We start from the raw sequence: 230,686 nt of genomic DNA, 5'->3' as shown, positions 1-230,686 counted from the left end.
CTGCCTGGGTGATGATGATGGTGTTGTCCTTAATTTCTGGAAATTGTTCCATGTCCATACGGCCTTGATCATCAGTAGGCACTTTGATTACGCGGTTTCGTCCCAAACCCAACATGGCCAAGGATTTATAAACCGTCGGGTGAGACTCTTCACTGATGATGATGTGTAATTCAGGCGCGCCAATTAAGCCGTCTGCTTCAACATCCCATCCTGCAGTAGTGAAAACTTGATTCCGTGCAGCTGCCAGTGCAGTGAAGTTTGCCACCGTGGCGCCAGTAACAAATGCTGTGGCAGATTGTTGAGGCAAGCCCAATAAATCTAGCATCCATCTTGCGGATACTTTTTCAAGCATGGCCACAGCAGGCGTGGTTTTTTCTAACCCCGTATTTTGATCCCAGGCCGTACCTAACCAGTTGGCAGCCACACTGACAGGATAGGCACCACCAATCACAAAACCAAAAAACCTCGGAGACCCCATTTTCATGGTTGCAGGTGTGACCCATTGATTCATTGTTTCAATCACTTTGACAGAATCCATGCCATGTTTTGGCAAGTCTACATCTAAATATTTTAAGTTTCTGCGGGCATCCTCACTGACTTGAATTGGCAGTTCATTAGCGCTTTGTAAAAATTCAGTGGCATATTGAAATGCCTGTTTATAAAGTTCAGTCATCCAATTTATCTCTATTATCTTTTGCTAGATTTGGTGTAAATATTAAAGTGATTAACATTGTAATGAATACACTAAAAGTTATGAGTATTTTTTTAAGTCTTGCTGACGTCGCAGGTCAGCAAACAATGTTAACTCCCAAGGCCTCATCCCAATAACCAGGGTGGTTCCATGTCTTTGTTCTAATTTCAAAGTTTTATCTTGTTCCGATAATTGACTGAATTGTTGTTTTAACCTATTGATGTGTTTTTGCATCAATTCATTCGATTTTTTACTTAACATACCATTGACCAACAACCTGATTTCACCAGGATTAATGAATTGACTTTGCCAAAAATCTTGTTGAATGTTTTGTTCAAAAAACTTTTGAATCGGACCATTTTCTATCCAATGAAAATGCGGGGATATCTTCAATTTAATTTGATTGTTAGGCTTAAGTTCAATCAAATCAGTTCGATCTAAACGCAACAACACATTCACCAGTTCTGCCTCTTCAATTTGGTAGGTCTGGTGAATTTGTTTGAAAGTCCAATGGTTACAAACACAAACCGTAACCAATAAAAGCTTTACATCTGACACCATCAACTTTTCTTGCTTCTCAGTCAGTTGAATGATATCGGATGATTGGTTCTGAATCACCTGTAATAAATCCACCAATTCCAAGTCCATCATTTCACAAATTTTAATCAGACGGCTCAAACTGATTTGGCCTTGTGAAAAAGAACGCTTGACACTGGATTCAGATAAATCCAGGTGGGCTGCGACATGTGAGTAATTCAGCTTATGTTGCTTCAACAAACCTTTTATGGCTTGCAATATCAGTTCGGTTTGTTTCATAAAGTTTAAACATATAACACTTTAACCTCGATTATAGACTCAAATCAGTTGTGTTTCGTTATAAAGTACAATTATTCCATTGCAGACACTATCTGAGAACTTAACTCACTTTATGCAACAAGCAGGATTAAACCCTTCATGCTGAAATGACTACCCCTGATCTAGAATCAGCCATTGGTTTTTCATTGGGTTTAATGGCACAATTAATCACCAATATTAAATTAAAGGTGGAACACATTAAAATGACCTTGGTAAAGACCATCAAGAAAATCGCATCACGCAATTCATGCATTCTAATGGTATTTACCTTGGTTGCACTTTCAATCACAGCCAATGCCAAAGGAATAACTGCCTGTGGGAATAACACTGCTGCAGCCAAACTGGTTCAATTGATAAAGACACATAAAAATCAACAAAGGGTTGTATTAAACTGCAATGAAAAGCTCAATAAGATTGCTAAAATAAAAGCTCAAATCATCATTGATAATCAAGATTTGTGGCATGATGCTGGCCACATGACTCCCAATCAACTTCTCAGAAAACATGGTTTCAAACTGCCTAAGACTTACCCTACTTTTGGCAACCAAGTTGAAGCGCTGGCTGGTGGGGAACACACAGCAGAAGCAGTCTTTGAAGATTTTATAAACAGCGAACCTCACCGCAACCTTTTGCTGGGTGAAGATGATTTTTTTAAATCACAAGACCAAATAGGTGCCGCATTCATCAAAGAACCATCGACTGATCACCAGTATTACTGGGTCGTTATCATTGCTGATGAAAAAGAAAACAAAGCAAAACAAGATATAGTGATTGACGTTAAACCGCCTGTCTTTTCAAATAAGAAAAGAAAACGCGGCAAAGAAATTAAAGACAAACTTTATCGTGCAAAAGTCAGAAGGACGAGAATCAATTGACACATCAAACCAAGTCGACATAACCCAAATCATTCAAAGCCTGATACAGCACAATGGCTACCGTGTTTGACAAGTTGAGGCTTCGGCTTTCTGCCTTCATTGGAATTCTGATGTTGTTGATTACATCTTGTTGTAAAACTTCCGCTGGCAAACCGCGGGTTTCTGGACCAAACAACAAACATTCATTGTCATAAAATTTTACTTGGTGATGGTATTTTTGAGCTTTGGTAGTTAAAGCATGGATTTGCTTGAATTGAGTATTGGCAATGAATGAAGCAAAATCATCATGTTGGATGACATGAGCCCATTCATGGTAATCAAGACCCGCTCGCCTGAGTGCTTTCACTTCCATATCAAAACCCAATGGATGAATCAAATGTAACTGAGCACCTGTGTTGGCACAAAGTCTTATGATATTGCCAGTGTTGGGCGGAATTTCAGGTTGATACAAAGCAATGTGCAACATGATTATTGGGTAAAAAAACTGCCATTCTATATGATTCAATAGGAAAACCACAAATTTCCAGCGATAAGTTAAACAATACATCTGGGCATAAAGACAGAGCTTTGTTAAAATCTCATGATTCAGAGAGATAAGACAAGTCATCAATGCCATCAATATCAAACATCAATAAAATTTTAACGGGATTAATTCTCACACTTTGTTTCAATACCTTTTGCCATGCTGCTGTGGCCAGAGACTGGAATGACGTGCTGTTGGATGCAATCAGAGCAGATCAGGCTCGACCCACCATTCATGCCAGAAACTTATATCACATTTCTGCAGCCATGTATGATGCGTGGTGTGCTTATGAAGAAAATTGTCAAGGGGTGTTCTTCCAAGAAAAAATCACATCCGATGACATCAGCAGTGACCAACAGCAAGCCATCAGTTTTGCCACTTATCGCCTATTGATATGGCGATTCAACACCTCAGTTGGTGCCCCAACCTCAATACCCAACATCAATAATCATATGCAAGGTTTGGGTTATGACGCCAATGACACTGGCACTTCAGGGAATACGGCTGCGGCAGTGGGAAATCGCATTGCCCAAACCATCATTGATATGGGACTGAATGACGGTTCTAATGAAATCAATGATTACATCAATCAATATTACGAACCGATCAATGAACCCCTGTTACCGGATTTTGATGGCAATCCAGACATAACGGACCCAAATCGATGGCAACCATTGGCCCTTGAATATTTCAAAGATCAATCAGGCATTGTATTGGGAGAATACCCCGACTTCCTCAGCCCAGAATGGGGACATGTAACACCCTTTTCGTTGACACCCAACGACCTCACTGAACACCAAAGAGATGGTGATATTTATCCCGTTTATATGGACCCTGGCGCACCGCCAATGATTGCAGGAGTCGGTGATGATGACTATAAGTCAGGATTTGAACAAGTGGTCGAATTCAGTGGTTACTTAGATCCGGCTGATGGTGTTTTGATAGACATCAGTCCTGCCTCAAGAGGCAACAATGACTTGGGAACCAATAATGGTACAGGCCGTGATTTAAATCCCATCACTGGCTTACCCTATACACCACAGATGGTACCTGCTGGAGACTATTTCCGTGTTTTGGCAGAGTTTTGGGCAGATGGTCCTGATTCAGAAACACCACCAGGTCATTGGTTCACTATCCTGAATACCGTGTCTGATCACCCATTGTTGGAGAAAAGACTGAATGGTGTTGGACCCATTTTGGACGATTTAGAATGGGAGGTTAAAACTTACCTGGCACTTGGAGGCACCATGCATGACTCCGCCATTACCGCTTGGGGCATCAAAGGTTGGTATGATTACATCAGACCAATCTCTGCCATTCGATACATGTGTGATCAAGGCCAGAGTTCTGATCCCAATGCCGCAAGCTTTGCCCCCAATGGCATCAACCTTCACCCTGGTTACATAGAGCTCATCACACCAGCAACCATTCAACCAGGCGGAATTCATGAATTTTTGGCTGGAATTGGCAATGAAAACCTTGGGAAAATTGCAGTCAAAGCTTGGCGTGGACCCGATTATATTATTGACCCAGATACAACGACTGCTGGTGTCGGATGGATTTTGTGTGAAAACTGGTGGCCTTATCAACGACCCTCATTTGTTTCACCCCCCTTTGCAGGTTATGTTTCTGGTCACAGTGTATTTTCTAGGGCTGCCGCCGAAGTCATGACGCTTTTAACTGGGTCAGCCTATTTTCCAGGTGGCATGAGTGACTTTTTAGCACCGCAAAATGAATTTTTAGTTTTTGAAGACGGTCCCAGTGTTGACGTCATTTTACAATGGGCCACCTACCAAGATGCCGCCGATGAAACCAGCATCTCCAGAATATACGGAGGCATTCACCCAACCGCTGATGATATTCCTGGCCGTTTTATGGGCTACGAAATTGGCCACCAAGCATTCAATCGGGCAATGGCATATTTTAACGGCTCACAACCAGCAGTAGCGGTACCTATCAATCAAATTCCTGTACTCTTTTTAATGCTTTCAGGGATGTTATATTTATCTAGAAAAAAAATTATGAAAAACAGATAAACCAATGATATCCAAGTCATTTTTATCTATAATTAAACCGTATTTACTGCTGATGCGGATGGACCGCCCCATAGGAACTTTGTTGCTGTTGTGGCCGACTTGGTGGGCCTTGTGGTCTGCCAGCAATGGTCACCCGGATTTCAACACTTGGCTGATTTTCACTTTAGGCGTTTTCATCATGAGGGCTGCCGGCTGTGTGGTTAACGACATCTCAGACAGAAAATATGACGGACATGTCGGTCGAACCCAAAACCGGCCATTGGCTAAAAATACACTGCCCGTCAGGCATGCGTGGTATTTGTTCTTTGGCTTGTTATTAAGTGCAGCTGTGTTGTTGTTATTTTTGAAGCAGTTAACCATTATATATGCCTTAATAGCTGCGTTTTTCGCGGTCACTTATCCTTTGATGAAACGAGTCACTTATTTGCCACAAGTGTACTTAGGTATCGCCTTTTCTTTTTCAATTCCAATGGCTTATGCCGAAATCACAGGCTCTGTGCCAAAAGTGGCTTGGCTGTTGTTTGTCACCAATATCCTATGGACCACCAGCTATGACACCATTTATGCCATGATTGATCGCAAAGATGATTTAAAAATTGGGGTGAAATCCACTGCAATCCTGTTTGGTGATTTAGATCGAATCATTATTGGAATCATTCAATTGCTGACCGTTTTGGCCTTGTACTTGTTTGGCAATCAATTGGAATATTCCGCGACTTATTATTTGGCCGTGATTGCTGTTATTTGGTTATTTGTCTACCAGCAATTACTGATACTAAACCGGGATGAAAACAAATGCTTCAAAGCCTTTATTCATAACAACTGGGTTGGTATGGTGGTGTTTTTAGGTATTTTCAGCCATTTTGTTATGAAATCATCATTTTCTACTTGAAATATTCACAAGCAAACATACATTGGTTTTAACTTAATCGCCGCATACGGGATTAAGTCAGTAACCCGACTTGGCCACTTCAACACAATGGCAAGTCATTTTAAATTTTATATTGCTTAAATAGGAGAATATGATGAATTTTGATTTAACCCCTTTATTTCGTACCTCAGTAGGTTTCGATCGCATGGCTCAATTGTTAGACCAAGCCAATCGCATAGACCAAACACCCAGTTATCCTCCATACAACATTGAAAGTATTGATGATAACAACTACTTAATTACATTGGCATTGGCTGGCTTCAGTGATGAAGATTTAACCATTACCTCTGAACAAAATACATTGACTGTTAAAGGTAAAAAAGACAGTGAAGTCCAAGGTAAATTCATCCATCGTGGTATTGCCAACCGGTCATTCGAAAGGCGATTCCAATTGGCTGACCATGTAAAAGTTCGTGCAGCAAACATGAACAATGGCTTACTGCATATTGAATTAGAACGTGAAATTCCCGAAGCAATGAAACCAAAAAACATTGCCATTGGAACCCAGCAAAAAACCTTAGATCAGAAACCAGAAATAGTGAAAGAGAACAAAGACGTTGCGTAATTGTTCAAATTCAAAGTAACACTTTTGGTTTAATTTAAGCCACAAAAAAAGCCTAAGTATTTAACTGCTTGGGCTTTTTTATTCACTGCTCGTTATTATTGTCGGCGGAATCAATGTCATCCGCTTCAATCACTTCCACATCGTCAAGGGTAACTTCACCCAACCCCAGATTGAACTCATAATTATAGATAAAATCCTCAACTTGACGTTTGACATCTTGACCTGTAACGACCAAACCAGAATTTAACTGAATTTGCAAAAATGAAGGGATGTGCCCATTCAAATGAGTGCCGGTAAATTGTAAATTGTTTTTCCATTGTTCTCTGCGCAGTAGCGTTGGATGCTTTCCATAAGTTTCTGCCAATTCAGACTTGATTTGATTGGCTTTAGTTAATTCTTGTGGGCTTAAGTAAAGCTCCAAATCTTGTATTAACTTTTCGATATAAGCCCTGTTTGGCATGGCACTCAAATCAACCAATTTATACCAGGCCAGCGAGTTTACATAGTCCTTATCTTGCATCAGATAAAACCCAACCAAAGACATCGCCAGGTGATTACCATATTCAGCAGATTGTTTGAAATTCTTTAAAGCCGAATTTCTGAAGCCATCTTTTTCGTCATCAAGCCCTTGTGCCAAAAGTGCTTGATCCGGCTTGATAATTTGACCATTGTCATCAAAATGTAAGCCATAATCACGTGCACAAAGCTGCCACGTTGAAAGCATTAAAACCAATATCAATGATGTTTTCATAGTTGTCCTTAAAAATTACTGTAACAATCATTAAAACAAAAAACATTTAAATCATGTAGTGCAATAAGTCACTGAAAAGATGCATTCATAAGGATTAAATAGGAGACTCATCATCTTTAATCACCTCAAAATCTTTCAGTTTTACTTCACCATTAATGAATTTTAAATCATATTCATAGACAAATTCATTCAACTGTTTCTTTAAGTTATAGCTATTGACTGTCATGCCTGAACCCATCAATTTAAAATTGTTGCCTGATCCCGGTTCAACACCACCGCTGACATGAATCTTTAATCCATTGGGCACATGCCCTTTGATGTGTGAACCGCCGAAAGAAAGTTTTTTCTGCCAATTGATTCGATGTGCCAACACGGCTTCTTTACCATATGATTGCTGTAGTTCCGCGAGGATTTGATTGGCAGAATCAATTTCAGCTGGTGAGAGTTTCGTTTCAATTTTCTGCATCATACCAAGCAACATTTCATGGTTAGCTATCATCTTAAGATCAATCAATTTAAACCAGGCCAAAGCATGGGTGTATTCGTTTTTCTTTAAATACATCAACCCCATCACTGCCTGCGAATAGCTGTTACCATATCGAGCTGACTTTTTAAGGTAATGCATGGCGTCATTTTCATAGCCCAGTGCTTGTGCATCTATCCCCTTGGCTAAATATTTTTGATCAGGCGCTATTATTTTGCCATGCTGATCAAAATGTATACCCTCTGCTGCAACAGCAACCCCAAATCCCAATAGCAATCCAATCATCACAGTCATTCTATTTTTCATATCCAATTCCAATGTAAAATTAATAAGTCGTTATTCACACCATTATTAAAAATTAAACTGAATAAAAACTGAACAAGATAAATCCATTCAATGAGCATAAAAAAAACCCGGTTTAACCGGGTTTTTCATTGCTGTTGATGTAATCAGTTATCTGGCAGCATTTGTACTCATTGAACCATTTCTTCCACTGTCACGTGTTTGAGCCATGTCTCTCATGCCTTCGGTATGGCATTGGCCTGTTCTGTGACCACGGTTCACCGCACCAGACAATTGTCCTCTGGATTTTTCAGTGGTGCCATCTTCGGGATCTGACAAAACCAGGTCTGACGCAATGTTACAATAATCATAACGCCACCATTTATCGGTAAATGAAGTGGTGTAATAGTTCACTTTATTTCGAGCCCAAGTGGGAATACCCGACAACCATGAACTGGCTCCTGATGTGGTCAAATTACTGTTATAACCACAACCTACTCCAAAAATATCACCAATCAATGCCAGGTTACCTGCCAAAGGCGTACCCTGATAAGGTGTACCTACAGACTGAATCAACCGACCACTGCCAGCATTGTCCAAACCACTCCAGTAGTAAGTATATAGATGTAATGACGCAGCCCCACCTTGTGAATGTGCGACAACACCAAAAGATGGGAAGTTATCACCATAAGAATCAATCAAACGAGCAAATGCATCATGAGATCGATTTTGATTGAAATCGGTGAATTTAACACTGTTGCTGAACTGGTATTGAACCGGTCCCCAAGCATCGCCTGAACAGTAGCCGTGAACCAACATTAATTTGCCACCGGCTGCTTTATCTACCGCAGTCAATGACTCAGGTTTTACTCCTTTTAACATTGACTCAGTTAACCCACCGTCATGACTTGCTTTTGATTGTTCGGAAATACCAGGTAAAGCAAGAGGTAATCTATCGATTTCAAGCATTGAAATGTAATGATTGGTGTCTTCAATCCTTACATTTTTTAATTCATACGGTGCTTGAACACCTTTATTTAACAACCAACGATCATCGAGTTCCAAATGAACCTGCCCATCTTTCAAATCAACAATTGTTGATAACCATGACACAGAGGTTAATTCTTTGGCATGACTGTTACTGCCCCAAACTTCTGCGAAAACTCGAAGCTTCAGGTCTTTTTCTGCTGTAGCCAGCGCGAAACTCAAATCAATCTTATGTGGATTTGTGTATGCACCTATCGCTTGTTTACTGCTCAATGCTAAATCTGAATGAATCACTGGAATGATGTGTTCCGCTGTTCGGAAAAATGGTTTGCCGAAGGGTGTGATGCCTTTTGTCACCACTTGAACTTGGTACAATCCTGCTTGCTCAGCTTTGAAGTTACCGTTAAATTCACCATCAAATGCCGCCTTGTCAAATTCTAAACCATCATCAAACATTGAAACTTCTTTGACGGTCCCATCAGGAGCTGTTATGCGCATAAAAGAGGTCTGAATTAATTGCAAATCATTTTTAACCACAGTAAATTCTGAATCATCAAATGCCAATGCATTGAGGTTTATGACATCACCAACCAATTGTCCAGCTGAGCTGACATATGATTTTAAACGATAAGGACTGTCACTGCTGACTAGCAAATACCCATTGGCAGCTTCTTTTTTATCAGCACTGACGGCAAATTCATATCGTCCAGATTTTAAATTTTGCAAATCAAATTGAGTGGCTGGAAATTGCTCAGAACCCATGCCTAATGAAGTTTCTCTGGTAATAAAGTCTAACCCAATTGACTGATTGCTTTTTTGCGATCCCACGCCCCTAACAGATAACTGCCAGTTTTCCCTGTTTGGAGAAAACAACAACACCTTGGGGTTGTCACCATCAATCAATAAATTATTTTTCCACTCCATTTGACCCTCAGCGTTTTCGCTTAAATCAATGGAAATCATCGCATGTTTAGATACGATTGCAGATGATTCTGGACTGGCTTTTTGCATCAATTCAATTTCCTCAGCAGGCCCGGCTAATTGCTTGGCAATTGGTCCAGCCACTGAGATGGTTGATGTGAGAATGATAGACGCAGTAACGCCCATGAATTTTAGTTTGTTCATTAGTAAACCCTCTATTGTTGTAATTAAATGACTTGAATAAATAAATGGTCATTAAAGACTTATTTATCGGTTCGATTTCCCCATTAAATTATTTTTTATTGGTTATAAACAGGGATCGACATATTCAAACCGGTAATAAAAATAACATAAATTTAATTATTTTTCAAACGTTTGTTTGAATACAGAAGAGATAAATCATTGATATTGAAAAAAAAGACAATCAGGATAATTTATGCCATTGGCTCAACATTAAATTCAGGCAATGGTATGGCTATATTTTTAGCCATAAAAATGCGATAATATGCGCTTTAAATTTAACCAATCGACCAGGCAACATCAACTGGTCCTTCAACAGGGGTTTATCAATGAGTGATACGCTAAAAACAGCCATGCAACTGGCTTGCAATAACAAATCTTATAAATATTTCAGTTTGGCCAAAATAGCTGAAACCCATGACATCAGTCGTTTACCATTCAGTTTAAAAATTCTTCTAGAAAATTTATTACGCAATGAAAACGGCATTGATGTCACTGTATCTGACATCGAAGCTTTGTGTAATTGGGACCCCAATGCCGCTCCTGCCACCGAAATCGCATTCACACCATCACGTGTGGTATTACAAGACTTTACAGGTGTACCAGCCGTGGTTGATTTGGCAGCAATGCGTGATGCCATGAAAGCATTGGGTGGCGATGTTCAAAAAATCAACCCATTGTCTCCTGCTGAATTGGTAATTGATCATTCAATTCAAGTAGATAAATATGGCACCATGGATTCTGCAGAAATCAACACTCAGATTGAATTCCAACGAAACATGGAACGTTATGGATTTTTAAAGTGGGGGCAAACCGCCTTTGATACCTTTAAAGTCGTACCACCAGGAAACGGCATTGTTCACCAAGTTAACCTTGAGTATTTGGCTCGAGTTATTTTTGGTGCTGAAAAAAATGGAGAATTGATGGCCTATCCTGATACCGTGGTAGGAACAGATTCACACACCACGATGATCAACGGAATTGGCGTACTGGGTTGGGGTGTTGGCGGAATCGAAGCAGAAGCTGCCATGTTAGGCCAAGCCATTTCAATGCTGATTCCACAAGTTGTCGGCTTTAAGTTAACAGGAAAAATGCAAGAAGGTGTAACGGCCACTGACCTGGTTTTGACTGTTGTTGACATGTTGCGAGAACATGGTGTGGTTGGCAAATTTGTTGAGTTCTTCGGTTCTGGCTTACAACATTTACCATTGGCAGACAGAGCAACCATTGCCAACATGGCTCCAGAATATGGTGCCACATGTGGTATCTTCCCTATAGACAATGAATCACTGAGGTACTTGACACTATCAGGTCGCTCAGAAGAACAAGTAAATTTGGTTGAAGCTTATGCCAAGGCACAAGGTATGTTCCATGATGAAAACAGCATAGATGCTGAATACACGGCAGTTCTAGAACTCGATATGAGCACCGTAGTCCCAAGCATTTCAGGACCTAAGCGTCCGCAAGACCGCATTGAATTGACTGTTGCCAAAGAAACTTACAACAGGCATTTCAAAGAATTTGAAAACGGCAGAGCCGTTAAATCAGTTGCAGTATCTTCAGATCGTGGAAATTATGATTTTACTGATGGCAACATCGCCGTGGCTGCCATCACCTCCTGCACCAACACATCAAATCCGGCTGTAATGTTAGGCGCTGGTTTGCTGGCCAGAAATGCCGCGGCCAAGGGTTTAAAAGTAAAACCATGGGTTAAAACTTCACTGGCACCTGGCTCTAAAGTGGTTTCTCATTACCTCAATGCAGCAGGAGTAATGGATGACCTGGAAACTTTGGGTTTCAACGTAGTTGGCTTTGGCTGTACCACTTGTATCGGCAATTCCGGTCCCTTGGACCCTGCCCTTTCAAAAGCAATTAATGACAATGATTTAATTGCCACTTCAGTGTTATCTGGAAACAGAAACTTTGAAGGTCGAATTCATGCTGACATTCAAATGAATTTCTTGGCGTCACCACCACTGGTTGTGGCCTATGCCATAGCGGGCACCATGGATTTTGATTTACAAAATGACTCATTGGGCGAAGACCAAGAAGGTAATCCAGTTTATTTGAGGGACATTTGGCCTAGCAACCATGAGATTGCTGACACCATTCAAAACAATGTCTCAAAAACCAGTTTCTCTGAAGGGTACGAAGGAATATTTGAAGGTGATGCAAACTGGCAAGCCGTCAAAACCACAGAGTCAGAATTGTTTGATTGGCAAGGAGATTCAACCTACATTAAAAACCCACCCTATTTTGATGGCATGACTTTAGAAGTGGGTACCATCGATAACATTTCAGGGGCACGTGTATTGGCTAAACTGGGTGATTCAGTGACAACTGACCACATTTCACCTGCCGGGGCCATTGCTGAGGATTCTCCAGCTGGAAGTTACTTGAAAGAAAAAGGCGTTCCAAAAGTCAATTTCAATTCATACGGCTCTCGTCGTGGTAATCATGAAGTCATGATGCGCGGCACATTTGCCAACATCAGATTACGCAATCAATTGGCACCAGGTACTGAAGGTGGGTGGACGCGTCATCAACCGTCTAATGAAGAAATGAGTATTTTTGATGCATCGATGAAATACCAAGCAGAAGGCACGCCATTGCTGGTCATTGGTGGCACTGAATATGGTACAGGCTCTTCAAGAGATTGGGCAGCCAAAGGTACTAATTTACTTGGTGTTAAAGCGGTATTGGTACAAAGCTATGAACGAATTCACCGCTCTAACTTGGTAGGCATGGGAGTCATTCCATTGCAATTTAAAGCCGGTGAAAGCGCTGATACCTATGATTTGACTGGTAAGGAAGTATATGATGTCAGCGGCTTGAAAAATGGTGAAAGTAAAACAGCTCAAATCACCGTTCACCGTGAAGATGGTAGCACTGTTTCATTCGAAGTAGATGTCAGAATTGACACTCCTAAGGAAGTTGAATATTGTCGCCACGGTGGTATTTTGCATTATGTTTTAAGAAACTTAGCTTCTTAATTGATTTAAACAATACCAAAGACTTAAGCTCGACAATTTAAGGGCAAGTGATTTATCATTCGCTTGCCTTTTTTTATTTATTGACTACAGATAGAATTTCATGAAAAACATCGCACCTCTATTAATTACCCTAATGGTCTTAGTTTCTGCGAAATCAGGTGCATCAAGTGACCACATCTACCAACAATTACAACTTTGTAAGAAAATAACAAATAACACAGAAAGGCTGACTTGTTTTGATCAGATAAACCACCGCTCAAATGACAGCACTGACGCTGCAAAAGCAACAACATCCCACGATGAACACACCAAGCAACCAAGTTCATTCCCGTCACTGATGGCAGACTTAGGGGAAGCCAACTTTTTTATCAGCTATGGCAACCTTGATTTTCTAGGCGGCACCAAAAAAGCAGTCTTGTTCAATGCAGGCATGCGCCATCCAATTAACACTTTTGATTGGTCAGAGGGTAGACCATTAAGCTTCAATGTATTTGGTCAAATTCGCTCCCAATTTGATGTCAATGAACTTGATATACGTAATAATCGAGGAGGTGCTTTAATCAACACTGATTTTTCTGTCGGCGGTGAACTGGTCCAATCTCTCGATCATTGGAACTGGCGTTTTAGCTACACCCATAAAAGCACCCATTTAGGCGATGAATTCATCATAGACAACCAGAACTATCTACAGGAACGTATCAACTTGTCCTTTGAAGCGGTTAAGTGGACTGCACAAACCAACATCAATCATTGGGACTTATACGCTGGAGTCGGATTCATTACCCGATCTGAACCTGGCAATTTAGATCAAGCCATGTGGCAATTGGGCTGGCAATTTCAAGGAGATTACTGGCACGGTGTTAAACCAATATGGGCAATCGATTTAAAGTCATGGGGTGCCTTTGACTGGAATATCAATGTCAATATGCGTGCTGGTATCGAAATATCACAATGGACTCAAACACCTTTTCAAATTCTTTTTGAATACCAAGACGGACGTTCACCCTATGGTCAGTTCTTTACAGAGGATTTAACCTTTACCGGATTAACATTCTTGCAAAACTGGTGATGACAGAAAGCCTGATCAGTCAAGTTCCAGGTGTTTCACAGCGTTTCGCCCAGAATGCTTGGCCTCATATAAAGCATTATCAGCCAACTGGTATAGTTTTGAAGAAGTGAATTTTGTTGCATCAATACTGGCAACACCAATTGATACCGTAACATTAATGAATTTATCTGTGCCAATTGAGATAGAAAGTCCCGCAATATGACTTCTTATTTTTTCTGCCAGTTCAATAGATTCTTTATGCTCTATTCCTTTGATCAGCATAGAGAACTCCTCACCACCTAATCTGGCAATACATTTAACACCATCCGTTTTAAATTGGCTCAACTCTTTACCCAGGTAAATGAGTACTTGATCACCAATTGGGTGTCCATAAGTGTCATTTACTTTTTTAAAATAATCCAAATCTATGATTAACATAGACAGTGGAATTAACTCCCTTTGGCATTCAATCCAAAGCTCATTTAAGCTGTCATTAAACACCCTTCTGTTATCGAGTTTTGTCAATGCATCTTGTCGTGCCATGACATTCAACTTGGTATTCAGTAGCTGTAGTTTTTCGGTTCTTTCTGCTACAGTATTTTGTAACACTTGATTCATGTTGGTGATTTTTAAACGACTTCTTTTAATCTCCTGATACAATTTGCTGATTTCTTCAGGCAACTCATCATTTTCTTCAAACTCAATCAATTCTTTTTCAAAATCTTCTCCGCGGTCAATCAATTGAATCAACTTTTGCATGTAATATGACCATGAGTGACTGATCAGCCAAGCAAATAGATATGACAACAAGACCACCAATACAATTGAAAAAGCAAATAGGATCAAAGATTTTTCGATCACCGATGCGTGTACCTGTTCATTTCTAAGCGTTATTAATTTCCAACCCCAATGAAACACTGATTCTTCAATATAATAAACTTCATCACTTTTGATTCCATTGCCATCAACCAAGTTGACCAAGTCATGGTCATAGAACTTACTGACTCCAGGAACCAGTTTAAAAGGACTGAGGGACAATAGCTTTAATTTTTCTGAGGACATCAACACTTGATCATTTTGATCAAGTAACACGGCTTCTACAGAGTCAGACATATTGTTAATGGCTTGTTTCAGCGACTTTTCAGAGGTCAGCACAAATGACCCTTCAACCACACCTAAGTTTTTTGTTGAATCATTGGCCGCAGGAACTGCTGTACTCACGGCCACGATTAAATCTCTGCCAAAGCCTCGACCAACAAATCCTGGTGAAACGTAAACATGGCTGTTTTCTATAACCTGATTAAAATAATCCCTGTCGGCTATATTGATGGATTCATTCTGACTCAAGACATTTTGTACCAACTCAGGCGGCGATGAGTTAATTAAATCCCCTGATTTATTGGCCACAACCATGGTCTTAAATGAGGGATTCCTTGAATTAAAATCGAGCAACACTTCACCCCTTTGTTGTTTATCCTCCCAAACGCGAGCCAAGGTGTATTTCAATTCAGCAATGGCCTTTTGATTGTCTTCCATAATCAAAGAAAGTTGATATTCAAGTGAATTGTGCTTGGCTATATGAGACTGCGCAAATTTTTCACTGAAGTTATTAAAATTTTGATTTAAAGTGTAGAAGAAAAACAGGATACCTAAGGTAATCAGTAGGGATGATATTAAATGAGAAGATTGTTCTTTGATTGAACGTGCACGGATTTTTCCGGCAAGGGAAAAAAAACGGCTCACTGGCGATAATGGCAATAACAATGCCGCTAAATGGGCATACAAAATGCCATTGGCTAATTGTTTAATCAGTATGGTGGTCCGATGAGAATCCAGAAAGTCCTCATATTGAGAAATAGAATACCAAGAAATGGGCATCCCAATAAACAACCAATAAGCGATAACTGTTAAAACAATGTTAGAACGTTTGTTTTTACAAAGCAAGCCTATAAAAACGGCTTCTAAACCAAAAGTCAAAGTAGACCAAAAGCTGCCCCATGCCAAAACCAATGGGAGTGAAGCCAATGAGCTGGCCACCAAACCCATTATGGGGCCACGATACACCGCAAGCAATAAAACAACAAATTGACCAAAAACAAACTCTGCCTCAAAAAACAAAGGCAATCTAAACAAGTTAACAAAGGCAGCAACAGAGCCAATAAAGACTGCAAAAATAATTTGGCTGCTTAACTTGTTATCTAAAATAATGCTTTCCCCTTAATTTCACTTAACTGATTCTGCCAACCCGATTGTGATTTAATTATTTTAACGATTTATTCAGTAAATTTCACTTGTTTATTTTAATATGAATGGATCTGAAACATATCAAACAAATTGATTACCCATTGTCCCAACTTATCCAATAGATTGTTCAGCAAAATCTTTAAAATCAATTAGGTATTGGCATGATTCTTTTTGAAACATCGATTTAGGCATAAACCATGACATCAGCTTCATGATGCCAGAAAATTTAAATTCACAATTAGATTCCCATACGGTATTTCCTTGGAGATTTTCAGTGAAATGATTTTCAACCAAATTCCACACACCCTTGGTTTCATAAGTCGCTGAAAAATGATTGGGCATTGAATAATCAACAATGGTTTCAATCATCTCAATCTCGCGCTTGCCCATCTTGTAATTCAGCTTCATTTGAGCGCCCACCTTCCTTGGATCATCACTGAGTATTTCGTAAGACAACAATCCTTTTTGCCAATGTGGCATATTTTCAGGATCATCTAACAGCTGAATGCAATGAAACAATGGAACATTAATTGTAATTTTGTTTTGGAACTTCATTGTCCCTCCCATAGTTTGAACTGATTTTCTTCTGTATCATAGCACCAAATGCACCTTTTAATTAACTGAACCCCACCAATCCAACAATCTTGCCATCCATTGCTTAGCAGGTGTTTTTGATGATTCAACACCTCAGATCCCAAAGATGTTCTACTGAAAATCTTTTTATCCATTGCAATGTCTTCTTCATCATTCAATATATAGACCAAAGGATTTTTGGAGTTACACATTGTCTCCACAAATTGCCAAAAAATCATGTCACCCAAAAACGGGGCTTCTTCAGTTGTTTGATAACAAGCAAACAATGATGCACCATTCATGGGCTTTGAGAGCAATTGTAAGACGGCAGTTTGAACAAAATTCAAGCCATTGCAAACAGATGGGTATTCAAGACATAACCTGTTAAAAGCATCAGACATAAATGGAAACAGTTCACTTGGCTCAACAGAGGTCAACCAATGAGGTTGACTGCTGGTAAAGGCCAACCAATATTGCTGTGCAGTCTGCATATGTGGGTCAGTCAGTGGTTCACTGAATCGGAATAAATCATGAAGTTCATCGTCAGATGCCGAACCCAAATACAAATCGGTGACAATTAAATTGACTCGATCTATGGCATTTGGAACCAATTCAATCCAATGTAATACTTGCAGCAGTTGTAATTGATCATACAGATCATGCTCAAACCACAAATATATTTTTTGGTAATCAACCAATTGATCCATCACAACCTTTCTGTCGGAAAACTTTTTGGTGATTGATATCCTACTTCCCCAGCCCGATTCGACCATGAAGTTGATTCTGATTTGATCTAAAACTGGTGGTGTTTGATCAGAAGGCACTGGCCCAATATGCAGTGCATCCCTCCAAGGTAAAAAATCACCGGTAATTCCAGCCTCTTTCATGGCATTGACTGCAGCATCTCCATTGGTGATATGAAGTGTGCTTTTCACATGAATTATTCAAGCTCTGCCAATACACAACGCAAAGTACCATAATCATACATGCCATCAAGTGCATCAAATACTGGCTTCATTTTCTTATCTTCCAAGTAGCCAGTCATTTCCGCCATTTGTATGATGTAATCAATGTCTCCGTCTTCTAGGCCAGTAACATCTTTCTTATCAACCAAACCTATAGCAATGGCTTTTGATAAATGCATATAAACTGTATTCACATTGATACCCAATACTTCTGCCACCTTTTCAACCGATTGATGTTCAAGAAAATGATCCAGCGATACATTCACCTCTTCATCCAAGCGGTTATCTAATTTAGATGGCAATGGATTGTCTTTAATAACCTGAATGAAAACTTCACCATATTTAGCCAGCTTATATTCACCAACTCCTGAAATGTACATGAATTTTTCACCCTCAACAGGTCTTTTCCTGACCATTTCTAATAAAGAGGCATCACTAAAAATCACGTAAGGCGGAACCCCTTGGTCAGAAGCTAAATCAGTCCTGAGTTTTTTAAGGGCTTCCCATAAAATGATATCATGACGCCCTAAATCGACTTCTTCGGCTTTCTTGCTTTTATTTTTGGCTTTAACCACATCTCGCAAATAGAATGACTCTTCGCCTTGTAGAATCGGCTTGGCTTTTTCTGTCAATTTCAAAGAACCAAATTCACTGTCAACATCAAGATAGGCCTGACTGATTAATTGGCGGTAAAGTCTTCGCCACCAAGTTTTCACATGTTCTTTACCCAAACCAAATACATTGAGTTTGTTATGCTTTAATTCAACCACACGTTCATCGGCATCATTACCCAATAACACATCAATCAAATACATGATGCCAAACTGTTGCTCTGTTCTGTATGCCGCTGACAATGCCATTTGTGCTTCTTTGGTGGCATCAATTTTTTCAGGCGGGTTAAGGCAGTTATCACAGTTACCGCAAGGTTCTGGTAAAGTCTCTTCAAAATAGCGTAACAAGGTTTGTCTGCGGCACTCCAATTGCTCACATAAATCCACCAGTGAATCTAATTTGTTGTGCAGAATCGTTTTGTGTTCATCACCGGCATCTGAGTCTTTGATAAATTGTCGTTGCATCACCACGTCTTGGTAGTTATAGGCCATCCACGCATTCGATGGATGACCATCCCTGCCCGCCCTGCCTGTTTCCTGATAATATGATTCAATATTTTTAGGCATACTGAAATGAGCCACAAACCTGACATCCGGTTTGTCAATTCCCATCCCAAATGCAATGGTGGCAACAATAATGACACCGTCTTCCATCAAAAATTTTTGTTGGTTTGATTCCCTGACTCTATTAGATAACCCAGCATGATAAGGCAAGGCTTTGCGGCCTTTGCTTTTTAAAAATTCTGCTACATTTTCTACCTTTCTGCGAGACAGGCAGTAAACAATTCCTGCATCATTGGCATGATTGTCTTTAATGAATCGCCACAACTGCTGCTTACCGTTTTCTTGTTCCTCAATTGAATAGGTGATATTGGGACGATCAAAACTTGATATATAAATCTCAGCGTCTTCAAGCTGTAACTCTTTGATGATTTCAGACCTGACTTTTTGATCAGCCGTAGCAGTCAATGCAATTCGCGGAATGCCTGGAAACTTTTGGTGTAACATAGAAAGTTTCTGGTATTCTTTTCGGAAATCATGTCCCCATTGGGACACACAATGAGCTTCATCAATGGCAAACAAAGAAACTTCAATCGACTGTAAAAATTCTTGAGTCTCCTCACCTACCAATCTTTCTGGTGAAAGGTATAGCATATCCAGCTCGCCTGATCGAGCTTGTTGTTTGACCATGGCCTCTTCGCTGGCAGAGAGCGTTGAATTAATGTATGCCGCTTTAACCCCCAATTGTTTGAGTGCGCTGACTTGGTCTTGCATCAATGCAATCAGTGGTGAAACCACAACGCCAACGCCTGTTCGTACCATGGCCGGTATTTGGTAACAAAGTGATTTACCGCCACCAGTTGGCATCAAGACCAAGGCATCCTTACCTGACACAATGGTGTTTACAATGTCTTCCTGCTGATTGCGAAATTCACCGTACCCAAAGACTTCTTTTAATATGTTTTTAGCTGCACCCATTCTAATGATTTTAAACCATCAGACTCCCATAGTTCAAGTTGATTGCATTCTATATTTTTATCCATTCTCATGAATTGCGAAAAGTATCTAATTTAATGGAGTCATCAGTTAACCAGGATACATTTATGAGCTATTTAAATAACCACTTGTTGTCATTTTTCGGATTGGTCTCTGGCATCATGTTGATGATGATCTGCCCTCAATGGCTGACTTATATGATTTTACCTTTGTTGGGAATGATTTCATTGGTTTATGCTTGGCATACATTTCCAGACAAAATGAAACTGGTGTTTCAATTTTGCACTGAATTCATGGGATTTTGTTTAATGCTTGGCTTGTTTGTGACATTTATTATTGGTTTGGGCAGCATTTTTTCTTAATAAATTGATACCAAACACCCAAAATTCAGTTTATATTCAAGTTAATCAGAGATAATAATTTCAACTTGAATCAAAAAAATTAAATACGGCAATGAAAACAATCAGTTTACTTATTATGGCTTTACTTACAGCATGCAGTTCACAGCCACCAAAACCATTGCGCGGTGAATTCAGTGCCATCAGTCCTGAAGCCTATCAAAAAAACCCAATAAAAAACCTTAAAGTCAGGTGGACTGGCTTCGTGGTCGATGTAGAAAACAAAGAATCACACAGTTGCTTAACCATCATGGCCAAAGTGCCGGATCAGTTCGCTCGACCTTCAAAACGAATTCGTGTAGACCAAGGTAGGTTCATTGCCTGTAAACCTAAATTTTTAGAGCCAGCGTTTTTCTTAAAAAAAGCAGTGACTGTGACTGGACCGGTTAAAAAAATAGTCAACAGCAAAATTGATGAAATGACTTACCCATACCCACTGGTAGACGCTCAAGTCATCTATGTTTGGTGATTCAAAACCAATTGATTTTATTTGCCTTTTACCAACACCCTATTGACTGCATTCAAAACATCCTCAATTGTAATCAGATCCATGGCTCCTGGGAATTCTGTTTTGGTTCCCCACTTAACTTCGTTGACGGACTTATTTAAGAACAGATGACATGCTTGCGGGTATTTATCAACGGTCAGCTCTGGAAATTGATAAGAACCAGAGCGTTTATAATTACTGGCAGCCAACAAACCTATCACTGGTGTTTTAACGCTGCCTGCCATATGTAATGGCCCTGAATCAGGAGAAACCACCAAATCAGCCCCTTTTAAAAGGCACCACAATTGCTTCAAGGTGTCTTGACCAGCCATGTTCTTTACAGCACAACCACTGGCACGTTCTATACTTGCTATAAACGCCTTCTCCTTGGGCGATGGACTGCCAGTTAAAATCACATTGACTTGATACTCCTTGACCAGACACTGAATCAATTCACCATACTTTGCCACCGACCAATTTCTCAACTCATGACTTGAACATGGACTAATCACCACATTTTTTTTGCTTTTACTGAGCACCTTATCGGCCAATTTTTGATCTTCAACATTGACAGGTAAGTCCCAGTTCATGATTTTTTCATCACAACCCAAGTACTCAGCAAACTGCATAAATCCGTCTAACACATGACAATTTTGCAAATATGGAATTTGTTCATTGATCACCAAACGATGACCTTCCTTGGCCCTGCGATTGTCAAAACCAATTCTTCTTTTGGCCTTAATGAACCATGACACAAAATTGGCTCTGAACGAAAGCTGCATCAGTAGCATCACATCAAATTGACGCCCCTTTAATTGCTTTCGCATTTGTTGGATGCCAGACCAACCTGCACTTTTATCATAAATAATAAATTCAACACCTGGCAGCCCCTTAAGTAGTTTGTATTCAAGTTTTCCGATCAACCATGTGATTGGACAGTCTGGATATTTGTTTTGCAGGGTTTTTATAACAGGAATGACATGAGTGGCATCACCGATTGCAGACAGACGAAACAGACAAATTGAAGTTGGAGCCAGATGATGGTTTGTTGTCATCGATTAAATCATTTAAAATGAAACATTCTATCATTGAAGGCCTAACTAGCTTGCAAATTAAGCAGAATAAAAATCAGTGGATTATGAGCACACCTGAGATCAGTGAACATGTGAATGTGAATTGGTTTAAGCAAGATTATTGGCTGAATCTTGGACGTTTATTAGGTGCCAATTCAGGACGAGGTACAGCTTGGACCATTAAATCAGAATGGGGTAAGTGGGTGTTAAGGCACTATTTGCGAGGCGGATTGTATGCAAAAATCAATCGTGACAGTTATTTGTGGACAGGACTCAACAACACGCGAGCAGTTAAAGAGTTTACGCTTTTGAATCAACTTCAGGAAATGGGGTTACCCAGCCCAAAACCAATTGCTGCAATGGTTATTAAAAAAGGTTTGTTTTATCAAAACGACTTGATCATGGAAAATATTTTACATGACCAAACTTTTGCCCAAGCCTTATTAAAAACAAATGACAATGAAATGTGGCGTAATATTGGTCATACCATTGCTAAATTTCATGCCAATGGCATATATCATTCTGACCTGAATGCGCATAACATCTTACTGATGAAGAACAAAGTATACTTGATTGATTTCGACAAGGGCGACATACGTCGTACCCATGCTGGTTGGCAAAAAAACAATTTACTGCGGTTAAAACGGTCTATTGAGAAAGTCACCCAGCAAAGCTGCGACCATGCTTTGAAAAACCAATGGCAAATCTTGATGGATGGATACCATGCATGAAACAGTAACAGATCAACTCAACCGTCCGATAAAAGACTTAAGGATTTCGCTGACTGATCGCTGTCAATTTCGATGTACCTATTGTTTACCTGCTGAACATGTTGATGTTATGAGGCAGCAAAGCAAAGCAGAAAGTCACTTAAGTTTTGCAGAAATCATTGCCACCATCAAAGCATTTGCAGCTTGTGGCGTTAACAAAATTCGATTGACTGGTGGTGAACCGCTGTTAAGAAAAAACCTACCAACATTGATTCAAGACATCAAGAATATAAGTGGCATTGAAGAAGTGGCCTTAACCACCAATGGCGCGTTGTTACCGCCCATTTTACCGGATTTGCTTGCTGCTGGATTAGACCGCATAACCGTCAGTATGGACGCCATTGAACAAAGCCTTTTCGAGTCCATAACAGGCACACAATTTTCAGTCAGCGAAATCATTGACACCATTCATCAATGCAGCTTTTCTGGTTTAAAAAAAGTCAAAGTCAATTGTGTGATTCAAAAAGGCATCAATGAAAATCAAATCATCCCTCTGCTGAAATTATTCAGGGGCACGGGGGTTGAAGTTCGATTTATTGAGTTTATGGATGTTGGAAACATCAATGGTTGGCAAGCAGACCAAGTTGTAGAATCTGAAATTGCCAAACAACGCATCAGCAAACAATGGCCCTTCACTGCACTGCCAGCCAAACACCTTGGTGAAGTGGCCAATCGATTCCGTTTCGATGACGGGCAAGGTGAGTTTGGCATGATATCATCCATCAGCCAACCATTTTGCATGGACTGTAACCGTGCCAGGCTCAGTGCCAAAGGCGCCGTGTACACTTGTTTATTCAGCGACAAAGGCCATGACATCAAACCTTTCATGGGTCAGCCAGATGTGCTGTTAAAAAAAGTGTCTCAAATATGGCAACAAAGGACAGACCAATATTCCATGCAAAGAAAACAGAACAAATCTAAGCACAAAAACAAGATTGAAATGTTTGTAATAGGAGGATAAACATGGAGAAGCAATTGACACACATTGATAAAAACAACAACCCACGAATGGTTGATGTCAGCCACAAAAACAGCAGCCAAAGGATGGCCATTGCTCAAACCACTGTAAGATTACCAGCTGAAGTAAAAGCCGCCTTGATAGACGGAGAAATCAAGTCTAAAAAAGGGCCTGTTTTTCAGACTGCTGTGATAGCAGGTGTAATGGCAGCCAAGAAAACCCATGAACTCATACCATTTTGCCACCCAATTAACATCGAAAACTGCAAGATAAACATCGAAGTCAGTGACTCAGGCGACTTGAGTATCACTTGTGAATGTAAAATCACGGCCAAAACGGGGGTTGAAATGGAAGCTTTGACCGGTGCCAGTGTGGCCGCATTAACTGTTTACGATATGTGTAAAGCCATGAGCCATGAAATCGTTATTGAAGAAACCAAACTCATCCATAAATCAGGTGGAAAGTCTGACTTTTCAAACAAACCCACATGAAAATAACCATCGAATTCTATGGCAAGCTGAAAGCAGAATTCAGTGAACACCCCATTGAATGGCAAAGTGACGCTGTAACAGTTAATGACATATATCACCAGTTGTGCAAACAACATCAAAAACAACCCAACACTCAGGTGATTAAGCCAATCATCAATGACTCATTTTGTGACTGGCAACAAGTCGTCAATGATGGGGATGTGATTGGGTTTTTTCCACCAGCTTCGGGAGGTTGAATACAGATGTTTACATTAAGCCTTGAACCTCTTGAAGCTGAGGCATTGAAAGCCAAAGTCATTAACCCCCAAAGCGGTGGTTTTGTTGCTTTTGAAGGTTGGGTCCGAAACCACAACCAAAAGAAAGAAGTGACTGAGCTACACTATGAGGCTCATGAAAAATTAGCTGTTCAAGTGGGCAATGCAATCATGCAAGATGCCATGAATAAATTCGACATCAACTTGGCCTATTGTTGTCATCGTGTGGGTCGATTAGCCATTGGAGACATGGCCATTTGGGTAGGTGTTTCCTCAGATCATCGCAAAGCCGCTTTTGCAGCTTGTGAATATATTTTGAATCAAACCAAAGCAAAAGTACCCATTTGGAAAAACGAGTTTTATCAAAACGGTGAATCTGGTTGGGTTGAAGCCAATCTATGAAATCTATTAAGAGATCTTGACTGTGTTTGACCATCAAAAATTTGTCAAAGACTTACCAAAATTGCCAGGTGTGTATCAAATGTTTGATGCCAACAAAGAAGTCATATATGTAGGCAAAGCGCGGGTTTTAAAAAATCGAGTGGGCAGTTACTTCACTGGCCAAGCCAAGGACAATAAAACCATGGCATTGGTGGCTTCCATCGATCACATGGCATTTCACATCACCCGTTCTGAAGCAGAGGCTTTGCTGTTAGAAAATCAACTGATTAAAAAACACAGTCCTAAATACAATGTATTACTTAAAGACGGAAAAAGTTACCCATACATTTATTGTTCTACTGGTGATGACGAATACCCTTTGATCGAATTCAGGCGAGGTAAAAAACATGGCAATGGTAGGTATTTTGGCCCCTATCCCAGCGCAGCCTATGTCAGAAATTCACTGCATTTTTTACAAAAAGTATTTAAAGTGCGCCAGTGTAACAACAGTACTTTTCAAAACCGTTCAAGGCCATGTTTACAACATCAAATCAATCGATGCACAGCGCCTTGTGTCGGCTTGGTGAGTCAACAAGATTACCAACAACAATTACAGTACACATTTGATTTTATTGAAGGCAAATCCAATCAAGTGGTCGAATCACTCATGAATGGTATGCAAAAAGCCGCTGATAACCAACAATACGAAGAAGCTGCCAACATCAGAGATCAAATCAAAGCCATTCGCATGATTCAATCCAAACAAACTGTCGAGCTTCAAGCAGAAGATAATTTTGATTTAATCGCAGTGGCCGTGCAAAATAATTTATACATTGCCACCGTCGGTACCGTCCGTAACGGCCAGTTTATGGGCTACCGCAACCACTACCCTTCAACACCGAAAGAAACCCCGCTGGATGAATTTCTGTATGCATTTCTGGGCTTGTATTACGATGACCAAATCACAGCAGACGTCCTTTTATGCAACATTGATCCCAGCAATAAAAGTGAAATCACTGATATTTTATCCGAAATAAAAAACAAGAAGATCTTTATCACTTCAAAACCCAAAGGCAACCGCTTAAAACTGTTAAAACAAGCTGAAGAGAACATGCAAAATGCATTAACGGTCAAAAGCAATAAATACCAAACCTGGCAAAACAAATGGGCCTTGTGGCAAAAAGACTTAGGCTTTGAGCAAGAGCCCAAACGTGTTGAGTGTTTCGACATCAGCCATCAAATGGGAGAACACACACGAGCATCCTGTGTAGTATTTGATAACAAAGGTGCTGTTAAAAAACAGTACCGACAATACATCATGGTAAACATCACTGCCGCTGATGATTATGCAGCCATGCGCCAAGTGATTGAAAAGCGCCTAGCCAGTATTGCAAAAAGCAAACTGGATTACCCTGATGCCTTTGTGATTGATGGCGGAAAAGGACAAGTCAATCAAGCATTGGCTATTTTAGAAGCACATGAAATCACCCAAATACGAGTGATAGGAGTGACTAAAGACGATCATCGCACCGCTGGCGAGGAACGCATTTATATCCCTGAAACCAAACAATTCATCAAACCAGAAAGTCATGGCTTATTGTCACTGATGATTCAATTTATCCGCGACGAAGCCCACAGATTCGCCATCAAAAGCCACCGCAAAGCCTTCAAAAAATCCAGAAACACCTCAACCCTAGAAAACATCCCAGGTATTGGTGCCAAGCGCCGCAACCAATTACTCAAACACTTCGGCGGCATCCAAGGCTTGAATAAAGCCAGTATGGATGAAATCAAGATGGTTTCAGGTATCAGCGATAAGATGGCACTGGTGATATATGAGTTTTTGCACCCTAAGTCAAAATGACCATCCGTACACTGAGCGGAGTCGAAGTGACCTATCCCCCAACAACCATGTCATTCTGAGTGAGCGAAGCGAGCCGATGAATCTCCCGCAGTTCTCGTAATGAGAAAGGTCGAATTCAACAAAGTCGCTGAGCCTGTCGAAGTGTGTTCCTAGAATCATGGATTTTCCGATTTGAAAGATTCCTGCGCAGTACAAACATTAATAAATAAAAAAATTGAATTCAGTTCTTGGAAATTCTTACTTCCTTATTCTCACAGAATGTTTCTTAATTTGGTAACCAGATAATCCTTACTTTTTGATGGTTACATTCAATCGTCACATTGAATGACTGACTTTCCTTTCTTGCCAGTCCCATGGTAAATAACTTTCTCACTTATGAAACCATCAGTTACATACAAATTTAATTTCCCACCTTCGCTACAAGCCAATGTTTCTCAGATTCCAATTTGCGAAGTACCCCATAGTCAGTAAAATCTTTTTATTGATCATTTGTTAACTGTGGGAGATTCCTCCACTCGCTACGCTCGGTCGGAATGACAACCTTCTATCAACCCAATGCCACATCCAATTCAGCAATCAAGTCTTCTACATCTTCAATGCCGACGGACAATCGCACCAAGTTATCAGTGATGCCAATCTTCGCGCGTTGTTCAGTGGGCACTGATGCATGGGTCATGATAGCCGGGTGGTTGATTAAGGATTCAATGCCGCCCAGTGATTCTGCCAAAGCAAATAAATGACATTTTTCCATCATGCTTGTGGTTTCTTCAAGCCCGCCTTTGATCAGTACCGTTATGATGCCACCAAAACCACGCATTTGTTTTTTGGCCAGTTCATGCTGTGGATGTGATGGTAACCCTGGGTATATCACCTGCTCTACCCTCGGATCATTCTCTAACCATTCTGCGATGGCTTGGGCATTTTGACAGTGCTTTTCCATGCGCAATGGCAAAGTTTTAAACCCACGCAATGCCAAATACGCGTCAAAGGGTCCAGCCACTCCACCAATTGAATTTTGTAAGAAGCCCATTTGTTCAGCAAGCTCATTGTCATTCACTGCCACAAATCCACCAACCATATCTGAATGGCCATTGATGAATTTCGTTGCAGAATGCATCACTAAATCAACGCCCATAGACAATGGATTTTGTAAATACGGCGAAGCGAAAGTGTTATCAACCACGGTCAATAGACCATACTGTTTGGCAAAGGTCACTATTTTTTCAATGTCGACGACTTTCAACATCGGATTGGTCGGTGTTTCAACCCATATCATCTTGGTATTGGGTTTTACAAACTGTATCAAGTTGTTTATTTCTTGCGTTAAATCCACATAATCAAAATCTAAATTGGCCGTTCTTTGACGCACCATTCTAAACAATCGATTGGTTCCTCCATACAAATCATCCATCGCGATGACATGGTCACCTGAATCTAATAATTCAATGATGGTTGATGTGGCTGCCATACCTGAGGCAAATGCAAATCCATGAGAGCCGTTTTCCATCGCAGCCACAGCACGCTCATAAGCAAACCGGGTTGGGTTATGTGATCTTGAATATTCAAATCCTTGGTGCTTTCCTGGACTGCTTTGCACATAGGTAGAAGAAGTGTATATAGGAGGCATGACAGCACCTGTTGACTCATCCACAAATTGTCCTGCATGGATGGCTTTGGTTTGCAAACCTTGGTATTTTTTATTTTTTTTATATTCGTTGTTATTCAATTTGATTGCCGTTTGGCGAAAGCATTGGAATTATTGGTTTTGATCGACACGTCGCAAGTAATTCAATAAATCTATGCGGGTAATTAAACCCAAGAACTGATCATTTTGTTTCACAATAGCCACTTTGCCTTCATCAAAAATAGGCATCAACTGATCCAATGGGGTACTGACCGGTAAAAACTCCAAATTACTGGTCATCGCGGTATCAACAGACAGTTCAAACGCTTTGGCATTATCGAATACTTTCATCAAGACATCAGACTCATCAATGATGCCAACGATTTCATCACCATCCATCACGGGCATTTGTGAAACATCATATAATTTCATGCGTTGATAGACCGTTGCCAGTGTTTCACTGGGCCGCATCACTATGGTGTCATTGGATTGATAGGGCCTTGAAATTAAATCACGCAGGTCGCCATATTGTTTGGTTTCGATGTACCCATTGTCCATCATCCAATAGTCATTGTACATTTTAGACAGGTATTTATTACCTGTATCACAAACAAAAACAACCACGTTTTTTGCTTCTGTGGCTTCTTGACAATACCGCAAAGCCGCTTGCATCAAAGTACCGGTTGATGACCCACCCAAAATACCTTCTTTACACAACAGTTCACGACCTGCTGCGAAACTTTCAGCATCACTGACCGCGTAAGCTTTGGTCACATGGGTAAAATCACTGATACTGGGCAAGAAATCCTCCCCAATGCCCTCAACTTTCCAACTGCCACTGTCCTCACTGAGCACACCTTCATTGATGTATTGAGCCAAAATACTGCCAACAGGATCGGCCAAAATTAATTCGGTTCTTGGATGATGTTCTTTGACATATTGGCTTAATCCAGTCACTGTACCACTTGAACCTACTCCAAATACTATGGCATCTACATGATCATTCAATTGTTCAAAAATTTCTGGAGCCGTGGTTTGATAATGCGCTTTTGGATTATTGGGGTTGGCAAATTGATTGATAAAATAACTGCCCGGCGTTTCTTCAGCAATCGATGCAGCTAAATCTTGATAATATTGCGGATGTCCTTTGGCCACATCAGATCGGGTTAAAACAATCTCAGCACCCATGGCTTTGAGGTTAAATATCTTTTCTTTACTCATCTTATCTGGGATAACCAGAATTAATTTATAGCCTTTTTGAGCTGCCACCAAAGCCAAACCAATCCCAGTATTGCCTGCAGTTCCTTCTACCAAAGTATCACCGGGTTTAATATGACCGGCTTTCTCAGCCTCTTCAATCATTGACATTCCAATGCGGTCTTTGATGGACCCCCCTGGATTCATGTTTTCCAGTTTGAGGTATAGGTTACATAGACCGGTGTCTAAATGATTGACTTTAACCATAGGTGTGCGACCAATCAGGTCCAGCACAGAATTCACTACTTGCATATTTTTCCTTAAATTCAGTTGTTTAAGATGATGATGTCTACACGACGGTTTTTGGCTTTACCAGCTTCACTGCTGTTATCAGCAACAGGTATTGATTCACCCATGCCAATGGCTTCAATTCTCAAAGGATCAATGCCATATTCAGCCAACAACGCTTTGACAGCCTCAGCCCGTTTTTGTGATAGGTTTAAATTGAACGACTCACTGCCTGAGGAGTCTGTGTGACCTTCGATGCGAATGGACCTGCCAGGATAACCATCAATGAACTCAAGCACTTTGTGAAAGTTATCCACGGCACCTTGTTTGATATTGGCTGAGGCCGAATCAAAAACAAAGTCACCCAAAGTCATAACTAAACCATCAACCGTTTCTCTTGCGGCCAATGATTCTAGCTGCCTGCGCAAAGAATCAATTTCCTCAAATGCCAAATCGGCTTCTTGCTTGGCAAGTTCTGCTACTTTTTCCTGTGCTTTGGCATAATTTTTAGCGGCTTGCAACTCGATTTGAGTCGATTCAGCTTCATTGGTTTTTTGGGTCACTAACTCTAAGGCTTTTTGTTTTTCTCTGCGCTCGCGCTCAACCTCTTCAGCCTGTAAGCTCAACAACAATTGCGCTTTATCAGCTTCCCAACGTGCCACAGCAGCATCTGCTTTGAGTGTTTCAATATTCAGTTGATCTAGTTTTTCATCTTCTGCCGTAATTTGTTGTTTTAAATACCCAATTTCAGCCATCATCTTGGCGCTGTTTAACTGATGTCTGGCCATATACACAGCATGCTCTTTTACCCTACCGCGTTGTGAATAGAGTTTCTCTATGGCAGCTTTGGCTTTCGCTTTTTGGGATTGAGCGAATGGTTTGTATTTGTTATCAGTGATGAAATTGTCGTATTCAATCCGCAATGCTTCCAATTCTAAATTCTTTTTTGCCGCATCAACTGAAAACGAAAAGCTCAGTAACAGCATCAACCAAACTCTGTTCATTGCATACGCTCCAAAAGCTCAGATAAATAAACTTGGGCTGACGACACTTGATCTCTTTTATTCAACAACACATCATTCAGTTGATTTAATTCAGCCCGTAATTTAGCAATTTCAATGTCAGCATAAATTTGTTCGGTGTATTGAGCTTCTAATTTTTTCTTGCGATCTGCCTTGGCTTTTTTGGCCAATTGCAGTTTTTCTTGAATAAATTTAATCTCTAATGGAGCCGCGTCTGCCACTGGTGATGACATGATTTGTTTAACATCTGCTTCCAATTTAAAATACGTATTTTTGTCAATCTTATACTTGGCAGTTAAACCAACGCATGAGAATGCGGTCAAAAACAACAGGATTGACGGTTTAATTGTATGTTTTATGTTTGTTTTTATGACAATTAGCTTCATAAGTTTGTTTAAACTAGTTGATTTCATTATAATTTGACTGCTATTAACTGAATAATTCACTAAATTTATGGATTTTATTAACATTAAATCACTTTTTACCTTTTTGCTGACCATGTCGCTGGTGTTTACGGTATCTACCAGTCACAGTAAAAACATGATTGTTTATAAACATGTTGATAAAAATGGAATTATACACTATTCATCTAAAAAGCCTGCTGGAAAATCTTACAACATATTGAATGTCAGGTGCCCAGAATGTACAGAATGGCGAAACAGTGTCAATTGGAGCAACACACCATTAATCACCAATAAGTTTAACTTGGAAATAGATTCAGCCGCCAGAAAACATGGCTTAGAGCCCGCTTTAATCAAAGCTGTAATCCATGCTGAGTCGGCGTTCAAACCTGAAGTGGTTTCCTCTGCTGGAGCCCAAGGATTGATGCAGTTGATGCCGCTTACACAAAAAACTTATAACGTAAATAACCCATACGATCCACTACAAAACATCCATGGTGGTTCAGCCTATCTAAAACATTTGAAGGGGGTATATAACAACATTGATGTTTACTTGGCGGCCTACAATTCTGGAGAAACGGCCGTTGAAAAATATGGCAGAGCCATTCCGCCTTTCCCTGAAACCCGAGAATATGTCCGTCGGGTTAAAATCCTATACAACCGGTATCAAAACTCAATTAAGTTGAATGCGAATAACCGCCCAGCCAACAGTCTTTCAATCAACGCTGCCAGCAGATAATTCATTCACTCATTACAGCCATTGAGTGACTATTTGACATCAACACAGTCTGCCAAAATTTTATTTTGTTTGCTTGTTTGGGTGACTGCGTTTTTATTCGTATTCAAAATGGCGTCACCCACATCAGGCATCTACCCAACAATCTGGGTCTTTGCAAGCGCTATCCTCCTGCTGCTATGGCTTACCATGAGGTATTCAAAAAAATGGGCACAATCACTTCATATTATACCCATACCTTTTAATTGGACTTTAATCGCCTTGCTGTTTGGCTTAAGTTACTGGCAAATTGATCAATGGTTGATGAGTTACCTACTTCAAACAGACCGACAGGCCGACATCACAGCGTGGCAACAAAACACAGCAAACTACCACCCAATAAGTCTGTTTATCAGTTCTGTGTTGTTTGCACCTGTGTTTGAAGAGTTGGTATTCAGAGGTTTGATGTTGCGCGCCTTACTGCAAAAAGCCAATGGATTTATTTCTGTCACCATGACCGCCTTGTTATTTGCTGCCATTCATTTGAGCTGGCCAGAGGCCATCAGTGTGTTTGCGGTCGGTCTAATTTATGGCTGGATGACCGTCAAATCTAAGAGTTTAATACCCGCTTTGTTGGCGCACATCACTCACAACGCTTTGACTTATTGGCAATACGCCTCTGCTTGAAAAACTGACTCAGTAATTGTCCACATTCGTCTCCAAGAACACCACCAACCACTTCAATTTGATGATTGTGATACGGTTTTTGCATCATGTTATCCACACTGCCTAGCACGCCTGTTTTAGAATCAAATGCACCGAACACCACTCTTTTAATGCGTGCATGAATCATTGCACCAGCACACATGGTACATGGTTCCAAGGTGACAAATAAGTCACAATCAACCAAACGGTAATTCTGTAATTTTTCCCCAGCTGCCGCCAAAACCAAATTTTCAGCATGAGCAGTTGGGTTGTTTAGATTAATCATTTGATTGTAAGCAGCAGCCACAACCTCACCTGATTGCACAATAACTGCACCAACTGGCACTTCACCTTGCTGTTCAGCTGTATGCGCTTGGGCCATCGCCAAACGCATGAAGTAGGCATCGTCCTTGGTTTGATTTATTCCCATTCAATGGTTGCAGGCGGTTTAGAAGAAACATCATAAACAACTCTAGAAACCTTGTCTATCTCATTGATTATCCTACGAGAAACCAAATCTATAAACTCATAAGGCAAATGTGCCCAACGGGCAGTCATGAAATCTATGGTTTCCACAGCTCGTAATGCAATGACGTATTCATAACGCCTGGCATCACCCACCACACCGACTGACTTGACGGGCAAAAACACTGCAAAAGCTTGACTGGTTTTGTCATACAAATCATGTTTTCTGAGTTCTTCTATGAATATATGATCAGCTTTTGCCAAGGTATCGGCATATTCACGCTTAACTTCTCCCAGAATTCTGACACCCAAGCCTGGGCCTGGAAATGGGTGGCGATAAACCATTTCTGGGGCCAGCCCCAAACTGACACCCAGTTTTCTGACTTCATCTTTAAACAAATCTTTCAGAGGTTCAATCAATTTCAAAGCAAGATCATCTGGCAAACCACCGACATTGTGATGAGATTTAATCACATGAGCTTTACCTGTCGATGAAGCAGCAGATTCAATCACATCAGGATAAATGGTACCTTGAGCCAACCATTGAATGTCATCCAAATCTCTGGCTTGTTGTTCAAAGATACGGATGAACAACTCACCGATGATTTTTCGTTTACGTTCCGGGTCAGACTCCCCTTTTAACCCATTAAAATACATTTCCTGGGCATTCACACGAATGACATTGATGTCCATTTTATCTGCCATGGTTTGCATCACTTGGTCACCCTCTTCAAACCGCAATAAACCAGTGTCAACAAACACACAAACCAATTGTTTACCGATGGCTTTGTGTAATAAAGCCGCCACCACTGATGAATCCACTCCGCCTGACAACCCCAACAACACTTTTTCCTTACCCACTAAATGACGAATATTTTCAACATGAGTATCGATGATGTTGTCAGTTTTCCATAATTTTTCACAACCGCAGATTCCATGAACAAATTGTGACAATATTTCACGCCCATCAGCCGTGTGTTCCACCTCAGGATGAAACTGAACACCAAAAATAGGAAGCTCTTTGTGTTCACAGGCTGCAAATGGTGTAGAACTGGTGTGTGCAATCGAATGAAAGGCTGGAGCAAGGGCTTTGACTTTATCACCATGGCTCATCCAAACATCTAGCGCTTGTTTGTTGATTTGAGCAAACAACTTAGACTGACCTGTCAAGTGTACCTTGGCATAACCAAATTCCTTTTCCTCAGATCCTTCAACCAAACCACCATAGTATTGATTGAGTAATTGCATGCCATAACAAACACCCAAAACCGGAACATTCAACGACAACACCACCTCATTTAAAGTTGGTGCGTTTTCCATGTGTACCGATTCAGGACCACCTGAAAGTATGATGCCTTGGGGCTCAAATGCTTCAATGGCAGCCGAATCTGCATCCCATGCATATATTTCACAATAAACATTAAGCTCTCTGACTCTGCGAGCAATCAGCTGTGTGTATTGTGAGCCGAAATCTAAAATCAGCACTTTACTGTGTTTTATATCCATCTGTTTGCTCTCTGCTTCCTTAACCACTAGGTTCTTGTTCTGTAATTAGGTGCTTCTTTGGTGATGTGAACATCATGCACGTGAGATTCTTTGACACCTGAATTGGTGATCCTGACCATTTGTGGTTTGGTTTTCATTTCAGCAATGTCCTTACAACCAACATAGCCCATTGAAGCCCTTAATCCGCCCATAAGTTGATGAACAACTGGGGCCAAAGCACCTTTGAATGCCACCCTGCCCTCAATGCCTTCAGGCACCAATTTTTCAGCATCTACTTCATCTTGAAAATACCGGTCTTTTGAACCTTTATTCATTGCACCCAATGAACCCATACCTCGGTAAGACTTGAATGTCCTGCCTTGATAAAGCTCCACTTCACCAGGTGACTCTTCAGTTCCTGCAAACATACCACCCATCATGATGGTTGAAGCACCAGCAACAATGGCTTTGGCCAAGTCACCAGAATACCTGACACCGCCGTCAGCAATCAAAGGTACACCTGTACCTGCCAAGGCTTTGGCCACATCATCTATGGCAGATATTTGAGGTACACCAACACCTGCAACAATTCTCGTGGTACAAATTGAACCAGGACCAACACCCACCTTAACTGCATCAACGCCAGCCTCAACCAAAGCCAAAGCAGCAGCACCCGTGGTGATGTTGCCAGCAATCACATCGACAGTTGGGTACTGAATTTTAATTTCTCGTACACGATCAATAACACCTTTTGAATGGCCATGTGCCGTATCAACCACCAGCACATCAACACCCGCTTTAACCAACGCATCAACTCGTTCGACCGAATCACCACCCGGCCCTACAGCTGCAGCGACCCTGAGTTGTTCACTGTCATCTTTAACTGCCAATGGGTAATCTTGTGATTTTTGAATGTCTTTAACTGTGATCAATCCTTTGAGTTGAAAGGCATCATTCACCACCAATACTTTTTCAATCCGATTGGAATGGAATAATTGCAAAACTTCACTGGCCTCTGCATCTTCCCCAACTGTAACCAAGTCTTCTTTGCGTGTCATGATGTTTCTGACCGGATCATCAAGCACTGTTTCAAAGCGCATGTCACGACTGGTTACAATGCCAACCAACTCATCACCATCAACCACCGGCACACCAGAAATTCGATGCTTCCTGGTGATCTCTAAAACTTCACGAATGGTGGTCAAAGGGCTGACGGTAATGGGGTCTTTAATCACCCCGGACTCATATTTTTTAACTTTGGTAACTTCTGCGCATTGTTGCTCTATAGATAAATTCTTATGGATCACACCAATACCACCGAGTTGTGCCATTGCTATGGCCAATCTGGCTTCTGTTACCGTATCCATGGCAGCAGAAACCACCGGAATATTGAGTTTAATGTTACGGGTTAATTGAGTGGACAAATCGACATCCTTTGGTAAGATGTCTGAATAATCAGGAACCAACAAAACATCGTCGAAGGTTAAGGCATCGTATAAAACTCTCATGGTGGCCACCTTTGGGTCTGAAAAATTAGCGGCGTATTCTAACATATAAAGATGTCATCAACACGAGGTAAAACACCCCAAAATCCATTTACTCCGACTGTATTGAATCAAATGTTAAAAAAGCATTTGTCTGAACAGTTTGCGAGCTTTTGGCTGATGGGGGAAATATTTGAACATTATCAATCACCTGCAGGCCATAGTTACTTTACTTTAAAGGACCAAGAGGCTGGTATCAAATGTGTGATGTTCAAACAAAAACAATCCATTGCATTAAAAAAAGGCATGAAGGTCACCCTGCTTGGACAAATGACTGTTTACACCCCCAAAGGTGATATTCAAGTCAACGTGGTCAAAGTCATTGAGTCTGGCCAAGGGGATTTAGCCCAACAGTTTTTAATTTTAAAACAAAAACTGATGAATGCAGGTTTGTTCGAGGCAGCCAGAAAACGGCCAATCCCTACAATGGTGAATTCACTGGGAATCATTACATCAAAAAATGGTGCGGCGCTGCAAGACATTTTAAATGTCTTACTTCACAAGAACCCATTAATTGAAGTCACCATATACCACACGCCCGTTCAAGGCAATGAGGCCCCACCTCAGATCAATCATGCCCTAAGAACTGCCGACAGCAATAAACATGATTTACTGTTATTAACTCGAGGCGGTGGTTCCAAAGAAGACCTTTGGGCCTTCAATGATGAGTTTTTGGCCCACCAAATGGCTCAGTTAGAAACACCAATTATCAGTGCCGTGGGGCATGAAACCGATGAATCTATCAGTGATTTGGTGGCAGACATGCATTGCATAACCCCCACAGCTGCTGCGCAATATATTTGCGGCGATTTTAATCAACTTTCTCAAAAGCTGAGTCATCACAGCCGACTGTTGTCTTTACTGATGCAAGACAAATTAAGAATTCATCAACAAGAAGTTGATTCACTGAGTCATCGTTTAGACAAGTCGCACCCAAAAAACTTGGTGCTTTCACAACAAAATTCATTGGCCTCAATGCAACAAAACTTAACCAAAACATTCAACAACCTATGGCAGATTAAAAACAATCAAATCAAGCATTTAGCTGATCAATTAAGCAGCCACAAACCCAACACCAAATTGGAGTCTCAAAAACTATCACAACTGACAGAACGTCTGAATTGGAAAATTAAACATGCCCTTGAAATGGCTGATCAAAAACTGCGACTGACCGCCAATGATTTAAACAACCAAAGTCCTTTGAAAGTGATGTCCAGAGGTTACAGCATAACCACTGAACTAGACAGTGGAGCCGTGATCAGTGACATTTCACAAGTCAAAATTGGTGATCAAGTATCAACTCAATTGAAATCTGGTAGAATACACGCCAAAATTTTTGAACGTTTAGAAGATTAACCACTCTAAGCGCTGTTTAAACATTTAATAATAACGAGGATTTACTTTATGGCATCATCAAAATCTTTACCATTTCTGGCCATTGCTGGCTTGATTTTAGTCATTGCGGTTGTGTGGAACATCTTTAATGATGACAGCACCGTTGTTGAAAGCACCACAAAAACAGAAACAATGATGGACAAAGGAACTGCCAAAATGGCTAATAATTCCAGCAAAGTTCAAAATACATCTGAGCCAAAAGCTGTTAAACAAAGCAAGCCTGTAGCGGTATTGCCTAATGTCTATGCACATCTTGAAGACATGCCGATAGAAGAAGCACAAGCGGAGGCAGAAAAATTAGGACAAAAACACATGAAATTTGCCATGCGATATAACACGCCTGACAAAGCATTGAAGGCTTTGCAATCATTCAGAGACATGAATCAAACAGATCAAGCAAGCGCATTAATAAGCTACATGCAATTGTCTTTCCCAGAGACTCAAATCCCACCTGAGCTTCTTGACTAAGAAAATTTTAATTTCGACAAATACCAATGAAGAGGCCATTAAAAAGAGCTTATTCATTGGTATTTGTTTCCCCATCACATCTGATCAAAACTTTTTTAACAAGCTCACAACATACCAAGACCTCAATGCCACCCACAACTGCTGGGCATATCGCATAGGTAATGAATACCGGTTCAATGATGATGGTGAGCCTTCAGGCACTGCAGGCAAACCCATTCTTGCTGCCATAGATGGCGCTGACTTCGATGCTGTGGGAGCTTTGGTTATTAGACACTATGGTGGTATCAAATTAGGGACTGGCGGCCTTGCAAGGGCTTATGGTGGCACCATTGCCAAAAATTTAAAACAGGCTGATTTTGAATTTCACGTTCCAAAATCGGAACTCAGAATTGAAATTGGATTTCAATACTCACAAATTTTGCATCAACTACTTAATCAATATGATGGCATCAGTTTAGATCAAAACTTTAATTCAAGCGGAGTAAACAACCTGGTTGAATTACCCAATGATCAAATTGAGGACTTCACATCAAGTTTAAACAATCACACCAAAGGAAGTGCTGAAATCATATTGATCGAATCATAGATCAAACCCTATTAAAATTTAAAGCCATCCAATGGATCAGCAAAATAGGCAACAAATACCAAGCGCCTAAAATCAACGCCAAGACCAGCCATATAGCATAAGAAGCCATCAATAACCCTCGTAAATACCGGTATTTGGTTATTAAAAAAGCAAAAGGAAAAAATAGCAGAACATTGAAGTTCAGACCAACGGTTTGATGACCGCTAAAAACCCACAAACCAAGCAAGACTAAACCAATCAATGATTGAACAATCCACACGGCCTTTTGGGTCGCTCTCTTGGTTTTATTAAATAATAAAAGCAAGAAAAGACTGGTAAACAGTCCCAGTAAGACACCATGCGTTTTTAAAACAGCAACCACCCTGTTTTGAGGGACTTCATGATACAGCACTGTAGAACTTGATACTTTCAATGGTCCCAGTTCAGATATTTTAGATTGTAAATACTGCGGTAAAGCCATCAACTCCCATTCAGACCTAGTACTGTAAGCAGACCAACCATATGCCATGGCCATTCCCAGATTCATCAATGATTGGTTTTTTGCGGGAAAGGTTTGTTTAAAGTAATTACTGTTAGACGCTTGGTTGAATTGGTTTCTTAACAAACCACCCCATGCCTGATCAAGGATGTCTCTGATTTTGGAAGAACAATTGTTAAGAAAATAATCATAATGATAAGACTGGTTTTCTGGCAAATTATGCCAGAACAGGTATTCGGTTATGTAGCTTATTTCAGCATCACTTAACTTAAGGTGTTGAACAATAAATGTCCTGTTTTGCCAGCGAGCCAATTCAATTTCTCTCGAAAAATCACTGACCCCCAAATCATATTGCATTTGGTTGCTCAGGAAGGATTGAATCAAGTCTTCATCCTCAAAACTGAAATAACCAAATCCATAAACGTCATCATCAATGGCCAGTGCAGTGTGACCAAAAGCCGACCAAAACTCACTACCTGCACCAATGGTTATCAGTTTGATTTCTTTGTCAGCTTGGACTTGAACACTTAAGTGAGCTAAAAGCAAAAACACCAGCAATTTGATTTGGCTCATTGAAAATTTCAGGAAAAGTCTACTTGAACAAACTCGATCCGACGTTTATCAGACTTAATGATTTTAAACATTAAATTTTCGACCCATATTTCTTCACCTGTTTCAGGTAAGCGCCCTGCTTCACTGGCCACCAATCCTCCAATGGTATCAAATTCACTGTCATTGAAGTTTGAATCAAATGCCTCATTAAACTCTTCAATGGTGGTTAATGCATTCACCCGATAAAGCTTGTCACTGATTTTCATGATATAAGGATCTTCATGGTTGTCATACTCATCATCAATTTCGCCAACGATAACTTCCAGAATGTCTTCTATCGTCACCAAACCAGCGACACCGCCATATTCATCGATGATGATAGCCATGTGGTTTCTCGAGGTGCGAAATTCATTCAACAAGATATTGACTTGTTTCGACTCGGGAATCACCACGGCAGGACGCAAAATTTCTCTGAGGTCAAAATCTTGCTCTCCTTTGACAAATGACTTCAAGATGTCTTTAGCCAATAAAATGCCCTCCAACTCATCCTTATCCTCACCCACCACTGGAAATCTGGAGTGACCAGATTCAACGATAATTGGCAACACTTCTTCAATGTTAGAAGTTAATGGAATCACCACCATTTGAGCACGGGGAATCATCACTTGTCTGACTTGGAGGTCAGCAACCTTCAACGCCCCTTTCATCATATTCAAGGCATCAATATCCAATAAAGCATTGTGATGGGCTTCCATTAGTATTGCTAGGAGATCGTCCTTATTTTGAGGTTCATCCGTAAATAAATTGGCTAACTTATTAAGCCATGATTTCTGATTTTCCTTATCAGAACCTTTGATACTCTGGTCTTCTGTCATTAAGGTTTTTTAATACACCTTGGATTATTGAACATGTGCTAAGTTTAATGCCTTGAGATTAGGATGTCTATCCTTCTATGACTGATAATAGTCGCTAAAGCTGCAATTATGTTATTACTTTGAAATGATGACCGCCAATCCGATAATAGATGCCAATAACAATACCGCACCCACTATTTTATAATAACTCCAAGGTCGCTCACCATGCGCTTTGCCATTCTGACCATTGATGACGTAACGAAATGTTTTTTCCTTGTAATTAAAGGCAGATACCCACATGGGTGCCAGCAACAATTTAAAACCCACAGCATGGTAGACTGAATTCACTCGATGTATGCGCTGGTGATCCCCACCAATATCACGTCTCACCGTTTGTCTGATTGCTCTGTCCATCACTTTTTTGGCATTTTTAAACCCCTCAGGCAGGCTGACTTGATACAGTTCTGAACGAAAACCACTGAGGTATTTTTCATTGTATTCTTGAGTCCTGAGCATGTCCCAGTGTGAGAGAAAGTTTTGAAACTTTACCGGGAGGGTATAACTTCCTAACACCACCACATCATCAAACTGGTTAAATACTCGGCCAGATCGATGACGCCACCTGATCTTAACCACTGTTCTGGTTTGCATCACCGTTTTGCCGTTGACTTTGGTAGGCACCCTGATCGTGGTCGTGTAGTTATCACCTCTTTCACCAGAGTAGTCACTGTCAACTTGAGCGTCAAACGCCCACAGTGGCATATATGAACCAACGATTGATTGGGCTTGAATCGCTTTCTTTTTCAATGCTGTGGGTGCAAACCACAATCCATTAAGCCACTTTTTAAAAGCGGCTTCGGCTTCATGCTGATGGACTTCAAATGGCAACACACCATCAGGAACCAAATGACGATTTTGATCTACCGGCACCACCACATTTAAATCACAATAAGGGCATTCTTCTGCATGTATATTTTCTGGCAGCATAAAATGAGCACCACAGTTATCACATTTCAATTCATGTCTGACCACTTGCGGGTCAAAATAACTGAAATCATTCACCACTTTTTGGTAATCGTGCGCCAAATACATGTCTAAAGGTGATGCCTCAATGGGGTCGACCTGACCACAACTGACGCATTTGAGAGAATGCATACCGATGGCATAGTCCAAGTCAGAACCACATTGGTTACACTTGAAGTGTTTATAGGGTGTCATCTACTCTTATTATGATGGCATGGCAGGTGGTTCATTGTTTAAATGCATTAATACCTCGGACAACCCATCTGCGGCAATCCAATCTTTTAGACCCGCGGTCCACATCATGCTATCAGCTGAGATTTGCTGGTTTTTTATCATTTCCACCACAGCTGCCAAGTTTATTGGGCCAACCCTTTCGCCATCAACGATGACGAAATAGTGTTTGATTTCTTTTGTCGCTTGCGGCACTGGAGGTGGCGCCAAAGGATCAGTGGCATCACCTTTTGCCATGGCTTGGCCAAATGATTGCGCCATCCCAAAGCCCATTCCCATGGCCATACCACCACCAGCAGCCGATTGATTATTGGCTGCATCTCGCATTGATTGGGCTTGCTGGTAGCGAGTAAACCGATTTAAATCACCAACAGCAATTGAACTGGCTCTTTCATCCAAAGCCTTTTCAACTGACTCAGGAACAGAAACATTCTCAACCAACATGGTTTCTAATTTCAGTCCATATTCGTTAAACATGGGCTGTATTTGGTCAGTTAAAAATTGACCAAGATCATCATAACTGGCGGCTAAATCTAAAACCGGAATGCCTGATTCACTGATGACTTTAGCAAACCCAGTAACAACCAAGTTTTTTAACTGCCCAATGATTTCCTCCAGCACAAAATGGCCATCTGTGCCTACGATTTCTTTCATCATTTTTTCAGGGTCATTGATTCTGAAGGCATAACTGCCAAAAGCCCTGATTCGAATGACCCCAAACTCACGGTCTCTGAGGATCAATGGATTTCGCAATCCCCACTTCATGTCAGTAAACACTTTGGTGTTGAAAAAGTAAACTTCCGCCTTAAATGGGCTTTCAAAACCATGCTTCCAGCCTTGTAAGGAAGACAAAATAGGTACATTGGCAGTGTTCAATTCAAACAAGCCAGGGCCAAATACATCAGCCACTTCTCCTTCATTAACCAGAACCGCCATTTGCCCTTCCCTGACTGTTAACATGGCGCCGTTTTTAATTTCATTACCATACCGTGGAAAGCGATAAACCAATGTATGCCTTGTGTCATCAGTCCACTCAATGATATCGACCAATTCACCAAATAATTTATCCCAAATTCCCATAAGCTTTGCCTTAAGACTAAAATGAATTATTATACACATTTTGGATATGAATAATCAGTGAAAGAAGTCACCACCTTGTTGCACACAAGCACATTAGGCGCACACTTTAAAAGTTTGAATGAAGAGTGGTTAAAAAAGTATTTTGTGATTGAACCCATCGATGTTCATGTTTTATCAAGACCGGATGAAATCATCAGTCAGGGCGGGCAAATCATTTATGCCTCATTAGACCAGAAAATAATTGGCTGTGTAGCGCTAAAACACCATGGGGAACAAGTTTTTGAACTGACAAAAATGGCAGTAACAGCTGAATACCAAGCAAAAGGTATTGGCGCCATTTTGATGCAAAAATGTATCGAAGTATTCGACCAATTGAATGGAGAAAAATTATATCTGGAATCCCACTCTTCTCTGCAACCAGCAATTAAGCTTTATGGTCGCTTTGGGTTTGTTAAATTGCCCCACCCATTTGAATCCGAATACCAAAGAAGTGACTATTATATGGAGTATTTGGGTGATTAATCAGTTCTGGTCACTGGATTAGCCTAAAATCAAAACAACCCCACCAGAAACAATTTTTAGATCAGCTGCTTTCTTCTAACTTACCTTTATACGCCTTCAAATCAGCTTCCAACACGTGGCTGGCAATTTTAATTAAATCATATTCAGTGATAACGCCTGCTAATTTACCGTTATCCACCACAGGCAAGCAACTGATGCGTTTATCACGCATGATTTGAATGGCTTCTACAGTGGTGGTCTTAGGCCCCGCAAAAATGGGTTGTTCATTCATGATTTCGCGTATCGCTGTTCCTTTGTGATCCTCTCCATCTACAATTTTTTTCAAAATTGATCGGTGTGAGACCAAACCCACCAATTCACCTTCATCATTTTCAACGGGCACATGCCTGACTCTTTTCCAGTCCATGATGCTGGCCGCTAAATCCATCGAGTCATCGGGGCGCACAGTCAATAACTTGGTGGTCATAAATTGCCCCACCAATAAATAACCTGCTCGCCAATCGGTGCGTTTTACTGGTTTGGCCAAGGGCCATTCATGGATTGGCCGGTCTACAGCCTGCTGATCATGCATTTCTGCAACCACAGCCCTCACTTTTTCGTCAGGATGTAAATCTTTATTCATTTCAGTGATTGATTTTATGGCCCATTTGGCACCAGTTTGTTTATTCTCAACTCTTTTTTCAATGGTGGTTAAATAACGTTCAATGTCTTGTTTATCTAAGCCAGCAGATTTAAGTCCGCTTTCGGCGATGGGCAACAACTCATCTTTAATTAACCTTGTGGCTGAAATACTTTCTCCATTGATCCATGTGAAATGACATTCCAGTCCGGTGCGACAAGCTTGTAAAAAATTATTACGTGCATGAGAAAAACGCAAATCCTTCGAAATATCATCAGTTTTTTGGCTCATACCTGACATCAAACCAAAGTAAAATGCGGAATTGGCCACCTCATCAATCACCGATGGACCAGAGGGTAACACGCGGTTTTCTATGCGCAAATGCGGTATATTGTCCTTTACGCCATAACAAGGCCGATTCCATCGATAAACCGTCCCATTGTGTAACATCAAGGCCTTTAATTTTGGCATTATGCCAGCATGAACCATACCCACAGGATCTTCTTCATAGTCAGAAGTGAGGACCACTGAGAATCGGGAAATGTCATCACGAAACACATCAACGATACTTTCAATCCACTCATTACCAAAATGAACCCTCGCTTGCGTGCCGCGTTTTTGGTGTTGCGTAGAACGCGTATCAATGGAGTTTTGAAACACCGCAATTCTAGACTCATGCCACAATCGATAATGATGAATCAGGCCAGAGTTGACAGCCACTGCCATCAAAGGTCCAGTGACCGCTTGTGACATGTTGTACATTTCAACAAATTCATTGCCACTGACTTGAAAATGAACTTGAAAACTGGTGTTCATGGCTTCCAAAAGAAAGTTGTCATGTGTTACTGACAATTCATCTACACCACGAATGTCCATCCGAAAATCCGAACCCCTGATTTCTTTCAAACGATCATTCAATTCATAATATCGATCAACCGGTGTGATGCTGTCCAAGGTTAAATCCATTTGACGCAATGTAGGTAAAATACCCGCTAAAATAATTTTCGCATCATGGTTGCCGGCGTGGTGTTTGGCAATTGAAACCACTTCCTTGATTTCCTCTTCCATTTCACTCAAGCACTTACCTTCAAACCTTCTGGGAGTTAAATTCGCCTCAATGTTAAACAAAGCGATTTCATTGGTAAATCGATCATCCGTGATGTCTCCGAGTATATCCAATGCAGTTAAACTTGGACTGTAATCATTGTCAGTCAGAAACATTTCTTGCTCGGCACCAATTCTTCTGGCACCTGATTCGATGAGTCCTTTTTCAATCATCAGTTCCAACGCCTTCAGGTCATTTAAGACCGCTCTGGTAAATAGCCTTTTGGCTTCATTGTCTCCGCCTCTTGAAATATTCTGTTCGCCCATGGGTTTCCTCTTTTTTATATTTTTATCAGATAATAACCGTTATTTTAATACAGTTGATATATCCAAGTGAGCATACCAGTTAGCATGGCCCAAGTAATTAAAGTCAATGGTACACCGACTTTTACAAAGTCAATGAACTTATAACCACCAGCATTCATAACCAATAAATTGGTCTGATAGGCCATTGGGGTGGCATAACTTAAATTGGCACCAAATAAAACCGCCAATACGAAGGGTTCCACGGGCATACCCAATCGCTGAGCAATACTCACCGCTATAGGCGTTCCAATAACAGCCGCAGCATTGTTTGAAATTACATTGGTCATGATGGCCATTGAAAACATCAATATACCCAAAACCACACCTGGCGCAAAGCCATTGGTGGAAACCACAAATAAATTAGCCAAATAATCAGCCCCACCGGTCGCCATCAAAGCGGCTCCCAATGCCAAGGAAGCCACAATGATAAAAATCACTTGGGCACTGAGTGCATGGGTGGCATCGCGCCAACGTAAACACCCTGTGGCAATTAACACAAAACAACCCAATACGGCACTGATTGATATAGGCATAAGGTCAAAGGCCGCTAAACTAACAACACCAGCCATCACAGCCAAAGCCAAGGGGGCCTTTTTGGTATGAGGCAACTCTTCCCCACCATCTAATACCAACAATGAACCTGTACGTTTAACTTCTTGTATGGCCAAATGTGTACCTTGTACCAACAAGACATCACCTGGTCGAAAAATCAAATCATCCATGCCTTTCGAGGTTGCAGTGGTTTCTTTACCTTGTGAGTGCACAGCCAATAGCGTGAGGCCATATTTACTGTTCAACCTTGAATCCCCGACGCGCACCCGATCAAGCAATGAACCAGATGTAATCACCAGTTCTGCGATGGATTGATCACCGGCAGATAAAGGATGTGATTCATCGACTTGATGTTCACCGGTAAACAATGAACCACCCAACTCAACCTCATATTCTCTCAGGTTGTCGGCTGTGTCAGAAACTATCAGACGATCTCCAGATTTGATCACCACATCAGGTAAGGTAGCAATTGATAAGCCCTCGCCTCTAACAATGCGTTGTATATTTATTTTACCATCTACCTTGTCTCGCAACTCAGCCAAGGTCTTGCCATCAGCAAATTCACCTTGGTTTATTTTAATTTCAGCTGAAAAAACCCGTGGTGAAGTGTCTTTCAATGGGGGCGTACGATCTGGCAGGATCAGTGGAGCCACCAACCACAAGTACAAGATTGCCACCACGCCTGTAATAGAAACAGGTAGGATAAAATCAAACATGCCGAATTCTGGCACGCCCAACCCTTCAGCCACTTTAACCACCAATAGATTGGTTGATGTACCGATTGTAGTAGCCATGCCTCCTAATAATGTAGCCAAGCCCATTGGCAACAATGTTCCTGATGAAGACTGACCTGTCCGTAATGACACGCTGACCAAAACAGGCAAAAGTAAAACCACGATGGGTGTGTTATTAACGAATGCACTCAGCACAGCACCCGTAACCAATGTCAACAGCAAAGACAAAGATGGGCTGACTTTCCAAAGCTTAGCCAAATACCGGCCAATGGGTTCCATGGCTCCTGTCCTGACCAATGCTTGGCCAGCCACCATCAAGGCACAAACTGCAATCAATGCTTCGTTGCCAAATCCAAGGAAAAAGGTTTTGATTGGAAAGATGGTGCCATCACTTTGGTGATATGGAAAGAGGTGAAACCCTAATATCAATGCACACAGAACAAACAAGCTTGAAGTTTGCAACGGTATCCTGTCATTGGCAAATAACACCAGTGCAACCAAGGTTAAGATCAAAACACCCATCGAATGGGGTTGCAAGGTATTGGCTAAAAGTTCAGATTCCATATGATGTTAATAAAATGGTAAGTTTAAAGTCTATCAAATTGGTAGAAAAAAGTCATAAAAACATTTAACATGAAAAAGGATTACAATTGTAATGTTTCATTACAAAACCAATCTTATTGGTGTGAACACATTGTTCAAGTTGAAGTGGGGACTGAAGCTTATTTTTTAATACAATCGCGGCTGAATCACTTCGTTAAATTAAATTAAATTAAATTCTAAGTTAAATAGAGGTGATATGACAGTAGAAAGACCTTGGTTAAAACAATACCGTCCCGGTGTCCCACATGAATTAGGCGAGTTACCTTATGAATCTGTGGCTGACATGTTGGTTGAATCTTGTGAAAAGTTCAAATCTTCCGAAGCCTATGTGAATTTCGGCAAATCAATCACCTACAGCGAACTCGATAATTACAGCAAGCAATTGGCCGCCTATTTACAAGCACACTTTAAAACAGGTGACTCGATAGCTATTATGATGCCTAATGTGTTGCAATACCCAATTGCAGTCCAAGCCATTCTCAGGGCCGGCATGGTGGTTAGCAATGTGAATCCCTTGTATACACCCAGAGAGTTAAAACATCAATTAAATGATGCCAATGCCAAAGCCATCATCGTGATTGAAAACACCGCTTGTACCTTGGCTGAAGTGATCAATGAGACAGGGGTCGAAAAAGTAATCACGACAACCATCGGTGAAATGGTCGGTGGATTGAAAGGCAAAATCATGGACTTTTTAATCAAAAGAGTCAAAAAAATGGTACCTCCGTTTGATTTACCTGGCTCAATCAGTTTCAAAGCAGCACTCAATGCTGGTCAATCGCTGCCCTTTACTGCAGTAAAAAGAACCTTGGATGACATTGCATTTTTACAATACACTGGTGGCACCACTGGTGTTTCAAAAGGTGCCATGCTGACCAATAGAAATATGATTTCAAACGTCACTCAGACAAAATTATGGATATCAAGTGAAATTGAAGAAGGCAAAGAAATCATCATTACCGCACTTCCGCTCTATCACATCTTTGCATTAACTGCCAACTGCCTCACCTTCTGTCTTTATGGGGCAAAAAACGTGTTGATCACCAATCCAAGGGACATGCCTGGATTTGTTAAAGAATTATCGCAACATAAGTTCACCGTTTTAACTGGCGTTAACACATTATTTAATGGCCTGTTAATCACACCAGGCTTTTCAGATTTGGACTTTTCTGCCTTTAAATTTTCATTGGGTGGTGGAATGGCCGTACAAAAGAACACCGCAACAGAATGGAAAAAAGTCACAGGAGTTACATTGGCTGAAGCTTATGGCCTGACTGAAACATCGCCGGCGGCTTGTATCAACCAAGTACCCATGGAAGAGTACACCGGCAACATCGGCCTGCCGTTACCGGGAACCGATTGTCAAATTCAAGATGATGACGGCAACCCTATGCCTGTGGGTGAGAGGGGGGAATTGTGTATCAGAGGACCTCAAGTCATGCTGGGCTATTTGAACCGACCTGAAGAAACAGCCAAAACCATTGTAGATGGTTGGCTGAAAACTGGCGATGTGGCCATAATGGATGAACAAGGGTATTTCAAAATTGTTGACCGCAAGAAAAACATGATATTGGTATCAGGTTTTAATGTATTTCCCAATGAAATTGAAGATGCAGCTTGCTTACACAGTGACATCATTGAATGTGCCGCCATCGGCATTGAAGATGAAAGGTCAGGAGAAATTGTTAAATTATTCGTGGTACGAAAAAATGACAGCCTCACTGAAAAAGACGTCATTGCGCATTGTAGAGCGCACCTGACAGGATACAAAGTACCCAAACTTGTTGAGTTCAGAGATGAATTGCCAAAATCGAATGTGGGCAAAATATTACACAAGGATTTACGAGAATAATTCAAAATAAAAATGATGCGCGATTTTTCGCACAATTGCGCATCATTATATTCAAAAGGTCTATAATACGGCCACCCTAAATATAGCATTCAGTTGTAAAGCTGAATTCAATTAAAAACATACTATGAAAGCACTGGTCAAAAAAAAACCTGAACTGGGTATTTGGATGGAAGATGTCCCAATGCCTGAAATGGGTCACAATGATGTTCTTATCAAAATTGAAAAAACCGCCATTTGTGGCACTGATTTACATATATATAAATGGGATGAATGGTCCGCAAAAGCGATCAAACCTCCGCTGGTCATTGGCCATGAATTTGTTGGCCACATCGTCGATATGGGCAGTGAGGTCAAAGGTTATGAAGTGGGTCAACGAGTCAGTGCTGAAGGACACATCGTTTGTGGGGTTTGTCGCAACTGTCGAGCGGGCACCCCTCACTTATGTCCCAATACGCAAGGCATAGGGGTTAACCGAAATGGTGCATTTGCTGAGTTTATCAGTATGCCCGTACAAAACTTATGGCCTGTACCTGACAAAATACCTTCAAACTTAGCGGCTTTTTTTGATCCATTTGGTAACGCTGCACATTGTGCACTTGAATATGACATGGTTGGTGAGGATGTTTTAATTACTGGTGCTGGGCCCATTGGAATCATCGCTACTGGAATTTGCAAACATGTAGGCGCAAGAAATGTGGTTATCACCGATGTGAATGACTATCGATTGTCATTGGCCAAAGACATGGGGGCAACACGCTGTGTCAATGTGACCAAAGAAAAACTTCCAGCTGTGATGAAAGAAATGAACATCACCGGATTTGATTTAGGTATGGAAATGTCAGGCAACCCCATGGCTTTTAATGACATGCTAAACAGTATGTATAATGGTGGTAAAATCACTCTGCTTGGAATGCTTCCTGACCACACCCAAATCAATTGGGACAACATCATATTCAAAGGCCTTTCTATCAGGGGAATTACTGGTAGGAAAATGTATGAAACTTGGTACAAAATGACCCAATTATTGTTATCTGGTTTTCCCTTAGAAAAAGCATTAACCCACGAGATTCATATTGACGATTTTCAAACCGGATTTGATTTGATGAATTCTGGTCAATGTGGCAAAGTCGTTTGTTCTTGGAGTTAAACGTATCATGAAAAATTATTCAAAAGTCATCCAATCCATTAAAGATGAAGGCCTTTACAAATCTGAACGCATTATCACCAGCCCTCAATCCGCTCACATAGAGTTACCTGGTGGAAAGAAAGTCATCAACTTTTGTGCCAACAACTACCTTGGTTTAGCTGACCATCCAGAAATCATTAAAGCGGCAAAAAAAGCCTTAGACACCCATGGTTTTGGTATGGCTTCGGTTAGGTTTATTTGCGGCACCCAAGATTTGCATAAAGAATTAGAACAAAAAATCAGTGATTACTTTGGTACCGAAGACACCATTTTGTATACCTCCTGTTTTGATGCCAATGGTGGCTTGTTTGAGACCATATTAGATAAAGATGACGCCGTTATCAGTGATGAACTTAACCATGCTTCAATCATTGATGGTATACGTTTGTGTAAAGCACAAAGGCATCGATATAAAAACAGCGACATGCAGCAATTGGAAGACATATTAATAAATACCCAAGATTGTAATAGGCGATTGATTGTCACTGATGGTGTGTTCAGTATGGATGGTACGATTGCTAAACTGAAGGCCATTACTGACCTGGCAGCTCAATACAATGCATTGGTTGTGGTTGATGATTCTCATGCCACTGGATTTATTGGCTCCACAGGCAGAGGCTCTGCTGAATTGGAGGGTGTTCTGGATAAAATTGATATTTTTACCTCAACCTTAGGTAAAGCATTGGGTGGTGGATCAGGCGGATTTACCACTGGGAAAAAAGAAATCATTGAACTGTTGCGCCAACGATCAAGACCCTATTTATTTTCTAATACATTGCCACCTCCCTTGGTAGCTGCCAGCATCAAAGTTTTTGATTTGATTTCAAACTCCACCACTTTGCGTGATCAACTTGAAAAAAACACCCAATATTTCAGGTCTAAAATTGTTGAATTGGGTTATACAGTTTCAGGTGAAACCCACCCAATCACCCCCATCATGTTGGGCGATGCTCGATTGGCACAACAAATGGCAGATCGGTTGTTGGAACTCGGCATTTATTGTATTGGCTTCAGTTTTCCTGTGGTTCCAAAAGACAAAGCCAGAATCCGATTACAAATATCAGCCGCTCACTCCCAAAATGATTTAGATATTGCCTTGGATGCATTTGCCCAAGTAAGAAAAGAATTTTTCTGATCGATTGAATTTATAGGTAGCTATTGATTAATTCAACGGCTACCTATTTTATTGTTTAATCAAACCCAGCTTTGAAAATCAAATCTGGTGATACAAAGTCTAGACTGGTGTGGTTGGTATAACCAGGAAAAACTTGATCAAGATTTGGGTTACCTAAAACTTCCTTAACTAGGGTCGCATAAATTTGTCGGGTATCAACCTCTGGTGAGATGTCTTGCCCACCAAACAATTGTTCAGGTGCTAAGCCAAGAAAATTACCATACATTTGCCCTCCATTCACCCGACCACCAATAACAAACATCACATTACCAGAACCATGATCGGTACCACTGCCACTGGTTGTGCCATTTTGCTTGGCTCTGCGACCAAATTCGCTGTGAACAACCACTGTTACTTGTTGCCCCAAACCAGCAGCTTTGAGGTCATACCACATGGCAGTGATGGCATTAGACATCTCTGCAACTTTATTAAAAAACCCACCACCACCGCCATCACCTTGATTGTCATGGGTGTCCCACCCCCCTAGACTGGCTGTTGCCACATTCACACTCAAATCTTCTCTGATTAATTGTGCAATCAGAGAAAGTTGACGACTGAATGAATTATTGCTTGGATAAACCACATCACCGGCAGGAACATAGTTATCCAAATCCAAAGCAGATATCACAGATAAAGTATCCATGGCTCCAGCCACCGACAAATCCAAAGCACTGTTTCCAGCATACATGTTACTTATGGCCTCAGAATGTTTGACCTCAAACTGTCCAGAATTAGGATGATACCCACTGATTTGATCCACCGTCAAAGCATTATAATAAGCCTGCAGACTGATTGGGTTAGCACTGCCAGAGACCAAAACAGGTATCACTTCTGCACCAGTAATCAAAGGGGTGGAGTTGAGGTGTCTGGTCAGCCAGCCATCATCGGTTGACAAATTATGTGGCGTACCCAATTCAATCAATTTGGTGGCATCGAAATGCGATCTAGAAACATATTCTTGAGGCAACCCTGTCCCATGGATTATGGCCAAGTCACCATCCAAATACATGTCTCTTAAACCCGTTGCTGCGGGGTGAAAGCCAAAAACCTCACCAATATCAAGCACTTGATTTGAACCAGTTAATGGAACTTGTAGATTCTCACGCAAAGACTCATAAAAAGCCCGATCTGGCCCTGAAAATGGCGGCACAACATTCAGGCCATCCATTCCGCCATTCATAAACAAATCAATGATGATGGGCTGATGGCTTGGACTTGAACCACCTGCCCTTGCTATTTTTACTCCAGACAATGCACCCAACAAAGCAGTAGACTGCAAAAACGTTCTTCTTTTCATATTTTTCATTTGTCTATTCCTCTATCGTTGCATGAAATAAGGAGATGCCAATACCAAGCTCACCATGCCCCTGAGCCGTTCATGCCATCGGTAAGGCCAGTCATTGTCCACCAAGTCATCAAATGGTATGGTTAAAGACCTTTGCCAAGGTGGATAAGAATCATTTTCAGGTTGCTGTATCAAAAATGGAATGATTGATTCAAACACCGGATCACCTATCCACCCACCAGAAGGCGTGTGATCAAATATTTGAGTCATCCAGAATGCCAGCATATTCTCAGGGGTTAAAGCTGCTTGGGTATTTTGAAACGCGGCAACTGTCCGTTCCTTTACAGGCGTGATATAAACACCTGAATTTTCTCTGTCTATGATCCAATCCACTGTTTTCCATGTTTGGATCAATGCAGTTGAGCTCATCCAGTACGATGATTTCATTGGATATCCATCAGGAGCCTGCCATTCAAATGGAAAGTGCCCTGTATCATCCATGCGTGATTCCAGTGAGTTACTGTTACTGTCATCTGGCATCACAGTAAAATCAGTTGCGCAAGCTCGCATGACCGATACCACTGAATCAAATGGTCTTTTCAGTTTAGCTTGCCAATGCGTCGGATCTGCAAAATCAGTGTGATTAAATAAGGCTTTAAATACCAATTCGAGTTGGTTGCTGGCCGTACGATTGTCATAGAAAACAGCCGCAACATCATCCACAACTGATTGTGGTGGTGTATCTGATATAAAAAATCGAGCCAATTTTCCTGCAATGTGTTTTGCCGTTCCCGGATGGTAGGCCAAAAGTTCAATCAGGTTGTGTCCATCAGCGACACCTTGATCTGCGAAAAAATTAATCATCCCAGCGCCTAATACGGCTTTTTGGTTCCTGTCATTTTGATTGGAATTGAATAAAAACAAGCCCGTGCTGCTATCACCATCATCATCTACATGCCAACCTGTTAAACATCGTCCTGCTTCATAAACATCAGCATCCACATAAAATTGCTGGATGGTACTTTCCCCAGGTCCTTGACCTGCTGGCCAAGCACCACCGGATTCTTGGACTGTGATGGTTGGCACCATATTCTGTTGGACCAATCCATAGTAATTTTCTACTCCCAAGGTATGTAATTCAATCAACTCACGTGCATAATTTTCATTGGGAGCCGATTTGGTGTTTTCGTAATTATCAAGGTAATACAACATCGCCGGATGTTGTGCTGTGGCTGTTAAGAACTCTTTAAAATTCCCTAACATGTGTTGGCGTATCACATCCCTGTCCCAACTGGTCATGGTTGCACGGGCATATGTATCATCACCATTTAGGCTAAAATGGTCGTGCCAAAAATCAGCAATGCGCTCTTTTAATGGAAACAAGCTATAAGCAGCCCGGGTAAACTTCAAACGTTTCATTTCATAAATCGGGCGATTATAGCTGTCCTCACCTGTACCAGGATTTAAGCGATGATCAAACCACATTTCAGGCAAGGTCTTATTCAATGTGGCAAAATTACCAGCGGCTGCAACCCTGGCATCAACATCTACATCTGCCCCGCCTGCCAGTTGCTGATTAACAAAATTAACCAGTCTCTCAGTATCATCTTGGCCCAATGAAGACCAAGAGTTTTCATCGAATTCACCAGGAGTCACCCCATAGGCCAGTCGACCATACACCATATTTGCAAATGTTTGTTCTGGGATGGGTATGGCTTTAAACCCAGAAGATACTGCAGACTTTTTTAAAGCAGTCTTTTGCTTTAACTGTTGTTTATTTTTTGCATGGTTTTGTAGTGGAACTGCTGCCAATACCGCAGTTGCAACCCCACCGGCTAACAGGTTTCTTCTTTGTTTAGATTGATTATTCATAGCCACTCTTTTTATATAAACTGACTAAATAGTTTAGGATTGAATATAAAAAGAATTGTGACTAAACCCTCAAAAAGGCATGAGTCGATTAAGAAAAGCAGCTTAATTAACGAAAACTTAAACCCAAAATAGACAGCGCGTCGCTTAATAATGTCTTTTTAATGGGCTTTACTGAATGCTTTTATGAAACACGATTGTCTGCTGATACCAATGGCTTTTGCTCTGCTGCCAGCGACAAATAGTTTGTAGGTTTAACTTTTTCTTAGTTTTCGAAAACCATGAATTACCAAGTTCAACCAACCCAGAATTATCATCGAGCCACCCAGTGGGGTAATCCACGAAAAGCCAGTTTTACCAACAAATACCAATAAATAAATACCACCACAAAACAATAAAACACCAACAGATATGGCAACTGCTGCCGCTTTGATCCAAAAACCCTCAGACATATTTGTGGCTATCCAAATCAATAACAAGGCATGAATTAATTGATATATATAGGCGTGCTGAAATAACATCGCTGCGTGGGTGCCTGGCTCAACATTAAAAGTATGTTGGCCAAGCGCTCCCAAGGCGACAGCAGTTAATCCATAAACTGCTGCCAGAATCAGCACCACTGAGGATTTATTCAACTGGGTCTTCCGGTACTGAAACCGCTGATTCCGAGTCAGCCTTATGCTCTATTAAATCAGACAGTTTTTTGTTCAGTGCATTGAACTTATACTCAGCAATTTTCAACATCCAAGGTGCATAATGTAAATGCTTATCACCACTGACTGTTAAAAAATATTCTTCACCTTTCTGATAAATTTGTAATTCTACCGTCGACCCATCATTCAACTGGTAACGGTTAACCGAATGCAGCTCCATACCTTCAAGGTTTACTGGCAAGGCTTCATCAATCATTAAACGTGACAACCCGGCAGCCAATGTACTCAGCTGGGTGTCTGATTTATATTGAAAGCCATCTGGGAAATCCACTAAATTTAAGCTTAAATCGTTAACATTACGTTGAACCGCAAAAGCCGCTTCCTCAGCTGGATTAAACTCAACCTTAACCACTTGATCGGCGGGGTAATCTAAAATGGTTTTCAATTGCCAACTATCAAGGTTGAATGGTATCGATTTCAAACCACGCACTGTATAAGTTTGGTTCTCATTTTCATGACGAACAAATACCAAATCTGCACCGGTATTTTTACCGACAAATACTGCATCGACAATTTTATTATCCTCAAAAAAGCTCACTTTCAAACCATTTTCACCCAAATTAAGTTGCTCATGGTTTTTAGGATTTGCCGTCTTTTCTTCAACAATCAAAGCAGACTGTATAGATTGAAACAATTGAGACAAAGTTTCGGTATTGGCAAAGAACCCACCTTCAATAGACCAATTGCCGCCCTCTTTTATAACCGAAATCATTTCACCATCTTTTTCTAATTGAACTTTATTAATGGCTTCAATTTGGTCTGGGCTAATTTGCCAATCTGGCATCAAAAATCTTGTTGTGAGATTTTGTTCAGAATCGGCTTTAGTAACATAATAAGCAACCCCAGCAATGACTATCAACAAACCCAACAATGCTTTCAAATTATTTAACATATTGACGCTCCTTACGTTTAGATTTTCTCCATGAAAGAAAGATGACTACCAAAGTAATAAACAATGGAACCAATGCAATATTAATGAATTTAAGTTTGGTCCCCAATGCCTCAATGTCTTTATTTAAATTGCGTTTCACTTCTCGTAAATTCTTTCTCACCTCGAGCTTACGTTGTTTGAACTTAGCAATTTCTTGTTGTTGCTCGCGACTGATAATCAATTGATTGTCTTGTCCTTTACTGCGTTGCAACTCATTGAGCTTGGTTTCAGTTTCACGTAACTGTTGTAACAATTGATTTTCAGTTTCGCGGTATTTTTGTTCGCTCACCCGTTTGATTTCTAACACTTTATCAAACGGTCGGTTGGAAGTTCCTCTGGCCCTGACTTGAATCAAATCTGCACTGCCAGTCATGTTGTCAATTAAATTATTTATAAAAGCCCCATTGTCAGCAAAATTTGAATAGATTTGTCGTCCAAAGAAATTTTGCGCCCTAACCCACATGCGATCAAATAACATATCAACATCAGCAATGATTACCACATGCCCTAGATCCGTTTGTTGTAATAAGTCATTCCCGGCTTGACCATCAAGACCATTTGGAAAAGCAGTTTTGAGTTCACCCATTACCCTGGCAGCAATCACATGTTGTTGGTCATCCGCCACAAAACTTTGATACAGTCCAGCAGGATTTAACAACAATGACATCGCATCATTGTTTGCTAACATAGATTCGCTGGTAGTGCTTAATAAAGGCAATAATTTACCTTCTGGTGCTGTGAGCGAACCTGCAAAAGCAGTATTAATAGAAGTTAAATCTAAGGTCACCACGTCTTCGCTGTTTAAACTAGGTTTAACCCAAGAACTGATGGCTAAATGCCTGATGGCTTGCCCTTGAGCAGATTGGATTGAAACCGCTTGCTGGTTATCTAATATGACTTTTGTTGGGTCAAAACCAACACCCCAAGCTTGTAACAATTTATTCAAATTTGAACTTCTGTCAGCTTGCAATTGAGCCATTGGATTTTGTGGGTCTGCAACCACTTCTTCTGATTCAGCCAAGGGGTCAACAAACAACAACAGTCTCCCACCGCCCATGACATATTGATCAATGGCAAATAAAGTGTCATCGGATAGCGTTTTTGGATGCGCCACCAACAACAAATCAATGCCATTCAAATCTGTGTCAGTCAATTCGAGTGGCACGATTTCATACATTTCCTTCAGTTGCTCAAATACAATTTGACCTTGGGTTTGGCCTTGTTGTGGATCAAAACCACCCAACAAAGGCAACTCACTCATCACCCCCAAAGTCCTCTTCTCTGGATGGTTTAAGTTGTAAATCAACTGAGCCACATCGTATTCCAAAAATGATTCTTTGTCTGGCTGTAAAAATGGAATCACTTCCACATTGTCCAGTGCATTGGTTCCAGCTATACCAAAGAAAACATTTTCACCACCCTCTCCTACGGGCAATGCCTGTAATCCATATTGAGAAGCTTGATCTTCTTCCTCAGAAAAAGAAACTGGATCAATGATACTGAGTTTTAACTTCCCACCACCATATCGCTCCAACTCTTCTAAAAAGTCGACCACACGTCTTTGGTAAGTTCTTAACATAGGAATGTTGACCGTGGCTTGGTCTGAGTAAAACAGACGCAGGTGAATGTTTTCATCAATCCCCTTGAGGATATTGATGGTACCTTCATTCAAGGTAAATAAATTGTTTTCGGTTAAATCAACCCTAAGCCGAGAGAACAACCCGCTTTGGCTGATAACAATTGACGACAATAAAAAAATCACCGCCAAGATCAATAATTGTGTCTTATGTGCTTGTGTTTTCATGATTAATTTGCCTTCTTAATATCAATAATTAACGATGTTGCATAAAGCCAAACTGCAATGGTAATTGCAAAATAGCTCAAGTCTCCTAAATCCAAAACACCTTTGGTGATTGAATCAAAATGAGTTAAAAAGCTGGTGGATGCAACTGCATCAACCATCACTTGAGGCAAAAACATCTTAAAGAAATTCAACACCATGGGAAAACCAGACAGCAAAAACAAGAAACAAACCACGACGGATAAAATAAAAGCAATCACTTGATTCTTGGTAGCAGCGGAAATACAGCTGCCAATGGCTAAAAAGCCGCCAGCCAGGAGAAAACTACCAAAATAACTGGCCAGTATAAGACCATTATCAGGATCTCCTAGGTAATTAATCGAGATGACCATTGGAAAGGTTAACAACAAAGCCAAACCAATAAATAACCATGCGGCAAAAAACTTACCCAATACCCAATCCATTTTATGAACAGGTAAGGTCATCAGTAATTCAATGTTTCCACTGTTGCGCTCTTCTGACCAAAGTCGCATGGCGACCGCAGGAACCAAAAATAAATACAGCCAAGGGTGGAAATTAAAAAATGGAATCAAATCAGCTTGTCCTCTTTCATACAGGCTACCGAAATAAAATCCAAAAACTCCACTCATTATCAAGAAAATAACGATAAATACATAAGCAATTGGCGTGGCAAAATAACTTTGTAACTCTCTTTTTATGATAGGTTGAATCTGTCTCATTTCACCACCTCCCTTTCACCCATGGGCTGGGTGATGTTTCGAAACACTTCGTCCAAACGCCCAGCTTCCATTTTTAAACTTTTTACTTGAATCGATTGTTTTCTTAAAAACTCACTGATCTCGTCAAAAATAAAAAGCCCTTGTGTTGGAAATACCGTAGTTTCTTTTAATCTTGAGTCATAATTAACATCTAATACACAGTTCATTTGTTTGATTTTATTTAGTAATTCAGTATCTAAATCGGAAACAAAACTAACGGCATGATGATACCGTGACATGCCTTCCATTTCTGTAGGCGTGTTATCTGCAACAATTTTTCCACCAGCAATGATGATGGCACGGTCACAAACAGCATGCACTTCTTCAAGAATATGAGTTGATAAAATGATGGTTTTGTCTTTCGACATGTCGGTGATTAATTCCCTGACTTGATGTTTTTGATTGGGATCTAAACCATCTGTAGGCTCATCCATAATCAATACATCTGGGTCATGAATAATGGCTTGGGCCAGGCCCACACGTCTTTTAAATCCTTTAGAAAGGGTTTCAATTTTCTGAAAATATACATTCTCTAAATTAACCCGTGAAATCACTGATTCAACAGCAGCTTTGATCAAAGATGGTTTAATCCCTCTGAGGGCTCCCACAAAATGTAGGAATTGACCCACTTCCATTTCACCATAACTAGGCGCACCTTCAGGCAAATAACCAATTTTTGATTTAACCGCTATTGGGTCATCAAAAATATTAATTCCACAAACTTTAATTTGACCCGAAGTGGGTTCTAGAAAGCCTGTTATCATTTTCATGGTTGTGGATTTACCTGCGCCATTGGGTCCTAAAAAACCCAAAACCTGACCTTTGTTGGCAGTAAAACTCAAGTCATCTACAGCTGTAAATTGACCAAATTTTTTACTTAAATTCAAACATTCAATCATATTGCTTTATTCTCCGATCATAGAAAAAATTCGAGCCAAAATATCAAAAACCATCATTCTGAGTATAGGGTCGAATCACACATAATATTATTTGGGGTTAACCACTGTATTCGATACAGCATTTTTTAGATTTAATTAACTTTCAAATCATGGCGATTGGCGCATAAATTTTCAAGTCAATAATTAAATTTTCTTGGCATCATAGCATCATACTAAATAGTTCCTTACGTGGATTTAACTTTCTAAGACATTTTAAAGTAATCACAGCCAGACAAATCCATAAAAGATTGACTTAAGTATGGGTCTTTAATATCATCCATTGCGGAATAAATATCGAATCATTCTACTTAATAATAATTGACCAACAGCCTAAAGCAACCCCAAATCTATAGGATGAATTTTATCAATGATCACAATTCTTGACCAATTGCCTGAAAACATTCTTGATGTTGATGCCACCGAGCTTTACAAGTTTGTTGACAATCATACTTTGGTCCATTTAGCCGGCCAAATTAAACGCCCTCTTTTTATCTCAATCTTACAACATGGTGATGAAGCGACCGGTTGGGACGCCATAAAAATTTTAATTAAACAAAACATCAACAAACTACCACGCAGTTTGTATATATTGTTTGGCAATGTACAGGCTGCCAAAGAAAACCTCAGGCAATTAGAGCACCAACCAGATTTCAATCGATGCTGGCCAGGCATTCATAAGCAGCACAATGATGTGGCCATGAAAATGTCACAAATCACAGAATTTATGGCAAATCAAAACCCATTTGCCAGTGTAGACATACACAATAATACAGGCAGAAACCCACACTATGCTGGGATCAATTCATTAAAGAGCGAATTCATTAACCTGGCTTCTTTGTTTTCAGATACCATCATCCACTTCACCAGTCCAGATGGCATTCAATCAGGCGCATTTGCCAAGTTCTGCCCATCAGTAACTATTGAATGTGGCATGTCTGGAACCGCTGATGGCATTGAACAAACCCTGACCTTTTTAGAAAATTTAATTCACCAATCCACCTTGGAATCAGTTCCTGGTTTTGTTGAACACAGGCAAGTTTTAAACATTTTTTCAACCGTTAAAGTCAAACCTGATATTTCAATTGCCATTGCTGGCAAAGAGACCAGTCCAGTTAATTTTGTTATAAACAATGATTTAGATTATCATAATTTTCACCTGCTAGAAGTCGGCACTGTTTTTGGACAGCTTGATGATGAAAGCACTGAAATGCCGTTTATTGTGACTGATCAGATTGGCCATGACATCACGGATCATTATTTTGAAAAACGGGGTAAGAACATTTGTACCAAACAAAAAGTGGTTCCAGCCATGATTACCCAAAGTATCCGAGCGATTAGATTAGACTGCTTGTGCTATTTGATGCATCCAGCAATACAATATTAATTTCCTTAAACCCAAAAATCACGAGAACTTCAAATGAATTTAAAACAAACCAAAGCCATTATCACCGGTGGCGCTTCTGGATTAGGCTTTGCATGCGCCGAATACATTGTTAAAAAAGGTGGTCAAGTTACTTTGTTTGATATCAATCAGCAAGCTGGCGATGAAGCAGTAAATAAGCTGGGTCATCAGCATGCTTGTTTTGTACAAGCAGATGTCAGCAATGAAACTGATATCCAAACGGCTTGTGATCGGGCCAAGGAATTTATGGGATTTATCAATGTTGCCATCAACTGCGCTGGGGTATTGGCGGGAGGTCGAGTGTTAGGACGCGAAGAGCCAATGGCATTGAGCCATTTTAACAAGGCCATTCAAGTTAACTTAGTTGGAAGTTTTAACGTATCAAAAGCCGCTGCTTATTTGATGCAAAACAACGAAGCTGATTCCGATGGACAAAGAGGTGTGATCATCAACACCGCATCTGTTGCTGCGTTTGAAGGCCAGATTGGCCAAGCAGCCTATTCGGCCAGTAAAGGTGGTATTGTAGGTATGACATTACCCATGGCGAGAGAATTCACAAGATTTGGCATTCGAGTCATGACCATTGCTCCAGGTGTATTTTTAACTCCTATGGTGGCGGGATTACCAGATGATATAAAAGCCGCCTTGGGCGCTTCAGTTCCCTTTCCTTCTCGATTAGGACAACCTGAAGAATTTGCCAGAATGGCCGAACACATCATTGAAAATACATATTTAAATGGTTCAACCATCAGGTTAGATGGGGCCGTCCGTTTAGAACCCAAATAAAACTGTTTAAACCGCCTGGTTCAAATACTGTCAACAAGCAAAAGGGGGAATCACCCCTTTTGTTTTTTCTGATAGTTAATCCATGCTTTGGCTTTCAATTCGAACAAGCTTCTGGCCCCTTCACTTTCTGGCTTAAAGGCAGCTGGATTGTATTTAATCAAAACACCAAAATACTCCCAGCTTAAAACTTTTTGAATTGTGCCATCATTGAGAACCTCATTCAAAATTTTTACATTTTTAACCCTTCGATTGGAAATCAATTCAGAGTAACCGGCAGTGAGAAAAGCAGGCTTTAGATTCAAATCTTCCATGGCTTTTCTCATTACCATGGCTTGTTGATCCGCTGTTAAATCCCCCTCCACCTTCAATGAAATTTCAGCCATACTCCCACCGACCACCGTGACATCAAGGTAAACTGAACCGTTATCACCGCTTAAGTGGTCGTATTTACAATGGATCACTTGGTGGTTTAACTGTTGCCCTTGTTTCTCACAGACTTCATTGTGACGCCCTAAGTCGTGGAATGGATCCAACACCCTTTTATTGAAGAAACTGAAACTGTGAACAGGTGTTAAGTTCAAGCTATATCCGTCTGATAATAAACGATTTTTGACTATATCAACAACCTTCTCTTTGGCTGTGAATTGATAAGCCAAGTCATCATGATTAGGATCATTGTACACCTCCACTTGTTTGACTATGGCCTGTAAATATCGCGTGTGCTGCGCTTCAACCACTTCAATGGTATAAACCGCTTTTAGGCTTTCAAAATCGGACTCAAAATCGGACAATTCACTGACAGGAATGTTCGCTAAATCATCAATATTAGCGATCAGTACTTGAATATATTCAGGAAAAAGGCTCCCAGCTCTGATTGGGCGAAAAACCAACTGACCAAACTTAAAGGGGAAACTTAAATTAAGAGTTTGATCATTTTTATTAAAGCGCCTGGCGGAAACATTGGCATGAAATAAAAATTGCTTTGATGACAAGGCCTCTTTTTGTTGAAGGTCATCAACAATCATTTGAATTCTGGCATTTAATTGAGACTGATCACTGCTCAGTTTCTGATACTCTGCATATGGAATTTCTTCTAATTTTTTCTCAGCCATTGCTCGCACTTGTTCTTCTGTCAAAGACCCAAGTGTTAAGTATTTGATTTGTTCATAGTTAATTTCTGGCAATTCAATTTTTTGTTTACATGCCAATAAGCCAATACAACAAAACACCATAAAAACAATTTTCATACGACCCTAAAGAAAAAAATACACATTATACCTATAAAATAAATCATGAGGCAGCCAGGATTTTGATAACAACAGATGAACCGATTTATTTTTAGAAATCGAATCAGTTCCTGCGACATTAATTGACCTCATAAGCAAATGTTCTAAGCATATCAAGATTGCTACGTTCACATCTTTCATTCAGCCATCTAAACTTTGAGCACTTTCTCAACTAAAAACATAACAGTGAACTTGAATACATTGGCCATGATTGACTGGCCACAAAATAACATCAACCCAGATCAATGTGCGCAACTGGCCAAAGTATTAGAACAACTGGATTCCAGTCAAAAAATATGGTTGTCTGGTTATTTGGCTGGCAACTCTCTTGCAACAGCTTCCTTCAGCGAACAGGTCACTGAAACTGCAGCTGTTAAAAACCACAAAGCCAAGAAACTGACTATTTTATACGGCAGTCAAACAGGTAATGGTGAATCAGTAGCAAAAAACTTAAAGTCTTTAGCCACTGAAGCCGGTTTGCTGACTGAGATATTCTCATTGGCTGATATTTCGGTCAAACAATTGGTTAAAAAGTCATTGATTACCTTGGTTATCAGCACCCATGGAGAAGGAGAAGCTCCAGATGATGCAGACATATTTTATGAACAATTATTCAAAAAAAATGCCCCCGATCTTACAGGTCTCCAATACAGTGTGCTTGCATTGGGTGACAGCAGTTATGAATATTACTGTCAAACTGGTAAGGACATCGACCATAGGCTCAATGAACTTGGGGCCAAAAGAATCCATGAGCGTGTCGACTGTGATGTTGATTTTGAACCAGCCTCTGGTCAGTGGATTGACGACATATTAGTTAAAGTTGAAGATGTAATTAAACCTTCACCTCAAGACCTTGGTAACATCACCACTTTACCCATTCAAAATACAGAATCCCTATGTGTTTCGAATAAATCCAACCCTTATGAAGCAGAAATTTTAACCAAGCAAAAATTAACTGGCCGTGGCTCTGATAAAAACACCTACCATATTGAACTGGCGATTGATCCAACTCAAGTTCAATACCAACCAGGTGATTCTGTTGCAGTGATAGCAGACAACAATCCAAACGCCGTCGAACGTCTGCTCAAGCATTGGAAACTTCAGGGTAATGAGGTAGTTACATTCAAACAGCATACTAAAAACATCAAAGCTTTGTTGACTGAGCACATTGAAATCACCCAAATCAGCAAACCCTTTGTCAAATTTCTTTCTGAACAAATTGAAAATATTGAGTTACAGAACTTAGCTAATTCTCATGAAGCATTTAATGCCTATTGCGAACAAAAACAATTGGTTAACCTATTGAATGAATTTGATCCAGGGCAAAAAATTGATGTTAAAAAATCACTGGGTCATTTAAGAGCCATCACACCACGATTGTATTCAATTGCTTCATCCCAATCGATATATGATGATGAAGTACACTTGACCATCAATTTATCCAATGCCACTGCAAATGGTCACTATGGATTAGCCAGTGGCTTGCTATGCGACCGTGCAAAAGTCGGAGATAAGGTAAAAATCTATGTAGAACCCAACAAACACTTTAAGTTGCCTAAAAACCCAACAACACCGATCATTTTAATTGGACCAGGTACAGGCGTGGCCCCTTTCAGGGCGTTCCTACAAGAACGGAAGGAACAACAAGCGAGTGGGGAAAACTGGTTGTTCTTTGGCAATCCTCATTTTGCCACTGACTTTTTATATCAAACAGAATGGCTCAAACTTCAACAACAAGGGGTATTAAATGAAATTGATGTGGCTTTCAGCAGAGATCAAACACATAAAATTTACGTTCAAGACAAGCTCAAAGACAAGTCTCAACTCATTTGGAGCTGGATAGAAAATGATGCCAGTATTTATCTGTGTGGTGATGCCAATCACATGGCAAAAGACGTTGAACAAACCTTAATCGATATCATCAGTCAACATGGCAATTTATCGTTCGGTGATGCCAAGACATATTTAAAAAAACTCAAAAGAACTCACAAATACCAAAAGGATGTTTATTAAATGAACACGAACAAAAACCAACCTGTAGCGGTAGAATTCATCAAAGAAAACAGCAACTTCCTGAGAGGAACCATCGCCTCCGAACTTGGCAATGAAGTGACTGGCTCAATATCCGAAAATGATACCCAAATCAGTAAATTCCACGGCATTTATCAACAAGATGATCGTGACTTAAGAAAAGAGCGATCAAAACAGAAGCTTGAACCGCTGTACAGCTTCATGATTCGCGCCAGGGTTCCTGGTGGCATATGTACACCTGAACAATGGCTCGCAATCGATGATATGGCAGACCGGTATGCCAATGGATCAATACGCATTACAACCAGGCAAGCTTTTCAATTTCATGGGGTTATTAAAAAGAACCTTAAACCCACCATTGCAGCCATAAATCAACAGCTAATGGACACCATTGCAGCTTGTGGAGATGTTAACCGGAACGTCATGTGTACAGCCAACCCTGAACTGTCGTCAATCCATTATCGGGTGTATCAAGATGCCAAGGCCATCAGCGACCATTTAACCCCACAAACCAGCGCTTATCACGAAATTTGGATTGATGGCGAAAAAGTAAAATCTGAATCAAAAACTGACCATGAACCCATTTATGGTAAAACTTATTTACCCAGAAAATTCAAAATTGCAGTGGTGATACCACCTGACAATGACGTAGATGTTTTGGCTCACGACCTTGGTTTTATCGCAATCATTGAAAACCATGAATTAGTGGGATACAACGTGACTGTAGGCGGCGGCATGGGCACCACGCATGGTGACTCAAGCACCTTTCCTTTATTGGCTCACACTTTGGGTTTTTGCACGCCTGACCAGGTGCTGCTTGTGGCTGAAAATACAGTCAAAATTCAAAGGGACCATGGTGATCGCACCAATCGAAAACACGCGCGGTTTAAATACACCGTTGATGACCATGGTATTGACTGGCTCAGGGGACAATTATCAGACCACATGGGGCAACCGCTGTTGGCAGCAAAAAAAATTGAATTCACCCACAATGGCGATCGGTTCGGCTGGAGAAAAAACTTAGATGGTTCTTGGAATCATACACTCTTTATTGCCAATGGCAGGGTTAAAGATGACGGTATGAATTCGCTGAGAACCGCTTTACGTGAGATTGCCCAAATTCATCAAGGCAATTTTCGTTTAACCGCCAATCAAAATTTAATCATTGCTCAAGTTCCAGATTCAGCAAAAAATCAAATTGATCAGTTGTTAGGACTTTATAAAATCAACCAACAAGTTTCTTTAACTCGACAATTATCAATGGCTTGTGTGGCCTTACCAACTTGTTCATTGGCCATGGCTGAAGCAGAAAGGTACTTACCTGAACTCATCAACCAGATTGACGGATTACAACAAAAACACCACATTTCCAACCGTGGCATCATGATCAGAATGACTGGGTGCCCCAATGGATGTGCTCGTCCTTTTATCGCTGAAATTGGTTTTGTCGGCAAAGCGCTTGGACGTTATAACATGTACCTGGGTGGAAAGCCTGATGGCACTCGCTTGAATCAATTGTATTTAGAGAACATCACTGAATCTGATATCTTAAAACAATTAGATGACATATTCAGTCACTATGCCAAAGATGCAATAAGCAATGAATCATTTGGTGACTTTGTTATTAGGGCTCAATATGTCAGCGCAGTAACTCACGGTAAACAAGTTCACTTGAAATGGGTGGAATCATGATGCAGTCATGTGTGCCAATACCCCAAGATGGCAACAGAACTCACCAGGGGTACCTGGATTTGAACGAGTTGAATCAAAAATTGGGTGGCATGAGTGTGATAAATCGAATTGAATTAATGGCTCAACAGGCTCCGCAACAATTGGCGATGACATCCAGTTTTGGCATTCACTCAGCAGTATTTTTACACCTGATAAATCAAATCATTCCAGGAATCCCGGTAATAATGATAGATACAGGTTATTTATTTAAGGAAACCTACCAGTATGCAGCACAATTAGAACAACTTTTGAATCTCAAGCTAAACATACACCAATGCCAAATTTCTGCCGCACGATTTGAAAGTCATTACGGCCAATTGTGGCAACAAGGCGTGGCTGGAATTGAACAGTATAACCAAATACGTAAAGTGCAGCCATTGGAACAAGCTCTGGTTGAATTATCAATCAACACATGGTTTTCTGGTGTCCGCAGGAACCAATCAGAATTAAGAAAGAACTTGGATTGGGTGGTTTTTAAAAACCACCGCTTTAAAGTCCACCCATTATTAGACTGGACTGACCGAGATTTATTTCAATATTTAAACAAACATAAATTACCACAGCACCCTTTATGGGAAAAAGGTTACCTCAGTGTTGGTGATACCCACACCACTCGATCAATACATGAAGTTGATGACCCAGGAAATCTCAGGTTTTTTGGTCTTAAAAGAGAATGTGGAATTCATGAATAACAAAACAAAAATTAGAATTATAAATTACTTATTATTTCATTGGCAAGTATTTGATTTAAAGACCAATTTCTTTGATTAGACTGAATGGTTAAAACAAATAAATCATTGTTGGACTCGTCAATATAAAACTCGGTCAACGCCGATATAGATGGGTTAATTCGATACCCAATGTTGAATATTTTAAAACGTTCGTGAGATTTAAATTGACTGTCAATGAGTTGATTGCTGTGCTGCTCTCTGATTTGATGATACAAAGTCAATGCCAATGAAAATGCGCCCTGTTGTTGGTGTCTCATGGTTTGTGAATACACCGACAATTTAATTCCAGACACAAAATCATTAGACCCATTGAATTTACTTTTACTGAGCAACAGATGATGAATCGAACCGACCTCTTCTTTTAATAACATCCAATTGGCTGGTAGAAACCTATCCCAACCAAACACGAAATATGGGCTTCTATCTTGATTGGAATACGTGTTTTGAGCCTTTGTTTGAAGAGGTTTCACTGAACCCTGATCTTTTACCTTGACTTTTTTCTGGCGCTTGGGTGAGACTTTTAATTTTGGCTGTGCCTGTTGTAGCTGAGTGATGTCACATCGCCTGTCTTGAACCACCACACGACCATCTTCTTGCTGACAATGGAAGAATTTAGGTGTTTTTGCGTACAATGCCACTGGAAACAGCAGCAATAAAACCATGATAAATGGCATCAATCAAATCAAGACCATTAAAATGGCAACCCACCAGGCATTTTACCACCCAGTTTTTGCATCATTTTCATCATTCCCTTGCCTTTGAATTTACGCATCATTTTCTGCATTTGACTGTATTGCTTCAACAATTTTGAAACATCTTGTATGGTTGTACCAGAACCATTAGCAATTCTGCGTTTCCGTGACCCTTTAATTAATTGCGGATAACGTTTTTCTTTTGTTGTCATCGAACTGATAACAGCCAACATACGCCCAGTGCTCTTGTCATTGACTTGGTCTTTTACCATATCAGGCAAGTTGCTCATACCAGGTAATTTATCTAACATCGACGACATACCGCCCATGTTTTGCATTTGTAACAACTGGTCTTGAAAGTCCTCTAAAGTGAATTTATTGCCTGTGGCCACTTTTTTAGCCAATTTCTCGGCTTTTTTCTTATCAATTTTGCGCTCAACTTCTTCAACCAAAGAAAGCACATCACCCATACCCAATATGCTCGAAGCAATTCGATCAGGGTGAAAGGGTTCAAGGGCATCCATTTTTTCACCCACACCTTGAAACTTAATGGGTTTACCGGTGATTGTTTTCACCGACAAGGCAGCACCACCACGTGCATCACCATCCACCTTAGTCAGTATCACACCTGTTAAATCAAGTGCATCTGCAAATGCCTTGGCAGTATTGGCAGCATCTTGCCCAGTCATGGCATCAACCACAAACAAAGTTTCTGTTGGGTTGATTGAATTTTGCAATGATTTAATTTCTTTCATCATTGCATCATCAACGGCCAAACGGCCAGCTGTATCGACAATCAGTACATCATAATAGCCTTTTTTGGCCGCTTGTAAAGCAGTCATACCAATGGTAATAGGATCATCAATGACTGAAGATGGAAACCAAGTGGCTCCCACTTGTTCTGCCACTGTTTGCAGTTGTTCAATGGCCGCTGGACGATAAACATCCGCTGAAACAACCATGACCTTTTTGTTTTCTCGATCCTTAAGGTATTTAGCCAATTTACCTGTGGTGGTGGTCTTACCAGCACCCTGCAAACCAGCCATTAAGATAACAACAGGTGGTTGGGCATTGAAGTTAATACCTTCTGTGGCATCACCCAATACTTTTACCAATTCCTCTTGGACAACTTTCACCATGACTTGAGCGGGTTTCAAGCTGGTCATGACTTCTTTACCCAAAGCACGTTCTTTTACATCATCGATAAAAGACTTGACCACTGGTAAGGCAACATCTGCTTCTAACAACGCCACCCTGACCTCACGCAAGGCTTCTTTGACATTGTCTTCAGACAGATTGGCCTGGCCCCTGATCTTTTGAATGCTCTTGGAAAGTCGGTCTGTTAAGTTATCAAACATTGTGTCGATTATCCTGTTGGTATTAATAAGACATGCTATTATAATGGCTTAATTATCAAAGATAAATGAGGCCGTGAACTTTAATTGCCTCAAATAACATATGACACTGCTTTTTATGGCCACCTTGCTGGCTCATTTGCTGGCAATCATCAGCATTAAACACTTCAAGACTTCACAAATTTTGTTGATCCTTGCGAGCGCTTTGCAAACTATTTTGTGTGGTCAAGTCATCTTGTCTGACACAGGATGGATTTTCAATGCCCAAAATGCTTGTTTGGTAGTCAGTTGGTTATCCAACATCATTGTTTTAATCTCAGGCTTTAGACTATTGGTGCTTAGGTTACTGATACATTTGATTGCCATCACAGTTTTGTGTTGGATTTATTATTTACCCATCACTTCTATAGCTCACCCCTATGAATGGGCCTTGGATATCCACATTTTGTTTTCAATTGTGGCTTATAGCTTGTTATTCGTTTCATCCATTGTTGCTGTCGATTTGGGGTACCAAATTCATAAAATGAAAAAAAATGTTTTCATCTCACAAAGTATGACCATCAATAGTCTATTAAAAAATGAAGAGAAATTATTTAAATTGATCCTTTTTGGCTGGTTGTTTCTGACTGGGGCCCTGCTGACTGGAATCATGTTTGTTAATGGATTCTTGGCTCAAGGTATTGGTCACAAAGTCCTGTTTTCATTTTTAGCTTGGGTGTTATTTGCCATATTAATCGTTGGCAGATTGACCAAAGGCTGGCGTGGCAAAACAGCCATTCGTCTTAATTTAATTGCCATGTCATTGTTGATGCTTGGTTTTATTGGCAGTTACATTGTTTTGGATTACCTGATTTAAATGTTAGAAACCGTCTCAACCACCAACCTCATTGTCATTATTTGTTTTTTATTGGTATTATCCGCTTTTTTCTCAAGTTCAGAAACTGCCTTGATGTCATTGAATCGTTTGAAATTAAAAAACGATTCTAAAAATAAAAAAGGGGCATACCTCGCCAGAAAACTACTTGAAAAACCTGATCGGCTTATCGGCTTGATATTGATTGGAAACAACTTCATCAACATCGCAGCAACGGCTTTAACCACTGTCGTTGCAATCAAGATTGCGGGTGACAAAGGTGTGGCCTATGGAACAGCAATTCTTACTTTTGCCATTTTGATTTTTTCTGAAGTAACGCCCAAAACTTACGCAGCATTACATCCAGAACGCATTGGATATTTCGCCGCTTTTGTGCTGACGCCATTATTGAAGTTATTGTACCCCGTTGTATGGGCAACCAACCTTTTAACCAATGGATTATTAAGGTTGATGGGCGTTCCTAAATCAATTGCCCAGGAAGCATTGTCACGAGAAGAACTGAAAACACTGGTCATTGAGAATGACATGTTAAACCCTGATGTACACCAAAAAATGATGATTAATGTGATGGACTTAGACCACATTCGGATTGAAGATGTGATGGTACCCAGAAATGAAATTCAAGGCATTAATTTAAATGATGATTGGTCGGTCATTGAAAAGCAATTGGTCAATACCTACCTGACTCGACTACCTGTCTACGTAGACAACATTGATCAGGTCATTGGTATATTACACATCAGAACCATATTAACCATGTTGAAGAATCAATCTCTGAACAATGAAAAACTCAGGAAAATATTAAGAAAACCCTATTTCGTTCCAGAATCAGCCAGTTTATCAGCACAATTGCGCGAGTTTCAAAACAAAGAAAGGCGTATGGGGCTGGTTGTAGATGAGTACGGTGATTTGGTCGGTCTAGTAACGTTAGATGACATATTAGAGGAAATTGTTGGTAAATTCACTTCAGAACCAGGCGATCGTGGTTTGAAAATCATTCAAAAAAGTGAAAATGAATATCTGGTAAAAGGTCGGATTGCTGTACGGTCCTTGAATCGACGATTGCAATGGAAGTTACCCACTGAGGAGGCCACCACAATCAACGGTTTGATTACAGAATACCTGCAGGATTTACCGACCAAGGATTTAGCCGTTTCAATCAATAATTATCGAATGACGATATTGGAAATTACTGAAGACAACATCATAAGCAAGGTATTGATTGAACCTCCAAGCAATTAAACCCAGGCCATTCAGTTATTTATTTCTTGAAGTAATGGCGTGACCTGATACAGCCATTAGGAACATCATGAAAAATAATGCATAAAACATCTGGTCCACAGATTGGCTCATAAGCCAACCACCCACAACACCACCTACAAAAGCCCCCATAAACTGGGACGATGAAAATACGCCCATGGCTGCTCCTCGATACTTTTCACTGGCTATTTTAGATAACAAAGCAGGCATAGCAGCTTCAAGAAAGTTAAATAAACCAAAATAAACCACCAATGCGCATGCAATGATTAACAAGTGATTCAGCTCCAAGGTGAAAATCAAAAAATTAAATCCCAGTAATGCAAAACTGACCAACATAAACAACATGTGTTTTTTGAATTTTTCCTGCCAAATAATCATCGGTATCATGATAAACAATGAACAGAACAAGACCGGTAAATACAATTTCCAGTGATCATTCAAAGCCAAGTCATATTGTTTGATCAACATCAAGGGTAAAACCAAAAACAAAGCCGTCATGCTGGCATGCAGCACAAAGACCCCAAAGTCCATAAAAATCAATTCTTTTTGTTTGATGCAATGAAACAATTCCTTGAGTCGATAATCCCTGGTTTTTAATTTTTCAGGCTCTTCAACCAAGAACAACAAAACTAAAAATGCCAATGCTGCCAACAGTGCAGTCACCCAAAACAAGCCGAATAAACCAAATTGACTGGCTATGACTGGACCTGTAATGAACGCCAACATGAATGACAGTCCAATACTGGACCCCACTATTCCCATTACTTTTCCACGTTGTTCTGGACGTGACACATCAGCCACCAAGGCCATTCCGGTGGATGCAATGGCACCCATTCCTTGGATCATTCGACCCAATATGATTTGATAGATATCTTGAGACAAAGCAGCAATCACAGATCCAACAAAAAACAGCATTAACCCAATGGCAATGACTTTTTTTCGTCCCCAAATATCAGAAAGAAATCCCATGGGTATCTGTAACATGGCTTGGGTTAATCCATAGACACCAATCGCAGCGCCAATTAATACAGGCGTCGCACCTTTGATTTCATGGCCATAAATTGAAAACACCGGGAGTATTAAAAACAAGCCATACATACGCAATGCAATCATAAATGCGATGGCCACTGCCGACTTTTTTTCTATTGAATTCATCTGAGACATAATGGCTGCGCATATTAACATTATCGGAACATCAAAACCACACATAATCATTGACCACCTTTTAGAAATGACAACCTTCTATTCAATAAAAAATTGATTTTGCAGGCTGTTTATAAACTCAGGGGTCTTATATAATGACGGCTTAATTCATTCAAAACTAAATTAATGGAAAAGCCAATTGTAAACATCAGTGATGTCATGTCTATGACTGAATCAGACATGCAAAAAGTCAACCAACACTTGAAATTACAACTTAATTCTGAAGTTATTCTGATCAATCAAATTGCAGCATACATCATCAACAATGGTGGCAAAAGATTGCGACCTGTTTTGATGGTTTTGATATCTAAAGCACTGAACTACCAAGGCGTTCAACACATTAATTTAGCAGCAGTCATAGAGTTGATTCATACTGCGACGTTATTGCATGATGATGTTGTGGATGAATCCGAGATGCGCAGAGGCGAAAAGACATCTCATGAAATATGGGGAAATTCAGCCAGTGTTTTGGTGGGTGATTTCTTGTATTCAAAATCTTTTCAAATGATGATACAAGCCAACAGCATGCAGGTTATGTCTATCTTATCTGATGCCACCAATAAAATTTCTGAAGGCGAAGTACAACAGTTATTGAACATTGGGAATTTAGCCATCACAGAACAGGACTATTTCCAAATCATTGCCAATAAAACCGCTAAATTATTTGAGGCCGCTTGTGAATTGGCTGGAGTAATCGCCAACAAAGACAAAGCAGCAATCGAACAATTAGGGCAATTTGGAATGAACCTTGGGACTGCGTTTCAAATTGCAGATGATGTTCTTGACTACACAGCAGATGATCAGTCTTTGGGTAAAAATCTAGGAGACGATTTCAGAGAAGGCAAACTTACCCTGCCTTTAATTTATTTATTAAAAAATGGATCATCATTTGAACAAAAAATGGTTCAGCAAGCCATTGAAAATCCAGAGAAAACAGATTTCAGTTCAATCAGAACAATGGTGGTTCAATCTGATGCCATTAAATACACCCTAAAACAGGCACAGGTATTGAGTGATAAAGCCATAAAAGCATTGAAGGATATGGACAACAGCCCTGCCAAAGAAGCTTTGTGCTTCTTGTGTGATTATGCTTGGAAAAGATCGGTATAAAAGATAAATGGCGTCCCCTAGGGGACTCGAACCCCTGTTACCGCCGTGAAAGGGCGGGGTCCTAGGCCACTAGACGAAGGGGACGTAGGACATTACCTGATCTTATTGTTCGTGCAACTTAATTCCAGATCAACGAATTAAATTGGCGTCCCCTAGGGGACTCGAACCCCTGTTACCGCCGTGAAAGGGCGGGGTCCTAGGCCACTAGACGAAGGGGACACAGGACACTTACTTATTATTTGTTAATACAAAACCTCTCAAGTGGTGGAGCTAAGCGGGATCGAACCGCTGACCTCAACACTGCCAGTGTTGCGCTCTCCCAGCTGAGCTATAGCCCCACAAAGAGGATGCGTATTATCGGCATTTATCGACCCAGAGTCAAATATTTTTAAGAAGAAATTGAGATTAATTTTATCCCCGATAAATGCAACCAGAAGTACAGGTTTCACAAACCTCAATTTGCGACAGTTGATTCAGTTCTGGTTTTAATTTTTGCCATATCCAAATGGCTAAATTTTCACTGGTTGGATTATCCAATCCTTCGATGTGATTCAAACAAGCATGGTCCAGCTGATCATACAATGGTTGAAATACAGATTTGATGTCAGCAAAATCAACTATCCACCCCATCTTACTGTCAGGCTCACCTGAAACAGTTAAAATGACTTTGAATGAATGACCATGTAAGTTTCCACATTTATGTCCATCAGGTACATGTGGCAACCAATGTGCTGACTCTAAATAAAATTCTTTATAAATATCCATTTATTTCTTTTTAACGTATAAAACCATTTTGTGATCAATCAATTCAAATCCATGATTTTCAGCAATTTGCACCTGTAAATTCTCTAATTCAGAATCAAAAAACTCTATGACTTTACCGGTATTGACATCAACCATATGGTCATGGTGTTCTCCCGTATCGAGTTCATATACCGCTTGGGTGTTTTCGAATTGATGTTTACAAACCAAGCCTGCCGTCTCAAATTGGTTCAAAACACGATAGATGGTGGCCAAGCCAATGTCATGATCAGCTGACTTCATTTCATCATACAAGTCTTCAGCTGCAAAGTGTTTGCCTTTGTTATTGGTCAAAAATTCAAGAATTTGTAATCTTGGCAAGGTCACTTTTAGACCGGCATCTTTTATTTCTTTTTTACCCATGAGTAAGAATTAACTGATATTTAATGGTTTTTATTGTATCATTCTCGATTGTTTTTTGAACATATAATTAAAATGAAAATAATTCTGATTGCCATCTTGTTATCTACGTTTAGCTTAACTGCTTGCTACAAAACCCCTGTCCAACAAGGAAACATTTTAAAACAAGAAGACATAGATGAAGTTAAGCCAGGTATGACAAAACAACAAATTGCGATTATTTTAGGCACACCCACCATTGCCGATCCATTTGATCAAGATCGATGGGATTATATCAATACATATAAAAGCAAAGGCAATTTCAAAAAACTTAAAAAATTCAGCTTATTTTTTGAAAACAACAAGTTGGTTAAAACAGAAGGTAATTACTATCCAAACAAAGATGAAGTAACCACTACTGATATTGATTGATTGGCTTTATTGAGAATTAGCTTGCGCAGCAGCTTCTGCTTTTTTTCTGCGAACGACTTTAGGATCTGCAATTAAAGGACGGTAAATTTCTATTCGGTCGCCCGATTTAACCAAATGATTAATGGGTTTTACTTGACTGAAAATACCCACTTTATATTGAGACAAATCAATTTCCGGGAATTTCAATAACACCCCAGACTTTTCAATACAAGTTTCTATGGTTGCCCCTTCTTCAACACTGACCTCTATCAAATCCTGTTGATCCAATGTGGCAAAAATCACTTCAACTTTTGGCATATATCACCCCTGCTCGATTAACAAAATCATTCACCAGTCCCGAAGCCAATTGGTCAAATCCCTTTGAAAATATTTTTCCAATCAATTTAGATTTGACTTCATAACTCAGTTGAAGCTCAACTTTTGAACCAAACTCTGGAAATTGGTGGAATTGCCATTGGCCAGATAATTGTTTAAACGGTCCACTGACCAGAGTCATGTACAAATTAATGTAGTTATTATCATATTGAATTTCATTCCTGGTTACAAATTCCACTTCAATGCCTTTAATATTAATTTGCATGCCTGCAATATAACCGTTGTTAAACTTCTCTTTAACAAACCCAGTTTGACACCACTTTAAAAACTGCGGATAATCTTCTATCGCATTAACCAAACTTAACATTTGACTGCTGGCATGAGGGACTATAGCCGATTTAATTATTTCAGCCATTAAACGCCTTCCTTGATGCAATTTCAGTTAAAATTAAATAAAATCTATCTTCCATTTACTAACACCCAATACATGACCAAAACAAAGAAAAAGGATAATACCATTGTCATCAATAAAAAAGCATCACATGAATATCATTTTATTGAAGATTTCGAAGCCGGACTCGAATTACAAGGTTGGGAAGTCAAGTCAATGCGTGCAGGTAAAGCCAATATCACCGAAAGTTATGTATATATCAAAGATGGCGAAGTGTTTTTAACCAACTGTCACATCACACCATTAAACACAGCATCAACACACGTTACAGCTGAACCCAATAGACCCAAGAAACTATTGTTACACAGGCACCAAATAAATCATTTGATAGGTGCCGTTGAGCGTAAAGGATTGACATTGGTTGCCAGAAGTTTGTATTGGATTAAAGGCAACGTGAAACTTAAAGTCATTTTGGCACAAGGAAAGAAATTACATGATAAACGTGCTGCTGCCAAAGAGAAAGATTGGAACCGCCAAAAGCAGAGGGTACTTAAAGGCGGCTCCAATTAGCGATTAAATTATTCCCAGCACTCTGCTGAAGGTCCCCTCGCCCCAATGTTATTTAGAGTGATAACAGAGCAATCTGTGTCCTGAGTTTGCCCACCAGTTGCGGTTGCCGACAACGTCCACCCACCACCCACAGGATATGCCACTGTAAGCGTGTATTCATCAGATGCCAAGTAATCTGAACTCAAACTTAAATTGGCGGCACCACCCGTTAAACCCGCGGGGTAGCTGTTGGTGTTGGCATAAAATTTTTCAAATAAACCAGCCACTTCCAATAAGCGATTCTGTGCCACCGTGCGCTTACTCTTCAATACATACTGTCGATAATTTGGAATTGCATAAGCCATCAACATGGCAAGAATAGCCAAAACAATCATCAATTCGGTCAATGTGAATCCTTTGTTTTTCATACTTAAATTACTCCGATGGCTTTGATTTTGATATGAAAATAATGTTTGTATAATTTTTATTTTTCACGTCACTGCCTTTGGCCATCAGTTGAAAAAAATACTTTTCACCCATTTTCAACTGGGACAAAGAAACCGATGTTTTGGCATCTTCCTCAAAACGGTAACTCGAGTTTTCTATGTCCAACTTATATTGATACGGCCTTCCAGCCAAAACCACTGTTTTGGATTTGGTATCTACTTGATCCACTTCCATATAAACCAGTTCAGTCATGACTTGTGCATTAACTTGATTGAATAATGCAAAAATCAACAGCAATCCAGTCATTTTAAATTTATTTTTTCTCATAATCATTCCAATCATTCAGTTAATATATTTTTCCACGCTCGGCGACGCCAGGTGAATTTACTTAGTCCAATCACAGTCGTTGTGTCAGCACCTTCAACAATAATACTTGAATTACCACCACCTTGGTTCTCAACAATGGGTGGCGATCCGATGATTAAATCATCAATCCTGATACCCGAACCCAAACTGACTGTAGTCACAGGTGTTCCATTGTCATCAGTCACTTCAATGGCTTCGAACAAGTCACCAAATCCTGGCTTATACCCGGTCATTGGATCGAAAGCCAACAACCAACTGACTCCACCAGCTTCGCATGGATCCTCACCTGCCGTTACTGTTGAAGTAACCAATAAAAACTCACGCCCAAATAATGCCATGGGATTAGCCACTCGCTCACCCTGCTGAGGTAACCTGAATTTCCAACCCAAGGTATCACTGACTGAATAATCAACGGTGTTGTACGAGTTGAATGTTCGCAAATTATTGTTCGTTGTCATGGTTTGTTCTTTCAATCCTGTAGAATCAATTCTGGTTACAGTTGTACCATCAATGCCATCCAACAAACCGACCACATATTGATCAGCAGCCAAGTTAATTGAGCGATCTGGAATCTCAATATACTTACCTGTTGCAAATAACACCATACTGTCTCTTTCTGTTGATTTATCAGGACCAGGGAAATCCAACACCCTGGGTTGAATAGTGATTGGCTGTTCTTTAACACCTTGAGCTTCAACAACCAATTCTATGTTTGAACTGGCTTCCCAATCAGCTGGGTTGGAACTGGATAAATCAAAGCGCCATACATTGCCATACAAATCACCTGCATAAGCCAAATTGGCACCATCTTCATTGTAAGTAGCACTTTTTGCACCAGTACCCTGCTTAAACCTTGAAACCACAGGCATCGCTGGTGCCATTCCATTTGGCGTTTCTGGCGTTCCGACATTGGTATCTAACTTAGCCAACAGTTCACCGTCACTTAATCTCACCACATACAGTACAGCTGACCCATCACCAATGATATTTTTTTCATGATCATCTGGTAAACCAGGATAATCTTTCTGTGAATTATTATATCCATTTGGGATAAAAGCAACCCAATCACCCGTACTGGCAATTCGAGCAATACTGGCTTTACCATAGGAGAATCCCATGTCAGCATCATCTTCATCTGAAAATTCCCACATCAAATCAGGTCGTGTGGCCGAGGTATCGGATACATTCAATGCGAAGAATGCTTGACCACCATAGCGCATGCCTGAAACCAAGACAGTATTCCATTGAGAATCGAAAAAGGCATCCCCAATGACTGGCGTGTTATCTACATAAGACCAATGGCTGAATAATGGATCAGCTAATTTATATAAGTTTTCAAATGCTTTTGAAGGGATATAAGCCCACCTTTCATTGCCTTGGGCACCACCCTCTTCAATATTCACTGCGTGTAGCATGCCAGAATTACTGCCGATATAAGTCAGATTCAATCTGTTTTGATTGTCAATTTTATATTTTTCGTAAGTCACACCAGCCGTCGCAGCTTGTTCCTCAAGACTGCCGTCAGACCAACGGGTGTCATCATAGGTTGCTGATGGGCCTAGTTGTACCAACGGACTTGAATGAACGATGTCTGACAAAACACTGGCTCTATTCCTTAGTGCACCATTGTTCTTAATTTCTTTGCTTTGGTCACCTAACAAGTATTTGATTAGATCGACTGTAGTTACATTCAACCTGGTTCTTATCTCTTCAGTACTTTCATTAAACCTACCCAGTACATTATTGTTAGATAATGTGTCTCTAAAACGCACACGATTACCTGTGTTGGTATTCATGGTAAATACCCTGCGGTTATTTTGTTTTGGCACACTTTCATCAGTAGCAGGACAGTGACCACCTGTTAATTCACAGCTGAGGTCCCATTCAATCTCACCAAATGTTCCATCAGAATTAAGCGGTCTAGAAAATAAATTACCGGTCCAGTTTGAGGAATCAAACCCTGGTGTATATGCTTTGGTTGATGATGTCACAACGCCCGAAGATACGGAGGAAGTGCTTCCACGTGATAAACGTTCGAGGATGTTGTTCACCACTGCATTCAAAGCCTCGGTTAATTCTTGAGGGTCATTGGCACTGAAAAAATCACCGCGTGAATTGATTGATGCATGCCATACATCATCAATTTTATTGGCACCATTGGTTGCATTTGGCCAATCACATTCACCAGTCCTCAATCCACGATAAACGGCTTCCTTAGCTGATAAACCAGCAATATAATCACAGGCAGGTGTAAAGTCATTGTTAGGATCTGCGTCATTGTTAGCGGCTTCTGCTGCAACATAATCCACCACCCTGCTTGCTTCCAACCCCATACCAACATTATAAGTTACCAAATGTTGCCAGTATGCAGGGTCATTTTTCGGGTTCCACATAAATGCTGGATTGTCCCATTCATCGTCACCTGTAAATGCAATGGCTGTGCCATCTGCTTTGGTGAAATCACCTTTATACCTTTTAACATTGTTTTTGTAATATGGAGCGGTCATCAAATCCCGAGACCAAAAGTGAAACGCAATGTCAGAAAGGGTAGTACCGCTTTCTGATTTGGGGTAAATTTTTTGTTCACCAGTACCTGAATACCCTGTATACAAATTATCTGTATCCCCAGACAAACCTGAAGTGCTGGTAGATTCATCTTGGTTTATTATTTGAGCGAAGGCTCCGTTCCATTCGCCGTCTGACAAAGCAATGTGAAAGTTTTGTTGACAAGTGATGTTGGCATTAAAACTGTCTGACTGGTAACTGTCTGCATCTTCAAAAAGTCGACCTGCACGGTAAAAGGCATTCCTCAAAGGCGTACCACCATTGGAAGGAACAGCAAAAAGCCAATTAAAAAAGTTTTGCCTGTGCGTTAATTCAAAACTATTCATGTCAGGGAAAGTGGTATTCCGATTCAGTTGTTGCCAAGCAATTTTAAAATTAGGGCCAAAAGTTGCAAATGCACGGCTCACTGCAGTCTTACCCATTTTTAATCGGTTGCTGTAGTAAGTGTACCAGTTCGCAAAATTATCTTGTTGAGAAACAGGTACATCAACTCGCGTGTTACCATTGTAATAAAAGGCTGCTCTTCCAGAATCCCCACGATCATCTTCGTCAGGGTACCTGTCATTGAATTGGCCTGTTGATACATCATCTACACCTGGAGTATCTGGAATCTTAGCAAAACGCAAGCTGTAGTCGCCATCAGAGTAATAATAGTAATAGGCTATTGGAATGAAGTTGGTTGATAAATTTACCCTTGGCGCACTGGTTCTATCATCAAAGCCATCAATTTTTGCATTGGTAAAGCTTGATTGCGGAAACTCCACACCATCGGCACCAATGGGTGGACGGTAAACGATGGATGGGTTGTAGTAGACTTTGTTCAAGCTTGGGTCGGCGAATTGTTTGGTGTCATAACCATAATATCGGCCCATAAATCCCCAAGCCATACTGCCCGAATCATCAAAAGTCACGGCTAAAGCTGGCGGGACTGATTGATTTAAGAACAAAGGATCATGGGTTAATTGTAACAATGAGGCATTGGCCTGTTTAGAGCCACTGATCATCACAATCAATGCGATCATAATTAATTGTATTGTTGAATTTTTCATTTGTTTATAACCTCAATTTAATTCGTTGGTGGGCTGCTGGTAACAGCTGTGTAAACAGTTTGCGTTATGGCAAATGAGTTACCATCCCCACTGCGACTTTTAGCGGTAATTAGATAGGTATCTTGCACAGTGCCTGCACCACTTCCGACACTACTGCCTCCACCACCAGAACCTGTTGCACCAAATTCATGGGTGGCTCCACCAGATGCCGCTGCTCCACCAAATGGACTGGCAATCACATCAGTGTCTCTTAAATGTTGGATGATATACTGTGGCTGAACACTGAGTGCCGCTCCTTTTTCTGTGACTGCGGTATAATCTTTAGATGTGGCAGTACCACCTGTGGCAGTCCAGTCATTGTTTTTAAATGCAGCAGCAATGGTATTCTCTCCAGATGAAGCCACACCCACTTGTTGATACATTGAATAGATATTAAATAAAGCACCGTTGGGCGTTCCAACCACGTCAACACCATTGGTGTTTTCAATCAAATTGTATAGAAACTCCTCACCCTCACGCAAAGCACTGTGAGAGCCTGAATTAGCTAAACTTCGGTTGTGAAGCCCCGCAGCCATTTTTTCTTGTAACATGGTGCTTTTCATGCCGGTATAGCCCATTAAGGTAATTATTAGCAATAAAATCAGTCCTATTGCCAAGACCGCTCCTTGTTGGTGCGTTTTCAATTGCATGTTTGTGTTTCTCATAACGTGTAGTTCCTGATTGGTACGATGGCAGAAAATTCTCTGCGATACATTCTTTCCGCTGGTAAGCCAGTTAACATGCCATCACTTGGATCTTGTGGAGTGGCCTGATCAACTGAATAAATATAACTGTCGTTGTCTAAATTAGAGCTGTCATTGACTGTATTAAGCAATAAATACAATTCCACTGCATATATTGAACGCCACAAACAGCCAGGATCATTTGGCATATGAAAACCAACGAAGTCAGGTATGGTTGCCGGCAATGTACAGCCAAGGTCACCATCAATGGCCCCATCGTTATTTAAATCACCGCCACCAGAGACTGATTGAACTTGGTCTGCAGTTAAACGGACGACCACGCCAGTCTGTAATTGAGCCAAATAAAATACATCAAACCTTTCAACACCTTCGACGATTTGTTGTGTAACGCCGTTTTCTGAACGGTACAGTGATGGAATGACCCTGTCGTCATCTCTAATTTCATCATCATCAACTCCAACGAAATAGCTGATGGTTTTAAAGTCTTGATCCATGCTATAAACTGCGGTGTCAGAACTGACAGCGAAAGCTGGCAATACATTGGTAGTTGTTACTGCATTTGCAGCCCAGGTTGCCGGTGTTACCAATGCCACATTACAATCAGCAATCAAAGCATTGCCAGTATTAGTTGATGGAATGGTGTCTGTGGTTGTGGCTACATTTCCAGCAATACCCGTAACTTGAGTACCCCCTGTTAGGTACCTCATGGTAATGATATCAGTAAATGGTAAGCGATCACCGGTGTCAACACCCAGTGTCCGAAAACTGGCTGCTTGATCACTGCCGATTGAAGTAACTGCAGGTGTGCAAGCGGTGTCATTACATTCATGACCACGCAGAAAAAAGCTTGAATCCAATGGGTATGCAGTAAAACCAGGAGCCAAAGCAGTGTCACTCAACTGATTGACATCAGCAATTGAGTCGAGACGTATTTGTGCATATGTAGGCAAGCCGTTGGTTGCATTGGACAAAGCAAAATTGACATCAGATGCAACGTACCATGGTTTCATTTCATAACCTTGATCCCAATTGGTAATGAAGGCAGTGGGCAAGGCCACAGATGCACAGTGTTTCTGACCAGCGCTTTCAATGTCTTGTTTCAAACGTGAAATGGCATAGCGACCATTTTCTTGCAATATGGACAACCCTGTCTGGGCTTTATTCAAAACGCTGACGTTTGTGAACAAAGACACCAAGCCCAATAAAACAATCATCCCAATGACCATTGCAACCATGAGCTCTATTAATGTAAAACCGTTTTGTTTATTTATTTTCATATCTGATTGTATTCTCATGGTTGACCTACCAGCGACAAGGTTTGTGCAGATTGAGCTGAATCTCTGTCTGCTTCATTCCATTGAATGGTTATGGTACACACCCCATCAAATGGCGGTGCAGGAAACCAAATAGAAGGAGGTGATGCTGGGTTAATAAATGCAGACAGTGCTGAATTAGCTACACAGGTTATGGTGCCTTGACCCGCCGGTAAGTATTGAGCCAAACTTCGCGCCCAACTTTCAGTGTCATAAGCAGCCAACTGATTGAAGTTACAAGGTGTACCTGTAACTGGAGGGGTGCCTGTCAAAGAACAATCTGTGGTACCATTTGCTGCCAATCCGTTGTATGCGCCGGCCCACAATGCAGTTGGATTGGAACGCATCCTGTCCATCATATTCTCAGCCAGGAAATTGGCTTGGCTACGCAAGTATCCGTTGTGATTGTTTCTGACTGAAATAGTCATCATACCAGCTATACCTAATAAGCCGAATGAGAACACCAAGACAGAAACCAGAACCTCTAACAAGGTAAAACCTTGTTCTTTTTTGCTTTTAAATACCTTCATGGGCTCACCATCCTTACTGTACCTGACAGGTTAATCCTTAAACTTTTAGATTCAGATGCAGTGGCATGACTTAAAGTAAATAAACCTGTGTTGTTTCCTACCAACTCACCGACATTGTTGAATTGCAAACTGCCTTGTAAGGCTCCAATTTGTGAAATATTTAATTGATCATCTAAAGGGTCTTGTTGGTAGATTTGCAAATCCGGATTACCATCAATGCCAGCAGTGGAAATTAACCAACCATCATCCCAATCACCACCTACAGGTGTTACAGAAACTGTTCGCCCGTATCTGATGGCTTCGGCCCTTGCCAACGACAAGCTGTAAGATAACTCATTGACTGAGTCGGTAACTTGCTTTCTTATTTTCAAGTCTCGATAACTTGGAATGCCCCAAGCCAATAAAAGTGATCCAATAAACAATGTTATGATCAATTCTATCAGTGTGAATCCGGTGATTTTTTTCTGTAATTTTCGCACTTACATTTCTTTTAATTTTAACCACCATTCATATTATTCGAGTGAGTTCAACCAAGCAAGTTGACCAGTAGATTTTCTGACTGCCGGTATTTTTTAAAAGATAAACGGTTATTTCTGCACCAACCTAAGCTCTTTGGGTAATGCAAAAACCATATTTTCCTGCTCTCCTGACAACTCCTCAATGACCATGTTTTGGTCTTGGGTCTTGAGGAAGTCAATCACATCCTTAACCAATTTTTCAGGTGCAGATGCTCCGGCTGTAATTCCCACAGACTCCTTGCCAATCAGCCATTTAGGATCAATATCATGTGCACCATCGATCAAATAAGAATCAACCCCTTGCCTTTCTGCCAACTCTTTCAGTCGATTGGAATTTGAAGAGTTAACACTGCCAACCACCAACACCAAATCTGAAACACCAGCCAACTCCCTGACTGCAGTTTGTCTGTTTTGCGTTGCATAACAAATGTCATCATGCTTAGGACCTTCAATCAAAGGAAATCGTTGACGCAATTCATTGATAATTTCACGGGTGTCGTCCATTGACAATGTGGTTTGGGTAACATAGGCAATTCTTTCAGGTTGACTGACCTTTATCATTTTCGCTTCTGCCACTGAATCAACCAAATAAATAGAACTGTTGCCGTTGAGTTTATCCCATTGCCCTAGTGTGCCTTCCACTTCTGGATGGCCATGGTGACCAATCAGAATCAAATCATATCCTTGTTTACAATATCGAAAAACTTCGATATGCACTTTAGTCACCAACGGACAAGTGGCATCAAATACCTTTAATTGTCTGGCATCAGCTTCTGCCCTTACCGCCTTGGAGACACCGTGGGCTGAAAAAATAACAATTTGTCCATCTGGAATTTCATTCAGCTCATCAACAAATACTGCGCCACGTTCTCGGAGGGTGTCAACCACAAACTGATTGTGTACCACTTCATGACGAACATATATTGGCGACCCAAAAGAGTCCAAGGCACGGTTGACAATATCAATCGCTCGATCGACACCTGCACAAAAGCCTCTGGGGTTAGCTAGCTGAACTTTCATCTTTATTCTTAAATGCGTCAATAATCAATAACACGGCACCAACAGATATGGCAGCATCTGCCACATTGAAGGCTGGCCAGTAATAACCTTGATAGTGTAACTCCACGAAATCAACCACATAGCCTAAAACCACTCGGTCCCAAATATTTCCTAATGCACCACCAATCACCAATGCCAAACCCACATTCTGCAATTTTTGGACTTTTTTATTCTTTATCAACCAAAACAGTAACCAAACGACTATCAGTGAAGCAACCACTGAAATGAAATAGCGTTGCCAACCTGATTGATCGGCCAAAATACTAAAAGCAACTCCTTTGTTATGCATCAATGTCAAATTAAAAAACTCAGTGATTTTATTAGGCACATAAAGCTCCAAAGCAGCGCTGGCCAATGATTTAGTCCACTGGTCTAAAACCAAAACCAAGGCACTAATCCACAACCAAATAAATCCTGATTTTTTAAACATCAAGCAAACCTCCTGACTTCACCCGCTCCTTCAACATTTTCAATACAGCGATTACAGATCAACGGATGGTTCACATCATCACCCACTTCTGACCTGATGTGCCAACAACGCACACATTTCTCACCATTGGCTTTTTTAACCAAAATTGCCAGTGAAGTGCCATCATTAAGTTCTACCACATCTGCGTCACCCTTCTCTTCCCATGGTTTAATGGTTGCCTCTGAAGTGATGAGTACAAACCTCAATTCATCATTCACAGCCACTAATTGTTGGTAAGCGGCATCAGGCAGAAAAAGATTGACCTCTGCATCCAATGATGAGCCGATAGTTCCAGCCACCCTTAATTGTTCCAACTGCTTTGACACCACTTGGCGAATATCAGCAACCAATTGCCATTTAACTTCATCAACTGCTTTAACAGCTGCAAAGTCAGGAAATTCATACCATCGTTCAAACAAAATATGTTTATCTTGTTTCATAGACAATCTGATTTCATCAGCGGTAAAAGTCAGTATCGGCGCCATCAATCGAACCAAAGAATTCAAGATATGATACATCGCTGTTTGCGCCGACTTCCTTGCCTTACCATTGTCTTTACTGGTGTACAAGCGATCCTTCAGCACGTCTAAATAGAAAGCACCCATTTCTTGTGAACAAAAATGCAACAACTTTTGATAAACATGATGTAATTGATAAGCATCGTAATGTCCGATGAGGTCATGTTGTAATTTTTTGGCTTTGTTGATGGCCCATACATCAATTTCTGTACATTCATTCAAGTTAAGCAAGTCGGTTTTATCAAACTCATTTAAATTCCCAAGCATAAACCTGGCAGTATTTCTGATTCGTCGGTACCCATCTGCGGCTCGGTTAAGAATTTCATCAGAAATGGTCATCTCACCGCGATAATCAGCCGATGCAACCCATAAGCGCAAGATGTCGGCACCTAATGTGTTGACCACATCTTTCGGGGAAATCACATTACCTAATGATTTAGACATTTTCTTACCATCTTTATCAACCACAAAACCATGTGTAAGTACTTGTTTGTATGGTGCATGTTGGTTGATGGCTACGCCAGTCAATAAAGAAGAATGAAACCATCCACGGTGTTGATCAGACCCTTCTAAATACAAATCAGCAGGTTCCTCTAAAGCATCATTTTGTTTCAACACACAATAATGAGTCACCCCAGAATCAAACCAAACATCCAACACATCAGTCACTTTTTCATATTCTTCAATGGCATCGCCCAGAAATTGACTGTCATCCAGGTCATACCATACATCCATGCCTTTTTGTTCAACCATATCAGCCACCGACGCCATGATTTCAGGTGTGTTTGGATGCAGTTCTCCTGTCATTTTATTGACATACAAAGTGATTGGCACTCCCCATGTTCTTTGTCTAGATATACACCATTCAGGGCGATTTTCTATCATTTTGTAGATACGTTCTTCACCCCAAGATGGAATCCATTCAACTTTTTCAATCTCAGACAATGCTTTTTTTCTTAAGCCTTGTTTGTCCATACTGATAAACCACTGAGGGGTCGTTCTGAATGCCGTTGGAGATTTGTGACGCCAACAATGTGGGTAGCTGTGATTTATTTGTTCATGATGCAATAACATACCAGCTTCAGACAACGCCTCAACCACTGTTTTATTGGCTTTCCAAACGTGCTGCCCGGCAAACATCGGTGTATCTGGCAAATACACACCGTCAGAATCTACTGGGTTATAAACCTCTAGTTGGTACTTATTGCCTACCAGGAAATCATCAACACCATGACCTGGAGCGGTATGCACGGCGCCAGTACCCGCTTCGGTATTGACATGTTCGCCCATGATGACAGGCACCTGTTTATCATACAATGGGTGATTCAGTTGCAATAATTCCAGCGCTACACCAGAAACCACAGCGACAACCTGAAAATCAGTTACACCGTATCGACTCAAAACCTGTTCGACCATGTCTTCAGCCACCACCAATGCAAATTGATCATGACCAGTCACCAGTGCATAGTTCAATTCAGGATGTAGCGAGACAGCTTGGTTGGCAGGAATCGTCCATGGCGTGGTTGTCCAGATTGGAATAGCCACCGCTTGTTCAGGCACGTTGACCCCAAACTTATCTGCCACTTTATTATTATCAACAAATTGAAAAGCCACATCTATAGCAGGAGAATTTTTATCTTGGTATTCAATTTCCGCCTCAGCCAATGCAGATCCGCAATCGAAACACCAGTTAACTGGTTTTACACCTTTTTCTACATGACCGTTTTTAGCAATTTCTGCCAAAGCCCTGATCATATTGGCTTCATAATCGAATGATTTGGTTAAATAGGGTTGGTCCCAAGCGCCCAAGACACCTAAACGTATAAAATCTTGTTTTTGAATATTGACTTGATTTTCAGCATAATCACGACATTTTTGTCGAAATGTTTTTGCATCAACTTTGTGTCCAACTTTGCCAACTTTTTTCTCAACTTGAACCTCAATTGGCAAGCCATGACAATCCCAGCCAGGTACATAAGGTGCTCTAAAGCCAGACATCATTTTGGATTTTATAATGGTGTCTTTTAAAATTTTATTAACCGCATGCCCAATGTGTATAGCACCATTGGCATAAGGAGGCCCATCATGCAAAGTAAATGGTTGGTTATTTTCATTGTGCTTTTGCAAGGCTTCATACAAGCCATCTTTATTCCATTGCTTAATCCACTGAGGTTCTTTGGTGGCCAATGAGGCTTTCATTTTAAAATTGGTTTTTGGTAAATTAAGTGTGTCTTTATATTCTTGGCTCACACCAGCTCTCCTTTGTAACTTGCAAAAAATTCTCGACCAGCAATGACATCTTGTTCAATTGCCCCAATCAATTCGTTTAAACTGTCGAATTCTACTTCATTTCTTAACTTTTTATAAAACAAAACTTCAACAGTTTGTCCATAAACCTCTCGATTAAAATCCAATACATGCACCTCCACCCTTTTGGCATTTCCCCCAACGGTTGGATTCAAACCAACGGAAGTAACCGATTGATACACTGACCCTTCAATTCGAACATGAGTCACATAAACGCCATGCAAAGGGAAACCACCCCGTTTTAGCTCAATATTAATCGTTGGGTAACCCAGTTCCCTGCCTTTTTTCCTACCATGGGCCACTCGTCCACAAAGATTAAAAGAACGGCCAAGCATTTGGGCTGATTGGTTAAAATTACCATCTTTCAATAACTTCCGGATATGAGTTGAACTCACCCGCTTTTGATATTTTTGAATCGAATCTAAACTTTTCGTTTGCAAACCCAACTGTTGTGACCATTGCAGCAATTGATTAAAGCCTCCCTGCCTGTTTTTACCAAATCTAAAATCATCACCGACTAAAATATATTGAGCACGCAATCCACCAACCAGTATCTTGTTAAAGAAATCTTTGGCACTCATTTGGGACAAATGATGGTTGAAGTTAAGCACACACAAAACATCGACTCCCATAGCTGCTACCAAACTTGCTTTGGATTTAAATGAAGTCAATATATCTAAAGCATCCCTACCAGAAAAGTATTGAATGGGTAGCGGGTTCATGGTCACAACAACCGAGAGACATCGGCGGATTTGAGCCTCTTCAACCACTTTTTTTATCAATGCTTGGTGGCCAATATGCACACCATCGAAATTACCAACAGTAACACAGGTATCACTGGATAAAGGACGGTGGTGCGGATAACGAATTATTTTCATTAAAAGTCTTTTTTTGCTTTCAATAGCCACATAGATATCAAATAAGAAGAGGCTGCTAACATGATAATAACAAACAAATTTATGCACCTGTCATACCATTTCAACTGATACCATTCGATGCCGTAACTTAAAGCCAGAAATAATACCATACCCATCACAAATAATGAGGCAATTAACTTAAGCACATAGACAAAATTCAGCAAAGGCTCTTGAATCACTTGGTCTTGTTTTAACTTCCGATACAACCAATAGCACTGCATCCAAGCTGAGCTTACACCCGCCATTGCCAGACCCATATGTAATGAAACAACCTGGTAATAATACAAAATACCAACAAAGGCAAAGTTCAAAATCGCATTAACCAACATGGCTTTCAAGGCAATTTTAACGGGGGATTTGGTGTCTTTTCTGGAATAGAACGCCGGCAGCAATACTTTGTTGGCCACAAATGCAGGCAAGCCAAGCATAAACACCATCAGAGAATAGGATGTATAACTTGCACTTTGCAAAGTAAATTGATCATAGGCAAATAAAGTAATGACAATGGGTTTGGCCAACATAAGCATGCCCAATGCTGATGGCAAAGCAACGAACATGGCCAATGACATGGCCCATCTGAGCGTCTGTTGGTACTCTTGTTGCTTTCTTTCTGCAAATGTTTGTGCCAACTTAGGCAGAATAACAGTAGAGATGGCTATCCCAAACAAACCCAATGGAAATTCCAACAAACGATCCGAATAATAAAGGTAGGTAGGACTACCAACCAAGGGTAACAAAGTCGCAATCATGGTATCAATTAATAAATTAATCTGAGCAACAGAAGACCCTAAAAGAGTTGGTAACATCAAAGTCATGACTTTTTTGACTTCAGGATCATGAAATCGCACCACCGGTTTAGGAATAACACCTAAGCGAACTAAGAACGGGATTTGAAAAGCCAACTGTACAGCACCAGCAACCAGCACACCCCATGCCAATGACATTATCGGCACATGGAATTCATGTCTGAAATAAATCATTGAAAGTATCATCACTGCATTCAACAAAATGGGAGTCGCTGCTGCCGCAGCAAATTTACCAAAACTATTCAAGATGCCAGAACTGAAAGCAACCAAGGAAATGAATAATAAATAAGGTAATGTAATGCGAACCATATTGACGGCTTCAGTAAAAACCTCTGGTTTATCCATAAAACCGGGGCCAAAAACCATAATCAAACCGGGCGCAAGCAATTCTAAAACTGCCAACACGATCAATAGTACAGCCAATAAGCATCCCAACACATGATTGATGAATTGTTTTAAGTACAACTCATTATTTTTGGCCTTAATTTCATTCAGTACAGGGATAAATGCCAGGGAAAAAGAGCCTTCAGCAAATATCCTTCGCATGAAGTTAGGAATCTTGAAAGCAACAACAAAAGCGTCTGTCCAAACGGACGCACCAAAAAAACGTGCGAACAAAGCATCACGTACAAAGCCAGCCATTCTGGATAATAATGTAAAGAAACTGACTACAGCAGTAGATTTAATCAAATTCATTCAATAAATAACCTTCCGTTATTGACTATTCATATCTTTAGTGTGAAAATACGCCGGTTTTAAAATTCTTGTTCCAAAGGAGAAAAAGGTTTGGCAAATTCAGCATCGGCAAGAAAGCGCGTTAGACAAGCTGCTAAAAATAGACAGCTTAACATGAGCTTGCGTTCAAAAGCACGAACATCAATCAAAAAAGTCATCACAGCAATTGAGAGTGGCGACAAAAAATCAGCACAAGAACTGTTCAAGGAAATGGTTCCTATTGTTGACGGTGTGGCCCGCAAAGGTCTATACCACAAAAATAAGATTGCAAGACACAAAAGTAGGTTAAATGCCAAAATTAAAGCATTGGCATAAAAGCATGGTTTCGGATGGGCTGCAACTCAGCCCATCCGGATCTTCTACTACAAAAATCTCACCAAAAAAACACCCTCAAAAACTGTCTTAAATTGTCAGTTTCTCTACAAATCATTCAACAATAAATCAAATCATTGACAAAATTAGTCACTTTTTTCCATTTTCTGTGAACTTCATCACCTAAATCGTAATATATTCATGTTATTATTAACAGTGGGTATATATAACAATAATAGTTTGAGTTCAAAATGAATATAGAAAAAGAAAAAGTTTCGGTTAAGTTTTTGAAGGTGGGCATGTACGTGTGCAAACTTGATCGTTCATGGTTAGACACACCATTTCCATTTCAAGGCTTTTACATTCGTTCAAATAATGAAATCAAAGATTTGCAAGCGTTTTGCGAACATGTGTATATAGATGTAGTTAAGGGCAAAACCTTAAATTCAAATCCTGACATTTCAAAACCATCACCCTTATTAAGAAAGGCTGACAACAAAAAGAGATTTCGCAGTCGTGTGAGACCACTCATAGTAAACCACGATTACTACACCCCTACACTAAAACCCATCAAATCAGAATTCAGTGCCGCTCATAACTTGATGTTGGATTTAAACAGCGCCATTGAAGAAACCAGCTTTAATCTAAGAGTTGGTAAAGGCTTGGACATCAAGAAAACCAAGCAAGTAGCCACACAGGTTGTTAATTCAGTTATCAGAAACCCAAACACGCTGGTATGGTTAACTCAACTGAAAGAACAAGGAAAATATGTATATGGCCATTCATTGAGATCTGGCATTTTAGCTGCAGTCTTCGGCAGACATTTAGGCATCGCTGAACAACAATTAGAAATTTTGGTTTCTGGCGTATTGTTGGCAGACATTGGTAAAACCAAAATCAATCGCAAATTGCTAGAGAAAAAAGGCGACTATACACCTGAAGAAAAGAAATTATTTGAATCTCACGTTGAGTTAGGTGTAGAACTATTGGCCTCTGACTCAAGCATCGATCACAACATCTTAACCATAGCAGAGACACATCATGAACGATTTGACGGCAGTGGTTATCCATATGGTTTAGTCGGTGATGAAATTCCTGCTTTCGGTCAAATAGCAGGCATCGTTGATACATTTGACGCAATGACCAGTAAAAAACCTTATGGTACGGTTCATACACCCTCTCAAGCCATGGAGTGGCTGTATAAGGAACGCAACAAATTATTCAGTGCAAAATTAGTTGATGAATTTATTCAGGCCATTGGTCTGTACCCTGCAGGTACTTTGGTGCAACTTTCAGACGGTTCAACAGGACTGGTACTTTCACACAACAAAGAAAAGAGACTGAAACCAGAAGTGTTGCTTTTACGTGATTCTACTGACCAAACATTAGACAAACCTAAGTTTGTGGATTTATCTAAAAAAGCCATCTTCTCTAATAAAGAAAGACCCTGTATTACCGGTGCACTAAAAGTTGATTCCGTTAATATTGACGTCAATGAAATCCTACTTAGTTTCAACAGCAGAAACATCGTACAAAAATTGCTGACTGCATAATATAAAAAATTATCCCTACATTAAACCTTGTTATAATTATCCTTTTATAACAAGGTTTTTTTTATGCAACAGTATCTTGATTTTGCCCAAAACATATTAACCAATGGCCATAAAAAAATGGACCGGACAGGGACAGGTACTTTAAGTATATTTGGCTATCAAATGCGTTTTGATTTGCAAAAAGGATTTCCCATGCTGACCACCAAAAAATTGCATTTAAAATCAATCATACATGAATTGCTGTGGTTTATTTCAGGTGACACCAATATCAAATACCTTAAAGACAATGGGGTTCGAATTTGGGATGAATGGGCTGACGACAATGGAGACTTAGGTCCGGTTTATGGACATCAATGGCGGTCATGGCCAAAACCAGATGGCACAAGCATTGATCAAATCACACTGCTGATTGACCAGTTAAAAAACAACCCTGACTCAAGGCGTCACATCGTCAGTGCATGGAATGTTGCTGATGTTGAAAACATGGCATTACCACCCTGTCATTGTTTATTTCAATTTTATGTAGCAGATGGCAAGCTGTCATGCCAACTGTACCAACGAAGTGCCGATGTGTTTCTAGGCGTCCCTTTTAATATCGCTTCCTATGCCTTATTCACTCAAATGATGGCTCAAGTATGCGGTTATGAAGCTGGCGATTTTGTACATACCTTTGGTGATGCCCACATATATTCAAATCACATAGATCAAGTCAACGAACAACTCTCAAGGTCTACTTATGAATTACCACAAATAACTATGAACCCTGATGTTGACAATTTGTTTGATTTTAAATTTGATGATTTTGAATTGATTAATTACCAGGCACACCCTCACATCAAGGGAAAAGTGGCCGTATGAAGAACATAACACTGATAGCTGCCATGGACACCAACGGATTAATTGGTAAAAACAACCGCTTACCTTGGCACCTCCCTGTAGATCTGAATTTTTTCAAACAACAAACATTGGGCAAAACCATATTAATGGGTAGAAAGACCTGTGAATCTCTGCCATTTCCATTACCCAACAGAAGAAACATTGTTTTGAGTCGAAATAAAGTCTTTTCTAAGCCTGGCTTTGATATCATCAACAACATAGACAACAAAATATTAGATGATGAGGTCATGGTTATTGGTGGCAGCACCCTATATGAACTATTGATGCCTCAGGCAAGTCACATGATATTGACCAGAATTGATCATGAATTTGAAGGTGACACATATTTCCCTAACGTTGATTGGGAATTATGGCAAAACACCAGAACCACACGACTGCCTATTTCAGATCAAAACCCTGAATACAACATTGCTTTTGAGTTTTATCAAAGAATAGAACAAACGACTTAGAACATGAAAGCATATCTTTATAAATTCAATCGAGTTCTCGGTGTTGTTTCATGTTCTTAATTGATTTACTTTGTAGTATTTCATGTAAGGCTTCAACCAAGTAAACTGATCGATGCTGACCACCCGTGCAACCAATGGCAATTGTGATGTAACTCCTGTCATTGGCTTCAAATTGTTTAATCCATTTTTTACAAAAATAAGACAGGTCTTTCAAATAATCTTTGACTGATTCTTCTGTTGATAAATATTTTTGTACCGCCACATCTTTGCCTGTTAACGTTCTTAACTCAGGCAACCAATAAGGGTTTGGCAAGCACCTGGCATCGAACACAAAATCGGCATCAAATGGTACCCCTCTCTTAAAAGCAAATGATTTGATAATGACTGAAACATGTTCATTTGGCTGGCTCATTATTTGCCAAATTTGCTGTTTTAATTGCTGCGCCTTGAGTTGAGTTGTATCAATGACTAGATCTGATTGCTGCCTGATAGGAGACATCAATTCATTTTCAATGCTGATGGCTTCTGTCAAACTGTAACTATTTAAATGAGTCGATAAAGGGTGCCTCCTTCTGGTCTCATTGTACCTTTTTAAAATGGTTTTCTCATCAGCCGATAAATACAGTACTTTGGTGATGATCTGAGATTGGTCAATACCTGATACCAAATAATCAAATTCATCCAATGATTGATTGTTACTTCTTACATCAATACCAACAGCCACTTTAGGATAAAATTCCGGATCAGAGTTGATGTGTTGAACCAATTGCGGCAACATATTGATGGGCATGTTATCCACACAATAAAACTCCATGTCCTCAAGTGACCTGAGAACCACTGTTTTTCCTGCACCTGAAAGTCCTGTGACTACGACCAATTGTTGCATAACTGAAATCCCACTAAAATTTCCTCAATGACCTGCTCTTTACTTTTAGCATTTAATATATTTTTATACAACCTATGTTGTCGGAATAACCTCGCTGTATCTTTCATTAAAACATGGTGACTTTTATTCGTTTCTTTAGGAAACGCAATTCCAAGCACAACATCAACTGGTACATCATCAATCGCTTCATAGTCAGCTGATTGTGACATCTGAATGACACAGGCTTTAATTTCATTGTCACTCAAACACCTCCCATGAGGTACTGCCACACCGTTGCCCAAGGATGTATTGCCTAATTTTTCCCTTTCAACCATGGCATGATAAATTTTCAACGATTCATGACTGTCATCACCCAATAATCCAGCCATTGTTTCAAACAACCGTTTCTTACTGATAAAATGATGGTTAAGAATAATTTTATCTTCTTCTAATATATCAATTATTTTCATATCAAATAAAAAGGCCTAACATCAAATAGTTAAGCCTTATTTCTACTATAGTAGTTTAATTTTAATAGCTGGCCTGATTCATCCGTATGGCTTCATCATTATGATGGTTGGTCATTTTATCTTTATGTCGTCTGATTTGTTTATCTAGTTTATCAACCAATAAATCAATCGACTTGTATAAATGGTCTTCAGTAGAGTCTGCAAAAAAATCTTTGCCCCCAATATGCATTGTGGCTTCAGACTTGTGTCTTACTTTCTCCACGCTGATGATGACATGTACATTCAACACCTGGTCAAAATGTCTTTTTATTCGTTCAAATTTAGTTTCAATGTACTCTCTGATAGGATCTGTAACATCCAACTGGTGACCGGTAATGGTTAATTGCATATTTTTAACACCTCATTTTTTGAACAAAAAGTTCAAGTTAATGGAAAAACAAATTAATTTTAAATTGAATAGATTCTCATGCTTGGTTGAATCGAATTCATGCCATGCAAAAGCATCAGGTAAACAATGTGATGGGGGCTGGGTTGAGTTAAAATTTGAAAACTGTTTGACGCATGAGTAGAACGCTGATTTTAGGGGATAAAGAAATTGATTTGTGGTTTTAAATTTCATGATTCTCTTTATTATTAATATACAGAAATATAGGAATCATTACAACATTTATCCTGCTAAATTACATCGAAAAATCTTTTCCTAAGTAAACTTTTCTGACATCTGGGTCACTGATGATTTGTTCCGGTGTGCCTTCTTTCAATGTGGTTCCTGCATTTAAAATATAAGCCCTGTCACAAATACCTAAAGTTTCACGTACATTGTGATCAGTAATCAATACACCAATGTTTTTGCTCTTTAAATGGTAAACAATTTTTTGTATATCAATCACGGAAACAGGGTCTACACCAGCAAATGGTTCATCAAGTAATATATACTTCGGCTCCATGGCCAATGACCTGGCTATCTCTACCCTTCTCCTCTCACCACCTGACAAACTGATTCCCAATTGATTTTTGACATGCTCAACATTCAACTCCTCTAAGAGTTCCAAACATCGGTTGTTTTTCTCTGAACGACTGAGGTCTTTCCTTAACTCTAACACCGCCATGATGTTGTCTTTAACCGTAAGTTTCCGAAAGATTGAGGCTTCTTGAGGTAAGTAGCCAACACCCAGTTTTGACCTTTCATGCATACCCAACTTGGAAGCATCCACAGAGTCAATTTCAACGCGACCACCATCGACTGGAATCAAACCCACCACCATATAAAAACAAGTGGTTTTACCTGCCCCATTTGGACCTAATAAGCCAACCACCTCTCCTTGATTGAGCTTAAAAGAGACTGAGGAGATGACTTGTCGCTTTTGGTAAGTTTTAGCAATATCAATGGCTTCAATCATTGTTTTGATCTATTTCCATTCTAAATTGTTGGGTGGCTTCTTCACCCTTGGCAGTGATTTCTTGAGTCAGTAAGTTGAATTCAATTTCTTCACCAGTTGTGACCCCAATAGAACTGGTGATACTGACATTGCCTTTTAAATATACTTTTTCATCAGCTTTGCGATAATCAACTTCATTGGCCCTGATGACCATTTTGTCTTTATCATCCATCATTTGTTCCATGTAGACCTGATCACCTTTCATCAAAATATTTTCAACGCCTTTGTTTTTATGATGAATCATCCCATAGGTGGATTTAATAATCATGGACCCTTGTACAATTTTCAATCCTTTCTTGCATTCAGTCTGATCAAGTTTGAGCTTACTGACACAACCCGGACCTTCAATGACTATTTTGGCCTTGCGGTCACTGGTTAAAGCAAATACCGCCCCTGACATCAAGACCATCACTAAACATAAATTAATTTTCAAATTCTGCATACATATCTTCTAATATTTCAATACTTTGATCAGTGAAATTGATCACTGACCCCAATCCTGTTAAAAACAAACCAGGTCTTTTTATGGATATTTTACTGTCCGTAACTCCTGTCTTTTCATTCAAATCGATTGTTAATTGACTGGTTTGAATGGCCACAGCTTCAGTTGATTCAGAGTCAAACGATAAATCCACCAACTCTGGAAAATAAATGGTTGTTTGCCCTTTATTAATTTCTCCAACAACCGATGTAAACACCCAGTCACCGTCACTTTGGTGCATGGTGTATTTGGGTGATTTTATCTCAGACAATTCGGTGTCGGCATAATGAATCATTGAAGGTGATTCAATGGTACTGGTTATTTCACCTGATTCATTACTGTTTCTGATTATCACACCTTCCAATGAATACCCTTTGGTAAACGGTTCATATTCTGTATCAGATTCTGGCGCATAATATTTATTATATATGGCATAACTGACGATGGCCAAAATGCCAAAAATCAACAATTGTGTCAACCTGCTTTTTTCAAGCATCACTGTTTAACGGAAGAAAAATCATGGACAATGCCTTTGGCTTGCATAATCAAGTCACACAATTCTCGGGCAGCCCCCATCCCACCATTCTTGCTTAATACCAGACGCGCTTTTGCCAAAACTTCATCATGGGCATCAGCCACTGCTGCTGATAATGCACAGCGATTCATCACGGGTAAATCAATGACATCATCACCAACAAAAGCAACTTCTTCGTCTGTAATGTGTAGCGCCATTTTCAGGTTTTCATAGGTTTCTAATTTATTCATTCTACCTTGGTAGACATGATTAACCCCTAAAGATTTCATTCTATCTGCCACAATGACAGAATTCCTGCCGGTGATGACAGCCACTTCAATGCCTTTTTTCACTAAAATGGATATACCCAAACCATCCTTTACATTGAATTTTTTGATTTCTCGCCCATCATCTGTAAAGTAAAGACCTCCATCGGTCAAGACACCATCCACATCAAAAATAACCAGTTTTATTTTTGCTGCAAGTTGCAAAATTTCCTCACTGAATAACATCAAACCACCCCCGCCCTTAATAAATCATGAATATTTAAAGCCCCTACCAGTATTTCATCATCGTTGACCACCAACAATGAGTGTATTTTGTATGCTTCCATGATTTGTGCAGCTTCAACCGCCATTTTCTTATAATGGATTAATACAGGGTTGGGCGTTGCCAGGTCTACCATGGTCTTTTCTTTGAGGTCTGCCAGATCATCCAATGTCCGTCTCAAATCACCGTCAGTAAAAACGCCGGCCACTTGACCATTGTTATGCACAACTGCAGTCATGCCCAAGCCCTTTTGGTTCATTTCCAACAAGGCCATAGCAAAATCAGCATTCAACGGTACTCGCGGTATATCTTCACCCGTACGCATCACATCTTCGATACCGAGCAATAATTTTTTACCCAGAGAACCGGCAGGATGCGACATCGCAAAATCTTCTTTGGTAAAACCACGCATCTCTAGTAAGGTCACAGCCAATGCATCACCCATGACTAAAGTCGCCGTGGTACTTGCTGTAGGCGCCAACCCCAGCGGACAAGCTTCTTCAGTAACCGAGATATCTAAATGAACATTTGAATTTTTGGCCAAGTTAGAATTGGGCTTGCCTGTCATAGAAATCAATTTAGCTCCCATGCGTTTAATCAATGGCAAGATGGTCAACACCTCTTCGGTTTCGCCAGAATTAGAAATGGCCAAAATCAAATCACCCGAAGTAATCATTCCCAAGTCACCATGGCTGGCCTCTCCTGGGTGAACAAAAAATGCAGGCGTTCCCGTTGAAGCCAATGTAGCAGAGATTTTATTGCCTATATGACCTGATTTACCCATTCCAATCACAACCACATGCCCTTTGCAGGCCATGATTAATTCGATGGCAGCTACAAACTCATCACCAACGCGTTGCTTTAATTGTTTCAATCCATTCAACTCAACGTCAAAGACCTGATGACTTAAGCGAACAATGTCAGACGAAGAAAATTTTTTCATATACTTTTGCTCACATACAGCCACACCATATAAGTGATGTACAAAAGCACCAATATCACACCGATAACACGAGATATGAATTGGTCTTTCAACACAAAATAAACTGAAGCCAAAAATAAAAACACAGTTAATACCAGCATATAAAAATAATCATACTGAATAAAGTGAGCAGTGAATTCGTACTCTCTGATTAACCCTGAAATGCCGATCACACCCAATAGATTAAACATATTGGATCCAACAATATTACCAATGGCCAAATCATGCTCTTTTTTCAGCGCACTGGCAACTGTCGCCGCCAATTCAGGTAATGATGTGCCCAATGCCACTATGGTAAGTCCTATAACCATGTCAGAGACACCAAATTCTGCCGCAATATCAGTGGCACCAATTACCATCAGTTGAGAGGCAACTGGTAAAACCAAAATACCAAAAATCAATAAAATAACTGCCTTTTTCAAACTGATATCTAGATCAAATTCTGCTTCAATTTCATCACTGAATTCATCGTGATCACCTTTGATTCCAATCACAGTAAGGAACCCTGTCACAACCAACATCGAAATGATCATGATCATGCCATCAGAAAAGGACAACTTTAAATCCATCAATAAAAACAATACCAACAAGGTGACCAGTAACAATATAGGCATTTCTCTTTTGATGGTTTGAGATTTAATACTCATCGGAACTATCAACAAACCGGTACCAAGTACCAGTGCAATGTTGGTGATATTTGAGCCTACCGCATTTCCCAGCGCCAACCCTGAATTGCCTTTGAATGAAGCTATGGCTGAAACCACCATTTCTGGTGCTGAGGTACCAAAACCGACAATAATCAAGCCCACTAACATGGTAGACACACCCATGTGTTTAGCTGTTGAAGCAGCACCCAAGACAAACTTATCAGCGGCAAAAATGAGCAAGACAAGACCGACCACTAAATAAATCAATGATTCAAACATATAATAGTTTTTTCCGTAAATTGGTCAATGATTGCAATTATTTATACACAACCACTTTATAAACGTACTATTTTACAAGATAATGCGCACTCAACAAACAAAACATTACAATTCATGCACCCCAACGAAGTTAAAAAGTTACTATCGACACACATAAAATGTGACCACATTGAAGTATACGGTGAAGATCAACGTCATTACGAGACATTGGTGGTTTCATCTGAATTTGAAGGATTAATGAAAATAAAAAGACATCGACTTATTTATCAAGCGCTGGGGGATCATATGGTGGCTGACATTCATGCCTTGAGCATCAAAGCCATGACACCTGAAGAATACCAAATCCTCAATCAACAATCACAGGACAACAAAAATTAAGCATGAATAAAATAACCATAACTGGTGGCCATGTAATCAATGGCACCATTCAAGCCTCTGGTGCTAAAAATGCAGTTTTACCCATCTTGGCTGCAACCATAGTCGGGCAAGGAGAATCGCACATCCAGCATGTGCCTCATTTACATGACGTGACCACTATGAATGAATTGTTGGTTCAAATGGGTGCCAAATTAACAGTAGACCATCATTCAGATATCACCATCTGTACCGACCACCTCAGCAATCAAACAGCACCCTATGAAACAGTGAAAACCATGCGCGCTTCTATTTTGGCATTAGGCCCATTGGTAGCACGTTATGGACGTGCTAAAGTGTCTTTGCCTGGTGGTTGTCCTATTGGCGCTCGACCTGTCGATTTACACATCAAAGGACTGCAAGCCATGGGTGCCAAAATAGACGTTGAAGATGGTTATATTTTGGCAACATGCGATCGCCTCATAGGCAACCGAATTGTGATGGAAAAAGTCACTGTGACTGGTACTGAAAATATAATGATCGCCGCCACTTTGGCCCAAGGGGAGACATTGATTGAAAATGCTGCCATCGAACCTGAAGTGGTCGATTTGGCCAAGTACCTAAAAGCCATGGGTGCTGAAATTCGAGGTGAAGGAACCTCAAAAATATACATCCAAGGGAAAGATCACCTCAAGGGCACCCATCATGCTGTGATGCCAGATCGCATTGAAATTGGCACATTTTTGGTTGCCGCCGCCATTACAGGTGGATCAATCACCATCAACAACAGCTGTAATGATGATTTGGATGCCGTTTTTGATAAATTGACGGAAGCTGGGGCTCAAATATCCACCACAGAAAACAGTGTGACTTTGAACATGCAAGGTAAAAGACCCAACCCAGTAAATATCAGAACAGCTCCTCATCCTGCCTTCCCTACCGACATGCAAGCTCAATTTTGCGCTTTAAACGCCATTGCCGATGGCACCAGTCATATTACTGAAACCCTGTTTGAAAACCGTTTTATGCATGTTGAAGAGTTGAATAGAATGGGGGCAAATATACATGTAGAAGGCAACCAAGCGGTCATTAAAGGCGTAAAACAACTCAGCGGAGCACCTGTCACAGCAACTGATTTACGCGCTTCTGCGTCCTTGGTATTGGCTGGTTTAGCAGCCAGAGGCAATACCGATGTTCATGACATTCATTATATTGATCGAGGCTATGAAGCCATCGAAGAAAAAATGAATCAATTGGGTGCAAGAATCATCAGAAATTAATGGTATAGCAAATTAATTCATCATTGAAAACACATTCACCAACTGACATTGGGTTATGATATTGTTTTCAATGATAATTATTAATTCGCATTATGCTTAAAAATGCATTCTATATGGCTTTGTTTGCCGTCATTTCCTGGGGCAGTTATCAGATCAGTTATCCTTCTAACACACCTGATGATTTGTATTACGATGGTGTGTTCTTTGAAAATGTTGTTAAACACATTGATAAGATAACCAAAGGCCCTCGTGCCGTTGGTGATTACTATCATGACGATGTCAAACGCTATTTGGTAAGACAGCTACAAGTCATGGGAATGGATGTTTCAACTCAAAAGACCACATACTTCAACCCAAAGAACAAAAGAGCGGCTCCAATCAGGAACATCATTGCCACACATTCAAGAACCAGCTCAGAGGAACGTCAAACGCTGTTATTATTAGCGCATTATGATGCGGCCAAATTTTCTGGCACCGGGGCTGGCGATGATGCCAGTGGTGTGGCTGTCATACTTGAAGTTGTCAACGCGTTATTGAAAAATAAAAAAGACTTGGAAAATGACATAGTTGTGCTGTTTACAGATGCCGAAGAAATTGGATTACTGGGAGCCCGGGCTTTTATCAATGAACAACTTCAGAATCACAACATTGGATTGATTATCAATCTCGAAGCCAGAGGTACCAGTGGTCCAAGTATGATGTGGCCAGAAACAGATGGTGGTAATCGAGCGATGGTAGAGGGCTTTGCAAATGCAGATGTACCTTTGCCAGTAACCACATCATTGCATTATGAAATTTATAAAATGCTGCCCAATGATACAGACCTAACGCCGTTCAATCAAATGGCTAAAATCAATGGTTTTAATTTCGCATTCATAGATGATCATTTCAACTACCACACACGCAGAGACAATTTAAAAAATCTATCGCTCAACACCTTAGCCCATCAAACATTTCAAATCCACAGCATGGTAAAGCATTTTTCGAATGCAGACCTGAGTCAAATAAAATCCAATGAATCCATGGTTTACTTCACACTGCCTCAAATTGGACTTATTTATTACCCAATATGGGTCACTTGGCTATTAATGGCTTTGATAGGTGTGACTTTCATGTTATTGCTTGCCAAAATCATAAGGCATAAAAAACTGAGTGTTCTGTCAATAATTAAGGGTGTGATGCCTATAATCATTGCCGCTTTCCTCAGTTTTGGTTGGTGTTGGCTGTTGTTAAAAGCCCTTTATTATTTACAACCTGAATTCAAAGACATCTTGCAAGGATTTCCTTATTCTGGCCATCAAATCATGGCAGCATTACTGATCAGTTCTGGATTCATAACAATGACGGTGTTCTCAAAATTTAAAAGTACAAGAGAACTGAGCAGTTCAATAATGAACATTTGCCTGTGGTTGTTGATTTTACTTCCTATGGTTTATTTTATGCCAGGCAGCGGCTTTTTAGTTTGGCCGGTTTTATTGTCAGTCTTGCTGTTGTCTATTCAACACCACCAACCCAAACTGGCTGATGACTTTGCTGCTATTTTTGCCGTTTGTGGCTTTTTATTACTGGGAACTTTGATTGTAAACTTACCCATTGCACTGGGCATCAAAGCGATTCCGATGACTGCTGTATTTTTAACGCTTATACTCGGCTTATTTACGCCAATGATTGGTCATTACGGAAAAACCCGCTATGTCATATTACTGGTCAGCTTGCCTCTGCTTTATTTAACATGGCATTTAACGCAACAGCCAACTGTCAGTGCGGAAAACCCGCACCCAACGAGTCTTTCTTACCTTTATGATCAAGACAATAAAATCGGATATTATTTTAATTATGATGTGGTTAATTCCGGATGGAATAACAACCTATTTGACCGACCTTCTGCTCCACAAGACCTGAATGAATTCAGTATGCTTTATAAAAAGCCTGTCAGAAACCTCACAGTTCTGAATAATGCCATTCCAATCGACGACATAAAAATCACTGCCAGGAATCTACTTTCCAGCAATGAAAGATTGAAAATTGAAGTCAACATCACTGTTAACTCTGAATCTGAAATTTTAGAAATTTTCACCAACAATAATATTTCAGTTCACCATTTCAGCATTGAAGGTAGACATACTGCGCTTTCTGAGCCGATGCAACTTAAGTCTGGTGATCGCTTATTACAATATTATTTTGACGGCAAAAAGCAAATCAAGTTGATTTTAGAAATCAGCGCCGACCAAGAACTTGAATGGCAGGTTCAGAGCCACAGTTTAGATTTATTGAGTCGTGAAGATTTCAAAATCCAAATCAGACCTAAACATCAGATTCAAAAACCATTCATTAAATCAGACAATATAATTTCTGTTCAATCATTTACGTTTAGCAATGACCAATAAAGGTCTGATGTCATTTGGATTTTTTAATTTTGGATTTTTGTTGTTATCAAAAATAAGGTAAAAGTTATCGTCATCAACGGCCAATCCTTCGGCATGCCCGAACTGCATGTCCTGAAATGCATTGTCCGGATGTTTTACAATGTGTTCATACGACCACGATTGGCCTTCTCGATACAATCCTTTTTCATCCTTCAGCAACTCATGAATGATATATGCATTTCTGTGTATTGCATAGATGACACCATTGTGTAGAAACAAACCCGTTAAATCCGGCTTCCGGTCTGATTCAAGTGAATGCGCACTGTCATCAAAAACTTGATTGGTTTGTTTCACAATTTGACTGAAAGATTCATCAAATTGAACTTCAATCAGGCCTCTGGGCTGTCTTTCAACCGATAACAAAAACGTTTGGTTTCCTAAATAAACCACCGATTCAATTCCGGCATTATAAATTTGAAACAAACCTGCTTTGAACGCATCTGCATAGACTCCACCAAAATCTGGTACCCACTTCAGTTGCCCCTCTTTTACGCTGACTAATTTGTGATGGGTTTCACTGGCCACAAAAAAATCATTGTCAACCATGGTAATACCTTCTAAATCCAATGCCAAAGCTGCAATTTGAGTCACATCCAGTTTTTCATGTTCCTCTGCTTCTACAATACTGCCTGATAAAAAGTTAAGCTTAAATATCACATTGGCATCATCACAAACCGTGAATAATTGACCTTCTTTTAAAGTTAATCCAGAGGGTTCAATGGGATAGCTTGATTGAATTGAATATACTTGAAAATCATTGAGTTTATTGACTTCAGTAGCCAACGATGAATAACCAACATGAATCAGTAATGCAGTTAAAAATAATTGATACATAACGGGCAAACACACCTTCTTCATGCTTCGAATCCATCTATAAATATAATGTCATTGGGATTTGGACATTCGCCAGCAGCAGCAATCCTGATGTCATCAATTTTCCAATCACCAGCACTTACTGAAGAATCAGTACCCATTCGCCATCTGACATTAACACTCTGGTTGTTATAAGCGGACAAGTCAACTTTGACCTCTGTAAAAGTACCTAATGAACCAACGAAAGCCGATACAGCACCTAACGGCTGACTGGAGCCTCCCGATAAGGTACCGTTGTATCCATTTTGGATCATCGCGCCACCAAGGTCTTGCCAAACTGAGCTCCCGACGACTTTGATTTCTACCACACCACCATCATAGAAAGAATTACCGCCTTCAAATTGATGTTTATGCCAGAATGTCAATTCAGAAGAATCTGCCAACAACAACTGAGGAGACACCAAACTTTTGTCTGTAACTTCGCTCACATCAGTTGAAACATAAGCTTTACCATTACCCAAGGTATGGTCATCTCCCGAGTCAATCCGCCAATCATTGGGTCCATCTCCAGTGATCAAAGACCATCCGCCATCACTGATTTGATTGAATGTTTCAATGTCGTTATTCAACACTTGGATTTCACAAGAAGGTTCTAAATAAATATTTTGAGTCGTTGTTTTTCCAGCAAAAACTCCTACCGAAGCAACTGTTTGGGTTACATAACCTAATTTATTAATGGTTAAATCACCGTTGGTAGCGGTGGTTTCAAAGTTATATACACCACTGTTATCAGATGTGGTAGCCATACCATCAAAAATCAGATTTGCTCCGGCGATCAGGGTAGAATCACTGGCATCACGCACCACACCAGATAATGTTCCAATATTTGCGGGATCGATGGCATCAACAAAAATAGCATAAGGAACACCCGTGATTCCTGAAGCATCCGTGGCTTCAAACCAAACGGTATGTCGACCTTCAGACAAACCAGATGAGTCAATTGATCCGGTGAATCCTTCTTCCGTATTATTAAAACTGCCATCAGTGGCAGTCATATCGATGGCGATAGCCCCGGTCTGCCAAGATGGCGTTGTGATGTATGCTTTAACTGCAGTGATATTTTGGGTAGGTTCATTACCAGTGCTGGCAGCACCATTGTTAAACCTTAAATCAGTCGCTGTTCCCGAAAGCTCAATCGTTTGTCCTATTGGAATTTGTATGGCCGACTGAGGAAGGTCGATCACATCGGGACCTGAGGCCAACACATATGGCATTCTTGATGCTTTGGCTGCATAGATTAAAGCAGGTAAATTATCTGGCCAAATGGTGTTGTCAAATGCATTGCAACTGGAATAAAACCCACCTTCTCCCAATTCTATGGTAAATGCAGCAACCCCTAAGGTTCCATATGCATTGTCATCAGACGCACCGTCAGCGCCGCCTAATGATGAGTTGGATTGCTCAGGTCGGTAACCTGTATAAAATGACATCTTTCTGGCCAAAGTTTGCAACTGATCATGGTTGGGTGCTTGCGGCAAATCATCGGAATAGCCCCATGGAAACAAAGTTAATTCAGCCACATTATGAATGTCTAAATAAACACCTGGTTTATTCAAAGGTGCAGGGTCATTGATGTCATCCTCACGTTCATCAGGAAACAAGGTTTGTATGTAATTATTAATGGCAATGGTTTCTGGTTCACTCACTGCAAAACTGCCACGAAAAACCGTGCTACAAGAATTGCCACTTGAACAGCCACCAGAACAAACACCATCACTCCACTTAAAACCAAAATTTCGATTCATATCAACACCTTGTTGGTTGCCAGCAAAACAATGGTTTTCATTGCGATTTTTTCGTTGATTGGGTGAACTTTGTGTTTCTGAAATGACCCTGCCATCTGGGTTGCCTTGTAACAAAAGATGAATTTCATGGTAGTCAAGCAACCACGTTACATCAGCATCGACACCATAAGCCGAGAGTAAATGCTCCGCAAATCGAGTCACCAATTCTGCAGGCGGGTATTCACGTGAATGAATTGATCCCATCGCATAAAGTATCGGTTTATTCATCACTGCATTCATTTCATTGGTGATTTTAACAACTTGCATGTCATAGCCAGCCAAACCACCAGGTTCCGTTTTGTGCCAGCTGTCGCCAATGTCCACTAAACTGACTAAATCAGGAAAATTGACATTCATGTCACTCATTGCTGCATAGGTTTCAGACACTGTTCGGTAGCAGGGAAAGTTATCGATGGTTTTGATTCCTTGTGTGCTTTTGGACTTTAACTGAAATTGCTGTTCCATTAATTTTTGATGCATTTCAAGGGTGAAACCTTGGTTTAACAAAGCTTGGTATTCAGACCAATCATCAACCAACATCAATACTGTCTTATTTTTTTCATCTATTTTCCAAAAATCAAAATACGGTTTCAGGTCCAATACTTCCTGCTTATTTTGATAGTGTGCCAAGACAATCCATGGACCCTCACCTTTTTGAAAAGTAACTTCACGCCCTTGTAGCGAAGGGGCAATAAACAGCAATAAAATTGCCAAATAAATGAATTTCATAAAATCAGTTCAACTTTTGTTTTTTGTGATAAATAATTTGATCAGTAACCAGCTGATTTTCTATCATGCCACCTAAAATGACAAAACCATGTGGACTGTTCAATAAAGCCCGGTGGTCCATAGAAGCGGATTGATCATGATTGTTAACTTTCCATGTCTTAGTTATGACGTCATAAACCCGCCATCCATTACTTGGTTTAGATGGGACTTCATTGTAGCCGATGCCATCGTAATTATATGGATTGTCACTGCCACCGACAAAATGGATTTCAGTGGACGCATGACTTCCTGCAGCCATTCTGTAATAAGCCGTTCCACTGTGATGCGGAATTTGTTCCCAGTCAATGACAGTGGGATCCTGGTCATCTATGGTACCCATTGCGCAAGCTGGGGATGGTAAAAACTGCTTTTTATTTGAAGTTTTCAGTACTTTTACACCATCACAAATCAATATTTTACGGCCAACTATTCCACCGGCATGGCCAAATACAGCGGGTAAAGGAAATGGTGTCGCTTGTTGCCAAGTCAACGCTTTGGTATCAAATACCTGAACCAGGTCTACATTATCCACATCATGCCATCCGCTGATTAAATAAATATAACGGTTTTGATAAACCACAGCAACTGCATCATCAACAGGAACAGGCATTACTGGCATTGCATACCATTGGTCGTTTATTCCATCAATTCGCCATACATTGGGGATCGATTTTTCACTGTGATCGGCAGCAACCGTATACCCGCCAAACAAATAAACTGAACCATTAACTGCCACAGCGGTTGAGGCCAAAACGGGTAATTGTTGTTCTGGTACCATCATGGTTTGCCACTGGCCTTTTTTCCAAACAAATGCATGATTGCTGATGTCAGTGTATGATTTCCCGCGGTGCAAACCATTGAAGGTATAAAACTGATCCTGGCCATCCAGCTGTAGATAAGCAACGGCATTGTTGGATACTGCATGAGGTAATCTCACTGGAAACTCATATGATTTATTTTGAACTGACAGTTGATTGCTGCAGTTAATGAGCAACACCGTCACAAAAATCAAAAGACATAATATGCCTGTTTTCTTAGTCATTTAACTTCCTCAGCATATGAACTCCACAATTACTGTGCCCTGTGTTTCCTAGTCGTTGCTCTAAATATTCAAATCCATTTTTAAGATACAAAGCTTGGGCGGCTTTCATCTTTGGTACTGTTTCCAAATACATTGATTTATAATTCAATTTTGTGGCTTCTTTGAGACATAATTGAATCAATTGTTGTCCCATACCCTGGCCTCTTAAGCTGGGCAAAAAATACATTTTTCTTAATTCAGCAATCGTCCCACGCTCAGTACCAGTCAACGGAGCAAAGCCGCCAACACCATAGATTTTGTCAGCTGACACAATCACATAATAAGCACTTAAATCATCAGAATATGACTGGTACATGTCATTCAATTCATCATCAACACCTGCATAACCAGCACCTACCAAGCCAAATTCAGCCAAGGTGTTTTGTACCAGTGTCTTGACCTCAGCATTATCATCAGCTTGAATGAAACGGACATTAAAGTCACTCGTTGACATGTATTTTATGCTCCAGATGACCAAAGTTATAAACCACTTCAGTCATTTCACTCAAAGTATCAGAAATCAACGCTTCATAATTCGCCAAAAAGCTGGTTTCCAACTTGCTTAATAATTCAGTTTTGGATTTTGTTTTGGGGCTTTTACTGATTAAGGCACAGCAATCTTTATAAGGTTCACAACAAACATCAAATAAATCCAATTGCTTAGATATATCAATAATTTGCTCTTTGTTATAAGTGATTAATGGCCTAAGAATGGGCGTGGTTATGGCCTGATTCATGGAATTGATATTTTCCAGTGTTTGCGAGGCCACTTGACCTAAGTTATCCCCTGTCACCAAAGCTTGTGAATTGTCTTTAAGCATGATTCGTTCTGCAACCCTGGCCATAAATCGCCTGAATAAGATCAAATCATAAGCCAAATCATGCTCCAATAAAGCCATATCAAAGTGTGTATAAGGCACAATATATAACTTTGCACGTCCAGTGATTTCACTGATTTTTTTGACAATTCTTGAAATTTTATAATCTTCAACATCCTTCAATTGATGGTGACTGGCAGAAAAGTGGACGAAATCAACATTACAACCTCGATTGGCCATTAACCAAGCAGCAACAGGAGAGTCAAAGCCGCCAGACAGTAAAGTCAAAACCCGACCAGTCGAAGAGACCGGTAAGCCACCACTGCCGATGATTTTGTTGGTATGAACTGAAATTCCTCTTGATGATATATTCACATAAAAAAATTGATCGGCATGTTGTAAATCAACATCTTGCCATTCGCTGTTATCAACGATTGATTTCGCCAAGTCAATTGAAAGTTGCCTTGACGGTATGCGAAAATTTTTGTCACTGCGTTTGACTTTCAACGCAAAAGACTTGCCCTTTTGATAAGTTTGAACCGCCATTTCTTTGATTAAATCATGAATCGGTTTCATGTCAGGTTCTGCCTGCAAAAATCGATATTGTTTTTCAGCAAACCAATGTACATAACTGAGCCACGCAATGCCTGGAATTCGAGCCACTTCCTTAACCACTTGATCTGCTTGATCGGAAGCCACATTACCAGCTTCTACGAATATACGATCGTGAATAGAAAGCACATCCCACTCATAACCCAAGGACCTTAATTTTCGCCTGATATTGATTCGTAATCTTTTGACAAAATCGCTTCTGTTTTTTCCTTTCAAAGCCAGTTCTGCATAATGAACTATGATGCGGTAATTCATAAACAATTCTCTTTATGCAAAATGAGGTTTTACAGCACAAGCAATGCGATTGATGGCATCCTTTAAAACATCGATTGAAGTTGCAAAAGACAGGCGAACATATCCTGGTGCACCAAAAGGCGTTCCTGGAACCACTGCCACACCTGCATTTTCTAGCAACCAAGTCGACAGTTCAACGTCATCATGTACACCGTCTATTTGTTTTACCAAAGCCGAGACATCTGGAAAGGCATAAAAGGCACCATTACCAGCTGAGCACTTGACACCAGGTAAGTCATTCAACGCTGAAACCAAATAGTCATGGCGTTCTTTAAAAGCGGTTTTCATTACCATCAAACAATCTTGTGGTCCATTGTAGGCGGCTGTTGCGGCTGCTTGTGAAATAGAACATGGATTTGAAGTACTTTGTGATTGTACTTTTCGCATGGCTGTAATGATTTCGGCATTGCCAGCAGCAAAACCAATTCGCCAACCCGTCATGGCATAGGCTTTTGAGACACCATTGATGATGATCACCCGGTCTTTCAAAGCTGGAAACAAAGCCACCAAATTAACCAACGGTTCTTGGCCCCAATAGATGTGTTCATAAATATCATCTGTTGCAATCAATACTTTAGGGTGAGCTAAAATCACTTCACCAATGGCCACCAATTCAGCTTGTGTATAGGCTTTGCCCGTAGGGTTACTGGGTGAATTCAACATCACCAGTTTTGTTTTGCTGGTAATGGCTTGATTCAATTGATCAGCAGTTAGTTTAAAATCTGCATCAATGTTTGTTTCAACTAGTACAGACTTCCCACCTGCCAACAACGTCATATCAGGATAAGACACCCAATACGGCGTTGGAATGATCACTTCATCACCTGGGTTAATAACAGCACACAACAAGTTTGAGATTGAATGTTTGGCACCACATGAAACCAAAATTTCATTGGCTTGATAACTGACATGGTTTTCTCTGAGTAATTTACCCAATATGGCTTGTTTTAACTCTGGAGTCCCATCGACTGCAGTGTACTTGGTTTTTCCTTGTTGAATGGCTTCAATGGCTGCTTTTTTGATGTGATCAGGCGTGTCAAAATCAGGTTCTCCAGCGCCCAATCCAATCACATCTTTGCCGGCTCGTTTAAGTTCAGCCGCTTTCATGCTGACAGCAATGGTCGCTGAGGGCTTAACACGCTTCACTAAATCAGATACAAATTCACTCATAATCGCTGTTCTAATGATAAAAACAGCCTATCTTAAAAGACTGCCCCGAGATGGCAACCTTTTTCTTTACTACCTGCTATTTTGACCCAATTAATTGGGAAATTTCAGGTAATTTTCAACATTTATAAAAAATCATTTTTTATGGTTTATTCTATACAAAATATTCATGCGCTAAACACCACACACTGCTTCACCGATTAAAACTATTAAGTTATCATACTCCCCATGGAAACCATTAACCTACAAATCAAGAAAAAATCCAAGCCATTCAAAATCAAAAGTCCATTTGAACCAGCAGGTGACCAACCGCAAGCAATCAAAAAACTGGTTCAGGGATTTGAAGATGGGCTCAAAGCACAAACACTGTTAGGAGTCACAGGATCTGGTAAAACTTTTACCATTGCTCACATGATTAATCAGGTGCAAAAAACCACCATCGTCATGGCTCATAACAAAACATTGGCTGCACAATTGTATTCTGAATTCAAGGAATTTTTTCCTGACAACGCGGTTGAATACTTTGTTTCCTACTATGATTATTACCAACCAGAAGCTTATATCCCAGCCACAGACTTGTACATTGAGAAAGACGCATCGATCAACGAATACATCGAACAAATGCGACTGTCAGCGACCAAGTCATTGATGGAACGCAAGGACGTCATCATCATTGCCACAGTTTCTGCCATTTATGGCTTGGGTGACCCTCAATCTTACTTACAGATGTTAATTTCATTGAACGTTGGAGACACCATAGACCAACGCACCCTACTCCGTCGTTTGGCTGAACTACAATACAACCGCAATGACATCATTCTGGAACGAAGTTCATTTCGTGTTCGTGGTGAGGTGATAGATGTCTTCCCAGCTGACTCGGAAAAAGCGGCCGTTCGGATTGAATTGTTTGATGATGAAATTGAATCATTGAGTTTTTTCGACCCGCTGACAGGCAAAAAAATCAGCAGCGAACAAAACATCAATATATTTCCGACATCACACTATGCCACACCTCGGGAACGCATTTTGAATGCCATTGGCCACATTCGAGAAGAACTCAAAGACCGCTTAAAAGTACTGTATGATGAAAATCGCTTGGTTGAAGCTCAACGGTTGGAGCAACGCACCATGTATGATCTAGAGATGATGCAAGAATTGGGTTACTGTCAAGGCATTGAAAACTATTCAAGGCACCTCACTGGATTGCCAGTAGGCCACCCACCACCCTGCTTATTTGACTATTTGCCCAGCGACGCTTTGTTGGTGGTTGATGAATCACATGTGACCATTCCACAAATTGGTGCTATGTATAAAGGTGATCGATCAAGAAAAGAAAACTTAGTTCGCTTTGGCTTTAGGTTGCCCTGTGCATTGGATAATCGGCCACTGAAGTTTGAAGAGTGGGAAGCAAGAACACCACGCATGGTGTTTGTATCAGCTACACCAAGCAAATATGAGGCAGCCAACCAGGCTCAGGTCGCGGAGCAGATTGTCAGACCCACTGGTTTGATTGACCCAACCATAGAAGTCAGACCGGTGGGCACCCAGGTGGATGACTTGTTGTCAGAAATTCACAAGCGAGTTCAATTGGAAGAGCGTGTGCTGGTCACAACTTTAACCAAGCGAATGAGTGAAGATTTAACCGATTATTTAGCCGACAAAGGCATAAGGGTTCGTTATTTACATTCTGAAATAGAAACCGTTGAACGGGTTGAAATCATCAGAGATTTACGCAAAGGTGTGTTCGATGTTTTGGTGGGCATCAATTTATTGCGCGAAGGTTTAGACATGCCTGAGGTTTCATTGGTGGCCATATTGGATGCTGACAAACAAGGATTCTTACGTTCAACCAGCGCGCTGATTCAAACCATTGGACGTGCCAGTCGAAACCTCAATGGTAAAGCCATCCTTTATGGTGACAAAATTACCAACGCCATGGAAACTGCCATTGGAGAAACCGAACGCCGTCGCCAAAAGCAAATCGACCACAACAGCAAACATGGTATTACACCAAAATCCGTGGTGCGTAAAATTCATGACCTGCAAGACGCCTATGAACAAAATGATACCAAGCAAATGGTTAAAATTGCCGAGGGTCAATCTTCATATGCCGGTAAAAAAGCCAAAGAATTGGGTACTTTACTGAAGAAACTTGAAAAACAAATGAAACAACATGCCACAGATTTAGAATTTGAAAAGGCCGCCGACTTAAGAGATGAAATTCAAAGAATCAAAGAAGCTATTTTTTGATCCATGTAACCTGCACAAATCAGTAGAGGTCAAACTGGAGCACCTAACCTGATGAATATATGGGCTCATTCAGCTCCATACAATGCAAATAACTCAGCACCTGTCATGTTTTTTGTTTTATTTGAAAAGCAATAATAGTTGGGTTTTTCATCAATGAAAACTTGGTGATCAAAGTGAAGTTGATTTTCTAAATCTAAAATCCCAGCTGCCAGCATGTACTGGCCACTTTCTTTCAATTTATAAAACAAAGCACTACCACATTGCGTACAAAAACCACGTTCTGCCCATTCGGAAGAGGCATATCTGCCAATGTACTCATGACCTATAAATCCCACTTCTGACCCACAATCAACGGCCATGAAAGGTCCACCCACCCACTTTCGACACATGTTACAGTGACAGGCTCCCACCATTGGTTTGACAGTCGTTGCTAATAAAGTCACTGCTCCACATAAACAACCACCATGGCTGGTTTTTTGATCAGTCATTGTTCACCTTTTTCATTGTTAATCCTGCTTATAAAACTGTTAACAGGTACTTTTTATAACTACCCAGAAAACTCAATCAGCGTACCTGACTCAATCTCCCTGACCACTTCTATTCTTTGCTTGCTACAAACAGCGAAATGATTGCGATCATCGCTCCATAACGAAATGCAGACTGAAGCACAGGACCACGCATGGTTTCGGAACGCCACAGCTCAAACCAACTTTCAGCAACCACTATAAAACCACCAAATAACATAATTACAGCAATACCACATCCTGTCAATGCCATTGATTTGGCTGCAGCATAAGCCGTCATATTGTCTTTCCTGGCTCTCCACATGCCTAATGCGCCCATTGTACACAACGTGCCTGCCGCCAGTTTTGAGAGACAAATGAATAGCGCACCTGACCAAATTAACAAAGTATTTGAGGTGGCTTGCCAACTTTCAGCTCCACCATCGAAGGTCGCCATAGAAGTGACCGCACCGACTGCACCCAGGGTTCCGCCCCAATCCATCACATTATGCAAAGCCCCAACAAACCCCCACAGTGCAACGGTGAAAATCATAATTGATTTGGTTTTTATTAACATCACATTCCCCTCCAAGCTTATTATCAAACATATTTAAAATGGCATATCATCTTGTTTTTAAACAATTAATTTATTTTCATTAGAGTCACATGCCAAATGACTCACCATAATTTTAGCATAAATTAACAGATCGACAGCTCAATGCCAGACCATAACAAAGACCTTAATAGGCCAATCTAAAAATATAAACCTCAAGACATTATTAACAATTGAGGTTTGATTTAACCATTCACTTAAGATCGGTCAGTGATAAAAACATGATGGTTTAAACTTCAAATATATCCGCTAATTCAACTTGGCCACCAGAGACCAGAATCGGACATTGCTTTGCCATTTCAATCGCTGTTGCCAATGAATCTGCTTTAAAAATGCCATAACCAGCAGCTGGGTTACTTCCTCCGTGATTATCAACCGAACCATCGCTGTTGACTGTGGTTGATTGCCCCACAGGATTTCCAGCGTCAACGACTGAATCACCCAATCCCTCAAGCCAGGTATTCCAGGCTTTAAAAACAGACTCCATATCCTCAGGATTTTCTGGGTGTTGGCCGCCGTGATAAATAAAAAGGTAATTGGTCATACTCATACTCCTAAGGCTTGTTCTTCAGTAAAAATATATTTTACAGAATGAGTCCTTAAGTGTGGAAAATCAATTTTGATGATCAATGGTTGAAGGCGTACAGCCGAAACAGTAAGTATTTCGGCACCTAATCCCTTTCATTCAATCTACTTTGATGCTGGAAAATTGAATGTTAATGTGTAGACTCAAACACACAGCCATTTAACTCAACCCTAAACCAATACTTAATTCACAGACCAAATCTTATTAAAACCAAATTCATGTTTCATTTTGCTTAGCCCCATCGGTGATTTCATAATAATCCCCTTTTTCTAGGGTAAAGATGTGCTGTTCAATTTTCACAGCTGTGGGCGTGGTAAAACTACCCAAAGCAATGGCAATCCACTGATGTTTTTCTTGATCAATGGGATCAAAAAACATCGGTGATCCACAATCTGCACAAAAACCCCTGCGTACCTTTTTAGATGATGGGTACCACTTCAAGCGACTTTCATCATCAATCGACAAAGCCATCCTAGGTACTTCAGTACTGGCATAGATGTGGCCAGTCCACTGGCGACACTGTTGACAGTGACACATTTCTCCCGCACCCAACTGTCCGGTTACCTTGAACTTGATGGCCCCACATAAGCACGAGCCCTGATGTATGGTTGGTTCCGCAGCCTTAGACACAGTCTATACCGCCTCATTGCCGATCAACATGATTGGCATTCCTCCTGTGGAAATTCGATTGGCATCTGCAGCCACTGCTTGCATCTCAGCGCTCGCCAGCGTTTGTTGTAATGCTTGCATCGATGGGAAAGTAAAACTGAACATCTGATAGAAAGGCGCTGGACCTGCCGGTGAATTATGCATTTTGATCACTTCATAATTACGTACTTCCATCGGAATTTTCATTTTTTCATGGAATAACTGCAAATGTGCTTGATAATCCAATTCGAACTGAACCGCATCTTTGGGTTGTGGATACAACACCATGAGTTTAACTTGAGCCATGTTTCCCCCTTATAAATCAATCATTAAACTTAATCATTTAATCAATAATTTTAACGTGCTTTAAGGTGAACAGCAACCCCAAAGACCAGCTAACGCTGGTTTCCTAAAAAATAAAAGCCTGACGACTGCCAAGCTTTTAAGATCATGCATTTAAATTAACGACTCATTGGAGTAACTTCAATAAACCTTTTGCCACTGCCTCAGATGACCCTGGGTTTTGTCCAGTCACCAATAACCCATCGGTGATTGACAACACCTGCCAATCATCAACTTTTTGATACTGCGCCCCATTGGCTTTTAACTCATCTTCCAACATATAAGGCACCACATCAGTTAATCCTACGCCCTGCTCTTCGGAATTACTGAACCCAGTGACTTTTTTGCCTTTCACCAATGGCTCGCCATTTGGTTTTCTTGCTTGCAACAAAACAGCTGGCGCATGACAAACAGCAGCCACTGGTTTTTCAGCAGCGATGAATTGTTCTATCAAACCAATGGAATTCTCATCTTGATACAAATCCCATAAAGGCCCATGCCCGCCAGGGTAGAAAACCGCATCAAAATCTGCGGCATTGACATCAGCAAGCTTCATGGTACTTGCCAATTCTTGCTGAGCAGTGGAATCACCATTGAATCGATGGGTCGCTTCGGTTTGAGCATCGGTGTTGTCACTCTTTGGGTCTTTGGGTGGCTGGCCACCCTTGGGTGATGCCAAGGTGACTCTTACACCGGCATCTGTAAATGTGTAATAAGGACTGGCAAACTCTTCTAACCAAAATCCAGTTTTTTCTCCAGTGTCTCCTAAATCATCATGTGAAGTTAATACAAACAATACTTTCATTTTAAGCTCCTTATTTCAACCATATAAGTAAATGAATTAACAGCCAGCCCTCAGGGTCACCTGTTATCATCCTTTTTTCATTACAATGATAAATGCCAGCCAGTCAATTTTGTGTCAAATTCAGCAAACACCCAACTCATTGATTTCCATCGTCGGTATCTGCATCTTTTTCTTCAGGGTCTTTTTTGTCTTTACTGCCACCCAATAAACTTTCCAACAAATCTCTTTTGGCTTGGTCTTTCTCTGCTCGCCTCTTTTGTTTTTCAGTTAACTCAACTGGCGGTTCACCATCAGTTGTTATAGGGTCGTTCGATTCTTTTTTGTTTTTCTTGGTGCCTAACAAAGCATCGAATAAGTCCTCTTTAAGTTCTTCTTTTTTCTCATCAATTTTTGCTTTTTGCGACTCCAAAATAAGCTTTTCAATGTCAATTGAAACATCAGGTTCCAACAGATTCCCTCTGAGGCTCACTGGAATTCGTATATTGAGTAATTTTTCGAAATTTTTATCCAATACTCCCTCTGGAATATTAGTTAACATGGGTTTGATCGTGCCTCTGATGGTTTGTTGATCCAAATCGATTTCCACGTCTCCATCCAAATTAAAATAAGGTGAAGTGATTTTTAGTGTCTGCGTTTTCAGAACACCATTACTGACCGTGGCTTGAATATCCATCAAACCAAAAGCCGTTTTTAATTCTTCATTATTATTAATGACATCTGACTTATTCAATAAACTCAAACTTTTTTGCATGATTTGAAACACATCGATCCCAACAATATCACCATCGGACAATTGATATGACAATGTTCCATTGGCTGTTTTAAATGGGCGCTCGCTGAAAGGTTCATCAATTTTAATGTCAGCAATTAATTGACCCAAACCAGTCAAATAATCTGTACCCATTAAATCTGTCAACATATCACCGGCTTGAAAATCCTTCATTTGATGCATGACCTGTAATTTTCCAGAATCATTGTCAGGCTGAAGTTTTAATTCAGTTTTAATTAAGCCTTGGTAAAAGCCTGCTTGTAAAGGCTCAACTGTTATGTTTTTACCCTGGGTTTTGATGTTTAATGTGATGTCACTGAGTTGCAAACCCATCAATTGCAAATGCCCCATTTTGATTTGACCACTTAATTGGCCCAGGTCCATGGTCGCAGTTTCTTGCTTATTTGTCACAGCAACTGATGAAGTGGTTTCATTGGGCAAATAATCATCCATATTCATTTGATTGATGTTCAAGTTAAATTGTCCCTTCATTTGACTCAATTGCTTCACATCAACATCCCCAGAAATTGATGATTCATCCAATGTCATTTTCAGTTGATTTAATTGTAAGCGGTCTCCCACCAATGACCATGAACCACTGCCTGATAGTTCATTGTTGGCTTGATTTTCTACTGGAGACCCCATGGCCTCAAACAACTCAGTCAATGTAAACGCATCTATTACTGCAGCTCCAGATAAAGACATGTTTGATGATAATTGAGTGCCCCTCACTGGAGTACTGACTTTCATTGGTCCATACTGAGCTGTCAACAAGTTGATTTTCATGCTGTCCGCAGCTAAATCGACAACCATTTCACCACCTGTAGTTAGCTTCAACAAAACAGCATCCATCTCTCCATCTAAATCCAAGGTACTGAAATCAAATACTGGGCCAAGTCCAGATGTTAAATTTTGGACTTTCCATGTAGCCGACAGTTGTCCTGTGAGATTTTGTATCGGCAGATTTAAATTTGCAGTCAAATTCATGTCTGTTGGTATACCCGCTTTGATGGCTTCGCTTTGAAAAGACAAGTCTGTCATTTCGAGTTGTAAATCAGCTGGAGCGTCAGTGTAATTGAGTGTACCTTGGGTGATTGAAATACCTTTGATTTCCAGATCAGATGATGAACCACTGTCTGGACTTACTTCATCCGTAGTGCCTGATAATGTGTTTACTATAGATTGCCAGTTACTTCGCCCAGACTGAGCCACTTGAAGATTGATTTCAGGGTGTACCAATTCAACCTGCCCAATTTTTATTTGCTTACTGAACAAAGGAAGTAATTTAACCCGTACAGACACTTGTTCGACTTGCGCTAGGAAATCCCCTTTAAAACCTTTTTCATTGGCAATATCCACATCACTCAAGTTGATCGCTATCCATGGAAATACAGACCATTCTATCGGGCCGTTCAACGACACATCACGCCCCACTTGTTCAGATGCAGCTCTTTGAATTTCTACTTTATGTTCATTGGGATCAAAAACCAGCGGTAACAGTATCACTGCAAGTACCAACAGCAAAGCCAAGAAAGCCACCAACCCTACTAACCATTTAATTAATTTTTTCATTCAAGCGTGTATTTTAAGAAAGAAGTTACTTTAACATTGCACACCTTAATTTCATGTGAACATTTGTGATTTATTGATGCTTAATTGTGCTTGAATTCACCCATAAAAATGAAAAGTAAAAACAGGTCATTAATTAAAATTTAATGACAAATTTGAAATCATTATATTTATCTATATACATCCCATGTCATGCATCAGTTGAGTCATTGACAAGCTGTGTCAATTGCGCTCAATAATTCAGAATTTGTTGATATTTAATGGTGTCAATCTCACTTTTTTATGCAAATCACTCCCTGAATGAATTTACTGTGCATAAACCCATGCTAAATAACTACAATAACATCGATAAAAACAAATCAAAATAAATTGAATCAAACCCGCCAACTCTTTTTACCCAAGTTCGTTGATGTTTTACATCAGTCCATGTTAACTCGTCATGTGTTTTTGTTGTTGGCGTGGTTGGCCGTTTGGCAAATGGGTCGACTGGTGGAATATACCGACCATGCCAGTGTGTGGTTTCCAGTTGCCGGACTGACCTTTTCTGCTTTGTTGGTGCTTGGTAAAAGGGCCATATTAGCAATCATGACCGGTGCCATCGTTATCACTGTATGGCAAGCCAACCATTACCAATTACCTTTAAGCTTATTAGAAATGATCTGGGCTGGCTTTTTATTTGGATTGGCTCATATTCTTCCATACTGGCTGGGTGCATCATTGATCGGCCGACTTTCTCAACATGCCAGTCACAGTGCCCCACAATTGATTGTCACTTTTTTAGTTGTGGCAGCAGTGACTGCATTTATAGTTACTGTTTTGGTCATTTCTTCATTGGTAGTCACCAATCAATTGGATGTGTCAGATGTGGGGAAAACTTTGTTGCCATTTTGGATCGGAGATATGGCAGGGGTAATTGTATTAACACCTTTATTTACTGGAATTCTTATTTATTTGTTTCCCAATGCTCACATTTCATTGGATGAATTCACCCGAGAAGGACTTGGCTCACTGAAGCGATTAGCAAAAAAAATGGGACTGAATATTGCCCTAATCATTGCTACCATGTTATTGGCTTACCTTTCAGGCACTCCTGAAAGTTCATTTGCCATCTTCTTTTTGGCTGTCACTCACATGTGGATAGCCTGTACGGAGAGTCCCGTGTTTAATGTAGTTAGCCTTGCAGCCAGCAGTTTGTTGATCGTCTTATTGGTCCATTTGTTGGGATTAATGGATCATGTTATGGTCTATCAATTTGCCATCAATGTCATTGCAGCCAATGCTTTATTTGGCATAGCTGTACCCCAATTGAAAGCCTATAACCAAGAACTGGAACACTTGGTTTATACCGACACCCTGACCCATGTTTCTTCGCGTCAGTATATGGTACAACAGGCTGAGGTTGAAATCGCCCGATGTCATCAACACAAAGTGCCTTTAACATTGGTGGTTTTTGACTTAGATGATTTCAAATTAATCAATGACCAACATGGACACATTGCTGGTGATAAAGCACTGCAAAGCGTCTGTGAAGTTGCCAAATCAATGTTAAGTAAAACAGATGTGATTGCTCGTTTTGGAGGAGATGAATTCGTGCTGATGTTTCCTGGTTTACGTTTTAGCGCCGCGTTCAATTTGGTGGAACAAATCAGGATGGCCATTCATCAAATTTTGATCGATGAAACAACAGTATCTGCAAGCTTTGGAATAGCAGAATTACAAGCTAAAGAAGATTTTATATCCATATTCCACAGAGCCGACCAAGCCTTGTACCGTGCCAAACAAAAAGGTGGTAACCAAATCGGTGTATAGACAACCGAAATGGTGAAAAAAAGTTCAAAGTCAATCAAAACACAGTTCACATCAGCAACAACTATAATAATCTAAATTATCAAATAAGATACTTATCTTATTGAAATTTAACTAAAATAATGTTGGTTATACTGACTGTATTTTTGATGGTATTCACCAGTGCTTATGCTAAAGCAGTCAACAAACCTTAAAGTTCATTTCCATACTGTGTATAGGCCACCATAGGAGTGGCCTATTTGTTTTGATAACAGATATTGCAGACGCTTTATCAGGGCCTTCTGGCTTGATGAAGTTTTTTATAACTTTCAATCAAGCGCAAATGCTTATCTAAACCTTCCAACTTCATGCTGGTTTTAGTCAAACCATCAAATCGCAACTCGCCTGAGACCGCAGCGACGACCCGATCCATGACGTCGGAGCCAAACATCCTGTTGAAGTTATTTATATAGTCACCCAAAGCCATCTCATCATCCAATGTAACTTCAAGCACAGCATTCATTGCTTGGTAGTACAATCCCCGCTCAACCGTATTGTCATTGTATTGTAAAAATGCTTCGACTAAATCCATGGCCTCTTCCAATGAACCCACAGCTAAATACAACATGACTTTTAACTCAAGAATGGTTAACTGGCCCCACACCGAGTTTTCATCAAACTCAATACCTATAAGGGTTTTGATGTCCATGTAGTTATCCAACTGGCTTTCTTCTAATCGATCCAACAAAGCAGCCAAAGACTCATCACTTAATTCATGTAAGTTTAAGATATCTTCTCGATAATCCAATGCTTTATTGGTGTTGTCCCAAATCAGGTCTTCCACCAAATACACTTCAGAATAATCAGGCACCAATATTCGGCAAGCTGTTGTACCCAATACATTGAACTCTGTTACATAGGCTTCTTTACCCATTTCATGCAATATACCGAACAAGCAGGCACTTTCTTCTTGATTGCTGCCTGAAAAATCCCATTCATTGAATTCATAATCTGCTTTGGCACTGAAAAAGCGCCAGGAGATGATGCCAGTTGAATCGATAAAATGATCAACAAAATTTTCAGGTTCAGTCACTGCCAGGCTGTTAAAAGTCGGTGGTGGCACATCATTTAAGCCTTCAAAACTGCGACCTTGTAATAATTCAGTCAAACTGCGCTCTAAAGCCACTTCAAAACTCGGGTGCGCACCAAAGGAAGCAAATACGCCACCTGTTCGTGGATTCATCAAAGTCACACACATCACCGGAAACTGTCCTCCCAAAGAAGCGTCTTTAACCACCACCGGGAATCCTTGGGCTTCTAAAGCCTCAATACCTTGTAAGATGCTTGGGTACTTAGCCAGGACTTTTGAAGGAACCTCAGGCAATACAATTTCTTCTGTGATGATTTGTTTCTTGACTGCCCGCTCAAAAATTTCAGACAAACACTGCACTTGTGCTTCAGCCAAATTATTACCGGCACTCATGCCATTACTTAAAAATAAATTCTCAATCAAATTCGATGGAAAATACACCGTTTCTCCATCTGATTTCCGCACATAAGGAATTGAACATATGCCTCTGTCAGTTCGACCCGAGTTGGTATCAAACAAATGCGATCCCCGCAATTCACCGTCAGGGTTATAAATCGCTAAACAATAATCATCCAAAATACCAGGGGGCAATTCATCATTCGGTCCTGGTTTAAACCATTTTTCATTGGGGTAATGGACAAAATCACTGTTGGCAATTTCTTCACCAAAATATTGGTCATTGTAAAAAAAGTTACAGTTAAGTCTTTCAATAAACTCTCCCAAAGCAGAACACAGTGCACTTTCTTTGGTCGACCCTTTGCCATTGGTAAAACACAAGGGTGATGCTGCATCACGAATATTCAATGACCACACATTGGGGACAATATTTCGCCAAGAAGAAATTTCAATTTTCATCCCTAACTCAGCCAGTTTTCTGGTCATATTGGTGATGGTTTGTTCCAGCGATAAATCCTTTCCCAATATAAAAGTATTTGAACTGTTTGCAGGCTGCTCCATCAGCATGGCTTGTGCATCATTTTCAATGCTTTCAACCGCTTCAACTTTAAATGCTGGACCCGTTTGAATGACTTTTTTGACTGTACATCGATCGATTGAACGCAAGATTCCTTGACGGTCTTTTTCAGACAGGTCATCGGGCAATTCAACTTGTATTTGGAATATTTGGTTGTACCTGTTTTCCGGATCAACAATGTTGTTTTGCGACAACCTGATGTTTTCAGTGGGTATACCACGCGCCAAACAATAAACCCGAACAAAATAACCAGCACAAAGTGCCGATGATGCCAGAAAATAGTCAAAGGGACTCGGCGCAGAACCATCTCCTTTATAACGAATTGGCTGATCAGTGATGACGGTAAAATCATCAAATTTGGCCTCTACTCTGAGGTTGTCGAGAAAGTTGACTTTGATTTCCATTGAGGCTTATCCGATGTTATAAAGTAATTTTGGGACTTCATTTTATACCGTTTCACCCACTGATTTTAGTTACTTTATGTCAAATTAAACAAATTCAGTTCAAATCTACAAGAGACTGGTATTGGGTTTCATGCCATTCAATTGAACCCATTAAACCAATGGTGTGATTTTATAGGCACAGCGACGAGCACCCTCCATGATATGTTCTTCCCTGCTTATGCTGGCCTGATTAACCAGTAAAGATTCAAACAAGTGCAATTCTGAGCGACAAAATTTCAAGCATTGGCTGGCAGCCGCACAGATAGAACAGTGATTTTCCAATAACCAATAATCGCCATCTTGTTGTTTGATGTTAGCCATATAACCTTCTTCACTGCGTAATTGAGCCAATGCTTGTAGTTTATCCAAAAGGTTATTGTGCTGTCCTAGAACCAAAGAATAGGCATCATATGATTCTTTTTCCCTTTGCTTGATCAATTCGTCCAGCCCTTGCTCGCCAAATACCTGTTTAACAGATTCAATTAACTTCAAAGTTAAACTTTCATGACCATCTGGAAAACGACTGTGACTCTTTTCAGTTAAAGACCAATATCTTGTGGGCCTGCCTCTTGCTACTTTTTTATCCGTATAAACAACCTCGCCCTGATCTTCAAATTTAAGCATGTGTTGTCTAACTCCCATGGTTGTAACGTTTGTTTCTCGTGCCAAATCTTGGGCTGTCATGGATCCATTGACCTTCAATAAATGAATGATTTTTTCTTCAGTTTTCATGTCGCCATTATGTCATATTCATGAAATTAGTAAACATTTTTGTTTACTAATCAAATCTTTCAACTTATTATGTAAACACATTAATTTACATAATAATAGCATGAACCTCAATCAAATTACTTTACCCGCCAGCAACCTCAAAGTATCGGTAGATTTTTATTTAAAAATGGGCTTTACTCAAATTGTAGATTCACCCCATTATGCAAGGTTCAGTTGCCCAGTTGGTGATTCCACGTTCTCATTATCACTAACTGAAGACACACCCCATCACGGTGTAACCATATATTTTGAAACTGAAGAATTAGATACTTGGATTGAATTGATAAAATCAAGAGGCATACATATTGATCAAATGCCCATTAAACAAAATTATCTATGGACTGAAGCCATAGTACATGACCCATCAGGCAACACCATTAAACTGTACCATGCTGGCCAAAACAGATTGAACCCTCCTTGGCGAGTTAACATCACGTATGGAGCATAAAATATGATTCACATAGAACACATCAATTTAATCGTCAAAGACATGACAGCCACCATTAAATTCTATCAAACCGCATTACCACATTGGTTCATTCGGGGTAAAGGATCTGGTGATTGGTATGGGCATCCGAGGAATTGGGTACATTTCGGCGATGAATACCAGTACATCACATTTAATGACAATGGCACGGGTGAAAACCGTGACTTAACAGGACATGACTTAGGCTTGGCTCATTTTGGGTTGGTCTGCAATGACGTCAAAAGCATCATTGATAGATTGAATCAAGCAGGTTATGCAGAAAGGGTTGCCTATTCCTGTGACGAATATCGTGCCAATGTGTATTTTATAGACCCAAATGGTTTTGAAGTAGAATTTGTTCAATACATGAGCGACCAACCCAAACAGAGAAATCAGTACGATTAAGCCATTTTAATAATTAATGTGGTTAAAATGGTATCTCGCCGTTAATTTTCTTTTATTAAAGGAACACTAACCAAAACAAACCCTTTCACCATTAAGCCAGGAAAAAATAATGAGCCACACAAAACAATACATCCCACCCAAAGTATGGCAATGGGAAAAAAACAACGACAGCAAATTTGCCAACATCAACCGTCCCGTTTCAGGACCCACCCATGAAAAATCTTTGCCAGAGGGTAAACACCCTTTTCAATTGTATTCATTGGCAACCCCTAATGGTGTCAAAGTGACTGTGATGCTGGAAGAGTTATTGGAATTGGGAATCAAAGGAGCTGAATATGACGCTTACACAGTTAACATCATGGAAGGTGACCAATTTGGTAGCGGCTTCGTCAAGGTGAACCCTAACTCGAAAATACCCGCCATGATGGACAAGCCTTCGAATACTCGCTTGTTTGAATCAGGTTCAATACTGCTTTATCTGGCAGAAAAATTCGATGCATTCATCCCTAAAGATGAAAAGCTAAAAACTGAGTGTATGAACTGGCTATTCTGGCAAATGGGCAGTGCGCCATTTTTAGGCGGTGGTTTTGGTCATTTTTATAGTTATGCACCCACCAAGATTGAATATGCCATTGATCGCTTTGCCATGGAAGTCAAACGTCAATTGGATGTATTGGATAAACAATTACAACAAAATCAATATATTTGTGGCGATGAATACACCATAGCGGACATGGCTATTTGGCCATGGTACGGTGCATTGATTATCGACAACCTTTATGACGCCACAGAATTTCTCGATGCCCAGAGTTACAAAAACATCAACAGGTGGGCCAAAGAAATAGATGCCAGACCAGCCGTCCAACGAGGTCAAATGGTAAACAGAACCTGGGGGGATCCGAGTAAACAATTACATGAGCGGCATGACGCCAGTGATTTCACATTAAAAACTCAAGACAAAATCAATCCAGAAATTCAGTAGAAGCAACAACCATTGCTGTGCTGTTGAAAGGTTGCCGATTAAACAGGCAACCTTTCAAACCGATGATCTTGTCGAGCGACTCAACACATTCTCAACAGGTCATTGAGATCGATAAAACCAATCAATGTTCTTTGGCTTCAGGCACAGATTCCTCATCAACTTCAGTTTGTAATGCGTCAACTGACTCTAATTCAACATCAGAGCTGACAACCGTTGTTTTGTTTTCGGCTTTCTTCACCCTGATTTTGTTCCCAGCCACATCTTTGTTATTCATTTTTTTCATCGCCACTTTGGCCTCACCGGCTTTAGGCATTTCAACAAATGCAAAACCTTTGGATTTACCAGTGGCTTTATCCAAAACCAAATGACAGGATTGAACCGTACCGAAAACTGCAAAAAAAGAGGCCAATTCCTTTTCGGTGGTGGTACGAGCGAGGTTACGAACTAATAATTTCATGAATAGACCAGGTTATGTCGAGTTATGCAGGTAGTGACCATTGAAAACAGGACATGTGAATAATAATTAAGTACATCGGTCGAATGTTAACATGGGCTGTGGAACTTGATTGAATTTGTTTTTCATCTGAAGCTTTTCAACAAATAAAAAACCAACTTAAATCATCAAATTGCTTTCCTTGATTATTTTGACCCTCTGTAAATTAAGCCGTGATCCTTATTTGATAAGCCATGACGTACAATGCCCTTATCTCATGGCTGCCAATTTATTTATTAGGTTTATACATGGCAGGAATGAATGTAGGTTATCAACAGAAAATCGCAAGGCATAACCTTCGGAATATCTTTTCGAGTTTTTCAACTGTTCATGCATTGGCAGTATAGCTTGGTCAGCAAGTAGTCTCATTTTCTCCTTTTCTTGAACAGCCAAACTGACTGAAAATGAATCATTCAAAGGAATCAGATAATACAATGCTTTTTTTCCATCATGCACTTTCTGCATCCAGCCGCTGCTTGGAGAAAAACGCCAACTTTTCTTGAAGCCAAAGGTTCGTTCGTTCAACTCTAAGTAGATGGCATAGACTTTCCCAAGAATCCTGTTTAAAGAGTCTTCAGTGGGCTTTATAAGTTTGTCAGCAAAAGGTCTTTTGTTCATAAGCTAATTGTTTAAAACATTTACAGCTTTCGTGAGAGCCTCATTTTCCAAAAACAAATATATCAGTATCATTTGACAATGATATCTGCTGCAGTATTAATATTTCGTTTATTTAAATATTTTAAGAAAAATGAAGCGCTTTACCTCTGAATTAAGTGCAAAGTGGGCATCAAGTCATTGTGCTTATTTTCCGATTAATCATTGCATTTAAGTGTCTAATAGGAAAATAATTAACTTAACCGAAAATAAATATTCTGATGTATGACTGAATTTGAAGTATCAACTCAGCTTTTCTCACAAGCGGCTGTATTAATGATGGTAGGCATGGGTTTTGTCTTTGCCTTTTTAAGTGTACTTATCTTAATCATCAAAGTTGTCATTTCACCCTTGGCCAATCGCTTTCCAGATTCAGTACAAACCGATAATAGAATTCATTCAACTGCAACCACAGAATCATCTGCCACCGTTGCAGCCATCACTGCAGCCATCACCCAGTACCGTCAAAAGCATAATCACAAATAAGGAATAAACCAAACATGTCAGAAACCACAACAGTTAAACCATTGGGCATCACCGAATTGGTCTTGAGAGACGCACATCAATCCTTGCTGGCCACCAGAATGCGAATTGAAGACATGCTACCCATTGCTCCGATATTGGACGAAGTGGGCTTTTGGTCAATCGAATCTTGGGGTGGCGCCATCTTTGACTCCTGTATTCGATACTTGGGAGAAGATCCTTGGGAACGTATTCGAGAATTAAAAAAAGTCATGCCAAAGACCAAGCAGCAAATGTTGTTTCGTGGACAAAACATTTTAGGTTATCGACATTATGCCGATGATTTAGTGGAAAAATTTGTAGAAAGGTCCTTTATTAATGGCGTCGAAGTTTTTAGGGTTTTCGATGCCATGAATGATGTGCGCAATATGGAAACGGCAATCAAAGCCACCAACCATGTCGGTGGTCATGCTCAAGGCACATTAAGCTATACAGTGAGCCCAGTGCATGATCTTGAAACCTGGTTAACCATGGCGAAGATACTAGAAGACATGGGTTCTGATTCATTGTGCATCAAAGACATGGCCGGTTTACTAAAGCCGTACGTGGCAACTGAATTGATAACAGAATTAAAAAAATGCGTGGATATTCCGATAGCCCTGCACTGTCATGCCACCACAGGATTAAGTGTGGCTACTCACATGAAAGCCATTGATGCCAACATTGATGTGATTGATACAGCGATATCCTCCATGAGTATGACTTATGGACATTCAGCGACAGAAACCATTGTTTCAATCGTTGAGGACACACCCAGGGACACGGGGATAGATTTGCAAAAGTTAGAACAAGTGGCTACTTATTTTCGCAAGGTACGTAAAAAATACGCAAAATTCGAAGGCAGTTTAAAAGGCATTGATGCACGCATTTTAACTGCACAAGTCCCTGGTGGCATGCTAACCAACATGGAGAATCAACTCAGAGAACAAGGAGCAGCTGATAAATTAAATGACGTCCTCACAGAAATCCCAAAAGTAAGAAAAGATTTGGGCTACATCCCACTGGTAACACCCACCTCACAAATCGTTGGTTCACAGGCGGTGTTGAATGTATTGACTGGCGAACGCTACAAAAGCATCACCAAAGAAACTGCCGGTGTTCTCAAAGGTGAGTATGGAGCCACAGCCGCTCCTGTTAACACAGCACTCCAACAAAAAGTACTTGAAGGCGCTGAGGCGATTAGCTGTCGCCCTGCAGATTTACTTAAACCCGAAGTGGCGTCCTTAACCGAAGAACTGCTCCAGTTAGCCCAACAAGAGAACATCCATTTGGCTGATGAGGTGATAGACGATGTATTAATTTATGCCTTGTTTCCTCAAATTGGTTTGAAATTTCTTAAGAACCGCAATAACAAAGATGCATTTGAACCAGCTCCACAAGAAGCAACAACAAAACCCAAAGCACCTCCTCAACCACCCCTTACAGCCCAAGCAAGTCAAGGGGTTGAAAACTATACGGTGACCGTCGATGGCAAAAACTATGCGGTCCAAGTGGCGGCTTCAGGAACCGTCACTCAAGTCAGTAAACAACCTGCAGCAGCCCATACAACCGGTGAAACACTGAAAGCACCATTGTCAGGTAATATCTTTAAAATCAATGTCAATGTTGGCGACCATGTTAATGAAGGTGACGTGCTGATTATTTTGGAAGCCATGAAAATGGAAACAGAAGTGGTTTCATCTATCACAGGCACATTAGCAGCCATTCATATCAAAACCGGTGACAATGTTAAAGTCGGTGAAACTTTATTGAGTTTCGAGTAAGCACTATGGATGTCTTAAATACACTGTGGCAATCAACAGGACTGGCTCATTTCCAATGGGGGCAAGTTGTCATGATGCTGGTTGGCTTTGGCCTACTTTATTTGGCCATAGTTAAAAAGTTTGAACCTTTGCTGTTGTTGCCAATTGGCTTTGGCGCCCTGTTAACCAACATTCCTTTGGCAGGCTTCACTGAAATCGGTGGTTTGTTGCATTACATCTATTATGTCGGCATTGACACCGGTATCTTTCCATTAATTATATTTATGGGTGTTGGTGCAATGACAGATTTCGGTGCATTGATTGCCAATCCAAAAATGCTTTTACTGGGCGCAGCCGCTCAGTTTGGCATCTTCACAACTTTATTTGGAGCCATAGCCCTGAACCTGATTCCAGGGATTGAGTTCAGTATTCAAGATGCGGCAGCCATTGCCATCATTGGTGGTGCCGATGGACCCACTGCCATTTTCCTCGCTTCAAAGTTAGCTCCAGAATTATTAGGAGCCATCGCTGTGGCTGCATACTCATATATGGCATTGGTGCCAATTATCCAACCACCCATCATGCGCGCCCTAACTTCTGTAGAAGAACGCAAAATAGAAATGCTTCAATTACGCCATGTGACCAAAGTTGAAAAAATTATTTTTCCCTTGGCTGTGTTACTTATGGCGATCTTTTTCTTACCGGCTGCAACACCATTGATTGGTATGTTTTGTTTGGGTAATCTGATGCGAGAATCAGGAGTGGTGGAAAGGTTGAGCTTAACCTCACAAAATGAATTGATCAACATTGTCACGATTTTCTTGGGTTTGGGTGTGGGTTCAAAACTCAGTTCAGATCAATTCCTTAATATTGAAACCTTAGGCATTTTAGGCTTGGGCGCTGTGGCCTTCTCCATCGGTACTGCTGCTGGTATTTTAATGGCTAAAGTCATGAATAAACTTTCCACAGATCCAATCAACCCCCTCATCGGTGCGGCAGGGGTGTCTGCGGTGCCTATGGCTGCTCGAGTGGCCAACAAACTGGGGTTAGAAGCCAATCCTCATAACTTTTTATTGATGCATGCCATGGGACCCAATGTTGCTGGTGTCTTGGGGTCAGCAGTGGCCGCAGGGATATTATTGGCTTTGGTAGGACAGTAAGTAAGGTTTTCACCACTTCTTTTTAAACCAACACAATGCAATATTGATGCCATTCAATCAAATTCTTTAGACAAGGCAATTGAGCGATCATTCGCTGCATTAAGTGCCTGTTCGATAACTTGTTCTATGTTATTTTCAGTAAAGCTTTCAAGCGCCGCTGCCGTGGTGCCATTGGGTGAAGTCACTCGATCTTTTAACTGTTGTAAACTTTCGGGGCTTCGCTCAGCCAACAAGGCAGAGCCAATGGCTGTTTTTTTTGCCAGTAAGGCAGCGTTGGTTTCACTGAGACCTAACTTTTGACCGGCTTGTTGTAAGTATTGCATGAACATAAAAAAATAGGCCGGACCAGAGCCTGACAAGGCGGTTACAGCATCTATATTGCCCTCTTCAGTGACCCAAATTGATGTACCGACCGCATCCATAACTTGTTCTGTCATCAGTAGCTGCTCTTTCGTAACCAACTGATTGGCGAACATTCCAATCGCGCCCTGTCCTATCAATGCTGGCGTGTTAGGCATCGCACGTACAATCGGCAAATCCAATCCCAGCCATTGAGCCATTTGATCAGTGGTAATACCTGCCGCCACTGAAATGACCAGTGGATGGGTGCGACGAATGCTGGACGCCACATCTTGCAACACTTGTTTCATGATTTGTGGTTTGACCGCAATGATCACGATATCTGGCATACCAAAGTGGGCATTGTTGTCACCAAAAGTTAAAATTTGAAATTGGCGCTCGATATAATCACGTTGATTCTGACCAGGATCACTGGCAGTCATTTGACTGGCGGTCATGCCTTTATTGATGAGTCCACCCATTAAGCTGGCAGCCATATTACCTGCACCAACAAATCGAATGCGTATGTCTTGAATTGATTTCATCTAATTACTCAGCTGGCTCGAAAGATTTGGGCACCCACAGTTCAACTTTAAAACCTGCTGGATCAATAAACCAGCCGAAGTCGCCATAAGATTCTTTGACCACTTCACCAGCTTGGGTGGCCCCACCTTTGATGACTTGGGCCAGCATGGCATCAATATCATCAACGATAAAATTAAACATAAAGGCTTGTTTTGAAGGTTCAAAATAGTCAGTATCTGCACTGAAAGTACTCCAAACAGTTCGGTCCAAAGGCCGTGCTTCGTTGGGGTTGAATGTACCGTAGGTCTCCCCGTCTAATTCAATACCTAAATATTCTTTGTACCAAGCCGCTAATTTTTCTGGGTCTTCGCATTTAAAAAATAAACCACCCACACCTCTGACTTTTTGCATCGCAAGCCTCCGTAGTTAATGTTCTTGATTGTACCAAAAACGCAAGCCGCTGTATCTTGTTGTTTGGCGTTTTACCGCAGTTTCCAGTGTACTGCGTTGTGCATAAATACCAACAGATTGCTTGGCTCGCGTTAAACCAGTATAGATAATTTCACGACTCAATAACCGATGCTGTTCATCTTCAGGCAGTGGCATCAGTACATGATTAAATTCCGAACCCTGACTTTTATGCACAGTTATGGCATAGGCCGAGGTGAACCGCGGCAGCACATGAATAGAGTGTGACCGATAGCCACTTTTATTCGGCAACACGGCTCTGAGTTGTCCGTTATTGGCGGCCAATAGAATCGCCACATCACCATTGAACAATCCCAATGATGGACTGTTTTGACCCAGCATAATTACTGAACCATGGAATCTATTCTCTGAACCAGTCACAGCCAATCGTTGTTTCATCATTTCGGCAATTTGTGCATTGATATGCAAGCTACCGACCAAAGTATCATTCACTAAAGTCAATATACGGTTGCTGTTAATCACTGCGAACAATTGATCTAGTTGGTTGTGGTAAGTTGTCAGTGAACTTTGGTCAAAATCATTCAATTCAGTTATGATTGATTTAAATTGAATCGCTGATTTAAAATAATGCCATTGAATCCATTGTAAATAAGTTTCTTGCCATGCTTGATTGTCTGTCTGAGTTGGCAGCCAATAAACGCCGATTTGTTCAACCCAATTCCATGCAGCCATGTCTCCTGCTACCTGACCGTTGGTATCGATTGATGCTAAAGACAGCTGCTTGAACATCGCGTCACTGTCACCCAGGCGCACCGATTCACTGAGTTCAGCAATGTCTTTTTGATTGCGTTTCGATACATCCAAAACAGTTACATGATCAGTCAACATAAATGCTGACTCGATGGTGTTTAATTCTGCCATTAATTCTGCTTTACAGTTAAATGGTGTTAAAGCAACTTCAAGCTTCTGCCACATGTCTGAACTGTATTCTCCCGTCGAACCAACCGGTGGCATCAAATCGGCCAATACCGCACCTGAATCGACTGAAGGCAATTGAAACTGATCGCCCAATAAGATCACTCGGCATCCCAGCGGAATGGCCTGTAACAATTGTCGCATCAAAGCCACATCTACCATCGAAACCTCATCCACCACCAATACTTTACAATCCAGAGGATTGTGTTCACCGTATTGAAATCCACGCCACTGGGCACGGGCACCCAACAACCGATGAATGGTTGTGGCCTCAATTGATATCAATTCCGCATCAGTCACAGCCGGAACTTTTATGCGGTGGCTCAACACTTCATGTAAAGATTCCGTCATTCGATTGGCAGCCCTTCCAGTTGGCGCCGCCAAACAGACATCCTTGGCTTCATAGCCCAACAACATCAAACCACGCAACACTGAACTCATGATGGTGGTTTTACCGGTTCCAGGTCCACCTGAAATGATACTGAACGGTTGTAATAAACTGACCACAATGGCCAACACTTGTTTATCTTCTATCTGCTCAAAACTCAACTCACCAGTCACTTGTTGTGCTGCAGTGGCGACTTGCACAGCAGTGAATCTAACTCCAGTATATTGTCGTAACAAACGTTTTAATGCCAGCTGTAACTGGGTTTCCAGTTGCCAATATTTAGTGAAATACAAGCAGCCTTGTTCAAACTTAATCACGGGCTGTTGATTCAGCTTAAATTGTTGCCAATCCTGTGTAGTGGCCAATGCCAATCCCTGGGTTAAACCGATTGTTTGCAGGTGGTGATTGACTGTAGGATGATTTAAATCCAAACACAAAGAACCTTGGTTTACTGCATCAACCAATGCCAATAACAACAACCAAAACCGTTGATCTTGACTATCCCATGCTTGGTAACCATCACGTAACAATTGCAAATGTCCCAAATCCAAGTTAAGTTGGTTAAGTAACCGCTCATGCTTTAAAGTCAATTCAGGAAAAATATGAGCCAAATGCTGTGCAGTGACTTGATACCTCATGATTTGGCCCCGAACTGATCAATCTGTAACAATTCAGTTTCAATATCTTCTGGTTGCCAATGGTTTTTACTGAAGTCATCAAAGAACATCCCGTTTTGAGCTTCTTCTTGACAGTCTATTCCTCTGGAAAACACATAAATTGCACCTTTTAAGCGGGCACTTGTCATTTGTTCATTGTTTGCTTTAAGCGCATCAAACCAACGCTGCATCGCCATCGCATATAATTGATATTGCCAATGGTATTGGTGTTGGGTCATTACTTCATCAGACAGTATGGTCGGGCTATAACCATTGGCACTGAAATTACTTTTCCAGTCAAGAATGTAATAATCAATGAAGTCTTCTTGTTTGTTAACCACCGAAAAAAACAAATCAATAAAACCTGTTAAATGGGTGTTGCCTTCATTCCAAAAAAAAGACAACTCATGACATCGATTATCCAAAGCAATACTGGCTAAATTCTGCCCATCCAATGCCACCAATGGTTTTTTTAAAGTATGCCAAGTCCAATCTGCAAACTGTTGACGATAATCCAGTGGTTGATTGGATGCCTGAGCCAGTGACTGATCCATGTTATTCGACTCGTCACTTTCATCAAAGGCCTTATTCTCTAATTTAAATAACTTCATTTGTTGATCAATTACCGCCATGATCTCATCATCCTGATAAACATCAGTCAGGTATTTATGCTGGTTAATTCTTACAAAATCAACATGTTCGAATATACCATGCAACACATGACCGGTTTTAACCCCTCCAGGAATTTGTGGACTGGTATCCACTTTTTCAGCCACGTTTATTTGCACTTCCGTATTCATTAACTCGGCGGTTAAATTTTGGCTGAAATCATTGGCTATGGGGGCCAGACTGGCGTGATTTTTATAATGGCTTAAGGATGAGAATGAATGTAAATTTCGACGCCTGCGATACAGTTGAGTGGGCACGATTAAATTAAAGTCCGATAATACTTCATTGGATTTATCGGGAACATCGCTTTTTGTGGGAAATGAACAAGATCCTGCTGGTGTTTGTTGATACATCCCTGTTGCCAAAAGTCGAGCCATCACGGTTTTCACATACCATCCGGGCTTGCTGATTTTACAGTCGGACTCATCCACATAAGGCAAAAATAACATAAATATGGCACGTGTCATTGCCACGTAGTACAGTTGGTGGGCTTGTTTTAGCTGTTGTTCATCATAGGTTTTCTGGTTTTGTTTGACTAAGTCATACACCATGCCTTTTTGTGTTTCATCATAATACTGTAGAAACTGATCAGCTGGTCCTTGACCAAACCCACCAAATAAAAACACCACCGGAAACTCCAAACCTTTACTGATGTGCATGGTCATGATTTTAACAGCTTTTTGCTCGGTGTCTTTGTGATGTAAATCTTCATCACTGGATGTTTGCTCACGTTTTTGTTGGAAAAATTTCGCCAGTGACTCCGCGCCCAAATTATTTTGTAAAGCTGCTTTCAAAAGCAGTTGTTTCAGTTGTTTCAGGTTTGCGATTCGTCGTCTGTTGTTCCTGGCTCGATACATGGCACCACTTTCAGACAGCAAATAATCAAAGACTTTGATCCAGTCTTTGGCAATCACGGCTTCTTTTATTTTTAACCACAAAGCGGTGATGGTCGGCAAATTTTCTTCGGCGAAATCAGCCAATTGATTCGGTTGCAATGCAAAGAACAAAGTCAACAAAGCGTTGTTTACCCGTTTAATGTCATTTGGCATGGCCAATGCAGTTAATAACACTTGAAAATGAATGGCTTCAATGGATTGATATAGATTTTTCTTTTTATGGAAGGTGAATGGAATCTGCATTTGTTGCAAAGCCACTTCAATATATTCAGCATCTGAATTACTGCGAACCAAAATACAGACGTCAGAAGCATCCAACGTTCGTTGAACACCCTTCAAACTGACTTCGACTTGATTGATGATTTGATGTTTAATGGTGCTGGCTATTTTTGTCGCCAACTGGGTTTTCACTGCACCCGAATCTGACTGCTTCACTGACAAACAATTAAAAGCATTTAGCCCTTTATTATCAATCATTTGTGGCATTTTATTGATGTCAATAGTTTTTTCATCTGGCACTTCAACACATACCGCATCGGCATCAAACCAGGCCGAATTTTCGGCAGAATTCACTGTCGTGTCATCAGCAAAAAATCGATTCATCTCTCTGATCAAACCTTCGACTGTGCGGTAATTGGTGTTCAGGCGATAAGCCATTCCTTGAAAACAACTTGTGATTTCTCCTTTAGCGGCTTCATAGGTATGAATATCAGCACCCCTGAAACCATAAATGGCCTGCTTTGGATCACCAATCACCCACAATCGATGCTCCCATTCAGCTACTGAATCAACAGGTCCGATTTTAAGAAACAACAATTTAAAGATTTCCCATTGGCGAATATCGGTGTCCTGAAACTCATCGATGATGGCCACTTGGTATTTCTGCCGCAAAGCTTGAGTCAATAACTGCTCATTCATGGGCAAAGCTTGTTCATCAATCAATTGTTGCCACAAACGCAAAATCATGTCGTCATAACTGATTAAGCCACGTTCTAATTTGTATTGTTGACTGACTTGTATCAATTCATTCAGCAAGGGTGCAATGGCACTAAACTTAATCACTTTTTGGTGGTTTGAGATGGCTTCCCAGATTTGATTTAAAGCATCAATTAATTTAAAAAAATGAACTGCCAAAGCTCGGTTTTCAACAGCAACACTTTTATTATGTTCGACTTTATAAGCAGCAGGACAGCTTTTAAAAAACACTTCATTGACATCAGCCTTGCTCGCAAAATGGGTGCTAAACAGCTGAATAATTGCTTCGATGTCATTGTTGTCATTGCCTCGGATTAAGGAATGTAAGTCTGACAAAAAAGGCTGAATAACCGCAAGCCACAAATTCTGATGCGATGTGCTCTTAAGGCCTTTAAGTGATTTAAATTCAGCCTCATAATCAAACAAAGGTATTTTCAGTAAACCTCTGATTTGCTGAATATTATCTTCAATATCAAAGTCGAAAGAGCTGGGGTAGATCGAATCAAAGCCTGATTTGTATTTACTCGCCAGTTGCAGCAATAGATCATCAACCTTTGAAATGCTTTTGTCATGGGAAAAGACCTTCAGTTGCTTGATCAAAGCTTGATTCGCTGGCCAACTGCGTTTCATTTGTCGCAGCACCAATGGCCACACATCACTGTCATTGATTACCTCTGGTTCAAAAACCGCACCTTGCTCAAAAGCAAATTCTCTCAATGCACCATGACAAAAACCATGAATGGTAAATATCGAAGCTTGGTTTAACAAGCTTATGTTCTGCTCTAAGTGATCAATCATTGCCCCATCATCTGTGGCCTTCAAGGCCTCTATCAGGCGTTGCCTGATCCGCGCTTTTAATTCTCCGGTGGCTTGTTCAGTAAAAGTCACCAACAAAATTTTATCGATGCGCATGTGCTGCTCAATCAATAATCGCATCACCAACTCAATCAAAGTATACGTTTTGCCGGTACCCGCTGAAGCTTCAATCACCGCATGCTTCTGTAAATCAATTTCTGAGGCTGCCTTTATGTTTTCAAAATTCGGCGTCTTCATGACTTGGCCCCCTGCTTGATTTCACCCAGTTCAGCGCAAACCATGGTAAATAGCGGCATTAAATGATTGCGGTAAGCAGCCAAAGGCTCCTCACTGGGCTGTACCTCGACTAACTTGAAAACCTCTTCATAATCTGGCCACTGCATACCCTTGTGGTACTTTTCCACCAACGCTGCGATGTCTGCTTCGGTCATGTCCTTTGGGTCATAAGCCAAGTAACTGATCTCCTTGGCTTTAGATGACTTTTTCAAGAATGGAATTTGCTGTGGGACATCCGGTTTGACGGCCACTTTAAATAGACTCAATAACTCACTGGGCAAAAACTGCGCGGGCTTTTCAAGGTAATCACTGAGCAGCTGTTTCAGGTAGTTTTCAATGGTAGATCGAGTGGCAAAACTTTCACTATCGGCATACCAAGGTTTAAATTCAATGGTTTGGACTTTTTCAGGAAACACCAAATGTACTTTAAACACCTCAGCCACTTTAACTTGATCAGACAATTGCCATAAACACCAATTGACAAAGGGTTGGAGCAATTTGATATTCCAGAGACTGTTCTTTTTACTGGTACTGATGATGACTTGATCAGATAAGTAACCATCTTGTTGGTACAACTGCTCCGCCAATGCTGTGATTTGCACTTTTCGGCCTGATTTTAAACTTACCTCCACCGCATCCACTTCTAATTCAGCAGCCACATGAGATTTGGCTGACCCCACTTTTAACACACCTAAAAACGACTTATCTACCAACTGTGGTTTAAGCTGTTCATTCAAAGCGACTTCTACTTTGGATAACTCAGTTAAATCAGCAAAGAAAGCCAACGGTGCTTGTGATAGTCGAAGGTGTTTTTGATGCTGCTGTTGAATGACAGTGGTCAAATCAGTAGGCTGATGTAACCACTGCTGGATGCTTTCGGTGAATATCTGATACTTAAGCAATGAAGGCAACTGCAATGGTTCATGCTCAACCAAGGAACGGTCATCTGGGTGTTTACCATTGACACCCAATTGTTTCAATACAGCGGCTTGTGGATTGGCCAAATAATCGGCTAATTCAGTGGCGTCCAATTGGAGGGCATTGTTAGAATCAACCAGCAATTTATCCTTTGTTTGCTTTAAGTATAAGTCGCTCAATGACAAATCTTGAACTGGCTTCTCCGAAGTTTGTACTTCCTGTGTTTGTTGCCAAATTCGCTGCTGTGCAGGAGATAATTGTTGACTTTGAGGTTGCCAATCAACCCGAATTCGGCCGGCCCATGTCAAATAGTCTGAATACGCATAATTAACCCTCCAATCTTGAGATTCAAGGTCTCTGCCATCAAAATGACCTGATTCACTGGCATCCAATGGCAGTTGCGTCATCGGCAAAGCCTGCTGCTCTAAAGAGGAGAAATCTACCAAATCATTGCAGTATCGATACAGGGTCGATAAAGTCGGTGAAGGTTCAATCACCTCATCTTTCAACAAGTCCATGCCTACATAGGACAAATAGAGTTTTTCTCGGGTGCACATCAAAGTTTCCAACAACAAATAATTGTTATTCTCAATCGGATTGATGTCACCAATTCTTCTTGAGCGTTGAGTCAAATCCAGGGTTTCGTTCACAGTTTGCCCGGGAAAGGTTCTTTCATCCAAGCCCAAAATGTAAGTCAATTTAAATGGAATTGGCCGCATTGGCTGTAAGGCGGCACACACCACACCACCAGAGAGGTAACTGCCTTTACTGGCTGGCAATTGTTGTATTTCATGAGTGATAAACTGTTTGATGTCGGCAAAACTCAATAACAATTCAGGCTGGGCCTCAGCCAATTGTAATAAAGATTGTTGTAGGGCCATTTGTATATTTTGTTCTTTCTGGTCATCGACGGGTACTGCCATCAACAAATCAAACATTTGATTGAGTTGTTGTTCCCATTGAATGGCGGATTGTTTTTTATTTAACCGCAACTTATATTGATACAAGGTTTCCAGCAAAACACTTAACTGCCCTATTCGTTCTGCACCAATGGCACTCACATCCACAGCATTTGCATCGTTGGGCAAAGTAGCCAAGGATAAATGCAAGCGAGCCAGGCCTTGTTGCCAGGTAAATAATTTATCCACCTCAATCTCATCATTGGTGACCGCATCGGTTGGATACAGATTTGAAAACCCACAATAAATACCCAATTGATCAACCACCAACAACCAATCTTGCCAGTCATTGTAATCAAAGTGATTGCCAGCCTGTACACAAGGGTTTTCTAACCACTTAAACACCGAAGCGCGAATAAAGTCATCGTCTAACACCGCAAACAAATCCAATACAGCTTCTGCATAACGACTTTCTTTGGCCGCTGAGCTGTCAACAATGGCATATGACAGTTGAATCTGATGCTCATGATTCAACTCTTCAAACACTTGCTCAATAACAAAACGATATACATTCATGTCTGTGACCAATACAGCGATGTCATTAAGCACCAAGTCAGCATTTTGCTGGAGGTTCCACAAGATGCTGTTATACACGGCTTCAACTTCTCTGACCACAGAAGGGGCACAGGCAAATTGTATGCTGTTGAAAGTTTTGGGGTCGATAATTTGATTGTTTTCACTGCTGCGGTTCAGTACATTGGATTGCACCACTTGCAACAAAGTCTCAGTTCCAGAAAAGTCAGGTATCAACCAATCATCTTGATAAATGATCGATTGATGAATCGCATCTTCCTCAACTTCACTGAACAATTTCAGGGCCTCACGACCAGGTTTGCCCCAGGCTTTGAGTAATTCATTTTCATCTGCAAATGAACTCAGTTCGAAAAACACTTCTGCCGTTTCTGCAGAGTCAATTGGCTGACCATCGACGTCAACAGTGACAATAGGATGTTGTTTGTATGGTCGCAAGACATTTTGCTGCCATCTGATTTCTTGCTCGGTTTGTAAATCTTCCCAATACTCTGAACATACATTCAAGGAATAAATATGAATGTTCATAAACTGCCCTAACTGTACCAAGAGTTTACGATGTAACTGTGACAGCCTTGATGGAGTAAAAATATGAATAGCGGCTTGTGGCTTGGCAGATTTGATTTGATCTAACAACATGGTGGCTTGAAATAATGTGATCGAATCTGGTGTATCTTCATGCTTAAATAAACGCACATACAAATCTTGCTGCATTTTTTCAAGTTGACTTAATCGAGCTTTATTACAGCTGGTAAATACACAGTGTCCTTGGAGCCATTGATGAACCATTTCGGGACGTTGTGATTCATAATCCAACATCAGTTTGGCCAATTTCTGACTGAGTTGCCAACGTTTCGCTGCCAACAAACTTTCTGCACTTGAATCGCTTAAATAGGTGTTAATGGGTGCATACACAGGATCATTCATCAATTGATCATCATGCAACAAACACCATACAGACCATGCCACCATAGAGCCATTCTTATGCTGATAGCCTGATCCGAGCAATTGATTGACAATTTGAAATAAACCGGTTTCTAGGAATGGGAAAGCGACGTGAGCACAAACACCATTGATTTTTGCCAAAGTCAATTGCAAGAATCGCTGCATATTGGCATTGGGAACCATCACGCTGGGCGCATTGAAAACAGAACCGTTGGCTTGCTGTGCGATGACTTGTTTAGACAAAATGTCAGCAAGACCTTCAACGGTATGACTAAAATATAAATTAATTTTGTTTTTTGACATTGGTCCCGTTGATACTCACATCACTTTAAAGGTCACTTAACCAATTCTCATACAACGAGAAAGCGGGTGTAGGACACTTGATTTTAATCCACCTTATTTCAGTATCTGATGGCTTTTACAATTTGATTGCGCCCAGATTTTTTTGCTTTATACAGCGCACTGTCCAAACGGTTTAACCATTCATTGATTGATTCATCCATTTCTTTTTGGGCAACTGCAAGGGAAAGCGTGATGTTGTGCTCTTGATTGATGGTGCTTTGACTGAACTCCTGATGGATGGTATTGGCTAACTGGTAAGCATGATCAAAGTCTTTCCCTTGACACAATATTGCAAATTCATCACCACCAATTCGATACAAATGTTCATTTCCGGTGACAAATTGATTGACCAATAAAGTCACGTCTTTTAGTACTTGATCACCTGTAGCATGTCCATAGGTGTCATTGACCTGTTTAAAATTATCAAGATCAAATAGAATCGCTGTTACAAAATCTGGACTGCGCTCTAACATTGCAGCGTCATGATTAAAAGCCCTTCTGTTTTTAACTTGGGTCAACACATCTTGATTGGCTATATGTCTGAGCCTGTTGTGTTGATCGTTCATGGTTGAAGAAAACAAGTGACAAAAGAAACTGGTAATTAAAATAGTCATGGCTATTGAAATCAGCTTAATGCTCGGTAAATCTATCAATTGAATCAAAATGATTGTTGCTGTAACACCCCAAATAAGCAGCGCCTGCCTGGTGGGTAACAAGTAAAACACCAAAGCAACTGAAGGATAGGCCCAGTAAACTTGTTCTGCACCTTTCAATGCAATGGTTGCAATCGTGCCAATCACGGAAATAATGGCTATGGCCAAGCCTGGAAATTTTGTAGAACGGGTCTTCAAGACATAAACAAAAACATACAAACCAAATGCTGCCAGCACCACATCTAAAGTGGCAACAACATACTCATGGTTAAAATACCTGATTGCAGCGAAAAGTCCTACTCCAATGGCATAAGATAAACTTAAACCCATTACAATGATTTCTTTTTCTTTCCTTGCCTGCTCACGATCAGCCATATTGTTTTTATTGCCAGATTAATTTAATTAATGTGAATGATTATATCTTTGTGCAAGCCAATAATACAACCTCTGGATACCTCATGATTATTCACTCATAAGATTCATATGACTTCTCTTCAACCAAATCTGAACCGGTTAACAAATTGATGGCTTTTTTAACGTCAGCCCTGTCATCATTTTGATAATAAACACTTCTGGCCAATTGAATAAATTCATCATCAAACGAACGATTCTTTTCTTTAACCCGTATGTCATCTTCAATTTTCCATAATTTTAGGTTAACAGTTTTCAAGTCGTTTTTTAATGCTTCAGTCTGCTCACTGATTAACCCTGTATTGGCCCAAGTTTCAGTCAATAACTGCAGCTCGTATTCGACATTTTTTAATTTATCAACATCTTTAATTTTTTCAGCTTTTATTTCTAATATGGTTATTTTGTCTAATAACTCACCTACTGACATTGGTGTACTGACTAAGCTCATTTTTTATTCTCCTATATCGTCCGTATCAAACTGTCCGGTAATTCGCTTTTTAATGTGTGACCAAGAAATTCCAAGCCCTAACACCACTGAAATAATAAATATCATGATCCATGCCAGTATGCCTGAGTTTTGTAGGTCTAACCATCCTTGATCGACAAACAACCAAATTAAAGTGCCGCAAAAAGCAAATACCAAAATAATACCTAACAAACCCAATGACTTGACTGTAGATGTTATGTAAAACAAATAAGCAGATGCCAGCAAAATCACCAACAAGATTTTCAACGGTAACTGTGCATCGCTTAATGGCCAAATCCAATGATACAGAGAATACCCAGTTGGGTTAAACGTCACAACCACTAAAATAAAAGCAAATAACCAACGTAAAAGAAAGCCTGTCATAGTCATAATTTTTGTTCATTTCCCAAAATCTTAAATCGACATTATAATGTAGAGCATATGAATATAAAGGCAGAAAATCAATTGATTAAACAACAACACGGTATTTCACTTGATAAACACTGAACAAAAGTCACGCCATACAATTAAAAACAAATTGAAATCATTGGGTGTTTGGTTGCTGTTGCTTGTGTCTTTTTTATTTATTCACAGTCCATTACAAACCCCCACCCATTGGCAACTCATTCAGCATAAAAACATACTGACTTACGGGACTCGAACCTCATTATTGTCATATTTTGAAGTGGGAGATGATATTGTTGGCTATGAATACAAGATGCTCAAAGAGTTTTGTAAGCAGCACAACATTGAATTGAATACGATTGTATTTAAAAACAATGGTCAGCTATTAAACGCATTGCACAATGGCGCCATAGATGTGGCCGGTGGTCACTTATCAATTACTCAAGAACGGGCCAAATCATTCACCTTTACAGAACCAATCAGCCAAACCGCCATTAACCTGGTAACCCATTATGACTATCGAAGGTTAAATTCAATTAACCAATTTCAACCATTGGTTGGACAACTGATTGCCAACAGCAGTTATGAAGAGATGTCAAAAAACCTTGAAGATTTCAAGCCATCAAACATCAGTTCAACGGCCAAAGATTCGATGTTCGAGTTGTTCAGGAAGATCAATAAAAAAGAAATTGATTACACCTTTGCTGACTCCGAAATCATCGATATATATCAACACTTTATTCCAGGAATCTATCAACCCATCCAGTTATCTGAACAAGAAGACATTGCTTTTTTATTACCCAAGAACAGGTCTGAAGATTTAATTGATCATTTGAATAAATTCATTCAATCAGCCAAGGCAACCGGAAAAGTCACCAAGTATAAAAATGAACTGTTAACTCATTTACCCCAAATAGACATTGCTGACACAGTAACCTTTTTTGACAAACTACAAACTGAATGGCCAAAAATATCGGAATTGGTTATGGAGGTCGCCTATGAATTGGAGTTTGATCCTTCCTTATTGTCCGCCATCAGCTACCAAGAGTCTCATTGGGATCCAGATGCCGTTTCAATTTCAGGTGTAAAAGGCCTGATGATGTTGACTGAATCTACTGCTGAAGAAATGGATGTTCTAGACCGCACCGACCCTCGAGAAAGTTTAATTGGTGGGGTTAAATACATCAGAATGATGCAGGCAAAATTTCCTGACAGAATCAGCAGCACCAATAGATTGTTGTTTGCACTGGCCGCCTACAATGTAGGATTCGGTCACGTTGAGGATGCAAGAATTCTGGCTCAAAGAGCCGGTAAAAATCCAGACATCTGGCTCGATGTAGAACCCTATTTAGAAAAATTAAATAACCCAGCCATAGCCCATGAATTGAAATACGGTATTGCAGATGGGAAAACAGCTGTCATTTATGTCAATAACATCATGACTTACAAACAATTGATGACTTGGAAAATTCAAAAAGAACGTTTATTCCATTACAAACCTAACATACTGTGATTCAGGTCTCAAAAATTATTTAATTACAGCAAAGTTAACATAATGCTACAATTAAAGTACATGAACTCAATGTTATAATACAAAAAAATATAAATTTTAAATGAATATTGTTTTAGGACACATATCACATTCTGGTATCAAACGAGATCACAACGAGGATACCTATGGCATCGACCTCAAAAACGGTCTTTTTCTTGTGGCCGATGGAATGGGTGGGCATGACCATGGTGAAATTGCTAGTGCATTGGCGAGAGACCACATCTTGAATGCAGTGAAAAATGACGTGCCAGTCAAACAAGCCATTCTGGAAGCCAATCAAGAAATCATTAACAGCTCGATGGAAAAACCAGGTGACTTACCCATGGGCACCACTGTGGTGTTGTTGAAAATTTCAGACCATAAATTTGAATGTGCTTGGGTCGGAGATTCACGAATTTACAAGCTATCTAACAATGAATTGACATCGCTCAGTTCAGACCATTCTTATGTTCAGGAATTGGTGGACCAAGACCTCATCACAGCTGAACAAGCGCGTTCACATCCCCATAGGAATGTTGTGACTCAAGCCTTAGGTGTAACAGACAACAGTGAAATATCGGTTTCTGAAAATCAGGGTAAAATCAAACCCCATGATAAATTTTTAATATGCTCTGATGGGTTAACTGAAGAAGTTGATGATGCAACCATTGAATCCATCTTGAAAAAGCCTTTAACACCGAAAGAAATCAGTGATCAATTGTTGATTCAAGCCTTGGAAAACGGCGGTTCTGACAACATCACAGCCATAGTCCTGGAGTTTCAATAAGCATTGAATTTATTGTGATTCAAGGTATGTTGGGCACACCATAAATCAAAGAACAATCAGCGCCCGTTACAGCCATCAAATTTAAACGGTTTTTTTTGATATTTTGTTCAGCCAACCATGCCATCAATGCCGCCTCAACAAAATCCGGATCTATACCATGGACTGCACTGCTTTCAACAGGCACTTGCAACGCATTTTGTAGTAATGTCATCATAAATTTGTTGTGTACCCCTCCACCACAAACCACCACCGTGTCAATTTTTTGATTCAGCAGGTTAATCCCTTCCACCACTGACTCAACGGTTAATTGTAGTAGCGTACGTTGTACATCCACTGCATCAATATTTTGGTCTGCAATATACCGATTCAACCATTGAACATTGAACAACTCTCTGCCGGTACTTTTGGGGTGAGGTTGTGAAAAATAGGGATCATCCAACATTGCTGACAACAAGTCCGTATTGACCTTACCCTGTTTGGCCCATGAACCACCTTCATCGTATGGCTTGTGATTTTGCTTCATCATCCATTCATCACATAAACAGTTGGCTGGACCCGTGTCAAAACCCAATATATGATTATCTTTAAGCAAGCTGATATTGGCTATTCCGCCTAAGTTCAACACAATGATTTTCTTTTGTGGTTGCTGAAACATTTGTTGATGAAATATGGGCGCCAACGGCGCTCCTTGACCACCACAAGCCACATCCATTTGTCTGAAATTATTGACTGTTAGAATGCCTGTCGCTTTGGCTACTGTGGCCGCCGAACCCAATTGAATGGTATTGGCATATTGAGAATCAGGGTCATGAAACACCGTTTGTCCATGCAACCCTATGGCCTTTACATCTAGACGGCTGATGTGATTTTGATGTAAAAAATCATTGATGGTGTTGGCATAAAGGTGCGCTAAACGGGCGTCAATTTGGCTGATTGCTGAGACAGAAAATGGTTTATTGGCAATCAACTTCAATAACTGCGCCTTCAATTCATTGTCATATGGTTGAAATGAAGTCGCAATGGTATCAACCCCGTGATCAAAGTTCATCAATGCAATATCAACACCGTCACATGAAGTGCCTGACATAACACCAATGTACTGCATTACTGACTGGCCACTAAATTGAGTTTAAGGTCTTTTAATTGAGACAACAAAGGATTGGAATAAGCCAAAAATTCAGGCATCACATCATCGGGTAAGGGTTTGGATTTCGGTAACGATACCGTTCTTGGGTTTCTGTGCACACCGTTGTAAATAAACTCATAGTGCAAATGAGGAGCCTCCGACAACCCTGTAGAACCGACATAACCAATGGTTTGTCCTTGTTTAACACGCTGACCTTTTTTAACAGCTTTTTTAGAAAAGTGTAAGTATTTGGTAATGATGCCATTAGGGTGTTGAATAAACACATAGTTCCCATTGTATTTATTGTAAGCAGCATGAGTAACACGACCAGCACCCGCAGCGAATACTGGTGTTCCAGTAGGTGCCCTGTAATCAACACCTCGATGGGCTTTGACCCTTTTCGTTATGGGATGCATGCGTTTGGGGTTAAAACTAGAACTGATGTAAGAAAAATTCAATGGTGCGCGCAGAAAAGCTTTCTTCATGGCACGACCATCTGAAGCATAATAGCTGCCATCGCCTTCCTCACCTTCGTAAAAAACCGCTTCATAGGTAGTTCCTTGGTTGGTAAAACTGGCCGCTAATATTTTACCTTCTGTTAAATAATCACCATTTTTATATATTTTTTCATAAATCAAACTGAATGAATCGCCTGATCTGATCTCTAGTACAAAATCAATGTCCCAGCTAAAGATGTTAGCCAACTGCATAACCATACCGTCAGTCAAACCAGCTGCCTTTCCTGCACCAAACAAAGAATTGGTGATGATGCCTTCAGCGTTGACCAACCTGATTTGCTTGTCATGCGCAATGATTTCTGTCGACAATTGATCCATGTCGTTGTGAATGATCAATTCTTCAAAAACAGATGCTTGGTATTTCAGCTGAGTCAATGCGCCACTGGGCGTAAAGGTAAAATGCAATTCATTACCTGGCATCACTTTGACTAATTTTTTACTGTCTTCATTAAAATGAGCAATTTTTAATAACAAAGCTTGAGACAAGCCCAAATCAGTAAAAATACCCGATAAGGTTTGCCCTTTTTTTACCGTCACTGTTTTTTCAATGAATTGTTCTGATCCCACCAAACCAGCTTCAGAGTAACTCATTAGGGGCATGCTTGGGATATCAATCAGATGATTTTGATTAATTGCTACAGGCTGTACATGGGCATCGGCATCGACAGAAGCCATATCAGTGATGGCATAAAATACGAATAAAGCGGCGACAGCCACCGCTAATTTTTTAAATAAGGACAATGAAATCATCATTTGTTTTAATTGATTGAAGTTAAAAGACAGGCTTTTACCCTGTTTATTTTTACGAACGGCTTGTGCTTTGATAAGTCAATTTCCAAAATGTTTCATCGATTGCACGAAATTATAGATGATTTTTTTCACCATTGGTTCATTTGAGGTTCTAAATTTTGCCTTATTTCTGTAGAATTAACCCCTTTTTAACGAAACCAAGCACATGTCAGTAAAAGACGCACTGGATTTAATCTGTCGAGGTACAGATGAAGTCATCAAGCTTGAAGAGCTTGAAGCCAAATTAAAAGCAGGAAAAACCCTTAGGGTCAAAGCTGGTTTTGATCCCACAGCGCCCGACATTCATGTGGGTCATACGGTTTTAATCAATAAAATGAAGCAGTTCCAAGACTTGGGTCATGACGTGATTTTTCTGATCGGTGACTTCACAGGTATGATTGGTGATCCCACAGGTAAAAGCGCAACCAGGAAAGCTTTGACCCGTGAAGAAGTATTGGAAAATGCCAAAACTTACCAAGAACAAATATTTAAAATATTAGACAAAGAAAAAACCATCATAGAATTCAATTCCAATTGGTTCAAAGACATGAGTGCCGCTGACATGATTCAATTGTCTGCCAAATACAATGTCGCAAGAATGTTGGAACGTGATGATTTCAATAAACGCTATAAATCAGGCCAATCCATTGCCATTCATGAATTCATGTATCCACTGGTTCAAGGTTATGATTCTGTGGCACTTGAATGTGATGTGGAATTGGGTGGTACTGATCAAAAATTCAATTTATTGGTCGGCAGGCATTTACAGGCTCAAGTTGGGCAAGACCCACAAATTGTGATCACAATGCCACTGTTGGAAGGCTTGGACGGCGTCAATAAAATGTCTAAATCTTTAGACAACTATATAGGTATTGATGACGCTCCGGCTGATATGTTTGGTAAAGTCATGTCGATTTCTGATGATTTAATGTGGCGCTACTTTGAACTATTGAGCTTCAAATCAAACCAAGCCATTGAGCAATATAAAAACGACATCGAAAACGGCAAAAACCCGCGTGATGTCAAGTTTGCTTTAGCCATGGAGTTAATCGAAAGATTTCACAGTGCCCAAGCTGCATCAGATGCCATGGCCAGTTTTAAGGCGCAATTCCAAAAAGGCGCCATTCCAGATGACATTGATGAACTAAGCCTACAAACCGAAAATGGTGAAATGGGCATCGCCCACATTCTAAAGAACGCTGGGTTATGTTCAAGTACTTCTGACGCCATTCGCATGGTCAAACAAGGTGCCGTTAAGCTCAACGGTGTTAAATTAGAAGACCCCAAACAAACCTTCCCTACTGGAACCCATGATGTCTTTCAAGTGGGTAAACGGAAGTTTGCCAAGATAAAACTGACTTAAACTGGGTGGGAGAACAATTTAGGATTTAACCTTGCCCATTGTCACAAAAAAAGCCCGCATAAAGCGGGCTTTTTTGAGCTCAAATGAATTGACGGTTATTTAAAATCATAAACCAAGTTAGCCGATACCAAAGTATCTGTAGATTCTTTGCCCAAAGGTGCGTCGGTATTGTGACGGTATTGATGAGCCAATTTAACCCCAAATTTATCACTCACTTTAAATACAAATCCCGCATCGTTCTGAATAAATGTATTGTCTTCACCCGCTTCAACCACCAAAACATCTTCAAAAACAGTGGTCTCTGTGACTTGACGCATGTAGTCCAATTTACCCACAGCCACCATACCATTGTTTTCAGTACGATCTATATCGAGTGCTTCTGTTTTATAACCCAATCCAATTTCAGTCACTAATTTATAAGTTTCGCTTTTATGAAACTGATGACCCCAGCCAATTGACGTGGTGATGGTGTAATCGAAACCAGAAAAATTATCATTGTCATAACGTGTACTGTTATGAATGTAATCATTTTCATCCAACTTGTAACCATTGCGGGTATTGATGGTGAATCGTTCTGCAGTATCAATATTGTCAGATGATGCACGCAATAAATCCAATGACCAGTTATTGACCCATTTTTCTGATTCACGACTCAACTTTAATCCTGCTGTCAGGTTTTCCGTGTCTGAGTTACCTGAAGTCATTGAAAAACCCAATTGGCCCGTTCCTGACCAATCAGCTGTATTGTCGTCTTCTGCGAAAGCGGTAAAAGAAATGGCCACGGCCATAACAAACAATGCGACTTGTGAAGTTGCTTTTTTCATAAGTATTCCTGTACAAATAAATTAAAAGGCGTAATTTACGGGTTCTACAGTAAATATCAATAAACAATTTGTTAAATAATGAGAATTAAGCTCATTTTGTCGAATAAATGTTAAAATAAGCGCTTAATTTTATCCACATGAGAAAGATGAAGACTGCAACAGAATCGCTGAGCAATCAATTGATGATCGAATTTGATCGGATGCTCAAAGTACTCAACCATGTTACAGACAACAACTCATCAATCCCAGGTTCCGAACTGAAGAACCCTGTTCTCGACGAACAACAAATTAAACACACAGCTGGTTTGATGCGAATCAATCATACGGGTGAAGTTTGTGCACAAGCTTTGTACAATGGACAAGCCTTATTGGCCAAAGACGAAGCAACAAGAACGCACTTACTTGAAGCCGCTAAGGAAGAGCATGACCACCTTAACTGGTGTCAGTCCAGGTTAGATGAATTGGGAGAAGCGGCGAGTATCAGTAACCCGTTTTGGTACCTCCATTCTTTCGCCATTGGATCATTGGCTGCTTTCTTTGGTGATAAAATAAGTTACGGCTTTGTGATTGAAACTGAACGTCAGGTGGAATCGCATTTGCAACAGCACATCGATGACATTGGATCACAAGATCCTAAGTCATTGCAAATATTGCAACAAATGCAATTAGATGAAATAAGGCATGGCAATGATGCTAAAAATGCCGGGGGCGTGGAATTACCAGAGCCAGTTAAATGGGTGATGACTGGTATGTCAAAAATAATGAAATTTGTGAGTTACAGAATATGAACAGAGAATCTATGGAGTTTGACGTTGTCATAGTTGGTGGTGGTCCAGCTGGTTTAGCGACTGCTTGTCGACTGGCGCAATTATCGCAACAGCATAACAAGGATTGGCAGATCGCTTTGGTCGAAAAAGGGTCTGAAATTGGTGCTCACATTATGTCAGGCGCAGTGATAGAAACTGACGCATTGACTGAATTATTTCCAGATTGGAAGTCCCAAGGTGCACCAGTAAAAACCCAAGTAACTGACGATGAGTTTCATTACCTTCGTGGACTAGAAAAAGACACCAAAGTCCCTGGTTTTTTAATCCCTAAACCGATGAGAAATCATGGTAATTACATCATTTCATTGGGTAGCTTATGCCGTTGGTTGGGTGAACAGGCAGAAAACTTAGGGGTAAATATTTTCCCTGGCTTCCCTGCAACTGAGGTCCTTTACAACGAAGATGGATCGGTCAAAGGCATTGTAACGGGCGACATGGGTATTGATGCCAATGGAAATGAAAAAGGCAGCCATGAACCTGGATATGAATTACTGGCACCTCAAACCGTGTTTGCTGAAGGCTGTCGAGGTTCATTGGGCAAAAATTTAATGGCCCAATTCGACCTTCAAAAAGGGGCAGATCCACAACATTATGGCATAGGTCTTAAAGAAGTTTGGCAAGTGGATGACTCCGTTTCACAACCGGGTAAAGTGGTGCACACCTTGGGCTGGCCGTTAGACAACCACACTGAAGGTGGTGGCTTTCTTTATCATTTAGATCAAAATACTGTGGCTTTGGGGTTTGTGGTGGCATTGAATTACAGCAATCCCTATTTAAGCCCTTTTGAAACCTTCCAATTGTGGAAACAAAACCCAGTAATCAAGAACATCATCAAAGGCGGGAAACGCATTTCCTATGGTGCCAGGGCACTTAACAAAGGTGGTTACCAATCATTGCCTAAATTGACATTTCCTGGCGGCATGCTGGTAGGCTGTGAAGCTGGCTTTCTTAATCCGGCCAAGATCAAGGGCACTCATACTGCACTGAAATCAGGTTTGATAGCCGCAGAGAGTTTAGCTGAAGCCATGATCAATGGTGAGGCCACCGGTGAATTAACAACTTATGCTGATAACATCAAACAATCTTCAATTTATAAGGAATTACATAAAAGCAGAAATTTTGAACCTGGACTCAATAAATTCGGCACTTTTTTTGGCGCGGCATTTACCTTCATAGACCAAAATATATTCATGGGCAAACTGCCCTTCACATGGAACAGCAAAACTCCAGATCATGCTTGCTTAAAGCCAGCTGATCAATTTGAGCCGATTGAATATCCCAGACCAGACAATGAAATATCATTTGATCGACTGTCTTCTGTTTTTCTTTCCAGCACCAACCACGTGGAAGACCAACCTTGTCATTTAAAACTGAAAGACCCCACTATTCCGATACAGGTCAACTTGCCTAAATGGGCAGAACCTGCACAACGGTACTGTCCCGCTGCTGTCTATGAGGTCATTGAAGAAAACAACCAACAAGTGTTTAGAATCAATGCGCAAAACTGTGTGCACTGTAAGACTTGTGACATCAAAGACCCATCACAAAACATCGATTGGCAAACACCAGAAGGTGGTGGCGGACCCAATTATTCCAATATGTAAACTGAACAAACTGCTCTAATTGGTTCATATTGCGACTATTTTTAAGAAAAATGTCGCAATATGGGCTGATTTCAATCATTTTTGTTTGACTTCAATACTTTGAATCTATAGACTGCAACTTGCTCGAATACTCGCCTGAACAAAATCCTCCTTTTCAAAGCATTATTCATAATTCGTTGACCAGTTGTACATTGGGCGATCATTCCAGCAAATTTTTATTATTTATTATTTAAGGTATTACATATGTCAGATAAAGTAACAGGTACCGTCAAATGGTTTGACGAGTCAAAAGGTTTTGGTTTCATTCAACAAGAGTCTGGTTCAGATGTGTTCGCACATTACAGCGCCATTCAAACAGACGGTGATGGTTTCAGAACTTTACAAGAAGGTCAACAAGTTGAATTCAACATCACTCAAGGTCAAAAAGGACCTCAAGCTGAAAATATCCAAGCGGTATAAGTCAGTTTTAAAACCTTTAATAGAAACGGAGTCTTTAGACTCCGTTTTTTTTGCATCAAATTTATGCTGAACATTAATTATATGCACCACAAAGCATCATTAGACGACTGTTCAGATTAAAATTTCTTCATAGCTGGTTGATTTAGAATTTTCTAAAGGGAAGTTACCTGCACCATGGTATGAGTTCACCAATGAAAATTTGGCTTGATCTGTTTGGTTGTTATTGGCTGCATGAAATAAACCCGCATGAAAAAACAAAACATCACCTGCAGACAATTCAACATCAACAGCGGCATCAAGCCAAGCTTTGGCCTGAGGGTGTTGTTGATTTAAGAATAAATCTTTATCCACCATGTCATTAGCAACTTTAAGCTCGTGACTTCCAGGCAAAACTTTTAAACAACCATTGGCATTATTTTCATCACCCATTGCAAGCCAAGAATTTATCAACAAATCATCGCTGAATTTCCAGTACCTGATATCTCGATGCCACCCCGTTTGGCTGGAATATTGAGGTTGTTTAGTCATGATGCAATTATGGTGTGATTGCACCAAATAAACATCTGCAGAATCCAGTAATTGTTGGAGGATGTTTTTGACCACTTTATTTTTTGCCCATTCGCGAAAAGAGGTGTCTCGGCTAAAGGCCAATAATAAACGACGTATGGTTAAACCACCTTCCGCCGCTACTGACTCTGGTGCTTTGGGGTAACCCACTTCGGCTTCTAATTCAAATGGAGGTAAGCGCAATTGCAATTGGATTTTAACTTGGTTGCGTAAATCATTGAGTAAAGCCATATCAATCAACTTACGTTTGATCAAGTACCCATCATTATTGAATTGTTCGATTTCCGAGTCAGAAAGTCTCATGTGAAATATCCACTAAATCAAAAAACTTAATATGCCAACGGTAACAGCAGTGACTGTTACAGGAATCACCAATGAAACCATAAATATGTCCTTATATGACTGTTTATGAGACAAACCACAAATGGTCAACAATGTAATGACCGCTCCATTGTGAGGTAAAGAATCAAAGCCACCTGAAGCCATAGAAGCCAATCGATGCATCCATTCTGGATTGATGCTAAATTGTTCAGCCAGTTGTGCATAGGTGCCGCCCAAGGCTTCCAAAGCAATGGTCAATCCACCTGAAGCAGAACCGGTGATACCTGCCAAAACATTCACTGCAACCACTTCTGAAATCAAAGGGTTTTCAGGTGAAATATTGATCACTGCATCTTTGACAAGTAAAAAAGCACCCAGTGAAGCAATGGTACCCCCATAACCCACTTCTGATGCTGTATTGAAAGTAGGTAACATGGAGCCCATTGCGCCCTTGGTCATGCTGCCATTGACATCGGAAAACTTGTTCCAATTCAAAGCCACTACTGTAATGACTGCCATGATTAATGCCATGATCATTGACCAAATTGACTTGACTTTACTCACGTCCATATTGCCAAATTTATCGGCTGACAAATATTCAGTGTTCCAAGCTGGAATCACCATTTTCTGCAATAAAAAGTTAGCCAATACAACCACAATAATGGGCATCAACGCCACCCATATGCTTGGCAAGTTTTGTTCTTGAACCAATATAGGTTCATTGCTGTGATTATCACCATAACCTTCCGCTTTATACGCATTGATGCGTCGGTTGATCCACCACAAGCCGCCGAGCATCATGGCCAAACCAGCAGACAAGCCAATCACCGGAGCAGCATACATGTCAGTACCAAAGTAACTGACTGGAATGATGTTGTGAATTTGCGAAGTTCCAGGCAAACAAGTCATGGTAAAGGTGAAAGCACCCAATGCAATGGTTGCTGGAATAAAGCGTTTGGGTAACTCTGCTTCACGAAACAATGCGGCAGCCAACGGGTAAACAGCAAAGGCCACCACAAATGCGGAAACGCCACCATATGTCAATAAACCACAGGCCAAAACTATGGCCAAACTGGCATGTTTGGTGCCGAGAGAATTAATGATTGATTTGGCAATCACTTTGGCAGATCCAGAATCTTCCATTAACTTACCAAAAATGGCACCCAATAAAAATATTGGAAAATACTTGATCGCAAATGAACCCATTTTGGTCATAAATATTTGGGTATAAATACCCAACATTTGTCCCCCCTCACCTGCCAACACCACAGCCAACATGGCCAACACTGGGGCTAATATTATTACACTGACCCCTCTGTAAGCCAAAAACATCAACAATCCAAGTGACAGCAATATACCTATTACACCTTCCACCACACGCTCCTTCTATTTTTATGAATTTTATAGGTTCTTGAAATCAAGAACCGAATATTTTTACCGCATCAGCCACAATTTCATAACTTTTGGCTGGCAATTGACCAGAACCTTCCGATGCATAATGGGCCCTTTCTTGCTCAGACAATTCTTTTTCAACCAAACGTCCATAGACTTCAGCACGGCCCTTTGAATCTTTTGGGATCAAAAATGAGTGGTCATTAAAATCCACACGGGCAAAATCATCACCTTCGGTTAAAATCATCCAACAACCTTTTTTCTGACAAACTCGTGTGACATTTCCTGTGATCACATGATTGCTTGTGGTGTATTCATTAGGTTGGCCTAATGCAGTGGCAACGGTCACTTTATTGGTGGCCTCAGTTGGCCATTGCTGTCCAAAAACTGCAGCACCATCAATCACTTCAGTGACACTGACTTGGTCATTTTTATCGTGATCAGCTTGTTGTGAAATCGACTCAGATTGTAATTTTTTTATGGCAGTGATCACTTGCTCAGCATGGGTACTTGGATTCACTTCTTCAAAATGTACAGCGATTTGACCTTCTGGGTTAATGATAAAAGTTTGTCTTTTTGCATAGCTGAAAAAAGCCATGCCACCATCGACCCCATAGTCTCGTGACATTTGCTTGTCGGCATCCACCAATAAATTAAATGGTAAATCATACTTGTCAATAAAAGCACGGTGAGAATCAGCATCGTCCAGTGAAACACCTAACACATCGGCATTCATTTCTTTTAATAAAGCATAATTATCACGAAATGCCTTGGCTTCAATGGTGCATCCACTTGTGTCATTCTTGGGGTAAAAATAGACCACTAAATATTGACCTTGATAATCTGCCAATTGGTGTAACTTACCAGATTGATCAGCCAAGTTAAAAGTAGGCGCAGGCTGACCTTGCATACTTTCGGCATAAACCATAGAATTCATCAACAGGAATGTGAGTAAGGTCATCGTTTTTTTGATCATTTTATTCTCATGGGTGGAAACAGATTATTCTACCAACTTTCTAACGACTGAGAAACCATTAACATCATGTATAGCAAAATATTACCAACCAACAGCCAAGTGCTGATTAATCAGAAGGAAATCAACAGCTCCATTGATAAACTCGCCATGCAAATTAATCAAGATTTTGCAGGCAAGGAAGTGGCTTTTTTAACCATTATGAATGGTGGCATGATTTTTGCATCCTCATTGGCGACACGATTAAATTTAGACATGGAAATGGATTATCTGCAGTTATCGCGTTATGGCAAAAGCCAAACTGGCGGCCAGTTAGTCTGGAAATACCAGCCAGAAATTAATATGGAAAATCACCATGTGATTTTATGTGATGACATTTACGACGAAGGACATACTTTAGCGGCTGCGCATGCTTGGTGTTTAAAAAAAGGAGCCAAATCAGCCTCTTCAGTGGTGTTGATTCACAAAGAGCACGACCGCACTTATGCCGATTACAAACCTGATTATGTGGCCATGAACATTCCAGATCACTATATATTTGGCTATGGCATGGATTTGGAGGAAAAACTGCGTCAGTTACCAGAAATTTACTATTTACCCAAAGCAAAATGAAATTAGAAGCCTTATTCGAAGCAGCAAAAATGGCTCATAAAAAAGCCTACTCGCCTTATTCCAATTTCAAAGTTGGTGCGGCCATTTTAGATGACCAAGACCAGGTCCATATAGGTTGTAATGTTGAAAACGCGGCCTATCCAATCGGCTGTTGTGCAGAACAATCAGCCGTTTCGCAAATGATTGTAAATGGTGGCACTAAAATCAAAGACATATTGGTTATAGGTAAAAAGGGACAAGCCTGCCCGCCATGTGGAGCATGCAGGCAAATTATCTTCGAGCACGGCAGTAAAGAAACCAAGGTTCATCTAGAAACCAGCGCAGGAAAGTTCGTCAGTAAAAATATCGGTGATTTGTTACCCGATGCTTTTGATCATTCTCACTTAGACAAATAAGCCATGATTTGTTGTTTGAGTTGACTGTTTTGCATGGCCACATGTAAATTAGCCAATACAAACCCTTCTTGACTGCCACAATCGAAACGCTGCCCAGACAATTTCACGGCCTGTAAACCATTGACCTGCATCATGTGCTGCAAGGCATCTGTTAATTGGATTTCACGGTTGTGATCCATTTCTGTTTGACGCAGCACTGAAAAAACCGATTGAGGCAATACATACCTGCCAATCACTCCATAATTTGACGGTGCATCCTTGGCATTTGGTTTTTCAACAATTTTACTGACTTGAGTTACATCTAAATCCCAAGGTCCTGCACCAATGACTCCATAACTGCCTATCCTGTCATCCGAAACTTTTTCAACACTGATGGTGGGCTTTTGGTTGCTTGTGGCGGCTTCAATTAATCGGCTTAAAGGATTATTCTTCGCTTCTATAAAGTCATCAGCCAACAAAACAGCAAACATCTCTCCTTCTTCAATAAGACTTTCAGCCTGTAAAACGGCATGACCCAAGCCCAAAGGTTGGCCTTGTGGAATAAATACCCGTTGAATTTCCAGAGGCAAAGTGTCTAACTTTTTGGCCAAATGGGGTTTTCCTTCATCAATAAACCTTGATCTGAGGTCAGGCATCGGATCGAAATGATCACTGATAGCATGTTTGGTTGCGCTGGTGATGAAAATCAATGTACTGATCCCTGCTTCTAAGGCTTCTTCTACTGCGTATTGAATCAAAGGCTTGTCGATGATTGGCAGTAATTCTTTGGGGATTGATTTGGTGGCTGGCAAAAATCGAGTACCCATGCCTCCTACAGGGAACACGGCTTTGGTTATTTTTTTCATGATTTTTGTTGTTCAGTTGTGTGTTGAGTGGATTTAAGCAATTGTAATTCATGATTCTTGAATTCTGGAACCAGCTTGCACAGTACTTTTCTCAATTGGTCTTGCTCAAATTTAACAGCGGCTTTCTGCCCAGCCAATATATCTTGGACCAAATGGTGTGGTTGCTTATGGGTGTGTTTAACGGCGCTGATCTTTTGTACCCTGGTGGCTTCCAAAGTTTCAATGTCATAATGCAACTCTTCATACAATTTTTCACCAGAACGTAAACCAGACACTGTGATTTTAATGTCTTTGGATTTACCTGAAAGCGCTATCATTCTCTCAGCCAAGGACATGATCTTAACTGGTTTTCCCATATCCAAAACCAGCACATCATTTTCATTACCCAACACCAGACTTTGTAAAATCAACTGGCACGCTTCTTCGATTGTCATAAAATAACGTTCTATTTTTTCATGGGTCACAGTCACTGGACCACCGCTGGCTATTTGTTGTTCAAACAAAGGAACGACCGAACCAGCTGATCCCAAAACATTTCCAAACCTGACCGTCAAGTATTCTGTCTCTACCGTTTCGTTCATCAGTTGACAATATTTTTCAGCCAAACGTTTGGTTGCCCCCATAACACTGTAAGGATTGACCGCCTTATCAGTTGATATCAACACCATTTTATCAACGGCAAATTCAGCACAACAATCTGCGACATTTTTAGTTCCCATCACATTGTTTAAGAAACCTTCACAGGCATGTGATTCTAATAAAGGCACATGTTTATAAGCCGCTGCATGAAACACCACGTCTGGTTTAGCCAATTTAAAAATATGAAACAAGTGAGAATGGTTGGTCACATCACACAGGTGCGAGTTAACCACCAAATCTGATTCAGACAATTCCTTATCTATGGCATAAAGGTTGTATTCTGAGTGATCAACGATACTCAGTTTACTTACCCCAAATCGTGCCAATTGACGACACAGCTCAGAACCAATAGAACCACCACCTCCGGTGACCATAACAGATTTGTTTTTAATGTAACTGGCCACTTCGGCCCAATCCAATTCAACTTTATCTCGACCCAATAAGTCTTCTACTGTAATGGGTTGTAATTGATTGAAATTTACTAAATTATTTTCGTAATCATCAGGGTCAGGAGCCACACGAATGGTGCATTCACTTTCTGCCAATTGATCAACCACACTTTTAATCAAATCTGAACTGGGTTTTTGTTCAGCGATAATGACCAAATCAATGTGGCAGTCTTCAACCCATTGTTTTAACTGGTTGATGCCTGATTTTATTTTCACCCCGCGTAATTGAGTCCCTTTGAACTCAGAATGATCATCAATGATAAATATAACATGGCATGATTTATTACTGACTGCGTTGCGGATAAAGAGGTCAGCTATGTTCCCAGCTCCAATAATGACTGCCCGAGGAATGTTTTTGGTTCTTAGGTTAAAGTATTTATCTTTCCACATTCGATAAGTAATGCGAGGCCCACCCCATAAAATAACCAGTAGCACCGGATACATCAATAAAACACTGCGAGGAATGCCTTCCAAACGATTGAATAAAAAGAAAAACAAAGCAATGGTCAAAGTACCAACGGATGCAGATTTAACTAAATTGATCAGATCAGGCATGCTGGCAAAACGCCACAAGCCCCGGTACATGTTAAACATAAAACTGATGATACTTTGCGTAACAATGACAATCAGAATCTCAGTCGACCAGTAAACCAAAGGGGGTGATTCTGGCCACAAGCTGTACCTGATTAAAAAACACAGCATCCATGCCAACCAAACCATAAAGGAGTCATGACAGACAACGGCAATTCTCAAATGTAGTACACGATTGATCATGGGTGTATTTTAACGTCCTATACGAAAATATTTCATAAAAATAAGCACTAATAATGCATAAGAAATAATCAAGGTTGATATTTGTATCATTCGACTGCTGTCGTCCATAGCAATGGCAAGCAAACACAGCAAAGCAGTCACTATGGCATAGAACGCTGAAACTGTTGAATGAGCAGACTGACTTTTCACCAACCTTTGGTATAAATGCGTCGCATGGGCTTGTGTGATGTTCTCCCCTTTTTTCAATCGAACCCATAAAGTCAGTGTCGTATCAGTAATAAAAGCACCATGAACAAGTGCCACTTGATAGTATGACAACAGCCCACTTTGAAGGGCATCAAAAGCAAAAATAGCCAATAACATCGCCATGGGCAAGCTACCAGAATCACCCATAAAAAGTCTTTTTAAGTAAAGATTGAATACCAAATAAACAATAATGACTGTGGCTAACAAACTCAAGGATACAAAAGCCATGTCACTTTCTTGGAAAATGTAACCATAAAAAACAGCGACCACCAATGAATGCAGTCCGGCCATTCCGTTGGCACCATCCATAAAATTAAATAAATTCACCCACCAAAGACAAGCAAAAGTCAAAAATACAAATAACAGACCAAGAGCAAATTCAAAATAAATCAAGCAAACGACAATTAACACTGTTTGGATCAATAACCTTAATTTAAACGACAAATCAAATTTGTCATCTGCCAGGCCCAACAATGAAATGGCCAACAATATATAAGCAGGCCAATAGCTTGGGTTAATCCACCACAAGGAAACACACAGTGGTAAAAACATCAAAACGCCACCACCTGTTACCGCTTTACCCTGGTGTAAACTTCTGTTATTGGCATGGTCAGTAATCACAGAACGATAGCCATATGAGTACCAGGTCAATAACATGGCCACAGAAAAAGCATTGATGGCCAAAACGGCCCAAAGGTTATTCAGACTCAAGTCCATGGATGGGTTTGACCACGCCCCAATGCTTGCAACTGGGGCATTGCCAATGCAATGATTTGGCACCAAAACCACATTTTCTACAGCGTAATTTGGGCTTACCTTTTAATAGTTTGGTGATCAACTCCTTCAACACATCAATATAGACGAAATCATTGTCACCTGATTCTTTTTCATTCAAACCAAGGATCGCATTTAAACCTTTGAATGAAGCCCTTTTCTTCAATTGTTCACTCAAAAAGTTGGAAGCATAATCAACGCCTTTGACCTCTGCATAATACTCAGAGAGTGTCAAAACCGGTGAAACACCGTTGTAGTTATCCATTAACTCCAGCAGCTTTTGCTCTAACAAATCACCTTGTTTTAAAGACAAATAACAGTCTGCCATATCAGCAATAAAAATCGGAATGTAGGCAGAGTCAGCTTTGATGGCCTGTTGGTATTCATCAATGGCTGCTTGCCATTGTTTTTGGGACTGCTGTATATTGGCACATATTAAATGCGCCCTGACCGAATCCTTATCTATTCTTAAGGCTGAAGCCAGGTATTTTTCGGCTTGTATTTGGTCATTTTGTGCTACCGCCAATTCCGCCAACTCACAATAAAAATGAGCAATGGGTACCTGCATATTGCGTTGGGTCGCACTTTGAAATCGAGTGGCGGATTTAATGGCTTGCAACCAATCTTGCTCTTGTTGGTAAATTTCAACCAATGACTGTAAGGCTTCAGGTGTGTGTGCTTCAATTTCCACCAATTCGGAAAACAAAACTTCTGCACGATCCAAAAGACCTGCACTCATGTAATCCTTACCTATTGCCAGTAAAGCGCGTGTTCTATATCGCTCAGGCAATTCAGCCTGAGCGATCAATGCTTGGTGTAATTTGATGGCTCGATCAACTTCACCTTTGCGTCGGTATAGATTGCCTAAGGCCAATTGGGGCTCAAAGGTTTCGTGAGAAGTTTCAGCCAATTGAATAAAAACATCAATGGCTTTGTCTGATTCGTCATTAAGCAGGTAATTCAACCCTTTGAAATACCGATGATTCAATTGTTCGAAGGTTCTTTTGGTGTTGGTCCTTCTGAGCATATAGGCAAGATACAAGCCCATCAACACACCTGCCAGCAAAGCCACAGACGTCCACAAAAATGGATTGTTCATGGAATTTTGACCTGTCCTTCGGTGGATGTCTGGGTGATTTGTTTTTGTTCTTTCTCAGTTAACTGGTCATGTTCTTGTTTGAGTTTAAAATAAGCCCTTTTCCAATAAATTTTTTGTTTATTGGCTGGCCACGTCCAAAACAACCACCCCATTACCAGTCCAAATACTACTCCCAGACTAGAGAACAGTAAAAGGGTAAACCCCAATGGCCAATTCAATTGGTACCAGTGTAAGTTCAAAGACACCGCTTCGGCATTCAAACTGCTTACAGCGATTGCAACAAGCAATAGCAGTAAGACAAAAATCAAAGTTATTATTTTTTTAAGAGTAGTCATGGTTGAATATTATAAGTTGAGTCATGTCTAGAACACAAACAACTCATAAATAGATTTTTTAATCAAATCCATTAAAGTGCCGAAGCGATGACACATTCCGCCCTATCAATGATTTCATTGGTGGATGATGTGTTGATTTCCTTGACTGTAATGGGTTGATGGAAAGTTAATCTGATTTGACCAGGCGTAATAAAAAAACCATCGCTGGCCAAAACCTGGTCAGCACCCTGTATAGTCACTGGTAAAATGGGTAACTGCAGGTCTTTTGCCATTCTGAAAGCCCCTTTCTTGAACGGCAGTATATTTGAGCCAGAGCTTCGCGTCCCTTCAGGAAAAAACACCACTGAGGTACCATCAATCAATTTTTCTTTGGCCGCTTCCATGGCTTGTATAGATGCTTGGCGGTTTCTGCGGTCGACATATATATGACCCATTTTTTCACATGCAAACCCTAAAAATGGCACTTTTCTGAGTTCAATCTTCATCACCCATTTGAAATCCAAAGGTAAATAGCCATAAATAACTAAAATATCATAGGTGCTTTGGTGGTTAGCCACCACCACATAAGATTGTTGTGCTGCGATGTTTTCAGTCCCTTTTTTTATGAGTTTCACCGGAGTGATCCATAAAATAATTTTTCCCCAAGGTCTGGCCACATACCTTCCCGCAAATTGAGCCGCGCCCATGATTGATAAAACGCTGATGGTGATTGCCACCAAAACAGTTAATGTCCATGAAAAAGGGTAAATAAATAACCAAACATAGATTTGAAATATGTAGAGCCACAGTTGCTTCATTGTTGGATTATAACGATTGTCAGTCCATCATGAAACCAATAAACTTAAACTGTCCTTTTTTCTTCACCTTCAATCCTTTAAATAAACATGTTTATCAATACAAACAGTTTTCTATATTAAATAAATGATTGGATTTAGATGGTTAAAGCACAGGCCAATAGACTTCCCAACCAAGCCAGCAACCCTTTAATACAAGCCAGCAATCACATGCTTTTGTAACGGGGTTCTCATTATCACTGTATACAACAGTGACATCCAATGGCAATAATTGATAGAATATACCCTTTACCAATGCTTTGAATCTTATGAAAACCCTCATATTTGCTGCTATTTTATTCATCATCCCTTTATCTATACATGCCGATGTTTTATTGATCGAACGGGTCGAAGCAAAACAAAGTAAGGATGTTCCACAAAAGTCATCAACCATGAATCAAGTCCGGAGTCAGTTTGGTGATCCAATCAGCGAATCTGCCCCTGTTGGCGATCCACCCATTACCCGCTGGGAGTATGATGGTTTCTTGGTTTATTTTGAGCACCAACATGTCATCACTTCAGTACTTAAAAAATCCAAGCCAACTGAAATTGGTCCAAACTAATTCCAAAGCAAATCTAGAAATCAATGAGCAGTCGCAATGACGAATTGATTCAATGGTTGATTGAAATCATTGAAACCAAGCAATTCACCCTAAATCCAGCTTCAGAAGATGCCAGTTTCAGAAGTTATTTTCGCCTTAAAGTAAAAAGTGAAAACAGCCACAAAAGTTTCATTGTGATGGATGCACCTCCAGAACATGAAGACTGCGCACCCTTTATTCATGTTCAAAAACTGCTGTTTAGTCAGCAAATCAATGTACCTGAAATTTTTGCATTTAATCCTGACAAAGGTTTTATGTTACTCAGTGATTTTGGTTCCACTTTGTTGCTTGATGAATTGGCCGAAAACACTGCCGATGAACTGTACCGCAAAGCCATCAATGAATTAATTGCCCTCCAAGCAGTCGATGACAAAGGCACCTTGCCATTGTATGACGCAAAATCACTTTTGACAGAAATGGAATTATTCACAGATTGGTTTATTGGTAAACATTTGGCCCATGAATTATCACAATCTCAACAAAAAGTCCTCAAACAAACCCATGCTTTATTGATAGACAATGCCACTTCACAACCCCAAGTGTTGGTACACCGTGATTTCCACAGCCGCAACATCATGCTAACAGACAACCAACCCGGCATCATCGATTTTCAGGATGCAGTGGTTGGCCCAATCACTTATGACTTGGCTTCATTGTTGAAAGATTGTTATGTATCTTGGCCCAGTGAATCAGTTAATCAATGGGTAAAATATTACTTGACCCAATACCAACAAAAACACCAAATAAACCATTCATTCGATCAATTCATTCGATGGTTTGACTTGATGGCGGCACAACGGCACCTGAAAGCCATTGGTATATTCTGTCGGCTTTATTACAGAGATGGAAAAAAACAATTCTTATATGACATTCCAAGAACCATGAAATACCTGATTACCACTTGTGATAAATACCATGAGTTGGCTGATTTTGGCGTTTTACTTGCTGAGTTACAACCCTCAATAATCAACAACCCATGAAAGCGTTTATCTTGGCAGCTGGCCGTGGAGAAAGGCTTAAACCTTTGACCGACCACACACCGAAGCCCTTAACAGCAGTACAAGGCAAACCTTTACTGGCTCACCATTTCAATCACCTGGAACAGGCAGGCATCACTGAAACCGTCATTAATGTTTCTTGGCTCAAACAACAAATCATTGATTATGCCAATAAATATTCACCGAAAACTATTGCGGTCTCCATATCTGATGAAGGAGCGCATGCTTTGGAAACAGGCGGAGGTATGCTCAATGCTTTGCCTTTACTGGGCCCCAAACCCTTTCTTGCTGTTAATGCCGATGTATTTACAGATTTTGATTTTCAAATGTTGCTACCACTCAGACCAGCTAAATGGGTACATCTGGTTTTGGTCGAAAATCCGGATCACAACCCAACAGGCGATTTCAGCTTGGCAGGTGATCAACTGATGTTAAAACAAAACAATCAAAAAACTTATACCTATTCAGGTATTGGTGTTTTTCACCCCAAATTATTTAATGGATTGAAAACAGGAGAAGCATTCAGTGTGGTTCCTTTGATTAAAAAAGCCATCGCAGAAAATCGTGCAACCGCACAATTTCATGGCGGCAAATGGAGTGATGTTGGCACCATAAATCGGCTTAATGAATTAAATGCCAAAGGATGCTAAAATCAATTTTCAAAATAATAAATTAAAACTTAAAAATGCCACATTTAACTTTAAATAAATCTCTTATTTCCTTGTTTTTAATACTGTTCAATGCGGCAGCTATGGCGCAAGACCCTGCAGAAATTGTTGTTCCCTTCGCTGGAACCTGGCTCTCTGTGATGCCACCCTTGTTGGCCATTTCAATCGCTTTGGCTTTCAGGCAGGTGATTCCTGCATTGTTTACTGGCTTGGTTATTGGTGTTTGGATCATTGGCGGACTGGACGTGCAGTCTTTTTTCGCTGCTCCATTACAAACCGTTCAAGTATTTGCGGTCAATGCAATGGCAGACTCAGGACATTCATCCATTATCATCTTTTCTTTAATGATTGGTGGAATGGTTGGCATCATTTCACGAAATGGTGGCATGCAAGGCGTGGTCAATTTAATTTTAAGATGGGCTAATAATGTTAAACGTGCTTCACTGGCAACCATCGGGATGGGCATGAGTGTCTTTTTTGATGATTATGCCAACACCCTGGTCGTGGGCAATACCATGCGTCCGGTGACTGATAAAATGAAAATTAGCCGTGAAAAATTGGCATATTTAGTAGACTCCACAGCCGCGCCCATAGCCTGTCTTGCATTGGTAACCACATGGGTGGGTTTTCAAGTCGGGTTAATCGGTGATGCACTAGAATCAGTAGGATATACAGATATGGGTGGGTATGCGGTGTTCATTCAAACCATTCCATACAGTTTTTACCCCATATTGGCTTTGTTCCTGACCATTATAATTGCCAGCAGTGGTCGCGATTTTGGACCCATGTACCATGCTGAACTTAAAGCTCGTGAACAAACAGTTCACAACGCCACTGAAATCACACATGACAAAGATGAAATTTTGCCCGTTGAAGGCAAACCGCAAAGAGCCATCAATGCCATACTTCCTATTGTCTCCATGATTTTGATTGTTATGGGTGGCATTTATTACACTGGCATAGATTTCAACAACCCAGAACAGACGTTCAAAGAGGTCATTTACAGTAACAGTGTTGACTCCTACAAAGCCTTGGTTTGGGGTACCACTGCTGGTGTTTTGATTGCCGCTTTACTGAGTGTAATTCAAGGGATATTAACTTTAGAACAAACCGTCAATGCTTGGTACAGAGGCATTAAGCCCATGTTACTGGCGATGGTCATTCTGATCTTGGCTTGGTCTTTATCAGCCGTGAGCGAACAATTACAAACGGGCCAATACATTTCAGATTCGGTTAAAGACTTTTTGTCTGTGCATTGGATTCCATTGATTACATTTATAATCGCAGCCTTGACGGCGTTTGGTACAGGTAGCAGTTGGGGTGCCATGGGTATTATAATTCCGTTGATTGTTCCCGTTACTTACAATTTATTGGACGCTCAGAATTTACTGGACCCTGAGCATTTTTACATTATTTATCTGACCATTGCTTCAATTTTGGCAGGTGCAGTTTGGGGAGATCATTGTTCCCCGATATCGGACACCACGATTCTTTCATCTATGGCCTCCGGCTGTGATCACATAGAACATGTAAGAACACAAATCCCCTATGCCATGTATTCAGGAGGTTTTGCTGTGATGATTGGCATCATCCCTGTCAGTTTTGGTATGTCTCCATGGATCGCCATTGTTGCAGCAACGATTGGCATGTACTTAGGTGTGAAGTGGATAGGTAAAAAAGTATGAGTCGAGGATGGTTGCCCCGAGTTACTGTGGCTGCAGTGATTGAAGATGATGGCAAATTCCTCATGGTTGAAGAAGATATTTATGGTGAAAAAATATTAAACCAACCAGCCGGTCATTTGGAACAAGGCGAAACATTGATGGAGGCAGCAGTCAGAGAAACCTTAGAGGAAACGGGATGGCACATTGAAATTCAGCATTTGATTGAATTTTCGCAATGGACCAGTCCAAACAGCGACAAACATTACTTGCGATCATGTTTTGCAGGTAAAGCGGTGTCTTTTGATCCCAACCAACAACTAGATGATGGCATCATCCAAGCCATTTGGATGACCCGGGATGAAGTGGCCGAAAACCTCAATCGCTTGAGATCCCCTCTTGTATTGCATCACATTGACCACCATATCAACGGCAAGAAAACTGACACAGATGTGTTCAGTTATTATGATTAACCATTTATTCAGTCAAAAATAATTCAATGAAAGTCATCACAGGAATGTCCGGTGGCGTTGACTCCTCAGTCAGCGCAGCCTTACTAAAAAGCCAAGGCTATCAGGTCGAAGGCATGTTTATGAAAAACTGGGAAGAAGATGACACCCAAGAAGTTTGTACTGCAGATGAAGATGTCAAGGATGCCCAGTCAGTCAGTGACCAATTGGGCATTAAACTTCACCGACGAAATTTTGCAGCTGAATATTGGGACCATGTGTTTGAAGAATTTCTGGCAGAATATAAACAAGGACGCACACCAAATCCTGATATTTTGTGTAACCGTGAAATCAAGTTCAAAACGTTTTTAGATCATGCCGATGATCTGGGCGCTGACATGATGGCCACAGGTCATTATGTGCGCAAAGCAGAAAATTTGGGTGAGTACCAATTATTGAAAGGATTGGATCAAAATAAAGACCAAAGTTATTTCTTATATACCATCAATCAATATCAACTGTCTAAAACACTGTTTCCTGTGGGTGAAATTGAAAAGCCAGAGGTCAGAGCGATTGCTGAAAAATTAGGATTGGATGTTTTTAATAAAAAAGATTCAACGGGCATTTGTTTTATTGGTGAAAAAAGATTCCAAGATTTTTTAGCTACATATCTTAAACCCAACCCTGGTGACATTGTCAATCCAGCCGGTGACATCATTGGCAAACACAATGGCTTAATGTATTACACCATTGGCCAACGTCAAGGACTGGGTATAGGTGGGGTAAAAAATGCCCGTGCAGAACCTTGGTTTGTAATCGCCAAGCAACACCAGAACAATCGGCTTATTGCGGCTCAAAGTGACCATGAAGACTTGATGCTCGATCATCACTTGATTGCCAAACACGTCAGTTGGGTCTCTTCCACAGCACCTCAATTTCCACTAAAATGCCATGCAAAAATTCGCTACCGCCAAGCCGACCAAGCTTGTGAGGTAACTTACCATGAACATGATTCAATTTCAGTGAAATTTGACGAAGCACAAAGGGCGATTACACCTGGACAATCCATTGTATTTTATGATGGTGATGTGTGCCTAGGAGGCGCCATCATTGAATCATCAAATTTATTAACTTCAACTTGTGAATTAAGAACAAAATGAGAGAACAAACCATTGCTTTAGCTGCTGTTTATCAATCAGCCATCCTGGCACATGAATTGGCCAATTCAGGTGCAGTCCGTGACAACAAGAGTTGGGAAGTCAGCCTCAATAGTTTATATAAAATTGATGCTCCTTCGACTGAAGATATTTTCAATAACGACATTTCTGGTTTGGCCCTGGGCTTGAATACTTTGATCAAATCTTTCAATAAAGACAGTTATTACATCAACGTCATAAAATACACCATCACCCTATTGTCTTTGGCAGCAAAATTACAACAAAGGCCAGAGATGATGGACATCATTGAGAAAGGATTGTGCGACTCCAAGGTTTTACAAAATTCCGAAGAACCATTCAACAATTCAGTGGTTGCTAAACTGGCTCAAATATACTCAAAAACCATCAGCCAAATGCAGCCCAGGGTAATCGTTGCTGGTCAACCTTTTCACTTGAAAGATCAAGCCATAACAGAAAAAATACGGGCCATATTACTTGCAGGAATTCGAGCGGCTATTTTGTGGCGACAGTTGGGAGGTACCCAACTGCAGCTGCTGTTCAAAAGAAAAGTGTTTATGAATGAAGCTAAAAAACTACTGACCAGTAGCTAGTAATCTTTTTTACCAATTAACTGCATCACGGTGAACAGGCATGGTCATGCAACGACAACCGCCACCACCCCGTGATAATTCAGAACCATCCATAGCCACGGCTGCTTTACCCTTGGGTAGCTGTACCTTATCTGTAATGATGTCATTGGCATCAACGATTTCAAAGCCTGCTTTATTCAAGGCTTCCAAAGTTGCTTTGTTGTGTTTATAACCAATGACGTGACCCGGTGCAAAGGTAAAGAAATTGGCACCACTGGTCCACTGTTCGCGTTCTTGGGAAAATGGATTATCGCCGCCGCAGTTGACAAAATTCAACTCTAAACCAAACAACCTCAAGGCTTTGGGCAAGCCAGAATATTCATTGATATAATTGATTTTACCGTTGGTACAACTTAAGTGGAAAGCTTTGCATTTTCCAGCGCCAGTAATCAAAGGTGCAAAATTCATAACAGTATCCACGTCCAACATGGTGAATATCATGTCCAAATGTATGGTGGCTCGTATTTTTGGCAGCTCAACCACCACGATATCTAAATTCTCGCGACCCAATGAAAGTTTCTCTGCCATTCGATCAATGGCTCTGGCAGACGTGCGTTCCGAATACCCAATGACCAATAAATCATCCCTAATCACCAGCAAATCACCACCCTCAATCGTCAGCTGTTCTGACTTTCTTTTGGTTCCATCAAAATGAAAACCCTGTCCTTTTAATTTAGGGTGGTTATTAAAAATAGATTTTAATAATAAAGCTTCAGTTAATCTCACACGATGGGCCATCGACCCAATGATGGTTTTGTCATATACACACATCACGGCATCACGAGTAAAAAACGCATTGGGTAATGGTGGAATGGCATGCCTAGATGGACTGATATACCTTTCAAGTGTATTTTTCTTTAATAAAGTGCCCTGAAAAAGTTGAGTCGACAAATCAGCAGCATCAAATGACATCAAATCATCAACCAACTCATTGTGGCCATGTAACGCGCAGACATCTTGCAACAAATCCAGTTTCACTTTGGGGTCTTCCAAGACATCAGGCAATAAAGTTTTGAATTCGAGTACATTTTCAGTCACTTTGTTCAAAACACCGGACAGTTGCGCATGTTCCCTCAGCGCCAAATCCAAAGTCAATATATCGTCATACAATACCTCATGGGCTGTTTCTGGAGTCATGTTCTCCATTTCAGCACCAGGCTCATGAATGATCACGGTATTCAGTTTTCCGATTTCAGAATAGTTGGAAATTTTGGCTTCGCTCATTAGGGTCACTCGTCAAAAGAGATGTGGATTTTACTTGAGCGAGCCACTGATTGGCAACTGAGAATATAACCTGCTTTGGTTTCCCACTCCTCCAAGGAGTAATTGTTGATCATTTCCACCTCACCTTCAACCAATTTACAGCGACACGTGGCACAGACTCCTGCTTTACATGAATAAGGCAAATCCACTCCGGCTGATTCTGCAGATTCCAGTAATGTGGCTTGAGTACCGGCCATTAAATTAAATTCATGATTGGCACCATCAATGGTTACTGTTACACCGGCATCTTCGTTAATTGTTTTTGCAGATGGCGAAATCTCTTGTCCATCACTGAGGAATCGTTCGTTGTGAATTAATTTTTCATCGATACCAACAGCCTTAAGTGCGGTGCATACTTGATCTATCATTGCCCCTGGGCCACATACAAAATAGCCATCTGAATCAATGCCTTGCAGCATATACTTATTAATTAAATTTACTTTTTTATGATCGAATCTCCCTTGATATAAAGGCATGTCAACTTTTTGTTGGGTCAAGAAAAAATGAACACTGAAACGAGGACCAAAACGATCTTTTAAATTGGCAATTTGTTCATGTAATAAAACATCTGACGTTTTGCTGTTACCATAAAACAACACAAACTCAGCTGTTTGGGTTTGTTCCAAAGTGGCATATATCATACCCATCACCGGAGTGATGCCAGACCCAGCTGCAAAGGCCACATAATGAGCCTTTTCTTGTGGAACTAGCATGAAGTGACCGCTTGGGTGCAATACTTCAATCTGGCTGCCTGCTTTGACATTTTGGGCAAACTGTGAAAAACGCCCATCGTCCACGGCTTTTATCAGCACATCCAATTCATTGTTGCGATTTTGTGATGAACAAATGGAATAGCTGCGGCGCAATTCCTCACCATTGACTTGCGCTTTAAAGGTTAAATGCTGACCCGCTATATAGACATATTCAGCGACCAAGTGATTAGGAATGTCTAGTGTCCAAATAACAGCGTTAGGTTGAGTTTGTATGGATTTAATCGTTAATGAATGAAATTTATGCATGGCATTTAAAATAATCGAAAGGTTCTAAGCAACGGTTACATCGGTACAAAGCTTTACAAGCCGTTGACCCGAATTCACTGATACACTGGGTGTTATCTGATCCACACTGAGGACAATTAATCGACTGTTCACCTGCATTGAGTGGCGGTGCAATGCCATAAGCCAACATGGCAGCTTTGCCTTTGTCAGTGATCATGTCTGTGGTCCATACCGGCTTATCAAGTAATTCGACCACCACACGGTCAATTCCATAGTAATCAGCATGAGCCAACAAAGCGGCTTTGATGTCTGTTTTGATGGCATGCATGGCAGGGCAGCCCGAATAGGTGGGGATGATGCCCACGTGGACTGAGTTCTCATGAATTTTAACTTGTTGCAACACACCCAAATCTTGAATACTGATTACTGGTATTTCTGGATCTTTAACTTCTGCCAGTAATTGATAGATAGCATCTGCGGTTAACACTTGATTTTCAGTCATTGATTTGGCATTGAATGTCATCACCACTCACAACCTGGGTAGGCGCGCTGTAGAAACTGCATTTCTGCCAACATATAGCCTAAATGTTCTGAGTGTTCTCCAGCTAAACCACCAGTGGCCACCCAACCAGATTCAGGTATTTCAAGTTGGCACCTTTGCAGCAGTGTTTTTACTTGTTCATTCCATTTCGTTTTTAACGCCAACAAATCAGCGATCACCCCTTGTTCAATTAACTCATTCAATGCCGCATCAGTTTCAAACAATTCAGGGGTATAAAACCACAAATCATTCAGGGCTTTTTGCATCCGCACTTTGGCTTCATCGGTACTGAGCGATAACCGTTCAACCCATGCCTCACTTCTTTTGAGGTGATATTTAACTTCCATCAAAGCCTTTTGCGCTGCCAATGACAAAGGTTCATAACTTGATTTTGATAACGCTTGATAGAGCTGCACACTGAAGACATCAATAAAATATTGTTTCAATGTCGTGTAAGCAAAATCACCTTTTGGTAATTCGGTGATGATTGGGTTACGGTATTCGTGGGAGTCACGCAGAAAAGCCAAATCATCAGCTGTTTGCGAATCATCGCTTAAGGCGACCGCCAATTGATAAAATATCTGTGCATGACCAATCAAATCCAACGAAACATTGGTTAGAGCCACATCTTCCTCTAAATACGGTCCATGTCCACACCACTCTGCCAATCGTTGACCCATAGTCAATGACGAGTCTGCCAATCGCAATAAATAGGTATGTAATGCCTTGTTATTAATTTGAGTTGCCATTACATGTTTTCCACTTCTTTGTCTAATGGGTAAAAAGTTGGGTAGCGATAAACCTTGTCTTCAGCAGGGTCAAACCATTCATGTTCTTGTTCTGGGTTTGAAGCTGTTATTTTTTCCGCTTCGACCACCCATATACTCACCCCTTCTTTTCTGCGGGTATAAACGTCTCTGGCATTGAGCAATGCCATTTGTGCATCACTGGCATGCAACGACCCCACATGTCGATGGTTTAAGCCTGACTTGGCTCGAATAAACACTTCATATAATTTCATCTCAGACATCAAGCGGCCTCATTGTGTTGGTTGTTCTGTTTTTGTTGGTATGTTTGCGCGGCTTCCCTGACCCACTCGCCATTTTCATGTGCATCAATCCTCGCCTGTAAACGCTCTTTGTTACAAGGCCCATTGCCTTTAATAACTTGAAACAATTCATCCCAATTAATTTCACCATGATCATAATGACCCGTTTCTTCATTCCATTTAAGATCAGGGTCAGGAATGGTTAAGCCCAAATGTTCAGCTTGTGGCACCGTGGCATCAATGAATTTTTGACGCAATTCATCGTTACTGAATCTTTTGATCTTCCATTTCATAGATTGGGCTGAATGTGTAGAATTTTTATCGCTGGGACCAAACATCATTAAAGACGGCCACCAAGTTCGATTCAGTGCACGTTGTGCCATGTCTTTTTGGGCTTGGGTCCCTCTGGCCAGTACGGTCATGATTTCATAGCCTTGACGTTGATGAAAGCTCTCTTCCTTACAGATGCGAACCATTGAACGTGCATAAGGTCCATATGAACAGCGACACAATGGCACTTGATTCATGATTGCAGCACCGTCGACCAACCAACCAATCGCCCCCATGTCTGCCCAAGAGGGTGTCGGGTAATTAAAAATAGATGAATACTTGGCTTTACCGGTCAGCAGTTCATCAGTTAATTGATCTCGACTCACTCCCAATGTTTCTGTGGCTGAATAAATGTACAAACCATGACCTGCTTCATCTTGTACCTTTGCCAACAATATCATTTTTCGATTCAACGTCGGCGCACGGGTGATCCAGTTTCCTTCAGGCAACTGCCCCACTATCTCTGAATGAGCATGTTGCGACATTTGTCTGATCAAAGTTTTTCGATAGGCCATTGGCATCCAATCACGCGGCTCTATTTTTTCTTCACGATCTATTTTAGCTTGAAACTCAGCCAACAAATCAGCTGGTTCCTCTTGACCTTTGGCATCAGTTAACCCTTGTGAGTACATAATCATTCTCTACAAAATTGAGCTGATTATTTTAACCTTTCATGCATAGGATTTGCGTAAAATTTAAAAAGAAAAATACAAGTCAAAGGATTGAGCGCTCAAGCTGACCTTATACTCAGTACTTGGTAACGACAAAAGGTTGAGTGAAACCAATAACCCTCAGCAATTGGGTGGTTGGCTGTAACCGACCTATTACTGATTAACTGACCAATGACAAAAGGGTTGACTGAAATCAACAATCCTCAGTATTTGGGTTGTCGGCTTTAGCCGATCTTTTACTCAGTAACTGGTTCACGACAAAAGGTTGACTGAAGTCAACAACCCTCAGTAATTGGGTTGCCGGCTTTAGCCGACCTTATACCCAGTACCTGGCAAATGACAAATAGATTGTCGAATGTCAATACTTTTGCGAATGCTAACCTGCACAACTCATATGGCTTAATTCAAACCCGTTCAATCAACATCGCCATGCCCTGCCCGACGCCTATACACATGGTACAAAGTGCATATCGCCCACCTGTTCTTTGTAGCTGTCGGGTTGCTGTTAAAGCCAACCTTGCACCACTCATTCCCAACGGATGCCCCAATGCAATGGCACCACCATTAGGATTAACGCGAGGATCATCATCGGTCAATCCAAGCATGCGCATCACTGCCAATCCTTGGGAAGCAAAAGCTTCGTTCAATTCAATCACATCGACATCATTGATGGTTAAGCCATATCGGACCAATAATTGTTTACTTGCAGGCACCGGCCCAATACCCATTACATCCGGATCAACTCCAGCGACATTGGCACCTACAAAGCGAGCCATTGGATTCAAACCATATTTACTGACTGCATCTTCAGATGCAATAATCAATGCACAGGCGCCGTCATTGACTCCTGAAGCATTGCCAGCTGTCACAGTACCATTGGCTTTGAATGGCGTACCCAACTGGGCTAATTTTTCTAACTTTGTGTCTGCCCTGGGATGTTCATCGGCATCAACAATAACATCATCTCCTTTGCGTTGTGGAATAACAACAGGCACAATTTCTTCTTTGAACACACCCTGTTGCTGTGCCACAGCAGCTTTTTGTTGGCTGCGATAGGCGAACAAATCTTGATCTTCACGACTGACTTTGAATTTTTCCGCAACATTTTCACCCGTTTCTGGCATTGAATCAGTGCCATATTGATTTTGTAATTTTGGGTTAATAAACCGCCAACCAATGGTCGTATCATATATCTCAGCTTGTCTTGAATATGCAGCTGTTGCTTTGGGCATGACAAAGGGTGCTCGAGACATCGATTCAACCCCACCAGCAACAATCACTTCTGCATCACCAAAAGCTATGGTTCTTGCAGCCATGGCAATGGCGTCTAATCCAGATGCACACAATCGGTTTACCGTCATCCCTGCAACATTGGTTGGCAAACCTGCCAACAAGGCAGACATTTTAGCCACATTGCGATTGTCCTCACCCGCTTGATTGGCACAACCTGCAATGACATCATCCACATCATCAATAGGTAGTTGTGGGTTTCGTGTCATCAATGTTTTAATCACATGGGCCAACATATCATCAGGTCTCACACCCGCCAATCCACCAGCAAATCGTCCAATGGGCGTTCTGATGCCATCACAAATGTAAACTTTTCTCATAATTGATTCCTGATGTATGGCGACAGACGGTACCGGTCGTCACCAAACCAATTTTGTAAAGACTGCAAGGAGTCGGCCACATGCTGCCAACCCAACTCTTCCGCAAAAGCCAGTAAACCTTTGGGATAATTAACCCCATAACGCATGGCCAAATCCACATCTTTGGCTGAACAAACACCATTGAACACAGCATCAGCAGCTTCATTGATGAGCATAACAATCGTCCTTAAAGCAATCAGTCCTGGTTGATCTTTAGAGACAATGACATTTTTACCCAAATAATTTATCAACGAAATCACCCGATTTCGCATAAATTCATTTACACCAGGGCCAAAAGCCAAGTTTACGCATTGACTTTTTTTGAAGTCAAAAGACAAATCCACGACACAAGTAGGTGTGGCACTGTCCTGTTCAATTTGTTTGGCTGTTTGCCCATTGCTCAGAACAATTTGACAACCACCGACAATGATTTGCTCTCCATGCCACTTCCTGTTGTCATATTCAAACTCACTGAACATGCGACTTAATAGTGTCATTTCATCAGGCACAATGATTTCGTCAAAACTCACTTCACTGTAGGTAAAATCTGGTTTTACTTTTGCGACACCATCAGTGTAGTCGTAAAAGCCTTGGCCTGATTTGCGGCCTAGGGTGTTGGCATGTACCATTTCGCCTTGTAGCAAAGAAGGTTTAAATCGAGGGTCATTGAACATTTCTTTATAAACAGATTGGCTGACCGCATAATTGATGTCAATGCCAATCAAATCCATCAATTCAAACGGCCCCATTCTAAAACCAGCTCCTTGGGTCAAAACAGCATCAATTTCAACAAAAGTTGCTAACTTTTCTTGGCACATTTTCAAAGCTTCACCATAAAAGGGGCGGGCCACACGGTTTACGATAAAGCCTGGTGTGGACTGAGCAATCACTGCTTTTTTACCCCATGAACTGCACAGCGCTTTCGCCACGTTCAAATGAGCAGCATCGGTCTGTAGGCCTTTAATTAACTCAACCAATTTCATGACTGGTGCAGGATTGAAGAAATGTAAACCAAATAATCGGCTTGGTTCTTTCATTGCTGAAGCTATGGCAGTAATAGAGAGCGATGAAGTGTTACTCGCTAACAATGCACTTTCAGAAACGATTGATTCGAGTTCCGTGAAAATTTGCTTTTTTACATCGAGGTTTTCTACCACCGCTTCAACAACCAAGTCACAAACCAAAAAATCTGACAAGGATTTTACCACCTTGATTGAATGGCTGATTTTATCCGCATCCTGCTGTGTTATCTTTCCCCGGATGACTCTTTTTTTCAAACGATTTTGCAAGGCTTCATGTGCCTTGTGCGCAAAAGCTTCATCCACATCAAACACCAATGCTTTTTGACCATGAGCCGCGGCCACTTCAGCGATTCCCATTCCCATGGTACCTGCACCAACGACACCTACAATTTCAATAGTTTCCATAATCAATGTCCTTTAAATTCAGGTTTTCTTTTTTCATTGAATGCAGCCACACCTTCGGAAAAGTCATGACTTAAACCACAAACCCTCTGTACATCCCGTTCTCGATCTAAATGCTCTCCATACCTATTATTATAAGACTCATCAAAAATATTTTTAATGAATGACAATGCCCTGGTTGGACGTGCAACCAATGTTTCAGTCAGCGTCTTGACTTCTGCATCAAATACTTCATCATCAATGGCTTGATATATCATGCCCCACTCTACCGCTTGCTCTGCCATAACTGGGGTACCTAACATGGTGATGGCTTTGGCTCGAGCCAAACCAATTAATTTTGGTAAAATCCATGTTCCATTGCAGTCGGGAATTAATCCAATTGATGAAAATGCTTGGATAAATTTGGCTGATTTTTTTGCCACAACTATGTCACAATTTAAAGCAATGTTAGCACCTGCTCCCGCAGCCACACCATTTACAGCGCATATGATGGGAGCTTGGATGGATTTCATTAATCGCAAATTCTTGTTGTATCCATTTTCCAACTTGTCCCCTAAATCCATTTTCTCATTGCCTTGACGTTCACCCAAATCCTGCCCAGCACAGAACCCTCGTCCAGCTCCTGTGAGTAAAACACAGCGAATTGAATGGTCATTGACCAGATCATTCAATACAGCGTAAAACTCTTGGTGCATGGTCTCAGAAAATGCATTGAGCTTATCTGGCCTATTGAAAGTGATGGTAGCAATGTGGTCATTTTTATTATACTTAACGGTTTCAAAATTTTGAAAAACATCTGTCATGTTGTCCCCAATGGTCATTTTTTGTATGCCGATTATTATACTTCAGTTTTGATTCTTTCACGAAAATCAAAAATCAGAATTACAGACAATTCACGTCATATTTTCCCCTTTTTCAAAGTACCTACCCTCAAAACACGCTGAATTATCGCTTATGCCAACTATTATTCGTTCATGATGAATCTGTAAATTGAATATTTGGTACATAAGTTTAAACTTAAGTTGTGTGTGTATTATTAAATAAATTTAGGTTGTGTAAACTGGCGCTGCTGCTGTGCCCAGTTTTGACAATGGCCCAAGATCCAATAACTATCCAGGCGGATACACCATTAAAAATTCGCTATTGTATAGACCCTGATTGGCACCCTTATGAGAGCTTGAAACAAAATATTCACACCGGCATATCATCAGATTTCATCGCCATGCTTACCCAGCGTACAGGTATAGAAACAGAATTAATACCCACTAACAGCTGGCTAGAAACCATTGAGCTATTAAAATCTGGACAATGTGACTTGACCCCAATTTTAAATAAAACCACAGAACGAGAAGAATTTTTATATTTCAGCGAAGTTTGGTACCGAGCACCCAATGTATTGCTTTCGCTCAAAGACGAACCATTTCTTCAAGGACTTGAAAACATAGAAAACCGCACTGTGGCGATGACCGAAGGCTACCGCATCACTGAATATGTTTTAAAGCATTATCCTGACATCAATGCAAGTTTGGTTGCCAATGAAGTTGAAGGTATAAACGCAGTCATCAACAATGAAGTCGATGTATTTATTGGCAGCATGTTATCGACCAATAATTACATCCAATCCAATGGTTATGATGAAATAAAAATAGCTGGCTGGGCAGGTCCTGAAGATTTGCTTCGCGTTGGAGTAACTAAACAAAATCAAGCTTTGATTCCCATCATCGATCAATTCATTGCTCAAATCAGTGAGGCAGAACAGATTAATATGTTCAGAAAGTGGAACAATGTTTCCTACATTGATAACACCAATTACAAATTAACTAAAAACATCACCCTGTTTTTCAGCGTGCTGTTAATGACTGGTTTCATTTACCACCAACTGGTCAGAAAATTTAACAAACAATTAATTGTTCAAAACAAACAACTCGAATCACTAAAAACTAAATTGATCAAAACAAACCAAGAACTGTTATTTTTAACTCACCATGATCTACTGACTGAGATTTACAACAGGCATTATTTTAATCAAGCCATTTCCAATGAAGAAAATGATCTTTCTCAAAATGGCCCCATCAGTGTGGTGTTTTTTGACATCGATCATTTTAAGTCCATCAATGACATACATGGTCACAGTGTTGGGGACATGGCCTTAAAGAAATTGGCAACCACAATAAAAGGATTGCTTGATGAAAGACACACATTTGTGAGGTGGGGTGGTGAGGAATTTATTGTGTTGTGTCGAAAAACCAATAAACGAGAAGCCAACTTATTGTGCCAAAATTTAAACAATCACATTAAAAATATTGTTCTGGAGCCCGATGTTAAAATCACCTGCAGTTATGGCATTGCTGAAAAACTGTCCAAAGAAACCATAATGCAATGTATTGAGCGTGCAGATCAAGCCATGTATCAAGCAAAAACCAATGGTCGTGATTGCATCATTGTAGCCACATAAGCCACTTCTTGTTGGCTGTATGCCAATTAGAACTTCTCATCCAATGATCACTGATGATATTTACAGTCAGAGCCAATAAAAAATACATTGATACAAAGTATATATTGAAAGTCAGAAGCACTTCGCCATATAAAAACGGACATAGAGTCCGTTTTTATATGCTTAACCTGTAACTTTTCGATTAATTTGAATTAATATTTATCCTAAAATACCATTCAAATAACCCATTTTCCATGCAGCACCAATGGCTCCGCCAAGTACCACCAAAGTCACCAACCATTTTACGACTCCACCACTACTTTTTTCTATGGGGTCGTCTTGTGATCTTTGATGCTTTTTGGTTGTCGCATTCGCTTTTTTAGCATTTGCATCTGTTGTTGGATCTGTCATACCTGGCGTTTGAACCAAAAATCGAATGTTATCAATTTTCAACTCATCGCCAACTTTGATTTCACATTCATCAACTTTTTTACCGTTAACAAAAGTTCCGTTTGAGGATCCCAAGTCTTTGACTTTCAGTCCATTTGGATCTGCATCTATTTGAACATGTTTCCTTGAAATTCCATCCGCATTGACACAAATATGACATTCAGAGTGTCGTCCAATTATGGTTGAACCACGCAATGGATAGGTTTTACCGAAATAGGCACCTGAGACACCACGTAGGATAAATTTTGGTAATGCCATTCTAACCCTGGTTCGGTTGTCATCTTCTTCTTCCTCAACAACTGAAGACAATAATTTAATATGAACCTGAGCAGCAATCATCAAATCGCCTTCTCTGACTTCTTTTTTATCCTTAACTAATTTTCCATTGACTGAAATTAACCGTGCGGCATTGTCAATACTGACTTCGCATTCATTGTCTAAAATGGTGAGCTTTGCATGAATATCCGACAACCCCTTATCTTCTAATCTGATATCGGCATCAGCAGATCCACCAATGGTGTAATGGCCTGTAACCAACTCAACATCTGCATGATCGCCATGTGGAAAATGTAATTTCATTGCTTTCTTCCTATTAAACTTTTCTTGATTATATCAAACAATTTAAGCCAGAAAAATATTCTGTATTAGTTTGATTGGTTTATCACAGTTTTACCATTCATGTATTTTTGTAATACGACAGGTACAGAAATACTGCCATCTTCATTTTGATGATTTTCCATCACTGCAATCAGGGTTCTGCCAACCGCCAAACCTGAGCCGTTCAATGTATGAACCAATTGAGGCTTTTTAACTTGTGGTGTTCGGTACCTGGCTTGCATTCTTCTGGCTTGAAAATCATTACAATTAGAACATGAAGAAATTTCTCGGTATGTATTTTGCGCAGGCAGCCAAACTTCTATATCGAATGTTTTTGTGGCAGAAAATCCCATATCACCTGTGCACAGCACGATGACCCTATAGGGCATTTCTAAGGCTTGTAATATGGCTTCGGCATGTCCGGTCATTTCATCCAAAGCCAACATAGATTTTTCTGGATGAACAATTTGCACCATTTCGACTTTATCAAATTGATGTTGACGTATCATGCCTTTGGTGTCTTTTCCATAACTTCCTGCTTCTCTCCTAAAACAAGGAGTATGCGCAGTCATTTTGATCGGCAGTTCGCTTTCATCAATGATGCTGTCAGCAACCAAGTTAGTCAGCGGCACTTCTGCTGTCGGAATTAAGTAACGATCATCTTCGGTGATAAAGGCATCATCTGCAAACTTGGGTAATTGGCCACTGCCCTGCATGGATTCTGCGTTAACTAAATAGGGTACATAATACTCTGTGTAACCGTGTTTTTGGGTATGCATGTCTAGCATAAATTGTGCCAAGGCACGATGCATTTGTGCCACTTCACCCGTCAGCAAGGTAAATCTTGAACCCGATAAATTGGCAGCAGACTCAGCATCCAAGCCCTTATTCACTTCACCCAATTCAACATGATCCTTAACTACAAAATTAAATTCTTTGGGTTTGCCCCAAACCCTGACTTCTACATTGTCTGCTTCATCCCTACCAACTGGAACTGATTCATCAGCCAAATTGGGGATATATAAAGTCACTTTTTCTTGTTCAATTAAAATCTTTTTTAAATCTGCTTTAGATTGCTCAAGTTTTTCACCTATTTTCGCCACTTCATCTAACAGTGGTTGAACGTCTTGCCCATTGGCTTTGGCTTGACCAATTGATTTTGAAATGGTCGTTCTCGTATTTTGTAAGGCCTCAGTCTCAATTTGGATGGATTTTCTTGATTGTTCCAATATTTCCCAAGCATCGGTATCCAATTGATACCCTCTTTGAGCTAATTTTTCAGCTGTTTGATTGAGATCAGCTCGTAAAATTTGCGGGTCTAACATGTCCAAGATTCCTGTTGAATATAAAGGGGCAACATTGTATCCCAGTTGACTTAAATAAAGAAGGGTGGCGTCTTTTGATACAAAAAATTACTGACTATTGATTCCAAAGAAAAGGATTGTCTTCTGAGCCGTGTTTTTCAAGCCAAGCCTGATGTTGCTCTAACTCTTCCTGATTGGCACTCACTTTGATCAATTCGGGCAATGCGTCTAAATTAAAAGTTTGTGATTGACTGTTTTGACTCTGATTATTTTCCAAATTGAGTTTCGTTTGGCCGCCAGTCATGGCCAAATAGACTTGTGCCAATATTTCAGAATCTAGTAATGCGCCATGCAATGTTCGATGTTCATTGCCAATCCCATATCTTTTGCACAATGCATCCAAATTGTTTTTAGCCCCAGGATGTTTTCTTTTGGCAAAATCTAAACTGTCAGTGATTTTACAAAGGTCTTCAATTTCAAAATCTTTACCGCAAAGATTCAATTCATGATTGATAAAACCCACATCAAAAGCAGCATTGTGAATGACCAGCTCAGACCCTTTTACAAACTCAATAAACTCATCAACCACACGACTGAAAAGTGGTTTATCTGATAGAAATTCATTGCTTAACCCATGAACTGCCAAAGCTTCTGCATCAACAGCAAATTGCGGGTTGATGTATTGATGGTAATGTTCATTGGTAATTTCTCTGTTCATGACAACCACAGCCCCAATTTCAATGATCCTGTGGCCATCCTGAGGTCTTAATCCAGTGGTTTCCGTATCCAACATGATTAACTTACTGGTTTGCACTGATTTTCTCCGCTTGATTTCTTGCTTCATCATCTACCAACTCATTCTCTGGATGCCCCGAATGACCCTTAACCCAATACCAATTGATTTTGTGAGCTTGCATTTCTTGATCTAATGATTGCCACAGATCAACATTTTTGACTGCTTCCTTTTTGGTTCTCATCCAGTTTTTCTTTTTCCAATTGATCATCCAAACTTGAGCACCGTCCATAACGTATTTTGAATCTGTAAATAAGTCAATTTCACAGGGTTCCTTCAATAATTTCAAAGCGCTGATTACCGCCATTAACTCCATTCGATTATTGGTGGTATCGATTTCACCACCAGAAAACATTTTACGTTTCCCTTGATAACACATCAGGGCCGCCCACCCACCTGGACCTGGGTTTCCAAGGCAAGAACCATCAGTATATATTGAAATTTTTTTATTGGGTTGAATCAAGGTGAATCCTTTAGACTTTAAGGCAGGTATTCTATAATGACAAGCCACCCTTGCAAAGAATAAATACCCAGAAAAACCATGTCAATACAAATACACCCCATTAAAGCATTTGAAGACAACTATATTTGGGTCTTACATAATAACAGTGAAGCGATTGTAGTTGACCCAGGCGAATCAGCTCAAGTGACTCGTTACTTGTCCGACAATCAGTTGACATTGAGTACTGTTTTAATAACGCATCACCATTATGATCACATCAACGGTGTTGAAAAATTAATTGCTGACTGGGGTTGTGAAGTTTATGGACCTTTGGATGATCGTATTACATTCAAACACCATGTACTGGAACAAGGCGATAATTTGGCAGTTAAATCCATGCAAATTGATTTTGAAGTTTTAGCTACACCTGGTCACACCAAGTCACACATTTGTTTTTACAATAACCAGTGGTTGTTTTGTGGAGACACTTTATTCAGTATTGGTTGTGGCAGGATGTTTGAAGGCACAGCTGCTGAATATGTTGAGTCTTTAAATAAAATAAAATCACTGATACCATCAACCGAAGTTTACTGCACCCATGAATACACTTTATCAAATCTTAAATTTGCATTATTTATTGAGCCGAACAACCAAGGTCTTCTGGATTACCAACAAAAAATCAACAGCATGCGTAAACAAAACAAAGCCAGTTTACCCACTCGATTGGAAACTCAGCTTCAATTAAATCCTTTCTTAAGAACGAATGATAAAAACATTCAAAAAATTGTCAGTCGCAGGTTAAATACTACAATAAACAATGAGTTAACTTGTTTTGCTGAATTGCGAAAATTGAAAGATAGTTATTAATTGTCACCCATTTAAATAAGTTGTATGATAATAAATTGTAAAGCTGAATGCACTTGAATAAACCTTACCTACAATTGTTGATCTTGCTCATGTTCCAAATTCATGACGGATACACTCAAGTTAACAAAAAACATCCTCCCATTAAAGTAGGTTATTTTGATACCCCACCCCTTTCATTTATCAACAGTGATGGAAATCCTGATGGTTTTATCGTTGATTTGTTGAATGAAATTGCAGGCCATGAAAATTTTGAAATAATTTGGGTCCATGATAATTTTCCACAGCTCATGTCAAAAATGCGCAACCAGGAACTGGATGCCATGGTATCCACAGCATATTCTGATGAAAGGGCATTATTTTTAAACTATTCCGAGCTCAATTTCAGCAATGTTTGGGGACAAGTTTTTTTACCAAAGAATTCAAATGTTGAAAGCGTATTTGATTTAGATGGCAAAACCATTGCGTTGATGGAAAATGATTTCAATGGACAAAATTTCATCAGCCAATGTGATCAATTTGAAGTTGAGTGTAATATTGTTTACGGCAAAAGCTACCAACAAATATATTCAATGTTGGCCGAAAACCAGGTCGATGCTGCCGTTTCAAATAATTTAGTTGGCGCTGAATTTCAGGAACAATTCAACTTATTAGCCAGCAGCATTGTATTCAATCCCTTTAAAGTTTATATATCAGCACCTAAAGGCGCAGACACAACCCTCATTGATTATTATGATCAATACATGAAAGCATGGAAGGAAGACATTGGATCGTTCTACTTTCAAACCAGATCAAAATGGACCGATAACAGCCCTGAAACCACCATACCCTTTTGGCTTATTTACACTATTTTAGGGCTGGTATTATTTGCGCTTGTTTCAATGGTTGCAGCTATTTTATTTAAACGCCAAGTTAAGCGTCGCGTTACAGAACTGACTCAAAAAGAAATCCAACTCAACCAAATCATTAACATCCTTCCACACATGATCTTTGCCAATGATTACCAGGGAAAAATAATACTCGTTAATGAGTTTGCTTGTCGTTTTTTAGGCATTGAAAATCAAGATGTTGAGAAAAAAAACATTTACAGTATTTTGAAATCCCATCCCAGGTTTAAAAATTTGATCACTTATACAACTTCATCCAATCCATTCAACACTGAAGTTGAAGTCAATGATTTACAAGGCAACAAGCTTACTTTGATGATGTCCAAAGTACCCTATTCAGGGCGTAATGACACCGAGCCTGCCATGGTTACTGTTGGTTTTGATATCAGTCAAACAAAGCAGTATGAAGAAGAAATCGAATATTTAGCCAATCACGATTCTTTAACCGGCTTGCCCAACAGGATACTGCTGAGCGAACGTCTCAAAACTTCATTATCCAGAGCAAAACAATTCAATCATGTTGGTGCCATTATTTATATTGATCTTGATAACTTCAAAAACATCAACGACTCTCAAGGTCATAAAATTGGTGATAAATTGATAAAAAAGGTGGCCACAGTTATCAAAAAATGCGTTCACCCTGGTGACACCATTGCGCGTCAAGGTGGTGATGAATTTGTCATAGAACTGCCTGAATTGAACAATGAATATCATTTGGCTGAAAAACAGGCCTATGAGGTTAGCGATTTAATTATCAATCAACTTAAAAAACCGATCCTTATAGAAGATAAACAATATAACATCACTGCCAGCGTTGGCTTGGTGGTTTACCCCAGAGATGGTGAAAGACAGTCCATTTTATTACAGCGTGCAGATACGGCAATGAATGAAGCCAAGTTACTGGGTAAAAACCGAATCCATGTATTTGAGAAAAGTCTTGAGACCAAAGTCATCAAGAATCATCAGCTTGAAAATGACCTCAGATTGGCATTACAAAACCATGAAATCACTATGGTTTACCACCCAATTGTCGATGCCTCTACATTGAATATGGTTGGCGCAGAAATACTTCTTCGCTGGCAGCACCCAACCGAAGGCTTGATCATGCCCACTGATTTCATTCCAATTGCAGAAAGCGCACAATTAATTTTGGAAATTGGGTATTGGACCATCGAAAAGGCTTGTGAACAGATATTAAAATGGCAAGACAGTACCAAAGCAAATTTTTTCATAGCAGTCAATTTATCAGTGGTACAAATCCGAGATAAAAACTTTTTAGATAAAATTACTGACTTAATCTACAAATACAAAATACCACGAAATTTTTTAGAATTTGAAGTGACAGAATCTATTCTTTTGAGTGAGTCAGAACGGTCTATTGAAATCATCAATCAATTGAAGTTGATGGGAATTAAATTATCAATAGATGATTTCGGCACCGGCTATTCCTCATTTGATTACATCAGGAAGCTGCCTTTAGATAAAATAAAAGTCGACAAGTCATTCATTCAAGACATTCCCCACGACTCTAACAGCGTTACCATAGTAAAAACCATTCTTAACATGGCCAATGAAATGAACCTTGAAGTGGTTGCAGAAGGTGTTGAAACCGCTGCACAAATTAAGTTTTTACGCAAACATAATTGCCAATTCTTCCAAGGCTTTTATTTTTCTAAACCAAAACCAGTAGATATCATTCAACAACAATTTAAGCTTTAACTGGTGGCGGTTGAGTCCTTTCATAAACCCAGTTATTTTCATCCGACAAATCAATATTGAACCGATAGTCATCTACAACAATGTTTTTTATATCGTCGATTTTTGATGTTCTATTTTCAATCAAAGCCCTGGCCATCATCCCTCTGGCTTTTTTAGCAAAAAAACCTATAACCCTGGTTTTGCCGTCTTTGGTGTCTTTAAAATTCAAATTCAATATTCTTTTCTTCACTTTTGATTTTTTAATGGATTTAAAATATTCATTTGAAGCCAAATTAACCACAAAATCACCTTCAGCATCTAATTCACTGTTGAGCAAATCAGTAATTTGCATGCCCCAAAATTGATACAGGTTTTCACCAACTGGATTAACCAGCTTGGTTTTCATTTCTAAGCGATAAGGTAATATCAAATCCAAAGGCTTAAGGTACCCATATAAACCAGAAAGTATGCGTAAGTGATCTTGAGCAAAAGCCAAATCATCCGAGGTTAATGTATTGGCCTCAAGACCAGTATACACATCACCTTTGAATGCCAATGCTGCTTGTTTAGCAACTCCTAAGGAAAATGGTGCTTTGAAGTCTTGAAATCGCTGGTAATTTAACTCGGCCAAATTCTCACTGACCGACATCAATTGTTGAATTTGGCTGGGTTTATATTTTTTTAATATACTGACCAATTTTTGGCTTTTTGCCAACAACACAGGCTGGGTAAAATTTTCGACAGGCTCAGGGTTAAAATCTTGCCCTTTAGAGGGCGACAGTAAAATAATCATGGTCTTTTTTTCAGAGTGGATAATATTGATTTAGTTATGTGGCTGATTTGTTCAGGTTCAATTATAAAAGGTGGCATGATATAAATTAGATTCATAAATGGTCTGATCCAAACCCCCTGTTCCACCATTTTAGATTGAAACCATTCAATATCAACCGATTCTTTCATTTCAATAACGCCGATGGCACCCAGTACCCTCACTTCTTTGACCATCGGCAAATTCATACAATCTTGAAGTTCAGATTTAAGTTGTTTTTCAATTGCTAAAACCTTGTTTTTCCAGGGGCTTTTCAACAACATATTGATACTGGCCAACGCCACTTGGCATGCCAAGGGATTGGCCATAAATGTCGGTCCATGCATAAAATGACTGTTGATGCCATCAGCCACTTTACGATTGCACATGACAGCTGAGAGCGTCATATAACCTCCAGTTAAAGCTTTTCCTAGGCACAAGATATCTGGCACCACATCGGCATGTTCGTAAGCAAAAAGTTTACCCGTTCTCCCAAACCCAGTGGCAATTTCATCAAAAATTAACAGTACCTCGTATTGTTCACACAATTGTTTTACTGCGGTCAAATATTCGGGGGAGTAAAAGTTCATACCGCCTGCACCTTGAACGATGGGTTCAAAAATCACTGCAATGATTTCATGGTGTCTGGCTGCCAATTTTTCTGCAAATGCCTCAATGTACTTATCTTGCCATTGTGCACCAAAAGCGCAAACTGGAGAATCTACAAAAAGGTGTTGATTCAACAACCTAGAGAATTTGTGGTGCATACCTGTTTCAGGGTCACAAACAGACATGGCACCGAACGTGTCACCGTGGTAGCCTTTAGAAAACGTAAGGAATTTATCTTTCTTCAACTGTCCATTTTCATGGCAATATTGCGCCGCCATTTTCATTGCTGCTTCAACAGCAACTGAGCCTGAATCTGCGAAAAACACACAATCCAGATCGTCAGCAGTGATCTCTACTAATTTTTTACCCAATGTAATGGCGGGGTTGTGGGTCAATCCTCCAAACATCACATGCGACATTTGACTCACTTGTTCAATCACAGCTTGATTTAATTCAGGGTGATTGTAACCATGTATACAGGCCCACCAAGAGGACATGGCATCAATTATTTTCCTTCCATCTTCAAGCTCTAAATAAACACCTTCAGCACGGGCAACCGGGTAAACGTTAACAGGTTCAGATAGGTTGGTGTATGGGTGCCACAAATGATTTCGATCGAATTCTAAATCCATAACATATGACTTAATTGATCACTGTTTTAATTAAATCAGTGTCAAACCCCCTGCGATATAAAAAAGCCTGTCTTTTGGCTCGTTCTTTATAATCTTGAATAGGCATTGATTTATACTTCTTTTCATAAACACTTTCAATTAAAGCAAAAAAGTCAACATTGGCTACCAGCTTGGTTGTCTGAATAAGCCTATCTGGTACACCTTTCATTTGCAGTTCTTTATTAATTCGAGTGGCACCATAACCTTTGCTGGATCGAACCCGCCAATAAGATTCTGCAAAACGTTCATCACTGAGCAAGTTTTCTTCAATCAATTCAATGATTAACTTTTCAACAATTTCTGCATCATGCTTTTTGTTGATTAACTTTTGCCTCAATTCAACCGCCGAATGTTCTCGCATGGCTAAACTGCCTAAAGCCGAGGCACGAGCCTTGGCTTCAGGTGAATATCTCTTGACCTCGGTCATTAAGATTCAATGGCATCAATTTCTTCAGCGGCTTCAATGTCTTCAGGCTTTGGTAATAAAATGTCTCGAATTTTTTGCTCTAACTCCATCGCATGTTCAGGATTTTCTCTGAAGTATTGTTTGGAATTCTCTTTACCCTGACCAATCCTGATGTCACCATAGCTATACCAAGCACCCGCTTTATTAACCAAATTATGAGTCACACCCAAATCAATTAATTCACCCAACAATGAAATGCCTTGTCCATAAAGTATTTCAAACTGAGCTTGTTTGAAGGGTGGTGCCATTTTATTTTTAACCACTTTGACTCGTGTGTCATTTCCGATGACTTCATCTCCTTTTTTAATGGCGCCAATTCGTCTGATGTCCAGTCTCACCGATGCGTAGAATTTCAAGGCATTTCCACCAGTGGTGGTTTCTGGACTACCAAACATTACACCAATTTTCATTCGAATTTGGTTGATAAATATAACCATACAATTGGTCCGTTTGATGTTGCCCGTTAATTTCCTCAAGGCTTGTGACATCAGGCGGGCTTGTAAACCCATATGAGAATCACCCATGTCACCTTCAATTTCTGCTTTAGGAGTTAATGCCGCAACCGAATCAATAACAATCATATCAATCGCATTTGATCGAACCAGCATGTCACATATTTCCAAAGCTTCTTCACCTGTATCTGGTTGAGAAACCAATAAGTCATCAATATTAACACCTAATTTAGCCGCGTATGCTGGATCCAATGCATGCTCAGCATCAATAAATGCCGCCGTACCACCTTTCTTTTGGCATTCAGCCACAGCATGTAAAGTCAAAGTGGTTTTACCACTCGATTCTGGCCCGTAGATTTCAACAACCCTGCCTCGAGGTAAACCACCAATACCTAGCGCCACATCTAGACCTAAGGAACCTGTTGAGTAAACATCTGTTGTCAGGGCTTTATTATCTCCCATGCGCATGACAGAACCTTTACCAAATTGTTTCTCAATTTGACCCAATGCTGCTGCCAATGCTTTTTTCTTGTTGTCGTCCACTTTATTTTGCTCCACGAGTTGTAAGTTGTTTTTCATAATCTATGCCGCCTATTATCGCATGTTATTGGGGTCGAAAAAATCAGTAAATTCTGAAGAATGTGTCTATATTTTCGTACTTTATATGTATTTTCAATGGTTTATTCTCAAAACTTGAGAATGTGGATTTTTTAATTTTTTTTCAAACTCACTTTGATAGAATGTGTGATTTGAAATTTTCTAAATCGCCCATGGCAAAAACACCACAGCACACTCCAATGATGCAACAGTTTTTGAAAATCAAAGCCGATTATCAAGACATGTTATTATTTTATCGAATGGGCGATTTTTATGAATTATTTTTCGATGATGCCATCAAAGCAGCTAAATTATTAGACATCACTCTCACCCATCGAGGTAAATCAAACGGTGATCCCATTCCCATGTGTGGCGTACCCTTTCATGCTGCTGACAATTATTTGGCAAAAATAGTCAAACAAGGCCTGTCAGTGGCCATTTGTGAGCAAACAGGTGACCCTGCCACCAGTAAGGGGCCGGTTAAACGTGAAGTACAACGAATTTTGACCCCTGGCACAGTGACAGAAGAAGCCTTGATGGATGCTCACAAAGAAAATCTACTGTTATCCATACACCAAAACTCAAGGGGGTTCGGTGTGGCGTATTTGGCATTAGCCAATGGTTCATTTAAAGTACAACAAATCGATGACTTCACTACTTTAGAAGCGCAATTAATTAGGCTATCACCCAATGAAATTCTATTGGCTGAAAACAGCGAGTTGTCCCAAAAATTAAAACATTTCAATTGTATACAGCGACCGGCATGGGACTTCGATCCCGAGTCTGCTCAACATGCCATCACCAAAGCATATAAAACCCATGACTTAAGTGCTTTTGGCATCAATGAATCTGATGTATTTTTACCAGCGGCTGGAGCCTTGTTACAATACATCAATCACACCCAAAAAACTGACCTGTATCACCTACAACACATTCAAATCGAATATTTAGACCAATATTTGCATATTGACGCGCAATCGAGAAAAAATTTAGAGATTGATTACCATCCTGATGGCAAAGATGAGTTAACGCTTTGCGGCTTTATCGATCAATGTTCAACCGCTATGGGCTCTAGGAAGATTCGTCGTTGGGTTAAACAACCGGTGCGAGACCGACAAATATTAAAAAACCGCTTAAACAGTATTGAATCAATCATGGCATCTGCATTGACCCATGAAATACAAAACACATTAAAAGGCATTGCTGATATTGAAAGAATAGTTGCCCGAATCAGTTTATTGTCAGCAAGACCCAGAGATTTAGTAGCTCTAAGGGAGTCTTTAGCTGCCGTGGACCAATTACAATCCAATTTAAAACAAATTGATGAAGGTCATTTAACACAACTCAAATCTGAAATTAACCCACACCATGAGATCCACTTTCTGTTAGTCAATGCCATCAAGGAAAATCCACCAGTAGTCATACGTGATGGTGGTGTAATTGCAGATGGTTATGATGAAAAACTGGATGAACTGAGAAACATAAGTACTGATGCTGGCCAATACTTGTTGGATTTCGAAACCGAACAACAGAAAGCAACAGGAATATCTACACTTAAAGTTGGCTACAACAGGGTGCACGGTTATTTTATTGAAGTTTCAAAGCTACAGTCTGAAAACGTTCCTGAGCATTACATCAGAAGACAAACCCTCAAAGGCGTTGAACGATATACCACACCTGAATTAAAACAATTCGAACAAAAAGTATTGTCCAGTAAAGAGAAATCATTGGCCCATGAAAAAGAACTCTATGAAAAACTCCTAAAAGATTTTTCATCGAGTATCAGCTCTTTGCAAGCATTGGCAGATGCCGTCAGTGAGTTGGATGCGCTAACCAATTTATCAGAACGAGCCACCACCAACCACTTTTGCAAACCAACATTAAGTAACGACTTAGTTATAGACATCAAACAAGGCCGCCATCCTGTGGTTGAAACCATTCAGGACACACCTTTCGAACCCAATGATTTGTCATTGAATACCACAGAAAAAATGTTGATCATAACTGGGCCTAATATGGGTGGTAAATCAACCTATATGCGACAATCAGCCATCATTGTTCTGATGGCCTCTATAGGCAGCTATGTACCTGCACAACAAGCAACCATTGGTGACATAGATCGTATTTTTACCAGGATTGGTGCTGGCGACGACTTAACCCGTGGGCGGTCTACTTTCATGGTTGAGATGTCCGAAACAGCCACCATTCTACATAATGCCACTGCCAACTCTTTGGTTTTAATGGATGAAATTGGACGTGGTACCAGCACATATGATGGACTGTCATTGGCTCATGCCTGCGCACTACACTTGGCCCAAATCAACCAATCTTTCTGTCTGTTTGCCACCCATTATTTTGAAATCACTGAATTAGAGAATCAACTGAAAACTGTGTCCAATGTTCACCTGAATGCAGTTGAACATGGAGAGCGCATTGTCTTTCTACACACGGTTAAAACCGGTGCGGCCAATAAAAGTTATGGCTTGCAAGTGGCGGCTTTGGCTGGTTTACCCGCGCAGGCCTTAAGCAATGCCAAGGCATATTTGAATCATTTAGAAAGTCAGAGCAAAGAACAAAATCCACAACAGTTCAACTTATTTCAAGAAGAATCAATTGTAGACTCTAAAGTTGAAAACAAATTGAAGGCAATTAACCCAGATGAATTGACAGCCAAACAAGCGTTAGATCTGATATATCAATTAAAAAAAATGATCTGATGCTGTTTGTAAATTCTGTCTGTAAATAGTCATATTCTAATTATTTACAGACTTTGGCTTATAAATTAAATTCTACTGTATAAATTCGGGTCATATTTGATGTAATGCCACTGTTACTGGGCGGCTCAAACAACCAATCGTTTACAGACTGCACTGCTGACTTTCCAAAGACTCGGCCTTTCCTGGAAGATTTAACCACAGAAGCGGAAACCACCTCGCCGGAAGGGTTGATAGTGACTTCGACGTCAACCCACCCCTCTAAATTTTCCATAGCCGCTTTAACCGGATACTTAACCGGTGTTTGTTTGACGATGGTCCAATTGTATTCAACCGCTTCTGCAGGCGTCCCTGTCACAACTTCTTCCACAGGAGTTGCATCGATTGCTTCATCATCCAGTGTTTCAATGGCTGTAGGTAAATCGACTGCTACTTCAGAATCATTATCTACCAACTGATCCACTGTGGCTTCTGTATTGGGCTCTATCGGTGTCGTTGCATTGTTTTCTTCTACTATGAGTTCTGCCGGTATAGACTTTTCAACTTCTGCTGGAACAACTTCATCAACAATTGGCTCTTCCTCATCAAACAGATTATTATTGACAACTTCTGTTTGCTCCACAGGCTTAGCATCTACATCTTCAAACAATTCGGTTTCGACAGGTTCAGCAACGACAGCAGGTGCTTCAATTGGCTCTTCTACTACAATAATTTCATCAACAGTCAGTTGACTTTCTTCATCAGTCACCGGAAGTTCTGATGTGGCATCACTTTTTGCCGGTATCTCTGAACTAATGGGCAAACCAATATCGATTTCAGCACGAGGTTTTACCCCAAAATCTGACATATCCAGCTCGATTTCATTGTCAATTTCCGGTTTAAAATCAGGTTTGCTTAAATCATTGGTGGTCTGACGCTCTGGTAGACCTGAAGACCAACTGGGTCTTTTGGAAGGTTCTTCATTTTTTTCATCATCATTTTGAGCTGAAACCACAAACACACATAACAGCAACAAAATGCAGCAATTTATTTTTTTTAACATCTGTTTCTCGGGAAAAACGCTTTATGTATTAATTTTAGCCAAGTAGCAGCCGTTTACAATATTTTTCAAATGAATCGTTAACAATTACCAGCTTACTTTTTCTTTATTTAAAAATGCATTCAACCCCTTCTGACCTTCTACTGACACCCTAACAGCGGCAATCACTTGAGTGGTGTACTCATCAATTTTTTTCTGCTGTGGCAGTGTTCTACCAACCACAGACATCACCAATTTTTTACTGATTTCTTTTGCATTTGGACCGGTAGACTTAAGTAATGACAATTGGTTTTCAACCCATTCATCCATATCTTCATCCGCCAATACTTCTGACACAATGCCAATTAATTTTGCTTGCTCGGCACCAAATATTTCAGCCGTTTGAAAATACCTGCGTGCTTTTCTGGTCCCAATCGCATCGATTACATAAGGTGAAATAACAGCTGGAACCAACCCAAGCTTTGTTTCAGTCAACCCAAACTTAGCTCTATTTTCAGCCACCACAAGGTCACAGCAACAAGCCAAACCAACGCCTCCCCCCAAAGCCAATCCTTGAATTTTTGCAATGGTGGCTTTTGCATTGAAATTTATGGTTCGCATCAAAGCTGCTAATTTTTCAGAATCTTTTTTGTTTTCTTCCTCAGAGGCTTGAGCCATGCTTTTCATCCAATGGACATCTGCACCTGCAGAAAATGACCTTCCATTGGCTTGCAACACAATAACATGTACATCTTTATCGTCGTTTAATTTTTTATAACAAGCCGTTAATTCTGCAATCATTTCAGCATTGAATGCATTGTGCACTTCAGGTCGATTCATGGTGACATAAGCAACGCCTGATTTGTCTTTTTTCAATTGGATGGTTTGGTAAGAATTAAACATACTTTTTCCTTTTATTACATTCTAAAAACGCCGTATTGCACTTTTTTTACATCAGCACATGTACTGGCTTCTATAGCAAGTGACAAAATTTGTCGGGTATCAGCAGGGTCAATCACGCCATCATCCCATAATCGGGCTGTAGAATAGTATGGATGTCCTTGTTGATCGTATTGGTTTTTAATGTTCTGATAAAATGATTCTTTTTCCTCAGAATCCCATTTTTGATCTGACTGATCGAATCCATCTTGTTTTATGGTCGTCAATACAGAGGCAGCTTGATCGCCTCCCATCACTGAAATTCTGGCATTGGGCCACATCCACAAAAACCTGGCTTGATAAGCTCGGCCATTCATGGCGTAGTTTCCTGCCCCAAAAGAGCCGCCAATTACCACAGTGAATTTTGGTACTTGAGCACAAGCCACTGCGGTAACCATTTTCGCGCCATCCTTTGCTATACCTGCATTTTCATATTTTTGTCCAACCATAAAGCCGGTTATATTCTGTAAAAACACCAGAGGTATTTTTCTTTGATTGCATAACTCAACAAAATGAGCACCCTTTAATGCAGATTCAGCAAATAAAATACCATTATTAGCCACAATACCCACTGGGTAACCATTGATGTGAGCAAACCCACAAATCAATGTAGTCCCATATTTGGCTTTAAACTCTTGAAATTCTGAACCATCAACAATCCGCGCAATGATTTCTTTCACCTCATAAGGCGTGCGTGTGCTTTGTGGGATAATGCCATACAATTCATGGGCTGGATACAATGGTTTTCTGGGAGTCTTTCTTTCCAACCAATTGTGCTTGGGTCGATTTAAAAACTGCAAACTGTTTCTTGCCATCTGCAAGGCATGTTGATCATTTTCCGCAAAATGATCTGTGACTCCAGATTGTGATGAGTGCACTTCTGCTCCACCCAGTGATTCGGCATCAACCACTTCTCCTGTTGCTGCTTTTACCAAAGGAGGCCCACCTAAAAATATGGTACCTTGCTCCTTGACAATGATGGCTTCATCACACATCGCTGGGACATAGGCACCACCAGCTGTACATGAACCCATAACCACGGCAATTTGTGGAATGTTTTGTGCTGATAAGTTGGCTTGATTATAAAATATTCTGCCAAAATGTTCTTTATCTGGAAACACTTCATCTTGTAATGGCAAGAATGCACCACCTGAATCCACCAAATAAACACATGGTAAATGGTTTTCCAGTGCAACTTCTTGTGCCCTTAGGTGTTTTTTTACAGTCATTGGGAAATAAGTGCCACCTTTGACTGTTGCATCATTGGCAACCACCACCACTTGTTGACCATGTACCAAACCAATGCCTACCACAACACCTGCTGCCGGCGCGGCGTTTTGGTACATACCTTCAGCAGCCATAGGTGCTATTTCTAAAAATGGACTGCCCGGGTCCAGTAATAAATTGATGCGATCTCTGACCAGTAATTTACCTCTGTCTGTGTGCTTGATCCTGGACCTTTCAGACCCGCCTAAAGATGTTTGTGTCAACTTGAGGTTTAAATCATCAACAAGTTGGCCCATAAAATGGCGGTTTTCATCAAATTGTGTTGATGAGGCATCTATTTGTGTTTTGATGATTTTCATGGTTTAAACCAATTCAATAGCAATGGCAGTCGCTTCCCCGCCACCGATACATAATGAGGCCACACCTCTTTTAAGGCCTCTGTTTTTTAATGCGTGGATCAATGTCACCAATATACGGTTTCCTGAAGCGCCAATAGGATGCCCCAAAGCAGTGGCTCCGCCATTTACATTCACCTTCTCGTGAGGTATTTTCAATTCATCCATGGCTGCCATTGTCACTACTGCAAAAGCTTCATTGATTTCAAACAAATCGATGTCTTCTATCGACCAATTAATTTTTTCAAGTAATTGCTTAATCGCATTAACTGGCGCAGTTGTGAACCACTCGGGCTCATGTGCATATTGGTGATGGCCAACTATTTTTGCCAAGGGCTTAAGGTTGTTTTGTTCTACATATTGGCCCGATGCCAATAAGGTCATTGACGCACCGTCAGATATTTTTGAAGCATTGGCTGCAGTGACAGTCCCATTTTCTTGTCTAAAAGCGGGTCTGAGCATAGGAATTTTATTGATGTCACATTTGGCAGGTTCTTCGTCCTGTTTGATGATGACAGATTCTTTTCGGTTTTTAACCGTAACCGGCACAATTTCATCTTCAAATGCACCCGACTTGATGGCTTGCATGGCGCGTGTAACAGACTCAGCTGAAAAGGCATCTTGTGCTTCTCTGCTGTATTCATATTTATCTGCACAATTTTCTGCAAATGCACCCATCATGTTGCCATCATAAGGGTTTTGCAATCCATCGAAAAACATGTGATCCAACATCTGAGCGTGACCCATTCGATAACCACCACGAGCTTTAGGCAACAAATAAGGAGCCATGGTCATGGATTCCATGCCTCCAGCAATCACTAAATGTGCTGACCCAGCTTTGATGGTGTCATGGGCCATCATGACAGTTTTCATGCCAGAACCACAGACTTTGTTAATGGTGGTGCATTTAACTGACAATGGAAGCCCAGCTTTTAACACCGCTTGTCTGGCTGGTGCTTGTCCTAGACCCGCAGGCAAAACACAACCAACCAATGCCTCTTCAATGTCATTGGGATTAATACTCACTTCATCCATGGTGGCTTTGATAACTTCAGCACCTAATTGAGTAGCAGGTGTATTGGCAAATTGGCCTTGAAAAGATCCTATTGCACTTCTTTTGGCTGCCACGATGTAAACACTGTTGTCTGTTTGTTCAGTCATTAATTTTCTCTTTATCAATATATCAAAAACTTCATGCTTTCGCGTTTCTATACAATTCACGCCCAATCAACATCAATCTGATTTCATTGGTTCCAGCACCTATGTCATAAAGTTTGGCGTCTCTTAGTAATCGACCTGTGGGGTATTCATTGATATACCCATTACCACCTAAAGTTTGGATGGCTTCAAGCGCGACTTGAACTGCAGAACTGGAAGCAAAATACAAACAAGCCGCTGGATCTAATCTAGACTCAATCCCGAGATCATAGTCCTTAGCAATGCCATAAGCAAAATATCGAGATGCTTGTAAATCGGTATACATCTTGCCTATTTTGGCCTGCATCAAACCAAACTGCCCTAAATCTTTACCAAATTGTTTTCTTTCAGCCGTATATGGAACAGCAGCATCCATCGCTGCTTGCATGATGCCAATTGGCCCACCTGACAAGACCAATCGTTCAGTATTGAGTCCGCCCATCAAAATAGTCACACCTTGATTTACTTGCCCCAATATTTGTGATTCATGAATTTTACAATCTTCAAATACCAACTCGCAGGTATTGGAACCACGCATTCCAAGCTTATCAAGCTTTTGAGCTGTTGAGAAACCTGGCATGCCCTTTTCAATCAGAAAAGCTGTCATACATTTTGAACCCGCTGATTGATCGGCCGTTCTCATGTAGACAATCAGCACATCGGCATCTGGCCCATTGGTGATCCACATTTTATTGCCATTGGCAATCCAGTATTCACCATCCTTGACGGCGGTACAACTCATTGAACCAACCACATCAGAACCTGCACCTGGTTCGCTCATGGCCAAGGCACCAACATATTCACCCGAGCACAGCTTGGGCAAATATTGTTGTCGCTGTGCTTCAGTTGCATGCTTATACAGGTTGGTTACACAAAGGTTTGAATGAGCACCGTAGGATAAACCAACCGATGCAGACCCTCTGGAAATTTCTTCCATCGCAATCAAATGTGCAAGGTAGCCCATTTCTGAACCACCATATTCACCTGGCACTGTCATTCCGAGTAATCCAAGATCACCCATTTTTTGCCATAAATCGGCAGGAAACAGATTGTCCTGATCTATTTTTTCAGCTCTGGGAGCAATTTCTTCAGCCGTAAATTTTCGAACCGTGTCTCTTAACAGTTCTAATTCTTCGGACAATTGCACATCTATATTCATCAAGCGTTACCGTTTTTTGATCGCCCAGAGAATTTAACATTCTTCTGACACATAAAGGGTAATTTTACACGACCCATTTTCTGAATGCGCTCTTCACCCATTCTGTCAGCGGCTTTCCATGTTGCAATGCCATCTCTTTCTGCAATTTCAAAAATCTTAATGATGCTGTAATAAATGTTACGAGTCATGCGCATGGCACGTTCGCGGTTATAGCCTTCTAGCTCAATCGATACATTCATCAAACCGCCTGCATTAACAGCATAATCCGGAGCGTAAATCATGCCTTTTTGTTCTAATTCATCACCGTGTCTGGTTTCAGCCAACTGGTTATTGGCACTACCACAAACAATATCAAAACCAAATCGGTTGATGGTTTCATCATTCACTGTTGCTCCCAAAGCACACGGTGAATATACATTGGCATCTACATCATATATATCGTCCAGACCCACCGCTTCACAGCCATATTCATCCACACATTTCTGCACAGCCTCATCGTTAATGTCAGTAACAAATATTTTTGCACCGTCTTTGTGTAACAGTTTCACCAGCTCCATGCCTACGTGCCCTACACCTTGTACGGCATAACTGTAATCACCTACATTTTGATTGCCATATTTCTTTTCTAAACTGGCTTTGATACCTTGATAGGTGCCATAAGCAGTAAATGGAGACGGGTCACCTGAACCACCATGTACTTGATGTACACCAACCACATTATCAGTTTCTTGAAAGACATACTCCATATCATTGACATCAATGCCGACGTCCTCAGCTGTGATATAACGACCACCCAGCGAGTCCATGAAACGACCAAATGCTCTGAACAATTCTTCTGATTTATCAGTTTTTGGGTCTCCAATGATGATCGATTTACCACCGCCCAAGTTCAAACCAGAAACAGCGGCTTTATAAGTCATGCCTCTAGAAAGACGCAACACATCATTCAATGCTTCTTGCTCTGTTTTGTATGGCCACATACGCAAGCCACCAAGCGCAGGGCCCAGTACTGTATTGTGAATGGCAATTATGGCTTTTAATCCCACATCTTTGTTATGACAAAATACGACTTCTTCATGTTCTGTCTTATCAATGGTCTCAAAAATATTCATGTTTAGTCCTCATTAAACAGCTGTGATACAGCTCTTTTTTTGGTTATTTGAAAAGATTCTATAATAATTGAATCAAAAGTGTCCCCCTCCAAAGCATGACTGGCATCAATCCGCTGATGCTTGAATTGAAGGAATTTGAGTGAATTTCAAGAAGATTCACGCCCATAACGAGCGCGCGCAATTATACAACAACTGAATTAACTTTTCATTAAATTGCCTTGCAGATTAAACTGATTTTGGATAAGAGCCCAGCACTTTCAAATTAGATGTAAACCTTTGCATCTCTGCAATCGCTTGGGACAAGTTTTCATCCTCAACATGCCCTTCAACATCGATAAAGAAAACATAGTCCCACTTGCCTCTCTTGGACGGCCTGGATTCAATCCTTTTCATGCTGATGCCATGATCGTTAAGTGGCTTTAAAATTTGAAACAACACGCCAGGTTCATCTTTACCAGCCACCATCAATGAAGATTTATCATCACCACTTTTGGTTAGCAGCTGTTTCCCAATCACCAAGAACCGTGTGGCATTATCAGCTTGATCTTCAATGTCTGAATGAAGAATTTTCAATCCATACATCACGGCTGCAGATTCCCCTGCAATGGCGGCTGCATGTTCATTGAAAGAGGCTTTTCTTGCTGCCTCCGCATTGCTGCTGACAGCAACTGTTTCAATGTGAGGGGCATGTTCTCTAAGCCATGAGCGACACTGCGCCAAGGATTGACGGTGAGAAAAAACAACATTGATGTCCTTTATCAATGCTTGTTTTGACATTAAGTTGTGATGGATGGGTAAATCTATTTCACCGCATATTTTTAATGGGGAACCAATAAACATGTCTAAAGTGCTGTTCACCGCACCTTCAGTTGAATTTTCAATTGGCACTACACCAAAATCTGCTATACCAGCTTCAACTTCAGCAAACACGCGGTCTATGGTTGATTCAGGCATGGCTTTGACTGAATGACCAAAGAAATTGTATGTGGCCATTTCTGAAAAAGTACCTTCAGGACCCAAAAAAGCAATGTTCAAAGGTTTTTGTTGAGCCAAACAGGCCGACATAATCTCTTTAAACAGCCTGATTAACGACTCATCTGACAAAGGGCCTTGGTTACGTTGTTTAACCGCTCTTAACACCTGTGCTTCACGCTCAGGGCGATAATAGAACCCACCTGAATCTGATTTTGCTTTACTTTGTGCCACTTCATTGGCTATTTGAGCACGTTTCGAAATCAATGACTGTATGTTGGTATCAATGTCATCTATTTGAGTCCTTAAACTATTGAGCCATTGTTGATTGTCGTTAGCCATGGTTTTGTTTCAGTTGATAATCATTGCATTCTAACCTGATTAAGAAATTGATTGAAACTAGATTTTTTCATATCTCATATAAAACAGTAATTCAGGATTGATACACAAAAAAAGCTGGCAAACTGCCAGCTTTTTTAGGGATTAAAAATTAAGATACCGGGTGATTATTCAAAACCATCTTTAAATATCAAGTTATACAAATGCGTGTTGAAAATTTCAATGGCATTATCTACTCCGGCGGCCACCAAAAGCCATCGACCCGTCGAATCTAAATCCAAAGCCACTGGGCCTGCCATTGATTCAATATCCCTGACATCATCTTGTTCAATATCAGCGAATGTCAATTCGCCAAAATTTGCGTCACTGCTGATTTTATTGCGCTCAAATGTAACCAAACTTGAGTCTTCAAATCCAAGTACATACAAACGGCTGTCATCATGACTACCTAGCAAGGCTGTGGGAGAATCGAGTCCAATAAAATCATCGTTTTCTTGAGAGAAAACGGTTGTAAAGGTTATCACTCCATTGACTGATCGATCAAACCTAACAATCGAATCGCTGGCACGGCCAAGTACATAAACTTGACGATTGTCATTTGACACAGTCACCGCTTTGGCGCCGCCTAATCCTGAAATGCCTGAAACTGCATTTTTAAAGGACTCTTGGAAGCTTAACAGGCCGGTAGCAAGGTCACGGTTAAACACCGACATTGAAGATGAAAAATCAGAGGCCACAAAAACTTGCATACCATCTGGACTAACCACCACATCTAAGGGCCTGTCCATAAAACTGACGGGAGGACCTTGATCACTTGGGTCATTAACACCTTGCAGCTCTGTTTCCAGATGAGTCAAACTGCCATCGGTTGAATTGATTTCAAATACCAACAGGCTGTCTGATTGACTACCAACAGCATATAAATGTGAGCCATCAGGGCTGATGGTTAAACCATAAACACCATCAAGTCCAATGTCATCCGGCGTTCGGTTTTCAATGGTTTGAGTCAAGCTTAATACACCAGAATTGGTGTCACGCTGGATTGACATCAATGCTTGATCACCACTGGCTGCAGCATACATAAAGCGACCATCCGCGCTCAGGGTAATGTCTCTGATTAAACCAAAGAACCCAGATTCAAAACCAGGTGTTGAAGAATTGATTGTTTCTTGGTGGGTTAAAACACCATTAGCAAAACCAAATTTCAATAAACTGCCACCATCAGACAATGTTGAAACATAAACATGTTCACCATTGGGACTGAATTGAACATCTGAAGGATTGATCAAATCAGGAACGTCATCACTGGTAACCCGTCCGTTTTCTGTGGTTTGCTCTTCTTTATTGGCATCCAAAATAAATGCTGATAACTCAGAGTAAACCAAGGTAGTGTTCACTGGATTACTGAGTTGTAAGGTCATGCTTTCTAAGCCTTCATCGATGGCATCAGCCAGAAAATCAATATTAACCATGGCGGTTGTTTCTCCCACTGGTATAACAATTTGTCCACTGCTAGATACAAAATCGACATTGGCAACTGCAGAACCACCCACCGTTTGGTAATTGACCCTGACTTCTTGGTCATAAGCCCTTGAAAGTTTAAATTCGAAGGCTTCGTTCAATACCCCTGAATCTGGCTCGAAGACCACCATATCATAACCCCTGAGTTCAGGCTGACCATCATTGTCTAAAATAGTGGCTTCTCCCCTGTCAAATTGAATGATGCCATTTTGTGCATTTGACAATACTATATCAAATGTTTCACTCAATTCGATTAAGGTGTCTCCACATACTGGAATACTGATTTGTGTCTGTGATTGTCCGATTGGAATCAATGCAGTACCGCTGCTATTCAAATAATCCACATCAAGATCACAACTGTCACCGCCAATCGCTGTACCATCAATGTTCTGCCAGTCTACGGTTACGTCACTTTCAGCCACACTCGATAAAGTGATCGTCATGAATAAATCCACTTGACCACTGTCAACTTCAGTCACTGAACCTGGCGATATGTTAATGACTGAGGCACCATTGGCTAAATTGATTGGATCAATATCCAGCCTTTCTGCAACACCATAATCACCAATCAATACATCAGCCACTAAATTACCATCAATAAAAATGGATGCGGGATCGCCCGGACGGGCTTTGCCAAAAGTGCGAGGATCGTTGTTATCCATCGGCACCCTCAATGCATACAAACCATTTAGGTTTGTATCTCTTCCCATTGAATATTTAGCGACCGTTATTAATTGATTGTTGAGATATATCGAAACCTCAGATTCAGTGGCCAAAGGGCCACCAAACCAAGTTGCGGTTCCATATAAAACATAATCAGGTTGAGACAACTTAGCTTCACTGTCTACAGGTACCATGAATAACATCAAACTTAAGCAAATTACTTTCATATAATTTTTCATGATTAATTTCCTGAGTATGAATAAGTTGTAAAGAACAGGTGAATATCGCTGACACCATTGCCATCTCGATCTCCGCCTCCGCCTGGAATCAGTTGTCCGTTAATAAAGGTGTCTAAGCCATCATCTGGATCATTGAGGAAACTGGCTCCTGGAATAATCATCATCCATTTACCATTCCAAACAGAACGTCCAATCAATCGTGAACTTGAAATGATTTGGCTTTGATCAAATGGCTCAGAGTAATGATGTGCCAGATATTGAGAATACCTTCTGATCTGTGTTGAATCACCTATCTGATTATCAACTGATGGTAACCAGTCGAATTGATCTAAATCATTGGCACCAAGCGGTAAAGGCACCGGTATGGTCTGATCTAAAATCTGCCATTCTCTGACACTGAAATTATCTGCTGCTGGCGAGCGCATCATGTCTGGACCCACTGGGAACAAATACATGCGCGGTGTGTTAGCCAATGGCAACGGCGCATAATCTTCGAACCATGTCCCCACGCCTCTGATTCTGGTCGAGAACTGACTAGAGTCATAGGCACTGTCATTAGGACCTAACTCATTACCAAAGAAGTTCAAACCAAACAACACCGAGGTATTGAAAGTTAAAACAATCGCTGGTTGAGGGCCTGCTGTTTCATCAGCAAATGGTCTGGCGTACCTTCTGAACTCTGGAATATCCCACAAGTTATCAACTCGATTGTCCTCTAACAATGCACGCCAACTGTCGTCCGAATCTTCATTGTCAGCAATTCTAAACAGCTCATAGCGCAAGGAGAATCTATTGGTCTCTACTTGCGGGTTATTGAAACCCATTTGACCTTTCAATACGTCAAAATTCAGTTTCATCCGAGCCATTGGATCTGCCAATCCTCTTGAACCGGCAACCGGTGCATTGTTCAAAATTTGACCTATGGACCGTTCACGAACGATGTCTGTTAAGAATCCTTGACCACCTTGTGCATCGGAACCTAATAAGTTGGTATCGTAATCATACGCTGATGCGGCAAGGTATACATATTTGGCAGCTTGATCAAAAGCAGCTCGGTATTTTTGCAAAGCATCATTTCTGAAGATGCGGAATGCCATGTCTTCATATCGATACTCTTGGATAGCCGCTGAACCCTGTCTGCGGAATGAAGCCAATTGCTCCATCACCTGTAGACCTTGGGTTAATGTGGTGTTGTATTTACCAATCAATTGTTGGGCGGCTTCTGCTCTGGAATAAATTTCTGCTCTCAAAGCAGGCTCTTTCCTAACCAAAGCGCCAATTTCACCGGCCACATCATAAAGCTCTAATGTGTTTTCATTCAATACGATGCGATCTTCTGCTGCACTGGCTACTTTTTCAGCTGCAAATTCAACACTGCTCGCGGCAATTTCCAAGCCATCAGACACTTTGTCTATGGCGAATGCAGCGGTGGTTCCGCCGATCTCAATGCCACAAACCGCACCTGATAAGAAGTCACCACCACCGGCCAAACCAGCAATGGTATTTCTTGGAATACACTTGGCCGTGTCGGCAAAGACTTCATCCACCACTTCAGCAGCCATATGACCAACAGCCGCAGCGGTATTTAATCCAAAGGCCCAATCATTAAGCGTTTGAATCTCATTGCTGGCATCATTGGCAATGTCCATGGTGTTTTCAGTGATGTTGAAAGTGGCCTGTAAACCGTCGATGGCATCAGCAACGTCTTGACGCAAAATATCATAAGCAATCATTGCTTTACGAACATTCACTCTGGCCTGAACCATTTCATTTTGAATTTCTTGCAATTTACCAACTGCACGTCTTGAACCGGTCCATGACTCGGGTTTAGCAAAAGCAAAACCCAGATCTGCAGATTCAACAGTCCGGTATTTGACATCCAATGAATCAGTCAAATCCAATTCACCCAGTGCACAGCCTTGTCCTAATGGGTTGTCATCACAACCTTCACCGGGTGGTGCTGCATTGGCATCAGCTGGGCCCAGGTCGAAGAAGTTAATACCTCCTGAAGCTGGGGAAAATGTACCAGTAAATTCCTTGACCACACCAATGGTGTTGGAATCTGGATCATACCCAGAACAATTGCCATCGGCATCGACTTCAGTACAAGTGAAATCAAATTCAGTTCCTGCCAAAGCGGGTGCATCTATATACATATAGTGAGCCCAATCAGGACCAGAATAACCGGCAGGATAAGTCCCACCAGGACCGATGTCATCGTCATAAGGCAACCCAAATATTTCGATCAAACGATTATTAAAATCATTTTCACTGAACCTGGCATCACGAGATATGTCTTCAACACCGTCTTGATTGAGTCGCATCATGTTGGTAATTTGATTGGCAAAATCCCACACGTCGACCAAATTTGTCATGGCGTCTTCAGCCCGTTGATAAACTTGTTCAAAATGAGTTTCACCCCGATCCACGGCATCTGGATCGATATCAAATGGCACCACGCCACTGGCTAAACCCAGAGGATTCAATCCTCGGTCTGCCTCATCGATTTGACCTTGTATGTCTATAAAATGAGAGACCATTTCATTCAAACCCAAGATGTTCTTTCTTTCAATCTTTTCAATGCCTGTATGATCGGGATCGTTGTCTTCTGCTGGAATGATGGCATTCGCTGTAACCCAATCGAAATAAGCGCCCATTCCTGCTCTTCTGGCCCAACCACTGACACCCCATGCGCGATCTTCGTCACTGTCCACATAACCTTGGTATTGACCCGATGGATCTTCTACATAGGCTGAACGATAGGTTAAATCAACCACTTCAGCGCCTACTCTGGCTTTGGCGGCTGCCGTTTCTACAAATTGTCGTTCATCAAGGAAGTCTACTTGTGTCGGTTGACCAGCAATCGTAATGGCTTCTGCTTTGGCTTCCCATGTGTAAAACGGATGTCTGAGCAAATCATAATAAATGTCGGTTGCGGTTAAATAATGACCCCATGCATCACCATGCCCCTGAGGGTATTGGATTTTTGCATCGAATTCATCTATCACGCCGCTGTCATTCACATCATAGATGTTGTATGACAGGGCATAAGCCACTTCACCATCACCGGTGGTGAAATTCCACAACAAGCGATTGTAAGCAGGTTGAGCCGTAACTGCCGATTGGCTGTCATCCCTACCTCTTAATAAATGAAGCTCTTCAGACAACAAGGAATCCAATTGATTTTGGAAGTTAAAGATGGTTGGTGCCAAAGTGAATGTACCACCTTCGGTGCTGATTCCAATCATTGGATCTTGCGCATCGGCATAGGCTTCATTTCCTAACAAGGTATAAAAGTCCACCAGCCTTGAAGCCACCAATAAGATCGCTTTGTTCGCAGGTCCGTAATTAACCGGAGGCGTCGAATCAACACTCAATGCCATGGCCCTGCGCATCACTGTTGTATAGGCTTCAATCAAACCAATGCTATTTAAATTATCAGGATCGTTATTCATGGCGATATCACCTTCATAACGCTTGCCTAACTGCACCAGCATGCTGGCATAGTTATTAGTGGCTGCTTGAGCAAAGTTTTGTACCCTGGCTTCAAATGGATTCAAACGTTTTAACACTCGTTTGACCCAACCTTCTGCCAATTGAGCTCGTTCATCAAGTGGTGTACCACCCGGTTGACCGGCCCATAAACTCCATTCTGTTGCATTATTACAAGCCGGTAAACCACGGTACCTGGCGACATACCAATTATCAGACAAGGTTTGAATATTGGCACCAGCTATGGTGATTTCATTGGCACCCAATGGCTCATCAACTGGGTATTTTATCCAGCCATTGAGTTGACCATTGGCAGGATTTGGTAATGGCTCAGGTGGCGTGCCATCATCATCTGGATGAAAGAACCACTCAAACTCTAATGCATCTGGGTTACCACCGAAATCACCACTGTGACGCAATACGATTTGCTCATCAAATATATTTTCAGGTGCGATGACTTGGAGCTGTCCTTGATACGATTTATAGATATCTGGAACGGCTGGAGGTAAGGGTGACACCAAACAATCAACCCTGATGATATTCAAGCTCACTGGCAATGGCGTCAGTGAAGGATCGTTGTTGAACGCGATGGTCATAAAACCACTGCCTTGTGCACTGCCCGCTGTTAAAGCACCTTTGATTCCAACTGCTTGGAAGGGTTCAAGTACATAATCATTATTGGCATCTTGGAAACCAATCAACACATCGTCTGCAGTGACTGGGTTTGAAGCTTGACAGACACGGGTACCATCCAAAACCTGTGAGCTGGTACATATTCGCTCGATGCGATTTGGGTTTCTGGTGTATCTGAATAAGGCTTCAATGGCTTGGTCCCATGAACATGAAGATTCAATACCACACTCACCAGAGAAATTAGACTCTTCTGTGCCATCACCACCATTCAATTTCTTCAACTGAACCCGATCATTTTTTGAAATCACATTGGGAATCAGTAAAGGCTCACCAGCACCGGTGTCATCAAACAAGCCAGCAAACAACAATTTATCATTCAATGGATCAAAACTGATGCGTTTTTTGATGGCTGCCGATAATTTAATGGTTCCATCTGCAGACCCTGATATTGATTTGAATCCAGTGGTTTCTAATTGACTGGCAATCGTTTCTGGGATGTCATCTAAATAGACAAAACGAGGAGACAATGGGTCAATCATTTGTGCCAAAGTATCTGATGGCAAAGGTTCTGCCAAAGAATTGTACAAATCATCGTAAACCACTTCAACCGCAGCTTGGTCAGTGATGTTTGGCAAGCCACGTTTGGGTTTGAGCAATGTTTCACCGATCACCAATTGTGGCACATCGGTTGGCCAGGTGATGTCATACCTGACTTTGATTGGATCAGTTGGATTGGCAGTACCACCTTCTTCTTCTGACAGCCTGGCTAACCAAGGTACACATGTGGTATCTAAGTCCGGTTCGCCATTATTATCAATGTCATCTTGCAAATCGTTGTTGTCCAAATCAAAGAAGAATCCAGGTTGTAATGGGTAGTAGTACATCAACTCACCACTGCCGGATGATTTGGCCCAAATCTGCGCTTTGTAATCTTGAAAAAATGGTGGTGGTGGCTGTTCACCAGCCGCTTGACCCACCGCTTTACTTTCAGCACAACTTGGCAGTAATCTGACAGGATATGGTGGTGAGACTGTGGTCGCAGCAACGCCAGTGAACTGGAAGTTATTAAATCCAGCGCCTGTGGCCATGACTTCATAGATTCGGAATTTCCATTCTAAAGCCAATTCATCATAATACTTAACCAAAACATAAGGATCAGATGATGCGCTGTCATCTCCATTCAATTTGTTACCAAAATCTGCACGCAAGGCAAATACCGACTCCACACCCGAACCCGTATTTGATGGGGCAAAGATGGCGTGTTCGTCATTGGGGTTAAAACCGGGCAACAAAGGATTGTCTTGAATATAAAGCGAGACAGATGGGAAGTTCAACGGATCCAAGGGTTCCTGTCCCAGTACTTCGCCACCTTGTTGGCTGGCAATGATGATTTTATCTGGATCAAAGGGCCATTGTGGGTTGTACCTCACCGCTTTATCTGGCCAGTAAACCCCTCTGATGTTGCTGTGATACCAGGCCACGGTTAATTCTCTGCCAACATCTTGTGGTCTTGATGTTTCTATGCGATTGACCGGAATGATTTGACCCGTTCGTGCACCGCGGTTGTAAGCAGCGCTGGTGCCAACGCCATCGTAAAATGCCAATGTATTGAGCACATAGCCGGTGCGACCTATTTCGTTGTGGTAAGTGTCTTCAACTTTGGTACCAATGGTCCAAGGAACGGCATCTTCAAATTTAGGTGCTGAACTGAAAGGAATGGTTCTCACCACTTCAAATTCAACAGGGTATTGAATGATGTCAGGAGCCGGTCCATTGATATAGACCAAAGTTGAAAAGCCGGATGTGTAATTATTAAACACCCTGTTATCAACCGCTGCCGAGCCGCCCGCATAGGCCAAGTCCAACAATAAATAGTCGCCAGATGCTGGCTCCACTTCAACCGGAGTGGTGGCAATGTGAACTTGATAACATTCATCTAAAATCAAATCATCATTTTCATCCAATTCGCCACATATTTGATTTGGCCAATTCGCCGTTCCCGAAGTGATGACCCTGTTTGAATCGCCTGGTGTGGAACTGACACGCCAATGCACTTCTATTTCTTCGAAAGGTTTCAACGGAATTAATTTGGCTTTTTCACCATTGACTGGACCTGCCCAATAAAACATTTTTGAGCCAATTGCATCCACTTGCACGCCTTCGCGATAAAAATCAGGCGTCAAGGCCAAACTGTCTAAATAGGCATTGTTGGGGGCATTCAAGGCTTTACCAATGGGCCAAGCTTCTACTTGGAATGGCCGGCCATCAGTTCCCCAACGCTGAATATAGGTATCGGTTTCGCCCATACCATTGAAACGTTCGTCCAGACCAAAAACGATGCTGGATTGAAAATCACCTGTGATATAGAGTTCAGACAATCCGTTGGTAGAAACGTCTACACCGGTTTCCACTTCGAGCTCACCAATGATGGCTGGGTATGAATCAATTTCATCAAAATAGTCACCACCAGTTAACCAACAAGCCACACCATCTTCATTGAAAGAAACCAAAAACACATCCGAATTGGCATTGGCTGTTGAAATGGTCTCATCTTCAGCAGGATTAACCAAACACTGGTTATCGACCGCGTAGGTCATGTCTCCGGTGAATGTACCAATTTGATATATATTTCCCACATCATCTATGGTGATGCCTTGTCCAACTGAGTTGGTGTCTGTGGTTGGATACCGAACCCAATCACATGAAAAACTGGGTGAAGCCGACATGTCTAAACTGGCCAAGAAAGAACCCGTTTTCAGGCTTTTACTACAATACGAATTATTGGCTTGGGTATTGACTCCGGAAACAATCAAGCTGTCATTGGATTTGCTGTAGGCAATGTCCGAAACCTCTAAATTTGGATTCAAGGCAACTGATGAACTTAAAGTAGGATTAACATCCAAAGTATTACTGATTTCTAAGGCAAATTTCTGTGGCACAATGGTTGAAGTAACTTTGATGTCATCTACATGCCAATAATCCCAACAGTCCCCACTTCCATCTGTAGCAACAAACCCCATTCTAAAATTAGCATGGCTGGCTTGTGCCGCATCGAAGGTGTAATTAATGACTTGATTGGTGCGCGAGCCACCACCATAATACCTTTGTAAAAACTGCCATCCGCTGTATCTAGAAAAATAATATATATCAAAATCTTCACCAGCATCCGGATCTTCACTGAATGAATCTTGTCCTTCCCAAAGGTGGAAACTGACATTAACATAGCTCATCCCGGTGGTATTAATATATGGCGTAGCACTTCCATTTCTCCGTCCAGCAAACTCTAACTTTTTGGTGTTGTTTCCTGGGGTGTTGTGGGGCCATACCCCGTGGATACAACTACCAATAAAATCTGCTTCCCAACCAGTTGGGATGGTGTTAAGGGCCGTCGATTCGAAATCTTCTTCGTACAAATCAAGCGTGCCACCGGATTCACCGAATAAATAGACCCGTCCATTGTCATCAACATCCATGGCCACGGTTTTTTCAGCATAAGTAGAAGCGCCGCCCCTGTTTCGAACCCATTTCCAATCACCATCATGCTCTAATCTGGCGACGAATAAATCGGAAGTCTCAGTAGAAAACGATGTGCTTCCTAATGGCGAACCATTGGCAGTACCAAAGTCAGCCACTTGGCGGTAATACCCACTGATGAAAACAGAACCTTCAATCGGAGGGATCATGGTGCCATCACCTTCAATCGATTTAATTTCAGTGACCGAACTTTCATAACCATTACGACCCACTTTTTCCGCCCAGACAAATGAACCTGATGCATTGATTTTAGCCACAAAACCATTTTTCACGGTGTTGGAAGTGGTGAGTGTTTCCCCACCAAAATCAGTGATTCCATAATGCGAACCACCAATATAGACATTGTCTGCATCATCAACTGTAATGGACGTTGCAATGTCCTCTGATGGACCACCGGCTTTGACGGCCCAGGCAACACTGCCATTGGGGTTGATTTTAATGACATAAATGTCACTCAGTCCTGAACTGTTGAGTTCATGATCACCGAAAAGAACCGTTCCTTCAAACTGACCAATGCTGTAAGTGCTGCCACTTGAAGAAGTAACTATAGCGACAGATTGCTCTTCGCCTGAACCACCACCACCTGTTGGCCAAGCCGCGAATGATATTGGCGACATCAAACAAAGGATCAATAAGGTCAACGCATTAACTTGATTTTTATTTTTAAACATATTTAATTTCATCATAATCACCTTATTGGTTTAAGACTGCAGTCGATGCAATTCTGTTGAGTCTAAAGTCACCTTCTACAAAAATTGCATTTTTATGTAAGCCAATGATGGTTTCTCTGAATATGCCACCCATCTCTTCAACCCCCCACCCTGGCGGATCAGCGACGTCTGGATATTTAGGGTTATTCGGAGTGAAGAAAAACTCCATTTCCCTGGTTATTTGAAAGGCTTCTTGTTTAAAGTTTAAAAATTGTGCATCCTTATTGTCATGATCAGGATGGTATTTGTGTCTGAATGGATTGGTGGGCATTTCTGGATCTATCAACAAGCTGACATTGACTGAATTATTCGGTGCAAACTCACCATTCATCAGCATGTCATCTCCATTGAAATCGTAACCAATGGTGCTGTACCTGACTCCTGCAGATTGTCCACTTCGTCTGGTGATTCCAGAGTAATTTGGTATCAACGCATCATTGGTCAATAAAACATAATAACCAGGCACATCCACTTCCACATAATCCGGATTACTTGCACTGGTTGAATAGGTGCCGTTTTGCCACATCTGAACCACATTTTTAATTAATTTAACCTGACCCGTGGCGTCAACATGCATCAAAACCCTGATTGAAAATGGTTTGCCTACGCTTTCAGGCGTGACCCCTCCTGTTTGGGCCTCACTGACACCTCGAACGCGTGCTGTACCAATCCATAAGCCTGCATAGCTTTCCATGGAACCTGTACCACGAGTGGCCAATTTTTCGCTGATTCTAGTGGGAATCGCCAATGGTTGTATGGTGTTGGCACCGGCATGAATCATCACTTTACCGCCTTGCTCATTGGTTACTGATAACACTTGTTCCATACGCTCTTCAAGAAAATTGGCTCGATCAACAGCCAAGGTCACAATGCGATCTTCACCTGGCTGAACTTCATAGACTTTGACATTCGGTAAATTAGGCCAAGCTTCTTCGCCTGTTTCTGGGTCAATGTTTAAAAACTTCATAGGCATTGAATTACCATTCACCCGATTGATACTCATGTAATTAGGCACGTCACTTAAATTGGTTAAAATAATATCAATCTCTGTGAACGCGGCCCGATATTCAATGGACTCACCTTGTTCTACCGTTACATTAATTAAACCCTGAAACTTTGAAGTACCCTCTGTATAAACCCAATAAGACTCACCTGACTTCATGACTTCAGTATATGGATTGGCCACCAGTTGCCACTCTCCTTGTTGAGTTAATCGATATATCGGTTGATCATTGTGTGCCTCAGAAGTGGCGAAAAAGTCACCAAAACTGGGTTCATCACCTTCAACCAGTGGAAATCCAGTTAAAGTATATCCATTGGTGGTCCATTTCTTTTTCCTTAAAATGGGTCGTCCTGTGATGGTTATGGTTTTATTGGTGGTCCCATCTAACTTAACCAAATACGAAGTATTCGCAGAGATGGTATACAGATTACTTAAGAACGCTTCTGGCCTTGGTTCAGGAAAATATCCATACCATCCATCTACACTCAACAAGCCCTCTGCTGGGTCTACCACAAAATCACTGCCCAAGCCTTTAGGTAACCAACGCCAAACACTTTCCACAGGGACACCAGAAAACACATCGGTAATTTGATTGTTGACGGGCTCTAACTCAACAAATATTGCATTCCAGCCTGGCTTCAATGTAATGGTTTGTTGATCGACAGCGATTCCAGCAACAGCCAATTGTAATTGGCATAATAAAATAAAGAGCAGTAAATATTTAAAACAACTCATAGGTTGTTTATTGATACCATTCTTCGTTTTTAAATTCAGTTGAATATTCATGATGTTTTTCTCATTGATGTGAGTTTTGGTGATTTTCATTGTTGATCTCCTGCACCAGTTGGCAATGCGGGTGGTTTGCGATCAGAGTTGCGCTTAATGGGGCTTATTGGTTCAATTTGTGCCAATAAATTTTCATTGATTTCTACCGTAGAATTATCAATTAACGAATAAATAAAGTCTTTTTTGACTTGATCCTGCTTAATTTTGAGTAATTGTTTTTTGATTCCACTGGACACTTGATCTAATGTTTTGGCGTTTACACTTTCAGAGGCGACCAATCTAACCAAAAATAAGCCTTGGTCTGTTTCAACCACATCCGAAACATCTCCGTTGTTGTCTAACTTAAATAATTCTTGAATAACACTTCGATCCCATTTGTATGCTCGGTTTGGGTTCTCTATAAACCAACCAATAACCCCCCCTTGGTATTTCGAAGCTCGGTCATCAGTATGTTGTAATGCCAAATCGCCAAAATGATACGTATCTTCATCCAAATCACTGACTGCTGCCTTAACTTCTAACAACGACTGTTTCAAAGCAGCTTTCTCTTCTGCACTGGTTTTACTGGTGGTTGCCTTATAAATGACCGCCGCTCGTTTTCTGGCAGGCTTTTCATAAACGCTGTAATTCTCATCAAAATGTTGTTTGATTTCAGCTTCAGTCACTTTAACCGCATCAATTTTACTTTCCAAAACCTCATCCAAGTATTTATCAATGGTTGCTTTGCGATAAATCTTTTGTACCATGTCATTTTTATTGATGCCTTTTGCTTCTGCATCATTCATCATTAATTTCTGATTAATCATGAAATCCAATAAAAATTTTCGCTGTTTGACATCATGGTATTGCCCTGGCCTATTACCACCACGCAGCGTCATTTGTTTAATGAACTCATCTTTAGTGATCACATCACCATCAACAATGGCCACCACATCTGAATTCAACGAAGGTGAACTTTTGAGTGGGAAGTTTTTCGCAACTACCCACCCAAAGACAGCAGAAACCAGCATCAATACCAAAACAATGAATTTATTCATTAGGGTAACTCCTCAAACCCATCCTTGAATATAAAGTATATCAAGAAGTTAGAATCAGACGCGGTGTTATTGGACATGTTGTAATCAGTACCACTGGCCAGAACAGCTTCCACAGTATTGATGACATGCGTTTCTGACATATCAACCAAAACCGGATCAATTTGTGCTGTCAAAGTGAATACTGCCAACGATCCAGCTGGCATGTTGGCGCCACCTGTTACGTTGTTGACATCTATATTGATACAGGTAGCGCCATCAAATGCTTCACAACTCCAGCTGGCGTTAATTAGGCTGGCTGGGAGTTGTTCATCCACATTCACATCGCCAGCATCTACCGAGCCTTTGTTTTCCAACACGATGGTGTATTCTAACCAAGCACCTGGTTCGGCTTCTTCTAACTCATCTGACTTACTGATGGTAATATCAATGCCAGTTAATAACTGGGTATTTTCAACTTCTTCATTGTTATTGGTATCAGGATCAAATGTCGATGTACTGACTTCAGCTCTTGTGTTAACCGAACTCGGTGTATTGGCGACTAAGCGCAAATCAATTAGGGTGTTTTCTTGTTGGCCAGGTAACAATACGCCGGTTTCACAGAACAACCCATAGATAACAAGTTCACATTCCGAATCATCGTTTACAAACTGAATTTGTTCAGACACATTAGGAACATTGGTAACAGTTAAAACATCTCGCGCATCGGAAGGCCCATGGTTAATTACATTGACATAGAACTGTAATGAATCTAATGACTCAGGATCATAGGGGTCAATGCTGTCATCAATGGTTAACTGCACATCTGAAACCACCTGAATAGTATCATTGGTGCTAGATACGTTGTTACTAAGCTCATCCTCATCTACAGGAGCGCCAGCAGTCACAGTTGCCGTGTTGACTAAATCTCCGGTGGCTGAAGACGGAACGTCACCTGTTATTGAGTATACAACTGATTTATCAACGGGTAGATATATCACATCTATCAAATCACCGCTGCCACTGGTTTGACACGTCACTCCAGGATCTGCAACACATGTCCATGCAAAGTTTGCAATTGAACTTGGAGCTAAATCGGTCACTGTGGTATTGGGTGCATCACTCGGACCTGCGTTACTGACCACAACATCATAGCTTACTGGTAAACCAGCAGTTACATTGGGTGACGTCAGGGTTTTAACCACTGATAAATCAACAAATTGAGTCACATTGGTAGTCACAGTGGAAACATTATTCAGTAAATCCCTGTCAGTATTGAACCCTTGTTCAAACACAACTGCCTCAGCAGTGTTAAGCAAAGTGCCAAAATAACTTGGGTCGATCAATGCATCAATCACAAATGTCACCGTTCCATCAATGGTAACATTGAGGGTTTCACTCAAATCACCCACCCCATTCGCATTTTCACAAACCGAACGTCCTGTTGCAGTACATGTCCATTCGACATCCAACAACACATTATCCATCACGTCATTGAGTTGGACACCAAGGGCATCTGATGGTCCTGTATTAGCCATTACGATTTGGTACTGGATGAATTCACCAGCAATCGCATCTGTTGGGCCGGTCTTGCTGACAGAAACGTCGGTTTCTATCGTGATCACTGTGGTGTCTGTGGCCGTACTGTTGATTGGATCTAAATCTACAGAACCAATAGGAACGCTCATATTAACGGTGTTACTTAAAACACCACGTGCTGAAGGATGAACCGTTGCGGCAATTAATGTGGCTGCTGATGAACTTGGGTTCATTTCAAACAACACATTCACATGATCACCAATGCCATCAGAAACAGGACATTCAGCATCTGCCACCAATCGCAATGTGGTCAATGAATCACTGAGGTTACTGAGCACCAACACGTTGGTGCTGTCCATAGTGATTCCATTGGGTCCATCCATCAAACCACCGCTTAAACCGTCATTGGTGTATACATCCTCCAAGGTCAATGAACCGTCAGTGTCATTGCGCTCATACAGTGATACAGAGGAACTGTCGATATCGGCAATCACCAGCTTTCCACCGTCATTGGAAAAGGCCATTTGGCTGGGAGAGGACATTGGACCCACCCCTGCTTCGCCGGCTTTCAACTGAGCAATGTATTCAAGTTGACCCGTGCTGTTATCTCGTGAGAAATACAACATGGATTGATCATCTCCTGCCAAGAAGTACAGGTATTGACCATTCGGTGAAGATTTAAGATCCCGTAAGCCATCCATACCAGGCACATCGCCTGCCAAATGAACATCACCTTCGCGAATCACCTCTTGATAGGTTAATTGTTGCGTCATTGTATTTCTGCTGAATATTGCGATTGCATCAGAAAAATCAGACACTGTATACAGGTGCTGACCATTCGGAGAAACCATTAAATCATTGATTCCGATAATCACATTGCTGTCTGGAACAATGGTTCCAAAACCGTCACGTACACGTTCAACAAAAGTCAACATACCTGAACTGTTATTACGAGCAAAGACTGTGATCGCATCAGATCCATTGGCAGCTACATAGACTGCGGCATCATCGGGTGACACGGTCAGGTTGACTGGATCAGTCATACCAATCACATCATCAACTCCAGAAGTTACTGTTTGTACATATTCAACATCATTTAAGTCTTCTATATTGAATACAAATAAGCTGTTGCTGTCTTCTGCCGTTACATACAAATGATTTTCATCTTGGCTCAATGCCAAAGCAGATAAGCCAACAAAATCAACCAAGGTGTAATTAACCGGAAGGTCATCTACTGTGATGGTAAATACATCACCCTCAGTAATGGTGTTGAGTAAAACCAGCGTTCCATTCAAATCTTTACTGAACACAGAGACTGCATTGTTATCAACACTGGCTATCCAAACCCTGTCCCCCGCTTCATTCATAATGACGGTAGAAGCGTTCTGTAGTGTACTGAATTGCGCGCTGTCATAAGTTGTATTTAAAACGATGGGTTGTGTGCTGACACATGACCAAGAAATAGATCCAGACAATAAACCTGCATTTTCAACTGGGAAAATAGGCAACACATCATCCATAGTGGCTAACACACTACTGGGTCCAGAGCTGAACACATTGATTTCATAGTCCAAGGTGGTGCCGGCAACAACTTCAAGCAAATTATCAGTTTTGGTTACACTCAAATCAGTGGTTGGTACCAATAAATCAGAATCAGTTGCCATGTTATTACTGGCATCAAGTTCTATGGTATCGCCACTGACGACCACTTGAGCACTGTTAATCAGATTACCTGTTGCTGTTGGCAACACATCACCCGATAATACATAAGTCACTGAGCCGCCTGAGATGATATCAGCAACATCTGAAAGCTGCCCACTACCAGACTCGCTACATTGTGAGCCCTTGGCCACTTGTAATAAGATCAGATCATCGCCACTCAAGGCATATATGAATTGCTTGTCTTGACTGAACACCAATCGACTCAAACCGTCCAAAGCTGCAATCAAGTTGGTGTCATACACCACTGCAGAAAGTTGATATTCATCTTGAATCAATTGAAACAGTGAAATGCTATTTGACCCACTATTGGCCACATACATTTGCTTGGCATCAGATGACAGTAGAAGGCTGCTTGGGCCAGAACCTGCTGCCAATGTAACTTGGTTGCGATAACTGAATTCACCAGTCATCACATCCATGTCAAACAAACTGATGGCATCACTGTCTAAACTGCTGACATAAATCGTTCCTGACTGTACCACTACATCGACTGGCTGTTCTAAAACAGACCCACCAATTTGAAAATCCTGAATGACATCAATAGGACTCAATGCGCCGGTTGAGTTGTTTCGATCAAAACTGGCCAAAGATTGGTTCAAATTAGCCACAGCAATTAAATATGAACCGGTCTCATCAAATGCCAAGGTATTCACACCTGTCAAGCCTTCTTCTCCAATAAGTAATGACGCAAAGGCCAATGAACCATCAGAAATATTGCGATTAAAGACAGCAATGGCATTATCTAAATATCCGGCCACATAAACATGCTGATCATCTGGTGAAAGCAGCACATCAACTGCCCCACCTATACCATTGACACCACCTGAACCATCAACCAATACCGCTTCGAAAGTCAACATACCAGTGGTAACATTGCGACTGAAAGTAATCAATGCATCATCACCCGAAGACACCGCATATAAGTTTTGCTGGTCTTGACTGAGTGCCAGTGCTGACAAACCATTAAAGCCTGATAAGCCCATATCACCATCGACCATAGTTTGAATCACAGATAAGTCACCAGTTCGCTTGTCTCTGGCATATGTGATCAATGTTGAATCGGTGGCACCTTGTCCTAAAGAATAAGCAAACAAACCATTGCTACTGACTGTCAAGTCAGCATAGTCATTCAAGTTGTTATAAACCAAGAAATCACTGGTGTTTGTGTCATTATCACCATCATCCAATAAACCAACTTCAGGCACAGCCAAACAAGTCCAGTTCACATTGCTGATTGATTCAGGAACCACATCGGTTATCAACACACCCAACGCATCTGAGGGTTGGGCCGCTGTATTTGCCGTTGGGCCATTGGTAACAACGATTTCGTAGGTAACAGGAGTACCAGGAATCACTTCAGTCAAACCATTGTCCTTGGTAATGATCAAATCAACAGCTGGAGACAACAAGGTGTTGTCATCTGTGGCCGTGTTATTGGCAACATTCGGGTCGTTAATTGCAAAATTTGGATCAGTAGAGGTACTCACAGTGGCAGTATTCGACAGCACACCGGTGGCATCAGTTTTGATCACACCCGTGGCTAAAATTTCTACCCGTGAACCTGCCGGCAAATCAACCACTTCGTTCACATTACCTGGTTGTACATTGGTATTACAAGCTGCACCATCTTTGGGGAAACATTGGTAACTGATTTGTTCAAATTCAGCTGGGAAAATATCTTGAACCCTGACTTTCTGTGCATCACTAGGACCAAAATTACTGGCTACAATCACATAAGTAATTTCTGAACCCGGTGCAACACCACCTAGACCATCTATCAAAGTTTGTTGGTAAATTAAATCACCATTCATCGCTGGTGTGACCGATTGATCGATAGATAAAGTAGTGACTGCATGATCATTTTTTGCAGCAATGTATTGATGTTTACCATCGGGTGAAATAAATACACCAGATGCACCATCCAATCCTTTGACAAATTCTCCCACTTGACCAAGGGCATCACCTTGTTTGATGATTTGATCAAATTCTAATATGCCAGTTAAGGCGTCTCTGGTGAATTTAACCACCGCATCTTCTGTCTGACCGGCGACATATAAATTGATACCATCATCAGCAAGAACCAAATCAGTGGCGCCACTCAAACCGACTACATTTGAAGTGCCATTTTGTTTGAATTGTACAAATGCCAATTCACCTGTCATCGCGTCACGCTCGAATACGACCAATGATTGCGCACTTCCACCCAACACATAAATGTGTGTACCCGAAGCATCAATGATCATTTCATTCGGTCCAACCAAACCACCGATTCCATCATTTCCATTGAAATAAGTGGTCATGTAACTTAATTGGCCAAAGCTTGGACTGTTGCTGTTGGGGTTTCTGAGGAACAGTGAAATGCTGTTTTCCGAATTTGAAATGACATAAATATGCTTGTCATCAGGTGAAACAATCACATCGCTGATGGCTGCAAGACCAGACACGCCAGCCACTGCATTTTGCAGTTTTTGAATGTAGGTTAAACGGCCTTGATTAACACCATTGGATTGATCAACACTGAATACAGTCAACGAACCAGTTAATGGGGCTGTTGCATATAAATGTGAGCCATCTTGACTGAAGGCTAAGGCATTAACACCTTCTAACCCTTCAACACCAAACAGTCCACTGCTTTGTTTTTCTAAGAAGCTTAACTCACCGCTTTGTTGATTTCTTCTCAATACCACCACTGAATTATCACCCGCACCTGCGGCATAAAGCGTCAAGCCATCTGCGGACAACATCACATCGGATACTGCCAGCAAGCCAGAGACGCCATCTGAACCATTTAAAACTGAATTCACATACGCAAGGTTACCAAAATCCATTTGATTCGAATCATTTTCTCTGCTGAAGATACCTATGGCATTTTCTTGTTGAGCAGCCACATAAATATGATCATTATTACCTGTGATATTGACGGCACCTAACAATCCATCATATTGAGCCACTCCATCCGTTTTGGTGATTGATAAATCCGCATTGGCATCAATTTCATTGGTGTCCGTATCAAAGTTGTTACTGAGGTTCAACTCAGCACCAATACAATTTTTGATTGGCCCAATGTGACTGGCTGGACAGCTGTAAACGCCAGCTGTATTAACCAATTCATCACTGGCATTAGATGCCACCGTGGCTTGTAAAGTAAATCGCAATAAGCCATTGGCCGCGATATTAACTTCAACACCGGAGTCTTCACCTCCTGTAGCGATGTCACCAATACCTGAAGCTGGACAACTGGAATCAGCTGAACGAGACAAGACTGCCAATGCATTATCAATACTGCCGGCAACATAAACAAACTCACCATTGCTACTTACTGCAACATCCAGAGCACCGTTCAATCCATTGGTTAGACCGACCGTGTCACTGATTACGCCACCAAAACTCAGTTCGCCAGTCACCAAATCACGTCCAAACCAAACCACAGAATCGGATTGTTCACCCGTGACATAAAGGTGTCTGCCATCGTCTGAAATATCCATGCCATTAGGCGCCAAGATACCGACCACTGAATTTTCATTTTGTTTAACACTTTGAACCAATGTCAACAAACCATAGTCATTGGAATTGGGGTCACTGATCACATCGCGTTCAAAGACCAATAATTTATTTGAATCTGCCAATGAAGCATAAAAGTGTTGACCGTCATTTGAAACAGTCATGGCTACAATACCGGCCATGGATTCACTGAGTGATGAGGCATCAACCAGGCCGATTAAAGTCAGGTCGCCAGTCAATAAATCACGTTTATAAATACCCAGGTTTTCAAAGTTAGCACCGCTGGTATATACAGTTCTACCATCAGGAGAGATGGCCAAGGCATTGATACCTGCCAAACCACTGACTCCGACTTGCCCTTGAATCATTGTTCTTGGGTTAGACAAATTACCATTCAAACGATCAAAAATAACCATCGCATTGTCATTGGCACCTGCGACATACAATGAAGTACCATCTGGAGACACCACGACATCAACCGCTTGATTCAAACCAGCCACACCTGAAGCAAAGTTATAACTCGCCACCGCACTGATTGAAAGGACATTTCCGGTTTGTACTGAAGCCCGCAGAGCCACCAATGAATCGTCAACCTGGCTAACCACATAGATGTCATCATCAACAACAACCAGTTCTCTGGCGCCATTTAGCAATGCATTTGTTTCTGAAGTGAACACCACTGATTGTGTCAACTCACCCGTCACTTGATTTACAGATAAAGCCGTGATGCTGTCATCCAATACACTGGCTGCCAGGACATGTGGGCCTAAGCCTACCAAATCTTCTACATATTCGACGGAAGCGACACCGGTTAATCCAGTGATGCCTAATTTTCCTTGTTCAACACTTTGTACAAAACTCAGTGAACCTGAACCAGAAGCTTCACAGCTCCAGTTGACGGTCGAAGGATTGAAGCCAAGGTTTAAAATATCTATGACTTGAATAGATTCATTGGAGTCAGAAAGCGCATCACTTGGACCATTGTTGGTCACTAAAATGTCATAGGTGACTGCTTGTCCTGGGACCGAGGAAATCCTGTTGTCTGTTTTGCTGATGGCCAAGTCATACTCTGGAACCAAGTCAGTCACATCAACATCACATGCATCTGTCGTATCCGGTGTCATACAAGTGTCTGAAATGTTATTGAATGAAAAGTTTTCCGGCGGAATGATACTGGCATTGGTAGTCAATTGACCTGATGCATTTGAACGGATGGTGGCATTGATTGAATAAGTTAATGTGCCGTTACTACCAATGTCAACTTGGTCAGTAATATTACCAGTTCCTTGGGCACTACATGATGAACCAGTACCTAATACAAATCCAGCCAAAGCATGATCAGCAAAGCCAACTGAGTAAACATGTCTGGTGTCATCGGTAACCACCAAGTCATATAATTGTTCCAATCCATTCACATCATTGACTTCGTCGATTTGAACCTCTATCACAGACAAAAATCCATAACTGCTGCTGTTTGAATTTTGATCACGATCGATGACTGAAATGGCATGGTCAAACTCAGCACCCACATACAATTTATCACCTTGTGAACTGATGGCAATGGCCCTTGCACCTTGGATGTAATTGAAACCACCCACACCATCGACATATGAATTCATCAATGTGACCTGTCCATATTGGGCACTGTTAGGATTTGATTGACGCTGAAACACAGATAATTTATGGTCATTAGCTGAAACCACATAAACATGATCTCCCTCAGGACTGGCAACTAGATCCATTGGCTGGTCACCGGCAAATGCGTTGCGTTGAATGAAGCTTATATTACCGGTACTGGATTCTCTGCCAATAACCACCAAACTGTCATCAATGCTACTGGCCACATATATTTGATCTTCTGCCGGACTGAATGACAATGAACGCGCACCAGCCAAGCCAGATACACCCACATCACCATTGGCTAAAGTATCAACCAGAGTCAACCTACCGGTGGTTGAGTTGATTGAATAATGAGCCACTGAAGCTTCAAAACGACCTGCCAAATATAAATGTTGGCTGGAAGCATTGATCAAAATATCTGATACACCCAATAAACCATCAATGGTATTGTTGGTGTGTGTCATTGTTGTCTCATAAGACAAATCACCATTGGTTGCCCTTCGGAACACGGTTAAAGTGGCCGAGTCTGAACTACCGACATAAACAAACTTCCCATTCGGAGAGACCGCAATAGAATCAATGTCATTCAAGCCAGTTAAAACACCAACTCCATCGGTGTAAGTGGCTTGATACTGGAGATTTTCTTTGCGCGTATCACTGGTACTTCCTTTGGTTTTGTCTCGCGCAAATTGCACCACTGAGTCACTGCCTAAAGCAGTGACATAAACACTCAGACCATCACTGCTGACTGCCACTGAACTGGCACCCAACATGTCTTGAACAATGGCCGAGTTATCAGATGGATTATAAGATCCGTTTACCCCACTGATTTCTGCTTCCATAAATGAGAACAAGGGGTCTGGTTGTCTTCTTTCATAGGCGGTTAAAGTTTTGCCGCCAGTGGCTGCCGCCGTGGTCAAAACATGCCTGCCATCTGGTGTGAATGCAATGTCCGTAACGCCATTTAACACTGCCAAAGTTTGGGTTTCTTGATAATTCAAGAATCCTTGGCTGTTTCTTAATAACACCAATATAGATTCAGAACCGGGTACTCCACCCACAATGACGTGCTCGCCATCATTACTCACTGCTACAGCGGTTAAACCTGCGATGGTTCCAGATAAAGGAGATAAATCAGCATCATTATATGAAGTGCCAAAGCTCAGCATGCCTGATGTGATGTCCCGCTTGATCAAAACTACTGAGGAACTGCCAGTAGCTGCCAAATACAAATCGTTGTCATCTGCACTGATAACCACATCAGCCACATCAGCCATAGAGACATCACTGACTGTATTCAAAACAGAAAAGTCTCCGAATGTGCCAGATAACTGGTCCGAATCTCGAGTAAAGGCATGAATGGTGTCACCAGATGCTTCCATGACATACAACTCTTCACTGCTCGCACTGAACACCATTTGACCTGCATCAGTTAATGCGTGATCAGTACTGAAAGTCAACAAGCCACTTCCGGTGTCGCGATCATATCTATTGATCTTTCCGCCACCTGAAATATACAGGTGTTTTTGATCTGTACTGATGACCATGTCCTCTACAGTTGAAGGAATCATGTCAAGCATGGGTCCTAAATATGTTAGTTGTCCAAAGGTAGCTGACAGACTATTGGTGTCACGCCCAAATATTGCAATCCCCACATTGGCACTGGAACCTGAGTTGATATCAGATAACACATACAAAAATCTGCCGGCATTATCCATGACCAAAGATTTGGGTTGTTCTATCGCATCTACCTGGTTAACACCTTGCTCTACTTCTTGTATAAATTGTAGTTGACCAAAGTCCCCACCAACCACGGTTTTTCTAGAAAACACATTGATTTTGGCTTTAAGTACACCCGCATCATCCGTATCGGGCGAAGCCACATATACATGATTGCCGTCAGGGCTGGCTATCAACTGGGCGCCAGCAGCACTTTGGTCTGAAAATTGAAACAAGGATAAGTCACCTGGAATCGGGGAAACTGCGCTACATGTCCAATTTACATTTTGTAATTGTGGTGGAAAAATATTTTGTACCGTGGCATCAAATAAATTATCAGGACCTTCATTGGCCACCCTAACAGTGTAACTGATGGTTTCACCTGGGACGGCTTCTAATCTGGCGTCATCATTATCGATGGTGATTTCAGCTGATCCGGTTAATGAATATTGCACACTGTCTTGATTGTTACTGGACACTGGATCAAAGGCTGAAGCAGAAACTGTCGCTGATGCTGTATTCACCACTTTACCTTCGGCACCCACAGCAGTTGGAACAGTTACAGTAAAGACAGCTGTAGAGTCCACACCCAAGTCGACGGTGGTGCTCAAAGCACCAGAACTAGGACCTGAATCCGCACAAGTACCAGCGCCATTTACCACACAACTCCACTCAGCTGACGAACCTTCAAGTTGAGTTGAATCCAATGGATCTTGAACTGTAACCGCGGATGCAAATGAAGGTCCCAGATTTGTGACTTCAATTTGGTAGACCAATTCCACATAATCATTATACAGGGGATCACCGGTATTCATCGGAGTACCAGAGACCAGTGTTTTTATCAATTCAATGTCAGAATGACCTGCCAGCGTTGTTACATCAGTGATGTTGGTGTTATTCGTGTCATTTGCTTCATCAATACCACTGGGCAAAGTGGCAGTCGCACTGTTGGTCAAAACGCCTGTAGCATCGTTAGAAACTGTTCCTGTGATAGTGAATGTAACCGCCGTTTGCGATTCCAAATCAATGTTGGCATTCAACGCATCACTCATGATCGATGGTGTCGGTGAGTTGTAGCCACATGCCGTACTTTGTGTGTTACAACAAGCTCCTGTATCCGCTGTTTCACACGTCCAAGAAATGGTACCAGGAACAAAGCCAGCCGCTTGGGCGGGATACAGTGGCAAAACATCTGTAACTGATATGTTTTCAGCATTGATAAAACCATCATTACTGACAGTCACTTGATAAGTATTTTCAGTCCCTGGTGCAATCGTCGCTGGGTCGTCAACACCATCGGTTTTGGTAACCACAATGTCTGTGCCAACGATAATTCTGTTGTTGAATGAACTGGTCAGGTCTTCGGTGTCACCTGTGTTCGTGGTTGTAGACGTTTCGACCAAAGTGATTGTTGCCGTGTTACACAAATCCCTGATGTTTTCTGCTCCATTGGTGGTGTCACAATCAGAACCAGTGGTTTCTGCCACGGTGGCATAAATAATAACTTCACTGCTGCTGCCTTTAGAAAGCCTGATTGGCACATCAAGCACTGATCCAAAGCCAGTTGAAATATCGGTATTTCCTGGACAGTTGGTCGGTGACATGGCTGTGTCCTGTATACCTTGGTCACTTTCACAATATTCCCAACAAGGGTCAGTGACACCTGGACCACAAGTCGAAGAATTGGCTGCATTGAAAAGGGTGTTGTCAAGATTGTCAACCAAACGAACCCCTTGCTCAGATGGATCTCCCAACATATCAACGCCTGCACCTAAATCACTGGGACCAAAGTTGGTAACCACAATACTGTAGGTAAAGGGTTCATTCGGCACCAATGTACCAGGTGAATTAGGATCACTTGGATCGGTTTTACCCGTTTTTTCAATCAGTAAATTAACTTGTCTGTCAAGTGTATCGCTGTCTGATGCGGTTGTACTGGTATCAACTGTATTGTTAGGATTTGCTGCCGTTACTTCATAAATCAATGGGTTTGCCACTGCACTTGAATAGTAATCAACGGTTATTTCAAATGTTATTGAACCATTTTTAATGATATCAACGGAAGTTGACAACGGCCCCGATCCAGCGGTACAAGCACTTGCCGGAATACATGCCCAGTCAATGGCTTCAAACTCAGTTAAACTGTTGTCCGTGATAGAGGCATTCAATACATCTGTTGGCCCAAGATTGGTCAATACAGCGGTGTATACTATGCCTGTGGTGCCTGGAGTATATGAATTTTGACTGTTACTCAAAGTCAACGTGTATTCGGAGAAAGGGTCTCTGGCCAAGGATTTCGAACCAGAAAATTGTGTAGATGGGGTATGGCTCGCAGGGTTATCTGCATAAGCTGTATAGACCAATGGATCTGTCAGCGTTCCGGACAAATAAGTAACAGAAACTTGATAAGTCAGGGTCGCTCCACTCTCAATAATCCCTGTGGTGTCTGACAAGGCGCCAGAACCCGACATAGCGCCACAAGTTGCGCCCGTAGAATTGGCGCATGACCAATTGATGACTTCATACTCAGATAAATCATTGTCACTGACAAGCACACCACTCACATCACTGGGACCATCATTTCTGATACTGACTTCATAAACTTCCGTATCACCAGGCGTGTAATTGGTTTCAGATGCTGTATCGGTATTTACCGTAACATTCAAAGTTGAAACGGGAGCCCAAGCATTAGAATCGTTGACCACCAATGGACCTGTGCCACCTCCAGCATCAGTCATGAATGTGTCACCAAAAGCTATGCTGCCTTCGTAGGTTAATGGGTCTACAGTTGCTGAACTGAGGTAAGTGGCATTCACCGTAATATTGGCGGTATCATTCTTGTCCAATTGCAACACTGGATTAACATTTTCGTTGGAATTAACTGAACCATCACAATTTGCAGGTGTTGCTATGAGCATGTCGCAACTCCAACTGTCAATAACCATACCAGTGGGCACAACATCACTGAAAGTCAAATCTTGTGCATCACTGGGTCCGTTGTTGTTGGACACGGTGAATACATAGGTACCCGTTTGACCTGGGGTATAAGTGGTTGGCGCATTGGATAGACTGAAATTGATGTCACTTTCAGATGCCCTGGTGATAGATACAGAATCATCAACAGCAATATTTGTAACTCCCACATCGGAAACATTTGCAGTAAAATTCAAAGTGCCGAAATAACCAGCATCATATCCAATTGATGTAATGGTGAATGTAACAGCATTGGCATCAACCAGTGTGATATTGGTGTCAATCGCCGTGTCATTTGATCCAGAGGTATTGCTACAAACAGACCCCCCAGAACCACTACATTCCCAATCGAAATCTACCAATGCAGCTGTGTTAGAAAAGTCTCCATCAAAGTCAATTCCTGAAATGGTGCCTAAATCCCCTTTTGAAACAGTAAAAACATAACTGTTAGTTGTCGTTGTACCGGGAGTGAACGTGCTCGGCGAAGTGGTGATTTCAGCAGTAATGGTGGCTGCTGAAACTGGCAATGACGTCAATAATGAAAAGAGAATAACGAAAAAAGAATTGTTTAACCGCTTGATAACTTGTGTCATGTTTTTCCCACTTTTTATGAATTCAAATAATATATAGATCACTTACGAATTCATTACAGCAGAGACACCAAAACTCCATGAATATGGAATCACATCCTTGTTTTAAAGCTTATTATTTCCCACTTTTCCTACTTCCCCCGCTCATTATTTTCATAATGATCACATAATCATTGTATACAATTGAAACTGAAATGCGTATCTTTTAATTGGCATTTTTACGTGTGATTGAATTTTAAATTAAGATATTTCTTTTTATAACAATAAGATACACCCATTAGCTGATGTTAAAAATATATTAAATCAAATTTCTATGATCAAATATACAAATAATCATTTGAAAAATTATGACAAAATATGTTCCTTATTGTGAAGAATTATAAGTGACTCTAAGCATTGAATTGAGTTGAATAGTACAATGAAATTGAATGAAATAATTTGCTGATTCTAAAATAAAAAATGCTATTTTCAATGTTTCGCACAAATTTCAGGCAAAAAAAAGCCCCAACTTTGGTTGAGGCTTTTTTGGTATAAGATCCTGGCGATGTCCTACTCTCACATGGGAACTCCCACACTACCATCGGCGATGCTACAT

The 230,686-nt window shown here is 40.7% G+C and carries 193 protein-coding genes and 3 tRNA genes (1 of these 196 cut by a window edge); 67 read left to right on the top strand and 129 right to left on the bottom strand.

What is annotated here, in order from left to right:
• Both CCS90_RS11225 and CCS90_RS11220 read right to left on the bottom strand, forming a co-directional pair.
• Positions 1-673, bottom strand: the beginning of a protein-coding gene (locus CCS90_RS11225) for a pyridoxal phosphate-dependent decarboxylase family protein (RefSeq protein ID WP_099019648.1). Its footprint begins 698 nt before the window's first position; 673 of the gene's 1,371 nt are visible here — the first part of the coding sequence; the start codon lies at positions 671-673; its stop codon lies off the left edge, out of view.
• 78 nt (positions 674-751) lie between these two features.
• Positions 752-1,507, bottom strand: a complete 756-nt coding sequence (locus CCS90_RS11220; protein ID WP_099019647.1) for a helix-turn-helix domain-containing protein — start codon at positions 1,505-1,507, stop codon at positions 752-754.
• A 146-nt stretch (positions 1,508-1,653) separates the two neighbouring features.
• Here CCS90_RS11220 and CCS90_RS11215 point away from each other — a divergent pair, with 146 nt between their 5' ends.
• Entirely contained in the window at positions 1,654-2,421 is a 768-nt protein-coding gene (locus CCS90_RS11215; protein WP_099019646.1) for a CAP domain-containing protein, read from the top strand.
• Between the two features lie 4 nt (positions 2,422-2,425).
• On the opposite strand, the gene trmL is transcribed toward CCS90_RS11215, so the two are convergent.
• Positions 2,426-2,887 carry a tRNA (uridine(34)/cytosine(34)/5-carboxymethylaminomethyluridine(34)-2'-O)-methyltransferase TrmL gene (trmL, locus tag CCS90_RS11210; RefSeq protein WP_099019737.1) on the bottom strand — a complete coding sequence of 154 codons (462 nt, stop codon included), beginning with the start codon at positions 2,885-2,887 and terminating at the stop codon, positions 2,426-2,428.
• Between the two features lie 143 nt (positions 2,888-3,030).
• Between trmL and CCS90_RS11205 the strand changes: the two genes are divergently transcribed.
• The 3 genes from CCS90_RS11205 (at position 3,031) to CCS90_RS11195 (ending at position 6,476) form a co-directional block, all read left to right on the top strand.
• Positions 3,031-4,980: a vanadium-dependent haloperoxidase gene (locus CCS90_RS11205; RefSeq protein WP_099019645.1), complete on the top strand. Its 1,950-nt coding sequence runs from the start codon at positions 3,031-3,033 to the stop codon at positions 4,978-4,980.
• A gap of 4 nt (positions 4,981-4,984) precedes the next feature.
• Complete coding sequence (ubiA, locus tag CCS90_RS11200) at positions 4,985-5,872, top strand: 4-hydroxybenzoate octaprenyltransferase (RefSeq protein ID WP_099019644.1); 888 nt, start codon at positions 4,985-4,987, stop codon at positions 5,870-5,872.
• 133 nt (positions 5,873-6,005) lie between these two features.
• Positions 6,006-6,476: an Hsp20 family protein gene (locus CCS90_RS11195; protein WP_342775171.1), complete on the top strand. Its 471-nt coding sequence runs from the start codon at positions 6,006-6,008 to the stop codon at positions 6,474-6,476.
• An 82-nt stretch (positions 6,477-6,558) separates the two neighbouring features.
• On the opposite strand, the gene CCS90_RS11190 is transcribed toward CCS90_RS11195, so the two are convergent.
• The 3 genes from CCS90_RS11190 to CCS90_RS11180 all read right to left on the bottom strand — a co-directional run bounded on the left by CCS90_RS11190 (position 6,559) and on the right by CCS90_RS11180 (position 10,105).
• Positions 6,559-7,227: a hypothetical protein gene (locus CCS90_RS11190; RefSeq protein WP_099019642.1), complete on the bottom strand. Its 669-nt coding sequence runs from the start codon at positions 7,225-7,227 to the stop codon at positions 6,559-6,561.
• Positions 7,228-7,321: 94 nt separating this feature from the next.
• A complete protein-coding gene (locus CCS90_RS11185) occupies positions 7,322-8,017 on the bottom strand; it encodes a hypothetical protein (protein ID WP_133566524.1) in 696 nt (231 codons plus the stop codon).
• A 147-nt stretch (positions 8,018-8,164) separates the two neighbouring features.
• Positions 8,165-10,105 carry a choice-of-anchor X domain-containing protein gene (locus tag CCS90_RS11180; RefSeq protein WP_099019640.1) on the bottom strand — a complete coding sequence of 647 codons (1,941 nt, stop codon included), beginning with the start codon at positions 10,103-10,105 and terminating at the stop codon, positions 8,165-8,167.
• A 365-nt stretch (positions 10,106-10,470) separates the two neighbouring features.
• Between CCS90_RS11180 and acnA the strand changes: the two genes are divergently transcribed.
• Positions 10,471-13,134 (top strand): aconitate hydratase AcnA, encoded by a 2,664-nt coding sequence (gene acnA, locus CCS90_RS11175; RefSeq protein WP_099019639.1) that lies wholly within the window; start codon positions 10,471-10,473, stop codon positions 13,132-13,134.
• A gap of 100 nt (positions 13,135-13,234) precedes the next feature.
• Entirely contained in the window at positions 13,235-14,203 is a 969-nt protein-coding gene (locus CCS90_RS11170; RefSeq protein WP_099019638.1) for a DUF1207 domain-containing protein, read from the top strand.
• A 15-nt stretch (positions 14,204-14,218) separates the two neighbouring features.
• Here CCS90_RS11170 and CCS90_RS11165 read toward each other — a convergent pair whose 3' ends face one another.
• The 4 genes from CCS90_RS11165 to recQ all read right to left on the bottom strand — a co-directional run bounded on the left by CCS90_RS11165 (position 14,219) and on the right by recQ (position 20,054).
• Positions 14,219-16,315 carry a diguanylate cyclase gene (locus CCS90_RS11165; RefSeq protein ID WP_133566525.1) on the bottom strand — a complete coding sequence of 699 codons (2,097 nt, stop codon included), beginning with the start codon at positions 16,313-16,315 and terminating at the stop codon, positions 14,219-14,221.
• 222 nt (positions 16,316-16,537) lie between these two features.
• Positions 16,538-16,981, bottom strand: coding sequence for an SRPBCC family protein (locus tag CCS90_RS11160; RefSeq protein WP_099019636.1), 444 nt, complete (start codon positions 16,979-16,981; stop codon positions 16,538-16,540).
• A complete protein-coding gene (locus tag CCS90_RS11155; RefSeq protein ID WP_099019635.1) occupies positions 16,978-17,934 on the bottom strand; it encodes a DUF1835 domain-containing protein in 957 nt (318 codons plus the stop codon). Before CCS90_RS11155 ends, CCS90_RS11160 begins: the two co-directional genes overlap by 4 nt.
• A gap of 5 nt (positions 17,935-17,939) precedes the next feature.
• The gene (recQ, locus tag CCS90_RS11150) at positions 17,940-20,054 is read right to left on the bottom strand and encodes a DNA helicase RecQ (protein ID WP_099019634.1); all 2,115 of its coding nucleotides are present in this window, start codon (positions 20,052-20,054) and stop codon (positions 17,940-17,942) included.
• Positions 20,055-20,179: 125 nt separating this feature from the next.
• On the opposite strand from recQ, the gene CCS90_RS11145 reads away from it, so the two are divergent.
• Together CCS90_RS11145 and CCS90_RS11140 are read left to right on the top strand one after the other, a co-directional pair.
• Positions 20,180-20,434, top strand: a complete 255-nt coding sequence (locus tag CCS90_RS11145) for a hypothetical protein (protein WP_099019633.1) — start codon at positions 20,180-20,182, stop codon at positions 20,432-20,434.
• Between the two features lie 91 nt (positions 20,435-20,525).
• On the top strand, positions 20,526-20,939 hold the full coding sequence (locus CCS90_RS11140) for a Slp family lipoprotein (protein ID WP_099019632.1): 414 nt from the start codon (positions 20,526-20,528) through the stop codon (positions 20,937-20,939).
• Between the two features lie 17 nt (positions 20,940-20,956).
• Here CCS90_RS11140 and CCS90_RS11135 read toward each other — a convergent pair whose 3' ends face one another.
• Positions 20,957-22,012: a glycosyltransferase family 9 protein gene (locus CCS90_RS11135; RefSeq protein ID WP_099019631.1), complete on the bottom strand. Its 1,056-nt coding sequence runs from the start codon at positions 22,010-22,012 to the stop codon at positions 20,957-20,959.
• An 83-nt stretch (positions 22,013-22,095) separates the two neighbouring features.
• Here CCS90_RS11135 and CCS90_RS11130 point away from each other — a divergent pair, with 83 nt between their 5' ends.
• Genes CCS90_RS11130 through uvrC form a run of 6 tightly spaced genes read left to right on the top strand, consistent with a single transcriptional unit; the run spans position 22,096 to position 26,748 of the window.
• Positions 22,096-22,761 (top strand): 3-deoxy-D-manno-octulosonic acid kinase, encoded by a 666-nt coding sequence (locus CCS90_RS11130; RefSeq protein ID WP_162846887.1) that lies wholly within the window; start codon positions 22,096-22,098, stop codon positions 22,759-22,761.
• Entirely contained in the window at positions 22,754-23,761 is a 1,008-nt protein-coding gene (gene moaA, locus CCS90_RS11125; RefSeq protein ID WP_162846888.1) for a GTP 3',8-cyclase MoaA, read from the top strand. Before CCS90_RS11130 ends, moaA begins: the two co-directional genes overlap by 8 nt.
• 2 nt (positions 23,762-23,763) lie before the next feature.
• Positions 23,764-24,249 carry a cyclic pyranopterin monophosphate synthase MoaC gene (moaC, locus tag CCS90_RS11120; RefSeq protein ID WP_099019628.1) on the top strand — a complete coding sequence of 162 codons (486 nt, stop codon included), beginning with the start codon at positions 23,764-23,766 and terminating at the stop codon, positions 24,247-24,249.
• Positions 24,246-24,485, top strand: a complete 240-nt coding sequence (locus CCS90_RS11115; protein WP_099019627.1) for a MoaD/ThiS family protein — start codon at positions 24,246-24,248, stop codon at positions 24,483-24,485. The genes moaC and CCS90_RS11115 overlap by 4 nt, the downstream gene beginning before the upstream one ends.
• Positions 24,486-24,491: 6 nt before the next feature.
• Positions 24,492-24,905 (top strand): molybdenum cofactor biosynthesis protein MoaE, encoded by a 414-nt coding sequence (locus CCS90_RS11110; RefSeq protein WP_099019626.1) that lies wholly within the window; start codon positions 24,492-24,494, stop codon positions 24,903-24,905.
• A 22-nt stretch (positions 24,906-24,927) separates the two neighbouring features.
• Complete coding sequence (uvrC, locus tag CCS90_RS11105) at positions 24,928-26,748, top strand: excinuclease ABC subunit UvrC (RefSeq protein WP_162846889.1); 1,821 nt, start codon at positions 24,928-24,930, stop codon at positions 26,746-26,748.
• 547 nt (positions 26,749-27,295) lie between these two features.
• Here the strand turns inward: uvrC and CCS90_RS11100 are convergent.
• From CCS90_RS11100 to CCS90_RS15215, 4 genes are read right to left on the bottom strand one after another with little or no spacing between them, the layout of a single operon-like run.
• The gene (locus tag CCS90_RS11100; protein ID WP_211337058.1) at positions 27,296-28,474 is read right to left on the bottom strand and encodes a trans-sulfuration enzyme family protein; all 1,179 of its coding nucleotides are present in this window, start codon (positions 28,472-28,474) and stop codon (positions 27,296-27,298) included.
• Between the two features lie 30 nt (positions 28,475-28,504).
• Positions 28,505-29,881 (bottom strand): pyridoxal-phosphate dependent enzyme, encoded by a 1,377-nt coding sequence (locus CCS90_RS11095; protein WP_099019623.1) that lies wholly within the window; start codon positions 29,879-29,881, stop codon positions 28,505-28,507.
• Positions 29,882-29,895: 14 nt separating this feature from the next.
• Positions 29,896-30,861 carry an OmpA family protein gene (locus CCS90_RS11090; RefSeq protein ID WP_099019622.1) on the bottom strand — a complete coding sequence of 322 codons (966 nt, stop codon included), beginning with the start codon at positions 30,859-30,861 and terminating at the stop codon, positions 29,896-29,898.
• Entirely contained in the window at positions 30,858-31,112 is a 255-nt protein-coding gene (locus tag CCS90_RS15215) for a hypothetical protein (protein ID WP_133566526.1), read from the bottom strand. The genes CCS90_RS11090 and CCS90_RS15215 overlap by 4 nt, the downstream gene beginning before the upstream one ends.
• Positions 31,113-31,332: 220 nt before the next feature.
• Here CCS90_RS15215 and CCS90_RS11080 point away from each other — a divergent pair, with 220 nt between their 5' ends.
• Both CCS90_RS11080 and CCS90_RS11075 read left to right on the top strand, forming a co-directional pair.
• Positions 31,333-32,019 carry a lytic transglycosylase domain-containing protein gene (locus CCS90_RS11080; RefSeq protein WP_099019620.1) on the top strand — a complete coding sequence of 229 codons (687 nt, stop codon included), beginning with the start codon at positions 31,333-31,335 and terminating at the stop codon, positions 32,017-32,019.
• A gap of 186 nt (positions 32,020-32,205) precedes the next feature.
• Positions 32,206-32,682: a CPBP family intramembrane glutamic endopeptidase gene (locus tag CCS90_RS11075; protein WP_162846890.1), complete on the top strand. Its 477-nt coding sequence runs from the start codon at positions 32,206-32,208 to the stop codon at positions 32,680-32,682.
• Here CCS90_RS11075 and tadA read toward each other — a convergent pair.
• Genes tadA through guaB form a run of 3 tightly spaced genes read right to left on the bottom strand, consistent with a single transcriptional unit; the run spans position 32,639 to position 36,158 of the window.
• Positions 32,639-33,130, bottom strand: coding sequence for a tRNA adenosine(34) deaminase TadA (gene tadA / locus CCS90_RS11070; RefSeq protein WP_211337059.1), 492 nt, complete (start codon positions 33,128-33,130; stop codon positions 32,639-32,641). The two genes, CCS90_RS11075 and tadA, sit on opposite strands and share 44 nt — an antisense overlap.
• On the bottom strand, positions 33,121-34,671 hold the full coding sequence (guaA, locus tag CCS90_RS11065; RefSeq protein WP_099019618.1) for a glutamine-hydrolyzing GMP synthase: 1,551 nt from the start codon (positions 34,669-34,671) through the stop codon (positions 33,121-33,123). The genes tadA and guaA overlap by 10 nt, the downstream gene beginning before the upstream one ends.
• Before the next feature lie 26 nt (positions 34,672-34,697).
• On the bottom strand, positions 34,698-36,158 hold the full coding sequence (guaB, locus tag CCS90_RS11060; protein WP_099019735.1) for an IMP dehydrogenase: 1,461 nt from the start codon (positions 36,156-36,158) through the stop codon (positions 34,698-34,700).
• Between the two features lie 51 nt (positions 36,159-36,209).
• Between guaB and xseA the strand changes: the two genes are divergently transcribed.
• From xseA to CCS90_RS11045, 3 genes are read left to right on the top strand one after another with little or no spacing between them, the layout of a single operon-like run.
• The gene (gene xseA / locus CCS90_RS11055) at positions 36,210-37,550 is read left to right on the top strand and encodes an exodeoxyribonuclease VII large subunit (RefSeq protein ID WP_099019617.1); all 1,341 of its coding nucleotides are present in this window, start codon (positions 36,210-36,212) and stop codon (positions 37,548-37,550) included.
• A gap of 48 nt (positions 37,551-37,598) precedes the next feature.
• Positions 37,599-38,057 carry a hypothetical protein gene (locus CCS90_RS11050; protein WP_099019616.1) on the top strand — a complete coding sequence of 153 codons (459 nt, stop codon included), beginning with the start codon at positions 37,599-37,601 and terminating at the stop codon, positions 38,055-38,057.
• Positions 38,050-38,643: an IMPACT family protein gene (locus tag CCS90_RS11045; protein ID WP_211337060.1), complete on the top strand. Its 594-nt coding sequence runs from the start codon at positions 38,050-38,052 to the stop codon at positions 38,641-38,643. The genes CCS90_RS11050 and CCS90_RS11045 overlap by 8 nt, the downstream gene beginning before the upstream one ends.
• 1 nt (position 38,644) lies before the next feature.
• Here the strand turns inward: CCS90_RS11045 and CCS90_RS11040 are convergent, their stop codons facing one another.
• The 4 genes from CCS90_RS11040 to CCS90_RS11025 all read right to left on the bottom strand — a co-directional run bounded on the left by CCS90_RS11040 (position 38,645) and on the right by CCS90_RS11025 (position 42,861).
• Positions 38,645-39,694 carry a lipoprotein N-acyltransferase Lnb domain-containing protein gene (locus CCS90_RS11040; protein WP_099019615.1) on the bottom strand — a complete coding sequence of 350 codons (1,050 nt, stop codon included), beginning with the start codon at positions 39,692-39,694 and terminating at the stop codon, positions 38,645-38,647.
• An 8-nt stretch (positions 39,695-39,702) separates the two neighbouring features.
• Positions 39,703-40,548 (bottom strand): CorC family transporter, encoded by an 846-nt coding sequence (locus CCS90_RS11035; protein ID WP_099019614.1) that lies wholly within the window; start codon positions 40,546-40,548, stop codon positions 39,703-39,705.
• Positions 40,549-40,662: 114 nt separating this feature from the next.
• Positions 40,663-41,745, bottom strand: coding sequence for a TFIIB-type zinc ribbon-containing protein (locus tag CCS90_RS11030; protein ID WP_099019613.1), 1,083 nt, complete (start codon positions 41,743-41,745; stop codon positions 40,663-40,665).
• Positions 41,746-41,754: 9 nt separating this feature from the next.
• Positions 41,755-42,861, bottom strand: coding sequence for an SPFH domain-containing protein (locus CCS90_RS11025; protein WP_099019612.1), 1,107 nt, complete (start codon positions 42,859-42,861; stop codon positions 41,755-41,757).
• Positions 42,862-42,918: 57 nt separating this feature from the next.
• Here CCS90_RS11025 and CCS90_RS11020 point away from each other — a divergent pair, with 57 nt between their 5' ends.
• Positions 42,919-43,383, top strand: a complete 465-nt coding sequence (locus tag CCS90_RS11020) for a GNAT family N-acetyltransferase (protein ID WP_099019611.1) — start codon at positions 42,919-42,921, stop codon at positions 43,381-43,383.
• 61 nt (positions 43,384-43,444) lie between these two features.
• On the opposite strand, the gene CCS90_RS11015 is transcribed toward CCS90_RS11020, so the two are convergent.
• Together CCS90_RS11015 and CCS90_RS11010 are read right to left on the bottom strand one after the other, a co-directional pair.
• Positions 43,445-45,373 carry a CBS domain-containing protein gene (locus CCS90_RS11015; protein ID WP_099019610.1) on the bottom strand — a complete coding sequence of 643 codons (1,929 nt, stop codon included), beginning with the start codon at positions 45,371-45,373 and terminating at the stop codon, positions 43,445-43,447.
• Positions 45,374-45,417: 44 nt separating this feature from the next.
• On the bottom strand, positions 45,418-47,262 hold the full coding sequence (locus CCS90_RS11010; protein ID WP_099019609.1) for an SLC13 family permease: 1,845 nt from the start codon (positions 47,260-47,262) through the stop codon (positions 45,418-45,420).
• 235 nt (positions 47,263-47,497) lie between these two features.
• On the opposite strand from CCS90_RS11010, the gene CCS90_RS11005 reads away from it, so the two are divergent.
• The 3 genes from CCS90_RS11005 (at position 47,498) to kbl (ending at position 51,474) form a co-directional block, all read left to right on the top strand.
• Positions 47,498-49,153 carry an AMP-binding protein gene (locus tag CCS90_RS11005; RefSeq protein WP_099019608.1) on the top strand — a complete coding sequence of 552 codons (1,656 nt, stop codon included), beginning with the start codon at positions 47,498-47,500 and terminating at the stop codon, positions 49,151-49,153.
• A 124-nt stretch (positions 49,154-49,277) separates the two neighbouring features.
• The gene (gene tdh, locus CCS90_RS11000) at positions 49,278-50,300 is read left to right on the top strand and encodes an L-threonine 3-dehydrogenase (RefSeq protein WP_099019607.1); all 1,023 of its coding nucleotides are present in this window, start codon (positions 49,278-49,280) and stop codon (positions 50,298-50,300) included.
• Between the two features lie 7 nt (positions 50,301-50,307).
• Positions 50,308-51,474 (top strand): glycine C-acetyltransferase, encoded by a 1,167-nt coding sequence (gene kbl, locus CCS90_RS10995; RefSeq protein ID WP_099019606.1) that lies wholly within the window; start codon positions 50,308-50,310, stop codon positions 51,472-51,474.
• 55 nt (positions 51,475-51,529) lie between these two features.
• On the opposite strand, the gene CCS90_RS10990 is transcribed toward kbl, so the two are convergent.
• The 7 genes from CCS90_RS10990 to CCS90_RS10960 all read right to left on the bottom strand — a co-directional run bounded on the left by CCS90_RS10990 (position 51,530) and on the right by CCS90_RS10960 (position 59,790).
• A complete protein-coding gene (locus CCS90_RS10990) occupies positions 51,530-52,819 on the bottom strand; it encodes a DUF1501 domain-containing protein (protein WP_099019605.1) in 1,290 nt (429 codons plus the stop codon).
• Positions 52,820-52,831: 12 nt separating this feature from the next.
• Positions 52,832-54,670: a DUF1800 domain-containing protein gene (locus CCS90_RS10985; RefSeq protein WP_099019604.1), complete on the bottom strand. Its 1,839-nt coding sequence runs from the start codon at positions 54,668-54,670 to the stop codon at positions 52,832-52,834.
• Positions 54,671-54,921: 251 nt separating this feature from the next.
• A complete protein-coding gene (locus CCS90_RS10980; protein ID WP_162846891.1) occupies positions 54,922-55,302 on the bottom strand; it encodes a DUF423 domain-containing protein in 381 nt (126 codons plus the stop codon).
• Positions 55,295-56,272 (bottom strand): DUF4340 domain-containing protein, encoded by a 978-nt coding sequence (locus CCS90_RS10975; protein WP_099019602.1) that lies wholly within the window; start codon positions 56,270-56,272, stop codon positions 55,295-55,297. The genes CCS90_RS10980 and CCS90_RS10975 overlap by 8 nt, the downstream gene beginning before the upstream one ends.
• Positions 56,262-58,115, bottom strand: a complete 1,854-nt coding sequence (locus CCS90_RS10970) for a GldG family protein (RefSeq protein WP_099019601.1) — start codon at positions 58,113-58,115, stop codon at positions 56,262-56,264. Before CCS90_RS10970 ends, CCS90_RS10975 begins: the two co-directional genes overlap by 11 nt.
• Before the next feature lie 2 nt (positions 58,116-58,117).
• On the bottom strand, positions 58,118-58,852 hold the full coding sequence (locus tag CCS90_RS10965) for an ABC transporter permease subunit (protein ID WP_099019600.1): 735 nt from the start codon (positions 58,850-58,852) through the stop codon (positions 58,118-58,120).
• Positions 58,849-59,790, bottom strand: coding sequence for an ABC transporter ATP-binding protein (locus tag CCS90_RS10960; RefSeq protein WP_099019599.1), 942 nt, complete (start codon positions 59,788-59,790; stop codon positions 58,849-58,851). The genes CCS90_RS10965 and CCS90_RS10960 overlap by 4 nt, the downstream gene beginning before the upstream one ends.
• 406 nt (positions 59,791-60,196) lie before the next feature.
• Here CCS90_RS10960 and CCS90_RS10955 point away from each other — a divergent pair, with 406 nt between their 5' ends.
• Positions 60,197-61,213, top strand: coding sequence for a M14 family metallopeptidase (locus CCS90_RS10955; RefSeq protein ID WP_099019598.1), 1,017 nt, complete (start codon positions 60,197-60,199; stop codon positions 61,211-61,213).
• Positions 61,214-61,246: 33 nt separating this feature from the next.
• Positions 61,247-62,017: an SDR family NAD(P)-dependent oxidoreductase gene (locus tag CCS90_RS10950; RefSeq protein WP_099019597.1), complete on the top strand. Its 771-nt coding sequence runs from the start codon at positions 61,247-61,249 to the stop codon at positions 62,015-62,017.
• 50 nt (positions 62,018-62,067) lie between these two features.
• Here CCS90_RS10950 and CCS90_RS10945 read toward each other — a convergent pair whose 3' ends face one another.
• On the bottom strand, positions 62,068-63,264 hold the full coding sequence (locus CCS90_RS10945; RefSeq protein WP_099019596.1) for a hypothetical protein: 1,197 nt from the start codon (positions 63,262-63,264) through the stop codon (positions 62,068-62,070).
• A 225-nt stretch (positions 63,265-63,489) separates the two neighbouring features.
• On the opposite strand from CCS90_RS10945, the gene CCS90_RS10940 reads away from it, so the two are divergent.
• From CCS90_RS10940 to CCS90_RS10930, 3 genes are read left to right on the top strand one after another with little or no spacing between them, the layout of a single operon-like run.
• Complete coding sequence (locus CCS90_RS10940) at positions 63,490-65,316, top strand: assimilatory sulfite reductase (NADPH) flavoprotein subunit (RefSeq protein WP_133566528.1); 1,827 nt, start codon at positions 63,490-63,492, stop codon at positions 65,314-65,316.
• Positions 65,317-67,026, top strand: a complete 1,710-nt coding sequence (locus CCS90_RS10935; RefSeq protein WP_099019594.1) for an NADPH-dependent assimilatory sulfite reductase hemoprotein subunit — start codon at positions 65,317-65,319, stop codon at positions 67,024-67,026.
• Between the two features lie 11 nt (positions 67,027-67,037).
• Complete coding sequence (locus CCS90_RS10930) at positions 67,038-67,757, top strand: phosphoadenylyl-sulfate reductase (RefSeq protein WP_218961660.1); 720 nt, start codon at positions 67,038-67,040, stop codon at positions 67,755-67,757.
• Between the two features lie 17 nt (positions 67,758-67,774).
• Here the strand turns inward: CCS90_RS10930 and CCS90_RS10925 are convergent, their stop codons facing one another.
• Together CCS90_RS10925 and ffh are read right to left on the bottom strand one after the other, a co-directional pair.
• On the bottom strand, positions 67,775-68,470 hold the full coding sequence (locus tag CCS90_RS10925; RefSeq protein ID WP_099019593.1) for a hypothetical protein: 696 nt from the start codon (positions 68,468-68,470) through the stop codon (positions 67,775-67,777).
• A 17-nt stretch (positions 68,471-68,487) separates the two neighbouring features.
• Positions 68,488-69,846, bottom strand: a complete 1,359-nt coding sequence (ffh, locus tag CCS90_RS10920; protein WP_099019592.1) for a signal recognition particle protein — start codon at positions 69,844-69,846, stop codon at positions 68,488-68,490.
• A 100-nt stretch (positions 69,847-69,946) separates the two neighbouring features.
• Here ffh and CCS90_RS10915 point away from each other — a divergent pair, with 100 nt between their 5' ends.
• Both CCS90_RS10915 and CCS90_RS10910 read left to right on the top strand, forming a co-directional pair.
• The gene (locus CCS90_RS10915; protein WP_099019591.1) at positions 69,947-70,699 is read left to right on the top strand and encodes a cytochrome C assembly family protein; all 753 of its coding nucleotides are present in this window, start codon (positions 69,947-69,949) and stop codon (positions 70,697-70,699) included.
• Positions 70,700-71,959, top strand: a complete 1,260-nt coding sequence (locus tag CCS90_RS10910) for an HlyC/CorC family transporter (protein WP_099019590.1) — start codon at positions 70,700-70,702, stop codon at positions 71,957-71,959.
• Positions 71,960-71,974: 15 nt separating this feature from the next.
• Here the strand turns inward: CCS90_RS10910 and CCS90_RS10905 are convergent, their stop codons facing one another.
• Positions 71,975-73,132, bottom strand: coding sequence for an MFS transporter (locus tag CCS90_RS10905; RefSeq protein ID WP_162846892.1), 1,158 nt, complete (start codon positions 73,130-73,132; stop codon positions 71,975-71,977).
• A gap of 174 nt (positions 73,133-73,306) precedes the next feature.
• Here CCS90_RS10905 and CCS90_RS10900 point away from each other — a divergent pair, with 174 nt between their 5' ends.
• Positions 73,307-74,290, top strand: a complete 984-nt coding sequence (locus CCS90_RS10900) for a polyprenyl synthetase family protein (RefSeq protein ID WP_099019588.1) — start codon at positions 73,307-73,309, stop codon at positions 74,288-74,290.
• 8 nt (positions 74,291-74,298) lie between these two features.
• On the opposite strand, the gene CCS90_RS10895 is transcribed toward CCS90_RS10900, so the two are convergent.
• The 5 genes from CCS90_RS10895 to fur all read right to left on the bottom strand — a co-directional run bounded on the left by CCS90_RS10895 (position 74,299) and on the right by fur (position 75,454).
• A tRNA-Glu gene (locus CCS90_RS10895) sits at positions 74,299-74,374 on the bottom strand.
• 59 nt (positions 74,375-74,433) lie between these two features.
• Positions 74,434-74,509: transfer RNA gene (locus tag CCS90_RS10890), tRNA-Glu, on the bottom strand.
• Between the two features lie 43 nt (positions 74,510-74,552).
• Positions 74,553-74,628 (bottom strand) — tRNA-Ala (locus CCS90_RS10885).
• A 73-nt stretch (positions 74,629-74,701) separates the two neighbouring features.
• Positions 74,702-75,055: a 6-carboxytetrahydropterin synthase QueD gene (gene queD, locus CCS90_RS10880; RefSeq protein ID WP_099019587.1), complete on the bottom strand. Its 354-nt coding sequence runs from the start codon at positions 75,053-75,055 to the stop codon at positions 74,702-74,704.
• On the bottom strand, positions 75,056-75,454 hold the full coding sequence (gene fur / locus CCS90_RS10875) for a ferric iron uptake transcriptional regulator (RefSeq protein WP_099019586.1): 399 nt from the start codon (positions 75,452-75,454) through the stop codon (positions 75,056-75,058).
• A gap of 72 nt (positions 75,455-75,526) precedes the next feature.
• Here fur and CCS90_RS10870 point away from each other — a divergent pair, with 72 nt between their 5' ends.
• On the top strand, positions 75,527-75,862 hold the full coding sequence (locus tag CCS90_RS10870) for an outer membrane protein assembly factor BamE (protein ID WP_099019585.1): 336 nt from the start codon (positions 75,527-75,529) through the stop codon (positions 75,860-75,862).
• Positions 75,863-75,868: 6 nt separating this feature from the next.
• Here the strand turns inward: CCS90_RS10870 and CCS90_RS10865 are convergent, their stop codons facing one another.
• A complete protein-coding gene (locus tag CCS90_RS10865) occupies positions 75,869-76,159 on the bottom strand; it encodes an RnfH family protein (RefSeq protein WP_099019584.1) in 291 nt (96 codons plus the stop codon).
• Positions 76,146-76,592 (bottom strand): type II toxin-antitoxin system RatA family toxin, encoded by a 447-nt coding sequence (locus tag CCS90_RS10860; protein WP_099019583.1) that lies wholly within the window; start codon positions 76,590-76,592, stop codon positions 76,146-76,148. Before CCS90_RS10860 ends, CCS90_RS10865 begins: the two co-directional genes overlap by 14 nt.
• 72 nt (positions 76,593-76,664) lie before the next feature.
• Between CCS90_RS10860 and smpB the strand changes: the two genes are divergently transcribed.
• Positions 76,665-77,138, top strand: a complete 474-nt coding sequence (gene smpB / locus CCS90_RS10855; protein WP_099019732.1) for an SsrA-binding protein SmpB — start codon at positions 76,665-76,667, stop codon at positions 77,136-77,138.
• Positions 77,139-77,146: 8 nt separating this feature from the next.
• Here smpB and CCS90_RS10850 read toward each other — a convergent pair whose 3' ends face one another.
• The 12 genes from CCS90_RS10850 to murJ form a co-directional block, all read right to left on the bottom strand.
• Positions 77,147-77,545 carry a type IV pilin protein gene (locus CCS90_RS10850; RefSeq protein WP_099019731.1) on the bottom strand — a complete coding sequence of 133 codons (399 nt, stop codon included), beginning with the start codon at positions 77,543-77,545 and terminating at the stop codon, positions 77,147-77,149.
• Between the two features lie 7 nt (positions 77,546-77,552).
• Positions 77,553-77,891, bottom strand: a complete 339-nt coding sequence (locus CCS90_RS10845) for a hypothetical protein (protein ID WP_133566529.1) — start codon at positions 77,889-77,891, stop codon at positions 77,553-77,555.
• Positions 77,892-77,902: 11 nt separating this feature from the next.
• A complete protein-coding gene (locus tag CCS90_RS10840) occupies positions 77,903-81,544 on the bottom strand; it encodes a pilus assembly protein (RefSeq protein WP_099019581.1) in 3,642 nt (1,213 codons plus the stop codon).
• A 17-nt stretch (positions 81,545-81,561) separates the two neighbouring features.
• The gene (locus CCS90_RS10835) at positions 81,562-82,248 is read right to left on the bottom strand and encodes a pilus assembly PilX family protein (protein ID WP_099019580.1); all 687 of its coding nucleotides are present in this window, start codon (positions 82,246-82,248) and stop codon (positions 81,562-81,564) included.
• Positions 82,245-83,582, bottom strand: coding sequence for a prepilin-type N-terminal cleavage/methylation domain-containing protein (locus CCS90_RS10830; protein ID WP_099019730.1), 1,338 nt, complete (start codon positions 83,580-83,582; stop codon positions 82,245-82,247). The genes CCS90_RS10835 and CCS90_RS10830 overlap by 4 nt, the downstream gene beginning before the upstream one ends.
• Complete coding sequence (pilV, locus tag CCS90_RS10825) at positions 83,579-84,130, bottom strand: type IV pilus modification protein PilV (RefSeq protein ID WP_099019579.1); 552 nt, start codon at positions 84,128-84,130, stop codon at positions 83,579-83,581. The genes CCS90_RS10830 and pilV overlap by 4 nt, the downstream gene beginning before the upstream one ends.
• Positions 84,127-84,609, bottom strand: a complete 483-nt coding sequence (locus CCS90_RS10820) for a GspH/FimT family pseudopilin (RefSeq protein WP_099019729.1) — start codon at positions 84,607-84,609, stop codon at positions 84,127-84,129. Before CCS90_RS10820 ends, pilV begins: the two co-directional genes overlap by 4 nt.
• Before the next feature lie 108 nt (positions 84,610-84,717).
• On the bottom strand, positions 84,718-85,668 hold the full coding sequence (gene ispH, locus CCS90_RS10815) for a 4-hydroxy-3-methylbut-2-enyl diphosphate reductase (RefSeq protein WP_099019578.1): 951 nt from the start codon (positions 85,666-85,668) through the stop codon (positions 84,718-84,720).
• Positions 85,649-86,137, bottom strand: a complete 489-nt coding sequence (gene lspA / locus CCS90_RS10810; RefSeq protein ID WP_099019577.1) for a signal peptidase II — start codon at positions 86,135-86,137, stop codon at positions 85,649-85,651. Before lspA ends, ispH begins: the two co-directional genes overlap by 20 nt.
• On the bottom strand, positions 86,137-88,944 hold the full coding sequence (ileS, locus tag CCS90_RS10805; protein WP_099019576.1) for an isoleucine--tRNA ligase: 2,808 nt from the start codon (positions 88,942-88,944) through the stop codon (positions 86,137-86,139). Before ileS ends, lspA begins: the two co-directional genes overlap by 1 nt.
• A complete protein-coding gene (gene ribF, locus CCS90_RS10800; protein ID WP_099019575.1) occupies positions 88,941-89,879 on the bottom strand; it encodes a bifunctional riboflavin kinase/FAD synthetase in 939 nt (312 codons plus the stop codon). Before ribF ends, ileS begins: the two co-directional genes overlap by 4 nt.
• Positions 89,879-91,420, bottom strand: a complete 1,542-nt coding sequence (gene murJ, locus CCS90_RS10795) for a murein biosynthesis integral membrane protein MurJ (RefSeq protein ID WP_099019574.1) — start codon at positions 91,418-91,420, stop codon at positions 89,879-89,881. Before murJ ends, ribF begins: the two co-directional genes overlap by 1 nt.
• A 90-nt stretch (positions 91,421-91,510) precedes the next feature.
• Here murJ and rpsT point away from each other — a divergent pair, with 90 nt between their 5' ends.
• From rpsT to CCS90_RS10775, 4 genes are all read left to right on the top strand, one after another.
• Entirely contained in the window at positions 91,511-91,774 is a 264-nt protein-coding gene (gene rpsT, locus CCS90_RS10790) for a 30S ribosomal protein S20 (protein ID WP_099019573.1), read from the top strand.
• A 248-nt stretch (positions 91,775-92,022) separates the two neighbouring features.
• On the top strand, positions 92,023-93,324 hold the full coding sequence (locus CCS90_RS10785) for an HD-GYP domain-containing protein (protein ID WP_099019572.1): 1,302 nt from the start codon (positions 92,023-92,025) through the stop codon (positions 93,322-93,324).
• Between the two features lie 63 nt (positions 93,325-93,387).
• Positions 93,388-94,182 carry a thymidylate synthase gene (locus CCS90_RS10780; RefSeq protein WP_099019571.1) on the top strand — a complete coding sequence of 265 codons (795 nt, stop codon included), beginning with the start codon at positions 93,388-93,390 and terminating at the stop codon, positions 94,180-94,182.
• A complete protein-coding gene (locus tag CCS90_RS10775) occupies positions 94,179-94,670 on the top strand; it encodes a dihydrofolate reductase (RefSeq protein ID WP_099019570.1) in 492 nt (163 codons plus the stop codon). The genes CCS90_RS10780 and CCS90_RS10775 overlap by 4 nt, the downstream gene beginning before the upstream one ends.
• A 25-nt stretch (positions 94,671-94,695) precedes the next feature.
• On the opposite strand, the gene rapZ is transcribed toward CCS90_RS10775, so the two are convergent.
• The 9 genes from rapZ to CCS90_RS10725 all read right to left on the bottom strand — a co-directional run bounded on the left by rapZ (position 94,696) and on the right by CCS90_RS10725 (position 100,896).
• Complete coding sequence (rapZ, locus tag CCS90_RS10770) at positions 94,696-95,556, bottom strand: RNase adapter RapZ (RefSeq protein WP_099019569.1); 861 nt, start codon at positions 95,554-95,556, stop codon at positions 94,696-94,698.
• Positions 95,538-96,005, bottom strand: a complete 468-nt coding sequence (locus tag CCS90_RS10765; protein WP_099019568.1) for a PTS sugar transporter subunit IIA — start codon at positions 96,003-96,005, stop codon at positions 95,538-95,540. The genes rapZ and CCS90_RS10765 overlap by 19 nt, the downstream gene beginning before the upstream one ends.
• A gap of 61 nt (positions 96,006-96,066) precedes the next feature.
• Positions 96,067-96,393, bottom strand: a complete 327-nt coding sequence (gene hpf, locus CCS90_RS10760; RefSeq protein ID WP_099019567.1) for a ribosome hibernation-promoting factor, HPF/YfiA family — start codon at positions 96,391-96,393, stop codon at positions 96,067-96,069.
• A gap of 292 nt (positions 96,394-96,685) precedes the next feature.
• Positions 96,686-97,405 carry an LPS export ABC transporter ATP-binding protein gene (lptB, locus tag CCS90_RS10750; RefSeq protein ID WP_099019565.1) on the bottom strand — a complete coding sequence of 240 codons (720 nt, stop codon included), beginning with the start codon at positions 97,403-97,405 and terminating at the stop codon, positions 96,686-96,688.
• Positions 97,398-97,886 carry an LptA/OstA family protein gene (locus CCS90_RS10745; RefSeq protein WP_099019564.1) on the bottom strand — a complete coding sequence of 163 codons (489 nt, stop codon included), beginning with the start codon at positions 97,884-97,886 and terminating at the stop codon, positions 97,398-97,400. The genes lptB and CCS90_RS10745 overlap by 8 nt, the downstream gene beginning before the upstream one ends.
• On the bottom strand, positions 97,867-98,421 hold the full coding sequence (gene lptC / locus CCS90_RS10740) for an LPS export ABC transporter periplasmic protein LptC (protein ID WP_099019563.1): 555 nt from the start codon (positions 98,419-98,421) through the stop codon (positions 97,867-97,869). Before lptC ends, CCS90_RS10745 begins: the two co-directional genes overlap by 20 nt.
• Positions 98,421-98,951, bottom strand: a complete 531-nt coding sequence (gene kdsC, locus CCS90_RS10735) for a 3-deoxy-manno-octulosonate-8-phosphatase KdsC (protein ID WP_099019562.1) — start codon at positions 98,949-98,951, stop codon at positions 98,421-98,423. The genes lptC and kdsC overlap by 1 nt, the downstream gene beginning before the upstream one ends.
• A complete protein-coding gene (locus tag CCS90_RS10730; protein ID WP_099019561.1) occupies positions 98,951-99,931 on the bottom strand; it encodes a KpsF/GutQ family sugar-phosphate isomerase in 981 nt (326 codons plus the stop codon). The genes kdsC and CCS90_RS10730 overlap by 1 nt, the downstream gene beginning before the upstream one ends.
• Entirely contained in the window at positions 99,928-100,896 is a 969-nt protein-coding gene (locus tag CCS90_RS10725) for a calcium/sodium antiporter (protein ID WP_099019560.1), read from the bottom strand. Before CCS90_RS10725 ends, CCS90_RS10730 begins: the two co-directional genes overlap by 4 nt.
• A 114-nt stretch (positions 100,897-101,010) precedes the next feature.
• Here CCS90_RS10725 and CCS90_RS10720 point away from each other — a divergent pair, with 114 nt between their 5' ends.
• The 3 genes from CCS90_RS10720 to CCS90_RS10710 all read left to right on the top strand — a co-directional run bounded on the left by CCS90_RS10720 (position 101,011) and on the right by CCS90_RS10710 (position 104,917).
• Positions 101,011-101,274, top strand: a complete 264-nt coding sequence (locus tag CCS90_RS10720; RefSeq protein WP_099019728.1) for a BolA family protein — start codon at positions 101,011-101,013, stop codon at positions 101,272-101,274.
• A 2-nt stretch (positions 101,275-101,276) separates the two neighbouring features.
• Positions 101,277-102,530 (top strand): UDP-N-acetylglucosamine 1-carboxyvinyltransferase, encoded by a 1,254-nt coding sequence (gene murA, locus CCS90_RS10715; RefSeq protein ID WP_099019559.1) that lies wholly within the window; start codon positions 101,277-101,279, stop codon positions 102,528-102,530.
• Between the two features lie 92 nt (positions 102,531-102,622).
• The gene (locus CCS90_RS10710) at positions 102,623-104,917 is read left to right on the top strand and encodes a M20/M25/M40 family metallo-hydrolase (RefSeq protein WP_099019558.1); all 2,295 of its coding nucleotides are present in this window, start codon (positions 102,623-102,625) and stop codon (positions 104,915-104,917) included.
• Here the strand turns inward: CCS90_RS10710 and CCS90_RS10705 are convergent.
• The 6 genes from CCS90_RS10705 to CCS90_RS10680 are packed head-to-tail and all read right to left on the bottom strand — an operon-like array spanning position 104,891 to position 112,356.
• Entirely contained in the window at positions 104,891-105,814 is a 924-nt protein-coding gene (locus CCS90_RS10705; RefSeq protein WP_099019557.1) for an SdiA-regulated domain-containing protein, read from the bottom strand. The two genes, CCS90_RS10710 and CCS90_RS10705, sit on opposite strands and share 27 nt — an antisense overlap.
• Complete coding sequence (locus tag CCS90_RS10700; protein WP_099019556.1) at positions 105,811-108,342, bottom strand: M14 family zinc carboxypeptidase; 2,532 nt, start codon at positions 108,340-108,342, stop codon at positions 105,811-105,813. Before CCS90_RS10700 ends, CCS90_RS10705 begins: the two co-directional genes overlap by 4 nt.
• Positions 108,343-108,346: 4 nt before the next feature.
• Entirely contained in the window at positions 108,347-109,423 is a 1,077-nt protein-coding gene (locus CCS90_RS10695) for a Kelch repeat-containing protein (protein ID WP_099019555.1), read from the bottom strand.
• Positions 109,416-109,916, bottom strand: coding sequence for a GNAT family N-acetyltransferase (locus tag CCS90_RS10690; protein ID WP_099019554.1), 501 nt, complete (start codon positions 109,914-109,916; stop codon positions 109,416-109,418). Before CCS90_RS10690 ends, CCS90_RS10695 begins: the two co-directional genes overlap by 8 nt.
• Positions 109,903-111,147 (bottom strand): tRNA uracil 4-sulfurtransferase ThiI, encoded by a 1,245-nt coding sequence (thiI, locus tag CCS90_RS10685; RefSeq protein WP_099019553.1) that lies wholly within the window; start codon positions 111,145-111,147, stop codon positions 109,903-109,905. Before thiI ends, CCS90_RS10690 begins: the two co-directional genes overlap by 14 nt.
• A 12-nt stretch (positions 111,148-111,159) precedes the next feature.
• On the bottom strand, positions 111,160-112,356 hold the full coding sequence (locus CCS90_RS10680) for a pyridoxal phosphate-dependent aminotransferase (protein WP_099019552.1): 1,197 nt from the start codon (positions 112,354-112,356) through the stop codon (positions 111,160-111,162).
• A 225-nt stretch (positions 112,357-112,581) separates the two neighbouring features.
• Here CCS90_RS10680 and uvrB point away from each other — a divergent pair, with 225 nt between their 5' ends.
• Positions 112,582-114,603: an excinuclease ABC subunit UvrB gene (gene uvrB, locus CCS90_RS10675; RefSeq protein WP_099019551.1), complete on the top strand. Its 2,022-nt coding sequence runs from the start codon at positions 112,582-112,584 to the stop codon at positions 114,601-114,603.
• Between the two features lie 65 nt (positions 114,604-114,668).
• On the opposite strand, the gene CCS90_RS10670 is transcribed toward uvrB, so the two are convergent.
• From CCS90_RS10670 to CCS90_RS10640, 7 genes are all read right to left on the bottom strand, one after another.
• Complete coding sequence (locus tag CCS90_RS10670) at positions 114,669-115,091, bottom strand: GFA family protein (RefSeq protein WP_099019550.1); 423 nt, start codon at positions 115,089-115,091, stop codon at positions 114,669-114,671.
• 109 nt (positions 115,092-115,200) lie between these two features.
• Positions 115,201-115,683, bottom strand: coding sequence for a DUF2165 family protein (locus CCS90_RS10665; protein WP_099019549.1), 483 nt, complete (start codon positions 115,681-115,683; stop codon positions 115,201-115,203).
• Positions 115,684-115,948: 265 nt separating this feature from the next.
• Entirely contained in the window at positions 115,949-116,263 is a 315-nt protein-coding gene (locus CCS90_RS10660; RefSeq protein ID WP_099019548.1) for a YciI family protein, read from the bottom strand.
• Between the two features lie 258 nt (positions 116,264-116,521).
• Entirely contained in the window at positions 116,522-116,935 is a 414-nt protein-coding gene (locus CCS90_RS10655) for a GFA family protein (RefSeq protein ID WP_211337062.1), read from the bottom strand.
• A gap of 3 nt (positions 116,936-116,938) precedes the next feature.
• Positions 116,939-117,259 carry an EthD family reductase gene (locus CCS90_RS10650; RefSeq protein ID WP_099019547.1) on the bottom strand — a complete coding sequence of 107 codons (321 nt, stop codon included), beginning with the start codon at positions 117,257-117,259 and terminating at the stop codon, positions 116,939-116,941.
• Between the two features lie 163 nt (positions 117,260-117,422).
• Complete coding sequence (locus CCS90_RS10645; RefSeq protein WP_099019546.1) at positions 117,423-118,100, bottom strand: type 1 glutamine amidotransferase domain-containing protein; 678 nt, start codon at positions 118,098-118,100, stop codon at positions 117,423-117,425.
• A 136-nt stretch (positions 118,101-118,236) separates the two neighbouring features.
• Entirely contained in the window at positions 118,237-120,441 is a 2,205-nt protein-coding gene (locus CCS90_RS10640) for an AsmA family protein (RefSeq protein ID WP_099019545.1), read from the bottom strand.
• A gap of 366 nt (positions 120,442-120,807) precedes the next feature.
• Here CCS90_RS10640 and CCS90_RS10635 point away from each other — a divergent pair, with 366 nt between their 5' ends.
• Positions 120,808-122,247: a sensor domain-containing diguanylate cyclase gene (locus tag CCS90_RS10635; RefSeq protein ID WP_211337063.1), complete on the top strand. Its 1,440-nt coding sequence runs from the start codon at positions 120,808-120,810 to the stop codon at positions 122,245-122,247.
• A gap of 268 nt (positions 122,248-122,515) precedes the next feature.
• Here the strand turns inward: CCS90_RS10635 and CCS90_RS10630 are convergent, their stop codons facing one another.
• Positions 122,516-124,690 carry an OsmC domain/YcaO domain-containing protein gene (locus CCS90_RS10630; protein WP_099019543.1) on the bottom strand — a complete coding sequence of 725 codons (2,175 nt, stop codon included), beginning with the start codon at positions 124,688-124,690 and terminating at the stop codon, positions 122,516-122,518.
• A 150-nt stretch (positions 124,691-124,840) separates the two neighbouring features.
• Positions 124,841-125,461 carry a helix-turn-helix transcriptional regulator gene (locus CCS90_RS10625; RefSeq protein WP_099019542.1) on the bottom strand — a complete coding sequence of 207 codons (621 nt, stop codon included), beginning with the start codon at positions 125,459-125,461 and terminating at the stop codon, positions 124,841-124,843.
• Between the two features lie 100 nt (positions 125,462-125,561).
• On the opposite strand from CCS90_RS10625, the gene CCS90_RS10620 reads away from it, so the two are divergent.
• The 3 genes from CCS90_RS10620 (at position 125,562) to yghU (ending at position 127,353) form a co-directional block, all read left to right on the top strand.
• Positions 125,562-125,948: a VOC family protein gene (locus tag CCS90_RS10620; protein ID WP_099019726.1), complete on the top strand. Its 387-nt coding sequence runs from the start codon at positions 125,562-125,564 to the stop codon at positions 125,946-125,948.
• Between the two features lie 3 nt (positions 125,949-125,951).
• Positions 125,952-126,371 (top strand): VOC family protein, encoded by a 420-nt coding sequence (locus CCS90_RS10615; RefSeq protein WP_099019541.1) that lies wholly within the window; start codon positions 125,952-125,954, stop codon positions 126,369-126,371.
• Between the two features lie 109 nt (positions 126,372-126,480).
• Entirely contained in the window at positions 126,481-127,353 is an 873-nt protein-coding gene (gene yghU, locus CCS90_RS10610; protein WP_099019540.1) for a glutathione-dependent disulfide-bond oxidoreductase, read from the top strand.
• A 121-nt stretch (positions 127,354-127,474) separates the two neighbouring features.
• Here yghU and CCS90_RS10605 read toward each other — a convergent pair whose 3' ends face one another.
• Together CCS90_RS10605 and CCS90_RS10600 are read right to left on the bottom strand one after the other, a co-directional pair.
• Entirely contained in the window at positions 127,475-127,810 is a 336-nt protein-coding gene (locus CCS90_RS10605; RefSeq protein WP_099019539.1) for an RNA recognition motif domain-containing protein, read from the bottom strand.
• A 246-nt stretch (positions 127,811-128,056) separates the two neighbouring features.
• On the bottom strand, positions 128,057-128,464 hold the full coding sequence (locus tag CCS90_RS10600; protein WP_099019538.1) for a DUF3788 family protein: 408 nt from the start codon (positions 128,462-128,464) through the stop codon (positions 128,057-128,059).
• Between the two features lie 261 nt (positions 128,465-128,725).
• On the opposite strand from CCS90_RS10600, the gene CCS90_RS10595 reads away from it, so the two are divergent.
• The 3 genes from CCS90_RS10595 to CCS90_RS10585 are packed head-to-tail and all read left to right on the top strand — an operon-like array spanning position 128,726 to position 131,924.
• Positions 128,726-128,986 carry an OadG family protein gene (locus CCS90_RS10595; RefSeq protein ID WP_099019537.1) on the top strand — a complete coding sequence of 87 codons (261 nt, stop codon included), beginning with the start codon at positions 128,726-128,728 and terminating at the stop codon, positions 128,984-128,986.
• A 14-nt stretch (positions 128,987-129,000) separates the two neighbouring features.
• Positions 129,001-130,785: a sodium-extruding oxaloacetate decarboxylase subunit alpha gene (oadA, locus tag CCS90_RS10590; RefSeq protein WP_099019536.1), complete on the top strand. Its 1,785-nt coding sequence runs from the start codon at positions 129,001-129,003 to the stop codon at positions 130,783-130,785.
• A gap of 5 nt (positions 130,786-130,790) precedes the next feature.
• A complete protein-coding gene (locus CCS90_RS10585; RefSeq protein ID WP_099019535.1) occupies positions 130,791-131,924 on the top strand; it encodes a sodium ion-translocating decarboxylase subunit beta in 1,134 nt (377 codons plus the stop codon).
• A gap of 53 nt (positions 131,925-131,977) precedes the next feature.
• On the opposite strand, the gene proC is transcribed toward CCS90_RS10585, so the two are convergent.
• The 8 genes from proC to CCS90_RS10545 form a co-directional block, all read right to left on the bottom strand.
• Positions 131,978-132,808, bottom strand: coding sequence for a pyrroline-5-carboxylate reductase (gene proC / locus CCS90_RS10580; protein ID WP_099019534.1), 831 nt, complete (start codon positions 132,806-132,808; stop codon positions 131,978-131,980).
• Positions 132,809-132,812: 4 nt separating this feature from the next.
• Positions 132,813-133,199: a VOC family protein gene (locus CCS90_RS10575; RefSeq protein WP_099019533.1), complete on the bottom strand. Its 387-nt coding sequence runs from the start codon at positions 133,197-133,199 to the stop codon at positions 132,813-132,815.
• A 15-nt stretch (positions 133,200-133,214) separates the two neighbouring features.
• The gene (recD, locus tag CCS90_RS10570; protein WP_099019532.1) at positions 133,215-135,218 is read right to left on the bottom strand and encodes an exodeoxyribonuclease V subunit alpha; all 2,004 of its coding nucleotides are present in this window, start codon (positions 135,216-135,218) and stop codon (positions 133,215-133,217) included.
• The gene (locus tag CCS90_RS10565; RefSeq protein ID WP_099019531.1) at positions 135,215-138,829 is read right to left on the bottom strand and encodes a UvrD-helicase domain-containing protein; all 3,615 of its coding nucleotides are present in this window, start codon (positions 138,827-138,829) and stop codon (positions 135,215-135,217) included. Before CCS90_RS10565 ends, recD begins: the two co-directional genes overlap by 4 nt.
• Positions 138,826-142,524, bottom strand: coding sequence for an exodeoxyribonuclease V subunit gamma (locus CCS90_RS10560; RefSeq protein WP_099019530.1), 3,699 nt, complete (start codon positions 142,522-142,524; stop codon positions 138,826-138,828). Before CCS90_RS10560 ends, CCS90_RS10565 begins: the two co-directional genes overlap by 4 nt.
• Before the next feature lie 98 nt (positions 142,525-142,622).
• Positions 142,623-143,591: a GGDEF domain-containing protein gene (locus CCS90_RS10555; protein ID WP_099019529.1), complete on the bottom strand. Its 969-nt coding sequence runs from the start codon at positions 143,589-143,591 to the stop codon at positions 142,623-142,625.
• Positions 143,592-143,682: 91 nt separating this feature from the next.
• Complete coding sequence (locus CCS90_RS10550) at positions 143,683-144,075, bottom strand: DUF6165 family protein (protein WP_099019528.1); 393 nt, start codon at positions 144,073-144,075, stop codon at positions 143,683-143,685.
• A gap of 3 nt (positions 144,076-144,078) precedes the next feature.
• Positions 144,079-144,477, bottom strand: coding sequence for a DUF6524 family protein (locus tag CCS90_RS10545; protein ID WP_099019527.1), 399 nt, complete (start codon positions 144,475-144,477; stop codon positions 144,079-144,081).
• 154 nt (positions 144,478-144,631) lie between these two features.
• Between CCS90_RS10545 and mltF the strand changes: the two genes are divergently transcribed.
• Entirely contained in the window at positions 144,632-146,011 is a 1,380-nt protein-coding gene (gene mltF, locus CCS90_RS10540) for a membrane-bound lytic murein transglycosylase MltF (RefSeq protein ID WP_162846894.1), read from the top strand.
• 100 nt (positions 146,012-146,111) lie between these two features.
• A complete protein-coding gene (locus tag CCS90_RS10535; RefSeq protein ID WP_099019525.1) occupies positions 146,112-146,816 on the top strand; it encodes a PP2C family protein-serine/threonine phosphatase in 705 nt (234 codons plus the stop codon).
• Between the two features lie 19 nt (positions 146,817-146,835).
• On the opposite strand, the gene CCS90_RS10530 is transcribed toward CCS90_RS10535, so the two are convergent.
• Together CCS90_RS10530 and CCS90_RS10525 are read right to left on the bottom strand one after the other, a co-directional pair.
• Entirely contained in the window at positions 146,836-147,921 is a 1,086-nt protein-coding gene (locus tag CCS90_RS10530) for an anhydro-N-acetylmuramic acid kinase (RefSeq protein ID WP_099019524.1), read from the bottom strand.
• Positions 147,921-149,210 (bottom strand): peptidoglycan DD-metalloendopeptidase family protein, encoded by a 1,290-nt coding sequence (locus CCS90_RS10525; RefSeq protein ID WP_180236524.1) that lies wholly within the window; start codon positions 149,208-149,210, stop codon positions 147,921-147,923. The genes CCS90_RS10530 and CCS90_RS10525 overlap by 1 nt, the downstream gene beginning before the upstream one ends.
• A gap of 205 nt (positions 149,211-149,415) precedes the next feature.
• On the opposite strand from CCS90_RS10525, the gene tyrS reads away from it, so the two are divergent.
• Entirely contained in the window at positions 149,416-150,612 is a 1,197-nt protein-coding gene (gene tyrS / locus CCS90_RS10520) for a tyrosine--tRNA ligase (RefSeq protein ID WP_099019522.1), read from the top strand.
• A gap of 95 nt (positions 150,613-150,707) precedes the next feature.
• Here tyrS and CCS90_RS10515 read toward each other — a convergent pair whose 3' ends face one another.
• Positions 150,708-151,436, bottom strand: a complete 729-nt coding sequence (locus CCS90_RS10515) for a DUF481 domain-containing protein (protein WP_099019521.1) — start codon at positions 151,434-151,436, stop codon at positions 150,708-150,710.
• A 146-nt stretch (positions 151,437-151,582) separates the two neighbouring features.
• Here CCS90_RS10515 and coq7 point away from each other — a divergent pair, with 146 nt between their 5' ends.
• From coq7 to CCS90_RS10500, 3 genes are all read left to right on the top strand, one after another.
• The gene (coq7, locus tag CCS90_RS10510; protein ID WP_099019520.1) at positions 151,583-152,224 is read left to right on the top strand and encodes a 2-polyprenyl-3-methyl-6-methoxy-1,4-benzoquinone monooxygenase; all 642 of its coding nucleotides are present in this window, start codon (positions 151,583-151,585) and stop codon (positions 152,222-152,224) included.
• Positions 152,221-153,867 (top strand): electron transfer flavoprotein-ubiquinone oxidoreductase, encoded by a 1,647-nt coding sequence (locus CCS90_RS10505; RefSeq protein WP_099019725.1) that lies wholly within the window; start codon positions 152,221-152,223, stop codon positions 153,865-153,867. Before coq7 ends, CCS90_RS10505 begins: the two co-directional genes overlap by 4 nt.
• A gap of 243 nt (positions 153,868-154,110) precedes the next feature.
• Positions 154,111-154,326, top strand: a complete 216-nt coding sequence (locus CCS90_RS10500) for a cold-shock protein (RefSeq protein ID WP_099019519.1) — start codon at positions 154,111-154,113, stop codon at positions 154,324-154,326.
• A gap of 111 nt (positions 154,327-154,437) precedes the next feature.
• Here the strand turns inward: CCS90_RS10500 and CCS90_RS10495 are convergent, their stop codons facing one another.
• From CCS90_RS10495 to CCS90_RS14955, 3 genes are read right to left on the bottom strand one after another with little or no spacing between them, the layout of a single operon-like run.
• Positions 154,438-155,196, bottom strand: a complete 759-nt coding sequence (locus CCS90_RS10495) for a phytanoyl-CoA dioxygenase family protein (RefSeq protein ID WP_099019518.1) — start codon at positions 155,194-155,196, stop codon at positions 154,438-154,440.
• A gap of 12 nt (positions 155,197-155,208) precedes the next feature.
• The gene (locus CCS90_RS10490; protein ID WP_099019517.1) at positions 155,209-156,588 is read right to left on the bottom strand and encodes a GntP family permease; all 1,380 of its coding nucleotides are present in this window, start codon (positions 156,586-156,588) and stop codon (positions 155,209-155,211) included.
• A 43-nt stretch (positions 156,589-156,631) separates the two neighbouring features.
• The gene (locus CCS90_RS14955; protein WP_133566530.1) at positions 156,632-157,582 is read right to left on the bottom strand and encodes a DUF4920 domain-containing protein; all 951 of its coding nucleotides are present in this window, start codon (positions 157,580-157,582) and stop codon (positions 156,632-156,634) included.
• A gap of 66 nt (positions 157,583-157,648) precedes the next feature.
• Between CCS90_RS14955 and CCS90_RS10480 the strand changes: the two genes are divergently transcribed.
• Together CCS90_RS10480 and cdd are read left to right on the top strand one after the other, a co-directional pair.
• Positions 157,649-158,191 carry a hypoxanthine-guanine phosphoribosyltransferase gene (locus CCS90_RS10480; protein WP_099019516.1) on the top strand — a complete coding sequence of 181 codons (543 nt, stop codon included), beginning with the start codon at positions 157,649-157,651 and terminating at the stop codon, positions 158,189-158,191.
• Positions 158,188-158,586, top strand: coding sequence for a cytidine deaminase (cdd, locus tag CCS90_RS10475; protein ID WP_099019515.1), 399 nt, complete (start codon positions 158,188-158,190; stop codon positions 158,584-158,586). Before CCS90_RS10480 ends, cdd begins: the two co-directional genes overlap by 4 nt.
• Here the strand turns inward: cdd and CCS90_RS10470 are convergent.
• From CCS90_RS10470 to CCS90_RS10445, 6 genes are all read right to left on the bottom strand, one after another.
• The gene (locus CCS90_RS10470; RefSeq protein ID WP_099019514.1) at positions 158,571-159,431 is read right to left on the bottom strand and encodes a UTP--glucose-1-phosphate uridylyltransferase; all 861 of its coding nucleotides are present in this window, start codon (positions 159,429-159,431) and stop codon (positions 158,571-158,573) included. The two genes, cdd and CCS90_RS10470, sit on opposite strands and share 16 nt — an antisense overlap.
• Complete coding sequence (locus tag CCS90_RS10465) at positions 159,428-161,293, bottom strand: polysaccharide biosynthesis protein (RefSeq protein WP_099019513.1); 1,866 nt, start codon at positions 161,291-161,293, stop codon at positions 159,428-159,430. The genes CCS90_RS10470 and CCS90_RS10465 overlap by 4 nt, the downstream gene beginning before the upstream one ends.
• A gap of 9 nt (positions 161,294-161,302) precedes the next feature.
• Positions 161,303-162,250 (bottom strand): MraY family glycosyltransferase, encoded by a 948-nt coding sequence (locus tag CCS90_RS10460; protein WP_162846896.1) that lies wholly within the window; start codon positions 162,248-162,250, stop codon positions 161,303-161,305.
• Positions 162,237-163,412 (bottom strand): lipopolysaccharide assembly protein LapB, encoded by a 1,176-nt coding sequence (gene lapB, locus CCS90_RS10455; protein WP_099019512.1) that lies wholly within the window; start codon positions 163,410-163,412, stop codon positions 162,237-162,239. Before lapB ends, CCS90_RS10460 begins: the two co-directional genes overlap by 14 nt.
• Positions 163,409-163,747 (bottom strand): LapA family protein, encoded by a 339-nt coding sequence (locus CCS90_RS10450; RefSeq protein WP_099019511.1) that lies wholly within the window; start codon positions 163,745-163,747, stop codon positions 163,409-163,411. Before CCS90_RS10450 ends, lapB begins: the two co-directional genes overlap by 4 nt.
• 71 nt (positions 163,748-163,818) lie before the next feature.
• Positions 163,819-164,544, bottom strand: a complete 726-nt coding sequence (locus CCS90_RS10445) for a lysophospholipid acyltransferase family protein (protein ID WP_099019510.1) — start codon at positions 164,542-164,544, stop codon at positions 163,819-163,821.
• A 305-nt stretch (positions 164,545-164,849) separates the two neighbouring features.
• Between CCS90_RS10445 and CCS90_RS10440 the strand changes: the two genes are divergently transcribed.
• The 7 genes from CCS90_RS10440 to hflD are packed head-to-tail and all read left to right on the top strand — an operon-like array spanning position 164,850 to position 170,726.
• Positions 164,850-165,143, top strand: coding sequence for a hypothetical protein (locus CCS90_RS10440; protein ID WP_099019509.1), 294 nt, complete (start codon positions 164,850-164,852; stop codon positions 165,141-165,143).
• A 23-nt stretch (positions 165,144-165,166) separates the two neighbouring features.
• The gene (locus CCS90_RS10435; RefSeq protein WP_099019508.1) at positions 165,167-166,162 is read left to right on the top strand and encodes an aminoglycoside phosphotransferase family protein; all 996 of its coding nucleotides are present in this window, start codon (positions 165,167-165,169) and stop codon (positions 166,160-166,162) included.
• Positions 166,159-166,830 (top strand): N-acetylmuramate alpha-1-phosphate uridylyltransferase MurU, encoded by a 672-nt coding sequence (murU, locus tag CCS90_RS10430; RefSeq protein ID WP_099019507.1) that lies wholly within the window; start codon positions 166,159-166,161, stop codon positions 166,828-166,830. Before CCS90_RS10435 ends, murU begins: the two co-directional genes overlap by 4 nt.
• Positions 166,831-166,865: 35 nt before the next feature.
• A complete protein-coding gene (locus tag CCS90_RS10425) occupies positions 166,866-168,533 on the top strand; it encodes a Na+/H+ antiporter NhaC family protein (protein WP_099019506.1) in 1,668 nt (555 codons plus the stop codon).
• Positions 168,530-168,982 carry an NUDIX hydrolase gene (locus CCS90_RS10420; RefSeq protein ID WP_099019505.1) on the top strand — a complete coding sequence of 151 codons (453 nt, stop codon included), beginning with the start codon at positions 168,530-168,532 and terminating at the stop codon, positions 168,980-168,982. The genes CCS90_RS10425 and CCS90_RS10420 overlap by 4 nt, the downstream gene beginning before the upstream one ends.
• A 2-nt stretch (positions 168,983-168,984) precedes the next feature.
• Positions 168,985-170,118, top strand: coding sequence for a tRNA 2-thiouridine(34) synthase MnmA (mnmA, locus tag CCS90_RS10415; RefSeq protein ID WP_306475087.1), 1,134 nt, complete (start codon positions 168,985-168,987; stop codon positions 170,116-170,118).
• Entirely contained in the window at positions 170,115-170,726 is a 612-nt protein-coding gene (gene hflD, locus CCS90_RS10410) for a high frequency lysogenization protein HflD (protein WP_099019503.1), read from the top strand. The genes mnmA and hflD overlap by 4 nt, the downstream gene beginning before the upstream one ends.
• A gap of 9 nt (positions 170,727-170,735) precedes the next feature.
• On the opposite strand, the gene CCS90_RS10405 is transcribed toward hflD, so the two are convergent.
• The 9 genes from CCS90_RS10405 to CCS90_RS10365 all read right to left on the bottom strand — a co-directional run bounded on the left by CCS90_RS10405 (position 170,736) and on the right by CCS90_RS10365 (position 179,492).
• On the bottom strand, positions 170,736-171,989 hold the full coding sequence (locus tag CCS90_RS10405) for an arginine deiminase (protein ID WP_099019502.1): 1,254 nt from the start codon (positions 171,987-171,989) through the stop codon (positions 170,736-170,738).
• Between the two features lie 5 nt (positions 171,990-171,994).
• Positions 171,995-173,047, bottom strand: a complete 1,053-nt coding sequence (locus tag CCS90_RS10400; protein ID WP_099019501.1) for a 2Fe-2S iron-sulfur cluster-binding protein — start codon at positions 173,045-173,047, stop codon at positions 171,995-171,997.
• Positions 173,040-173,528 (bottom strand): 1,2-phenylacetyl-CoA epoxidase subunit PaaD, encoded by a 489-nt coding sequence (paaD, locus tag CCS90_RS10395; RefSeq protein WP_099019723.1) that lies wholly within the window; start codon positions 173,526-173,528, stop codon positions 173,040-173,042. The genes CCS90_RS10400 and paaD overlap by 8 nt, the downstream gene beginning before the upstream one ends.
• A gap of 20 nt (positions 173,529-173,548) precedes the next feature.
• Positions 173,549-174,316 carry a 1,2-phenylacetyl-CoA epoxidase subunit PaaC gene (gene paaC / locus CCS90_RS10390; RefSeq protein WP_099019500.1) on the bottom strand — a complete coding sequence of 256 codons (768 nt, stop codon included), beginning with the start codon at positions 174,314-174,316 and terminating at the stop codon, positions 173,549-173,551.
• Positions 174,316-174,597, bottom strand: coding sequence for a 1,2-phenylacetyl-CoA epoxidase subunit PaaB (gene paaB, locus CCS90_RS10385; RefSeq protein WP_099019499.1), 282 nt, complete (start codon positions 174,595-174,597; stop codon positions 174,316-174,318). The genes paaC and paaB overlap by 1 nt, the downstream gene beginning before the upstream one ends.
• Positions 174,597-175,577, bottom strand: coding sequence for a 1,2-phenylacetyl-CoA epoxidase subunit PaaA (gene paaA / locus CCS90_RS10380; RefSeq protein ID WP_099019722.1), 981 nt, complete (start codon positions 175,575-175,577; stop codon positions 174,597-174,599). Before paaA ends, paaB begins: the two co-directional genes overlap by 1 nt.
• 443 nt (positions 175,578-176,020) lie before the next feature.
• Positions 176,021-177,226, bottom strand: a complete 1,206-nt coding sequence (gene pcaF, locus CCS90_RS10375) for a 3-oxoadipyl-CoA thiolase (RefSeq protein WP_099019498.1) — start codon at positions 177,224-177,226, stop codon at positions 176,021-176,023.
• Positions 177,223-178,692 carry a 3-hydroxyacyl-CoA dehydrogenase gene (locus CCS90_RS10370; RefSeq protein ID WP_099019497.1) on the bottom strand — a complete coding sequence of 490 codons (1,470 nt, stop codon included), beginning with the start codon at positions 178,690-178,692 and terminating at the stop codon, positions 177,223-177,225. Before CCS90_RS10370 ends, pcaF begins: the two co-directional genes overlap by 4 nt.
• A gap of 2 nt (positions 178,693-178,694) precedes the next feature.
• Positions 178,695-179,492 (bottom strand): enoyl-CoA hydratase-related protein, encoded by a 798-nt coding sequence (locus CCS90_RS10365; RefSeq protein ID WP_099019721.1) that lies wholly within the window; start codon positions 179,490-179,492, stop codon positions 178,695-178,697.
• A 287-nt stretch (positions 179,493-179,779) separates the two neighbouring features.
• On the opposite strand from CCS90_RS10365, the gene CCS90_RS10360 reads away from it, so the two are divergent.
• The gene (locus tag CCS90_RS10360) at positions 179,780-181,144 is read left to right on the top strand and encodes a diguanylate cyclase domain-containing protein (protein ID WP_099019496.1); all 1,365 of its coding nucleotides are present in this window, start codon (positions 179,780-179,782) and stop codon (positions 181,142-181,144) included.
• 198 nt (positions 181,145-181,342) lie between these two features.
• Here the strand turns inward: CCS90_RS10360 and CCS90_RS10355 are convergent, their stop codons facing one another.
• The 4 genes from CCS90_RS10355 to rnhA form a co-directional block, all read right to left on the bottom strand.
• Positions 181,343-182,152, bottom strand: a complete 810-nt coding sequence (locus CCS90_RS10355; protein WP_099019495.1) for an FHA domain-containing protein — start codon at positions 182,150-182,152, stop codon at positions 181,343-181,345.
• Between the two features lie 65 nt (positions 182,153-182,217).
• Positions 182,218-183,495, bottom strand: coding sequence for a serine--tRNA ligase (gene serS / locus CCS90_RS10350; RefSeq protein WP_099019494.1), 1,278 nt, complete (start codon positions 183,493-183,495; stop codon positions 182,218-182,220).
• A 94-nt stretch (positions 183,496-183,589) separates the two neighbouring features.
• Positions 183,590-184,288, bottom strand: a complete 699-nt coding sequence (dnaQ, locus tag CCS90_RS10345) for a DNA polymerase III subunit epsilon (protein WP_306475085.1) — start codon at positions 184,286-184,288, stop codon at positions 183,590-183,592.
• Entirely contained in the window at positions 184,275-184,727 is a 453-nt protein-coding gene (gene rnhA, locus CCS90_RS10340) for a ribonuclease HI (protein ID WP_099019720.1), read from the bottom strand. The genes dnaQ and rnhA overlap by 14 nt, the downstream gene beginning before the upstream one ends.
• Before the next feature lie 81 nt (positions 184,728-184,808).
• On the opposite strand from rnhA, the gene gloB reads away from it, so the two are divergent.
• Positions 184,809-185,576 (top strand): hydroxyacylglutathione hydrolase, encoded by a 768-nt coding sequence (gene gloB / locus CCS90_RS10335; protein ID WP_099019493.1) that lies wholly within the window; start codon positions 184,809-184,811, stop codon positions 185,574-185,576.
• Between the two features lie 53 nt (positions 185,577-185,629).
• Positions 185,630-188,179, top strand: coding sequence for an EAL domain-containing protein (locus CCS90_RS10330; RefSeq protein ID WP_162846898.1), 2,550 nt, complete (start codon positions 185,630-185,632; stop codon positions 188,177-188,179).
• Here the strand turns inward: CCS90_RS10330 and yaaA are convergent.
• The 4 genes from yaaA to recA are packed head-to-tail and all read right to left on the bottom strand — an operon-like array spanning position 188,169 to position 191,707.
• Complete coding sequence (yaaA, locus tag CCS90_RS10325) at positions 188,169-188,951, bottom strand: peroxide stress protein YaaA (RefSeq protein ID WP_099019491.1); 783 nt, start codon at positions 188,949-188,951, stop codon at positions 188,169-188,171. The genes CCS90_RS10330 and yaaA overlap by 11 nt on opposite strands.
• Positions 188,948-190,207, bottom strand: coding sequence for an adenosylmethionine--8-amino-7-oxononanoate transaminase (bioA, locus tag CCS90_RS10320; RefSeq protein WP_099019490.1), 1,260 nt, complete (start codon positions 190,205-190,207; stop codon positions 188,948-188,950). Before bioA ends, yaaA begins: the two co-directional genes overlap by 4 nt.
• Positions 190,208-190,217: 10 nt before the next feature.
• Entirely contained in the window at positions 190,218-190,673 is a 456-nt protein-coding gene (locus CCS90_RS10315) for a regulatory protein RecX (RefSeq protein ID WP_099019489.1), read from the bottom strand.
• The gene (gene recA, locus CCS90_RS10310) at positions 190,673-191,707 is read right to left on the bottom strand and encodes a recombinase RecA (protein WP_099019718.1); all 1,035 of its coding nucleotides are present in this window, start codon (positions 191,705-191,707) and stop codon (positions 190,673-190,675) included. The genes CCS90_RS10315 and recA overlap by 1 nt, the downstream gene beginning before the upstream one ends.
• A 197-nt stretch (positions 191,708-191,904) precedes the next feature.
• On the opposite strand from recA, the gene mutS reads away from it, so the two are divergent.
• Positions 191,905-194,478: a DNA mismatch repair protein MutS gene (mutS, locus tag CCS90_RS10305; protein ID WP_425462170.1), complete on the top strand. Its 2,574-nt coding sequence runs from the start codon at positions 191,905-191,907 to the stop codon at positions 194,476-194,478.
• Between the two features lie 58 nt (positions 194,479-194,536).
• Here the strand turns inward: mutS and CCS90_RS10300 are convergent, their stop codons facing one another.
• From CCS90_RS10300 to CCS90_RS10245, 12 genes are all read right to left on the bottom strand, one after another.
• On the bottom strand, positions 194,537-195,517 hold the full coding sequence (locus tag CCS90_RS10300) for a TonB family protein (protein ID WP_099019488.1): 981 nt from the start codon (positions 195,515-195,517) through the stop codon (positions 194,537-194,539).
• Between the two features lie 84 nt (positions 195,518-195,601).
• Positions 195,602-196,396 (bottom strand): enoyl-CoA hydratase-related protein, encoded by a 795-nt coding sequence (locus CCS90_RS10295; RefSeq protein ID WP_099019487.1) that lies wholly within the window; start codon positions 196,394-196,396, stop codon positions 195,602-195,604.
• Positions 196,397-196,410: 14 nt separating this feature from the next.
• Positions 196,411-198,018, bottom strand: coding sequence for a carboxyl transferase domain-containing protein (locus tag CCS90_RS10290; protein WP_099019486.1), 1,608 nt, complete (start codon positions 198,016-198,018; stop codon positions 196,411-196,413).
• Between the two features lie 3 nt (positions 198,019-198,021).
• Positions 198,022-199,215, bottom strand: coding sequence for a thiolase family protein (locus CCS90_RS10285; protein ID WP_099019485.1), 1,194 nt, complete (start codon positions 199,213-199,215; stop codon positions 198,022-198,024).
• A gap of 31 nt (positions 199,216-199,246) precedes the next feature.
• Positions 199,247-200,410, bottom strand: coding sequence for an acyl-CoA dehydrogenase family protein (locus CCS90_RS10280; RefSeq protein ID WP_099019484.1), 1,164 nt, complete (start codon positions 200,408-200,410; stop codon positions 199,247-199,249).
• Positions 200,410-201,522 (bottom strand): Glu/Leu/Phe/Val dehydrogenase dimerization domain-containing protein, encoded by a 1,113-nt coding sequence (locus CCS90_RS10275; protein WP_099019483.1) that lies wholly within the window; start codon positions 201,520-201,522, stop codon positions 200,410-200,412. Before CCS90_RS10275 ends, CCS90_RS10280 begins: the two co-directional genes overlap by 1 nt.
• A gap of 225 nt (positions 201,523-201,747) precedes the next feature.
• Positions 201,748-202,836, bottom strand: a complete 1,089-nt coding sequence (pheA, locus tag CCS90_RS10270) for a prephenate dehydratase (RefSeq protein ID WP_099019482.1) — start codon at positions 202,834-202,836, stop codon at positions 201,748-201,750.
• A 164-nt stretch (positions 202,837-203,000) separates the two neighbouring features.
• Positions 203,001-205,256 carry a beta-propeller fold lactonase family protein gene (locus CCS90_RS10265; RefSeq protein ID WP_099019481.1) on the bottom strand — a complete coding sequence of 752 codons (2,256 nt, stop codon included), beginning with the start codon at positions 205,254-205,256 and terminating at the stop codon, positions 203,001-203,003.
• A 2-nt stretch (positions 205,257-205,258) separates the two neighbouring features.
• Complete coding sequence (locus CCS90_RS10260; RefSeq protein WP_099019480.1) at positions 205,259-213,598, bottom strand: hypothetical protein; 8,340 nt, start codon at positions 213,596-213,598, stop codon at positions 205,259-205,261.
• Positions 213,599-213,608: 10 nt separating this feature from the next.
• Entirely contained in the window at positions 213,609-215,453 is a 1,845-nt protein-coding gene (locus CCS90_RS10255; protein ID WP_099019479.1) for a hypothetical protein, read from the bottom strand.
• Positions 215,450-216,451, bottom strand: a complete 1,002-nt coding sequence (locus CCS90_RS10250; RefSeq protein ID WP_099019478.1) for a peptidylprolyl isomerase — start codon at positions 216,449-216,451, stop codon at positions 215,450-215,452. Before CCS90_RS10250 ends, CCS90_RS10255 begins: the two co-directional genes overlap by 4 nt.
• Positions 216,451-230,094: a beta-propeller fold lactonase family protein gene (locus tag CCS90_RS10245; protein WP_099019477.1), complete on the bottom strand. Its 13,644-nt coding sequence runs from the start codon at positions 230,092-230,094 to the stop codon at positions 216,451-216,453. The genes CCS90_RS10250 and CCS90_RS10245 overlap by 1 nt, the downstream gene beginning before the upstream one ends.
• Positions 230,095-230,686 lie beyond the last annotated feature (592 nt).

The organism is Marinicella litoralis, assembly GCF_002591915.1.
GTDB classification, from domain to species: Bacteria; Pseudomonadota; Gammaproteobacteria; order Xanthomonadales; family Marinicellaceae; genus Marinicella; species Marinicella litoralis.
Note: the sequence above shows the minus strand (reverse complement) of the source record. Positions and strands in the feature narration are given on the sequence as shown.

What these genes read in the sequence shown, in the direction of transcription:
- CCS90_RS11140 (WP_099019632.1), top strand. Translation starts at nt 20,526, where the DNA reads ATGAAAACAATCAGTTTACTTATTATGGCTTTACTTACAGCATGCAGT.
- pcaF (WP_099019498.1), bottom strand. Translation starts at nt 177,226, where the DNA reads ATGAGAAAAGTTTACATTTGTGATGGCATCAGAACGCCCATTGGACGA.
- CCS90_RS10480 (WP_099019516.1), top strand. Translation starts at nt 157,649, where the DNA reads ATGTATAGCAAAATATTACCAACCAACAGCCAAGTGCTGATTAATCAG.
- pheA (WP_099019482.1), bottom strand. Translation starts at nt 202,836, where the DNA reads ATGGCTAACGACAATCAACAATGGCTCAATAGTTTAAGGACTCAAATA.
- uvrB (WP_099019551.1), top strand. Translation starts at nt 112,582, where the DNA reads ATGGAAACCATTAACCTACAAATCAAGAAAAAATCCAAGCCATTCAAA.
- paaD (WP_099019723.1), bottom strand. Translation starts at nt 173,528, where the DNA reads ATGACTGAAAATCAAGTGTTAACCGCAGATGCTATCTATCAATTACTG.
- rapZ (WP_099019569.1), bottom strand. Translation starts at nt 95,556, where the DNA reads ATGCAACAATTGGTCGTAGTCACAGGACTTTCAGGTGCAGGAAAAACA.
- CCS90_RS10785 (WP_099019572.1), top strand. Translation starts at nt 92,023, where the DNA reads ATGAATATAGAAAAAGAAAAAGTTTCGGTTAAGTTTTTGAAGGTGGGC.
- CCS90_RS11115 (WP_099019627.1), top strand. Translation starts at nt 24,246, where the DNA reads ATGAAAATAACCATCGAATTCTATGGCAAGCTGAAAGCAGAATTCAGT.
- CCS90_RS10965 (WP_099019600.1), bottom strand. Translation starts at nt 58,852, where the DNA reads ATGAGACAGATTCAACCTATCATAAAAAGAGAGTTACAAAGTTATTTT.
- CCS90_RS10955 (WP_099019598.1), top strand. Translation starts at nt 60,197, where the DNA reads ATGATCACAATTCTTGACCAATTGCCTGAAAACATTCTTGATGTTGAT.
- CCS90_RS10545 (WP_099019527.1), bottom strand. Translation starts at nt 144,477, where the DNA reads ATGACAGGCTTTCTTTTACGTTGGTTATTTGCTTTTATTTTAGTGGTT.
- CCS90_RS10670 (WP_099019550.1), bottom strand. Translation starts at nt 115,091, where the DNA reads ATGACTGATCAAAAAACCAGCCATGGTGGTTGTTTATGTGGAGCAGTG.
- CCS90_RS10905 (WP_162846892.1), bottom strand. Translation starts at nt 73,132, where the DNA reads ATGAATTCAATAGAAAAAAAGTCGGCAGTGGCCATCGCATTTATGATT.
- CCS90_RS10400 (WP_099019501.1), bottom strand. Translation starts at nt 173,047, where the DNA reads ATGCATAAATTTCATTCATTAACGATTAAATCCATACAAACTCAACCT.
- CCS90_RS11180 (WP_099019640.1), bottom strand. Translation starts at nt 10,105, where the DNA reads ATGAACAAACTAAAATTCATGGGCGTTACTGCGTCTATCATTCTCACA.
- moaC (WP_099019628.1), top strand. Translation starts at nt 23,764, where the DNA reads ATGGAGAAGCAATTGACACACATTGATAAAAACAACAACCCACGAATG.
- CCS90_RS10355 (WP_099019495.1), bottom strand. Translation starts at nt 182,152, where the DNA reads ATGAAATTACATTTTCCACATGGCGATCATGCAGATGTTGAGTTGGTT.
- lptC (WP_099019563.1), bottom strand. Translation starts at nt 98,421, where the DNA reads ATGCTTGAAAAAAGCAGGTTGACACAATTGTTGATTTTTGGCATTTTG.
- CCS90_RS10360 (WP_099019496.1), top strand. Translation starts at nt 179,780, where the DNA reads ATGGCCCAAGATCCAATAACTATCCAGGCGGATACACCATTAAAAATT.
- CCS90_RS10975 (WP_099019602.1), bottom strand. Translation starts at nt 56,272, where the DNA reads ATGTTAAATAATTTGAAAGCATTGTTGGGTTTGTTGATAGTCATTGCT.
- CCS90_RS10990 (WP_099019605.1), bottom strand. Translation starts at nt 52,819, where the DNA reads ATGAAAAATATGAAAAGAAGAACGTTTTTGCAGTCTACTGCTTTGTTG.
- CCS90_RS10250 (WP_099019478.1), bottom strand. Translation starts at nt 216,451, where the DNA reads ATGAATAAATTCATTGTTTTGGTATTGATGCTGGTTTCTGCTGTCTTT.
- tdh (WP_099019607.1), top strand. Translation starts at nt 49,278, where the DNA reads ATGAAAGCACTGGTCAAAAAAAAACCTGAACTGGGTATTTGGATGGAA.
- serS (WP_099019494.1), bottom strand. Translation starts at nt 183,495, where the DNA reads ATGTTAGACCCGCAAATTTTACGAGCTGATCTCAATCAAACAGCTGAA.
- lspA (WP_099019577.1), bottom strand. Translation starts at nt 86,137, where the DNA reads ATGTTTAAAAAATCAGGATTTATTTGGTTGTGGATTAGTGCCTTGGTT.
- CCS90_RS10560 (WP_099019530.1), bottom strand. Translation starts at nt 142,524, where the DNA reads ATGTCAAAAAACAAAATTAATTTATATTTTAGTCATACCGTTGAAGGT.
- CCS90_RS10950 (WP_099019597.1), top strand. Translation starts at nt 61,247, where the DNA reads ATGAATTTAAAACAAACCAAAGCCATTATCACCGGTGGCGCTTCTGGA.
- hflD (WP_099019503.1), top strand. Translation starts at nt 170,115, where the DNA reads ATGAGAGAACAAACCATTGCTTTAGCTGCTGTTTATCAATCAGCCATC.
- CCS90_RS10865 (WP_099019584.1), bottom strand. Translation starts at nt 76,159, where the DNA reads ATGCCAAAAGTTGAAGTGATTTTTGCCACATTGGATCAACAGGATTTG.
- paaC (WP_099019500.1), bottom strand. Translation starts at nt 174,316, where the DNA reads ATGGCAACTCAAATTAATAACAAGGCATTACATACCTATTTATTGCGA.
- CCS90_RS11190 (WP_099019642.1), bottom strand. Translation starts at nt 7,227, where the DNA reads ATGAAAACATCATTGATATTGGTTTTAATGCTTTCAACGTGGCAGCTT.
- CCS90_RS10700 (WP_099019556.1), bottom strand. Translation starts at nt 108,342, where the DNA reads ATGAAATTCATTTATTTGGCAATTTTATTGCTGTTTATTGCCCCTTCG.
- CCS90_RS11145 (WP_099019633.1), top strand. Translation starts at nt 20,180, where the DNA reads ATGAGCTATTTAAATAACCACTTGTTGTCATTTTTCGGATTGGTCTCT.
- CCS90_RS10555 (WP_099019529.1), bottom strand. Translation starts at nt 143,591, where the DNA reads ATGGCTGATCGTGAGCAGGCAAGGAAAGAAAAAGAAATCATTGTAATG.
- CCS90_RS11035 (WP_099019614.1), bottom strand. Translation starts at nt 40,548, where the DNA reads ATGACAGAAGACCAGAGTATCAAAGGTTCTGATAAGGAAAATCAGAAA.
- CCS90_RS10850 (WP_099019731.1), bottom strand. Translation starts at nt 77,545, where the DNA reads ATGAAAAACAAAGGATTCACATTGACCGAATTGATGATTGTTTTGGCT.
- CCS90_RS10650 (WP_099019547.1), bottom strand. Translation starts at nt 117,259, where the DNA reads ATGGCTCAAGTTAAACTCATGGTGTTGTATCCACAACCCAAAGATGCG.
- CCS90_RS11050 (WP_099019616.1), top strand. Translation starts at nt 37,599, where the DNA reads ATGGCATCATCAAAATCTTTACCATTTCTGGCCATTGCTGGCTTGATT.
- smpB (WP_099019732.1), top strand. Translation starts at nt 76,665, where the DNA reads ATGACCAAAACAAAGAAAAAGGATAATACCATTGTCATCAATAAAAAA.
- murJ (WP_099019574.1), bottom strand. Translation starts at nt 91,420, where the DNA reads ATGAATTTGATTAAATCTACTGCTGTAGTCAGTTTCTTTACATTATTA.
- CCS90_RS10495 (WP_099019518.1), bottom strand. Translation starts at nt 155,196, where the DNA reads ATGAGACTTTCTGACTCGGAAATCGAACAATTCAATAATGATGGGTAC.
- CCS90_RS11040 (WP_099019615.1), bottom strand. Translation starts at nt 39,694, where the DNA reads ATGAGCCAAATCAAATTGCTGGTGTTTTTGCTTTTAGCTCACTTAAGT.
- CCS90_RS10725 (WP_099019560.1), bottom strand. Translation starts at nt 100,896, where the DNA reads ATGTTTGAATCATTGATTTATTTAGTGGTCGGTCTTGTCTTGCTCATT.
- CCS90_RS10945 (WP_099019596.1), bottom strand. Translation starts at nt 63,264, where the DNA reads ATGAAAATTGTTTTTATGGTGTTTTGTTGTATTGGCTTATTGGCATGT.
- CCS90_RS10840 (WP_099019581.1), bottom strand. Translation starts at nt 81,544, where the DNA reads ATGAAAAATTCAACAATACAATTAATTATGATCGCATTGATTGTGATG.
- CCS90_RS11090 (WP_099019622.1), bottom strand. Translation starts at nt 30,861, where the DNA reads ATGAACAGAGTTTGGTTGATGCTGTTACTGAGCTTTTCGTTTTCAGTT.
- CCS90_RS10565 (WP_099019531.1), bottom strand. Translation starts at nt 138,829, where the DNA reads ATGAAGACGCCGAATTTTGAAAACATAAAGGCAGCCTCAGAAATTGAT.
- CCS90_RS10830 (WP_099019730.1), bottom strand. Translation starts at nt 83,582, where the DNA reads ATGAGAATACAATCAGATATGAAAATAAATAAACAAAACGGTTTTACA.
- CCS90_RS10470 (WP_099019514.1), bottom strand. Translation starts at nt 159,431, where the DNA reads ATGAAAAAAATAACCAAAGCCGTGTTCCCTGTAGGAGGCATGGGTACT.
- CCS90_RS10500 (WP_099019519.1), top strand. Translation starts at nt 154,111, where the DNA reads ATGTCAGATAAAGTAACAGGTACCGTCAAATGGTTTGACGAGTCAAAA.
- ubiA (WP_099019644.1), top strand. Translation starts at nt 4,985, where the DNA reads ATGATATCCAAGTCATTTTTATCTATAATTAAACCGTATTTACTGCTG.
- CCS90_RS10550 (WP_099019528.1), bottom strand. Translation starts at nt 144,075, where the DNA reads ATGAGCTTAGTCAGTACACCAATGTCAGTAGGTGAGTTATTAGACAAA.
- CCS90_RS11170 (WP_099019638.1), top strand. Translation starts at nt 13,235, where the DNA reads ATGAAAAACATCGCACCTCTATTAATTACCCTAATGGTCTTAGTTTCT.
- CCS90_RS10615 (WP_099019541.1), top strand. Translation starts at nt 125,952, where the DNA reads ATGATTCACATAGAACACATCAATTTAATCGTCAAAGACATGACAGCC.
- CCS90_RS10440 (WP_099019509.1), top strand. Translation starts at nt 164,850, where the DNA reads ATGAAAACCCTCATATTTGCTGCTATTTTATTCATCATCCCTTTATCT.
- bioA (WP_099019490.1), bottom strand. Translation starts at nt 190,207, where the DNA reads ATGGATTTAGAATTCGATCGAAATCATTTGTGGCACCCATACACCAAC.
- paaB (WP_099019499.1), bottom strand. Translation starts at nt 174,597, where the DNA reads ATGTCTGAGATGAAATTATATGAAGTGTTTATTCGAGCCAAGTCAGGC.
- coq7 (WP_099019520.1), top strand. Translation starts at nt 151,583, where the DNA reads ATGAAGACTGCAACAGAATCGCTGAGCAATCAATTGATGATCGAATTT.
- murA (WP_099019559.1), top strand. Translation starts at nt 101,277, where the DNA reads ATGAATAAAATAACCATAACTGGTGGCCATGTAATCAATGGCACCATT.
- CCS90_RS11185 (WP_133566524.1), bottom strand. Translation starts at nt 8,017, where the DNA reads ATGAAAAATAGAATGACTGTGATGATTGGATTGCTATTGGGATTTGGG.
- CCS90_RS10900 (WP_099019588.1), top strand. Translation starts at nt 73,307, where the DNA reads ATGGAAAAGCCAATTGTAAACATCAGTGATGTCATGTCTATGACTGAA.
- pilV (WP_099019579.1), bottom strand. Translation starts at nt 84,130, where the DNA reads ATGAAGGTATTTAAAAGCAAAAAAGAACAAGGTTTTACCTTGTTAGAG.
- mutS (WP_425462170.1), top strand. Translation starts at nt 191,905, where the DNA reads ATGTGTGATTTGAAATTTTCTAAATCGCCCATGGCAAAAACACCACAG.
- ribF (WP_099019575.1), bottom strand. Translation starts at nt 89,879, where the DNA reads ATGAAAATAATTCGTTATCCGCACCACCGTCCTTTATCCAGTGATACC.
- CCS90_RS10690 (WP_099019554.1), bottom strand. Translation starts at nt 109,916, where the DNA reads ATGTCAACGAGTGACTTTAATGTCCGTTTCATTCAAGCTGATGATAAT.
- ispH (WP_099019578.1), bottom strand. Translation starts at nt 85,668, where the DNA reads ATGAAAGTTCAGCTAGCTAACCCCAGAGGCTTTTGTGCAGGTGTCGAT.
- CCS90_RS10845 (WP_133566529.1), bottom strand. Translation starts at nt 77,891, where the DNA reads ATGAGAAAAAATAAATTTAAAATGACTGGATTGCTGTTGATTTTTGCA.
- CCS90_RS10425 (WP_099019506.1), top strand. Translation starts at nt 166,866, where the DNA reads ATGCCACATTTAACTTTAAATAAATCTCTTATTTCCTTGTTTTTAATA.
- CCS90_RS10435 (WP_099019508.1), top strand. Translation starts at nt 165,167, where the DNA reads ATGAGCAGTCGCAATGACGAATTGATTCAATGGTTGATTGAAATCATT.
- guaB (WP_099019735.1), bottom strand. Translation starts at nt 36,158, where the DNA reads ATGAGAGTTTTATACGATGCCTTAACCTTCGACGATGTTTTGTTGGTT.
- CCS90_RS10300 (WP_099019488.1), bottom strand. Translation starts at nt 195,517, where the DNA reads ATGTTAAAAAAAATAAATTGCTGCATTTTGTTGCTGTTATGTGTGTTT.
- CCS90_RS10600 (WP_099019538.1), bottom strand. Translation starts at nt 128,464, where the DNA reads ATGAACAAAAGACCTTTTGCTGACAAACTTATAAAGCCCACTGAAGAC.
- CCS90_RS10260 (WP_099019480.1), bottom strand. Translation starts at nt 213,598, where the DNA reads ATGAAATTAAATATGTTTAAAAATAAAAATCAAGTTAATGCGTTGACC.
- CCS90_RS10465 (WP_099019513.1), bottom strand. Translation starts at nt 161,293, where the DNA reads ATGATCAATCGTGTACTACATTTGAGAATTGCCGTTGTCTGTCATGAC.
- CCS90_RS10605 (WP_099019539.1), bottom strand. Translation starts at nt 127,810, where the DNA reads ATGAAATTATTAGTTCGTAACCTCGCTCGTACCACCACCGAAAAGGAA.
- CCS90_RS10645 (WP_099019546.1), bottom strand. Translation starts at nt 118,100, where the DNA reads ATGAAAGTATTGTTTGTATTAACTTCACATGATGATTTAGGAGACACT.
- paaA (WP_099019722.1), bottom strand. Translation starts at nt 175,577, where the DNA reads ATGTACTCACAAGGGTTAACTGATGCCAAAGGTCAAGAGGAACCAGCT.
- tadA (WP_211337059.1), bottom strand. Translation starts at nt 33,130, where the DNA reads ATGGGAATAAATCAAACCAAGGACGATGCCTACTTCATGCGTTTGGCG.
- CCS90_RS10640 (WP_099019545.1), bottom strand. Translation starts at nt 120,441, where the DNA reads ATGAAAAAATTAATTAAATGGTTAGTAGGGTTGGTGGCTTTCTTGGCT.
- CCS90_RS10295 (WP_099019487.1), bottom strand. Translation starts at nt 196,396, where the DNA reads ATGTTTAATTCTTACCAAACCATCCAATTGAAAAAAGACAAATCAGGC.
- CCS90_RS11015 (WP_099019610.1), bottom strand. Translation starts at nt 45,373, where the DNA reads ATGGGCGAACAGAATATTTCAAGAGGCGGAGACAATGAAGCCAAAAGG.
- kdsC (WP_099019562.1), bottom strand. Translation starts at nt 98,951, where the DNA reads ATGTTATTCAGTGAGGAAATTTTGCAACTTGCAGCAAAAATAAAACTG.
- CCS90_RS10935 (WP_099019594.1), top strand. Translation starts at nt 65,317, where the DNA reads ATGAACACGAACAAAAACCAACCTGTAGCGGTAGAATTCATCAAAGAA.
- CCS90_RS10585 (WP_099019535.1), top strand. Translation starts at nt 130,791, where the DNA reads ATGGATGTCTTAAATACACTGTGGCAATCAACAGGACTGGCTCATTTC.
- ffh (WP_099019592.1), bottom strand. Translation starts at nt 69,846, where the DNA reads ATGTTTGATAACTTAACAGACCGACTTTCCAAGAGCATTCAAAAGATC.
- murU (WP_099019507.1), top strand. Translation starts at nt 166,159, where the DNA reads ATGAAAGCGTTTATCTTGGCAGCTGGCCGTGGAGAAAGGCTTAAACCT.
- gloB (WP_099019493.1), top strand. Translation starts at nt 184,809, where the DNA reads ATGTCAATACAAATACACCCCATTAAAGCATTTGAAGACAACTATATT.
- CCS90_RS10620 (WP_099019726.1), top strand. Translation starts at nt 125,562, where the DNA reads ATGAACCTCAATCAAATTACTTTACCCGCCAGCAACCTCAAAGTATCG.
- acnA (WP_099019639.1), top strand. Translation starts at nt 10,471, where the DNA reads ATGAGTGATACGCTAAAAACAGCCATGCAACTGGCTTGCAATAACAAA.
- CCS90_RS10405 (WP_099019502.1), bottom strand. Translation starts at nt 171,989, where the DNA reads ATGAGCGAAGCCAAAATTTCCAACTATTCTGAAATCGGAAAACTGAAT.
- CCS90_RS10960 (WP_099019599.1), bottom strand. Translation starts at nt 59,790, where the DNA reads ATGATTGAATGTTTGAATTTAAGTAAAAAATTTGGTCAATTTACAGCT.
- CCS90_RS10445 (WP_099019510.1), bottom strand. Translation starts at nt 164,544, where the DNA reads ATGAAGCAACTGTGGCTCTACATATTTCAAATCTATGTTTGGTTATTT.
- CCS90_RS10835 (WP_099019580.1), bottom strand. Translation starts at nt 82,248, where the DNA reads ATGAGAAACACAAACATGCAATTGAAAACGCACCAACAAGGAGCGGTC.
- CCS90_RS10525 (WP_180236524.1), bottom strand. Translation starts at nt 149,210, where the DNA reads ATGATTTCATTGTCCTTATTTAAAAAATTAGCGGTGGCTGTCGCCGCT.
- CCS90_RS10365 (WP_099019721.1), bottom strand. Translation starts at nt 179,492, where the DNA reads ATGACAGATGTTTTTCAAAATTTTGAAACCGTTAAGTATAATAAAAAT.
- CCS90_RS11095 (WP_099019623.1), bottom strand. Translation starts at nt 29,881, where the DNA reads ATGCAAGTAGTGAATTCTGTGCTGGACCTGATTGGTCGCACACCTATG.
- CCS90_RS11130 (WP_162846887.1), top strand. Translation starts at nt 22,096, where the DNA reads ATGAGCACACCTGAGATCAGTGAACATGTGAATGTGAATTGGTTTAAG.
- CCS90_RS10275 (WP_099019483.1), bottom strand. Translation starts at nt 201,522, where the DNA reads ATGAATATTTTTGAGACCATTGATAAGACAGAACATGAAGAAGTCGTA.
- CCS90_RS10420 (WP_099019505.1), top strand. Translation starts at nt 168,530, where the DNA reads ATGAGTCGAGGATGGTTGCCCCGAGTTACTGTGGCTGCAGTGATTGAA.
- trmL (WP_099019737.1), bottom strand. Translation starts at nt 2,887, where the DNA reads ATGTTGCACATTGCTTTGTATCAACCTGAAATTCCGCCCAACACTGGC.
- CCS90_RS14955 (WP_133566530.1), bottom strand. Translation starts at nt 157,582, where the DNA reads ATGATCAAAAAAACGATGACCTTACTCACATTCCTGTTGATGAATTCT.
- CCS90_RS10860 (WP_099019583.1), bottom strand. Translation starts at nt 76,592, where the DNA reads ATGGCTGAAATAATTAAATCGGCTATAGTCCCTCATGCCAGCAGTCAA.
- guaA (WP_099019618.1), bottom strand. Translation starts at nt 34,671, where the DNA reads ATGGATATAAAACACAGTAAAGTGCTGATTTTAGATTTCGGCTCACAA.
- yghU (WP_099019540.1), top strand. Translation starts at nt 126,481, where the DNA reads ATGAGCCACACAAAACAATACATCCCACCCAAAGTATGGCAATGGGAA.
- CCS90_RS10925 (WP_099019593.1), bottom strand. Translation starts at nt 68,470, where the DNA reads ATGCCATTTATCATGGTTTTATTGCTGCTGTTTCCAGTGGCATTGTAC.
- CCS90_RS10530 (WP_099019524.1), bottom strand. Translation starts at nt 147,921, where the DNA reads ATGCAGTACATTGGTGTTATGTCAGGCACTTCATGTGACGGTGTTGAT.
- recQ (WP_099019634.1), bottom strand. Translation starts at nt 20,054, where the DNA reads ATGGGTGCAGCTAAAAACATATTAAAAGAAGTCTTTGGGTACGGTGAA.
- cdd (WP_099019515.1), top strand. Translation starts at nt 158,188, where the DNA reads ATGAAATTAGAAGCCTTATTCGAAGCAGCAAAAATGGCTCATAAAAAA.
- CCS90_RS10970 (WP_099019601.1), bottom strand. Translation starts at nt 58,115, where the DNA reads ATGAAAACACAAGCACATAAGACACAATTATTGATCTTGGCGGTGATT.
- CCS90_RS10630 (WP_099019543.1), bottom strand. Translation starts at nt 124,690, where the DNA reads ATGGAAATCAAAGTCAACTTTCTCGACAACCTCAGAGTAGAGGCCAAA.
- CCS90_RS10575 (WP_099019533.1), bottom strand. Translation starts at nt 133,199, where the DNA reads ATGCAAAAAGTCAGAGGTGTGGGTGGTTTATTTTTTAAATGCGAAGAC.
- CCS90_RS10255 (WP_099019479.1), bottom strand. Translation starts at nt 215,453, where the DNA reads ATGAAAATCACCAAAACTCACATCAATGAGAAAAACATCATGAATATT.
- CCS90_RS10870 (WP_099019585.1), top strand. Translation starts at nt 75,527, where the DNA reads ATGAAAATAATTCTGATTGCCATCTTGTTATCTACGTTTAGCTTAACT.
- CCS90_RS10515 (WP_099019521.1), bottom strand. Translation starts at nt 151,436, where the DNA reads ATGAAAAAAGCAACTTCACAAGTCGCATTGTTTGTTATGGCCGTGGCC.
- CCS90_RS11025 (WP_099019612.1), bottom strand. Translation starts at nt 42,861, where the DNA reads ATGGGAATTTGGGATAAATTATTTGGTGAATTGGTCGATATCATTGAG.
- proC (WP_099019534.1), bottom strand. Translation starts at nt 132,808, where the DNA reads ATGAAATCAATTCAAGACATACGCATTCGATTTGTTGGTGCAGGTAAT.
- tyrS (WP_099019522.1), top strand. Translation starts at nt 149,416, where the DNA reads ATGTCAGTAAAAGACGCACTGGATTTAATCTGTCGAGGTACAGATGAA.
- yaaA (WP_099019491.1), bottom strand. Translation starts at nt 188,951, where the DNA reads ATGATTATTTTACTGTCGCCCTCTAAAGGGCAAGATTTTAACCCTGAG.
- CCS90_RS10915 (WP_099019591.1), top strand. Translation starts at nt 69,947, where the DNA reads ATGACACTGCTTTTTATGGCCACCTTGCTGGCTCATTTGCTGGCAATC.
- CCS90_RS10625 (WP_099019542.1), bottom strand. Translation starts at nt 125,461, where the DNA reads ATGAAAACTGAAGAAAAAATCATTCATTTATTGAAGGTCAATGGATCC.
- CCS90_RS10680 (WP_099019552.1), bottom strand. Translation starts at nt 112,356, where the DNA reads ATGAGTGAATTTGTATCTGATTTAGTGAAGCGTGTTAAGCCCTCAGCG.
- lapB (WP_099019512.1), bottom strand. Translation starts at nt 163,412, where the DNA reads ATGAACAATCCATTTTTGTGGACGTCTGTGGCTTTGCTGGCAGGTGTG.
- CCS90_RS10695 (WP_099019555.1), bottom strand. Translation starts at nt 109,423, where the DNA reads ATGACTAAGAAAACAGGCATATTATGTCTTTTGATTTTTGTGACGGTG.
- CCS90_RS10720 (WP_099019728.1), top strand. Translation starts at nt 101,011, where the DNA reads ATGCACCCCAACGAAGTTAAAAAGTTACTATCGACACACATAAAATGT.
- CCS90_RS10265 (WP_099019481.1), bottom strand. Translation starts at nt 205,256, where the DNA reads ATGAAAAATTATATGAAAGTAATTTGCTTAAGTTTGATGTTATTCATG.
- CCS90_RS10730 (WP_099019561.1), bottom strand. Translation starts at nt 99,931, where the DNA reads ATGAAAAAATTTTCTTCGTCTGACATTGTTCGCTTAAGTCATCAGGTC.
- CCS90_RS10660 (WP_099019548.1), bottom strand. Translation starts at nt 116,263, where the DNA reads ATGACCAATTACCTTTTTATTTATCACGGCGGCCAACACCCAGAAAAT.
- thiI (WP_099019553.1), bottom strand. Translation starts at nt 111,147, where the DNA reads ATGAATTACCGCATCATAGTTCATTATGCAGAACTGGCTTTGAAAGGA.
- CCS90_RS10745 (WP_099019564.1), bottom strand. Translation starts at nt 97,886, where the DNA reads ATGCAGAATTTGAAAATTAATTTATGTTTAGTGATGGTCTTGATGTCA.
- CCS90_RS11030 (WP_099019613.1), bottom strand. Translation starts at nt 41,745, where the DNA reads ATGACACCCTATAAACACTTCAAGTGTAACCAATGTGGTTCTGACTTG.
- CCS90_RS10710 (WP_099019558.1), top strand. Translation starts at nt 102,623, where the DNA reads ATGCTTAAAAATGCATTCTATATGGCTTTGTTTGCCGTCATTTCCTGG.
- lptB (WP_099019565.1), bottom strand. Translation starts at nt 97,405, where the DNA reads ATGATTGAAGCCATTGATATTGCTAAAACTTACCAAAAGCGACAAGTC.
- CCS90_RS11195 (WP_342775171.1), top strand. Translation starts at nt 6,006, where the DNA reads ATGAATTTTGATTTAACCCCTTTATTTCGTACCTCAGTAGGTTTCGAT.
- moaA (WP_162846888.1), top strand. Translation starts at nt 22,754, where the DNA reads ATGCATGAAACAGTAACAGATCAACTCAACCGTCCGATAAAAGACTTA.
- CCS90_RS10780 (WP_099019571.1), top strand. Translation starts at nt 93,388, where the DNA reads ATGCAACAGTATCTTGATTTTGCCCAAAACATATTAACCAATGGCCAT.
- CCS90_RS10315 (WP_099019489.1), bottom strand. Translation starts at nt 190,673, where the DNA reads ATGACCGAGGTCAAGAGATATTCACCTGAAGCCAAGGCTCGTGCCTCG.
- CCS90_RS11220 (WP_099019647.1), bottom strand. Translation starts at nt 1,507, where the DNA reads ATGAAACAAACCGAACTGATATTGCAAGCCATAAAAGGTTTGTTGAAG.
- CCS90_RS10665 (WP_099019549.1), bottom strand. Translation starts at nt 115,683, where the DNA reads ATGTTAATAAAAACCAAATCAATTATGATTTTCACCGTTGCACTGTGG.
- CCS90_RS10535 (WP_099019525.1), top strand. Translation starts at nt 146,112, where the DNA reads ATGAATATTGTTTTAGGACACATATCACATTCTGGTATCAAACGAGAT.
- CCS90_RS10280 (WP_099019484.1), bottom strand. Translation starts at nt 200,410, where the DNA reads ATGAATATAGATGTGCAATTGTCCGAAGAATTAGAACTGTTAAGAGAC.
- CCS90_RS10910 (WP_099019590.1), top strand. Translation starts at nt 70,700, where the DNA reads ATGTTAGAAACCGTCTCAACCACCAACCTCATTGTCATTATTTGTTTT.
- CCS90_RS15215 (WP_133566526.1), bottom strand. Translation starts at nt 31,112, where the DNA reads ATGTCATCACCAGTGGCAGACGCGGCTCCATTAGAGATTAAATTTATT.
- xseA (WP_099019617.1), top strand. Translation starts at nt 36,210, where the DNA reads ATGTCATCAACACGAGGTAAAACACCCCAAAATCCATTTACTCCGACT.
- recD (WP_099019532.1), bottom strand. Translation starts at nt 135,218, where the DNA reads ATGAGGTATCAAGTCACTGCACAGCATTTGGCTCATATTTTTCCTGAA.
- CCS90_RS11005 (WP_099019608.1), top strand. Translation starts at nt 47,498, where the DNA reads ATGACAGTAGAAAGACCTTGGTTAAAACAATACCGTCCCGGTGTCCCA.
- CCS90_RS10370 (WP_099019497.1), bottom strand. Translation starts at nt 178,692, where the DNA reads ATGGAAACTATTGAAATTGTAGGTGTCGTTGGTGCAGGTACCATGGGA.
- CCS90_RS10505 (WP_099019725.1), top strand. Translation starts at nt 152,221, where the DNA reads ATGAACAGAGAATCTATGGAGTTTGACGTTGTCATAGTTGGTGGTGGT.
- CCS90_RS10290 (WP_099019486.1), bottom strand. Translation starts at nt 198,018, where the DNA reads ATGAAAATCATCAAAACACAAATAGATGCCTCATCAACACAATTTGAT.
- CCS90_RS11205 (WP_099019645.1), top strand. Translation starts at nt 3,031, where the DNA reads ATGCCATCAATATCAAACATCAATAAAATTTTAACGGGATTAATTCTC.
- CCS90_RS10245 (WP_099019477.1), bottom strand. Translation starts at nt 230,094, where the DNA reads ATGACACAAGTTATCAAGCGGTTAAACAATTCTTTTTTCGTTATTCTC.
- CCS90_RS10285 (WP_099019485.1), bottom strand. Translation starts at nt 199,215, where the DNA reads ATGACTGAACAAACAGACAACAGTGTTTACATCGTGGCAGCCAAAAGA.
- oadA (WP_099019536.1), top strand. Translation starts at nt 129,001, where the DNA reads ATGTCAGAAACCACAACAGTTAAACCATTGGGCATCACCGAATTGGTC.
- fur (WP_099019586.1), bottom strand. Translation starts at nt 75,454, where the DNA reads ATGGGTAAAAAAGAAATAAAAGATGCCGGTCTAAAAGTGACCTTGCCA.
- CCS90_RS11215 (WP_099019646.1), top strand. Translation starts at nt 1,654, where the DNA reads ATGACTACCCCTGATCTAGAATCAGCCATTGGTTTTTCATTGGGTTTA.
- CCS90_RS10765 (WP_099019568.1), bottom strand. Translation starts at nt 96,005, where the DNA reads ATGAAAATAATTGATATATTAGAAGAAGATAAAATTATTCTTAACCAT.
- CCS90_RS11160 (WP_099019636.1), bottom strand. Translation starts at nt 16,981, where the DNA reads ATGAAGTTCCAAAACAAAATTACAATTAATGTTCCATTGTTTCATTGC.
- CCS90_RS11135 (WP_099019631.1), bottom strand. Translation starts at nt 22,012, where the DNA reads ATGACAACAAACCATCATCTGGCTCCAACTTCAATTTGTCTGTTTCGT.
- CCS90_RS10705 (WP_099019557.1), bottom strand. Translation starts at nt 105,814, where the DNA reads ATGAAGAAGGTGTGTTTGCCCGTTATGTATCAATTATTTTTAACTGCA.
- CCS90_RS11110 (WP_099019626.1), top strand. Translation starts at nt 24,492, where the DNA reads ATGTTTACATTAAGCCTTGAACCTCTTGAAGCTGAGGCATTGAAAGCC.
- CCS90_RS10595 (WP_099019537.1), top strand. Translation starts at nt 128,726, where the DNA reads ATGACTGAATTTGAAGTATCAACTCAGCTTTTCTCACAAGCGGCTGTA.
- queD (WP_099019587.1), bottom strand. Translation starts at nt 75,055, where the DNA reads ATGGATATTTATAAAGAATTTTATTTAGAGTCAGCACATTGGTTGCCA.
- kbl (WP_099019606.1), top strand. Translation starts at nt 50,308, where the DNA reads ATGAAAAATTATTCAAAAGTCATCCAATCCATTAAAGATGAAGGCCTT.
- CCS90_RS11010 (WP_099019609.1), bottom strand. Translation starts at nt 47,262, where the DNA reads ATGGAATCTGAACTTTTAGCCAATACCTTGCAACCCCATTCGATGGGT.
- hpf (WP_099019567.1), bottom strand. Translation starts at nt 96,393, where the DNA reads ATGCAATTAACCATTACCGGTCACCAGTTGGATGTTACAGATCCTATC.
- CCS90_RS10450 (WP_099019511.1), bottom strand. Translation starts at nt 163,747, where the DNA reads ATGACTACTCTTAAAAAAATAATAACTTTGATTTTTGTCTTACTGCTA.
- CCS90_RS11080 (WP_099019620.1), top strand. Translation starts at nt 31,333, where the DNA reads ATGGATTTTATTAACATTAAATCACTTTTTACCTTTTTGCTGACCATG.
- CCS90_RS10985 (WP_099019604.1), bottom strand. Translation starts at nt 54,670, where the DNA reads ATGAATAATCAATCTAAACAAAGAAGAAACCTGTTAGCCGGTGGGGTT.
- CCS90_RS10775 (WP_099019570.1), top strand. Translation starts at nt 94,179, where the DNA reads ATGAAGAACATAACACTGATAGCTGCCATGGACACCAACGGATTAATT.
- CCS90_RS11075 (WP_162846890.1), top strand. Translation starts at nt 32,206, where the DNA reads ATGAGGTATTCAAAAAAATGGGCACAATCACTTCATATTATACCCATA.